We start from the raw sequence: 230,686 nt of genomic DNA on the forward strand, positions 1-230,686 counted from the left end.
TGGCCGGCACCAGCCTCTTCGCGCTGTCCTACGCCTCGCACCGACGTCACCACGACGCGCAGCGAGCTCGGCCTGCGCGCCGATGCCAGCTTCAGCCTCGCCGGCCTGCCGCTCGCGCTGCGGGGCGTGGCCTGGGTCCACAACTTCGACACCGCCACCAGCGCCGTCGCGAGCTTCCAGTCGCTGCCGGGCGCGACCTTCCTGGTCAGCGGCGCGGCGCTCGATCGCAATGCGCTACGCACCACGGCCACCGCCGAGCTCGACCTGAAGAATGGCCTCTCGCTCGCCGCAACCTTCGACGGCGAGTTCGCGAGAACAGCCGCAGCCTCGGCGGCAAGGGCGCACTTCGCTACAGGTGGTGAGCTCTACGACGGCCGGCATCGAAGGATCGCCGCCACCCATTTCAGAATATCGAGGATCTGACGGTTCAGGCCACCGCGGTTTCGGGTGCTAGCGCAGAGGAATGCATCTCGGCGCGACTTGCAGAGCAGCAGGAGCGTTTGACCGACTTGCTCCGGCAGCAACAGGGCCTCGAGCGCAGACGCCAAGCCTAAGTTGTGGAGGGGCAGGTTCGAGCATGGATATCATCGTTACGCCAACCGCTCTGGGCGCTTGGAATTTGGTCGACTTGCTGGGCCGGCATGTCGCAGTCGTCGAGCAGGTCGAGCCCGGCCAATATCGCATTTTCCCGGGCGAGCGCGTTGCCGCCTCGATGCGGGCGATGAAGCATGGGCCATTTAAGACACTGGACGCCGCACTCGAGCAAATCGAAACGTTCACGCGATCAACGTGCAGGCTCGCGCCCACTGATTGACGAATGGGCGATGAACCCGCGATCGGGAAACCAGCGGAGGCGGGGACGCCGGTCCGTACAGCTGGGGGGCAACGGAGCGGTCCGGCGTCCTGCGCCGCGGTAACAAGCGCAGTTCAGGTTAGCCCCGATTGGTTAAACGAGTGCTAAGGCTGGCTGCTGATTGTCCGGCGGCGTCGGCCCCGCCGGCTCGGCCAGATCCGGGCGCACTCGGCGCGCCGCCCAAGCCAAGGCTGGGATTGATTGATGGCCTCCTCGCGGCCCTACGCGATCCAGCCGAGGTCGGCGATTTCCCGGGGAACGGCGGAGTCCGCGAATCGCTGCAGGCCTGGCGCCGCCCGCTCTGCTCGAACCCACGTGGTCGCTCGCATGAGGAGCGGCCTTTGCTGTGCGCTTCTCGCCAGTCGCACCACGAGAAGTTGGGCAGCCGCGGTATGATTGACGGACGATAGGTGCGCCCCATCGCGAGAGCCAGTAGCGGTTGAGGCGCATGCCCCGTGCATGTGTCGCGTCGGGCCTCATGAAGCACCCATCTCCGTGACCATCAGCTAGCAGTTGCGATACGGCTGATTAACCACTTCAAGATATCGCTTCGTCATCCGTTTCGGAGAGGAACAGTGACCAAACTGAGCCAATGGCTGCCTGGCTTTTCGATTCTGGCAGTTTCGACGGCTGTGTTGCCACTTCTATCGGAAAATCTGTCCGATCCACGCGTCGGTGCCGGTGTCTTTCCACCTTGGTGGTCTTCTCACGACGTAATCGCTGCAGCCGCAGCTGCCGGATCGATCGTTCGTCTCGGCAGCTTTCCCTTCATCGTCGTGGTCCGATCAGACGGCAGCAATATTGCGGCAAACCTGAGAGCTTCAGGCTCGCTATTCAATCTCGACCCCGTCGGCATCGCCGGCTGTTTCACCAGGTGACCACATGACCATTACAATCGCCGCCATCCGAAGCCTCGGCACCAGACTGGTCGTTGGCGCGATCTGGTTGCTTGTTCCGCTGGTGAGCGGCGGGGCCATGGCCAACGGCAACAACATGTTCGGTTTGTTGGGGGCTGCCCTATCGCTGGCAGTCGTTGCGACCATCTGTTGGCGTCTGAGCCCAGACTCGGCCTCGACGCATACGACCTTGGGCGTATGCCTAATGGTGGGCATTTCTCTGGTCGTAGCTGCGCTGGGCGGCAATACGCTTCAGATCGACATGCACATGGCATATTTCGCCGCACTCGCAATGCTGATCATTTTTTGCGACTGGCGCGTCATTGCCGCCGCAGCGGTAGTGGTTGCAGTTCACCATGTCGTGCTGTCTTTTCTCCTGCCTGCGGCCGTTTTCCCAGGAAACGCAAACCCCGGCCGCGTCGCCCTTCACGCTGCAATATTGCTCGTCGAGGCCGTCACTCTGGCTTGGGCTGCGCAGTTGATTTCCCGGACGCTGGCGGCCTCGGCAATTGCGCTGAGCCAAGCCGAGGATGCACTCCAGGAAGCGGCCAGAGCCCAGAATGAAGCGGAGAGTGCGCTTCAGCAGGCAGACGGGGCTCGTGACGCTCAAGCCCGCTCGGTCCGCGAGAACGAAACACTACAGAAAAAGGTCGATAGTGAGCGGGAAGCGGTCGTTGTCGGATTGGCGGAAGGCTTGGAAGAGCTATCCAAAGGTAATCTGACGCATCGGATCAATGCTGCATTTCCGGCAGACTATGAAAAACTCCGCGACGATTTCAACCGTTCCGTCTCACAGCTAGACACGACCGTTTCAGGAATTGCTGCTGCAACCGAATTCATCCGCGGCTCCGCGATTGAAATCAACAGCGGCGCCGATGATCTGTCGAAGCGCACGGAAGAGCAGGCCTCATCGCTGGAGGAGACCGCAGCGACGACCGAACAGCTCGCGGCTTCGGTGAAAGCGACCGCCCACGCCTCGCGTCAGGCGGCGAATGTCGCCGACGAGGCGATGAAGGCGGCACAGACTGGCGGGGCCATCGCCGGGGAGGCTGTCGACGCCATGGCGCGCATCGAGGACGCCTCGACCAAGATCTCCGACATAATCCGGGTGATCGACGAGATCGCCTTCCAGACCAATCTGCTGGCGCTGAATGCGGCAGTGGAAGCGGCGCGCGCCGGCGATGCCGGCAAGGGCTTTGCGGTCGTCGCCTCGGAGGTGCGCACGCTGGCGCAGCGTTCGAGCGAGGCAGCCAAGGACATCTCGGCCCTGATCTCGTCGTCAAACACCGAAGTCGGCGAGGGCGTGAAGCTGGTGCGTAGAGCTGGCGAGCAGCTCAGCCAGATCCTAAGCGCGTCAGAGAAGGTCGCGGCCACCATCGCGGAGATTTCGGCGGCGTCGGGCGAGCAGGCGAGCGGCATCGACGAGATGAGCCAGGCGGTCGCCCATCTCGACGAGATGACTCAGCAGAACGCAGCGCTTTCCGAGCAAAGTGCAGCCTCCGCCGGCTCGCTCTCGGGCAAGATCGCCCAGCTCAACGACCTCGTCGCCGCCTTCAAGACCAGGCCGAACTACGGCCGTTCCGCAGCTGCGCCGGCCCATGCCGGCGAGCCTGCCCACCTACGCCAGCTCGCGGAAGCCGCCTTCGCGCAGACCCGGGCACCGGCTCCGCGCGCCGCATCTGCCACAGGAAGCTCCTCAGCGGCGCCGGTCAAGAAGGTCGCCAACAGCCGCACTGGCAGTTCTGGTTGGGAAGCTTTCTAAGAACCGAGCCAGCCGTGGATTGCGAGTGAGCCCATTTCGCCTGAACCTTTGCGAGTGGCCGATCAGTGACGCTCACTGATCGGCATGGCGACCGTGAAAACCCGAACGTGACCGAAACAATCGGCAAAGCTACCGCCGCAACTGGTGGGCTTTCGCGGAGCCCCGCTCTGAGCTGCGCCCGGCGCTCGACGACACAGAAAACCCTCAGACGGTCTCAAGGGCGACGCCGGACAGAGCCGTCGGCAAGGTGCCGCACGATGGCGAGCCCGCCGCTGGAGTTGGCAGTCAAATCGCTACGCGCTTAAAGTGAGCAATGCGTGACGCGCGGCAGTTCGACGTGAGTCCGTGTTGGTCTTCATACCGTAAATCGCATTCGAGATGCTTTGACCGCTTGCGCGGCAGTAGATCGGAAAGCCAATCGTCTCGTCGCGCGCGGAGGCCTTACGGCATGCCGCGCGGCCGCCTCCTTGATTCTCAGGCGAAATAGCGCGCCCAGACCATGAAGGCGCCGAACGCCGCGAAGGCGAAGCCCAACGGTAGCCCGGCCTTGGCGCCCAGCTCCTGCGTCTCGACGATCTCCTTCGGGTGCCTGGTTGAAACGATGAAGGGCGGACCGGACAATCTGGCGAAGGAGGCGCTGAATTCCGGCAGCAGGTAGCTCGGGAGCCGGCGGCTGCCATCCGCGCGCGCCGCCCCCCGCGCCAGCCATCGCGCCGGAGTGCCGCGCTTTCGGGAAGCGCTTGCATCCTCGGCGAACTCGCCCAGTACGAAGATCGGCGCGTCATGCCAGATATATTGCTCGACATAGCGGAAAAGGGGCCCGAACGTGCCCTGCAGATCATGCCGGATGCCGAGCCCGGGCGTGCCTTCGGTGACCAGCTCGGGTTCCTCGCCTGTCGGCGTTTCGCGGTCGCCGCGCCAGTCGCTCCAGGCCGAAGGCATCAGCGTGGCGCCGTATACGTCCACGCCGCATTCCGCCTTTCCGTCGAAAATTCGCAGGGGCTTCTGCGACTGCTCGTTGCGCACCCGCGACCACACATAGCCATCTTGCCGTCGGGCTGCTTCTCGCGTCGCGATTCCCAGACCTCGACCTGCCACCACGCGCAGGGCCTTCCGGTCAGTGGCGCTTTCAGCTTCGGCGCGGAAACCCGGCCCCAGACCAGATGCCCCCCTCGGCCAGCTCGGACATTGCGGTCGGCGGCAGATCGCGGATCGCGCGGGCGCTGCGCCTCGCCCACAGGGCCGCGACGATCATGACGCCGCCGAGCAGCGCTACCATCATCAACGCGAACAGGAAGACGCCGAGCGGAGCCTCGCGCAGGAAGGTCATGGTTCACGCTCCAGCAGTGCAGACGCGGACCATTATCGTGGAACGCGGATCGGCGATCATGCGATGGGGCTCCTATGGTTGCTTGAAAAAGCATCGGTGGAGAAGGTAAAATCACGTATCATACCAGTATATCATGTAATGTCAGCTCGATTTCGAAAAAATTAAACTCTATTGGCGGGCCATTTATCCTTTCAACTGCAGCCGGACTAGGGCAGCTCCGATAGCGGCCGCCAAGATGTTTTCGATGAGCGCGCCCGGACCCCAATCTATTACCGACAGACTAGGCGCAAAGGGTGCGTGGCGGATGGTCACGGGGCTGCCGACACCCAGACGGCCAGGAGAGAAGTAGTCTCCGATCCGCTGGGTTGTCCCGGTCCGAAGAGCGCCGTCGGGAAGGCGGAATTCGTAGGTGATGGCGAAGGCGTAACGATTCGGGATGAGTTCATTACGGTCACCCAGTTGGCGGCGGACATGCGTGATCCGGCCTAGCGTCTCGGTGCCAGTGAGCGCCACGAGCGGCGCGCCTATGCCCCAGATCATCAAGAGGATACCGAGCGCGCTCAGCAAGGCGTGAGCGGCTCGCCCGAAGCCCGGCTTTCGCTGCCTCCTGTCCCTCTTGGCTGGCGCGCCCATGGTTAGCGCTCTAGCGGCGAGGATTTGTCACGGTCGTGGTGATCTCTTTGATCTTCGGTATTGCCTTCCCGACTCCCTCTGACACCTTTCTGGCCCAGTCGATCATCCATTTATCATTGAGAATTTTGTCGTATGCGGCTCGTTTGGGATCGGCGCAGATTGCCAATGAGCGCTGCAATGTCTTGCGGGCGGAGGTGAAATTGCCCCCTCTCTCAAGCGCCAGAACCTCGCGCCACAGCCGGTCGGCCTCGTTGCGATTTGGCGAACCGGCCGCACAACTGGTATCGCGCCCCTGTTTGACGCCTGCCGATGCGCCGGCGTCTTTGGCCGATGCGGAAACGGGAGCGATGTCGCCCCGCAGCGTGCGACGATACTCCTCGAAATCCGATAGCTGCCGGCGATATTCCTCGGAATTGGCGCCATGCACGAGCCGCGTTGAAAGCAGACGTGACATCGCGGCGATGTGGCGTGGGTTGTCAGGATCGAGAACGCCGTCATTGCGCATCCGCTCCCGGATCGTTTGCATGAAACGGTCGAGATCGTAGACGCGGGTCTGCGGCCAGTCCTTGCCCCAGCGGTCCCGCGCCGTCGAGTCGAGCGCTTCGAGCATGGCGGTCGCTTCCGCCGCCGCCTTGGCGCTCGCTGCCCCGCGAATGGCGATAACGCGCTCGCGCTCGGCGCGCGCGTCGAAATTGCGGAGGATGTCGTCGATCACATCCGCCTCCTTGGCCTCCAGCAGGCGTTCGCGCAGGCGGTCGGAGAGTCCTGCGGTGGCGAGCCGGATGGCTTCTTCCTTCTCCGCTGCCAGCTCCATGCGGCGATCGCGGACGATGTAGGAATATACGCGATCGGACTCGAGCTTGCGCCGAATCTGCTCGCGCTCGTCGGCGTCCCCTTCGTTATAACGGCGATAAAGATCTTCAAGGCTATCGTCGGTGAATTTCTCGTTGGCGTATTTCATGACGCCGACCGCCGTCTCCCCGGCGGTAAAGATAGCCGCCGCAGGTGTCGCCGCGATGATCGCGCGCCCGGCAAATTCCATGGCCGCCCTGGTGTCGCCGCCGGCCGCCTGGCCGACGACGTCGGCGATCTCGTTGACCTTCTCGACACTGCCGAGCAACTCGCCCATCTGCCCGCGCAACTGTGGATCGGACAGCCCCGCGACCAGCTTCTGACCGAGCGCCAGCGCCACCTGCTGCCCGACGCCCTTCACCCCTTCGCGGTCGCCGAGGACGGTGGCTTTTGCCATGTTGTCGGCGAAGGTGTCGATCTCTTCAGCGGAAAGCGCGACCGTACCGAGCGCCCGCAACATGCGTTTGTCTGCGCCGGACCGATAGAGCTTCTTGTAGGCGGCAACGATGGCCCGCTTGCTTTGCGCCTTGATCACCTCCTCGCTCTTCTCGGCGACATAACGCTTGGTGGCGGCGATCATGTCCTGTGCGATGGTCGTCGACTGGGCGAATGCGCTGACGCAGGAGGCCAGCGCAGCCGCTCCCAGCAAGCCAAGCACCAAGGCGCGGGACGGGAGCGATCGTCGTGCGGAATGATCCATCATCGGCCTCCTCATCGGGTCTTTTCAAAAGGACGCACATCAAGGCCCTCGTATGGATCGCGGCTCCGGGCCTGCAGCGGTCCGACCGGCGACCAGCCTCCCGGAGGCGAGTCATTGAGGGTCAGGTCCGCCAGAAAAAGCTCAAGGATCGGCGCTCCGTCCTCGATCGGCTCGCCTGAAGCCCGATACGAAACCGAGATGCGGGAGCCGTCGGGATAGCCATCCTCAAAGAAAATGTGCTCGATCTGGCTGTTCGCGATCCTCTGCCGATACCGAACGGCAGGCGTATCCGCCACCACCACATGTTCGAGCTGCTTCACGCCCTCGCTCGGCATGGGCCGCGCTTCAGGCCACAGGAGAACCATGATCTCAGCCTTGTTGTCCGGGCGGATGAAGCCGATGGCGGCCTGGTCGGGATCGGCCCGAATTTCCCATTCCGCCGGCGCGCTGAAGGAGGCGCGGCCGAGAAACAGCCGCACATCACTTTGTTCCCGCACCGGCGGACCAGACCTTTTCTCCGTGGGATTGGCAGCGGACGGGGCCGCCTTGCCATCCCCTGGGTTTTCGGCGCGCGGCAGTTGCGGAACGTCCCTGAAGTTGACATCGATCTGGTCCTTACCCACCAACGCGACGTCGATGATCAGCTTGTCCCGTAAGGAAACGAAGGAAAACGCCGCGCCGCCGCCGGCTTTCAGCACGTCGTCATAAAGCGGCATGAAGAAATCGTTGGTGCGACCCTGCGGATCGTAGTCGAAGGTCATCGCAAACACCGGATGGCTCTGGTTGCGGCAGAGCATCGCCCATTCGATGCGCGCCTGCTTGCGCTTGCGGATGGCAGCGAGCGCCGGATGTGACCAGGAGGCGAGTGCAACGGCCTCACAGTCCTGTCCGAAATGTGCCGCGATCGCCTGCATCTGCGGCGAAAGCGGTGTCCGTTCGCGTTGCCGGGGCGCGACGGCCGCCGTACTTGGCGGTGCAGTCACCGCGCCGCTTTGGCCTGCCGCTCCCCCGAAGCGAACCCGAGCCAGGACGTCGTCGAAAAGGCGGATCGCAGCGGTCGCGTCGCGGCCGGGAGCTTCCAGCGAGATCAGGAGCTGGCGCCCGTCCTTCCGCTTTTCGTCAAGGACGACCGTAACAGTCTGCCCGTTCGGAAAGGAGGAATGCTTCCACGTCGCCCGCTTGCCGCCAACCGTGATTCGCTTGTGGGAGACGATGTCGTCGTAGCCGAGGATCGGTTCGTCCTGCACCCACCACTCGACACGCAATTCGCGCCCGGCGGAATCGGCCAGGATGATTGCGCGGTCGCGCGTGCTCGTTGCGCGCCAGTCTGCCGGGGCTTCGAACGTCACCTCTGCGAGTCGGTGGCCCGTCCAGGTCTGGGCACGGGCCGGCGTGGCCAGCGCCAAAAGCGCCCCGAGAGCTGCGAGCCCCGCAACGATGTTTGTCAAGAATGCCTTCATGTTTGCTCCCCCTCGGCCGCCATCGGCACGCCCTTCTTCTTCAGGACATGCAGGTGACGCTGCAACGGCTTCTCGAACGCTTCACGCTGGATGACAATGCTTCGCCCATCGGCGAGCTTCAGACCGACGCCCGTCGAATCACGCGCAAGCATCAATCCGCCTGCCGCCGTCAGGTGTCCGCTTGCCGCCAGCAATGGCGCAAGCACACGCAGCACGCGCGGCAGACCGCGGCGCCAAGGTTCGATCCATGCGATATCGGCGTAGCGGATAAGCTGGCGTCGCCAGGCGGTCGCGACCTCCAGCGCATCGTCTTCGATCCGCACCAAGCGGCTCGTATTTTCGGCTGCAACGGCGACCAGCACGAGGCCGCCAAGCGCCATGGGCCAGGTGATGATCGCCATGACATTGATGCCGGAGCGCGAAAAGCCGGCGTCCCCGCCTGCCCAGAACGGTAGAGCAATGACGAAGCCGGTCAGCAAATGGCAGAGGAGATCCGGCCCGATCACTGCCGGCAGACGATGCGGCGCGAGCGCGTCCTGCGGACGAGGCTTTGTCGGCAGAAACCAGATGATGATGAGGGCAACCGTCACCAAGACCGGCCCTAACAAGCCGCTCCTGATATGCACAAGACCGGTCACGAACAGTGTGAGACTGACAGCCCGCCCGAGATACGGAATCAACCCCTGATTGGTCACTATTGAACGCTTTCGCCATCCTGCCTTTGATGAGTATCGCCAGTTGCGCAAGGAATAATTTGTTAAAGATCAATCCCGTTGGAGCCTGACGAAAATCTAGGCGATGGACGGATTTGACCAAGACGGAGGCTGCTGCGAGGGCGACGATGGCTGTGAAGTTTAGCTTGATCTTCTCGCGTCGTAGGGCGACCCGCTTGAAGCGCTTGAGCTTGCCGACGGCCTGCTCGATGCGGGCACGCCCGCGATGGAGGGCTTTCGCGACGAAGCCGGGCTTGTCCTTCTCATTCGTCTTGTGCGGAATGACCGGGATGATGCCGCGTGTGGGCGGCCTGAAGCTGCACCGTCCAGGCCGGACTGAGTCCGCTGGTCTCGAGATCGTACACGATCAAGGAGGTCATTGCGGCGATCCTACTGCACGCTCTCGGAGCCGGTCGCGACCGGCGCCTTGCTCAGCTCGATGCCGAGATCGACGGAATCGAGATGCATGGCCAGCTCGACGAGCCAGGCTGTGCGCGAGCACTCGATGTCGCCCGGCAGGAAGCTCATCGTCTCGTAGATCTCGATCTTCTGCCCGAGCTCCTGCTCGTTACGGGCCGGAGCCTCGCCGATCAGCAGCGCGAAGATCCGCGCCATCGAGCGCGCGCCTTCCGCAAGCTGGCGGCTGTTCAGGCCCCCTGGTCCACATGGAGCCGGTCGCCGTCATGGTCGAGCAGCAGCGCATGCGCCAGCGCCGCCTGCCACATCGGGAACATTCCGGCATGTTCAGTGCTCAGTCTGTGCTCGCGCATACCGCGCAAGATCCCCGGCGGTTGGTCGCGCCTCATCCTCGGCTACCTTTGCGCCATCGTTCAGAGTCGTCATCGGAATTCCGTTTCGGTGCGAGAGCCCGGAATAGCTTCATCTGCTCATCCCCGGGGGGGCCCGTAAGCGGGTTCCGACAAGCCTTCTCTATCGTGCAGTACGGAAACGGACCCGGATGCATTGTCTTGCTCTTCGACGGAACGGACGAGTATGGCCGATTGTGTTGAAGAAGTCGGTGTCGGCGCCATTCGTGAGGAGCACGGGAGGGGTTGTGAGAGGGCCTTCTCCCTCATGCCGCCAGAGGCGACACTCCCGACGGCATCAACTTCGCCATTCTTCTGAGGTTCTAGGCGGTGGCTGCGAGGAGGAACTCGTCGCGGGCACCGCATGGTCCTCGCAGTCTCAGGCGGTCGAGTTTAAGGATGCGTTTCAGATGCGCGAACAGCATCTCGACCTTCTTCCGTTCGCGTCGCGAGGTGACGTAGGCATCGGTGGCAGCAATGTCGCGCGCCATGTCGCGGGCGCCCTCGCGGATGGAGCGCAGAAGCTTGCGGGCAGGTTCCTTCGGACAGCAGCGCGGCTTCAGGGAGCAGGCATCGCAGTCGCGCTTCCTCGCCCTGTAGCGCATGAGGCCTTCACGATCGATGCCATCGCGCGGCACCGCGAAGCAGCGGCGGAACTGCCGAAGCTCCTGGCCGCCCGGGCAGATGTAGAGATCGCGATCATGATCATAGGCGAAGTCGGACCGGCTGAAGGTGCCGTCCCGGCGCTGGGATTTGTCGAACACAGGGATATGCGGCTCGATCCCGCGCTCGTGCACCAGCCAGGCGAGATTCTCGGCCGAGCCATAGGCTGCGTCCGCGACCAGCTTCTCGGGCCAGGTGCCGAACCTGTCCTGGGTGCGCCCGATCATGGTTCGCGCGGCGCCGACCTCGGCCTGCCGCACGGCCGTAGTCGCCTCCACGTCCATAATGACGGCATGCTTGAGGTCGATCAGATAGTTCGTCGCATAGGCGTAGAAGGCCTGCCCGCCATGGGCCGCCGTCCAGCGTGCGGCCGGGTCCGCCGGCGAGATGAACTTCGGCACGACCGGCGTCGCCGCGCCGAAGGCGGCATCGTCCAGCACGGCCAGATACTCGCGCACCGCATGGTTGGCGGCCTCAGGCGCCAACCCATCCTTGCCGGGCGCCCCGTTCTGCAGATTGGCATCGGCCTTGATCAGGCTGGCATCGACCGCAAAGCCCTCGCCACCGACCAGCCCATCCGCCATGCTCGTCGAACCGTCGTCTCGAAGACCTCGCGCAGCAGATCGCTGTCGCGGAAGAGGCCGTGCCGGTTCTTCGAGAAGGTGGAATGGTCGGGCACATCGCCCTCGAGCCAGAGCCGGCAGAACCAGCGGTAGGCGAGGTTCAGATGGGCCTCGTCGCAAAGCCTGCGCTCGGAGCGGATGCCGAAGCAGTGGCCGACGATCAACATCCGGATCATCAGTTCGGGATCGATCGAGGGCCGGCCGGTGTCGCTGTAGTAGGGGCGTAGATGCGCACGAATGCCGGACAGATCAACGAAGCGGTCGATGGAGCGCCGCAGGTGGCCAGCCGGGACATGCCGCTCAAGCTGAACTCGTAGAACAGTGCCTCCTGTGCAACCGTCCGCTCGCCCATCATAGCGCCGCCCTCCACAAGGACGACTGAATCAGAACCTCAAGCTCGCAGCAACACCGACTTCTTCAACAAAATCGGCCCTTAGCAGACGATTGGAACGTCTGCTCCCAGGTAAGGTTGAAGCTACCGGTTGCCGACATCCGAGAGGTCCGATTCCGGGGGAAGCCTGGAACACCGCGCATCGTCCTGGCAATCTTTCAGCCGTCGTTGTTCGACCGCTCGATCCCGGTCGACCGGATCGTAGTCGGGGTAGCGCTGGTTGCCGAACGCGAGACTTTTGCGGGCGCCGGCAATGCGGATTAGCTTGATGCGGCGCTCACCGTTCACTGCAACGATAACGGCACCATCGCCGGCGACTACGCTTCGGTCGACCGTGATCGAGCTGCCGTCAAGGACGCCGACATCGGTGGCGCGGGCGCCGGCTACTGTCATGACGAAGGAGCGTTCTGGATCAGCGCGCGCGACAGCTCGACGGGGCATTCGGGTAGTCGTCCGCCCGCGAGGGAACCCCCGCGCATATGGCCTTCAGTTAGAAGGGCAGCAACAGCGGCGGGCCGTCTCACCCGAGGCAGGGCCGCCGGCGCAGCCCTCGCCGATATCCCGGACGCAATGAACCGCACGATTGTGGCGGATCCGGCTAATATCGTGAGATTTATACAACAGGGTAGAGTCGCCATGTTTCCGGCTCATTTTTCCACACATCCGCCTCAGAGCATCTTGATACCTCGATCCAGCAAAGCGGGAGAGCGTCGCAAGACCGCCGAAGGAGCAACCGCCCCGGAAACTCTCAGGCACCCGAACCGCTTGCTAAGAAGACTCTGAAAAGCGGAGCGACGCTCCCGCCCACGGTGTAAGTCGGTGTCGAGTGGTTCGGCCCGATGAAACTCTCAGGCCAATGACAGAGGGGGCTCGCGCATGTCATGCGCGGAAGGAGTTCCGTCATGTCTTCTACCGTCCCCCCGAGCGGCCGCGAACGTCTGCTCAGAAACCTCAAGTTCGTCGGCCTTCTGGCTGCTGCTCTGTCTAGCGCAGGATGTTCGCTGACACAGAGCGCGACCGCGCCAAGCCCGCCGGCGCTCGATCCGCAATACGTCGCGCTGTACGGTGAGATCGTCGGCGACAAGCATGTCATTGCGGCGACCGACATCTCGGTCGTGGACGACCAGTTCCTGCGCCGCGAAGTCGCTTACGATACCCGAGAGCAGCCGGGCACGGTCATCATCGATACTGAGGATCGCTTCCTGTACCTGGTGCGCGAAAACGGCAGAGCGATCCGATACGGGATTGGGGTCGGCGCGGACGGGATGAACCTGTCGGGCCGAACGACCGTGGGACGCAAGGCGGTCTGGCCCAGTTGGACGCCGACGCTCAGCATGATCAAGCGCGATCCGATCCGTAACGCGAAATGGGCGAAGGGAATGGCCGGGGGCGTCAACAATCCGCTCGGCCCCCGCGCGCTGTATCTCTACATAGATGGCCGCGACACCCTGTATCGCATCCACGGCACGACCGAGCCTCACACCATCGGCGATGCGGTCTCCAGCGGTTGCATCCGGCTGCTCAATCAGGACATCATGGACCTGTTCAACCGCGTTCCCGTGGGCGCCACGGTGGTCATCGCACCGAGGAGTTCGACACGATCGGCGAACGATTCAATTGGCAGCACGGCCCTCACAACGCTCTGATGCCGCGATAAGGAGCCCGCGCAAATTCATCTGCGCGGGCCTCGGCAGGGGTGGATGGCTCGGTGATCTCGACGGGAAGACGACTACTGCTGCGTCCGTCGAAGCAACTGCTTGTCGTAGCCCATCGCGCGCGCGCGGTTGGTCAACGCTTCGTATTGCCGTGTGTCAATTTTTTGGGCGCGCGTGAGTATCCAAAGGAATTTTCCCGAAGGCTCGCCGACCATGGACCAGGAGTAATCGTCCGCGCGGTCGAGGACCCAATAGTCGCTTTCGATCGGCCAGAAGAACGTTACCTTTAACTTTGAGCCATTTGATCCATCGACGACGCGCGCCGAAGCCTCAGCCGTCTTGAGCGGACCGTTCAAGCCGCCCTGACGGCAAGAGTTGACCACCGATAATGAGCCGTCCGGCTTTGTGGCGTAGTCGGCAGTGACACCCTCGCAGCCCTTCTGGAAGCTCGCCTCATAGCGGCCCTGCTCGTACCATTTGCCGACGTACCGGCTAAGTTTGACGGACTTGGCCGGCTGCGGGACGCTTGAGTTACCTACCGGCTGCGTCTCCAATGGATTGCAGGCGGTCAGCGTCAAGCCGGAAACCACGGCCAGCGTCATTAGGGCGATTCGATTCATTGCTAACCTCTCCAGCGACCGCTTGAGAAGGCCCTTGACTAACTACGGTTCCGGGGCGGGCCTCTATCAAATCCCTTCAATCACGACATCGGCATGTTCGACGCCTCGGGTTTTTCTAACGGATACCGGCCATCCTCGGATAGTCGCGTCCGCTCATGGGCTTCAGGCCGCCAAGCGCCCCGTATCGTTTTCAATCTGAAAATCGGTCCAGCCGTTCGTTGCATGGTAGCGCCAGGCCAGACGGCCCGCATCGTCCATCGTGAACAGCGTCAGCCAGCCGTGGTCGAATAGCGCCTGGAGATCCGGATGCTTCGCGAGGACGGCGAGAATCGCCTCGCGCGGGGCGGCGATGACGACCGAGAGGCGCAGCGGTTTATGGACAAGTGCTTCACCGTCATGGACCGACTGCCAGGGCAGCCCGCCGCGCAACAGGCCGCCATTGCCCTCGAAGACGCCGATCCCGCCGACGACGTTGTGCAGCAGCTTGTTGCCAGCGCCGAAGGCCAGCGGTGCGACGGCGGAGCCGTAATACTGCAGGCTGATCCAGCTTGCGACGACAACGGGCGCCGTCAGGATCAGCTCGAGCACCTTGAACTCGCTGTCGGCGCGCCAGTCATAGCTGTGCAGGAAGGCACGCCCCGCCAGGGAGGCCCCTGCCGTGTACCGGCGCGGCGCGGCGACGAAGGTCTTGCAGCCAGCCAGCCCCCATTCCGGCCGGACCTGAGCCCAGTCCCGGCCACGCCGGGCGACGTCGCCTTCGCCGGTCGCGCCGGGCAGGTGCAGCGCTCGCTCGGTCCGGGCGAGGCGTCCGGCGGACGCCAGCAGCGAGTCCAGCCGGGTAAGATCGGCGGCATGCGACGCCGGCAGCAACTCGGGGTCGAACAACGTGATCTCGTCGCTGACCGTGTCGTGCAGACCCGCGACGAAACGTGTATCGGCCGGTACGTCGATCCCCTGCGCCGGGAGCCCGACGCGGACCTCGTCATCGTTCAGGAGGCAGGCCAGCAGGCGGGCGTTGACGTCGCCGGGGAAACCACCACAGGCGCCGCATTGCAGGGCGCTGGCATGGGCGTTGTTGACGAGCCGGGCGCCATGGCCTGCCAGCAGCACCAGCCGGGCGAAGCGCGAGGTCAGCGACATTGCCCGCAGTATCGTCGCCGCCATCTCGATGCGCTGCCTCGCCGTGAGCGAAGCGTCGAGCTGCGGCGCAGCCCAGTCGCCGTTCGGGCGGTGATCGGCCGTGACGGAATCGTGGAAGAGCTTCCAGAGATAGAGCGGCCCGCTAGCCTCGACGAAGGCGAATGACGAAACTGCCGCGCGCCTGAAGCGACCCCAGGCGCGCCGGGCGCGGGCGCCGATGCGCTGCCGATCCTCGGCGGCCTCGCCGGGGGCGTCGCAGGTGAAGGAGCCGAGCCCCGGCTTCAAGAGGACCGGCAACCGCGCCTCGCCACCGACGGAGCCGAGCCTGCGATGCGAGACGCCGATGCCGAAGAACCCGGCGAAGCCCAGAGTCTCCACGCCGGGATCGAGCGATTCCAGTGCGCGGCGGATGATCTCGGAGCGGACGTCGATGCAGAAGGCGGCCTGCACCGAGGGGCGCGCCGGCGGCTCCTTCTTAGTGACGGCTGGCCGCCAGGCCGTGAAGAACCGGCGCTGCGCGGCGCGATCATAGGCTTCCTGCAGTAGCGCGTCGATGATCTGGTCGCTGCCGGGTTCGAACGGTTCGGCATGGGCTTCGATCGCCTCACGCCAAGGATCGGCGATCTGCCGCCCGAACTGCGCCTGCAGAGCCGCCTCGAAAGCGAGTGCGATCGCTAGTAGGTCGGTGATGGTCGGGTCGGTGCCGCCGTCGCGCTCCGCCTGCCAGTGCAGGTGGCGGGCATATTGCGCCCAGCCCCCGAGCCCGGTCAGGAGTGCGGTGAAATAGCACTCGGCGGCAGCTTGCGGCAGGCCGAGCGCAAGGCTTGCGCGCCTGATCGCTGCCGGGGCAGCGAGCGGTTCCCGCGAGATGCGCAGGCAGAAGCCCTTCAGCCCCGCGATCTCGGGCGAGAGATCCTGGGTGGCAAAGGCGCGCCAGGATTCATAGGCGCCGGTCGCCGCGGTCTTTGGCCAGATCGCCTGGCCGAGATCGAAATGGCCCGACGCCCATGCGCCGATCCGGTCCGCGATAAAGCCGGGCCAGTCGATGCCGGTGGCGTCGGCGCAGAGCGCGGCGACGGTCGGGATCGGGGCTACGGGCGCCGGGTCCTCGGCGAGCGCCGCCTCGACCGCAGCGAGACCGGGCGCGCCCGGACGGTCGACGATGGCAGCGGCAAGATCGGCCGGCGTGATCTCACCCGCCCACCAGCGCTCCCGGTAGAAGCTGCGCGGCATGGTGACGGGGATGCCGCCGGCCCGGCCGAGGCGCGCCGCCGCGCCGGGCAGCGTCTCCCCTGCGAGGCCGAGGAATGGGTTGACAGCGACAGAGGCCGAGAGCGGCCAGAGTGGCGGGATGATGCGGGCGGCGCGATCGGCCTGCGTCAACAGGGTAGCCTGCAGGGCGTCATGTCCGGGCTGCGCGTTCATGACGGGCTCCTTTCGCTGGTCGGGAGCGAAGGTTTGGGCCGCGCCCAGCCGCCGGTGAAGCGGTCGAAGATGGCGTTGCCGTAGAAGCCGTTGGCGAGATGGACGCGCAGCCCGGCCAGGGCCGGGTGGCCCGCCCAGTGCGGAAACAGCGCCTGGGCGAAGGCGACGCCGCCGAAGGAGAGCAGCGTCAGCACGATGAGCGCCCATTCCAGCGCCGTCGGCGGCGGGATCGGCGGCAGCGTCGCCGAGGTCAGCCACTGCGCGAAGCGCTGGAGCAGGAAGTAGGAGAGCGAGGCGGCGATGGCCGCCGCCGATGTCCGCAGGGTGAGTGCGCGTGGCGCGGAGTCGGCCAGGCCCTGTGCGATCAGATAAGCGACGCCGAAGACGAGGATGGCGCCGAGCGCGATCGCCTGCGGCGACTTCTCAGCGAAGCCGAAGCCCAGCCCGAGCAGGCCGTAGAGCGCCAGCGCAAAGGCGAAGGACTGCGCGACGACGCGAATGCCGGCCACCGCGACCGGCCCCGGGCGGCGCGTGGCCGCGACCTGCTCCACTGCCCAGCCCGAGGACAGGAAGGCATGGGCCTTGTAGAGGGAGTGGGCGACGATGTGCAGCAGCGCCAGCGGGAAGAGCGCCAGCCCGCATTGCAGCACCATGAAGCCCATCTGCGCCACCGTGGACCAGGCCAGCGAGGTCTTGATCGCGGACTGGGTCAGCATCACCAGACTACCGAGCAGGGCGGTGAACCCGCCGATCAGCACCAGCGCCGCCAGCGCGCGCGGCGTCGTTAGCAGCAAATCGGCGAATCGGATCAGCAGGAAGCCACCGGCATTGATGATGCCGGCATGCAGCAGGGCCGAGACCGGCGTCGGCGCCTCCATCACCTCCACCAGCCAGCCATGGGCCGGGAACTGCGCCGATTTCAGCAGCGCCGCCGTCACCAGCAGCGCGACCGCCCAGCCCGTCCCGACTGGCACCGGGCCGCTAAGGGCCTGCGCCAGCATCGCGCCGATGTCGCCTGTGCCGTAGCCCGCGAACAGGACGAGGCAGGCCAGCAGCAGCGCCGCATCCGCCAGCCGAGCGACGACGAATTTCTTGCGGGTCGCCCGCTGCGCCGCCGGCCGCGATGGATAAAACAGCAGCAGCCGGCGCAGGCAGATGCTGGTCGCGATCCAGGCCCCGAGAAGCTGGAGCAGGTTGCCGGCGCAAACGAGCAGGAGCGCGGCGGCGAGCGTGGCGCAGATCCAGCCGGTGAAGCGCGTCTGCCCCGGTTCGCCGGCGAGATAGCTGCGGCTGAAGCGCAGGACGACCCAGCCGACGAAGCCGATTAGCAACAGCATGGTGACGCTGACGATGTCGAGGCGCACGGATAGGCCGAGGCCGCGGGGGGCGAGCAGCGTCAGCGTCGCGGGTCCCGACAGAGCGAGCTGGACGGCCGCCCCGAGGGCCACGACCAGCGCCAGCGCCGCGGCGATCTCCGCCAGCGGCCCCTGCCCCTTCGCCGGCGACGCCTCGCGGTGCAGCAGGAACAGAGCCTTCGCAGCAAAAATTGCCGGGGCGAGAAGCGGGAGCGCGAGATGGGGCACGGCGAGGCTCACGGGCTGGCTGATCTCGCACCGCAATAACACCGACACTGACGCGCTAAAAATTCATTGTTTGCGCTATTCCGTTCGCTATGATCGAACGATGTCTGGGCTGAACTACAATCATCTGCGCTATTTCTGGATGGTCGCGCGGGAGGGGCATCTCGGGCGCGCTGCCCAGCGCCTCAACCTGACGCAGTCGGCCCTATCCGTGCAGATCAAGCGGCTCGAGGGGCAACTCGGCCACCGGCTGTTCGAGCGCGCTGGGCGCGGCCTGCTCCTAACCGAGGCCGGACGGATCGCCCGCGACCATGCCGACATCATCTTCGCCACGGGGAATGATCTACTCGGCACATTGCGCGAGAGCGGCCTGTCGCGGCATGTGCTACGCGTCGGCGCGCAGGCGACACTGTCGCGCAATTTCCAGCTCGCCTTCCTGCGCCCGATCCTGGGTCGGCCGGATGTCGAGGTCGTTTTGAAATCAGGCGCGACCCCGGAGCTCCTGCGCGCGCTCGGCGCCCATCAGCTCGATGCGGTGCTGACCAACCAGCCGCCGGCCGCCGACCCCGAGCGCGCCTTCCTCACCCACAAGCTGGCGGAGCAGCCGGTCAGCTTGGTCGGCCGTCACGATCTGGTGGCGGAGGCCGGAGGCTTCGAAAACCTTCTTGCGCGCCAGACGGTAATCCTGCCGCCGCTCCACAGCGGTCTGCGCGACGACATCGACGCGCTGGTCAACCGGACCGGTATCAGGCTGCGGATCGCCGCCGAGGTCGACGACATGGCGATGATGCGCCTTCTGGTGCGTGAAGGCATTGGCCTCGGCGTGCTCCCGCCCATCGTGATCCAGGACGAGCTTTCGCAGGGGCTTCTCGCAATCGGAGCGGCGCTGCCTGGAATTGTCGAGCGCTTCTATGCCGTAACAATCGCTCGCAGATTCCCAAACAATCTGCTGAAAGATCTTCTGTTCAGGCAGATGCAATAGAGCAGTCCGTGTCGCATATGAAATTCTGTCTCCCTTCAAATCCAGCACCTTTCGTGACGATTAAGAAGATGTGTAGTGTGCGGATGCCTTCCTTCCGGCACAGCTCGGCGATGCTTTCCTCGGCGCGCAGGCGTTGAGCATGTCCGCCGTCAGCGCCCTTGAGACAGTTTAGGGGTTTTCGGGAAGGGAGGATTTCTGGATCATCGCAGCCATTCAGGAGCGCAGATGAGACAGAAATCGGGGCCGGAGAAAGCACCGGCAGAGCAGGTCGTGATGGACATTCGCCGAGCGACGCGTCGGCAGTTCACGGCCGAAGAGAAGATCCGCATCGTGCTGGAAGGGGTGCGCGGCGAAGAGAGTATCGCCGAACTGTGCCGGCGCGAGGGGATCGCCTCATCGATGTATTACGGCTGGTCGAAGGAGTTCCTCGACGCTGGCAAGCGCCGTCTCGCCGGCGACACGGCGCGTGCGGCGACCTCCGACGAGGTGACTGCGTCGGGTGGCGCAGGCGCTGAAGGAGGCCGTGGCCGACCTGACCCTGGAAAACCGCCTGCTTAAAAAAAGCATGCTCGCGGATGGGGAAGACGACACATGAGATACCCCGCATCCGAGAAGGCCGAGATCATCCGCCTGGTCGAAGCCTCGCATCTGCCGGCGCGACGCACGGAGAACAAGCTCGGCATTCCCCGCGCCACGTTCTATCGCTGATACGATCGCTATCGCACCGGCGAGATCGAGGCACGCGCCGATCATCGCTCGCGGCCCGACCGTGTTTGGAACCGGATCCCTGAGCCGGTTCGGGACGAGATCGCTGAACTGGCGCTGCGCGAAACAGATCTCAGCCCGCGAGAGCTGGCAGTGCGCTTCACCGACGAGAAGAGTTACTTCGTCTCGGAAGCATCGGTGTATCGGCTGCTGAAGGCGCATGATCTGATCACCAGCCCGGCCCACATCGTCCTCAAGGCGGCGTCCGAGTTCAAGGACAAGACGACGGGCTCGACCAGATCACGGTCGCTCATCCACCCAGGCTGTTGAGCGACAACGGCAGTTCCTACATCTCTGCCGACCTCGCCACCTGGCTCGACGGCAAGGGCATGAAACACGTTCGTGGCGCGCCTTATCATCCCCAGACGCAAGGCAAGATTGAGCGCTGGCACCAGACCCTGAAGAACCGCATCCTGCTCGAGAATTACTATCTGCCGGACGATTTTGAACGGCAGGTCGCCGGCTTCGTCGAGCACTACAACCATGCCCGCTACCACGAGAGCCTCGGCAACCTCACGCCCGCCGATGTCTACTTCGGCCGCGGGCAGGCCATCCTCACCGAACGCGAAAGGATCAAACGACAGACCATCCACCAAAGACGCTTGCAGCATCAGCTGCAGCCCGCATAGCCTTAAACCCAGATGAGCCAGAACCTCCGTTCCTGAGAACAAAAACGGTCTCAAATTATCTGACGACGGACACCTTGATGCGATCGCGCAGCTGCTGTTGCTGCACGTCGGTCCATCACTTAAGCACTTCCGAACATTAATTCCGTCCCGCACTGGCCGCGCAGGCGTGTTACTGGTCGTCGGCGTAGCTCCGGAAGCGCGACAGGCACAATCCCGAAGGGCCCGCCGCGTGATCGGCGGGCCCCTTCTTAAACACCCGGAGATGGCCCCATAGTTTGGTCAGTCGAGCAAGTCGGCCGGCACCTTTCCACCGTTCTCGGACAACTTTTTGATGACAGCTTTGTGAAGCCAAATGTTCATGGTCGCGCTGTCGTTCGTATCGCCCGTGTAGCCAAGTTCATGCGCGAGCTCTTTGCGTGCAGTCAGACTGCTGTCGATCTTGAGCGCCTTTAGCAGGTCGACGATAGAGGTCTTCCAGTTCAGCTGCTGTCCGCTGTTCGCGACGGCCTTGTCGAGAATAGGAGCGACGTCGACGCTGGCCGTCGGTGCCCTGTTGGCGGTACCGGCCGGTGTCGAGCTCGAGGAGGAGGAGGAAGAAGGCGAAACCACGGCACCCGGCACAGGAGCGGCTCCGGGCGCCGCCACCGTGTCAGCCTTGGCCTCGCCGAAAATCGCCTTCTTAATGCTGTCGAATATGCCCATTTAAAATCTCCTGTCTGAATAGGACGGTTGGAGAACGGCGCGGCAGCAAGGGAGTTCCTCCATCGGATGCGCGAAAGAAAATAGAAGATAGGCCGATCTTGTGTAAAAGACACCAGCATCCGCCCGCGACAGAGGTCTGCCTTGCCCTCTACCCACTGGACATCCGACAGGGTGCGCCGCGCCTCCACGCCGCAGGTGTAACTCTTTAGTCATGCAACGTCGAGGCCGACACGTTCGTCATGGACGAGCAGGGCTTCGTGATGTGGGCGGTAGAACATGCCGGCGACCTCAAGTTCGAGGACCTGTCTGCCCGCATTCACCCCGCTGATCGCGACCGGGTCCGTGCGGCCTTCGCCACCCAGGGAATCCTGCGTCACCTGGCGCTTGAACTCGATACTGTGGGTGCTGTGTCGGGCCATGGGCTTTCATCCTTCGGAAGCCCGGCTCCCCCGGTAAATTCCCTGCTGTCACGCTGTCCGCCTTAAGGGGCGCGCTTGGGAAGGAGCTGCCAGCGCCTCAGCCGGGGCTTGGATGGCTGAAGCGCCGCCATCGCGTGGGAAGCTCCGATCGCGATCGCGGCACCGACGAGGAACTGCCCGGTCGAGAAGGAGGTGAGCAACAGCCACATCAGCAGCAGCGCCGCGGTCAGGAGCGGATAGGGCAGCGCGCGGCTCATCGGGACACGCCCGGCAAGTAGCCCGCCCCCAGTACGCTCTGGATATAGGTCGATGGGGAATGCAGCGCATGCGCCGCAGCCTCTGTATAGCTGAGCATCGCGCCGCCCTGGACCGCAAGGAACATGCAGAGCGCCAGCAGCACGACGATCGGCGCGACCTCGACCACGAGCACGCGCGGAACGATGACCTCGAGCGGCGCCCAGAAGATCCGGATGCCGCTGCGCATCATGGCAACCAGCGCCGCGTCGTCGGTCTTCGATCTCATGCGCGATTACATGGACGGCACGACGTCTTCCTCGCTCTACGAGGTGAAGCTCGGCCGCGAAAAAGTTTGGCGGCGAGACGCACGCCTACAGCGTCGCCTTCAGCAATCACGAGATCGACGACGTCGTGGCATGCCGACAAGATCATCTTCAACTCGATCGGTCAGCTCGAGCGCTTCGCCGAGGGCTGCAGGGCTGGAGCGTGGCCTGCGGCTCAACCCTCAGGTCAGTTCATCCGGCTTCGATCTCGCCTGCCGGAAGTGCGGGATCAGCGATGCGAGGCTTTACAATTGGCGCAATCGCTATGGCGGACCATGCGGTGCCCGCGACGAGTTCCTCCTCCCAGCCACCGCCCAGAACCTCAGAAAAATGGCGAAGTTGATGCCGTCGGGAGTGTCGCCTCCGGCGGCATGAGGGAGAAGGCCCTCTCACAACTCCTCCCGGGCTGCTCACGAATGGCGCCGACACCGACTTCTTCAACACCATCGGCCCGTAGCTTACTTCTCGAGAGTCCGCTTCGGGGCGATGCGACGAAGTCGGCAGCTGAGCCGCAGGAGCTGGCCAATTTCTTACGGTCGGGGTCAGTTTGCGACCAGTCCAACTCGGCTGGTCGAAGTCGACGGAATGACCGTTTCGATGACCGCGCCGTCCTCCGCTGAGACGGTCATTGCTCTTAGATCGCAGTCGGCGATGTGTGCACAATCTCTCTAATGAATGGGGAGGAGATAATGCTTGCCAAAATCAAGATGACGGGGCGATTGGTTAAGGTGGCCCGCTCTTTAGCGGGGATCAGTACCGAGGACTTCGCCAAGGCAGCCGGGCTAACTGTTCAATGGTTGGGCCTGATCGAAGCCAACGGCGGTGCCTGGGTAAGCTCGGAACGTGACGCCGCGGCACTACACGGTGCGTGTGAGCACTTCGTGGTTGTCGTCCTGGACGAGCGCGACGGCATGGGAGCAGGCGTCCGGCTAAAGTTCTCCCGTCAGGATGTAAAACAATTACTTCAGCTTGAAGATGAAGGCGGCATCAGCAGTCTGGACGACAATCCTTAAAGGAATTTATTAATGCCGCGTCGCCTCATTATGAGGTAAATGACAGCCGTTTTCATTTGTAATGACTTTTAGTTTAGCAGAAATATGATAGATATAAATTTATTATGATTTAGTGTCTTCCTCTCAGGTGGGCTGAAGATGAAACGTGATCTGAATATACGAATTATTGGATACGTCGTTCTTGTAATAATGCTCTTCGCGTTTTCATACTTATTGGCTCTGTTTTTTGAATAGCTTGCTCGCGGGCGCAAATTCTAGGCCTCGGGCCCTATTGAGTCGGGTCGCGTCGCCATCATATCTCCGAGCGCGGGTTCTTCAACTCCCGCGCTCCGACGCCGCAACAGCGCTCGCGGAGGCACGTCCACATTTCCTTCAACCCGATCTCGATAGAGGGCCGCACGAGCGAGCAGCATGAGCGTGACCGGTGTCGTGACGGTGATGAACGCACCGATCATGAACTCATGCAGGATCGGTCGCGATCCCAGCGCCGAGAAGCAGACAATCGACGCAAGCAAGATCGCGCCGGTCCCCCAGCTCGTGCCGAGCGTCGGTGCATGGACCCGCTCGAAGAATCTGCGGAAACGCAATGTTCCGATCGCTCCCAGCAGCGTCAGCCCGGCGCCGAGGAGGACCAGGAAGGCGGTCAGCAGCGCCGCCCAGGCGGAGAGGTTCGCGGCGTGGGTCATTCGATCACCTCGCCGCGCATGAGAAATTTGGCGAGGGCGACGCTCGAGACGAAACCGAGCACGCTGATGATCAAGGCCGCCTCGAAATAGATCGCACTTCCGGTGCGAATACCGATCGTCAGCACCAGAAGCATCGCACTGACGTACATGGCGTCCAGGCAAAGTACCCGATCCTGCGCGCGGGATCCCCGCATGAGCCTGTAGGCGCTGCACCCCATGGCAGCGACGAGCATCGCCTGAGCGGCCATCACCGACCACAGGAGGATTGCGGCCGTCATTCGAATATCCCCATAAGCAGCGCCTCATAGCGGTTCTTGATCAGGGAGACCCAGTCAGCCTCGTCGACGAGGTCGAGCACATGGATCAGAAGGACACCAGAATCAGGGGCGTACTCGACCCAGGCCGTCCCGGGCGTGCTGGTGACGATGCACGACAGCAGGGCCAGGCCCGTCTTGTCGCGCAGGTCGAGCGGTATGGCGACGAAGCCCGCGACCCGATCACGACGATCTCCCTGGATGATGATCCTGGCAACGGCAATGTTCGACTGGAGGATGTCCAGCATGACGATGCCCAGAAGCTTGGGAAGGAGCTGCCAACGCCTCAGCCGGGGCTTGGATGGCTGAAGCGCCGCCATCGCGTGGGAAGCTCCGATCGCGATCGCGGCACCGACGAGGAACTGCCCGGTCGAGAAGGAGGTGAGCAACAGCCACATCAGCAGCAGCGCCGCGGTCAGGAGCGGATAGGGCAGCGCGCGGCTCATCGGGACACGCCCGGCAAGTAGCCCGCCCCCAGTACGCTCTGGATATAGGTCGATGGGGAATGCAGCGCATGCGCCGCAGCCTCTGTATAGCTGAGCATCGCGCCGCCCTGGACCGCAAGGAACATGCAGAGCGCCAGCAGCACGACGATCGGCGCGACCTCGACCACGAGCACGCGCGGAACGATGACCTCGAGCGGCGCCCAGAAGATCCGGATGCCGCTGCGCATCATGGCAACCAGCGCCGCGAGACCGGACAGGATGACCAGCGCGACCAACAGCCAGATGCGACCCGGGATCGTCGCTGGTGAGCCGAGCCCGTCCGGGTTCAGCATCCCCGTCAACATGGCGAACTTGGCGATGAACCCCGACAGCGGCGGCAGGCCCGCAAGCAGGAGCGCGACGCATCCGAACGAGACGCCGAGTACGGCGAGCGCCCCCGGCATGGCCACGCCGACCTCCTCGTCCTCATGTTCCTCACTCTCGTCGGTCTCGTCGCCATACGCCTCCATGGTGACGGCCAGCAGGTCCGCGGCTGGTTCGCGTGCCCGCTCCACCAACTCGATCAGCATGAAGAAGGCCGCGACGCTGAGGGTCGAACTGACGAGGTAGAACAAGGCACCGGACACGACCGTCGCGTTGCCAATCCCGACGGCCGCGAGCAAGGTCCCCGAGGAGATGAGCACGCTGTAGCCGGCGAGCCTGCCCATCGCCTGGGACGCGAGCACCCCGAATGTCGCAAAGGCGATCGTCCCCATGCCGCCCCACAGCAGGACCATACCGCCGAAGCCCGCCGCATCACCCGTCTCGGGGCCGAAGAGCAGGAGCGTGAGCCGCAGCAGCACGTAGGTGCCAACCTTGGTCAGCACGACGAAGATCGCGGCAACCGGGGCCGCCGCCGCCATATAGGCGGAAGGAAGCCAGAAGCAGAGCGGCCACATCCCGGCCTTGACCAGGAAGGCGGTGCCGAGGATCGCGACGCCGGCGCGAAGCAGCGCCTGGTCCTCGGCGGGCACTGCCGGCAGACGGACGGCGAGGTCGGCCATGTTCAGCGTTCCGGCGGTTCCATAGATCAGGCTGACGCCGATGAGGAAGAGCAGCGATGCGGCCAGGTTGATCGCGATATAGTGGAGCCCGGCGCGAACCCGGAACGCGCCGGAACCATGCAGCAGCAGGCCATAGGACGCTGCCAGCGTGACCTCGAAGAAGACGAAGAGATTGAACAGATCCCCCGTCAGGAACGCGCCTCCGAGCCCCATGAGCATGCACTGGAAGAGCGTGTGGAAATGCGGCCCGGCCCGGTGCCAGCGCGCGGTCGAGAACACGAGCGACGTGACTGCCAGCACGGCAGTGAGTGCAAGCATCAGTGCCGACAGTCGATCGAGCACGAGCACGATGGCGAACGGCGCGGGCCAGTTGGCGACGGCATAGGATGAGGACAGGGCCGCGCCTGCGCCAGGAGCCCCGTCCGCCAAACGCACCAGAGCGATCGCCGTCATAAGGAGCAGCAAGGTTGACGCAACGCTGAGCAGCGCCTTCAGCGTGTGGCGCAACTCGTCGATCAACAGGAGAGCGGCCCCTGTGATCAGCGGGAGCAGGACCGGAACGATGAGAAGGTGTCTCGTCCACTCCATTAGCTCGACTCTCTCCCGTCGACATGATCGTTCCGCGTCAGCCCGCGGGCGACGAGCAGCACGACCAGGAGGAGGGCGGTCGTGGCGAAACCGATCACGATCGCCGTGAGCACGAGCGCCTGCGGAATCGGGTCGGCATAATCCGCCGGGTTCCCCGCGCCGCCGGGTTCCAGCACGGGGGCTGCGCCGACGCGTAGCCGACCCATGCTGAAGATGAAGAGGTTCACCGCATAGGAGAGCAGCGACAGGCCGATGACGAGCTGATAGGTGCGCGGACGCAGGACCAGCCAGACACCCGATCCGGTGAGAACGCCGATGGCGATTGCAAGCGTCAATTCCATCGCCGGCGCTCCTCCTCGAGGCGGGCCGCGCGCAGGCGGCGGACGGATTGGTGGGCGATGGCGATCAGCATTAGCACCGTGGCCCCCACCACGAGGCTGAATACGCCGAGGTCGAACAGGGTCGCGCTCGCCATAGGGATCTTCCCGACGAGCGGCAGCTCTACGTACCGGAAATACGAGGTGAGGAAGGAATCTCCCAGGAGCATCGAGGCAGCACCGGTGAACGCCGCCAGCAGCAGGCCGCCACCGATCCAGGCAACCGGACGGATGCGCAACCTGTCCTCGACCCAGACCGTGCCCGCCGCCATGTATTGGAGGATGAAGCCCGCCGCCATCGCGACGCCGGCCGCAAAGCCCCCTCCCGGAGCGTCATGTCCACGCAGGAAGAGATAGGCCGCCAGGACGATGACGACCGGGAACATCCACTGCATGATCACGGACGGCACGTAGAGGTATTCCGCCTTCGTCGCTCCTGCCTCCATCTCCGGCTCGGCCTCGTCATTGGACCGCTGGATGAGCTGCTGCTCGGGCCGCTCGATGCTGTCCGGCGCGGGGCGGAAACGCCGCAGCAGCGCGAAGACGGTCAGCGCCACGATGCCGAGCACCGTGATTTCGCCGAGCGTATCGAAACCGCGGAAGTCGACGAGAATGACGTTGACGATGTTGCGGCCGCCACCTTCGCTGTAGGCCTTCTCGACGAAGAATTTCGCGATCGTGTCGGGTGGCGTGCGCGTCATCACCGCGTAGGAGATCGCCGTCATTCCCATACCCGCAACGACGGCGATGGCGAGGTCCCGGAAGCGGCGCAGCCGCGGGAGCCAGCCGCTCGGTTCCGGCACGTCCTCAGAGCGCTTGGGCAGCCACCGCAGGCCGAGCAGGATGAGCACGGTCGTCACGATCTCGACGACGAGCTGGGTTGCCGCAAGGTCCGGCGCGGAGAGCCAGACGAAGGTCACGCAGGTCACGAGCCCCGTCCCCCCAAGCAGGACGAGTGCCGCAAGGCGGTGGAACTTGGCCTGATAGGCGGCGGCGACCGCGCAGGTCATGCCGACGCACCAAAGGCCCGTGAAAGCGAAATCCGTCGCTCCATTGCCGAAGGCACCGAAGGAGAGGCCTGAAGCGATCAGCGGGACGGCACCTGCGGCGACTGCGGCCGCCACCAGCAGGCGCATCTGAGGCTGAAGACGCCTGGTGCCGAAGACGTCCTCGACCAGATGCGCCCATCGCCACGAAATCGCGACCATGAACCGCTCAAAGATGCGCTGGCCCTTGATCCGGCCAAGAAGCGGCGGACGCTCGGAGCGTTCGAGGTAATCGCCGGCGACGAGATACAGAAGCGCGCCAGCGGCCAGCGCGACCACGCTCATCGCCAGGGGAACGTTGAAGCCGTGCCAGACCGCCAGGCTGTATGGCGGCGTGGCAGCGCCGAGCACGGACGTAACCGCGACGTGAAGGAACGGACCGATGGTCAGGGCGGGTACTATCCCGACGACGAGGCAGGCGATGACCAGGAACATGACCGGGAACCGCATCCAGAACGGCGGCTCGTGGGGCTCGCGGGGAAAGCTCTCGGGCGGCGCTCCCAGGAAGATCGAATGGATCAGCCGCAGCGAATAGGTGACGGCGAGGGCGCTACCGAGCACGGCCGCGTAGGGTGCGGCGGTGTCCAGCCAGGAATCGGCGTGGGTCTCCACGGCTTCCGCGAAGAACATCTCCTTCGACAGGAAGCCGTTCAGCAGCGGAATGCCCGCCATGGCGGCGCTTGCCACCATGGCGAGTGTGCCCGTGATCGGCATGTAGCGGAACAGGCCTGAGAGCCGCCGCAGGTCGCGCGTGCCCGTCTCGTGGTCGATGATCCCGGCCGCCATGAACAGCGATGCCTTGAAGGTTGCATGATTGAGCATGTGGAAAATGGCCGCCACGGCCGCGAGCGGGCTCCCGAGGCTGAGCAGTAGCGTGATCAGACCCAGATGGCTGATCGTCGAGTAGGCAAGGAGCCCCTTCAGGTCATGCTGGAACATGGCGAGGTACGCGCCGAGCACGAACGACGCCATTCCCGCAATGCCCAGGATCATGAACCATTCGGGCGTACCGGAGAGCACCGGCCAAAGCCGCGCCATGAGGAACACGCCAGCCTTCACCATGGTGGCCGAATGCAGGAACGCCGACACGGGCGTTGGCGCCGCCATGGCGTTGGGTAGCCAGAAATGAAAGGGAAACTGCGCGCTTTTCGTGAGCGTGCCGAGGAGTATCAGCACAAGCGCCGGGACGTATAGCTCATGCGAACGGATAAGGTTGCCTGACCGGAGGACGTCGTCGAGGTCGTAGCTTCCAACGATATGACCGACGATCAGCACTCCGCCTAGCAGAGCGAGGCCTCCCATGCCCGTTATGGTCATGGCCATGCGGGCGCCGTCGCGCGCTGGTTGAGTATGGTGCCAATAACCGATTAGCAGGAATGAGAAAATGCTGGTCAGTTCCCAAAACACGACCAGAAGGATCAGATTGCCCGAGAGGACCACCCCCAGCATCGATCCGGTGAATGCCAGGAAGAACAGATAGAAACGGCGGACTGGATCTTCGGCGGAGATGTAGTATCTGGCGTAGATGACAACCAGGAGTCCGATACCGCTGACGAGGACCGCGAAGATCCAGGCGAAACCGTCCATCCTCAGGGTGAAATTAAGTCCGAGAGCAGGTATCCAGTCGATCCGGAACTGGACGGCATCGCCGCTGCTCACCGCTGGATAGAGCGAAACCGCCAGGACCAGGCAGGCCAGCATGGTGACCCCGGTGATCCAGGTCGCTGGTTCGCGGGAGCCCCCCGGGAATAGGACCACGGCCAGGCTGCTAACGAAGGGAAGGACGAGGATCAGCAGTACCGGGGAAGGCTCCATCATTCTCCTTTGGCTGCGAGGCGTCGCCCGTTCTTAGGCCATCGATGGTGATCCGCCAACAGCGAGCGGTTGGTCATCCCGTTTGATGGAGCCCGCCATCGGGCGATCCCGCGCGTCGCCATAGGACCGACCGCCACGATTTCGGCCCAGGGCGGCTCGCGAACGTCGGCTCCGATCATGGGCGACCGATCGCCCACGGACAGCCCGAGCACCGTGATGCCGAGAGGTGTGATCACGGATAGTTCCGTGGGCGGCCACATTCCATCGGCCGGATCGATCAAGAGCCGCCGCTCCGGCTGCCCTGAACCCTCGATCCGGTAAGTGACGAACCGGTCCAGCAAGACCGTGTGTTCCGGAACATCTTCCGGTTCGCGCCACTCCGAGCGGCTCAGTTTGCGGGAAAGCGAGGACGCGAGCGGATGCATCTGCTCGAAGAGCAACTGCGCCAGGGCTTGCAGGCGCTCGTAATGGTCTACGGGAAGCACGGCGACTGGCAGGTCCAGCATGCTAGACATGACTATCCTCCACTAATTGCCAGAAGGACCGCGATCTATTGATGGCTGTTGGGTGCGATCTGCACTCGCTGGTCCGCGCCGTTAATTCTCGTCCGCGACCGAGCCGTACACCGCTGGGCCGCGGTTAGTTGCCCGTCATGGGGCCGACCATCCGATGGGGAGAGTGCAACGTTTCATATTTTGAAGTTGGATCAACCTTCGCAGGAAGTCAAGGTCGCTCGAAAAAGCAATGAGGGGCTAACGAGGACGCTATATAGATGGGTACATTTTCCCTATCTCGGGAAATAATAAATCTTTCCTTTCTTGGGGCCACTTGTTGTTCTTTGATTTTTACCTATCTTTCCGGCAAGACTTAGTTTGTGGCGTCGAGCGTCGTTCATCGACCGGTGATCCAGTCGGGGGGCGAGTTGGCTTCCAGGGGGCTTGTTGCCTTCGACGCCTCAACGGTGACACAAGTGGACGCTCGAGGTTCCGATGACGCTTGCGGTTGAGAACGGTGAATCCCTAAGGCGCATCCTGGTTGCAACCGATGTTTCGACAAGATCGGACCGAGCGCTTCTGCGCGCCACGCTCGTCGCCAAACGGTTGGGCTCGTCCTTATCGCTCGTGACGTGGAGGATGGCGATATCCCTTATCGGATAATCGAGGCGCACCAATCGGCAGCTATTTCAACGATGGAAGATACGGTTCGGACGTAAGCGCCACGCCGGTCCCCTCGTGTGGGGCGGGAGGTGAATGTGCCAAGAGTCCTCTGATCGCGAGAGACGGAGGGCTTGGGTGGGAGCGGACGGCAAAATGGACGTCCATTTGGACGTCTCGACACCTGGCTACGTAGGCCGACTTGAGGTTGTTGAGGGTCCGACGGGTCGGCGGGTTCGCTCGGCGTCGGAGAAGGCGCGGATCGCGGCGGAGAGCCTGATGCCGGGGTCGCAGGTGACGGCGGTTGCCCGCAAGCATGGCGCGACGCGCTGGCAGGTTTATGATTGGCGGCGTCGCCTTCGTCAGGGACAGTTGGCCCTTCCGGAGAGCCGGGAGCCGCTGTTCGCGCCGCTGCTGGTGGAAGAAGCGCCGTCGCCCCGACCGCCGACGAAGCCGCCGAAATCGACGCTGGCGAAGGTTGAGATCGTGATCGACGGCATGGTGATCCGCACGACGGTCGAGGTCGAGCGGTTGGCGCAGGTGATCCGTGCGGTGCGGGCCTCGCGATGATTGCGCCGGGCGCCGATCTGAAGATCTACATGGCGACGCGACCTGTCGACTTCCGGCGCGGCCTCGACGGGCTGGCCGCGGCGGCGCAGGAGGTCCTCGGCCTTGATCCCTATAGTGGCGCGGCCTTCGTCTTCCGCGCCAAAAGGGCCGACCGGATCAAGATTTTAGTCTGGGATCGCACCGGGCTGGTGCTGGTGCACAAGCGCCTGGAGGGCTCGAAGTTCGTGTGGCCGCAGGTTCGCGACGGCGTGATGAGACTGTCACCGGCGATGTTTGCGGCGTTGTTCGAGGGGCTGGATTGGCGCTTGGTTCGGCCTGAGAGAGTTCGGCGTCCGCAGCTCGCCGGGTGAGTGCGGCAGACTGACTCAGGTCCGTGCCAGGCATGGCGCAGACGGCGGATCCGTGCTCGAAATAGTGGATGAACGTCGCAGTTCTCCATGGTGAGGTCGAGCGTCTGAAGGCCGAGCTGGCGCAGACGCAAGAGGCCCTGGCTCAGTCCGAGGAAGCGCGGCGGCGGCTGGAGAGCATCGTCAGCGACCTCCAGCGCGAGAAGTTCGGCTCCCGATCCGAGAAGCTCTCCGGCGAGCAATACCATCTACCGCTGGAGGACGTCGAAATCGCCCAGGGCGTGCTCGATGCCGCCCATGAGAAGGCGCAGCGGATCATCGAGGGCCGCCCGGACGGCGCCTGTGCTTCTCACCGGCGCAACCGCGGTCACCTGCCGGCCCATCTGCCGCGGGTGGAGCGGATCATCGAGCCGCAGAGCAGGCTGTGTCCGTGCGGCTGCGGCGAGATGTCCAGGATCGGCGAGGACGTCAGCGAGCGGCTGGACGTGGTGCCGGCGCAGTTGCGCGTGCTGGTCACCCGCCGCCCGAAATATGCTTGCCGCCGCTGCTCGGGCGCGGTCGTGCAGGCCCATGCTCCCGAGCATGTGGTGCCGGGCGGCCTGCCGACCGAGGCGCTGATCGCCCAGGTCATCGTCGCCAAGTTCGGCGATCACCTGCCGTTCTATCGGCAGGCCGAGATCTATGCGCGCCAGGGCATCCGGCTCGATCGCGCGACACTGGGCAACTGGGCCGGCCGGGCCTGCTTCCATCTCAAGCCCATCGCCGAGCGCATGCGCTGGCATCTGGCCGCGGCGGGTCGTCTGTTCATGGACGAGACCACCGCACCGGTGCTCGATCCCGGACGCGGCAAGGTCAGGAAGGGCTTCTTCTGGGCGATCGCTTCCGATGACCGCGGCCATGGCGGCCAGGGCCCGCCCATCGTGCTGTTCCACTATGCGCCGGGACGCAGTGGCGAGCATGCCGAACGCTTCCTTCAGGGCTTCCGCGGGCAGTTCCTGCAGGTCGACGCCTATGAGGGCTACGATCGGCTGACGCGCCTGGAGAGGCCGCAGGGGCCATGGAGGCTCGTCCATTGCTGGGCTCATCTGCGCCGACGCTTCGTCAAGCTGGCGCGCAACACCAAATCGCCGATCGCCGAGGCGGCGATACGCCAGATCGCGGCGCTCTATGCCATCGAGGCAACGGTTCGCGGTGTCTCGCCGCAACTGCGGCTTGCCGCCCGGCGGGAGCATTCCACGCCGATCATCACCGCCCTGAAACCGTGGTTCGAGAAGCAACTGTCGCTGATCTCCTCCGGCTCCAGGCTGGCCGAAGACATCCGCTACGGGCTCGCCCACTGGGAGGGGCTCACCCGCTTCCTTGACGATGGCCGCCTCGAGCTCGACACCAACCCGGTTGAAAACGCGATCAGGCCCGTCTGCCTGACCCGAAAAAATGCTCTGTTCGCCGGCCACGAGGTCGGCGCCGAAAACTGGGCACTGCTCTCGTCCCTCGTCGCCACATGCAAGCTCAACGACGTCAATCCCGTCGCCTATCTCGCTGAAACCCTCGACGCCGTCATCAACGGCCACCCACAAAGCGCCGTCGAAGATCTCATGCCATGGCGCTTCCGGAAAACCTCAACCCCAAATCCGTAGGGCCCCGGCAGGGCGCTTACGTTCGGACAACGCGAGACGCCGACGGTGTGCCGGCCACTTTTAGCGTTGTCGTGGACGATGTGTTCAATGGGATTTTGACCGCTGCACACGAGTTCGAAGCCGATCTGGTCGTCCTGGGGCCGCACCGCAGTCGCTTTCGGGACGTGTTCGCGGGGACGACCGCAGAGCGTGTGGTCCGCCGTAGCCGCTTCCCTATACTCGTGTCGACTACATTGAGCGGTTCTACAAGACGATCCGCAGGCACTCGACCATCGGCTATCTCAGCCCGGCCGAGTTCGAAAAGAAGGTGGGATTAGCTTAACACACCGTCCACAGAACCGGCAGCAGGCCAAGGTTCGGCCCCTAAACAGATCTCACACCTGAGCGTAGGAATAAGCGAGTAAGCGCAGGACGGTTGTTACGGCTGCAGCCAGCACCGCCCCCATGCGTCATGGTGCCCCCCGCCCAGCGCATTTGCTTGCCCGATCAAAAGACGTCAGACAAGGGCATCATGCCTAAACACCGCACAGATTTGGCCGATCGTCTCCCTCACGTTTCGCGCAAACGGCGCCAGATCAGCATGCGCGTGTCGCCATGTCTGCGTATGGCGCTCCTGCTGTTTGCGGCTCAGTTGTCCGAGCCTGCCCTCGCCGATGGCGGCCGGGGCGGCCGCACCTCGGGTGGCGTGGGCGGGGTCGACAGCGCGACCGTGGTCGGCGGGACCGGAAATGCGAGTACCTTCAACGGCGGCGGTGGCGGGGGCGCGGGAGCAACGGGCGGCGCTGGCGGTGCAGGCATAGTTGCCGGCGGGGCGGGCGGTGCGGACGCGGTTGGCGGAATTGGCGGCAATGGCGCTGGCGTCGCCAGTACCTCCGCAGCCGGCGGCGGCGGCGGCGGCGGCGGTGGCGCGCACGGTTTCGTCGGAGCAGGATCCCCGACGCTGGCGACAACAGGCGGCAACGGCGGCAATGGCGGCGCGGCCACCGCCGTCAATCGTGGCGGCGGCGGCGGCGGCGCCGGCGGTTACGGCACCGTTGTGACCGGAGGCAGCGGCACGATCGACTTCGCGGCCACCGGTGGTAATGGCGGCAATGGCGGCGCCAACACCAGCAACCTCCTGGCCCGCGGCGGCAACGGCGGCAGCGGTGGTCATGGCGCTCTCTTCGCGGGAGTCGGGTCGTTCAGCGTCGATGCGGCTGTGAGCGGCGGCGCGGGCGGCGTGCGCGGCGCAGGCTTAAACCAGAGTTCTAGCGGGTACTATGGCGCAGGCGGCGTCGGCATCGTGGCGAACGACAGCGTCGCTCTCACCCTCGGCAGCGGCGCGGTCGTCACCGGCGGATTGTCCGGAGACGGCGTGACACGCGCCAGCGCGATTACGCTGGGCGGGGCGGTCAACCGGCTGGAGTTGCGCGCCGGTGCCAACGTCGTCGGCTATGTCTTCGCCAGCGGCATGAGCGCCCTGGCGCTAGGCGGGACGGCGGACGGCACGTTCGATGTGTCCACGTTGGGGTCGGCGGGCCAGTATCGCGGCTTTACCGGCTTTTCGAAAGACGGCGCCTCGATCTGGACGCTGACCGGGACCAGCAGCTTCACGGGAGTGGGCGTCGTCGATGCCGGCACGCTCGCGGTCGATGGCGATGTCTCGAGCTTCAGTACCCTCACGGTCAATGCCGGCGGCGTGCTCGGCGGCTCGGGCACGGTGGGTGCAACGACGATCAGCGGCGGGACGCTGGCTCCAGGCAACTCGATCGGCACGCTAAGCGTTGCCGGAAACCTCGCCTTCACTGCGGCTGCGACCTATGCCGTCGAGGTTTCTCCCGCGACCGCCGACCGCGTCACCGTCACCGGCACGGCGGTGCTCGGCGGCGCGACCGTGCAGGCGACCTTCGCCAATGGCAGCTATGTCGCACGGCAATACACCATCCTGACCGCGACCGGCGGCGTCAGCGGCACGTTCGGCACGCTGACCAACGTCAACCTGCCGGCGGCCTTCAAGACAGGCCTCAGTTATGATCCCAACAACGCCTATCTCGATCTGACGCTGGATTTCACGCCCGCGCCGACTTCAACCCCCTCTGCTCCGACCCCCGTTTCGCCGCCGGCGTCCGAGGCTGTTCCCAACCGCAACCTGAACCCCAACCAGACCAGCGCTGCCAACGCTCTGACGGCCTATTTCAACGCGAACGGCTCCATTCCACTCGCCTATGGAACGCTGACGCCGCAGACGCTGTCTGAGGCGGCCGGCGAGCCTGCGGCCACGACGCAGCAGAACAGTTTCGATGCGATGAGCCAGTTCACCGGCGCCATCATGCCGACGTCGATGTATGGGCGTGGCACGCCGATCGCATCCGCCCCCGCCAGCTACGCCGCCTATAGTTCATCGGGCGGCAAGGCGGTCGCGCTGCCGCGGCTCGCCGCCGATCCCGATGCCTGGCGCTGGAGCGTCTGGGGCAGCGGCTTCGGCGGGCGCCAGAGCCATTCCGGCCAGGCAAGCCAGGGTGTGGCCGCGTCCTCCAACAGCGTATATGGCCTGGCCGCAGGTGCCGATTACCGCGTCTCGCCCTCCACCGTCGCCGGTTTTGCGCTGGCTGGCGGGGCAACGGACTTCAGCACCCGGGGCCTTGGCACTGGACACTCTGACCTTGCCCAACTCGGCGTCTTCATTCGCCACCATATCGGCCAGGCCTATGCCGCGGCGGCCGCAGCCTATGGCTGGCAGGGCATCACGCAGGACCGCAGCGTCGCGGGCGTCGACCGGCTGCGATCGAAGTTCGACGTTCACAGCCTGTCGGGGCGCATCGAGAGCGGCTATCGCTTCGGAGCGCCGTCACTGGGTTTGACGCCCTTCGCCGCGGCGCAGTTCGTCGTCTCGGCCCTGCCGGGCTATGCCGAGCGGGTGATGTCGGGGCCGGGGCTTTTTGCGTTGAGCTATGCAGGGCGCGATGCAGTCGACCGGCGCGGCGAGATCGGCCTGCGCGCAGACACCACATTCGCCGTGGCCGGTTTCGCGATCACGCTCACGGGCGGCCTCGCCTGGGCTCGCAATTTCGAAACCGGCCGCGCGACTGCGACCGCGAGCTTCCAGGCTTTGCCGGGAGCGAGCTTCCTAGTCAGCGGCGCAAACCGGGATCGGAACGGCCTACGCAGCAGCGCTGGCGCCGAGCTGAAATGGAAAAATGGCCTCGCTCTGGCCGCGGCTTTCGAGGGCGAGTTCACGCAGCGCAGCCGCAGCTATGGCGGCAAGGCCGTGCTCCGCTACACTTGGTGAGCCAGCCGCGCTGAACCCCGGATGGCGCAAGGGCTAGCCAGCCAACTTCAGGCGTCGAGTGGACGCAAAGATAGCGATGTCTGGAGATGTCGCGTTTGGGACCCGTGCAGCAATCCATCAGGCGGTCACTGCCGTCGTTTGTGTTTCGGCGTGCAAGTTTGACCCCGTGGGGCGGGGGATCTGGAGTGCGCCCCTGCGGGTAGACAGGATCAGGCTGCGGTTTTGACCGTGAGCCGGCCGTGTTGATCCTCGAACTGCTGCGGACTGAGATAGCCGAGCGCGGAGTGCAGTCGGCTGGCGTTGTAGACCTGATCGATGAAGCGCGGAAGGTCGGCAGCGACATCGTCGAACGTCTCATAGGCCATCGGATAGACGGCCTCGACCTTGAGCGTTTTCATGACGCTCTCGGCCTTGGCGTTATCATAGGGATTGCCGCGGCGCCCCATCGATCCGACCAGGCCATGTTCGGCTAGGGCCTGCCGGTAGCGCCCGGCCGCGTATTGCGAGCCGCGGTCCGTGCGGTGGATGCAGCCGGGCGGCGGCCCTCGCTTTTCGATGGCTGTGCGCAGGGGGCCAGTGTCAGCCTGACGTCGATCGATCGGCCGATAGCGTAGCCGACGACCTTGCGCGACCAGGCATCGAGGATGACGGCGACGTAGACGAAGCCGGCGGCGATCGCGACATAGGTGATGTCGGCCACCCAGAGCTGGTTCGGCCCGCCCGGGACCATATCCCTCGCCAGGTTCGGGAAGATCGGCAACTCGTGATCGCCATCGCTGGTGGCGATGTAGCGCCGACGCCGTCGAGGCTGGAGGCTGTGCTCGCGCATCAATCGCCTGATCTTCGTGTGATTGACGATCAGGCCGCGATGCCGCAGCGCGGCCTGCATCCGGCGATAGCCATAGGCCTCGAAGCTCTCGGAGATCGCTGCCATCGTCTCGACGAGCTCGGTGTCGTCGATGCTGATGGCCGGCTTATCGTAGTAGGTCGAGCGCGCGATCCCCATCAGCCGGCATCCTTTTGCGACAGAGATGCCGCGGGGCCGGTGACGACAGATGTAGTCGCGCCTCTCGGCCGCTGTCCGTGCTTCAGAGCCCCCTTTAGAAACTCGATCTCCAGGGCCTGCCTGCCGACGAGCCGCTCCAGCGCGGCGATGCGCCTCGTAGGCTTCGATCGTATCGACGGCGGCGGCCTCGTCGTCAAAGGCGCCGCCCTCGAATTTTTGAATCCAGATGCGGATCAGGTTGCGCGACAGGTCGTGTCGATGGGCAAGGCTGTGGAGCGTCTCGCCAGCCAGGTAATCCTGCGCCACCTGGCGCTTGAACTCGATGCTGTGGGTGCGGTGTTGGGCCATGGGCTTTCATCCTTCGAAAGCCCGGCTCCCCGGTCAATTCCCTGTCGTCACACTGTCCGCCTCAAGGGGCGCACTCCAATCGCTATTGGCGCGATGCCAACAGGTGCGATGGTTCGGTCCTCGAGAGAGCTATGCCGAACCCCAGTCGCGGCGCGGAAATATGGGATGAATAACCATGCTAGCCCAATTCGAAGGAAACTGGCGGCAGGCAGTCGCGAATCTCCATGGCGGCAGGTATTGTCTGATTGAGCCTGTCGGGAGGGCGTCCTTTATCGGAGAAAAACCTTTGTCATATTCGGCTCCAGGAGACGCATAATGCTAGGGAACTTCACCTCCCCGGAGAAGCAGGGCGCTTTCGCCATTGCAGTTGCAGTTGCCGTTTTGGGCTTGATCATGGCACTGGCGGGCGGGCAAGACGTCCTCGGGGTCCACGGCGTGATCGTGATGCTGTTCTCAGGCGGCGTGGCCTGGCTGGTGGCGTCGTCGGCCTTCGGACCGGAGCCGAGCGAGAACCGAGAGGCGTCCTATTACGACGATCCGATCAAAGCGGGCATCGTACTGGCGATGGGCTGGGCGGTGTTTGGCATGTTCATGGGAGTCTGGGTGGCAGCGCAGCTGGCTTGGCCCGACCTTGCCTTTGACGCTCCCTGGTCCAGTTTCGGTCGATTGCGACCCACGCATACGACGGGGGTCATTTTTGGCTTTGGCGGCAATGCACTGATCGCGACCTCGTTCCACGTGGTTCAGCGGACCTCGCGTGCACGGCTGGCTGGCCAAATCAGTCCATGGTTCGTGTTGTTGGGCTTCAACCTGTTCTGCCTGCTTGCCGTTTCCGGGTACCTGCTCGGGGTGACGCAGTCGAAGGAGTACGCGGAGGCGGAGTGGTACGCAGATCTCTGGCTAGTAATCGTCTGGGTGACCTATTTTATACTTTTTATAGCGACAATTGCGCGGCGGAAGGAGCCGCATATATACGTTGCCAATTGGTATTTTATGGCATTCATTCTTGTTGTTGCAATTTTGCATATTGTAAACAATCTGGCGCTTCCAGTATCGTGGGGCAGTTCTAAGAGCTACACGGTTTGGCCGGGCGTGCAGGACGCAATGGTCCAATGGTGGTATGGCCACAACGCGGTCGCCTTCTTCTTGACCGCTGGCTTCCTAGGGATGCTGTACTATTATCTGCCAGTGAGGGCGGGGCGGCCGATTTTTTCTTATCGACTTTCGATCCTGAGCTTCTGGGGAATAACATTCTTTTACATGTGGGCCGGGTCTCACCACCTGCATTATACGGCACTTCCATATTGGGTTCAGACACTCGGCATGACCTTCTCCGTCATGCTGCTCGTCCCCTCCTGGGCATCGGCCGGCAATGCACTGCTCACACTCAATGGCGCGTGGCACCGCGTGCGTGACGACGCGACGCTGCGCTTCATGATGGCCGCGACCGTCTTCTATGGGCTTTCCACGTTCGAAGGGTCGTTTATGGCGATCCGAGCCGTCAATTCGCTTTCCCACTACACTGACTGGACTGTCGGGCACGTACATGCCGGAGCCTTGGGATGGGTGGCGCTCATAACGTTTGGCTCTTTGTATACTCTCGTCCCGAGTCTTTGGCGGCGGGAGGGAATGTATTCAGCACGCCTTGTCGAAGTTCATTTCTGGCTCGCGATCGCTGGAACGCTGATTTATGTCTTCGCTATGTGGAATTCCGGCATCATCCAGGGCCTGATGTGGCGGACCTATAGCGAGGACGGTGCTCTCGCTTACTCGTTTGTCGACTCTTTGGTCGAGATGTATCCGTATTATATTGCGCGTGCTTTCGGCGGATTGCTCTTCCTCATCGGCGCTGTGATCGGCTGTTACAATATGTGGATGACGGTTCGTTCAGTGCCGCTGCTCAGTCGGGAAACAGACGTCCCCGTTCTGGCCGCCGTCGTGCCGGGGGAATGACGAATGCCTGAAATGTTCCACCGCAAGATCGAACGGTCCGCCATCGGCTTCGTCATCGCAATCATCGCGGCCGCGAGCGTTGGCGGAATCGTCGAAATCGCACCCCTCTTCACGATCGACGAGACCGTGGAGAAAGCACCCGACATGAGGGTCTATACGCCCTTGGAACTGGCGGGCCGAAACATCTACGTCCGCGAAGGGTGCTACGCGTGTCACAGCCAGATGATCCGTACACTTCGGGACGAGGTAGAGCGATATGGCCCTTATTCGCTTGCCGTTGAATCCAAGTATGACCGACCCATGCTTTGGGGATCGAAACGCACGGGCCCGGACCTGGCCCGCATAGGTGGCAAGTACTCTGATCTCTGGCACGTCGCGCACCTGACTAACCCTCGCGCTGTCGTTCCTGAATCGAATATGCCTGCCTATCGATGGTTAGCCCGCACCGAATTGAGAACTGATGACCTGGGAGCGCATCTGGCTGTGCAGCGCCGACTTGGAGTGCCCTATACTGAGGAAATGGTCAAAAACGCTGCTCAAGATGCCTATGGCCAGGCGACGCCCGATTCAAGTTTCGCCGCGGGTGTGACCCAGCGATATGGCGAAAAGACCCAATTGAGCGCCTTTGACGGCGTCACCACGAACGTCACTGAAATGGACGCGCTGGTGGCGTATTTGCAAGTGCTGGGGCGTTTGACGGACGCTGCTTTCCGCAACACTGCTGCTCCCCAGCAGCCGCCCGATCCTAAAGATTGAGGAGGACGTGATGCACCTTGATCACGACACGCTTGTGGCCTTCTCGAAAAGCTGGGGGCTGCTCTATCTCATGGTCTTTTTCATCTGCGTTGTGGCTTACGCTTTTTGGCCCAAAAACAGAAAGCGGTTTGATCGCGCCAAGCACAGCATCCTCGAACAGGACGATAGGCCATGGCAGAAGTAGAGCGCGATCCCGTCAGCGGCCGGGAGACGACCGGCCATGAGTGGAACGGCATCAAGGAATTGGACACGCCCGTGCCACGCGGCGTGCTCATGTTCATCATTGTCACGCATCTCTGGGCCATTGCCGTCTGGTTCCTCTTACCAGCTTGGCCGTTGGGTACGACATACACGAAGGGGCTTCTCGGTCTAAGTCAGCGCACGGCGGGCGAGCAACGTATTGTGGAAGGTCAGAACGAGCGCGCCGTGTGGAAGGCGAAACTCGAAACTGAGCCTTACGACACCATTCTCGCCGATGAGGTCCTAATGCAGAGAGTCCGCCGCACGGGACGTCAGCTGTTTGGGGACAATTGCGCCGCGTGCCACGGACGTGACGCCAAGGGAGGCATCAACTACCCGGATTTGACCGATGACGATTGGCTATGGGGTGGCGGGCCCGAGCTGATTGAGCAGACCATGCGCGTCGGCATTAACACCACACATTCGAAATCCCGAGTAGGCCAGATGCCGGCCTTCGGTCGCGATGCGATGCTCGACCGTGAGCAAGTCCGCAGCGTGGCAGCCTATGTCTATTCGCTGACAAATCCAGCTTACTCGACGCCACAGAACATTGACCGGATCACCGCTGGGCAAAAGGTCTTTGCGGCGAGCTGCGCTGCTTGCCATGGGGAGAACGCCCAGGGAAACCGGGATCTCGGAGCCCCTAATTTGACCGACGCCTATTGGATCTACGGCGGCACCATGGAGACGATCATAGCCTCCGTGCATGGCGGTCGGCAGGGGCACATGCCCACCTGGGATGAGCGCCTGACAACGGCCGACATCCGGACGCTCGCGCTGTACGTCCACGATCTAGGGATAAGGCGGCCGTGATCGAACGACTGCGCCTTTCCCGCCGCTGGTTACCCTGGCTACTGGTCACGGTTGGCCTGTTAGTGTTTGCCGGCGCAAACGCGCATCTCGTCTACGTCGCATTCCATTCGCAGTCCGGTTGCGTGGCGCATGTCAAGGAGACCGGCAGCAGCGGCAGCTATCGCGCCGCCAAGCCTGCTTGTTGAGGAGAAGAACATGGGCGAAACCGACAAGTCGTACTGGTTGCTGAGCGAAACGTCCGGCGTCGGTGAAACCCACGACCCCCGATTGCAGCGCAATCTTCCGATATTCGAGGGGATGCGTTGGCTGAAAGCTGGGTGGCGGGATCTCTGGATTCATCCCTCCTCCAGCATCGCCTACGGCATCGGCGTCTTCGTGCTCTCGGTTGCCTTCATCTGGACGCTTGTCCAATTTGGACGCGACTACATTCTTTTTCCGGCCCTGGCCGGTTTTATGATCGTCGCCCCGTTCCTCGCAATCGGCCTTTATGAAAAGAGCAAAGCGCTTGAGGAAGGGCGGGAGGTCGGATTTGGCTCCATGCTACGTGTCCGGCCCAAGGCAGGCGCACAGGTGTTTTTTACGGGCCTGCTGCTGTGCCTGCTGATGCTTCTCTGGAACAGGGCCGCGGTGCTGTTATGGGCGCTTTTCTTTGGCGTCACCGGCTTTCCGGGCATCGAGAACGTCGTCTGGATTCTCCTCGGTTCTCCGTACGGCTGGGCCATGTTGCTTGTCGGGACGGTTGTCGGGGGGCTTTTTGCCTCCTTTGCGTTCGCCATCAGCGTTTTCGCCGTACCCATGCTGCTTGACCGTCGGGTCGATGCGCTAACGGCGATGGGCGAGAGCATGAAGCTGGTCTGGAACAACCTGCGGCCTATGATCGCCTGGGGAGCCATTGTCCTGGCTTCTTTTGCCGTTTGCGTTTTGACTGGCCTCATCGGGATGATCGTTATCTTCCCGATGTTGGGTCACGCGACGTGGCACGCCTATAAGGCCGTAGCGGGTCCAGGGCTCGATCCGTGAGCTGCTGCGCTCCTGGGGCTGAATCGGCCCTTATGCTGGGACCGGCTCGCGAGATCTCCGGGCAGGAGATCGTGCTCGCGAGCCGAGATCTCGGCGACGGCACGTTTCAGACCGATGTTTCCGTTCCTCAGGCTCACTGCGCCGGCTGCATCGCTGCCATTGAATGCACGCTCGGTCGGATTGAAGGCGTTCTTTCGGCGCGGGTGAATCTCACGGCCAAGCGAGTCGTTGTAAAATGGCGGCAGGGCGGCAACCCGCCGGCGATTATCGAGACCTTGCGAAGGGTAGGTTACGAGGCAACGTTCGCAGCAGCCGACAGTGGACGCGATGATCCGGAGTTGTCCGGCCTGCTGCGGGCGACCGCAGTCGCCGGCTTCGCGTCCATGAACATCATGGCGCTATCGGTATCGATCTGGTCGGGATCAGACGCTGAGACGCGCCATGTGTTTCATCTAATTTCAGGGGCGGTCGCTCTGCCAACGCTTCTATATTCCGGACGCGTCTTTTTTGTTTCCGCCTGGCGAGCCCTTCGTACAGGTCGGACAAACATGGACGTTCCGATCAGCGTCGGCGTGTTGCTCGCATTCGCCCTCAGCACATACGACACTTTGAAGGGCGGGCCGCACGCCTATTTCGACGCGGTCACGTCACTGTTGTTCTTCCTTCTTGCCGGCCGTGCGGCGGACCACGCAATGCGCGGCCGGGCTCGCAACGCGGTGAGGTCGCTGGCGCGGCTGATGCCGCGGGGCGCAACCGTTTTGAAGGCCAATGGCAGCCGAGAATACCGGGAAGCCTCCTCGATCACAAAAGGTGAGACCGTCCTGGTTCTTGCGGGCGAACGAGTTCCGGCGGATGGAACCGTGGTGTCGGGCACCGCTTCGCTGGACTTGTCGCTGGTAACCGGGGAATCCGTTCCGGAACGGGTGGATCACGGCGCGCATGTATTGTCGGGATCGCTAAATCTCGATGGCCCACTGACGTTGCGCGTGGAGTGCCCGCAAACGAGCTCATTCCTGGCGGATATGACAAGGCTGATGGAGGCCGCCGAGGGCGGCCGAGCTCGCTACCGCCGCATAGCCGACCGGGCGGCTGCGCTGTATTCCCCCGTGGTTCATCTGCTCGCCTTCGCGACGTTTGTTGGATGGATGGCAGTAGCAGGCGACCTGCACGGTTCGCTTACGGTGGCGATCTCGGTGCTCATCATTACCTGTCCCTGTGCGCTAGGCCTCGCAGTTCCCATGGTGCAGGCCGTGGCAGCGCGCCGGCTCTTCACATTCGGCGTGACGTTGAAGGACGGCGCGGCCCTGGAAAGGCTCGCCGAGGTGGATCACGTCGCGCTGGATAAGACGGGCGTTCTGACATCCGGTCTGCCTCAGGTTACGTCGTTCACCGTGCCGATGGACGAGGTCGAAAAGGCCTCCTCGCTCGCGGCTCTATCCTGGCATCCCTATTCGCGCGCGGTGGCTGCGCTGCGGCCCGCCGCGAGCCTGACTTTCGAGCATATTCGGGAGGAGCCGGGATGTGGCGTCGAAGGGGTGATCGATGATCGTACCTACAGGCTCGGCCGCCGCTCTTGGGCCGAAGGATGTTCCGATACGGCCTCAGCGTCTTCGGGCGTGTGTCTGTCCGTCGACGGGCGCGTTCTCGGCACGTTCGAGATTTCGGACAGCCTGCGCCCGGGAGCAGCCCCAGCCGTCCGTCGCCTGGTGGATCTAGGCATAGACATCGAGATCATGTCCGGAGATACGCAAGCGGGGGTGAGAAAGGCCGCGAACGCAGTCGGCGTGGATGCTGCTACGGCGGGGATGCTGCCTCGTGACAAGGTCGACCGCCTCGAGGCACTTCGTATAGACGGTCGCAAGACCCTGATGGTCGGCGATGGGTTGAATGACGCGCCGGCCCTTGGCGCAGCGTTTGTCTCAATGGCTCCATCAACGGCCGCTGATGTGGGGCGCAACGCGGCGGATCTTGTCTTTCTCGGTACCAGCCTGGAGTCCGTCCCAGAGGCGATCGTTATCGCCCGCAAGGCTCGGTTGCTGATAAGGCAGAACATAGCGCTCTCGATCGCTTACAATGCTTTTGCTCTTCCGCTCGCTATTGCCGGGCATGTCACGCCGCTTGTCGCGGCGGTTGCCATGTCCACATCGTCGATTTTGGTGGTTGCCAACGCGTTGCGCCTTTCCGGCGCGGGAACGGTGCCGAAACCGACTCGCGCGGGTAACGCTGACGGCCGCCTGGTGAGGGTTGCATGAGCCTGCTGACATGGCTCGTGCTGGTCGCGCTCGGCATGGGATTGACCGGGCTCCTCGCGTTCCTCTGGTCTATGAAAAGCGGCCAGCTTGAGGATCTGGACGGCGCGGCGGAACGGGTACTCCTTCACAAGGCAAACGACACACCGCTTACGGAAACGGAATGTTCGCGAGACAAGAGTCGTGAATGAGAAAGGGAATGTGATGCGCTATTCGTCCGACAGAGAATTCGATTGGGTTGCGGCCCTGTCCGTGGCATTCGGAATTTTAGTCATTATCCCGAGCCTCGCCGCGCTCACTGTGTCGGTGATAGCTGTTGTCGCGGCATTTTTCTGACGCTGACCTCTGGTCTGTCCCCAATGGAGTGGCCCGGTTTTAATCTAATGTTTGGTCGGTTTCGGAGTCGTGTCTGGCGTTGGTGTTGGTTGGGGCAAAATGACGGCGGCACGGGGGCCGGTATCCGCGCGATGAGTGGGGTCGCGCTCTCAATTTCCATTGACGGGTTTGGCATCGGCGAGGCTGTAGAAGATTTCGCTCTTGAGGAGCTTGTCGCGAAGCCTGTATTACCGCCAGACCGAACGATGCTAGAGATGGTCGCATGGCGGCGGGGTCCATCACGTAAACAAGCTGCGCGCGTGAAAATTGATCAGGATGGGGTTACCTCCCGCGCGGGGTCGTGGATTCCTAAGTAGGTCCGGCCTAGCCCCAAGCCCAAACGCCGAAAAGTTGCGCGATCTTGGGCGCATCGCCGAGGGCGTCGCCGTGATCCATGGCACGGCCGAAGACGAGACTGGCGAGGTCAGCGCGCTCGCCGTGCTGGTGCGGCATGCCTGATCCCCGAGGAATTCGAGGAGGAGATCAGGGCGCTGTGCCGCTGGTTCTGCGCCGGCAGGATTCGGCTATTATCCCGGAATGGGACCGGGACAGGCTGGTGCGTCTTCCATGAGAGCGTCGGCGTCGGGACTATCGTGGCCGGCCAGGGCCGGTCGGACGAACCTGGGCGCTGGGAGTGGACCATCCATCTTCATGCCGGCCGGCATGGGAACGGCTTGCCCGCCGTCGCCGCCCTTGCGGGCCTGGGGGCGACGCGCGAGGCTGCGATGCGCGCCTTTCGATCGGCCTTCGAGACCTGCCTGTCCTTCATCGGCGCTGAGGGCTGGGCCGCGCATGCCGGGCACATGGCCTGGTCCGCTGCGCAGGCCGAACGCTGGCGCCGGCAGCGCGAGGGAACCGAGCCTCGGGGGTATGGTTGATCGAGTCGGAGGACCGCGCCCAGACGATCATAACGGAAGCCGAATACGAAGCCGCGCTCTCCGGCTGCCTCGAGAACACGCCGGAGGAGCGCGAGCTGCTCGCGCTGCCTCGCAGCCGAGGTCTGAGAGTCCGTTTGAGAATGCTCATGGATGGACGAGGCGCCGCAGCAAGAGGCTTCCGAGGGCGACGTGGATCATGGCCTCTGAGGCGTCGAGGCGCTGTTCATAGTCTCGGACGAGGCGCTTCCAACGGGACATCCAGCCGAAGGTTCGCTCGACGGCCCACCGCCTTGGCAACACCTTGAAGCCGGGCTCCTTGTTGGTGCGGCGGACGATCTCGATGACGAAGTCGCGATAGGCGGCGGCATCCATGAGGCGGGTGCGATCAAAGGCACCGTCGACGAACAAATGCTTGAGCCAGGGCCAGCGCTTGCGAATGGCTGCGACGATGGATTGGGCGCCGGCGCTGTCGGAGATATCGGCGGTGGTGAGATTGACCATGAGCAGCCTGCCATCAGTATCGACGGCGATATGACGCTTGTGGCCGACCAACTTCTTGCCGGCGTCGAACCCGCGCTTATCCGCCGCCGGCGCCTTGATCGACTGGCTGTCGACCACGGCGGCGGTCGGTGACGGCTCCCGACTTTCGCGCTCGCGATCCAGCATCAGCGCGACGTCATGGATCGTATTGAACAGCAGGCGACGAACGAAGCGCCGGAACCACCAGTAGACCGTCTGCCAGGGTGGAAAATCGTTCGGCAGCATCCGCCAGCCGCCACCGGTCCGCGGGAGATAGCGCAGCGCGTCGAGCACCTCGCGAAGGTCGGTCGTCGACTTACGACCGCGCCTCGGCACCGGCGGCAGAAACGGCGCGATGAAGCGCCATTCCTCATCCGTCAAATTCGTCGGATACGCGCGTGCCGAAGGCCGCGGGCTTCGGCCTGAAGACGATCGCTGATCATGGCCTTGATGCGAACTCCTCGGCGCGAGCCTTGCCGGCCCTCGCCCCCGCCTCCTCGGCGACGGCGTCGATCTCGCGGATCGATTGACCAGAGTAGAGGTGTAGCGGCCAGCGCTACACCTCCTACATCCTTACATCGCGTGGGTGTGTCGTTAACCCCTTCCGCATGATCGGCTCTTCCATGCCCGCGAATTCTGTCGGGTCGGATTGCGATCAAATTCGAGGTATGCTTCATTAGACAGTGTATCGACGTTACTTTCATGAGGAACCCAGATGGCTGACAAGCGCAAACAGACCAAACTCGACGACAATCTACCTGCCGAGAGCGTCGATCAAAACCCCGTAGCGACCGGTAGCGCCGCGCCGGAGGTGAAGGTGTCCTGGGTTGAGCCGTTCGCTACGGACAGGTTGCAGGAGGCACGCATCCATGCGGCGTGCGATGCTGTGAACAAGCGCGGCGAGAAGCCGACCTACAAGGCGGTGCGGGAAGAACTCGGCAGTGGATCCTACTCAACAATCTCTCGATTCATTGGATCGTGGCGTCCCGCCGAAAGCGTGATCGCCCTGGATATGCCCGATGATCTGTCCCATCTGGGGCATTCTCTCGTTGCCTCCGTATGGATGGAGGCAACCAAGGCCGCCGCGATCGAACTCGAAGGCGAGCGCGCCTCATCCAAGATGCGTATCGACGAGCTGCTTCTCGCGATCACGCATCTGGAGGCCGATCTGGAGATGGCAAACGAGAACACTCATCGCGTGCAAACGGAGACATCGCAGCTCTCCGCCCGTTGCGACGAGACCGCAAAGCAGCTTTTTGTATTGCGCCAGCAGTTGGCGGCGCGCGAGGGCGAGATCCTGGCACATGCCAAGTTCGTCGATGCGCTGCGCCACGGTCCCAGCGCGGATATCGAAACCTTGCTCCAGTCGCTCGCCAAATCGTCATGAAGTCGCTTGCTCTGGCCAATATGAAAGGAGGAGCCGGGAAGAGCACGGTCGGCGCTCAGTTGATTCCCTTCCAGCTTGGCGAAGGGCCCGTGGTTGTCATTGACGCTGATCGGCTGGGACTACTCAGCACCTGGGTGCAGGAGAGGCGGCAAGATGGCGACTTGACCGCCGTCACAGCGCTTACGCCTGCGGCATTGGTACAGGCCTTCAAAACTGCAAGAGACCGGCTTGGGCCGAATCGTGGCTGGATCGTGATCGATACGCCCGCCAACGCCGTTGAGCTGACCGAGCTCGCCATCCGCATCGCCGATCTGACGCTGATACCGACGCGCTCAGCAACGACCGATCTCCGCGCGGCCATTTTTACGATCGAAATCGCCCAGCGGTTCCAGCGGCGTCACGGTATTGTACTGACTGGAGCGGCGCCGCGCCGCGGCGGGACGGATGCGCCGGACCTTCGAGAAGCGCGGGAAATTCTAAAACCTGCCGGCGGCCGGGTATGGCGTGGTCAGCTCACCCATCGGCTCGCCTTCTCGAGAGCGTTTGACCAGGGGCGCAGCGTCGTGGAATTTGCTCCCGGCGGGGGCGGAGCCGCCGAAGTCGGCAGCCTTTGGGAGGCGGTCCAAACGGAATTTCAGCGGCTCGCTCCGGGCGACGGCGGATCCAACTGACGATCCAGAAATGTCTCCGCCAACAATCCCCTTTGCGCCTGCCGTGCGCAATTGGTGAGCATGTTCTTTCAAGCGAGAAAAGCGCGCCTGGCGTTCTGCGGTCAGCTGTCGGGGCTGGCGCTTGCTGAAAGTGCCGAGGAGGCCACCGCCCCCCTTGCGCCCATGCTCGGCGCGGCCATAGCGCGATTGCGATTTGACGCTGATGTGACCGGCGCCCGCAGCGACCGCCTCGCCTGATCCGAGGGTTGATTTCGCGTCGGCGATCCACTGAGCTCGGAAGCAGTATGGAGTCACGCCCTTCAGGCTCGCGCTCGCTGCTGCCCGTCCGACGGCCTTTCGCAGCGCATCTGCTCCATCCGCCATCACCTCGATCGATCCACCCGTCTCGTCGCACAGATTCGCCAGATGCCGAGCAGGGGCTCCGCCTTGAGCGATCGACACCTCAACACCGGCGAGTTCAGTCCCGTATTGTCCACCATGCGACTTGAGTGGCACGGTATAGATCAGCAGTTGATCTCCGCGTCTCAGAACCTGAACCCCGGGCGCATACTGTTCATCCCGGATGCCGAAGACATATTCGCCGGGGCGTGCGGGGCAAAGGCACATCGTCGCGATGACCGTGCGATAGCGACTGGTTTCCGGGAGGGCGAGCCAGAGTTTTTCGCGCCAGCCCGGGGGCAGCGAAGGCAGGATGAATTTCTTCGATCCTGCTCCGCGCCGCGTGTCAACGGCGGTCGGATTCCAGGCCATCGTGGCGGAGTAAAAGCAGGCCACTGGCGTTGGGGAGCGGCGGATATGGCGAGGGCCCCGATCGGGGCCCTCGCCATATCCGCTGTCGGGATTGATCAGGGGATGATCTCGCCGGTTTCTGGATCGGCGTTGTCTGGGGTGGCCTGGTTTTGCTCCGCCGCGGCGGTGGCGCGCCGGCGGCCAGCGGATTGCCTGAGGCGGTAGCTGTCGCCGTTCATGGCCAGGATGCTGACGTGGTGGGTGAGCCGGTCAAGCAGCGCGCCAGTCAGCCGCTCCGATCCCAGGACCGAGGTCCAGTCCTCGAAGGGCAGGTTCGAGGTGACGATGGTCGAGCCGCGCTCGTAGCGCTGCGAGAAGACCTCGAACAGGAGCTCGGCGCCGGTCGGTGACAGCGGCACATAACCAAGCTCGTCGACGATCAGCAGCTTGACCGCCTGCAACTCGCGCTGGAGCCGGAGCAGGCGCTTCTCGTCGCGGGCCTCGAGGAGCTGATTTACCAGGGAAGCCGCCGTCGCGAAGGCGACAGAGAAGCCCTTCTGGCAAGCGGCCAGCCCGAGCGCGAGAGCGACATGGGTCTTGCCCGTGCCGCTGTTGCCGAGCGCGATGATGTTCTCCCGGCGCAGGATGTAGCCGCAGCGCGCCAGCTCCAGCACGAGCATCTTGTTGAGGCTCGGGATCGCGGTGAAGTCGAAGGTGTCGAAGCTCTTCACCGCCGGGAAGCGCGCCGCCCGGATCCGCCGCTCGACCATGCGCCGTTCCCGGTCGATCAGTTCGAGTTCGACCAGCCGCAGCAGATAGCGGGGATGATCGACGCCGTCCCGGGCGCATTCCCGCGCCACCTTGTCGTATTCGCGCAGCACGGTCGGCAGCTTCAGATGCTTGAGGTGGTGCGCCAGCAGGATCTGCGGCGTTCCCGCGGTGGTCCCCGCCGGCATCGACTCCTTCGCCGCGCCCGTCATGCTGCCGCTCCTGGCAGGAGCACGGCATAATCGGCGGCCGAGGTCGTCTTCACCGACGTCTTCGGCAAGTGCGGATAGGCCGCCAGGTCGAGGCGGGCCGGGCGCCGTTCCAGACGCGCCAGCGCGATCAGCTTCACCGCGTCGAAGCCGATCGCACCGAGCCGGATTGCCTCGCCGACGGCCAAGCTCACGACCTCGCGCGGAAGGGCTTCCATCAGCCGCAGCACCTGGATGAACTCGCGCTTGCCGCGATTGCCCATTCGCGCCTCCAGCAGATGGCGAAGGTGCTGGAAGGTCTCGGGCAGGTCCCAGCCCTGCAACGCCGCCGCCTGGTCGAGCGCGTTCGGCTTGACCTCGATCAGCGCCAGATAGTGCAGCGGATCGGCGACGAACACGCCGGTCCCGTAGCTGCGCGGATGCCGGGCGATCTCCTCGCCCCTGCACAGGACCACGACCTCCTCGACGAAGCCCTTCACCATCACGTCCTGGAAGCCATAGGCCGTCGGCACCGAGTAGTCGTTGGAGCGATAACGGACCAGCGCCGTCGATGAGACCCGCCCGCCACGCTTCTCGCACGGCTCCAGCGGCACCGCCGGCAAGGGGCGCAGGGCCTCACAATCGGCAGCGAGACGGTCGCCGATCATCTGCGCGTGACGACCGGCGCGCTCGTCCTGCCGCCGGCGGCAACGCTCGGCCAACATCGCGTTCAGCTCGGCCAAGCTCGCCGCCACCGGGATCGGCGTCATGAAGTTCGAGCGGGCATACTTCACCAGCCCCTCGACCTTGCCCTTGTCGTTGCCCTTGCCCGGGCGGCCGAACCGATCCCGGAACAGATAGTGGCTTACCAGCTCGGTGAACGCCCGTGTCCGCTCGCGCCGGCCATCGCCGCAGATCTTCGCCACCGCGATGCGCGTGTTGTCATAGAGCACCGACAGCGGGACGCCGCCAAAGAAGCCGAAGGCCGAGACGTGCCCGTCCAGGAACGCCTCCGTCGTCTCGCGCGGATAGGCCTTCACGAAGCAGGCGTCCGACTGCGGCAGGTCCAGGCAGAAGAAGTGAATCTTCTGCCGCACCCCGCCGATCACCGCGATCGCCTCGCCGAAGTCCACCTGAGCGTGACCAGGCGGATGCGCCAGCGGCACGAAGGTCTCCCGGCCCCGCGCCCGGCAGAGCCGCACATGGTCCTTCACCACCGTGTAGCCGCCGGCAAAGCCGTGCTCGTCACGAAGGCGCTCGAAGATCCGCTTCGCCGTATGACGCTGCTTCACCGGTGACGTCCGATCCGCCTCCAGGATCGCATCGATCACCGGCAGAAGCGGACCCAGCTTCGGCTTCTCGACCGGCTTCGTGCGCGTGTAGCCCGGCGGCAGCGAGAACCGGCACATCTTCGCAACCGTCTCGCGGCTCAGCCCGAACACGCGAGCCGCTTCCCGCCGGCTCTTCTCCTGGTTGAAAACGAAATCGCGAACCGCCGCGTAAATCTCCACAGCGAACATCCCCGCCAACCCCGAAAGGGGTCAGCCTATCCAATGGCCGACTTTTACGCCGCCCGCGCCGGCACAAACGCAGGCGCTCCACTGGATGGTTTTCTCACCGCCGTGCACACGGAATTTCAGCGGCTCGCTCCGGGCGACGGCGGATCCAACTGACGATCCAGAAATGTCTCCGCCAACAATCCCCTTTGCGCCTGCCGTGCGCAATTGGTGAGCATGTTCTTTCAAGCGAGAAAAGCGCGCCTGGCGTTCTGCGGTCAGCTGTCGGGGCTGGCGCTTGCTGAAAGTGCCGAGGAGGCCACCGCCCCCCTTGCGCCCATGCTCGGCGCGGCCATAGCGCGATTGCGATTTGACGCTGATGTGACCGGCGCCCGCAGCGACCGCCTCGCCTGATCCGAGGGTTGATTTCGCGTCGGCGATCCACTGAGCTCGGAAGCAGTATGGAGTCACGCCCTTCAGGCTCGCGCTCGCTGCTGCCCGTCCGACGGCCTTTCGCAGCGCATCTGCTCCATCCGCCATCACCTCGATCGATCCACCCGTCTCGTCGCACAGATTCGCCAGATGCCGAGCAGGGGCTCCGCCTTGAGCGATCGACACCTCAACACCGGCGAGTTCAGTCCCGTATTGTCCACCATGCGACTTGAGTGGCACGGTATAGATCAGCAGTTGATCTCCGCGTCTCAGAACCTGAACCCCGGGCGCATACTGTTCATCCCGGATGCCGAAGACATATTCGCCGGGGCGTGCGGGGCAAAGGCACATCGTCGCGATGACCGTGCGATAGCGACTGGTTTCCGGGAGGGCGAGCCAGAGTTTTTCGCGCCAGCCCGGGGGCAGCGAAGGCAGGATGAATTTCTTCGATCCTGCTCCGCGCCGCGGCTTCTCAGCCTTGTCCTGCCATGGTGAGCGGGTGGAGAAGTCGACTTCTGCCTCAGGCGGGTGACGCTGCAATGGAACTGCTACGAGTTCGGTATACGTGTGAAGCGCACCTGCCGCCGCCTGGATCTTCTCGACATCGCGGCTCGTGCTGGCACGCTCAAGCTCATTTACGAGGCCTCGAAGCGTTACCGAGGCTCCATAGTGCAGTGCCGCGCGGCGGACGCCGTACGTGTCCCGGGTTCGCGCCCCGTTCATGGGATCCATGCAGCCGCTGACCCGCATGCGGTCGTGGGTCTTCTGGTACGATGCGGCCGTCTTTCCCGGCAGGCCGCGATCGGGCAGGCCTGCGAGGATTTCTTGACCTCGCTCCAAGATTTCGAGCACTTTCATCGCCGGCATCCAGCATCCGATCGGCGGCCCCTGATCGGGCGGCCCTCTATTATCGGACTGGCTGCAGCATGATCCCCGCGCGAGAAAGTCACAAACACGGGACCTGGATGATTGCGAGCCTATCGTGCGAGATAGCCAGTGGCCTCCTCCAGGTCGGCACCTGAAATCTCACCGCTTAAGGAGACGATGCAGTCGACCCTCGCACTGTGCGTCGACAGGAAGCCACGATAATGCGCCTCGAAGCCTGCATCCGGTAGCACCATTAGCACTCGGCCAGCAATTCGCGCCAACCAGCATGCCCTCAAACACCAATCGATCCGACGCGACGAATACCGCGTCGGGTCGCTGTACGGGCCCACAATCAAGACGATCACATCCAGGCGGCCCTGGGTTTGCCACATGAAATCGAAGGGAACCTCGTCGATCTTATATGATGTCCGGAACGGTTCGATCGTCCCCCCGATCGCGCGCAGGCTCTTGCTCAGGCGATCGCGATAGGCAGCCTCGCGACTGCGCCCGCGCTCGCCACCACCCTGGCCCTGGTCGCGCGCAGCCCGTTCGGCATGCTGGAGGCTGCGAACGCTGTGAGCACCTGCCGCGAGTTTCTCTGCCGCCTCGATCGCTCCAACCACATCATGGCGATACCAGCGCATCAGATGCTCGACAGCGGCCATGGGAGCAGCCTGCAGCTGGTTGCCGAGCTCACGATGGGTCTTGGTTAGAGACCCGAGAAATCGCGCCGTGGCCGCTTCGCGTCTGAGCGTCTGCGGAGAAATGCCTCGCGAACTCGCCAAACTCACGAACATGAGTTCGCGATCGCCCTGCTCGACGTTCGCCAACGCGTCAATCGCAGCCTCGCCGCGGAGATACCAACTCGTCGTCATCACTTCAGAACGCAAGAAAAAAATGTCACGTCAGCAAAGGCCGGCAGGTTAGGCTCCACTTTGCCGCGCGACGAGACGGCAATGAAAAGTCTGGCGGAGCAGATCCAGAACGCCTTCCAGAAGCACCTGTTCGACGAGCAGATGTGCGACCGCCGCCGCACAAGCGTGCTGATCTGTTGCGCACATTCCCAGCTATAATCTTCCCCAACGCGGCTACTTTCTGAGATCCATCCAATCCGGAGAGTGCACTCGGAGGCCGATGCCCCGGCCATTCTCAAAAACGAACTCTACACCCCGGCTTTCGAGCGCCTGCTGAATGTCACGCAGGGTCCGATCATGAGGAATCCTGTCGCCTGTTTCGAGATGTGCGATGGTCCGTTTGGCCACCCCCGAGAGGTCGGCGAGCTCTTGTTGAGAAATGCCCAGCCAACCTCGCGCTGCACATACTTGGAATCGATTAACCATGTTCATGCATTAATAGTGCGCTTGTGCATCAAAGATGCATAATAGCTTCTGTGGACAGCAGGTCCACAACAGGAGCTCATCACCATGGCCAAGGCCAACGACCACCTTCACATCCTCACCACTTCCACGTCTTCGCCGGTGCCGATGCCCGCCTCGCTGATCGCCAGCATCGAGCGGGCGGCGACGGGGGCCTTGCAGGCGGATTTCGTTGCCGATCCGCTGCTCGGTCCGGGCCTCAGCCTTTGTAACTCGTATCTCTCGTCCGTCGTCAAGCGGCACGGCGGCCTGCTCGACGCCGCGGTCTGCGAGGGGCTGGAGCGCAGCGGCGAGTATCTGGTGCTGCGTCAGGTCGAGATGCCGATCACGGACGCGGCCGAGTCGATTGTGGCAACCAATACGCCGGAGTCCCTTGTCGGTTTGACGGCCTCGGCGCATGGGCCGTATCGGCGGGTTGCGATTTTCGACCTGATCGCGATCCATCTGACGACGGGCGCGGCGAAGATCATCGAGATCAAGCGCGGTGGCGGTGAGACGGAGGTCCGAAAGCGTCGCCTGATCGAGCGCGATCTGCGCTGCGCCAGGCTGCAGCTGCCGTCGTTCCTGCGGCCGCGCTTCGATTGCGAGCCGCGCAGCTACGAGAGCTGGCTGCTCGACTACTACGGGCGCAGCGGGTTCTCGGACGGCCTCACCGTGACCCGGGAGGGCATCGACACGATGTTCGGCGTTCCGGTCAGGCAGCTCGTCGACGCGGTCACCGACCGGCTTCGGGTCGAGGTTTTTCGCGAGGTACCCCGCCTCCTGACCATCGCCCAGAATATCCTGCTGGCGGCGGATGATGGCAGCTTGCAGGCGCACCCCTTCGCCAATCCCGTCAAGCCGAAGCCCGCCGGTCGGCAGGGTGTGAACGACAACGCTGTTGCGCCGCGAGCGAAAGCCCGGGGCAAGGCCTCGCGGCCGACGGTCCAGTAGCCGACGCGGGAGCGGTGTAAGTCCCCGCAACGCTCCCTTTCCAATTCCATCCTTGCACACCCGCCGCGCGGAACTCGTCCGCGCGCATGGAGACGCTTTGCCATGACCAACGATCCCGCCGGTCAGTCGACCCCGACGCTGGAGCCCTCTGCTCCCGCCCTGTTGCGACTGTGGACCGTTGCCGCTCTGCCCCTGCAAGCTGATGTCGCGATCCGTCTTCGTAGCTTGCTGGCACATGTCGCGATCCTGGGCACGCCTGGGCTCCCCGAGGCCGCCCAGGGCGATGCGGCGATGGCGTCCAAGCTTGCGCTTCACGTCATGCATGATGACGACGGCACGAGACGCGATCTGGTGATGACGGCATTGCTCCTCCGCGGCGATGAGAACAAGGCCTGCCGTCTGATCCTCGAGCATGTGCGTTTCCATGAGCGCCAGCGTCGGATCGTGCGTGCCGTCGAGCAGGCCTTGTTGCCGTCGCACTTCTCCGGGAGGTCGACATGACCCGTCCTGCGCGCTTTCAGATCCTTTCCGATCTCCACCTCGACCCGGCGCGATCGTCGACCCTTCTCGCGCTCCGCTCCGATATCGACGCGGTCATCATCGCCGGCGATACCGTCGACGGACCGGCGCTCGCATTCCCCGCCTTGCGGGCCCTGCTTCTCGCACCGCTGCCGATCGTCGCAGTGCTGGGCAACCGTGAGTTCTGGGACGGCGTCCATGCCGAGCGGTTGGCCCAGGCCCGTGCCTCGGCCCGCGATCATGGCGTCACGCTGCTGCAGAACGAGGTGACCGTCCTCGCCGGGGTCCGCATTCTCGGCACCACGCTTTGGACCGACTATGCGCTGCATGGCGCTCGGCTGCGCTTCGCAGCGATGGAGGCCGCCGGCACCGCTGTGCATGATCACAGGCGCATCACGTGGACGGGCGAGCCAAGGCTTCTCTTCAGACCGGAGGAAGCGGCGCTCCTAAGTGCCGCAGCGCGCCGTTTCCTGGCGGACGCCTTGGCCGCGCGTTTCGCCGGTCCGACCATCGTGATTACGCATTATGCTCCCCATCCGGCGTGCTGCGATCCGCGTTTTGCAGGCGCGCTGCTCGATGCGGCCGATGCTTCGGATCTGTCCGATCTGATCGCGGAAGGCCGGCCCGAGCTCTGTGTCCATGGACATGTGCATCGCTCTGTGGATTTGCGCATTGGCTCAACACGCATCCTGGCCAATCCGCGCGGACAGCGGGGCGAGAACCCCGGCTTCGATCCGGGTCTCGTGGTCGAGGTCGGCGCAACCGGCCCGCCGGGTGCGTGACGAATGACCGGCAACTCTTCGTTCTGCTCCTATCAGGCAACCAACATGATTCTCGACGATACCCAGCCGAACTCCGAACCCGCCAATCCGCCCCGCGGCGGTGTCCTCGCTCGCCTCGCGCAGAGCCAGCGCGTGCGCGCGGCTGGCGATCAGCAGACTGCGGCCGATGCCAGAGCTGACGACGATACGGTGTGGAGTCTCGGGACCGACCATCCCGAAGCGGAGGATGAAGGGCCTGACCAGAACGAGAGCAGCCGCAGCTCCGGCAGTCCTGCGAGCGGCGCCGCAGCCGGCCGCGCCGTCCAGTCCATCTACAATCCGATCGACCTGATCGTCGAGCTGGCCTATGAGGAGCAGGCCCGCGCTGCCCGGCTCGATCTGCGCAAGATGCCGTCCGGCAAGACGCTCGTGATGGTTGTGCGCGTTCCAACGGAGGCCTGGGAATACCCGCTTAGCAAGTTGATGGAGAGCTTCGACCAGCATCCGGCTGTCCATACCGGCAAGGGCGAGATCAAGGCCCGCGAAAATGCGGGGAAGGACATCATCCAGGATCTGCAGGCAGGGCGCACCGTCATCGGCATTGCCGCCAATCCCGACCAGCGGCTGCCGGCTCTGTTGCGCGGCGCGGCCGATCTCCAGATGACCATCAAGAGCCCGACGCCAGCGCTTATGCGCAAGGTCATCCGGCGCTGGACCGGTCGCTCGGCGCCACCGATTTCGGGAGCGGAACTCGCAGGTCTCGATCTGCAGGAACTCGGTCTCACTCTTCGGCTCGGCAGTTCGGCTAGAGCCTGCGCGGAACGCCTGAAGCGTGCATCGGCGGCAACCACAGTGACCAGCTCCACCGACGATACTCCGCCGCTCGCGGAGCTGACGGGTTATGGCGAGGCCAGGGACTGGGCCCTCGATCTCGTCGAGGATGTCCGCCGCATGCGTGCCGGGCTGATCCCTCCGGGTCAGCTGGAGAGCGCGATCTTCCATGGGCCGCCGGGGACGGGCAAGACGACCTTGGCCAGGGCGGTGGCGATGGCCGCGGGGTTGCCGATTGTGCAAACCTCCATCGCGGATTGGTTCAAGGCCGGACCCGGGTACCTCGACAGTGTCATCAAGGCGGCGTCGGCCGTCTTCGATCGGGCGCTCGCCTGCGCACCCTCCGTGTTGTTCATCGACGAACTCGATGCGCTGCCCGACAGGGCCAAAATTTCGGCGAGGGGGGCGGATTGGTGGCTGCCGGTTATCACCAGCGTCCTGCTCCGAATCGATCAGGTCCGCGCCGACAAAAGCGGTGTGGTTCTTCTCGGCGCCACCAATCATGTCGATAGGGTCGATGCCGCAATTCGACGCCCTGGTCGCTTCGATCGATCGTTCCTGATCCCGCCGCCCGATGCGGAGGGCTTTGCCGGCATCCTGCGGCTGCATCTCGGCGTCGATCTGCTCGGCATCGACCTGCTGCCCCTCGCGCGCCAGGTTCCAGGCTCGACCGGGGCCGATGCAGTGCAGTGGATCAGGCAGGCCCGTCGCAAGGCGCTCAACGCGGCGCGGCCGATCGTCCTGGAGGATTTGCGCTCCGTCATGGCGGCCGAAGAAGATCGCTCGCGGCAGGAGTTGAGAACGGTCGCTCTTCACGAAGCCGGCCATACCGTTGTCGCAAGGAGCCTTGGGATCGAGGTCCGTTCGGTCACGATCCAGGCGGAAGGGAATGCGGGCGGCTGGGCGGAGTTCGTCATCGACCGAACTCCTAATCGCGATCAGCTCGACAATCAGATCGTGGCGGTCCTGGCCGGCCGCGCTACCGACATTGTTTTGGGTGATGGCCCAAACACAGGTGCGGTCAGCGATCTGGAGAAGGCGACCGAATGGGTCACGGCCGCCCATGCCGCCTTCGGTCTGCGCGGCCATCTCACGCATCGGGGCGGTGCCACCGACGCGATGCGCATCCTGGCCGCGGACCGGACTCTCGCTGCAGCGGTCGAAGCCGACTTGAACCGTCTGCAGGATAAGGCGGTCATGCTGGTGCAGCGTCACAAGCGGGAGATCATCGAGCTGGCCGCAGCACTCGCAGAACGCCGCATGCTCGATGCCAATGAAATCGATGCGGTTATGAGGAGTGCGGTAAGCGGCGCTCAAGATAGAAAACTATGATCGCCAAGTTGCCGGTGTCAGCGGAGCAACAGCTCGCTATCAGCCAGCCAGCCAGCCAACCCGGTGGGCGAGTTCGAGAAGGTTGAAAACAGCACGTTCGAATAGCTTAACCTGCCTTGGACGAGAGTTTGGCCGCCTTCGACCACGGGGGGAGTTGCTTGGCGGCGATCCACGGAATGATCCGAATCTCGGTGCGCTCCAAGACGGATGTCGGCGTTCGCATCTTGGCAATGGCTGCCAGTTGAAGGGCTGCATAGGCGGCGTCCACATAGCGCTCGGTCGTCTCGGTCTCGCCACCATGCCCCATCAGATCCTCACGGATCTCAGCGTGGACGCCCGCTTGTTTCAGCGTGTTGTTGAAGAAATGCCTGATCTGGTGTGTGGTGAACCCACACGCCTGCATCGCTGGCGAGACCTCGTCATAGAAGCGGTCACCCGAGGGGCTCCGAGACGAAGGAGAAAAGAGCTCGGGGAAGACCCTTTGGTATCCGAGTTCGCGAACGGCCTGCACGTACTCCACGAAACCCAACCGCAGAATCTCGGAATGGAGCACCAGATCACGCTTCGACTGCGGGTTCTTCAAGCGACGGAAGCTGTTGGGGACGATCTTCAAATAGGGGAACGCCACTTCTCTTGAGACCAGGTCATCGACGTGCAGGCCGCAGAACTCCTCGCGCCTCAATCCGTGATAATGGGCGAGCAGCGGACCGAAATATGCCGCACGGTGAAATACCAGAGGCCCCTCGTCGTTGATATGGTTCCAATCGCGACATCCGGTGAAGATCGGATGTCGAAAAAGCGCCCCGACGTTTCCTTCTGGCGGAATCCGCTTTTCGTCGCGCGCCCTCTTTCTGTTGGAGGCGCGAAAGCCCTTGAAGGAGAGCTTATCCGCAAGACGGATTCCCATGCTATCGGCAGTGGCCAAGAGCATCGTCAGGAAGGTGATGTGCCGGTTTCTCGTGCCAGCCGCCAGTCCCCGCTCCTCGGGCTTCTTGGCCTCGGCAGATCGACGGATATCCGCAATCGTCAAAAATTTGTCCTTCGGGCTCTTCCCGAAGCTCTTTGGGATCACGTCGAGCAGACGGTCGAATTCCACGATGTCGGCCTGGCGAAGGCTCTGCATCCGATCGACACCGCGCTCTTGCCGAAGAAAGCGGTCGAATAGCTCGAAGATCATCTCGGCCTGCGATTGCGTCTTCGCAGTCCAGTCTTCCTTGGATTTCCTCCGGATCAGTTCTGCCGCAACCTCCGTGATCGTCCCGATGTAGTCGCCGCGCTCGGCCTCGTCCGGCTGAGCGTCAGCTTCCAGCCGCTGCGGGGCGGCACCTACCATGACATCCCGTCCGACCTTCGACGGATCGGGAACCACTGTGCTGCTGTCGAGCGCGATGGCAGCGACCGGCGCTGTGTAGTTGGAGCCCTGCGGAATGCTGGCCGTCCTGGGCAGGGGATCGGCTCCATAGGCAGCGGCAGAGCCGAGCAGGGCCTCTCCCAACGCTTGGAGATATGCCCGCTCGGCAATCGCGACATTGGCAGGTGTCGCAAGGGCGCCGACTGTCTCGATCAGAGCCGTCAATCGTCCCACGGATGCGCCTGTCTGGCCGCTGAGACGCATCTCATCCAACAGCGCCGTGACGGCATCGATCGTCGTGTCGGCCTCGCCGGCGGCGCTCAGGCGTTCTCGCTCGGCTGGCGTGATTGTCGCGGAGGTGCCCCGACGCGCGAGCACCGTATAGGCCAGGCCGGCGGCGCGATCCTCCTCGGCCAGGATGTCGGGACCCCTGAGACCGTCCCGGAGATCCATCGCCCGGATGGTGTCCAGCTTCCGCGCATGATCGCGCAGAGCCTGCTGGAAAATCACCTCCAGTTGTTGCTGCGACAGCGCGGGCGCGTTGGCTGACATGAACACATCCATTGCGGTCGCGTCGAGATGGGCTGCAAGCGCTCTTGCCTGAGCCGGCTCCTTGGTCCGCAAGCTCATGCGCAGATGCGATCGACCGGCTACGCCGACGAGACGAGGCGGGATTCTACGACGCCAATAGTAAACGGCGCCTCGCCGTTCGAGATTTGTGCCGACCGGCATGAAGCCCAGCCTCCGTGTACCGGTCCCGTGCCTCAGCCCTGTGCCCCAGTTGGGGACAAAATCTACTCAGCCAGGACGACAGGCCGTCTTTTCAATGACTTCGGAGGGCTGGCTGGGGCGGGAGGATTCGAACCTCCGAATGGCGGTACCAAAAACCGCTGCCTTACCACTTGGCGACGCCCCAATGCGCCGCGCCTTCTAGAACGCGTCGGAGCCTCGCGCAACCTGCCAGAGGCATCCCGCGATGCAGCGCGATCGCAGTGCTCTCGCGGGCCGCCTGCGAACGCCGGAGATAATTCGACGTCGAGGGGCCCGAGGCCTGTTGCGCCGAGCCGCAGCGCTGGCTATAAGCCCGCCACCAGTTGATCGGAGTGTGGCTCAGCCTGGTAGAGCACCTCGTTCGGGACGAGGGGGTCGCAGGTTCAAATCCTGCCACTCCGACCAAAATTTCCCGCTTTATTTCGACCTGTCGCGAGATAAGCCCTTCGGGGCTTTTTCTTTGTCCGGACGGATCGGAGCGGCGCCAATGCATGCCGAGCCGTGCTCCTTGGGGATCGTCGAAGCTCATCGCCATCCGCGGTGTTTTCGTGGCCTCACCCCGAGATGGCGTCGCCCCGAAGCCAGGCGTCTCGAATCCGGAGTGGTGGTGCGGTCGATGCGGCGAGCATTGGGGTCATTGCAGAGTTCGCGGTGACGACGATCGGCAGCAGAGAACGCGCCTGTTACGCGAGCCGCGGCAGGGGCGATGCCCGAACTCCTTCCCGGTATTCAATCAGCCGACATATGCCTTGTTCCCTGCAAGAATGGCTCGACCCCGCCGGTGCGGCGGGCGAGGCGAGCGTCATCCGGCTTCCAGATGATCCGGTTGGCGGGCCGTCGTGCCGGCTGTTTGCAGGTGCAGTCACTTGACGTGTGAGGCAAGAGGCGCAACCTTAGGTGGCGCTTGCGCCACGGGCGCTGGGAAGCGCTGCCAGCGACGAGCATCAGCCATGAAACGGTTCGAGGCGACTGCGGCTTTCATCACCGGATTCTATCTTGCCGCCACGATGGGGGCGAATGCGAATGAGAATGCGATACGGATGTCCTCCGTCTCGAACAACACAAGTGATTATACGCTTGAAATAGCCATCAATCAGATGGGTTTCGATCGTCCCGATCAGCCAGCGTCTGCCAGGATAGCGCCAAAGAAAAGCGCGATCATTACGTCAAAATCGCCATCCTCAGTATCTCAATGCTTTTATAATATCCGGGTCAATTATTACGGTGCGACCGGAGAACGGTTTTCCGAAAAGGAAAGATATTTAGAAAATATAGATTTCTGCAAAACTGAGATCCCTGTGGATTCACAGGGGGATTTTACGATTAGCGAATCGATGTTCATCGCGGATGGTCCAGATCGGATAATTATCAGCGATGGCCTCGGTGCTGCCGGCGCGGCGAAACCTGCCACACAGTCGATACAGGCATCTGGAGACGCGCCGGGGCCGGCATCCCAGCCAGCGGGACGACCCTACGCTCGGCCCGCGCCCGTCGTCGTTCCGCCACCCGGCGCCCGCCGGTTGCCCGGTGGCGGTTTCTTCGCCGACACGCTGGTGGCTGGCGCTCAAATGTCAGCGTCACGCACAAGCCCCGCCAGCGCCCCGGCTAGCCGTCCCTCGGTCGTTGCCAGACCGGCGGCGGCTGCTCCGGCCGCCTCCGCCGCTGCCTCTTCTCCGCAGCCTGGTCCACCGCTCGGTTCCGGAGCGTCGGTCGGGAGCGGAATTCCGACGACCGGCGCAACACCTCCGACGATGCCCGCTGGCGGGGCGACGATTGCGCTGGCCAATCCGCAGCCCGGTCTGCCGCCTCAGCCTTATGTGCTCCCGCAACCCAATCCATCACAGGTTGCCCCATCGGTAGGGGCCAAAGACGCGCGCATCGTCGAGTTTCTGTTTGCAACCAACAGAAGCCGGCCCGATCCGTCCAGGCCAACCGAGTTTTCGTTCGGGCGCATGCCGTCACTCACCCTCGGAGCCGTCCGGGTCAGAGTGCCGGAGGACCACAAGATCGGCCGGATCGAATTGCCGGGAAACTACAAGGTCTTGAGCTTCACAATCTGGAAAGACGAATTTCAAAAGGAGAAACACTTCAAGGTCGATCACATCGTCACGATCAATCGCGAGCGCTGGCTGGAACAGATCAGCAGCAACCCCGATGGGGAGGTGCTGATTTTCGTTCACGGATTCAACACGACCTTCGAAGACTCGGTTTATCGCGCCGCGCAAATTGCGTGGGATCTTCAATATCCGGGAACGATGATTCTGTTCTCGTGGCCGTCGCGCGGCAACAGCGTGGCGCATTATGACTATGATCAGAACAGCGCGCTCAACGCCCGCGACAGATTTCTGGATTTGGTCACTCTGGTTCAAACCGAGACAAAGACGAAACGCGTTCACGTCATCGCCCATAGCATGGGCAATCGCGTGGTCGTTGATGCGCTGGCCAATTACGGCAAGACGACAAATCCCCGCAAGATCAATGAGCTTATCATGGCCTCGCCGGATATCGATCAGGACCTGTTCCTGGGACAGATATCAGATCTTGAAAAAGTGACGGCCGGGATGACCTTGTACGCTTCATCGACAGACAAGGCGATGATCGCGGCGCGTAATGTGTCCAAGGCGCCGAAGGCGGGCGATTTCAATCAGAACAAGATCATGGAGTTGAAGACGGTCGATCTGATCGACACATCGGCGATCGGCGAGGAGATGTTCGGCCTCAACCACACCAGCTTCGCCGAGCGCCGCTCCTTGATCAACGACATCAAACTGATCATTCGCAGGGGATTGCGGCCGCCCAATGAGCGCTTGCCGGAAATTCGAGGCATGCCGCCAGGCGTGACCGGGCGCCCCTCGTTCTGGCGCTTCGTTCTGTAGTTATTGCGTTCCGGCAGGGCCGTGTGCGCTCGTTCGGGCGTTGCGTCTGCCGGTGCTTGGGCGATCCCGCGCATCGCCGCTTCTGGCATCGGCGGCGAGGCTGTCGCGCCCTGTGGTCATCGTCGCGCTCCCCCTCTAGGGTGGGCGAACACGACCAGCGGAATCGATCATGAAGCGCGCCCTGCACCTCCTCGGCATTCTCGGACTGGCGACGCTGCTCGCAGGCTGCGACAAATGCGGCAATCTCGGTCCGTTCTTTACTGCGCCGGGGCAGAAGACCTGCAGCACCTCCAGCCCCAATGGCTGACGGAACCGTCGCAACGCTGGTTTCCAGAGGCCGCCGCACATGAAAAAGGCCGGGGCAGCGCCCCGGCCTTTTTCGATCTTGCCGTGTGGCTGATTCAGCCGCGGCGCTGAAGCACCGACCAGCCGGCGCGCGCCAGGCAGGCCACAAGCGCGAGCTTGACCAGGTCGCCGAGCAGGAAGGGCTGGACGCCATAGGCGAAGGCCTTGGCGAAGCCGACGCCGGTTATGCCGGCAGCCATCTGGGCGCCGAAGGCGAGCCAGCCGAAGCCCAGCAGCATCATCACGACCTCGGCTGCGACCAGGCCGCCGATGAGGCGCGGCAGCGAAGCTTCGCGCGCGGCAGCCCAGCCAGCGATGGCGGCCGCGGCCACGAAGCCGACGAGGAAGCCGCCGGTCGGGCCGACGAGATAGAGCGGGCCGGCGGCCACGGGCGGCGTATTGGTGAAGACCGGGAGGCCGGCGAGGCCGTAGGCGATATAGAGCGCGACCGTCGCGGCGCCGAGGCGCGAGCCATAGGCGGCGCCGAGGCCGAGCACGGCGAGGGTCTGCAGCGTCATCGGCACCGGCCAGAACGGCACCTTGATCTTGGCGGCGAGAACCAGCAGCAGGCTGCCGGCGACGGCGAGCGCGACGTTGCGCAGCAGGGTGGCGCGGGGGCCCGCGACGGCAGGAAGGGCCGCGCCGGCCAGCGTCGGGGCTTGAAGGGGAAGCATATCGGCCATGGGCATGTCGTCCTGTTCGCGAAGGCCGCGCTGCGCGACCGTCTTTTCCGTCTATAGAAAATGCGGCAAAGCCCCACAAGCGGCGTACCACGCGCGGCGACGACGAGCCGGGCTGACCGAGCTGGATTGGCCAAGCTGGATTGCAGGATCAGGCATGAGCGACGAGATCGAATTCGACCGCAGCACCACGACCCCTCCGGGCGAGGTCGCAAGGCTGTCGCCGCTGGTCCGGCGCGTCATCGCCGGCAATGGCGGGCCGATGACCTTCACCGGGACCTGCAGCTATATCGTGGGCCAGGGCAGGGTCGCGATCATCGATCCCGGCCCCGACGATGCGGCGCATATCGCAAGGCTGCTTGCGGCGGTCGCAGGCGAGACGGTGAGCCATATCGTCGTGACGCACACCCATCGCGACCATTCGCCGGCCGTGCCGGCGCTCAAGGCCGCGACGGGCGCGGCCGTGGTGGGCTGCGGGCCGCATCGCGCCGCGCGCGAGCTGGCCGAGGGCGAAGTCAACCGGCTCGATGCCGCGGCCGACCGCGACTACGCGCCGGAATTCGAGATGGCGGGCGGAGATGCGATCACGGGGCCGGGCTGGAGCCTGCGTGCCGTCGAGACGCCGGGGCACACCGCCAACCATCTCGCCTTCACGCTGGCGGAGGAGGCGGCCCTGTTCTCCGGCGACCATGTCATGGCCTGGTCGACCTCGATCGTCGCCCCGCCCGACGGCTCGATGGCGGCCTATATGGCCTCGATCGAGACCCTGCGCGGCATGGAACATGGCGTCTACTGGCCCGGCCATGGTGGCCCGGTGACCGAGCCGCAGCGCTTCCTGCGCGGGCTGGTGCAGCATCGTCGCCAGCGCGAGGCGGCGATCCTCGGCCGGCTGCGGGCGGGCGACGAGATCATCGCCGCCATGGTGCCGCCGATCTATCAGGGCCTCCCGCCGGCGCTGCACGGCGCGGCTGCGTTGTCGGTGCTCGCGCAACTGGAGGATCTGGTGCTGCGCGGCGTGGTCATCTGCGACGAGCCTTTGCCCTCGCTGGAGAGCCGCTACCGCCTCGCCTGAGCCTCAGCGGCTGTCGACCAGCAATTCGACCTCGTCGGCGAAAGCTGCGATCCGCGCGGCGTTGATGCCGAGATCGTGCTGGCCGATCCGCGTCGCGGAGCGGATGTCGATTCGGCTGCCATCGGCGCGCGGCCGGACACGGATGGTGATGTCTTCGGAGGTGCGCAGGATGCGCGAGCGCGCTACGGCCTCGACGCGCCCGGCGCCGCTGCGCCCGCCCGGCCGCGACGATTCCAGCACCTGCCAGCCGCGTGCGAGCGCGGCGCGGCGCGCGATGTCGAAGGCGATCTCGGCCGGCACCTCGAGCACGATCGGCACCGTCTTCGGATAGGCCGGCCGCTGGAGGCGGCGGCGATCGGGGGGCACGTCCGGCGGCACGCGGCCGTTGCGGGCATCGAGCGCCACGCGCGAGCGGCTGAAGGCCGGTGGGTCGTCGATGTCGGTCGAGACATCGGCCAGGGCTGGCAGGGTCGCCAGCCTGAAGCCGACATAGGCTGCCGGTGCCAGCATCAGCACGCAGAGCAGGAAGGCGCCGGAGGCCATACCGACACCGCGATGGCCGGACTGCCAGATCCGGGCGAAGGCCAGCAGCGACAGGAGCAGCGCCAGCAAGACGAAGACGTAGGCCGCCGCGACCGGCGCCAGCCCCTCGAGACTTGGCTCGCCGGTCCTGAAGACGAGCAGCGCGAGGAGCAGAACGGCGAGCGAAAACCAGGCGAGCCGCCGGCTCCAGATGGCGGCGCGCGAGACAGGCTCCTCGAAGACGAGACGGCGATGCATCGGCCATAGGTGACGCTGCGGCGGGCTCAAAGCAAGGCTGAAAGACCGCATACCTCGCCTCTGCCGGCGAGATGGTTTAGTCCTGACCTTTCGTGATGGGGGGCGGGCCGTGCCAGAATCGAAGACAGCTCCGCGCAATGAGGCGACCGAACCGGACCGTGTCTGGTTCCGCTTCATGCGGCTGCACCAGCGGATGCTCGGCCAGATGACGGGGCGCATTCGCGCGCTCGGGCTCTCGATCCCGCAATTCGACCTGCTTTCGACCCTGACCGAGCGCGAGGGTATCAGCCAGAACGAATTGGCCGAGCGGCTCTATGTCACCAAGGGCAATGTCTCCGGCCTCGTCGACCGGCTGGTGCAGGCCGGGCTCGTCGAGCGCCGCGCCATCGCGGGCGACCGGCGCTCCTACGCCATGCATCTGACGCCGGAGGGCCGCAGGCTGGCTGATGCCGGCATCCAGGCGCAGCGTGCCTTCGTCGCGCAGACGCTCGGCAAGCTGCCAGTGCGGGATCTCGCGGAACTCGACCGGCTCGTGCTCGCCTGGCGCGATCTCGCGCGCGCGACGGATGATGATGCCTAGGGCCGGTTTCAGGCGCTGAGCCAGTTCCGCCAGCACGCTGCTCAGGCGTTGATGCGCATCTTCTCCACCGCCTGGCGCCCGCCGGCCAGGTCGCGCAATACGAGGCGGTCCTCGGGGCCGATCTCGCCGAGCACCGCCTCGCCATGGGCCGTGAGTGCCGTGGCGAACTTCCGGACGAAGATGATGACAGGCCGGTTGCCGGCCGCCGCCCAGCGCCTGAGCTGGCCGTAATAGGGTTCCTTGCGCCAGGCCTGCGCTGCGCCCGGATCGGCCTGCACGAAGAGCCAGCGCGTTGCGGCGTCCATGGTCAGCACGAAGCGGGCCTTGTCGGGCTTCCATTCGGGGCCGAGGTAATCCTGGGTCATCCAGAGGCAGAGGAAGTCGCGGCATTGCTGCGGCCGCGCCTCATAGATCCCGCAGCCGCGCCCCGGCTTGCAATTGGGACACCAGTTGCCCGCGGTCGCCCCGGCGGCCGGGACATCGTAGACCTTGCAGCAGAGGGTGCAGGTTCCGCAGCCGCGCCCGGGTGCAGGTTGGGTCCTGAGGGTTGCCGGCTCAATCATTCCGCATCTTTTACGAGGATTCCAGAGTGCGGAACCATGGCGAGGCGCGACCGGGCTGGCAAGCGCTTCCGCCTGCCGGCGCCGGATGCCTGAAGGATCGCGCGCGGAGGGGGGGGCCTGCGCCAGAGTCTGCGCCGATGTGCGAGAAAATCGCTCAGCGCTTGCGCGGCCTGCGGTCTATGATGACAGAAGCCGCCACTCGCATCAGGGAACCGTACGATGCTCTCCAACCTCGCCGTCCGCGACATCGAGACCCTGGTCCATCCGTATACCAACCTCGCGACCCATCGCGAGGTCGGCCCGCTCGTGATTGAGGGCGGCAAGGGCGTCTATGTCTACGACTCCACTGGCAAGGAATACATCGAGGGCATGGCGGGCCTCTGGTGCACCGCGCTCGGCTATTCCAACCAGGAACTGGCCGAGACCGCCTATGAGCAGATGAAGAAGTTGCCCTTCACCCATATCTTCGGTGGCAAGAGCAACGACCCGGCGATCGAACTGGCCGAGAAGCTGAAGGAGATCGCTCCGGTTCCGATCTCGAAGGTGTTCTATGGCGCGTCCGGCTCCGACGCGAACGACACCCAGGTCAAGATCGTCTGGTACATGAACAATGCGCTCGGCCGGCCGCAGAAGAAGAAGATCATCTCGCGCCTCAAGGGCTATCACGGCGTCACCGTGGCCTCGGCCTCGCTGACCGGCCTGCCGAACAACCATATCGACTTCGACCTGCCGCTGCCCGGCATCCTGCACACCTCCTGCGCCCATCATTACCGCTTCGCCGAGCCCGGCGAGAGCGAGCAGGACTTCTCGTCGCGTCTTGCCGCCGAACTTGAGGAGATGATCCTGCGTGAGGGGCCCGATACGGTCGCGGCCTTCATCGCCGAGCCCGTGATGGGCGCCGGTGGCGCGATCACCCCGCCGGAAGGCTATTTCGAGAAGATCAATGCGATCCTGGCGAAATACGACATTCTCTTCATCGCCGACGAGGTCATCACCGGCTTCGGCCGCACCGGCAACATGTTCGGCACCACGACCTATGGCATGAACGCCGACACGATCTCCTGCGCCAAGCAGATCACCTCGGCCTATTTCCCGCTCAGCGCCGTGATGATGAACGAGAAGGTCTATGAGGTTCTGGTCGACCAGAGCCGCAAGATCGGCACCTTCGGCCATGGTAACACCTATGCGGGGCATCCCGTCGGCTGCGCCATCGCGGTCAAGACGCTGGAGATCTACAAGCGCGACAAAATCGTCGAGCATGTCCGCGCGATGGAGCCGACCTTCCTCAAGCGCCTGAACAAGCTCGGCGAGCATCCGCTTGTCGGCGAGGCGCGCGGCGTCGGCCTGATCGGCGCGGTCGAGCTCGTCAAGGACAAGGCCACCAAGGCCGCGTTCGAGGGCAAGAAGGGCGTCGGCGCCAAGTCGGTCCACTTCGCGCAGGAAGAGGGCCTGATCACCCGTGCCATGGGCGACCGGGTCGCCTTCTGCCCGCCGATGATCATCACCGCGGCCGAGATCGAGGAAATGTTCGACCGTTACGAGCGCGCCCTGAACAAGACCCTGAGCTGGGCGACCGCCGAGGGCCTGCTGTCGGCCTGAAACCGGCGGCTAAACCCCTGCAGGATTCCCCGCCGCCCTGTCTGTCCGACAGGGCGGCGTTTTCATGCCGGCCACCTGCAGACCGGATACCTGTGTGCCGCCGCGCAGCAATTCGTTCACGATTGTGACGCTAGTTTGCAGAGCGACACAAATCGCCTTGAACAGATCACGATGGCGCCGCAGCGCCGTCCCGATCGCCGGTCAAGGTGCAGGAATGACGATGGCCAGGAACCGTCGTCATTCCTGTGGCCAACGAAGTCGAGACCGATGACCCCCGCCGATGCGCGTCGCAAGACGCAACCCCATGCGAGTTTCCACGATGCAACGGCAAGGGAGGCCTATGCTTCCTGGTTCCGGCCGATCGCTTTTCCCGCGGTGGCGGCTGGAACAAGACGCCCCGTTGCAGCGTTGGATACCTGTGCGAAGGACGTACCATCCCGGCTTGCCGGGGTCCTTCGCAACGGTTTTGACGACTGACCTTCTTCGAGATTTTTTCGAGACCCTCCATGCTTGACCGGCGCAGAGTTTTCAAAGCTCTCGCCGGTCTTTTTTTGGCCTTGGCCGGCACGGGGGCCTATGCCGCCGCCTGGGAACCTGCCCGGCACGACCTCACCCGCTACCGGCTGACGCCGAGAGGCTGGCCGGCGGGCCGGCGATTGCGGCTGGTGGTGATGTCGGACCTGCATGTCGGTTCGCTGCATGTGCCGCTCGCGCGCGTCAGCGAGCTTGTCGGCACTGCCAACGCGCTGAAGCCGGATCTGATCCTGCTGGTCGGGGATTTCGTGGCGAGCCGAACACGCATCGCTTCCGACCCGCCGATGCAGGAACTGGCGATGGAACTGGCGCGGCTTCAGGCTCGCGACGGCGTCTTTGCCGTGCTCGGCAACCACGATTGGTGGCATGACCGGCAAACGCAGGTGGCGCGCGCCGGTCCGACGCAGGTCGGACTTGCCCTGGAGCGCGTCGGCATCCCCGTGCTGGAAAACCGCGCGCTGCGGCTGGACACCGCCGACGGTCCATTATGGTTGGCCGGCCTTGGGGATCAGGTCGCCTTCCTGCCGCGTGTGCGCGGCCTTCCGCACGGTACAGACGATCTCGCCGGGACGATGGCGCAGATCGCCGAGGACGGTGCGCCGGTGATCATGATGGCGCATGAGCCCGATATCTTCGCGCGGATGCCCGACCGCGTATCGCTGACGCTATCGGGGCATACCCATGGCGGGCAGGTGCGGCTGCTGGGCTGGTCGCCGATCGTGCCCTCGCGCTACGGGAACCGTTACGCCTACGGGCATATCCGCGAGAATGGCCGCGATCTCATCGTCTCGGCCGGAATCGGCACGAGCCAGTTGCCGATCCGCTTCGGCATTCCGCCGGAAATCCTGCTGATCGAACTGGGGTGATCCGGGCGGGTATCGCGCCCGGCAAGATCAGCTGACGATCACCTTCGTGCCGTTGGGCACGCGATTGAACAGGTCGATCACGTCGATATTGCGCATCCGGATGCAGCCGGAAGAGGCAGAGCGGCCGATCGTCTCCGGCTCGTTGGTGCCATGGATGCGATAGAGCGTGTCGTGGCCGTGCTGGTAGAGATAAAGCGCACGCGCGCCGAGCGGATTGTCGGGGCCGCCCTCCATGCCGCCGGCGCGTGGCGCCAGATGCGGCCAGCGCGCGATCATCTCGGCCGGAGGCGTCCAGCGCGGCCACTCAGCCTTGCGCTGGATCACGGCCTCGCCGGTCCAGCCGAAGGCTTCGTCGCCGGTCGCGACACCGTAGCGGATCGCCTTCTTGTTCGGCAGCACGTAATAGAGATATTTCTCTTTGGTATCGACAACGATCGTGCCGGGCGCCTGGCCCGTCGGGTCGCTGATCTCATAAGGCAGATGCGTGATCTGATGCTCGAATTTCGGCACCAGCGCGATGTATTCGGCATCGCGGGCCGACAGAGCCGGAGCATTCACGCTCTTGTACTGGCACGCCCCCAGAAGGGTCGACATCGCCAACGCAAGGATCACGGTCTGTTTCATGATGTCCACCAGAGCGGCCCGAAGGCGACCTTTATGATGAATGCGGGGTTAACGCTTCGTATCCACCCGTTCCGGCAGGAGCGTCGACTGTTCGTCGATGCTCTAGGCCCGAAACCAACATGGCGCAATCAGGTTCCCCTTGTGGCAGCGAAATCGGGCGTTTCGCACTGCACCGTGACATGACGGCCACGCTGCATCCCATCCGACCGCCGAACCGAGAGGCCTGCCGGTGACGACCCTTCTGATCACGCATCCCTCCAGTCTCCGGCACGAGACCCCGCCCGGGCATCCCGAGCGCCCGGACCGGCTGCGCGCCGTCGAGGCCGCACTGGAGGACGAGCGCTTCTCGTCGCTGATTCGAGAGAGCGCCGCGCTCGGCACGCTCGACCAGGTGACGCTGTGCCACCCTCGCGACTTCGCGGAGGCGATCCTCGCAGCCTCCCCGGAGAGCGGCCTCGTCCAGGTCGATGCCGACACGCTGATGTCGCCGGGAACGGTCGATGCGGCGCTGCATGGAGTCGGCGGTGCGGCCCAGGCGGTGGACGAGGTGATGACCGGGCGCGTGGCGAACGCCTTCAGCGCGATGCGCCCGCCGGGCCATCATGCCGAGAGCGTCAAGGCGATGGGGTTCTGCTTTTTCAACAACGCCGCCATCGCGGCCCGCTATGCGCAGCGGCGCCATGGCGCCGAGCGCGTCGCGATCCTCGATTGGGACGTGCATCACGGCAACGGCACGCAGGAGATCTTCTGGGACGATGCGAGCGTGCTCTACGCCTCGACCCATGAGATGCCGCTCTACCCCGGCACGGGGGCTGCCTCAGAGCGCGGCCAGCACGGCACCATCGTCAATGCGCCGCTGCATGCGGGCGACGGCTCCGAGGTGTTTCGCGAGGCGATGGAGACCGCGCTGCTGCCGCGCATCGCGGCCTTCCGGCCGGACCTGATCGTCATCTCCGCCGGCTTCGACGCGCATTGGCGTGACCCTCTCGCCAATCTCAACCTGAAGGAACCGGATTTTGCCTGGGCGACGCAGAAGCTGATGGAGATCGCCGATCGATCCTGCGCGGGACGTATCGTCTCGATCCTGGAAGGAGGCTACGATCTCCAGGGGCTGTCGCGCTCGGCCGCCGCGCATGTCATGGCGCTGATGCGCGGGTGAATGCACCGCGCTGGGACGAGCGGCCGCGCGAAGCAGCGTTCATCGCGGGTTCAGTCGTGTCTCCCCAAGAGAAACATGCTAGTGGGATGCCGTGTCGCGGCAGGTCGCTCGGCCGGGGGTTCGACCGGGAAATCGCATCGGGGAGGTGCGCTTCCGGGTAACGATAAGGTGCGTAAGGGATTGCGGCGTATGGAGGGCGCGATGCGGCGCTGCTCGTCGCGACGGCTGGCCTGATCGCAGCGGGGCACGATGAACGATATGAGCGAGCTGTCGGCGACGACAGGGCTGGCGGCGGCGAAGCCGCTCGCCATGATGATGGGCGAGAAGCGCCCGGACCTCCTGCGCGACGAAGTGCTGGGCGAGATCTTTGCGGCGACCGTGACGGCGCGCGGCGCGCATCCGGTGCTGGTCGATGCGTCGCGACGCCTGAGCTATGACGAGGTCTGGGCAGCGGCCGGGCGACAGGCGCGCGGGCTTGCGCTGGCGGGGGTCGGGCAGGGCGATCTCGTCGGCCTGTGGATGCCGCGCGGCATCGACCTCCTGATCGCGCAGCTCGCGATCACGCGGGCGGGCGCCGCCTGGGTTCCTTTCGATGCCGAAGCCCCGGTCGAGCGCATCGCCGTCTGCCTTGCCGATGCCGAGGCCAAGGGCATCGTCACGGCCACCGAATGGCAGGGGCGGGCGGCGGGAACGGAACGCCTCGTCTGGACGCCAGAGGTGCTCATGGCCGGCGATGACGGCGTCGCCATGCCGGCGCGCGCCGCCGGGCTGAGCAATGCCCATCCCGCCTATCTGATCTACACCTCGGGCTCGACCGGCACGCCGAAGGCGATCGTCATCAGCCATCGCAACATCTGTCATTTCCTGCGTTCCGGGAATGCGCTCTATGGCATCACTGCCGACGACATCGTCTTCCAGGGCGCCTCCGTCGCTTTCGACCTGTCGATGGAGGAGATCTGGACGCCCTATCTCGCCGGGGCGACGCTCTATGTCGCCTCGCCGGAGACGATGGGCGACGCCGAGAAGCTGCCGGCGATCCTGACCGAGGCCGGCGTCACCGTGATCGATACGGTGCCGACGCTGCTCGGCATCCTGCCGGCGGACGTGCCGTCGTTGAAGCTGATCCTGCTCGGCGGCGAAGCCTTGCCGCCCGCGACCGTGCAGAAATGGTCGAAGCCCGGCCGGCGCATCCTGAATACCTATGGGCCGACCGAGGCGACCGTGGTCGCGACCGCTGCCGAGGTTATGCCCGGCGAGACCGTCACGATCGGCCGGCCGATCCCCAACTACACCGCCTATATCGTCAACGAGGCGATGGAGCTGGTGGGGCCAGGCGAGCAGGGGGAGCTCCTGATCGGCGGCCCGGGCGTTGCCCGGGGCTATCACGGCCGGCCCGAGCTGACGGCCGAGAAGTTCATCGCCAACCCGTTCGGCAATCCCTTCGGGGGCGCCGAGGACCCGGTGCTCTACCGTTCGGGCGACGCTGTCAGCCTCGACGGCAACGGCAACATCGTCTTCCACGGGCGCATCGACGACCAGATCAAGATCCGCGGCTTCCGCGTCGAGCTCGGCGAGATCGAAACCAAGCTCAGCGACGAGCCCGGCGTCAACCAGGCCGCGGTGGTGATGCGCATCGACGACGAGATCGAGCGGCTCGTCGCCTTCGTCGTGGCGGAGCCGGGCGTGGCGGTGGACGGGGCGGCGCTGCGCGCCTCGCTGCGCGGCCAGTTGCCGCCTTACATGGTCCCGGCCCATTTCGAGGCGGTGGGCTCGCTGCCGCGCATGGTCTCCGGCAAAGTCGACCGCCGGATGCTGAAGGCCGCGCCGCTGACGGCGCCGAGCGCTGCAGGCGAGCAGGAGCCGCCGCGCAATGCGACGGAGGCTGCCCTGCTCGAAGCCGCGAGGCGCGTGCTCGGTGCCTCCAGCCTGCCGCTGGAGGCCGATTTCTTCGTCGATCTCGGCGGGCATTCGCTGCTGGCTGCCCGTTTCATCTCGATCGTGCGCGAGACGCCGGCCTATGCCGGTATCACGCTACAGGATGTCTATGGCGCGCGGACGCTGCGCGGCATGGCGGCGCTGCTCGACGGACGTGGCATCGCGGAGGCGCAGGACCTCTCCTTTACGCCGCCGCCCTTCCTGCGCCGTTTTCTCTGCGGACTGGCGCAGGCCTTCGCCTTGCCGGTGATCATCGGCCTGTCGACGGCGCAGTGGCTCGGCATCTTTGTCACCTACATGCTGCTGTCGGGCGAGGATCTGCCGCTGCTGGGGCAGATCTTCGCGCTGCTCGGCGTCTATGTCGCGATCACCATCGTCACCGGCCTGATCGCGATCGTGCTGAAATGGATCGTGCTCGGCCGCACCAGGCCCGGGGTCTACCCGCTGTGGGGCTTCTATTATTTCCGTTGGTGGTTCGCCGCCCGCGTGGCTGGCCTCGTCCATATCAAATGGCTGCAGGGCACGCCGGTGATGCGGATGTACTGGCGGCTGCTCGGTGCCAAGGTCGGGCGCGACGTCATCATCTCCGATTACGAGGCCGGTGCCATCGACCTGATCACGATCGGCGACGGCACGACCTTTGGCTCGAAGACCACCTTCGCCAATGGCGAGGCGATCGGCGACAAGTTCATCATCGACCGCATCACCATCGGCCGGGATGTCTGTGCCGGCGCCTCCGTGGTGCTCGGGCATGGCAGCGTGATCGGCGATCATGCCGAGATCGGCGACCTGACCGCGATCGCGCCCGGCGCGGTCGTCGCCGAGGCCGAGATCTGGGATGGCTCTCCCGCCCGCAAGACCGGCATGGTCGACCTCGCCTCGCTTCCCCCGCAGGCCGAGGCCAGCCGGCAGCGGCGCGTTGCGATGACGGCATTCTATGCCTTCATGCTCATCGTGCTGCCGCCGATCAGCCTGCTGCCGATCTTCCCGGCCTTCTGGCTGTTCGACAAGATCGACGACTGGATTTCGACCTGGTCGGAGGTCAGCTATCTCTGGTATCTGCCGATCCTGACCTGGCCGACCGCGATCGGGCTGATCGCCTTCACCGTGCTGCTGATGGCGGGCCTGCGCTGGGTGATCCTGCCGCGCGTGACGTCGGGCTCCTATTCGATCCATTCGAGCTTCTACGCCCGCAAATGGACGGTGGCGCTGGCGACCGAGGTCACGCTCGAGACACTCTCCTCGCTGTTTGCGACGATCTACATGCGGGCCTGGTACCGGATCATGGGTGCGCGCATCGGCAAGGGCGCGGAGATCTCGACCAATCTGTCGGGCCGCTACGACCTGACCGGCATCGGCGCCGGCAACTTCATCGCCGACGAGGTCGTCTTTGGCGACGAGGACATGCGGCGCGGCTATATGCGCCTCGACATGACCCGCACCGGCGAGCAGGTCTTCGTCGGCAACGATGCGGTCGTGCCGCCCGGCGCGATCATCCCCGACCGCGTGCTGATCGGCATCAAGTCGAAGCCGCCCGCCAATGACCAGATGCAGCCCGGCGACACCTGGTTCGGCTCGCCGCCGATCAAGCTGCCGACGCGGCAGAAGGTCGATCTCGGAGCCGACTGGACCTACAGGCCCTCGCTCGGCAAGCAGGTGGCGCGCGGCGTGTTCGAGGCGCTGCACACCTCCTTCCCGGCGATGCTGTTCATCACTTTCGGCACCATCGCGGTCGATCTCGTGCTGCAGCAGAAGATCAATGAGCAGGATTGGACCGGCCTCGTCCTATCCTTCATGGGCGTCGCGATGTTGATCGCGATTGCTCAGGCGCTGATCTGCGCCGCGATCAAGTGGCTGATGATGGGCGTCTACAAGCCCGTCATGAAGCCGATGTGGTCGTTCTGGGCGATGCGCACGGAAGCGGTCGCGGTGATGTACTGGGGCTTGGGCGGCAAGGTGCTGTTCGACTATCTGCGCGGGACGCCGTTCCTGCCCTGGTTCCTGCGGCTGTTCGGCGCGAAATACGGCAAGGGTGTCTGGCTCGATTCAACCGACATCACCGAGTTCGACTGCATCAATGTCGGGGATTTCTGCACCGTCAACGCCCATTCGGCGCTGCAGACGCATTTGTATGAGGATCGCGTGATGAAGGTCGGGCGGGTCAAGCTGGGCCGGGGCGTCTGTGTCGGTGCGGGCGCGACCGTGCTCTACGATACGCATGTCGGCGACTATGCTCAGGTCGGCCTGCTCACGGTGATCATGAAGGGCGAGAACCTGCCGGCGCATACGCGCTGGGAGGGCGCTCCAGCGGTGCCGGCGAAGGCCGTGGCGGGGCATTGAGTGACGCCCGCACTGTTTGCCGTGATCGGTCGCAGCGACTAAGAGCCTGACGCAGAAACCCGTCAGGCTCAGCCCATGTCCCACAACAGCTTCGGCCATCTCTTCCGCGTCACCACCTTCGGCGAGAGCCATGGGCCCGCGATCGGCTGCGTGGTCGATGGCTGCCCGCCGCTGCTCCCGCTGACCGAGGCCGACATCCAGGGCGATCTCGATCGCCGGCGGCCGGGCCAGTCGCGCTTCACCACGCAGCGGCAGGAGCCCGACCAGGTCCGGATCGTCTCAGGCGTGTTTCCGCGCGAGAGCGACGGCGTGCAGGTGACGACCGGCACCTCGATCGGGCTGATGATCGACAATGTCGACCAGCGCTCGAAGGACTACTCCGAGATCAAGGACAAATACCGGCCCGGCCATGCCGATTTCACCTATGACGTGAAATACGGCATCCGCGACTATCGCGGCGGGGGGCGTTCCTCGGCACGCGAGACGGCGATGCGGGTCGCGGCCGGCGCCATCGCCCGCAAGGTCGTTCCCGGCATGATCGTGCGCGGGGCCTTGGTGCAGATGGGGCCGCACAAGATCGACCGCAATAACTGGGACTGGGCCGAGGTCGGCAACAACCCGTTCTTCTGCCCCGACGCCAAGGCGGCTGCTTTCTTCGAGGGCTATCTCGACGGGGTGCGGAAATCGGGCTCGTCGATCGGTGCCGTGCTGGAAATCGTCGCCGAAGGCGTGCCGGCGGGGCTCGGTGCGCCGATCTATGCCAAGCTCGACGCCGAGATCGCGGCCGCGCTGATGAGCATCAATGCGGTCAAGGGTGTCGAGATCGGCGACGGTTTCGGGGCGGCCGAACTCTCCGGCGAGGAGAATGCCGACGAGATGCGCGCGGGCAATGACGGCAAGCCGCTGTTCCTGTCGAATCATGCCGGCGGCGTCCTCGGTGGCATCTCGACGGGGCAGCCGATCGTGGCGCGCTTCGCAGTGAAGCCGACCTCGTCGATCCTGGCGACGCGGGCGACCGTCACGCGCACCGGCGGCGAGGCGGAGATGTTCACCAAGGGGCGCCACGACCCCTGCGTGGGCATTCGCGCCGTGCCGGTCGGCGAGGCGATGGTCGCCTGCGTGCTGGCAGACCAGTATCTGCGCCACCGCGCGCAGGTCGGAGTGATCGAGCCACGCTGGCCGTTTCAGGGCTGACAGGGCGTCATTTCCCGAGCCGCGAAGCGGGCCCGGGAAATCTGGATGGAGAGGGGCGTCGATGGCGAGGGCATGCCCGGTGCAGGCCCGAGCATGACGGCCGAGATCATGCATTTCAGCAATACTGAAAATGTTAAACTGCTTCATTGCAACTGAAGCGTCGCGGGATTAGCTTCCCGGTATGAAGCTCGACGCCTGGCTCTCGCAGAACAAGATCGGCCGCAGCGCCTTTGCCAAGCAAGTCGGCCTGTCGCCGGCGAGCGTGACCGCGCTCTGCAACGATCAGAGCGCCTGGATCTCGCGCGAAAGCGCCGAACGCATCGCCGCCGCCACCGGCGGCTCCGTCACCCCCAATGATTTCCTCGGCCTCGTCAGGCCGCGCGAGGCCGCCATGTCGAATACCGTCACAGCCACCATCGAGGCCTTCGCCCGGGGCGAGATCGTCATCGTAACCGACGACGACGACCGCGAGAACGAGGGCGATCTCATCGTCGCGGCCTCGCTCTGCACGCCGGAGAAGATGGCCTTCATCATCCGCAACACCTGCGGCATCGTTTGCGCGCCGCTGACCTCGGGCGAGGCGAGGCGGCTGCGGCTCGACCCGATGGTGTCCTCGAACGACGCGCCGCTCGGCACCGCCTTCACCATCACGGTCGACGTCAAGCATGGACTGACGACGGGCATCTCGGCCGAGCAGCGCTGCAACACGGTGCGGGCGCTGGCCAACGGCAATATGGGGGCCGGCGATTTCGTGCGGCCCGGCCATGTCTTCCCGCTGATCGCCAAGGATGGCGGCGTGCTGATGCGCTCGGGCCATACGGAAGCGGCGGTCGATCTCTGCAAGCTCGCCGAACTGCCTCCGGTCGGGGTGATCTGCGAACTCGCCAATGACGACGGCACGGTGATGAAGGGTGCCCAGATCACCGCCTTTGCCCAGAAGCATGGGTTGAAGCAGATCACGGTCGCCGATCTGATCGCCTATCGCCAGTCGCGCGAGAAGCTGGTCGAACGGGTTCACAGTTTCCCGGTCAAGACCGCTTTCGGCGAGATGACCGGCCATGTCTACGTCACGCCTTTCGAGGACACGCAGCACTTCGCCTTCGTCATGGGCAAGATCGGCGATGGCGAGAAGATTCCGGCCCGGCTGCACCGCGCCGATGTCGTGTCCGACGTGCTTGGCGGGGCCGTCACGATCCAGTGCGCGCTGCGCCGGTTCCAGCAGGACGGGCGCGGCGTGCTGATCTATCTGCGCGACGGCTCGGCCGGTGTGCCGATCAAGGGCGTCGATGAGGACTCGGATGCGTTGCGAAACCAGCAATGGCGCGAGGTCGGCCTCGGCGCCCAGATCCTGCGCGATCTCGGCGTTGGCTCGATTGTGAACCTCGCCTCGTCGCCGCGGTCCTTCGTGGGCCTGAGCGGCTTCGGCATCGAGATCGCAGACACCCAGCCGCTGGAGTGAGAACGCTTTCGCAGTTCGCCCTGACGATCGCCGACCGCGGCAGAAGGTCTGCTAAACCCAGTCGGCCCGGTTGCCGGTGACGGTCAGGATCTTGCCCTGCCAGATCTCGACCATCGAGGCCTTCTGCGGCGGCACGGCGCCAACCAAAGCGAGAATGGCACGGGCGACGCCGCCATGGCTGACGATGACGGTCTCGCCCGGCAGTTCTTCCAGCACGGGCCGGATGCGATCGGCCAGCATGGCGTAGCTTTCGCCGCCAGGAGGCACGAAGCTCCATTTGTCGCGTTCGCGCAATTGCGCCTGCTCGCGCTCGGCCTTGCGGATGTCGCGCCAGGTGAAGCCTTCCCAGGAACCGAATGTCAGCTCCTTCAGCCGGTCGTCGAGTCGGTAGGCGCCCGGCGGCAGTCCGAGTTCGGCGCGCAGGATGTCCATGGTCTCGCGGGCGCGATGCATCGGCGAGCCGATGAAGTCGAGCGTGGCGAAGCCCGGGACCAGCGTGCGCAGGCGCCCGGCCGCCTCGGCCGCCTGGCGACGGCCGAGATCGTTGAGCGGAATGTCCTGCCCGCCCTGCAGGCGGCCCTCGCGATTCCAGTCGGTCTCGCCGTGGCGAACGAGGATGAGCCGGTGCGGGAGCGTGATCGGGAGCATGGCCGGGCTTCTGCACGCTGCCGGCCGCAAGGTCAAAGCGCCGTGCCGGATCGGGGCCATGCGTCGCGGCCATGACAGCGGCCTGTTGTTTCCATTGGCCTGTCGCGTGGCGGCGGTCTATAGGCGCCTCTCCGCCCTTTCGGATGGTTCCCGATGCCGCCGGCTCTCACCTTGCCCGATGGTCGCAGGCTCGCCCTCGACGCTGCGCCCCTTCTGATGGGCATCGTCAACATCACGCCGGATTCCTTTTCAGATGGCGGCAAGCTGCGTGACGCGGCCGGCGCGATCGCGCATGGCGTGACGCTCGTCGCGGCAGGCGCCGACATCGTCGACATCGGTGGCGAATCGACCAGGCCCGGTCACGCCCCTCTCGATGCCGCGACCGAACTCGCCCGCGTCCTTCCGGTGATCGCGGGCCTGAGCGAGCGGACCCGGGCGCCGCTGTCGATCGACACCTGGAAGGCCGAGGTCGCGGAGGCCGCGCTGAAGGCCGGCGCCTCGATCGTCAACGATGTCTGGGGCGCGCAGCGCGATCCGGCCATCGCCGGGGTCGCGGCCCGGCATGGTGCGCCGATCATCCTGATGCACAACCGCGAGACCGTCGATCCGGGGCTCGACATTCTGTCTGACGTGATGCGGTTCCTTGATGCTTCGATCGGCGTTGCTCTGGCGGCGGGCGTCCCGCGCGAACAGATCGTCGTCGATCCCGGCATCGGCCTGTTCGGCAAGACGCCGGAGCAGTCGCTGCTGCTGATTCGTGAACTGGCGAAACTCAAGGACCTCGGCTGTCCGATCCTGCTCGGCGCCTCGCGCAAATCGGTGATCGGGGTCATTACTGGCCAGAGCGTTCCGGCCGATCGTGTCGCCGGCAGCATCGCGGCCCATCTTTATGGGGCGACGCAGGGAGCGGCGATCATCCGTGTCCACGATGTCAGCGAACATGCGCAGGCGTTCAAGGTCTGGGCCGCCATCTCACAGCCCCTGGAGCCCCGCCCGTGAGCGATACCGGCATCATCCTGATCGAGAAGCTCGACATCTATGCCTATCACGGCTTCTTTTCGGAGGAGGAGCGGCTCGGGCAGCGCTTCGTGCTCGACCTCGTGCTGGAAACCGACCTGCGCGCCTCGGCGATCAGCGACGCGCTCGCCGACACCGTGAATTACGGCAAGGTCGTCGGCGTGGTCACTGAGGTCTTCACCAGCCGCCGCTTCAACCTGCTGGAGGCGGCGGCACGGGCCGTGGCCCATGCCGTGCTCGATGGCTTTCCGCCAGTCACGCGCGTCGAGGTGACGCTGCGCAAGCCCGCCCCCCCGATCCACGCCACGCTCGCCAGCGTCGGCATCACGCTGAGCTATCGGCGTGAGAGTTGAGGCCACGCTGGGGTTCGGCGGCAATCTGGGCGATCCGGTCGCGGCCTTCGCTACGGCGCTGAAGGCGCTTGCGGGCCATGACGGCATCGCGGTGAAGCGGCTGTCCTCGGTCTACCGGACGCCGCCCTGGGGTAAGCTCGACCAGCCCGAATTCCTCAACATGGCGGTGCTGCTGGAGACGGAGATGCCGGCGCGCGCGTTGCTGGCGGCGTGCCTCAAACTGGAGCGTGCCGGCGGCCGCGAGCGGCGCGAGCGCTGGGGGCCCCGGACGATCGACATCGACATCCTGAGCTATGGCGGCGAGACGATCGACGAACCGGGTCTGCAAATTCCGCATCCGCGCATCGCCGAGCGCGCCTTCGTGCTGGCACCGCTGGCGGAGATCGCGCCGGAACTTCAAATCGGGGGGCGAGCCGTCGTGGCCCTGCTCGAAGCCGTCACAGACGAATCGATCCGCCGCGACGGTGTCGCGACGGATCGATTGAAGGGTCTGCTGGCAGGCTAGTTCAGTCGCCCTTGTCGAGCGAGATGTCGGGCGCGGTCGGCACCTTCATGCCGACGACATGGTAGCCCGCATCGACATGCAGAATTTCGCCGGTGATGCCGCGCGACATGTCGGAGACCAGGAATACGGCCGTCTCGCCGACCTCCTCGATCGTGACCGTGCGGCGCAACGGCGAGTTGTACTCGTTCCAGCGCAGGATATAGCGGAAATCGCCGATGCCCGAGGCGGCCAGCGTCTTGATCGGCCCGGCCGAGATCGCGTTGACGCGGATCTTCGAGGGACCGAGATCGGCGGCGAGATACTGCACGCTCGATTCGAGTGCGGCCTTGGCGACGCCCATGACGTTGTAATGCGGCATCCATTTCTCGGCGCCGTAATAGGTCAGTGTCAGCATCGAGCCGCCATCGGTCATCAGCTTCTCGGCGCGCTGTGTGACGGCGGTGAAGGAGTAGCAGGAGATCAGCAGCGACTTGGTGAAGTTCGCCTCACTGGTCTCGACATAGCGCCCGGTCAGCTCGTCCTTGTCGGAGAAGGCGATGCAGTGGACGACGAAGTCGAGCTTGCCCCAGAGCTTCTCGACCTCGGCGAAGACGGCGTCGATGGAGGCGCCGTCGGTGACGTCGCAATGGCCGACGACATGGCCGCCGAGTTCCTTCGCCAGCGGCTCGACGCGCTTCTTGAGCGCATCGCCCTGATAGGTGAAGGCGAGCTCGGCGCCGGCATCGGCGGCGGCCTTGGCGATGCCCCAGGCGATCGAGCGGTTGTTGGCGACGCCCATGACGAGGCCCCGCTTGCCCTTGAGAAGATTGGCGGTCGGCCGGGCGACGGCATTGGAATCAGGCATCTGGGACCCGCGAACTGGATAAAGTCGAGGGGTCTCTTAGAACATGGCGGCCAAAAGTGGAAACCGGTTTTGGCGCAAACGCGCCATCGCACGCACGTTCCCCGGGCTTCATCGCGAAGAGCGCTCCGGACCATCGCGTCTCGAAAGGGACTCGGGAAGGCCTGTCCGCACGCACCCGAGGATCTTCCGAGGTGCCGCTTCCGCGGCGCCCCGGGACGGCGCGGACGGACCGAACGGCGTCTGGCCGATCCGCGTTACTCCGTCCGCGCCTTCATCAGCGCGGTCAGTTCGGCATCGTTCTCCGGCATCTCGATGTCGATGGCGACGAAGAGATCGCCGACCTTGCCCGCTTCGCCCTTGAGACCCTTGCCACGCAGGCGAAACGACTTGGTCGTGCCGGTCAGCGGCGGAATCTTCATCTCGACGGTGCCGGTCAGGGTCGGCACATGCAGCGGCCCGCCGAGGATCGCCCTGGCGAGCGGCACCGGCACCCGGGTACGCAAATCATTGCCTTCCACGGTGAAGCGCGAATCAGGCCTGACTTTGATCGTCATCAACACGTCGCCGGCCTGGCCGGAAAATGGATCGGTCTGGCCGAGTCCGCGCAGCCGCATCACCTTGCCGTCGGCGACGCCCTCGGGGATCGTGACCTCGACCTCGCGTCCGCCCGGCAACCTGACGCGCCGCGTTGCGCCGGTCACCGCCTGGGCCAGCGTCACCTCGAGCGTGAAACTCTGCTCCGGGGGCTTTTGCGCCTCGGGGCGGGTCTTGCCGGCGCGCCTTGCGGCATCGCCGAACAGCGAGCCGAAGATGTCTGCCGGATCGAAGCCCGCGCCCGCACCCGCACCTCCGCCTGCGCTGCCGGCGCCGAAGGGGTGGCCGCCGCCCTGGCCGAAATTGAACTCGAATCCGCCGGCCCGGCCGCCGCGCCCGGCGCCCATGCCCTCGAAGCCCTGAAATTTGGGCTTGCCCTCGGCGTCGATCTCGCCGCGGTCGAACTGCTTGCGCTTGGTCTCGTCGCCGACGATCTCATAGGCGCCGTTGAGCTCTGAAAAGCGGTCCTGCGCCTTGGGATCGTCCTGGTTGCGGTCAGGATGCAGATCCTTGGCGCGGCGGCGATAGGCCTTCTTGATATCCGCCTCGCTCGCCGTGCGGGCGACACCCAGAATCTGATACGGGTCGCGCATTCATGAACCCCATTGGCAATGCTGACGGGCCGGCCCGGGCGCGCCGGAGCCAACTCTGATCTCAAGAGCCTTATCTGGGAATGGTGTGGCCTGAACGCAACAGGCGGTCGCGCATGATCGAGGCCGCGCGGCTTTGGCCGCCGTCAGGTCGCGCCCTTCCAGGGCTCCATATCCTTGACCAGCCATTCCCCGCCCGAGGGCCGGCAGGCCGTGCCCTGCAGTTTGGAAGGTTTGGTCTGCGTCTGGACGCTGGCGATGAAGGCGCGGCAGATCTCGTCCGAGCGCAGGAACGGGCCACCTACGGGGATGAAGGAGCCCTTCACCCCGCTTTGCGGGTTGTCCCAGGAGACCGCGGCGCCGTTACCCTGTGGATCGAGCGCCACGGCCATCGCGCCATCGGCCCGTCGCAGGTCCTCGGGGCCGAGTTCGGAGGAAAGCGAGGCGAGGGGGCCGGGCTTGCTGGAGCCTCGCGCCGGCAGCACCGAGGAGGTCGTGGCGACGTCGTCCTCGGCCTTGCTCGAGAGGCCCAGAATCGGAAAAGAGACGGAGCATCCGGCTGCGGCGAGGCCCAGACAGGCAGCGCTGGCGGCAGCGAGCCGGCGCATGGCGGAGGCGCGCTGCGGAAGGCTTTGGAACGCCCCGGTCGCTGCCCTATATAGTCGTCCCGACTTGACCAAGATCACCGCTCGCGCTCGCCCAAACGCAACACCCCAGATGCACCGAGGATTAGACACGTGGAACGGTTAACGAGCGGTGACTTCACGCAGGAACAGGATCCTTTCGCGCTGTTCCATGACTGGTTCGAAGAGGCCAAGACGAGCGAGCCCAACGACCCTCATGCCATGGCGCTCTCCACCGTCGATGCCGAAGGCATGCCCAACAGCCGCATGGTGCTGCTGAACGGGCGCGACGGCGAGGATTTCGTCTTCTACACCAACACGCAGAGCCAGAAGGGCGAGGAACTGCTCGGCCAGCCCAAGGCCGCCGCCCTGTTCCACTGGAAGAGCCTGCGCCGCCAGATCCGGATTCGCGGTCCTGTCTCCGTCGTCAGCGACGAGATGGCCGATGCCTATTTTCAATCTCGCCCGCGCGACAGCCGGATCGGCGCCTGGGCGTCGCAGCAGTCGCGCCCGCTGGAGAGCCGCTTCGCACTGGAGAAGGCGGTCGCGGTCCAGGTCGCCAAATTCGGGCTGGGCGCGATCCCGCGCCCGCCGCACTGGACCGGCTTTCGCATCACGCCGGTCTATCTCGAATTCTGGAAGGACGGAGCTTTCCGCCTTCATGACCGCGTCGTCTTCCGCCGGCCGCGTGCTGGCGAGCCCTGGGCGCGTGCCCGCCTTTATCCGTGAGGACACGAAGCCAGATGGCGATGCCAAAATTCGATTTCCCTAAGACCGAGGCGGGCAAGCGCCCGGTGATGCTGCTGACGGGGGCGAGCCGCGGCATCGGCCATGCGACCGTCATGCAGTTCGCGATGGCGGGCTGGCGGATCCTGTCCTGCTCGCGGCAGGCCTTCTCCGACAAATGTCCCTGGCCGTCGGGCGCCGACGACCATGTCCAGATCGATCTCGGCGACCCCGAGGACACGATGCGCGGCATCGCCGAGATCAAGAAGCGGCTGGCGGCCGAGGGCGGCAAGCTCAACGCGCTGGTCAATAATGCCGGCATCTCGCCCAAGGGGCCGGGTGGGGAACGACTCGGCGCGGCGACGACCTCCTTCAACGACTGGCACAAGGTCTTCCAGGTCAATTTCTTCGCCCCGATCATGCTGGCGCGCGGCCTGCTCGACGAATTGACGGCGGCGAAGGGCACGATCGTCAACGTCACCTCGATCGCCGGCTCGCGCGTCCATCCCTTCGCCGGCGCGGCCTATGCGACCTCGAAGGCGGCGCTCGCCAGCCTGACGCGCGAGATGGCCTCGGATTTCGGCCCGCTTGGCATCCGGGTCAATTCGATTTCGCCCGGCGAGATCGATACCGCGATCCTCTCGCCCGGCACAGAGAAGATCGTCGCGACCCTGCCGATGGGCCGTCTCGGCAAGACCGAGGAGGTCGCCCGCGCGATCCATTTCCTCTGCACCGATGCCTCGAGCTACGTCACCGGCGCGGAACTGCACATCAATGGCGGGCAGCACGTATGAAGCCGGGCCGCCGGCGATGAGCGGCGGGAGCGGGCAGGTCATCCGCTTCCCGGTGACGGGCAAGGCGCCGGCCCGCCCCGTGCTGGCGGCATCGGTTGCGGTCTTCAGGCACGGCAAGGTGCTGCTCGCGACGCGGACGAAGCCGCCGGCCGACCAGCTCTGGTCGCTGCCGGGCGGCAAGGTGGAGGCCGGCGAGACGCTCGAACAGGCCGCGCTGCGCGAGCTGGAGGAGGAGGTCGGCGTCTCGGCCCGCATTCTCGGCTTCAACCGCCATGTCGAAATCTTCGGCCGCGATGCGGCGGGCGAGATCACGCATCATTTCGTCGTCGCTTCCTTCGTCGGGGAATGGCTTTCCGGCGAGCCACAGACCGGCCCGGAAGCCGGCGCGGTGATGTGGGCCGATCCGCTCAGGCTTGGCGGCCTGCCGACGACGCGCGAACTCGCGGATGTGCTGCGCCGCGCCCGCGGCATCCTGATCGAAGCCGGAGGCGACGCATGAGGCGGGCCGCGCTGTGCCTGCTCGCGCTGCTGCTGGCGGGGGTGCCAACCGGCGCAGCGCTGGCGCAGCAGCGCCCACCGGCCGCGGCGAAGCCGGCCGAACCCGCTCCAGCGCCCGAGCCGCCACCACCGCCCTACGAGCCGCAACTGCTGAAGCTCGCCGAGATCATGGGGTCGCTGGCCTATCTCCGCACGCTCTGTGCCGGCAAGGAAGCGCAGGACTGGCGCAACCGCATGACCGCCCTGGTCGAGGCCGAAGGCCGGACGCCGGTGCGGCGCGAGCGCCTGACCAGCGCCTATAACCGCGGCTTCCGGGCCTATTCGCAGACGCACCGCGCCTGCACCGACGGCAGCCAGGAGGCTTCGACGCGCCTGGCGGGGGAGGGCGAGCGCCTCGCTCGCGCATTGGCCGGCCGCTATGGCGGATAGGTGACAGGGCGCGCCGAACTGAATTTTCCCGCGCGATTTGCCCGGCTGCGTTAACCTTTCCTAAAGGGCACGGTAGCGTCCCGCTCTGGCACGGCCTATGTTTCAGATGACGTCGATCGTCGCGAAGCGGGCCGGAACTGGCACGATTCGCGCCAGGCAAGACAAGCATTCGCGCGATAACGAGCCCGTTCAAGCAAGCCGCAGAGCCCTCGCCTTCATGTCCATCATTTCCGACGACCTGCCGCTTGACCTCACCCTCGCCGAGGAGAGCCACGACGCGCGCCGCGTCGCCTATGGCTATGTCGAGGACGCTTTCGCCGAGGCCCAGCAGGACGGGCTGGACAGCGACGCGCTGGCTCATGCAGCGCTCTTCGCTGCCTTCCGCACGCTGGTTGAGACTTATGGCGAGGAGGCGACAGCCGTCTTCGCCGAAGCCCTGCCGGACAAGCTGCGCGGCGGTGCGTTCAGCAGCGGGACGCGGCACTGAGCCGGGCTCCAACCTGAGCGCATGATGCGCCGGGTGCGGTGTTCGTTCACCCGCTGCTGTGTTTGTTCCCATGGCCTTGACGGCGGCTGCTGCGCCTCTATCGTGAATCTTGATCAAGGTTCTTCGGTCGTTTTCGGCCGAAGCTAAGAGGGAATTCGGTGAGGCGTTCAGCGCCGAAGCCGAGGCTGCCCCCGCAACTGTAAGCGGCGAGCTCTCTGTCCATTGTCCACTGGCGCACCCTGCGCCGGGAAGGCCGGGCGGAACAGGCCCCGACCCGCGAGCCAGGAGACCTGCCCTGATCGACTGAACGGTCTTTCGGGCGGGGTGTCCTGATCGGTCGTGCGCGAACGGGCCGGGCCTTCAAATCCCCGAAGGCTCCTCGCGCGCGCCCGTCGCATGCCCCTCAATCGTCACGGGGTTAGCGATGATGCAGACGTCTTTTTCAAACAGCCAGCAGTATGGCGGGCAATCCGGGCACACGGTGCCGCTTGCTGATGGCATGAGAAATTGTAATGTTATTACATTTCATGTAGGCGTTGAACCCGCCGCGGCGCGCGCTGTCGCGCCGTCCTGCCTACGTTTCAAGCCGGATTTCATGATGACCCGATCTGCCCGTGGCCTGCGCCATTCCCTGCGCGCGTTCGCCCTTGCCCTGTCGTTTCTCGCCGGGGGCGTCGCCTCGGCCCGCGCCGAAGCGACGCGCTATCCGGTGACGGTCGAGAATTGCGGGCATCAGGTCACCTTCGAGAAGGCGCCGAAGCGCGTCGTCGCAATCGGTCAGACCCAGACCGAAATCCTCTACGCGCTGGGTCTCGGCGACCGGGTCGTCGGCACCGCCGTCTGGTTCAGCCCGGTGGCGAAGCGCTTCGAGGCGGCGAATGCCGGGGTGAAGCGGCTGTCCGATAACGATCCGAGCTTCGAGGCCGTCGTCGCGCAGGAGCCCGATCTCGTCACCGCGATGTTCGAATGGCATGTCGGCCCCAACGGCATCGTCGGCAAGCGCGACCAGTTCGCGAAGCTGAAGGTGCCAGCCTATGTCTCGCCGTCCGATTGCGTCGGCAAGGATAATTCCGGTGCCGGCGACGGCATCCGCACGCAGATGTTCACCATGGAACTGGTCTATCGCAACATCCGCGAGTTCGGGCTGGTGTTCGATGTCGCGGACCGGGCCGAAGCGCTGATCGCGGAACTCAAGGCGCGTGAGGCGAAGGCCGTGGCGGCTGTCGCGGGCAATGCGGCCAAGGACATCCCAGTCACCGTCTGGTTCTCGAGCAAGGACGTCAAGGGCGATGCCTTCCTGGCCGGTAAGAATGGCGTTCCGGCCTATATCCTGGCCAAGCTCGGGGCGCGCAACATCATCACCACCAATGAGGAATGGCCGCTCGTCGGCTGGGAAAGCGTGGCTGTCGGCAATCCCGCCGTCATCGTCGTGGTCAAGATGGACCGGCGCCGCTTTCCAGCCGACGATATAGACCTGAAACTGAATTTTCTCAGGACGGATGCGGTCGCCAGCAAGCTCGACGCCGTGCGCCGCAACCGGATCGTCGTGATGGATGTCGGCGCCACCCGCGCCGGCCTCGATACGGTCGATGGCATCGAGGCGCTGGCCAACGCTATCCAGAGCTTCGGGTTCGCCAGGTGAGCCACGCACCGATCGAGCCGAACTGGCCGGCACGGATCGCGATCGTACTCTCGGCGCTGCTGGCGCTGGTGACCGCGATCACGCTCGCCGTCACCATCGGCGAGATGCAGATTCCGCTGTCGACCGCCTTCCAGGCGCTTGGCAACGGGATGTTCGATCTCGGCTATCCGGTCAGCGCGATCCAGCAGGGCGTCATCTTCGATTACCGCTTAAGCCGTGCACTGCTGGCAGCGCTCTGCGGCGGCACGCTGGCCCTGTCGGGCGCGATCTTGCAGGCGCTGCTGCGCAATCCGCTGGCCGAGCCCTATATCCTCGGCATCTCGGCTGGCGCCTCGACGGGGGCGGTCGCGGTGATGATCCTCGGTTTCGGGGGCGCGGTGCTGACGATCTCGGGCGGGGCCTTCCTCGGCGCCGTCGTGGCGCTGCTCGTGGTCGCGCTGCTGGCGACGGGGGCGGGCGGTTCGAGCGACCGCGTGATCCTGGCGGGCGTTGCCGGTTCCCAGCTCTTCAATGCTGCGACGGCAACCATCGTCACGACGCTCGCGAATGCCGAGCAGGCGCGCGGCGTGATGTTCTGGCTGCTCGGCAATTTCGGCGGTGTGCGCTGGCCGGATGTCTGGGTCGCGACGCCGGTCGCGTTGATCTGCTTTGGCGTCTGCATGCTGCACGCCAAGGTGCTCGACGCTTTCGCCTTCGGGGCGGATGCGGCGGCCTCGCTCGGCGTCGCGGTCACGCGGGTGCGGATCGTGCTGTTTGCGACGACGGCGGTGATGACCGCGACCATGGTCAGCATCGTCGGCACGGTCGGCTTCGTCGGGCTGGTCATCCCCCATGCGGCGCGGTTCCTGGTCGGGCCGGCGCATGCGCGGCTGCTGCCGGCCTGCCTGGTGATCGGCGCGATCTTCATGATCCTTGCCGACATCCTGTCGCGCATTCTCGTTCCGCAGCAGATCCTGCCGATCGGCGTCGTCACCGCGCTGTTCGGTGCGCCGGCCTTCGCGCTGATCCTCTACCGCGCGAGGCGCCCGGTATGACGCTCGCAGCCCATGACGTCCGCTGGAGCGCGGCGCGGCGGATGATCGTCGACGGTGTGACGCTGCGGGCCGAACCCGGTCGTATCCTCGGGCTGATTGGCCCCAACGGCTCGGGCAAGTCGAGCCTGCTGCGGCTGCTCTGCCGGCTGCGCAAGGTCGAGAGCGGCGTCGTGACGCTCGACGATCGCGACCTTGCCACGATGGCGCGTCGCGATCTCGCGAAGCGGCTCGCCTTCGTCGAGCAGCAAGCTTCGACCGAGGTGCAGCTTTCGGTTTGCGATGTGGTCAAGCTCGGACGGACACCGCATCGCAGCGCGCTCGCGTCCTGGACGGATGCCGACGAGGCGGCGGTCGAGGCGGCACTCGCGCGCGTCGATATGAGCGAGCGGCATGACCAGCTTTGGCACACGCTGTCGGGCGGCGAGCGCCAGCGCGTCCATATCGCGCGTGCGCTGGCGCAGGAGCCGCGCGAACTCATCCTCGACGAGCCGACCAATCATCTCGACATCCAGCACCAGCTCTCGATTCTGGCGTTGCTGCGGCGGCTCGGCGTGACCTGCATCCTCGCCTTGCACGACCTCAATCTTGCATCGCTGTTCTGCGACGAGATCGCGGTGCTGCACGAGGGCAGGGTGGTGGCGTCGGGCGCGCCGCCGGAGGTGCTGACCGAGGCGCTGATCGCGCGGGTGTTCGGCGTCGCCGTCAGCATCCGCGAGGGAGCCTCGGGCCGGCGCCATATCGAATATCTGATCGACCCGTCCGATGAGGGGGCTGCGGCCTGAGCGGGATGACACAGGATGCCGTCACGGCCTATTGGAGTGCGCGGGCGCCGCAATTCGACGGTGTCGCCTCCCATGTTGCGCAACGGGAGATCTGGCGTGAGGTGCTGGAGGCCGCTTTCGAGGCCGAAGGGCCAAAGGATGTCGTGGATCTCGGGACCGGCACCGGCGCCTGTGCCCTGATCGCCGCCTCGCTCGGCCATCGCGTCACGGGCTATGACGGCTCGCAGGGGATGCTGACGGTGGCGCGGGCCGCCGCGCGGGCGGCACATCTCGACGTCGCTTTCGAGACGGCGGTGATCGACGAGGCGGCGATCGCACCGGCCTCGGCCGACATCGTGACGTTGCGCAATGTGCTGTGGACGCTGGAGCGGCCGATGGATGGCCTGCTGCAGGCACATCGGATCCTGCGGTCGGGCGGAATGGTGCTGGTCTCCGACGGGCTCTGGTCGGTCGCGCCGCAATACCGCTCGACCTATCAGCCGGAGCTTGCAGCGTGCCTGCCGCTGCATGACGGGCTGACGGAGACGCTGGCCCGCCAGATGCTGACCGATGCCGGCTTCGGTGAGGCGCTGTCCTGGCAGCACCTGTTCGCGACGCCGCCCTATCCAGGCGGCGTGCCGATGTTCGTGCTGACGGCGCGCCGGACGTAGGCCGCCGATCGGATCCGGGCGCGTGCGGCGCGGTTGCGCGGCTTCAGGACGCATGAGGGTGGCTCATGTGCATGTTGGCTCATGTGCATGCCGCCCCTATCTGATGCTGCCGGGTGGCGCGGTTGCCCGGAGCAACCCGCGATGAGCGGAGTTGTAGCTCGGACGAGGATGATGATGGACGCGTATCAGGCCAAGCCGGTGATCGAGAACGTCGCGGGCAACCGTTTCGAGATGACGTTCCCCGGCGGGCAGGCCTTCGCGATGTTCCGCCGCGACGGCGACAGGCTGATCGTGACGCATACGGAGGTCCCGGCTGCGTTCAACGGCCAGGGGCTGGGTTCGCGTCTGGCCCTCGGAATGTTCGAGAATGCGCGCGCGACGGGACGCCGGATCGTGCCGGCCTGTTCCTTCGTCGCGGACTGGGCCCGCCGGCATCCCGAATTCGCTGATGTCCTCGCCCGTTACGCGACCTGGCCCGCTGACGACCTGGCCCACTGAAAGCGCCACTCCTTTCCATTCGCACGGACACATCATGGCCAATTCCGCAGGGCGGCAGGAGCTTCGCGTGGCGTTCAAGCGCCTCGAGCGAAGCCTGCCGCCGCGCGTCGCAACCAAGCTGCGCTGGCTGCGCCACCCGGCCTCGCGCTGGGTCCGGGTGCCGTCCGGCGTTGCGCTGGTCGTCGGCGGGGTCTTCTCCTTCCTGCCAGTGCTCGGGGTTTGGATGCTGCCGCTCGGCCTCATGCTGGTCGCCTCCGACGTGCCGGTGCTGCGGCGGCCGATGGCGCGCTTCACGATGTGGGCGATCGACCGGGTCGACGCGTTTGGCAAGCGGAGCAGCTAGGAGCGATCGAGGAGATCTGCCGGAGGCGCCGATCCGTTTGCCTCCATGCAGCGTATTCAATGCAGGTTCCAATCTGCGGCAGATGGTGCGGGCGAGGCCTGCCCTGTACAATCCAGCGGCATACCGGGACGGCGTTCAGAGACGATCGGCGAGACGGCTATGACATTACGGGATACGCAAGCGGAGATTCCCGACCATCGCGCGACACGGCCGCCGGGCCGGAGTCTCGGGCTCTCGCAGATGTTTCTGGGCAAGCTGATGACCCGTCTGGCACGGGGCCGTCTCACGGTCGTGACGCCCGATGGCGTGGCGATGGTGCAGCAGGCGCCGGAGCGGGGCCCGGAAGCCGTGATCGTGCTCCATCGCTGGCGCGCGATCCGGCGGCTCTTGCTGCAAAGCGACATCGGCTTCGCCAGAGCCTATCGCGATGGCGATTTCAGCAGCCCCGACATGACGGCGGTGATCGAGCTTGCGGCGGTGAACGACCACACGCTCAGGGCCCTGATCTCGGGCTCCTGGCCGGCGCGGTTGCTCAACCGCGTGCTGCATCTGGGTCGGGCCAATACGCGCCGTGGCAGCGCCCGCAACATCACCGCGCATTACGATCTGGGCAATGCTTTCTACGCCAAGTGGCTCGACGAGAGCATGACCTATTCGTCGGCGCTCTACACCCAGCCGGGCCAGACGCTGGAGCAGGCGCAGGCGGCCAAGCTCGATCTGATCGTCGCGCGGCTGCAACTCAAGGGCGGCGAGCGCGTGCTCGAAATCGGCTGTGGCTGGGGTGCGCTGGCCGAGAGGCTGGCGCGCGAGGGCTGCCATGTCACGGGCATAACGCTGTCGCCGTCACAGCTCGCCTATGCCCGCGACCGCATCGAGACGGCGGGGCTGTCTGACAGTGTCGACCTGCGCCTGCAGGATTATCGCGACGTCACGGGGCAGTTCGACCGCATCGTCTCGATCGAGATGATCGAGGCGGTCGGACGTGCGTTCTGGCCGAGCTATTTCGCGACATTGCGCAATTGCCTTAAGTCCGACGGTCGGATCGTGCTGCAGGCGATCACGATCGAGGACAGCCGCTTCGCTTCCTATGCGAGCGGCGCCGACTTCATCCAGCACTACATCTTCCCGGGCGGGCTCTTGCCCTCGCAGAGCGCGATGCGCGAGCAGATCGCTGCGGCCGGCCTCAGCCTGGCGGAGCTGGTCTCCTTCGGTGACAGTTACGCGCTGACATTGCAGGAGTGGCGCCGGCGCTTTTTGGTTCAGTGGCAGTCGATCAGTCCGCTCGGCTTCGACGAGGCCTTCCGCCGGCTCTGGGAGTTCTATCTCTGCTATTGCGAGGGTGGCTTCCGCAGCGCGGCGACCGATGTCGGCCTGTTCGCGATCACGGTCGACGAGACGCGCCCGGTTCCGACAACGGCATAACGGACGCGGTCAGCGCCACATGCCGCGCATCTGCGCCCGGATATCGATTCTGGGACCGGCGACGGCACTGCGTTCCCGTCCCGATGCCGCGAGGCGAGGCCACGCGATCTGCTCGAAGCGGGAAAGCAGCAGGTTCGGAATGAAGCGGGTGCGGTTGGCGTAGACGTGCCGGTCGCCGGTGCTCGACTGGCCATGGGTGAAAAAGCGCTGCGGCACCATCAGGTTCAGATCGTCCCGGGCGCGGGTCATCGCGACATAGAGCAGGCGCCGTTCCTCTTCGAGTTCGTCGGGCGAGCCGAGGGCGAGATCGATCGGGATGCAGCCGTCGACGACGTTCATGACGAAGACAGATTTCCATTCCTGGCCCTTGGCCGAGTGGATGGTGGAGAGGATCAGATAGTCCTCGTCGAGATGCGGCACGCCCGGCTGGTCGCTGGTCGCGTCAGGCGGGTCGAGCGTCAGTTCGGTCAGGAAGCGCTCGCGCGAGGGATAGCCGCCGGCGATCTGCTCAAGCTGGACGAGGTCGGCCTGCCGCGTCGTCGCATCCTCGTGGATGCGCTCGAGATGCGGCTCGTACCAGTGTCGGGCGCGGGCGATGTCGGCGGGCCAGCTGGTGCCGGTGCCGTGCAGATCGGCGATCGCGGCGAGGAAACCGGGCCAGTCCTCGCCGGCACGCGGCGGTGCGGGGACATCCCGCAGGGCTGCGAGCGGATCGGCTGCCCCCGCGACATGGTCGAGCACGCGCTGGGCCGAGGTTGGCCCGACGCCGGGCAGGAGTTGAAGGATACGGAAGCCGGCGACGCGGTCGCGCGGGTTCTCGACGAAGCGCAGCAGGGCCAGCAGGTCCTTGATATGGGCGGCATCGAGGAATTTCAGGCCGCCGAACTTGACGAAGGGAATGTTTCGCCGCGTCAGCTCGATTTCGAGCGGGCCGCTGTGATGCGAGGCCCGGAACAGGACCGCCTGCTGCTTCAGGAGCGAGCCTTCCTCTCGGTTCTGCAGCACGCGTTCGGCAATGAAGCGGGCCTGGTCGGCCTCGTCGCGGATGGTGACGAGGCGGGGTGGGGCGCCGCTTGCGCGGTCGGTCCAGAGGTTCTTGGTGAAGCGCTCCGATGCGAGATCGATGACGCCGTTGGCGGCCGCGAGGATCGCGCCGGTCGAACGGTAGTTCTGGTCGAGGGTGACGATCTCGGCCGGCGGCGAGAACGCGGCCGGGAAGTCGAGAATGTTGCGGATCGTGGCGGCGCGGAAGGAGTAGATCGACTGCGCGTCGTCGCCAACCACGGTCAGGCCGCGGCCGTCCGGCTTCATCGCCAGCAGGATCGAGGACTGCAGCCGGTTGGTGTCCTGATACTCGTCCACCATGACATGGTCGAAGCGCGCGCCGATTCCGGCTGCGAGGTCGGGATCGGCCATGGTCTGGGCCCAGTAAAGCAGGAGATCGTCGTAATCGAGGACGTTTTGCCGCTGCTTGGCCTCGACATAGGCTGCGAAAAGCTCGCGCAATTCGGCCGCCCAGGCGACGCACCAGGGAAAACTGCGGCCGAGCACGGTTTCGATCGGCAGTTCGGCGTTCACGCAGCGGGAATAAATCGCAAGACAGGTGCCCTTGGTCGGGAAGCGTGTCTGCGTCTTCGAGAAGCCGAGTTCGTGACGGACGAGGTTCATCAGGTCGGCGGCGTCTTCCCGGTCATGGATCGTGAAGGCGGGGTCTAGCCCGATCTGCTCGGCGCAGTCGCGCAGCAGGCGCGAGCCGATGCCGTGAAAGGTACCGGCCCAGGTCAGGGCTTCCGCGAACGCAGCGGCGCTCTCGCCCAGCACCTTGCGCGCGATGCGCTCGACGCGGCGCGTCATCTCCGCGGCAGCCCGGCGCGAGAATGTCATCAGCAGGATGCGGTGGGGATCGGCGCCGCTGACGATCAGATGCGCGACACGGTGGGCCAGAGTGTTGGTCTTGCCCGAGCCCGCGCCGGCGATGACGAGCAGGGGGGACGCCGCCTGGCCGGGCTGTCCATGCGTGACCGCCCGCCGCTGGGCAGGGTTCAGGGCATCGAGGTAGCCGGGAGTGGGCAGGACCGAATCGAGCGCGAGCATGATGCGGATTCGACCACGTTTCGTGTTTTGTTCGCAATGGCCGAAGCGCGATCGCGATCGCGCCCTATTCGATCCGGGTGCCGGGGTGCCGCCGCCGCGATGCCGATCGCATGGGAGGCGCTCGACGACACCACGCCGGGCGCCTTCAAGGCGAGCCGGATCCGTTATGAAGGCGCCTGCCCGAGATCTGGGGCGACTTCTTCGCCGGAGCGAAGATGCCGACCGGCAGGGGCTGAGGTTCCTTTGCGGCGAAGCTGCCGGGTCGATCCCGACCGCTCAGCCTCCCTCGGCTGCGGCGTTCATCACCCTGGCGATGGCCGCCTCCAGGTCCATTTGCCGGTACGGCTTGACCACGAGGGCGGTGCGGGCGTTCGCCTCGGCTCCTTCGACGCGGGAATGGCCCGTCGCGAAGATCACGGGCAAGCTCGGCCGCGCCGCGCGCGCCTTCTCGACGAGCGCGGTGCCCGGCATGTCCGGCAGGCCGACATCGGTGAGCAGGATGTCGACTTCGGTCTTGTCGAGGACGTCGAGGGCGGCTCGCGCCGTGCCGGCTTCGAGCACGGAATGGCCGAGCTCTTCCAGCATGTCGACCGTGGCCATGGCGATCAGCGCATCATCCTCGCAGAGCAGGACGGTGAGCTTTTCGGCTGCGGCCGGAGCCGGCTGCAAAGGCTCTGCGGGGCTCGTCGCCTGCCGGCGCTGGGCCGCATTGGCGAGCTGGTGGCGGACCTTCCGGGCCAGTTGCTCAAGAGAGTAGGGCTTGCTCAGCAGCTCGACGCCTTCGTCGAGGCGGCCTTCGTGGACGATCGAGTTCTCGGTATAGCCGGAGGTGAACAGGACACTGATGCCGGGAATGCGCTCGACCGCCTTGCGGGCGAGCTCGGTGCTCTTCATCGGGCCCGGCATCACCACATCGGTGAAGAGCAGGTCGATCGGGATGCCGCTTTCCACGATGGCGAGCGCGGATTTGGCGTCCGGGGCCTGAAGCACCCGGTAGCCGAGATCGGTCAGCGTCTCGATCACGGTCTCGCGGACGCCCTTGTCGTCCTCGGCGACGAGGATGGTCTCGGTTCCACCGGCAATGGGGCCGGAATCGAGGGAGACGAGCTCGTCCTCGCTGTCGCCCGAGCGCGGCAGATAGAGCCGGATCGTGGTGCCCTCACCGGGCTCGCTGTAGATCTTGACGTGGCCGCCGGACTGCTTGACGAAGCCGTAGACCATGGAGAGGCCGAGGCCTGTGCCCTTGCCTTCCGGCTTGGTGCTGAAGAAGGGGTCGAAGACCTTGTCGACGATGTCGGCCGGGATGCCCGAGCCGGTATCGGTCACGGCCAGCATGACATAGCGACCCGGCACGACATCCGGATGGAGACGGGCATAGGCGCTGTCGAGGACGGCGTTGCCGGCCTCGATCGTCAGCTTGCCGCTGCCTTCCATCGCGTCGCGGGCGTTGATCGCGAGATTGAGCAGGGCGTTCTCGACATTGCCGGGATCGACGAGGGTGTTCCAGAGTCCGCCGGCGACGACGCTTTCGATCTCGACCGCCTCGCCAAGCGCGCGCCTCAGCATCTCGTCCATCCCGCGGATGAGCTTGCCGAGATTGATGACCTTCGGCGCGAGCGGCTGGCGCCGTCCGAAGGCGAGCAACTGCGAGGCGAGGCGGGAGCCGCGGGCAACGCCTTCCATCGCATTGTGGATGCGGCGGCCGGCCTTCTCGTTCCCGGCGATATCTCGCGACAGCAGCTGGAGATTGCCGCTGACGACCTGGAGCAGGTTGTTGAAGTCATGGGCGACGCCGCCGGTGAGCTGGCCGATCGCCTCCATCTTCTGGGCCTGGCGCAGCGCCGCCTCGCTGCTGGCCAGCGCGGCGGCGGCCTCCGTCTCGGCGGTGATGTCGCGCCCGAAGGCGTAGATGGTGTCGGCATCGGGGACGCTCGTCCAGGCGATACGCCGCCGCCCGCCGTCGCGCGTGACGAGCACGCTTTCCGAACTCATGATCGTGCCCCCGGTGCTCACGCGCGCCAGGCGTGCGGTTGCCGCGTCGCGATCCTCGGACTCGACGAATTCGACGATGTTGCGTCCGATCGTCTCGTCCGGTTGCCAGCCCAGCACGTTGGTCCAGGACGGATTGACGGCCGAGACGACACCCGCGCGCGACGCCACGACCTTGAGCACCGGGGAGAGGTTCCAGATGCGGTCGCGGTCGCGCGCGAGCCGGCGCTCCTCGGTGATATCGCGGCCGATTGCGTGGATGCGCCCGGCATCGGGGACGGCGGTCCAGTCGAGCAAGCGATAGCTGCCATCCTTGCAGAGGTAGCGGTTCTCGAAGGCAAGCGTCGTCGCTCCCTCGGAGAGCTTTCCGACTTCAGCCGCTGTTCTGGCGATGTCGTCGGGATGGACGAAATCCGACAGGGTCTTGCCGACCATCTCGCATTCGCTCCAGCCGAGCAGGCGGGTGGCGGACGGGTTCACGGCGGTGACGACGCCTTCATAGTCGCAGACCAGCATGAGCTCCTGCGACAGCGTCCACAGCCTGTCACGGTCCCGGACGGTCTCGACCTCGGCCAGTTTCTGCTCGTGAATATCGGTGTTGGTGCCGATCCAGCGCAGGATTTCGCCGGCATCGGAGCGGATCGGCAGGGCGCGGACAAGGTGCCAGCGATATTCACCGGCCGCGCTGCGAATGCGGAACTCGGTCTGGTATTTCTCGCCCGCAGCGAGGGCGGCCTGCCATTGGGCTGCGGCGTCCGTGCGGTCGTCGGGATGCACGATCTCGACCCATCCGGTGCCGAGCAGTTCCTGCGGCTCGCGGCCGCTGTATTCGCCGACGCGCTCGTTGAACCAGTCGAGCGGACCGTTCGGGAGTGCGGTCCAGACATGGTTGGGCATGGCCTGGGCGAAGGTGCGAAACTGCGCCTCGCTGGCGCGGATCGTTTCCTGCGCGACGATACGATCGGTGACGTCGATGCCATCGACGAAGATGCCGGTGATCGTGCCAATGGCATCGGCGATCGGCTGGAAGACGAAGTCGACGAAGCGCGTCTGCGGGGCGCCGCCGTTGGGAGGCTGCACGTCGAAGCGCGCGCCCGACGAGCGGAACGCGCGGCCGCTGACGAACACCTCGTCCAGAATGCGGATATAGCCCTGTTCGGCGGCGTCCGGCAGCGCCTCGGCGACAGGTTTGCCGAGAACGTCGCGGTGGCCGATCAACTCCTGATAGGCCTCGTTCACCAGTGTGAAGCGATGCTCAGGCCCCTCCAGCATCGCCATGAAAGACGGTGCCTGCTCATACATTTGCTGCAGGCGCAGCCGTTCGTCACGCAACTGCCGGTCGGCCGCCACCTTTTCGGTCGTTTCGACGACGATCGCGATGACGCCGAGGGGCGTGCCGTTCTCGCCGATGACTGGCGAGTAGTCGAGGTTCATCCAAACCTGGGCGGGGCCCCCACCCCGATTGAGCGTGAGTTCCTGGTCCTTGTAGGACAGGGTCCGACCCTGCCTGAAGACCGTCCGGACGACGTTGTCGTTGAAGTCCGCGACTTCCGGCCAACCCTCGCGCACATCCGATCCGAGCAACCTGGGATGGCGCCCGCCGGCAAAGCCGGAATAGGCGTCGTTGTAGATCATCACGCCGGCCTCACCCCAAAGCGTCACGATCGGCAGGGGCGAATGCAGCATCATCCCGACGATGGACTTGACCGGCTCCGGCCAGTCCGCGATCGGCCCGAGGCTGGTCGAGGACCAGTCGAAGGCGGCGATGAGTGCGGCGGCTTCGCTGTCGCCCTTCAGGAAGCTCGTCGTGGCGGGGGTCGAGGCTGCGTCGCGCATGAAGGTCCGATTGTCACTGCCATCCCGTCGGCCGAAGGCAGGCAGGATGCCAGCATGCCGAGGCGGCTCGAAGCATGCTCTGTCTAATGCAAAGTTTCGCGCTGCACTACAGCCGGCCGCGAGGCGACAACCTGTCCGTCCTGCCAGCCGGTCAGTGCTTGTGGTCGCCGTGCCGTGGCGGCGGGGCGTTTCTCATGATGACGAGGCAGGCGACCCCGAAACAGGCGGCCAGCAGGAAGCCGAGGTCGAAGCGTCCCGTCGCCGTGAGCACCAGGGCAAAGATGGCCGGGGCGAATACATAGCCGAGGAAGATAATCAGCGTCGCGCCGGCCGAGGCTTCCCGGACGAGGTGGGCGGGGCTGGCGCGGGCGATCTCGGAGAGTTGCACGCCGTTCCAGCTCGAGACAGTGATGCCGGCGACGGCCGCCAGCGCGCAGAAGGCCGGATAGGACCAGTGCGGCCCGACGAACGCCATGGCCAGCGAGGTCAGACCTGAGGCGAGCCCGATCAGGGCCAGCAGCCGGCGCGGCTGGCCAAGGCGGTCGGCGAGCCAGCCAAGCAGGACGCGGCCGACCACGCTGGCCGCCTGCATGATCGCGAAGACGACGCCCGCTGCGCTCAGGCTGTAGCCCAGTTCCGAGACTGCGAAGGTCATAAGATAGGCGAACCAGACGCCCTGGCCGACGGCCATGCAGGCGCCCGCGGCGCCGAGCCTGAGCAGCGAGGTCGAGGCCGTCAGGGCCGACAGCGAGGACATCAGGTTGGTCGGAGAGAACAGCGTGCGCAGGGCCAGCGACTGGTCGTGCTTGCGGTCGGCGTCGAGGCCGGCGCGCATCGGCTGGACGCAGAGGATGACCACCAGCACGAAGGCGCCGGCGGCCAGCAGCGAAATCCGCCAGCCGAAGGCCTCGGCGATTGGTGCCAGGGCAACTCCGGCGACGATGCCGCCGATCGGGACACCCGCCTGCTTGATCGAGAAGATCATCGCCCGGCGGTTCGGCGGCGCGGTCCGGTGCAGGATGTCGTTGCCGGCCGGCGAGGACGGGCCGTAGCCCAGCCCGATCAGCAGCGAGGCCAGGCCGGCGGCGAGCGAGACGGGCGGCAGCAGCAGGACCAGCCCGAGGATGCCGAGGACGAGTCCACCCTGGAGCGCACGGACAGAGCCGAGCCGGTGCAGGAATGGCGCGCCGAGCACGAGGAAGAGTATCGAGCCCAGCGTGTTCAGGCTGGCGAGATAGCCGACGACCGCGTCGGACCAGCCGCGCTCCATGGCCAGCGCGGGCGCGAGCGTCGGCGGGATGCGGGAGAGGAAGGCGGTGGCCATCTGTACCGCGACCATCGTCACGAGTGCCGTGACCCAGGAGGGGGTCTGTCCAGCAGTCTTCGCTGCGGCCGATGAACTCTCCTGTGGGGCGTTCACGCGGCCTGCTCACGCCAGCGCAGGCAGGCGACGCCGTGATCGGCTTCGAATTCGACCTGCGGTTCGGTCTCGGCGCAGGCCTGGATCGCCAGTGGGCAGCGGGTGCGGAAGCGGCAGCCGGAGGGAACGTTGGAGGGATCGGGCGGCTCGCCTTGCAGCGAAAAATTCTCGGTGACGCGCGGCCCGCCGATGCGCGGTGCGGCCGCCAGGAGCGAGCGCGTATAGGGATGGCGCGAGGCGTTGAAGACGTCGGCCGTCCTGCCGATCTCGACGATGCGGCCGAGATACATCACGACGACGCGGTCGCAGATCGAGCGCACCACGGCGAGGTCGTGGCTGATGAAGAGATAGGTCAGGTCGAATTCGCGCCGGAGATCGCGAAACAGCGCCAGAACCGTGGCCTGGACGGAAACATCGAGACCGGAGGTCGGCTCGTCGAAGATGATGAGTTGCGGCCCCAGCACGAGAATGCGGGCGAGGCCGACGCGGCGCTGCTGGCCGCCGCTGATCTCATGCGGATAAAGGTCGAGATGGGCCTCAGGCAGGCCGACGGCCTTGACGATCGCCTGTACGTGTTCCTCGCGCTTGGCGCGGGGCCAGTCGGTGTGGATGATCAGCGGCTCGTGCAGCGAGCGGCGCAGCGTCCAGCGCGGATCGAGCGAGGCGCCGGGGTCCTGATAGACATATTGCAATCGCGCCCGGACTTCGGCAGCCCGTTTCTGGCCGGGCGAGGCGATCCGCTGGCCGGCGAGCCTGACCTCGCCCTGCGTCGGCTCATGGATTCCCATCAACGTCTTGCCGAGTGTAGACTTGCCGCAGCCGGATTCGCCGACGATCCCCAGAACCTCGCCTTTCTCGACCGAGAAGCTGACATCGTCGAGCGCGCGCAGCGTGCCGACCTTGCGGTTCAGGAAGCCGCGCACCGGGAAATGGCGGGCGAGCCCGGCGACGTCGAGCAGGGCGGGGGATGACCCAGACATGCGGGGCTCAGGCATGCAGGGCCTCCGCGCTGGCGGTCGCGGGATGATGGCAGGCGACGAGATGGCCGGGCTCTCTTTCGTCCAGCGCAGGTCTCGCCTCGCGGCAGATATCGGTGACGCGCGGGCAGCGCGGGTTGAAGCGGCAGCCGCCGGGCGGGGTCAGCGGGCTCGGCACACCGCCGGGGATGCCGACGGGGTCGCGCCCCGGCTCCGGCAGGCTGTTGAGCAGCATGCGAGTGTAGGGATGGCGCGGATCGGCGAAGAAGGCTTCGCGGGGGGCGATCTCGGCGGTCTGGCCGGCGTACATCACGACGACGCGGTCGCAGATTTCCCAGGCGGCGCCGAGATCATGGGTCGTGAACAGCACGGAGACGCCGCGCTCGACCGCGAGCCGCCGCAGCAGCCCGAGGATTTGCGCCTGCACGGTGACGTCGAGCGCCGTCGTCGGCTCGTCGGCGATGATCAGCTGGGGCTGCGGCAGCAGCGCCATCGCGATCATCACGCGCTGGCGCTGCCCGCCCGAGAGCTCGTGGGGATACTTTGCCAGGATGGCGCGCGGCTTGGGTAGTTGGACGGCGTCGAGCATCGCGATGGCGGCGTCCTCGTCGGCGCGGCGATGGCCGCCGAAGCGCGAGCCCTCGGGTCGGGGAGCTTTCCAGCGCATCAGGTCGGCGATCTGGGTGCCGATCCTGAACAGCGGGTTGAAGCTGGCGAAGGGGTCCTGCGGGACGAAGGTGACGACGCGGCCGCGGATCTTCTCCGCCGCCTTGCCGCCGCGCAGCATGTCGACGCCGTCGAGCCGGATATGGCCGCTGCCGATCTCGGTCAGGCCTTCAGGCAGGGTGCCGAGGATCGAACGGGCGAGCGTGGTCTTGCCGCAGCCGGATTCGCCGACGAGGCCGACGATCTCGCCCGGCTTCACGGCGAGGTCGATCATGTCGAGCACCCGCGCCGGACCCTTCTCGGTGCGGAAGCTGAGCGAGAGCTTGCTGATGTCGAGAAGCGCGCTCATCGCCTCAGACGCTCCGCCGCGTGCGCGGATCGAGGATGTCGCGCAAGCCGTCACCGAAGAGGTTGAAGCCGAGCACGGTCAGGAAGATCGCGATGCCCGGCGCCAGCGCATACCACCACGCTTCGGGCAGATATTCGCGGCTCTCGGCGATCATGCGGCCCCATTCGGGCGTCGGTGGCGGGGCGCCCAGGCCGAGGAAGCCGAGCGTCGCGGCGGTCAGGATGGTTGCGCCCATGCCGATCGAGGTGCGCACGATGATCGGTGAGGCGATGTTGGGCAGGATGTGCAGGACGATGACGCGCCAGGGCGAGGCGCCGAGCGCCACGGCGGATTCGACGAAGACCTCGTTTCGCATCGAGCGCGTTTCGGCATAGACGAGCCGGGCCCAGAACGGCCAGTAGGTCAGCGACAGCGCGAGGATGACGTTCTCGATCGAGGGTCCCAGCGTCTGGGCGATGGCGATGGCGAGGACGATCTGCGGTACGGCCAAGAAGATCTCGGCGACGCGCATCAGCGCATCGCTGAACCAGCTCTGGTAATAGCCCGCAACGAGGCCGATCGGGACGCCGATCAAAAGCGCCGAGCCCACCGCGATGCCGGCCAGCATCAGCGTGATGCGGGCGCCGAAAAGCAGGCGACTGAAGATATCGCTTCCCATGCGGTCAGTGCCCATCAAGGCCTCGGGTGCCGGCGGCAGCAGGCGACGCTCGATGTGGAAGTCGAAGACATCGTTCGGATAGGGCGCGAGCCAGGGCGCGAAGATCGCGGCGATGATCAGCAGACCGAGCAGGGTCGCCCCGAGCAGCGCCGCCTTGTCGCGGGCGAAGCGTTTGACGAGATCCATCAGGCGGCTCCCCGCGGGTCGATCGCCGCCTGCAGCATGTCGACGAGGAGGTTGATGAAGACGAAAAGCGCGCCCGTGCACAGGGTAAAACCCATCACGGCATTGTAGTCGGATTGCAGAATCGAGCGCACGGCATAGGCGCCGAGGCCGGGCCAGTCGAACACCGTCTCGACCACGACGGCGCCGGCCAGCAGGATGCCGAAGATCAAGCCGAGTTGCGTCACCGTCGCGGTCAGGGCCATGCGCAGCACGTATTTCCAGACGATCACGCGGCGAGGCAGGCCCATTGCCGTCTGGTAGGCGACGGAGGGCGAGTTGATCACGCCGATGACGCCGTTGCGGGTGAAGCGGACGACCGTCGCCGCGGCCGGCAGAGCCAGGGTCAGCGCCGGCAGGACCATGTGGCGCAGCGCCGAGGCCAGCGCTTCGCTGTCGCCCGCAATCAGCGCATCGACCGTCATCAGCCCGGTGACGGGTTCGGGCGGAAAGCCCTCCATCCGCCCCGACAACGGGAGCCAGCCGAGCTTCATCGAGAACAGGAACTGGAGCTGCATCGCAAACCAGAAGGAGGCGACCGCGAGCCCCGAGACTGTGACCACGCGCAGGACATGGTCGAGCCAGGAATTGCGGTGCAGACCGCAGAGCACCCCCAGCGGAATGCCGACGAGGGCGGCGATCAGGACTGCGACGAGGGTCAGTTCCAGCGTTGCCGGCAGCCGTGCCGCGAGATCGTCGACGATCGGCTGCTGGGTGAACATGCTGACGCCGAAATTGCCCTGCGCGACGTCGCGGACATAGTTCAGGAACTGCACCGGCAGCGGCTTGTCGAAGCCGAAGCGCTCCCGGACCTTCTGCACCTGCTCGACCGAGGCATTCTCACCCGCTGCGAGGAAGGCGGGGTCGATCGGCACGACACGCGACAGCGTGAAGACGATGGCGAGCAGCCCGAGCAGGGTCGGGACGAACCAGATCAGCCGGTTCGCCACCATGGAGAGCCAGTTCATGCGCTCTGCCCTGCCATCGTCTCCGCCCTCGCCATCAACAGTTCCCCCCAGCCCTCATCCTGAGGAGCCATTCCGAGAGGAATGGCGTCTCGAAGGATGCTTCAGGAGGTGCCGGAGACATCTGGACCATCCTTCGAGACGCCGCTTCGCGGCTCCTCAGGATGAGGGCTTGGTTCCTCAAACGGCCGCTCATCGCTTCTGCGAGGCCCAGCGGATGTCCTGGCCGTTGCTGACCGGCGAGAAGCGGATGCCCTCGACCTTGCTCGCATAGGGCCCGTACCATTTGGTATTGTAGACGAAGATGCCGGCGGCATCGTCGTTCACCATCTGGGTCATCTCCTCATAGAGCTTCTGGCGCTCCTCCTGGCTGCCCGAGACCAGCGCGCGGTCGAGGCGTTTGTCGAACTCAGGATTGGAGTAGTAGGAGAAGGTCCGCGTGCCGTGGTAGCGCGTACCATAAAGCTCGCCGACCCAGTTGTTCGGGTCGACGTAATAGGTGCTCTTCCAGAGCGGGATGATGTCGGCCTGGGTCTGGGCGGCGCGCATCCGGCCGGAGACCACCGACCAGGGCGAAACCTCGACGATGACCTCGACACCGATCTGGCGTAGCGTGTTCTGGAACAGGGTCGCGGCCTGCTCGGATTCGCTGAAACCGGCGAGCGCGTTGATGGTGATCGGCCGCAACGGCTGCGTGACCTTCTTGAGTTCCTCGCGGGCCTTGTCGAGATCGTAGCTGTAGCCCTTGAGACCGGCCGGGGTGCCCCAGATCGGGTTGGGGTTCGGACCCGGATTGCGCGAGACCGAGCCCTTCATGATGTTGGCGATGAAGCCGTCATAGTCGAAGGCATAGGCCAGCGCCTTGCGGAAATGGACGTCGTTCATCAGCGGCTTCGAGTTGTTGAGCGCGAGGATGAAGACGCGCAGCGATTCCGCTTCGATGATCTGGACGTTGCTGGATTGCCGCAGGCGCTGGATCTGATCGTAGGGCAGATAGCCGTCGGCGCCCTGATAGTCGCCGCGGATCAGGCCGAGCACGCGGGTGTTGGTCTCGAGCACGGTGCGGAATTCGAGATCGTCGAAGGGCTGGCCGGTCCAGCCGGCGAAGTGCTCGGGGAAGCGCCGCGCCGTCCAGCCCACCGCCGGATCGTGCCGGCGCAGCGCATAGGAGCCGCTGCCGGCCTCGTTGCGGGCGAGCCAGGCTTCCGCCCAGTCGCCGTCCTTCTCGTTGGCCTTCACCAGCGCGTTGTTGACGATCAGAATATCGGGGACCGTGGTGAGGAAGATCGCCGAAGGCTGGGTCAGGTTGAAGACGACGGTGTGCGGATCGGGCGCCTTGGTGGTGCCTGGCTTGATCGCGTCGAGATAGAGGCTGGCCGGCCCCTTCTTCAGCGCGATGATGCGCTCGATCGAATAGACCACGTCGGCGGAGGTGAGCGGCTTGCCGTCGTGGAATTTGGCGTTCTGGCGCAGCTTGAAGGTGTAGACCTTGCCGTCCTCGGAGACGGTATGGCTCTCGGCGAGCCAGGGGATCATCTTGGGCGGATTGTCGACCCAGCGGTAGAGCCCGTCATAGAGGTTGAAACGGGTGGCGGCGCGGGCGGTGTCGAAGATCGTGTGCGGGTCGAGATTGTCGTAGGGGCTGTTGTTCGCATAGACGAACTTGCCGCCGGCCTGGGCCGATGCGCCCTCAAAACCCACCGTGGAGAGGGCGACGGAGCCGAGAACCGTCTTCAAGGCGTCTCTTCGTGTCGTCGTCATGCCATCCTCCAAGGGGTTGCTGGTTTCAGGGGCTGCCGGTTACGGACAAGACTTGGCCGGTGATGAAGTCCGCATAGTCTGAGGCGAGGAACATCACGGCGTGCGCGATGTCCTGCGGCGTGCCGGGGCGCCGGCGCGCCGTATTGGCGATCATGCCGTCCTGCCGCTCGGCCGAATAGGATTGCCATTGGCGCTCGTAGTCCGGGCTGGTGCGCTGGAAGCCGGGCGCGACGGCGTTGACGGTGATGCCGAAGGGGCCGAGCTCCTGGCCGAGCTGGCGGGCAAGCCCGATCTCGCCGGCCTTGGCCGAGGCATAAGCCTGGATGCCCGTGAGCGAGGTGCGAAGCCCTGCGCCGCTGGCGATGAAGACGATGCGGCCCTTGCCGGTCCGCTTCATGCCCGGTGTCACCGCCTGGGCCGAGAGGAAGGCGCCAGTCAGGTTGACGTCGAGCACCGCGCGCCATGTGGCCTCGTCGACATCCTCCAGCGGTGTGGCGCTCTGGCCGAGCACGCCGCCGGCGACATAGACCAGTACGTCGGGGCTGCGGCCGGATACTGCCTCACTTTGGGCTATCCATGCGCGGACCTGCGCCTTGTCGAGCAGGTCGAGCTCGGTCTGGTGGGCCGGCAGCCCTGCCATCTCGCCGCCGAGCCGGTCGCCGGCGAAGACATTGGCGCCGCGCGCCGCGAACCCCTCGACGATGCCGCGGCCGATGCCGCGCGCGGCACCGGCGATCAGGACGGTCTGGCCCGCGAAGTCGATGTTCATGCCGCTTCTCCCAGGCTGCGAGGAGCGATCTGCGGATAGAGCTGCAGAAGGCTCGCATAGGCGCGCTCGATCGCCGCGACCGGATCGGCCTTGGCGGTGGCGTCGGCATTTACGAGGGCGAAGATCTCGTGCTTCAGGAAGAAACGCCATTCGATCGGCAGGGCAAAGAGCCGCGCCGAGAGATGGTCCCAGGCTTCGTCCGACCAGATGGCCTCGAAGGACAAGCGCTCGGGGTCGAAAACCAGTCCGTTCGGACGCTCGCCCGGCTGTGTGCGCAAGGTGTGCGTCGCCGCGTCGTCGAGCTTGCCATCCACCACGACGACACCGTAGCGACGGGCGCCTTCCACCGAGACCTTGCCCTGCGCGACATCGTCCATGACCTCCCCCACGGGGCGCGTGTGGGGATCGCCCCAGCCGCCGGCGCCGGCGGCTGAGATCATCAGGGTGTCGCCCGGCGCGCAGCGGACGACGTCGGTGTTGCCGAGACTTTCCTCGCGTTCCGTGCCTGGGTTGCGCAGGAACGTGCAGGTCGCGCCCGGCTCCCCGCCTTCCAGCCCCCAGCAGGAGAAACGCACACGGTCGCGGTTGCGCGCGGTGACGACGGAGTTCGGCGAGAACATCTTGAAGGTCATCTGCGCGGCAAGTCCGCCGCGATAACGCCCGGCGCCGCCGGAATCTGGCACCAGCTCATAGCTGATCACACGAATCGGCACCTCGGCTTCCGTGATCTCGATCGGCGTATTCTTGAGGAAGGAGTTGGAGCCGTCCTGCCCGTCCTCCTTGGCCCAGCCGCCGCCGCCGCCGGTGATCGGGTTGATCGAGGCCATGGCGAGGCGCCCGGTCCGGCTGTCCGTGGTGCGGACGTTGAGGATGCCACCGCCACCCGCCGGTCCGGCCGGCAGCCTGTCGGGAAGTGCGAGCGAGAAGGCGCCGACGACCATGCCCTGAATGCGGGCGCAAGTCAGGCTGCGCATGCCGGTCGCCGCCGGGTAGACCGGGTTGACCACCGAGCCCTCGGGCAGGATGCAGCGCACGGGCCTCAGCAGCCCGGCGTTGAGCGCGACGGTGGGATCGAGCGAATAGACCACGTAATTATAGCCGACCAGCGGCAGGATATGGCGCGGCAGGCCGCCGGTCGGCATGTTCAGCGCCGATTGCAGTTGCGGGTCGCTGCCGGTGAAATCGAAGACGGCCTCGTCGCCGCTGACGCGCACGGTGAGCTTCAGCCGGCAGGGCACGCCGCCGGGGCTGTCCTCGTCGATATAGTCGGTGAAGACGTAATCGCCGTCCTGCATCGAGGCGAAGAGGCGGCGCGCCTGCCGGTCGGCGAGATCGAGCACGCCATAGGTCGCAGCGCAGACGGTCTCGACGCCGAAGCGGGCGATGGCATCCCTGATCTTGCGCTCGCCGGTCTTGAGCGAGGCGATCTGGGCCTTGAGGTCGCCCCAGTTCTGGTCCGGCATGCGGACATTGCGCAGCATGATGGCGAGCACCTGCTCGTTCATCACGCCTTCCTCGACCAGCTTCATCGGCGGGATGCGGATGCCTTCCTGCTGGACCTCCGTCAGCGCCCGCGAGAGCGAAGCGGGCACAGCGCCGCCCATATCGGTGTTGTGGATATGGCCGACGGCGAAGCAGACGAGCGTCTGCCCTTCGAAGATCGGCATCCACAGGTGCACGTCGGGGGCATGGGTGCAAACATAGCCGGAATAGGGGTCGTTGGTGATGCAGATGTCGCCGGGCTTGTAATCGGCGATGGCGTCGATCGCGCCCTTGTAGTCGAGGCCGATGAACCAGGTCGCGCCGAGGTCCTTGGGGCTGGCGAAGGTCTGGCCGCAGGGCGTCGTCAGGCCGCTGGTGAAGTCCTCGGTCTCCTTGACGAAGGCGGAATGGGCCGTGCGCAGCAGGGTGTAGCCCATGCTTTCGGCGGCGGCCTCGAAATGGCTCTTCAGAATCTGGAGCGTGACCGGATCGAGCGCCGGCTTGATGTTGGATGTCATGGTGTGGGCCGTCACGACGCCCGCTCCCTGCTCAGGATGAGGTTGCCATAGCCGTCGACCGTGCCGCTGAAGCCGGGCGGCGCCCAGGTCGTCGTGTCGTCCTGGATGATAACGGCGGGGCCGATGAAGCGGCTGCCGGGCTTGAGGTCGCGACGTCGGAACAAGGCGGCCGCGATCTCGCTGCCGCGATGGGCGACCGTCACGGTGGTGTCTGGCGTGACGTCGATGGCTGCGACCTCGTGCTCGGGGAAGGAGGGCTTGGGCGTCCTGCCGGCGATGACGACGCGCAAGGCGACGAGCTGCACGTCCGCCTTGTCGTCGGCATGGCCGTAGATCTCGGCATGGCGGGCGTGGAAGGCGTCGATGATTGCCTTGTCGTCTCGGCCGCTGATCCAGCCTTCCGCGATCGGCGTCTCGATCTCGTAGGACTGGCCGCGATAGCGCATGTCTCCCGAGATCGTCAGCGTCGCCTCGCCGTCATGGCCCTGGCTGCCATGGAGCCAGTCGCGCGCCTCGGTGACGAGCCCCGCCAGCGCCTGCCCGATGGCCGGCATCGTCGCGGGAGCGACGTCGAGGAAGGTGACGCGAACGAAGTCGGAGCGCAAATCCGCCAGCAGGCCGCCCAGCGCGGCGAGGACACCGGGCGTCTCCGGTACGATGACGGTCTCCATGCCCATGGCCTCGGCGAGCAGACAGCCCATCATCGGCCCGGCGCCGCCGAAAGCGAGCAGGGCATAGCCGCTTGGCTCCTCACCGACCTGCGAGAACAGCCGGCTGACCTCGCGATACATATTGGCGACTGCGAGCTCGATCACGGCTTCGGCGGTGGCGGCGGGGCTGCGGGCGAGGCCCTTCGCCAAGGGCCCGATCACGGCAAGCGCCTTCGCGCGATCGACATTAACGGCGCCATAGCCGAGTTCGGCAGCGCCGAGTACGCCCTTGACCGCGAAGGCATCGGTGATCGTCGCGCGCTCGCCGCCACGCCCGTAGCAGGCGGGGCCAGGCGTCGAGCCGGCGCTTTCCGGGCCGACGCGCAGGACGCCCAGCGAGTCGACGCTGGCGACGGAGCCGCCGCCGGCGCCGATCGAGGAGACCGAGACGGTCGGCAGATAGATCGGATAGCGGCCGACCAGTTCGCCGGAGCGGAAATCGGGCATGCCGTCGCGGAGCAGGGCGACATCGGCACTGGTGCCGCCGACGTCGAGGCTCATCACGCGGGGGAAGCCGGCGCGCTGCGCGACGAAGCCGGCCCCGATCACGCCTGCCGCCGTGCCCGAGAGCAGCATCTCGATGCTGCGCTCCTTGCCGGCGGACGCGGTCATGACGCCGCCGTTCGACTTGGTGATCATCGGAGCGGCGGGAACGCCGCGCTCGCGCAAGGCCGCTTCCAGCCGGCCGATATAATGCGAGACGCGCGGCTGCACCGAGCCATGGATGCAGGCGGTGATGGTGCGCTCGTATTCGCGCACGATCGGCCAGACATCGGCCGAACAGAACACAGGCAGCTCGGGCCGCAGACGGTTCAGGGTTTCCTTGACCAGCCGCTCATGCGCCGGATTGGTGTAGCTGTGCAGGAAGGCGAGCACGATGCCCTCCGCACCGGCCGCTTCGGCCTGCACCAGCGCCGCGGCGATCGCATCCTCGCCAGGTACGGTCTCGGGCTTGCCATCGGCATTCATGCGCTCGCGCAGCGGGATCACCCGGTCGCGCGGCACCAATGGCGGCGGACGGCGCGAGAACAGGTCGTAAGGGTCCGGAATCTTCAGCCGGGCGAGTTCGAGGACATCGCGGAAGCCTTCTGTGACGAAGAGGCAGAGCCGCGCGCCCGTGCCCTGGATGATGCTGTTCACTCCCACGGTCGAGCCATGGGTGAAATAGCTGACATCGGACGGGGCGATGCCGAAGCGGCGCTCGATCTCGTCGAGACCGAGCAGCACTTCGGCGCCGGGCGCATCCGGCCGCGACAGCACCTTCAGCGTGTGCAGCGCGAAGGACGCCTCGTCGAAGACACAGAAATCGGTGAAGGTGCCGCCGATATCGACGCCGATGCGGTAACCCACGGCTCAGCTCCGTTCCGTCGGGGTGGCGAGATCAGGGAAAGCCTGCGCCGTCATGCTCGCCGTTTGCAGGCCTGCTTCATCGGCGCAATACCGCGCGATCTCGGCATGGGTCGCAAACCAGACCGAGCCCTTGGCCTTGGCCGCGCGGATGACCTCATCGAGGATCCAGATGCGCGAGCGATGGCCGATCTGGTGCGGGTGCATGGTGAGCTGGAACAGCCCGCCTTCCTGCGCCGCGAGATCGAGTTCGCGCAGAAAGATGTCGAGCACCATTTGCGGGCCGCCATGGGGCCGCAGCGAGGCGAAGCGATCCATGGCGAAATAGACCGCGTCGTCGCGGATCCATTCGACCGGGATCTCGACGATGCCAGAGGGCTGGCCGCCATCGAGCAGTTCATAGGGTTCGTCATCGGCCATCAGCGAGGAATCGTAGAGCAGCCCGATCTCGCGAATGATCTTCAGCGTCCAGGGGCTGAAATCCCAGGAGGCGGTGCGCATCCCGACCGGCCGCGTGCCGGCGAGCCGGGTCAGCACGTCGCTGGCGCGCAATGTCAGATCGCGCTCGGTGTCGTGGTCGAGCCCGGAGTTCAGCTCGTGAATCCAGCTATGGATGCCGATCTCGTGGCCGGCGGCGGCGACGGTTTCGATCTCGCGCTCGTTGAGCATCGCGGCGACGGCCGGCATGAAGAAGCTCGCGGGTACACCATGGCGCTGGAGCATCGCGAGGATGCGCGGCATGCCGGCGCGGGCGCCGTACTGGCCCTGGCTCAGCTTGGAATAGGAGCGGCCGCCATTGCGCAGCTCGATCGTTTCGTGATCGCTGTCGAAGGAGAGGGCGACGGCGAAGGTTGCCCCTTCCTTCCAGCGCGCCGGCTTCAGCGAACGCCCGGCGCGGACATGCTCGACTGCCCCGCGCCAGACATCTTCGGGCCAGGTCCAGGGATCGGTCTTTGGCGGGACAGGACTGGGGGGCACGGGGGAGGTCATGCTGTGGCGCTCAGCAATGGTACTGGAAGCCGTCGACGACGAGCGCCTGACCGGTCATGAAGCAGGGCTCGGAGGCCGCAAGGAACAGCACGAGCTGGGCGACGTCCTCCGGCTTGCCCATGCGCTGCAGGGCGATGCCAGCCTGGGCGAGCGCGGCGCCCCGTTCGCGCGTCAGTGTGTTGCCGAGTTCGGTTTCGATCACGCCCGGGCACAGCGCATTGACCAGGATCTTTGGGCCAAGCTCCTTGGCGAGCGCCTTGGTCATGCCGATAATGCCGGCCTTGGCCGCCGCGTAGGCGAAGCGGCTGACGGCGGCGGTGACGCCGCCCGTATGGGCGTTGAGCGAGGACATCGAGACGATGCGGCCGTGCCCTTGCGCCTGCATCACCGGCGCCACCGCGCGGATGTAGTTGAAGCAGCTCTTCAGGTTGATCGCGATGGTGCGGTCGAACTCGTCTTCGGTGATTTCGAGGATGCCCTTGGGCATCGAGCGGCCGGCATTGTTGACGAGCACGTCGATGCGGCCAAATCCAGCCATGACCGCTTCTGCGACGATCTGTGCGTGAGCAAAGGAGGAGACGTCAGCCTCGAAGATCAGGGCCTTGCGGCCGATCTCGCGGATCTCGTCGGCGGTGCGCTCAAGTTCCGGCACCAGCAGGTCGACCAGCGCGATGTCGAAGCCGGCTCCAGCCAGCGCCTTGGCGCAGGCCCGGCCGATGCCTCTGGCGCCGCCGGTCACGATCGCCACGGAAGGGGTTCGTGCTGCCGTCATCTGCCGAATTCACTCCGCTGAGGATCTTGAATTCATCTCGATTGAAGGAGAGCGTATCGTCGGCTAATTTGTTCGACAAGTTGGATCGGGTTCACATATATGAATACTGAAGTGAAGTCGGCCGCCCGCATGCTCGACCTTCTGGAATACCTCGCGGGCTGCGCGGAGCCGGTGAAACTCAAGGACATCGTCGCCACCCTGGGCTTTCCCAAGAGCAGCGCGCATGCGCTCGCGCAGACCCTGGTCTCGCGCGGCTACGCCATCCAGGACACGGCCGAGCGCTATGTGCTGGTCCATGCCAGCCGCCATCGCTCGGCGACGCGGGCACATGAGGCACGGCTGCTCTCGGCCGCGCATCCGGTCATGGAGCGGCTGCGCGACGCGTCCGGCGAGACGGTCGTGCTGGCGGTGCGCAACACCCGCGGCGAGGCCAAGCGGTTGGCAAAATGCGTCAGCCGGCAGGCGATCCGCTTCGACGTCGATCTCGACGGACAGAGCGATTCCTACTGCACAGCGACCGGCCGGCTCTTGCTGGCGCATTGGGACGAAGCGCTCGCCAATGCCTATCTGTCGCGGGTGCCGTTGTTGGCGCGCACGCCGAAGACCCCGACTAATCCCGATGTGATCCGCGCCCTGTTCGTGCGTATCCGCGACGAGGACGTCTCGATTTGCGACGAGGAGCATGTGCTCGGCTCGACAGGGCTCGCCACTCCGATCCGCGGGCGCGACGGCAGCGTGGTGGCGGCGCTCAATCTCGGCGTCGTCACGATGCGCTACCATCAGCGCAGCGACGAGGTGATCGCGATGCTGAAGGAGGCGGGCCGGCAGATCAGCGCGCGTCTCGGCTACCGGCCGGGGTGAGCGGCGCGGCTTGCGGGCGAACGGCGCTGCGCACCGTCCTCGCGGCTCAGAGCAAGGCGGGCCGGGTGAGCGATGTGCCGGCGACAGCAGGCAGCCACATCATCCCGCTCGTCCCGAAGATCGCCGCGCGCTCGTCCGCGCGGGCCCGGAAGAAGGGATATAGCGCCTCGACCCGGGGCGCGGCCTTCGCGTAGTCGAGCTGCGACAGCATCACGGGCTTGGCGAGGCCAGGATAGAGGCGCGGCGGGCTGACGACCGTGTTGCCCCAGAGGCGGCGGTAGAAGGGGTAATGCTCCGGCCGCACGGCTGCCAGCATGATGTCCGCGTTGAAATGCTCCATCGCGAGCCAGGGCAGCCGCAGCGTCAGATAGGCAAGTTCGGGCAGTTCGCGCGACCAATGCGTATCGGCGACGAAGCGCGTCGGATCGACAAGCACGCGGCCGGCCTCGATCTGCGGCAGGACGGTATCCGGGAAGACGCTGGCCGTCGGGATCGGGGGCAGGCCCGGCACGGAGATGTTGAGGCGGATCGCGCCCGCCAGCTCGCCATCGGCATAGACGCCGAAGATGAAACAGTTGGGCAACTCGTCGACCGGATCGGTGAAGCGCTCGTCGTCCTTCGGCGCGATGGCGCCCTCGCGGAGATAAGCCTGATAGCGCAGGTGGAAAATGCGCTCGCGATCCTGCGGGCTGACGGCCAGACGATACTCGATCCGGTCGAGGGCACGCATGACGCGCTCGTTCAGAGACAGCGCTCGATGAGCAACGGCGTGGACCATGATGCGACCGCGGAATGGTTAATCAAAAGTAACCATCGCCGCCGCGGCGCTGAATCGTCAAGCCGCGCTCTGCACAAGATTCAGACTGCCGCGGCGTATTCGCGGCATCTCCTGGCAGGATGCGACAGAGAGATGACCGGCGCCGGCCGAGTGTCTACGGCGCGCCCGCGAGGGCGCCGTTCAGGGCGCGCGCCGGCGCAGCGGCATGCGCTCGACCGTCGCCGTCAGCGAGCGCGCCGCAAAGGCGGCGATCAGGTCGCGGACAAGCGGGGTGGCCTGGGGGCGGGCGAGCAGATAGCCCTGAACCTCGTCGATCGCGCCCATCTTGGCGAGACCGTCGAGCTGTTCGACCGTTTCCACGCCCTCGGCGACCACGGTCAGGCCGAGTTCCTTGCAGAGCCGCGCGATCCCCACCAACAGCGTCTGATCCTTCTGCGTCTCGCGGCCGCCCGACACGAAAGAGCGGTCGATCTTGATCTTGTGCAGGGGGAAAGACTGCAGATAGCTCAGGCTCGAATAGCCCGTGCCGAAATCGTCCAGCGCGATGCGCACGCCGATGTCGCGCAGCTTGGTCAGTGTCGACAGCGCCTGCGCGTCGTCATGCATCAGCGCCGATTCGGTGAGTTCGATGACGAGGCGGGCCGGAGGCAGCTTCGACCTGCCGAGAGCGACGATGACATCGTTGACGATGGCGTCGCCGCGGAAATGGATCGCGGAGATGTTGACCGCGACGGAGACGCTGTCGGGCCAGAGCATGGCCTCGCGGCAGGCCTTGTCGAGCACCGCGCGGCCGATCTGCGTGATCAGGCCGACCTCCTCGGCGATGCCGATGAAATCGCCGGGCGGGACGATGCCCTTCTCGGGATGGCGCCAGCGCAACAGGGCCTCGCAGCTCGTGATCCTGCCCGACCCGATGGCGACGATCGGCTGGTAGAACATCTCGAATTGGTCGTTCGCCAGCGCCTCGCGAAGATCGAGTTCGACGATGCGGCGCGCCCGCGCGGCCTCGATCATGCTGCTGTCGTAAAAGCGCGCGCAGCCGCGGCCGGAGGACTTGGCGGCGTAGAGCGCGAGATCGGCATTGCGGATGACGATGTCGGGGTCGCGGCCATCATCGGGGCTGATTGCGATACCGATGCTGGCGCCGCTGACGATGGCGTTGCCGTCGACCTCGTAGGGCTGGGCCAGGCTGGCGCTGACACGGCCGGTGATCTGTTCCAGCTGCTTGCGGTCGGTGAGGTCCGGGATGACCACCACGAACTCGTCGCCGCCCAGGCGTGCGATGAGGGAGGCCGCCCCCAGCAGCGTGTTGAGGCGGCGCGCGACCTCGACCAGCAAGGTATCGCCATAGGGGTGGCCGAGCGTATCGTTGACCTTCTTGAAGTGATCGAGGTCGATGAACAGGATCGCGAAGCTCTGGTTCGCCCTGGCCATCAGGGTCTGCAGATGCGTCTTCAGCAGGCTGCGGTTCGGGAGGCCGGTGAGGGGATCGTAATGCGCGAGCTGGCGGATCGTGTCCTCCTGCAGGCGCTGTTCGGTGATGTCCTCGATCACGACCACGGTGCCGGTGGTTCCGGACGTCCGGAACGTGAGTTCGAGAATCCGGCCATCCGCCAGGCTCGTGGTGAGGCGAGCCTCGGTGTGATCGCGCAGGGCGAGGCGTGCGGCCAGGACGAGGCTACGCAACTGAGCGCGGCCGATCAGCCCGGCGCGCTGGCACCGGACGAGGAAGCGCCCGACGCCGCGGCCGGGCTCGGCCAGGCCGGCAGGCAGGCCGACGATCGCGGGCAGGCGGCGGTTGACCAGAGAGAGCCTGCCGCCGGCGCCGAACATGCACAGGCCATGCGCCATATTGTCGAGGGCAGCCTCGAGACGGGCCGCGAGCAGGCGTTCGCGCTTGGCCGAGACGACGGCCGTGGTCAGCGTCGCACGCAGCTTGTCGGCAATCGACTTGAAGCTCAACAGGAACGGCGCGAGCACGCAGGCCACGACCGCGTAATGGGCGTTGCCCGCGAGGACCAGCCCGGCGAGCAGCGGCACGCCGGCGCAGGTCAACTGAGTCGCGACCAGCATGCGGCTGCCATAGTTGCGGCCCGCCACGCCGATCATGTTCGCGAGCGTCATCGAAAAGGCGAGGAGCTGGACCGGCGCGCCCGCCTGCAGGGCGAAGGTCAGGAACGACCACAGCCCCAGCACGAAGACATAAGCAGATGAGAAGATGGTGTAGCGTTGTTCCCAGCGGGCGGCCTCGCCGGGGTCGCGCATCTGTTGCCCGGCCGCCTTGAACTGCGCCACATCCGCGGCGCGGGTCAGCGCCAGGCCCAGCAGGATCGCAGCGCAGACATAGAAGGCGAGATGGCCCGTCATGCCGGCGCTGAGGAACGCCGCGAGGACCGTTCCGCTGGACCCGATGAGCAGGGTCCGGGGGTCGGCATAAAGCGAACGCACCAGCGAAATATAGACCTCGTCGCGCAATCCCTGATCGATCACACGAGGGGAGGTGTTGGGGGGCATCGGCAATCCCTGCGGGCCAAGTCCCCGGCAAGATGACGGCTTACCGTTAAGATGTTGTTGTAGGCCCATCGACAGGAATTCGCCGCCGATGATTGCGTTGCGGCGTTTGATGCGAGTGAATTAACACGCCGGTCAGGGTCGCCATGCCAGTGTTCGTGCAGAGCTGCATGGCCTCATGGCCGGAGACGACTGATGACTCTTTCGACGGGCCTTGTCGGTGCTGCGATCGACAGGGCTGCCGGCCTGCCCTGTGCATCCTGCCTGTTCGATCTCGGCGAGGCCTCGGGCATGGCCGGCGCCGGGGCATGCCCGTTGAAAGCCGTGCTGCTGCGTCGTCATGCCGAACCTCGACAGGTCGGGGCGCCTGTCCGTGACGCCTCTTGCGATGCTTTCATGCCCGGCTACGCGGAGGCCGGGCTCGAACAGGCATTCGTGGGCGGCGGAACCGATGTCAGGCCCTATCTGTCCTGACCGATTCCGCTGCAAGCCTGCAGATCATGCGTGCAACCTCGAAGGATTTTTCGAAGGCCGGAACCGGCAGGAACTCGAAGCGCGAGTGGAAATTATAGGCGCCGGTGAAGAAGTTAGGCGTCGGCAGGCCCCTGGCCGAGAGCGCCGCGCCATCCGTCCCGCCCCGCATTGGGATGAGTTTCGGTTCGATCTGCAACGCTTCCATAGCCGATAGCAGCAGGTCGACCGCCTGGCGATCGTCGCCGAGGCTGTCGGAGATGTTGCCGTAGGTATCCGTGACCGTGCATTCGACGCGGCCCGTGGGGTAGCGCGCCGCAATCCGTTCCGCGACCTCGCCAATGTGCCGCTTGCGCTGCCCGAAGCGCTCCTTGTCGAATTCGCGGATCATCACCTTGAGGCGGGCCTGGCTGGTGTTGGCAATGATGTCGTTGAACCAGAAATAGCCCTCGCGGCCCTCCGTCCGCTCCGGCGTCTCCACGCGGTCGAAGGCTGCGATGAAGTCGTGGGCCATCAGCAGCGGATTGACAATGACGCCCTTGGCTGACATCGGGTGGGCGCTGACGCCGGTGAAGACGAGCTCGCCGGCGGCTGCATTGAAATTCTCGATCACGACCTCGCCGAGTTCGCAGCTATCGATCGTATAAGCGAAGTCGCAGGCGAAGCGGGCGAGGTCGAGCGCCTTGGCGCCGCGCAGGCCGATCTCCTCGTCGGGGACGAAGGCGACGAGGATGTCGCCATGGGCGTCCTCGGGGCGCAATGTCGCCAGCAGCGTCATGACGATGGCGACCGCTGCCTTGTTGTCGGCGCCCAGCACGCTGGTGCCGTCGCTGAAGATGACGTCCGCTCCGGCCCAGTGCCGGATCTCGGGATGCTCGGCGACGCGCAGCCAGATGTCTTGCTGTACATTCAGGCAGAGATCCGCGCCCTCGAAGCGCACGAGCTGCGGGTTGATGACCGGCGACAGGCCGGAATCGACCGTGTCGAGATGGGCGATGAAGCCGATCTTCGGTGCTCCCGGGTGCATGCCTCGCTTCAGCGCCGTGACGGTTGCGTGCTCGTCGATGACGATGTTCTCAAGCCCGAGGCCGCGCAGTTCCTCAGCGAGCAGATCGGCGAGGCGCTGCTGGCCCGGCGTGCTCGGCAGCGCCGTGGCTTTCGCATCGCTCTGACTCTCCACCGCGACATAGCGGAAGAAGCGTTCGATCAGTTGCTCGCGAATGGTCATGGCGTCTCCGATGGCGCTGGATCGACCCGCATCCTGTCGGATGCAGGGCGTCACTCCCGCTTCTTGGTTTCAGCATCGGATTTGTCCGAAAAGTGCACTCCACTTTTCGGTCCGATGCATCGCCGGCGCCGGACGTCTTGCGTCAGGCGCTCTGGGGCTGCTCCCGCATACCGAACTCGCGACCGGGAATCGAGGCGAGTAGCGCCCTAGTATAGGCATGCTGCGGGTTTTCGAAGACCGCGCCGATCGGGCCGTGCTCGACGACCTCGCCATTCTTCATCACCGCGACGAGATCGCAAACCTGCGCCGCGACGCGCAGGTCATGGGTGATGAAGACGATCGAGAGGCCCAGCCGCTGGCGCAGCTCGGCCAGGAGCTTCAGCACCTGCGCCTGCACCGAGACGTCGAGCGCAGAGACGGGCTCGTCGGCGACGAGCACGCGCGGCTCCAGCGCGAGGGCCCGCGCCAGGCCGATGCGCTGGCGTTGGCCGCCTGAGAACTCGTGCGGGTAGCGGTCGGTCGCCGCCGGATCGAGCCCGACCAGCGCGAAGAGTTCGCGGGCGCGGGCCAGCGCCTGCGCGCGCGGCGTGCCATGGACGATCAACCCCTGCGCGACGGCCTCGCCGGCCTTGCGGCGCGGATTGAGCGAGGCGAAAGGGTCCTGGAAGACCATCTGGATATGGCGCGTCTCGGCCCGCAATTCCGCACGCGTCAGGCTGGCGAGATCGGTCCCGGCGATGCGGATGGCGCCGCTCTCGGGATCGATCAGGCGCACGAGGCAGCGCGCCAGCGTCGATTTGCCGGAGCCGGATTCGCCGACGATGCCGAGCGTCGCGCCTTTCGGCAGCACGAGCGAGACGTCCTTGACCGCATGGGTGATGCGCTGGCCGCGGCCGAGGAAGCCGCCGGTGCGGTAGGTCTTCGAGACGTGCTCGATGGTGAGGATAGCCTCGGTCGCGAGCTCGCGCGGCGGCGGCGCCTTGAGCGGCGGCACGGCTGCGATCAATTGCTTCGTGTAGGCGTGCTGCGGGTTGCCGAGCACGGCCTCCGCCGTGCCCTGCTCGACGACGCGGCCCTGGCTCATCACCGCGACGCGGTCGGCGATCTCGGCGACGACGCCGAAATCATGGGTGATGAACAGGACGGCGGTGCCCTTGCGCTTCTGCAGGTCGCGGATCAGCTCGAGGATCTGCGCCTGGGTGGTGACGTCGAGCGCGGTCGTCGGCTCGTCGGCGATCAGTACCTTCGGGTCGAGCGCCAACGCCATGGCGATCATGGCGCGCTGGCGCTGGCCGCCGGAGAGCTCGTGCGGGTAGGCCTTTGCAGCCGCGACGGGGTCGGGAATGCGGACCTCTTCGAGCAGCGCCCGGACCTTGCCCCTGATCTGCGCCTTGCCGAGATCGGTATGCAACTCGAACATCTCGCCGATCTGGTCGCCGATGGTGAGCAGCGGGTTCAGCGCCGTCATCGGCTCCTGGAAGATCATGGCGATGCCGGCGCCTCTGACCTTGCGCATCTCGGCCTCGGTCATGGTCGCGAGGTCGCGGTCCTGGAACAGGATGCGCCCGCCATCAATGGCGACGCCAGGCGGCAGCAGCCGCATCACGGCATTGGCCGTCATCGACTTGCCCGAACCGGATTCGCCCACCACGCAGAGAATCTCGTTGGCCTCAAGGGCAAGCGAGACCTCGCTCATCGCATGCGACCGGTCGGCGTTCTTCGGCAGGCGGACGCTGACCGCGTCGAGGGTGAGGATCGCGCTCATCGGCCCTTCAGCCTCGGGTTCAGGGCATCGTTCAGGCCCTGTCCGACGAGCGAGACGGCGAGCACGGTGACGAGAATCGCGACGCCAGGAATGGCTGAGACATACCATTGCACCCGCAGCACGTCGCGGCCGGCGCCGATCAGATTGCCCCAGGAGGCGACGTTGGGATCGGAGAGCTTGAGGAAGGCGAGCGCGCTCTCCAGCAGGATCGCGATCGCCATCACCACGCTGGCATAGACGATGACGGGGGGCAGGGCGTTGGGCAGGATCTCGCCGAAGATCAGCTTGACGTCCCGGAGCCCGAGCGTGCGCCCGGCCTGGACGAATTCGCGGCTGCGCAGCGACAGGAACTCGGCGCGCGTCAATCGCGCCGAAGCCGGCCAGGAGACGATGCCGATTGCGACCGTGACGGTCGTGATCGTCGAGCCGAAGACGGCGACCAGCACCAGCAGCAGGATGAAATTTGGCAGGGTCTGGAAGGCCTCGGTGACGCGCATCAGGAGAGTGTCGACCCAGTCGCCATAGTAGCCGGCGAAGGCGCCGATGGTGATGCCGATCAGCACCGAGATGGCGGTTGCCACGAGGCCGATCAGCAAGGAGATGCGGGCTCCGTGGAAGATCTGGGCGGCGATGTCGCGGCCGGAATTGTCGGTGCCGAGCAGGAAACGCGGATTGGCGAACGGCCAGATCAGCGGGCGCCCGGCCAGCGCCAGCGGATCGCGGGGATAGAGCCAGTCGGCGCTCAAAGCCATCGCGAGGACAAGGATCAGCAACAGGAGCCCGATTACGGCCGGCGGGCTGCGGAAATAGAGCTTGAGGAAGGACACGCTTCAGCCCCCCGTCGTGATGCGCGGGTCGAGCCGGGCATAGAGCAGGTCGACGATGAAGTTGACGACGATGACCAGCAGCGCCGAGACGAAGACGATGCCGAGCAGCGTGTTGAGGTCGCGCTGGATCACGGATTCATAGGCGAGCCGGCCAAGGCCCGGCAGCGAGAATACGCTCTCCACCACAACCGAGCCGCCGAGCATCGTGCCGGCCTGCAGGCCGATCAGCGTCACCATCGGCAGAAGTGCGTTGCGCAGCACATGGCGCACGACGACACGCGTCTCGTCCATGCCCTTGGCGCGGGCCGTGCGGACGAAGTCGAGCGTCAGTACCTCCAGCATCGAGCCGCGCATGATGCGCAGATAGATCGCCATGTAGAACAGGCCGAGCGTCAGTGTCGGCAAAACGAGGTGGCTGGCGATGTCGAGCGTGCGGCGCCAGCCGGTCAGTCCGACCGTGATGTCCTCGAAGCCGCCGGCCGGAAGCCATTGCAGGTAGATCGAGAAGACGACGATCGCCATCAACCCGAACCAGAAGGTCGGCATGGCATAGAAGACGAGACCGAGCGTCGAGATCAGCGTGTCAGGCCAGCGATTGACGCCGCGCGCGGCGATGACGCCGAAGATCAGGCCGAAGAAGAAGGCCAGCGAGAGCGAGGCGGTCATCAGCAGGATCGTCGCCGGCAGGCGCTCGGCGATCACGGTTGCGACCGGCTTGCCGTAGATCGCCGAGAAGCCGAGATCGAGCCGGATCAGGCGCCAGAGATAATTGCCGAGCTGGGCCCAGGCTGAGACGTCGAGCCCGTAATACTGGCGGAGCTGACGGGCCGTCGTGGCATCGCCGCCGCCCATCTGCGCCATCAGCGCATCGACCGTGTCGCCCGGCGCGAATTGCAGCAGGACGAAGACCCCGATCAGGATCAGCACGAGAGTCGGGATCGAGGCGGCGAGACGCCGCCCCGCAAGGGTCAAGATACGCATGGGGACCGATTGTAGCAGGCCGTTCGGGAAGACGAAGCGATCACTCCGCCAACCACAGATCATGCCAGGAGCTCGATCCCCAGCGCGGCGTGTTGGAATGGTTGCGCGCCTTGGCGCTGATCGCGGTCAGGAAGATCTGCTCGATCGGGGTCCAGATCGGAATCTCGGTGTTGGCGCGGCGCACGAAATCGCCATAAAGCGCCTTGCGCTTGGCGACGTCGACCTCGGTGGCCGCATCGTCGATGATCTTGTCCATCGTCGGGTCGGTCCAGTCCCACTGGTTGGTCCAGGGCGCGCCCTTGGGCTGGCCCGAGCGATACCAGACCGTGGTCGAGACGGCGGGGTCGTTGCGATACTGGTGCCAGCCAGTGGCGAGATCGAAGGCATGGTCGTCGTAGACCTGCTTCAGGAAGCCGCCGCCATCTGTGCGGACGACCTCGACCTTGATGCCGACATCAGCCAGCGACTGCTGGATGAAGGTGGCAAACAGCGTGATGTCCTCGCCCCAGGGGGCCGGCAGGAGGCGCAAGGAGAAGCGCGTGCCGCCGGCGCCGGCCTTGAATCCGGCCTCGTCGAGCAGCTTGGCGGCGAGTTTCTTGTCGAACGGATATTGCGGGCCGTTATCGGCCGGGTAGAAATCTGTCGAGACCGAGGGGACCGGGCCGGTGCCGCGCTTGGCGAAGTCGCCGAGGAAGTTCTCGATGAAGAAGGGGATGTCGAGCGCATGCGCGATGGCGCGGCGCACCCGGATGTCGGCAAGCTCCTTGCGGCGGAAGTTGAACTCGACCGTGTTGGTGCGGGCGTTGCCCTCGTTGCCCTTGGTCGAGACGATGAAGCGAGGATCCTTGCCGAGGCGGGCGGAGTCCGAGATCGTCAGGCCGGAGAAGGGGCTGTAGTGGATCTGGCCGGCTTCCATCTGGGCGGCGGCGGCGGCGCGGTCGGTGACGACGCGCCAGACGATCCGGTCAAGATGAGGTGCATTCGGGCGCCAGTAGTCAGGGTTGCGGTCGGCGATGACGTGCTGGCCCCGCTCATAGGTGACGAACTTGAAGGGGCCGGTGCCGACCGGGGCGAGGTTGACCGGGTTCTGGCGGATGTCGCCCTTGCCTTCGTAGAGATGGCGCGGCGAGACATAGCCGAGGTCGGGCAGGGCCCGCAGCAGCAGGCCGAGCGGCATCGGGCGCTCATAGCGGAACACGGCGGTCAGCGGATCGGGCGTGTCGACGGCGGTGAGGAAGAGCTGCAGCGTGGTGCCGTAGTTCAGGATCTTCTTCCACATCTCCATCGCGGTGAACTGCACGTCCGCCGAGGTGAAGGGCTTGCCGTCATGCCACTTCACGCCGTCGCGCAGCTTGAAGGTGATGGTCTTGCCGTCGGGCGCCGCTTCCCAGCTCGTGGCGAGCACGCCGACCGGGTTGCCGGCTGCGTCCAGATCGACGAGCTGCTCCTGGATCTTGCCGCCGATGATGTAGACGCCGGTCGAGGCCTGCAGGCTCGGGTTGAGCTGGCGCTGCTCGGCGCCGTAATGGACCGTGAAGACACCGCCCTTACGCGGCGTCTCCTGCGCGAACAGCGAGCGCATCGGGAAGGCGACGCTGGAGGCGATGGCGGCGCTGGTCAGAAGCGCGGCGCGGCGGGTCATGTCCATGGAAAAATCCTCGGTTCGGAGGTCACGTAAGGGAAACGATGCGGGCCGCGGTGGCGCCCGTCAACGGGAGCGTCGCCTAAAAAGCAGGCGTGCGCTCTATTGCGGCACGATGCTCACGACGATGCCGTTGGCGGCGCTTGCCGCCACGCTGACCGCGCCGTCATGGACCGTTGCCAGCAGGCCGAGCGCGGCCTTCGCGCCGTCGAGATCGTTGCTTGCCAGCACGAGCGCGACCGCGCCTTCGGAGGCCGCTCCGTCACGCACGGCTTGTGTGTAGCGACGTGCGAAACCGGCTGCGTCGTAGAACAGCACATCGGCGCGCCTCCCGCCGGACGGCACCAGCCAGCCGTCGCCCTCGGCGCGAACGGGCTCGTCGATCAGGCGGCCGAGATGTTCGGCCGCGGCTTTCGGGTCGGGGCTGAGGACTTCGAGACGGACGATCCGCTGCACGCCGTTGGCATGGCTCTGCAACTCGGGAATCCAGACCGTGTCGCGCGTCAGATGCTGGCAGGCGAAGATGCGCAGGCCGCCGGGGTTCTGGTCGAGCGGCCAGCGGAAGACGTTGAAGCTCGCCTCGCCGGTGCCACCGCCAGGCAAATCGACGGGCCGGCTGAAATGGATCGGGCCGAGTGCCGCGAGGCCGCGGCCCTTCAGTTCGGCGGCGCCCGCCGCGGCATCGTCCGTGGTGAAGGCGGCGCGTTCCAGCCCCTCGCGCTTGGCGAGATAGTCGCGCGTCGGCTTGTTTTGCTCAGTCTCGGTCAGGATGCCGAGCAGTTCGACGTAATCCTCGCCGAACATGATGGTGTAGTTGCCGGTTCCGAGGATCGGCGAATGGGTGCCGCGCGGCGAAACGGTGAAGCCGAGACGCTGCCATTGGGCTGCTGCGGCGTCGAGATCGCGGACGGTCACCACGACATGGTCGAGGCCGAGAATGTGCGTGAGCGGCATGATGGCCCCTTGATGCGAAATCCGTTGGGGGCCGAGTTCATCCGAAGCGACGGCGTGGCGCAACCACCCGTCTCGACGTCTGCGGCAGCCCCCTGCTGCACTGCACACATAGCGGCTGGGGGATGAAAATTCCAAGCAGAGAATGATATATCGCGTATTTTGGAAGAACATATTCGTTCGGTGGGCATTGTATGGAAGATCGATCTCCTCGTCGTTCCTGGGTGAAAGAACGCCCTCTTGCCTCGGCAGGACAGGGCGGCAAGGATGCGTCCGAACGGCCTTCCCATCCGTGTGCCGGCTGAACACCATCTCGAAAGAAAAATGTATGTCCGCTTCAGCCTCCGTCACCTGGCCGCCCTCGCTCTGGGCGGCAACGGCCCCGGCCGGTCCCGCGCTGAGCGCGCTGGAGGGCGATGTGAAGGCCGATGTCGTGGTGATCGGGGCTGGCTTCACCGGCCTGTCGACGGCGATCCATCTGCGCGAAAGCGGTGTCGACGTCGTGGTGGTCGAGGCGGCCGAGCCCGGCTGGGGCGCATCGGGGCGCAACAACGGGCAGGTGATCCCGACGCTGGCCGGCCATGATCCCTCCGCGATGGCGGCGCGCCATGGCGAGGCCGGCGAGCGCTTCAATGCGGTGCTGCGCGACAGCGCGCAGTATCTGTTCGATCTCGTGCGTAAATATGACGTGCCGGCCGAGGCCGAGCAGGCGGGCTGGGTCCAGCCTGTGCATTCGCCGGGGCGGTTCAAGATCGCCGAGAAGCGGGTGCGCGAATGGTCGGCGATCGGGGCGCCCGTCGAACTGCTCGACAGGGCCGGGACCGCACGGATGACCGGTTCCGATGCGTGGTTCGGCGGCTTCTGGAACCGGACCGGCGGCCATATCAACCCGCTGGCGCTGGCGCGCGGGTTGGCCGAGGTCGCGCTGAAGCTTGGCGCGACGATCCATGCCCGCTCACCTGTCGCCAGCATGTCGCGCGAGGGCGACCGCTGGGTGGTCAGGACGGCGAAGGGCTCGGTGACGGCGCGCGCGCTTGTGCTGGCGACGAACGCCTATACGGCAGAGTTCGAGCGCGGCCTCGCGCCGGAGATCGCTGGGGAGGTCATCCCGGTTCTGTCCTGGCAGATGGCGACCAAGCCGATCAGCGACAACATTGCGAAGACGATCATCCCCGGCCGGCAGGCGCTGTCGGACACGCATCGCGAGCTCTATTTCGCGCGCTGGGATGCGCGCAACCGGCTGGTCACGGGCGGTGCTGCCGTGTTTCCGGGCGCGGGTGGCGATAATCTGCGCGGGCCGGTCGGCGAGCGGCTGAAGCGGCTCTGGCCGCAGCTCGGCGAGGTCTCCTTCGACTATGTCTGGTCGGGTTATATCGGCATGACGCCGGACGACGTGCTGAAGCCGCAGGTGCCGGGCTACCCGCGTATCCACCAGCTCGGGCCCAACGGCTTCGGCTGGGTCGGCTGCAACGGCCGGGCGGTCGCGCTCTCGATCTCGCTCGGGCGCGAATTGGCGCAGGCGACGCAAGGGACGCCGCTGGGAACACTGGGCCTGCCGCTTTCCGAACCGAAAGCGCAGCCGGTGCAAGGTCTTCTGCGCCGGATCGCGCCGCTGGCCCTGCCGCTCTACCGGGCGCTGGACGCCAAGGAAATCTAGCGGACGCGATCGTCAGACCGCGAGCATCGGATCCCGCACCGCTGTGGCCCATGCCGCGAAGGGCCGGGCCTCCAGGAAGGCGCGCGCCGCCCGCATGACCAGCGGATCGGCAAGGCGCGGCCCGACGATCTGCAGGCCGATCGGTAACCCGTCCGGCGTCAGCCCGCAGGGCACCGAGACGGCGGGACAATGCGAAAGGTTGAAGGGGTAGGAGAACTCGGCCCAGACCAGCCAGTCCCAGGGGTGGGCGGGCCAGTGATCGGGCACCTGCCGGCCATGCGGGAAAGCGGCGACCGAGGCCGCCGGCGTCAGCAACAGGTCCCAGCCTTCGGCGAACCAGCGCCCGACTGCCCCGGCATAGGCGTGGCGGCGCGACTGGGCGGCGTGCAGGTCGCGCCAGGACGTCTGGCCGGTTTCGCGCAGGCAGGCGACGAAGCCCGGATCCATCGCCGCTTCTGCGGCGCCATCGGCCGGCGAGTAGGGCAGGAGCGGCGGCCCCCAAAGCGAGCGGATCAGGTCGGGACCGAGCGGGCCCCAGGCCGGCGTCGTGCGCTCGACGCTCGCCCCCAACGCCTCGAAGACGCGGGCTGCGGCCGCGACCGATGCGGCGATTTCGGGATCGACGCGCGCATGGCCGAGATCGGGGCTAAACGCGATCCGCAGGCCGGCGAGGTCGTGGCCCGCGGAATCGCGCCTGAAGCCGCCTGGCAGCGTGGTGTGATCGGCGGGGTGAGGACCGGCCATCACCTCCAGCATCAGCTCGGCGTCGGCCGCGTCGCGCGCGATCGGGCCGATATGCGAGAGCGCGCCGTTGTTGGGTACGGGTACATAGGGCACCATCCCGAAGGTCGGCTTGAAGCCGACGACGCCGCAGAAATGCGCCGGCAGGCGCACAGAGCCGGCGCCATCGGTGCCGAGATGCAGCGGGCCGCAGCCGGCTGCGGCAAGCGCGGCGGCGCCCGACGACGAGCCGCCGGCGGTGTGGCCCTGTTTCCACGGATTATGGGTCGCGCCGGTCAGCGGATTCTCACTGACGGCGGTCCAGCCCTGCTCCGTCGTGGCGGTCTTGCCGAGGATGACGGCGCCGGCCGCGCGAAGCCTTGCGACGGCAGGAGCGTCGTCGATCGCCGGCGTGGCATCGGAGAGGCGCGAACCCCGACGCGTCGGCAAGCCTGCGACGGCCTGCACGTCCTTGATCGTGACGGGCACGCCATGCAGCGGCCCGAGCGCTTCGCCGCGCATCACGGCGGCTTCTGCCTTGCGTGCCGCCGTCCGTGCTCCCCGGACATCCAGCGCGACGAAGGCGTTGAGGCCGGGTTCGAGGGAGGCGATGCTGGCGAGCACGTCCTCGACGATCTCGACCGGCGAGGCGCGCTTGGTCCGGACCAGTTCCGCAAGGTCATGGGCGGAGAGCGAGGCGAGCCGCCCGGCTGCGGTCGTCCGCGCTGCGAGCTCTTGCATCTGTGTCGCGCTCGGTCTCAGACCCGTTTCTCCCAGGCTTCGACATCGAGGAAGGTGCTCTGGTAGGAGGCGCCTTCGCCAATGTCGGTGAGGCGGTCGGAGCAGAGCATGTTGACCGTCCCGTCGACCGCCTCGGTGCCGGGTCGCTGGCCGAGAACGAGGATGACGCCGGGCTGGATTTCTTCCGCGACCTTGAGGACGAGGCCGATCGCAGCCCGGTCGTTGAACAGCCGGACCTTGGCGCCGGTTTCCAATCCGCGGCGGGCGGCGTCGTCGGGGTGCAGCACGCAGAAGGGCTCGCCCTCGCGCTTGCGCAGGAAGGAGACGCCCGAGAAGGCGGTGTGCGGCTGGAAATAGGAGGGGGCTGTCAGAAGCCGCAGCGGCCAGATCTTGGCATCCTGCACCTCCTGCTCGTCTGGCTGCCAGTCCGGCATCGGCGAGACGCCCTGGTCGGCGAGCGCCTGCGAATAGATTTCGAGCTTGCCGGAAGGCGTGCCGAAGCTCTGTCCGGCGGGCGGGGCGACCTTGACCGGCACGCCATCGAACAGGCTAGAAGGGTCGACAGCCGCGACCGCGCCAGTCGAGCCCTTGAAAAACTCCGGCAGGATCTCCTTCTCGGTCTTCGAGAAGATCGGATCGGTCACGCCCATGCGCCGGGCGAGTTCCTGCGCCAGCTTGAAGTTCGACCAGGCCGCGCCCTGCGGCGCGACGGCGGCGGGCGAATACTGCATGTAGTAGTTGCCGTAACCCCGGTAGAAATCCTCGGTCTCGAGATAGGTCGTCGCCGGCAGCACGATGTCGGCGAGCGCTGCCGTATCGGTCATGAACGGGTCGTGGACCACCGTGAACAGGTCTTCGCGCGACAGGCCCTCGCGAACCTTGCCGGCTTCGGGACAGGTCACGGCCGGGTTGTTGGCGGCGATGAAGAGCGCGCGCAGCGGCGGATCGTTCAACTCGAGCAGGTCGCGCCCGAGCAGGCTCTGGTTGACGAGCCGGGCCGTGGCGGGGCCGGACGGCTTGCGCACGGCGGAGAAATTGAAGTCCATCGAGCCCGCTGTCAGCAGCAGTGCGCCGCCGCCGCGGCGGCCATAGGCGCCGGTGACAGCGGGCAGCGTCGCCACGGCGCGCAGCGCCTGGCCGCCGCGGGCGAGGCGCGTCATGCCCTCGCCGATGCGGATGAAGGCATGCTTCGCCGCGCCATACATCGCGGCGAGCTTCTCGATGTCGGCGATGGGCAGACCCGTGACCTGCGAGACGTAGCCCGGCGTGAAGCGCGGCACGGTCTCACGCTCCCACTGGTCGAAGCCCAGCGTGTTCGCTGCAAGATAGGCGCGATCGCAGAGGCCGTCGCGGACGAGGATATGGACGATGCCGAGCGCGAGTGCGGCATCGGTGCCGATGCGGATCGGCAGGTGCCAGTCGGCGCTCGCGGCCGTGCGGCTGCGGCGGGGGTCGATGACGACGACCTGGACGCCCTTCTTGCGGATGCCCTCGAGTTTCGCCCAGAAATGGACGTTCACCGCCATCAGGTCGCAGCCCCAGGCGATGACGAGATCGGAATCGACGACGGATTCAGGGTCGGCGCCGCCGACGGGGCCGAGCGTCAGGTCCCAGGCGGTCTCGCAACAGCTGTCGCAGACGGTACCGGCCTGAAGGCGGCTGGTGCCCATGGCATAGAACAGGCCATTGACGATATGGCGGTTCATCTGGCCCTGATGGGCGCTGTAGGCGTAGCCGAGCAGGGCGAGAGGCCCCGTTTCCGCGATGATCGCCCGCCATTTCGCGGCGATCTCGTCGAGTGCCTCGTCCCAGGTGATGGCCTCGAACTGACCGGAACCCTTCGGGCCGCTGCGGCGCAGCGGCGTCTGCAGGCGCTCGGGCGAATGCACGAGTTCGGCGTCTCGGTTGACCTTGGCGCAGGCGAAGCCGGCGGTGAAGGGCTGGTCCGGATCGCCCGAGATCCTTGTGATCCTGTCGCCTTCGACATGGGCGATGAGGGAGCACATGTCGGGGCAGTCATGGGCGCAGGCCACACGAACGGTCTTCATCGGGCATCCTCGATCCAGCATGGCCCGGACATATTCCGGGCATGCGCAAGTTCATCTCAAATGCGAATTGGAACAGGTTCAACGACCACTTCGGAGGCAATGGGCGGGCCACTTTTGGCCCGCCGCCTCGGGTGGTCAGACGCGCCTGACATTCCAGGGGAAGGGCGCGCAGCCTTCGACGACGCCGGTGATGTTGGCCCGGTAGGCGGTGCGGATGTTGAAGACGCCCAGCGGCACGGCCGGCACATCCTCGGCCACGATGTTCTGGATGCTGGCGGCGAGGCTGATGCGCTCGGCCTCTGTCTCGGCGGCGAGCCACTGCTTGGTCAGATCCTCGACCGAGGCGTTGCCATACCAGCCGAACCAGCCGCCGGCGCCCTGGCCGCGGACATAGCCGCTGGTCGCCGGGGTGGTGATGCCGATTGCCTGCCACCAGGTGTGGAAGATGCTCCAGCCGCCCTTCTCGACGGATTCGCGGTTGCCGCGACGCTGCAGCACCGTGCCCCAATCGGTCTCGACCAGCTCTGAATTGAGCCCGAGCGAACGCAGCAATTCATGAGTGATCTGGCCCATCGGGCGGATGGTCGGGAAGTCGGCGGGATTGATGACGACGATCTTCTCGCCGTTGTAGCCGGATTCCTTGACCAGCGCCCTGGCTGCGGCGAGGTCGGGATTGTCCGAAATGCGGTTCTTCGCGGGTGTGATGCCATAGGGCGTGCCGCAGGGCAGGAAGGATTTGCACAGCGTATAGGCGCTGGGATCATTGTCGGTGACGGCGGCCATATAGTCGATCTGCTTCACCGCCGAGAGAACGGCGAGACGCAGCTTCGCGTTGTTGAAGGGCGCCTGCGAGCTGTTGAACCGGATCAGCCCGACATAGCCATTGGGATCGCCATTGCCGACCTTGATGTTGGCGTCCTTCTTGAGTACCGGGATCATGTCGGGCAGCACCTGCTCCCACCAGTCGACCTCGCCGGTCTGAAGGGCCGCGAGCGCCGTCGCGCTATCGGGGATAGCCGTCCATTCGACGCGGTCGAAATGACCGACCTTGCCGCCTGACGTGCGCTCGGGCGCCTCCTGGCGCGGCACATAACTGTCGAACTTCGCATAAACTGCGCGCTGGCCGGCCATGTACTGGTCCGCGACGAAACGATAGGGACCGGAGCCGATCATCTCGGTGACCTGCTTCATCGGATCGGTGGCGGCGATCCGCGCCGGCATGATGAACGGCACGCTGGTGGCGGGCTTGGCGAGGGCATAGAGCATCAGCGGAAAGCGCTGCTTCAGCCTGATCGCGAAGGTCTTGTCGTCCTTGACCTGCCATTCGTCGACAGCGGCTGCGAGCAACTGACCGAGCGCGTCGCGCGCCGCCCAGCGCTTCAGGCTGGCGACGCAATCGACCGCGCGGACCGGCTCGCCGTCATGGAATTTCAGCCCGTCGCGCAGCCTGATCTCCCAGACCAGCCCGTCGCTCGAGGTGGTGTGGCCAGCGGCCATCTGGGGCAGCGGCTCGAACTTGGCGTTGAGGCCGTAGAGCGTGTCGAAGATGTGATAGCCGTGGTTTTGGGTGCCGGCGGCGGTCGTCCAGATCGGGTCGAGGACGGAGAGCGCGGCTTGCGGCACTAGCTTGAGCGTCCGGGAACGCTCGGTCTGTGCCAGGGCCGGAGCGGGGAGCAGCGAAGCTGCGGCGAATTTCAGGGCTGTACGACGGCTGATCACGGAGGCCTCCCAACGGTTGCGCGTAACCTGCCCGGCCGACCACAACTGGATGCCGGGTGATCGAGCACAGCGTCCGCCGTGATCGGAGGCCTTTGAAAGAACCACTTTTCGCACTGCGGCATGACCACGTCGCGCCGCTGCCGGAGTGGCCTCGTCCAGCCTGTCAGAGTGGTCCTGTTCGCCACGCCGTCCGGGCCGAAGATCGTTGCCTCAGGCGTCTGGCGAGGGGAAGCGCGATGGGCGAGCCATTTTTCCAGCGGGTGCCGGCGGCCGTCGCAGGTCTGCCGCTCGACGGTTATGTCCGGCCGCGCGGCTTCACTGTCGCCAGCGGCGATCCGCAATGCCGCAACTGGCGCCATTATCTTGCCGAGGAGGACGGAGTCATGACCTCGTCGGGCCTCTGGGAATCGACCGAGGGCGCGTTCGCGTTTCGCTTCGAGCACTGGGAGTTCTTCCACGTCATCTCGGGCGTGGTGGTCGTGACGCCGGAGGGCGGCGAGCCGATGACGCTCCGCGCCGGCGATGCGCTGGTGATGGAGCCGGGCTTCACCGGCCGCTGGGAGGTCGTCGAGACCATGCTGAAGCACTATGTCACGCGGCTGCGGGTGTGACGCCTAGCTGCGCAGCTCAGCCTTCAACGACGCGGCCTCGCCGCACTCCGTCGCCGGGCGCGTCGCTGCAACGGGCTTGCCGTCGCTGACGGAGCGGGCGATGCGGCCGAGTTCGGCGGCAGCGGCCCGCAGCTTGTGATTGTCGAAGCCGGAATAGCCGAGCACGAGTCCCTGCCGGCGCGGGGCTGCCATGTAGTGCGGGCTGACCGGCTTGACGATGAGGCCCTGACGGCGCGCGGCACCGGCGACGGCAATGTCCGAGAGGTCATCGCGGAAATGGATCACGAGCTGGATACCACATTCCGGCACCTCGATGTCGACGAGATCGCCGAGATGCCGGTCGATTGCCTCGACGACGACGTCGCGCGCCTCCTTGTAGCGCTGGCGCATCCGCCGAATATGGCTGGTAAGGAAGCCCTGCCGCATGAATTCCGCCGTCATTGCCTGCTGGAGCGTGGGCGGTGAGCGGTCGCTCAGGAAACGGGCGCCGCGAAAAACGTCGATCAGATGGTGGGGGACGACGGCGAAACCAAGCCGGATGCCGGGGAACAGGACCTTGCTCAGCGTACCGACATAAACGACGCAGCCGCCGCGATCGAGCCCTTGCAGGGAGGCAAGCGGGCGGCCAGCATAGCGGAATTCGCTGTCGTAATCGTCTTCGACGATCCAGGCCCCGGTCTGGGAGGCCCAGGCCAGCAGTTCCAGCCGGCGCGACATGCTCATGACCGCCCCGGTCGGATATTGGTGCGAGGGCGTGATGTAGACGGCGCGGGCCTGGCTCGCGGCGGCGATGCCCGCCGCAACATCGAGCCCGTTCTCGTCGACGGGAACGGGGACGAGACCGGCGCCTGCCGCGGAGAGCGCTTCGCGCGTCGCGCCATAGCCGGGGTCCTCGATCCAGACCGGATCGCCCGGATCGAGCAGGGTGCGGATCGACAGGTCGATGGCCTGCTGGGCGCCGGAGAGGACGATGACCTGCTCGTCGTCGCACTGGACGGCGCGCGCCGCACGCAGATAGGCCGCGATCTCCTGGCGCAGCGGGGCCTCGCCGCTGGGGTCGGCATAGGACAGATTGATCGGATCGAACTGGCGCATCTGCTCGGCACCGATCCGTCGCCAGGCCTCGACCGTCTTGGCATCGACGGAGCAGCAGCCGGCGGCGAAGGGCAGGCTGCCGGGAGGAACGAGTTCCGCCGCGAAGCGGCCATAGCGGGCGCCCGCCACGGAGACGACCTGGCGCGACGCGGTGCCGTCGGCACCGGCGACCCGCGCCGGCGTGACGATGGCGGCGGGCACATCGTCGGAGACATAGGTGCCCGAGCCTTCGCGGCCGACGACATAGCCCTCGGCGAGAAGCTGGTCATAGGCCGAGACGACGGAGGTCCGCGACACCTTCAGGCGCAAGGCGAGGTCGCGGCTGGACGGCAGCTTGCTGCCGGGGGCCAGCGTGTTGGCGACGACCGCCTCACGCAAGGCGAGGTAGATCTGCTGGAAGATCGGCCGCGGGCTCGCAGTATCCAGGGTCAGATGGAACAGGTCCGACCATTTGGCGCGGGACGGCGCGGCATGTGATGACGGCGATCGCATCGGGCGGGCTCCCCTGGAACAGTTCCAAGCAACCGCCATGCCATGTCAAGCTGCCGGCCACCGAAAGTGGCCTGCAAGGCAACCTTGCAACTGGCTCTTCTGAAAACCACTCGCCTGCGGTTTTGTGCGGCTGCGCTCGACCTCGCAGCCCCGGAGCAGGCATGCCTTACGTCGTCACGGAAAACTGCATTCGCTGCCAGTACATGGATTGCGTCAGCGTCTGCCCGGTCGATTGTTTTCGCGAAGGCGAGGCGATGCTGGTGATCCATCCCGACGAATGCATCGATTGCGGCGTCTGCGAACCGGCCTGTCCCGCAGAGGCGATCCGCCCCGATGACGACAAAGAAGGCACGCGATGGCTTGCGTTCAACGCCCGCTTCGCAGAGGAGTGGCCTCGCATCACCGAGAAGGGAAGGCCTCCGGACGATGCCGACGATTGGCGCGGCCGCCCCGGCAAATCCGCGATGGTCTTCGGCGCAGCAGGCCCCTGATCGCGGAAGCGCGGACCGAAACGGGTTGGACGGAAGAAGCGAGCATGAGCAATCAGTATGTCGAGAAGGTCCTGTCGGTTCATCACTGGAACGACACGCTGTTCAGCTTCCGCACCACCCGCAATCCCGCGTTCCGCTTCGAGGCCGGCCAGTTCGCGATGATCGGCCTGATGGTCGAGGGGCGCCCGCTGCTGCGCGCCTACAGCATGGCCTGCGCGCCCTATGACGACGAACTCGAATTCCTCAGCATCAAGGTGCAGAACGGCCCGCTGACCTCGCGGCTGCAGAAGATCGTGCCCGGCGACGAGGTGCTGATCGGGCGCAAGGCGACCGGGACGCTGCTGCATGACAATCTGCTGCCGGGCCGCAACCTGTATTTCCTCTCCACCGGGACGGGGCTCGCGCCCTTCATGAGCCTGATCCGCGACCCGTCGACCTATGAGCGCTTCGAGAAGGTCGTTCTGGTGCATGGCGTCCGGCTGGTGTCGGAACTGGCCTATGAGAACTTCATCCGCAAGGAACTCCCGGCCGATGAACTGATCGGCGAGCTGGTCGCCGCCCAGTTGATCTACCATCCCACGGTGACGCGCGAGGACTATCCCAACCGCGGCCGGGTGACGGAGCTGTTCGCCTCGGATGACTGGTTCGCCTCGCTCGGTCTGCCGGTCGTCGATGCAGCCCACGACCGGGTGATGCTGTGCGGCAGCCCGGCCATGCTCGCCGATATGAAGGTTCAGCTCGAAGGCCGCGGCTTCGTCGAGGGCAGCAGCTCGACGCCCGCGAGCTATGTGGTGGAACGCGCCTTCGTCGAAAAATGACGGGAGGCATCGCTCCGGGCGGCAGGGGAGGCATCCATGGATCAGGCCGGCGATCTGGACGCGGACATCCTCGCCCGCTTCGGCAACGATCCGGAGCGGACGCTGCGCGACAATCTCGCAGCCGTCGAGGAGCGGATCGGGCTGGCCTGTGTCCGCGCCGGACGGGCGCGCGCGGCGGTCCGGCTGCTGCCGGTCAGCAAGACGGTGCCGGTCGAGGTCGTGCGGCTCGCCGTCGGCATCGGCATGACCACGCTCGGCGAGAACAAGGTCCAGGAGGCGAAGGGCAAGGCCGAGGCGCTGGCCGGGCTCGGCGTGAGCTGGAGCGTGATCGGCCATCTCCAGACCAACAAGGCGAAGGCGATGGTCTCCTTCGCATCGGAATTCCAGGCGCTGGACAGCTTGCGGCTGGCGGGCCTGCTGCATGAAAATCTGATCGCAGCCGGGCGTACGCTCGACGTCTTCGTGCAGGTCAACACCTCCGGCGAAGAGAGCAAATACGGCATAACTCCCGAGGAGGCGGAGGCCTTCGTCGGCGAACTCGGCCGCTTTCCGTCATTGAAGCCGCAAGGCCTGATGACGCTGGCGATCCTCAAGGGCGGTCCCGAGGAGGTGCGCGCCTGCTTCCGTCGCCTGCGCCGGGTGAGGGAGCGGCTGCAGAAGACGCATCCGGATTGCGGCATGACCCGCCTCTCGATGGGCATGACCGGCGATTTCGAGATCGCAATCGAGGAGGGCGCCGATGTCGTTCGTGTCGGGCAGGCGATCTTCGGCAAGCGCCCGACGGCCGATGGTCATTTCTGGCCGGGGCTTTTGCCGGGAACGTGAGACCGCAGGCCCCTAGAGCGGTGCTGCCCAGCGATTGGGCAATCGGCATGATTTGGCCCTTGGAGCGGCGCGGCCGGCATGATTACCTGCGCCGTCATTGCCGCCGTCCTGCGATCCGTCCGGAGCCTTCACCTCATGTCGCCACGCATCGCCTTCGGCGGTTTTCTGCACGAGACCAACACCTTCGCGCCGAGCAAGGCGCCGCTCGATGCGTTCGTCCAGGGCGGTGGCTGGCCGGCGCTGGCGCGGGGCGAGGACGTCTTCGCCGCTGTCCGCAACGTCAATGTCGGCGCGTCGGGTTTCGTCGAGACGGCACGTGGGCTGGGCTGGGAGATGGTGCCGACGCTGTGGTGCGCGGCGAGCCCCTCCGCTCATGTCACGGCCGAGGCGTTCGAAACGCTGCTGGGCGAGCTGGTCGAGTCGATCAGCGCCGCGCTGCCGCTCGACGGCGTCTATCTCGACCTGCACGGTGCCATGGTCGCGGAGGGTTTCCCGGATGGCGAGGGCGAGACGCTGCGCCGCGTGCGCGCCGCGATCGGGCCCGATGTACCATTGGTCGCGAGCCTCGACCTGCACGGCAACGTCACCCAGCTCATGGTCGACAGCGCTGACGCGCTCGTCGCCTACCGCACCTATCCGCATGTCGACATGGCGCTGACCGGGAGCCGCGCCACGACCTATCTCGCCGCGCTGATTGGCACGACGAGGCGTGACGCCAAGGCGTTCCGCCAGATACCCTATCTGATCCCGATCGCCTGGCAGGCGACGGCGATGGAGCCGTGCCGGACGATCTATGGCGAGCTTGCCGCGCTCGAGGGCGAGAGCGTGCCGACGCTCTCCTTCCTGCCCGGATTTCCGGCTGCCGACTTCGCCGATTGCGGGCCGACCGTCGTGGCCTATGGCACGACGCAGGCCGATGCCGACCGGGCGGCTGATGTCGTGACGGTTCGGGTGATGGCGAGCGAGGCCGCGTTCAACGGCCAGGTGTTCCAGCCCGACGAGGGCGTGCGCGCGGCGATGGCGCTGGCCGAAGGCGCGACGAAGCCGATCGTGATCGCCGACACGCAGGACAATCCGGGCGCGGGCGGCGATTCCGACACGATGGGGATGGCGCGGGCACTGGTGCGCAACGGGGCGTTGCGTGCCGCGATCGGCCTGATCGTCGATCCGGAGGTTGCCGCTCAGGCGCACAAGGTCGGCATCGGCGCGACGATCAAGGCGGCGCTGGGGGCGAAGTCAGGCATCCCCGGCGATGTTCCGCTCGAAGGCGAGTTCATCATCGAGCAGCTTTCGGATGGACGCTTCGTCGCCCCCGGCCCCTTCTTCGGAGGCTCGCGGATGAATCTCGGGCCTTGCGCGGCACTCCGCATCGGCGGGGTGCGCATCGTCGTCGCCTCGCGCAAGGCGCAGATGGCCGACCAGGAGATGTACCGGCAGGTCGGCATCGAGCCGACCGAACAGGCCATCCTCGTCAACAAGAGCTCGGTGCATTTCCGCGCCGATTTCGAGCCGATCGCGCAGGCCGTCCTGGTCTGCGCCGCGCCCGGCCCAATGCCGGTCGACCCCTCCGTGCTGCCGTGGAAGCATCTGCGGCCGGGGCTGCGCACGGCGCCGCTCGGCCCCGTCTTCGGCTGACCGTCTCCTTATCCTTTCGGAGTTCATCCTCTCATGCCCGCGCTTCCCGAGATCGACGCCTTCAAGGACGACCTCGTCGCCATCCGCCGCGATATCCATGCGCATCCCGAGATCGGCTTCGAGGAGGTTCGGACGTCGGGCATCGTCGCCGAGAAGCTGACCTCCTGGGGCATCGAGGTGCATCGTGGCATCGGTGGCACGGGCGTCGTCGGCATCCTGCAGGGCAAGGGCGGCCCTGGCCGCCGCATCGGCTTGCGTGCCGACATGGACGCGCTGCCGATGGACGAGACGACGAACCTGCCCTGGCGCTCGACGATTCCGGGCCGCATGCATGCCTGCGGCCATGACGGCCACACCACGATGCTGCTCGGCGCGGCGCGCTACCTCGCTGAGAACCGCAACTTTGCGGGAACGGCGGTGTTCGTGTTCCAACCGGCGGAGGAAGGGCTCGGCGGGGCGCGCGCCATGCTCGCCGACAACCTATTCGAGCGCTTCCCCTGCGACGAGATCTACGGCATCCACAACGCGCCCAATCTCGACCCTGGCCAGATCGCGGTCTTCCCCGGCGCGGCGATGGCGGGCGCCGATTTCTTCGACATCAAGATCACCGGCAAGGGCAGCCACGGCGCCATGCCCCATGTCGGGCGCGACCCGATCATCGTCGCGATTTCGCTGGCGGCGGCCTTACAGACCATCGTCAGCCGCAATGCCGATCCGCGCGAGGCCGCCGTGCTCTCGATCACGCAGATCCATGCCGGCTCTGCCTACAACGTGATTCCGGAGGAGGCGGTGCTCGCGGGCACGGTCCGGACCTTCTCGCCGGAGATCGCCAAGCTGATCCGCGAACGCATGCGCGAGATCGCCGCCGGCACGGCGCTGAGCTTCGGCGTGCAGATCGACGTCGAGATCCGCGGCATTTTCGACGTGCTGGTCAACCATCCGGCGCAGGCGGTCGCTACCGCTGCCGTGGCGGCCGAGATCGTCGGCGCGGCCAATGTCCTGACCGACCCGAAGCCGGTGATGGGCAGCGAGGATTTCGCCGACATGCTGCGGGTCGTGCCCGGCGCCTATGCTTGGGTCGGCCATGCCGGCAGCGTCCCGGTCCACAACCCGGCCTTCGTGCTCGATGACGGCATCCTGCCGGTGGGCGCGAGCCTGCTGGCGCGCCTCGTCGAGACGCGGACCGTGGCCTGAGGACAACGATCATGAAGCCCGCCGATTTTCACCTTGTCGACCTGCCGCTCGACACCGACACCCTGCTCGCCGGGCTGAGGCCCTGGATCGAGTGCGAGAGCCCGACCTTCGACCCTGCCGCCGTCAACCGGATGATGGACCTCGTTGCTGCTGAGCTGTCCGCAGCCGGGGCGAGCGTGACCCGCATTCCGGGGCCGCCCGGACTGGGCGACTGCGTGCGCGGCGACTTCCCGCATCCGCGGCGAGCCGAGCCCGGCATTCTGGTGATGTCGCATCTCGACACCGTCCATCCGGTCGGCACGCTGAAGACGCTGCCGTTCAAGCGCGACGGCTCGCGCTGCTACGGGCCGGGCATCCTCGACATGAAGGGGGGTGCCTATGCCGGGCTGCAGGCGATCATCGCGCTGGCGAAGGCTGGAATCGAGACGCCGCTTCCGCTCAGCGTGCTCTTCACCAGCGACGAGGAGATCGGCAGCCCGGGCACCCGCGAGATCATTATGGCCGAAGCGCGCAGGGAGCGCTTCATCCTGGTGCCGGAGCCGGGCCGCCCGGGCAACGGCGTCGTTACCGGGCGCTATGCGATTGCACGCTTCAACCTGCTGGCCGAGGGGCGGCCGAGCCATGCAGGCTCGCGGCTCAAGGACGGGCGTTCGGCGATCAGCATGATGGCGCGGCAACTGCTCGCGATCGAGGCGATGACCGACGAGGACTGCACCTTCAGCGTCGGCGTCATCTCGGGTGGACAATGGGTCAACTGCGTGCCGACGTCCTGCAGGGCAGAGGCCCTCAGCATGGCAAAAAGGCAGGAGGATCTCGACCGCGGCGTCGAGCGCATGCTGGCGCTGACGGCGCAGAACGAGGATGGCACGCGCTTCACCGTGACGCGCGGCGTCACGCGCCCGGTCTGGGAGCCGGACGAGGCCACGCTGAAGCTCTTCGGGCTGGCGCGCGAGATCGCCGGCGAACTCGGCTGGGCGCTCGAGCATGGCTCGGCCGGCGGCGGATCGGATGCCAATTTCACCGGCGCGGCCGGCATTCCTTCGCTTGACGGGCTCGGGCTGCTGGGCGCCGGCTATCATACGCTGGAAGAGCATATCGAGGTCGACAGCCTGGCCCAGCGGACACGGCTGATGGCGGGACTGCTGGCGCGGTTGACCGAGTGATCGCGCCGGGCGAGCATGACCTGCTCGTGGCACAGAGCCTGCATGCAGCCGGCGCACGGACGGAACACTGAAACGGGTGAGGGGACAGCATCATGGCATGGCGTTTGAGATCACTGGTGGCTGTCGCGGCACTCGTTGCAGGCGCCTCGCTTGCAGAGGCGCAAAGCACGCTGAAGGTGGTGATGCACTCCGACGTCAAGATCGTCGATCCGATCTGGACCACGGCCTATATCGTGCGCAACCACGGCTACATGATCTACGACACGCTGTTCTCGATGGACGAGGCCGGCGCCATCAAGCCGCAGATGGTCGACAGCTTCACCGAGTCGCCCGACAAGCTGACCTACAAGTTCACCCTGCGCGATGGCCTGCTCTGGCATGACGGCAAGCCGGTGACGTCGGAGGACTGCATCGCCTCGATCAAGCGCTGGTCGGCCAAGGACCCTGTCGGCCAGAAGCTGATGACGTTCGTCGATGCGATCACGGCCGACGACGCCAAGAGCTTCACGGTGAAGCTGAAATCCCCTACGGGCCTGCTGATCTTCGGCCTCGGCAAGCCCTCGTCCAACGTGCCCTTCATGATGCCGGAGCGCGTGGCCAAGACCGATCCGAACACGCAGATCTCGGAGTTCATCGGCTCGGGGCCCTTCGTGCTGAAGACCGATGAATGGAAGCCGGGCGACAAGATCGTCTACACCAAGTTCAAGGAGTACAAGCCGCGCGCCGAGCCGGCTTCGGGCCTTTCCGGCGGCAAGGTCGCGAAGATCGATCGCATCGAGTGGCTCGCGATCACGGATCAGCAGCAGGCGGTCAACGCCCTGCTTGCCGGCGAGATCGACATGGTCGAGCAGCCGGCCTTCGACCTGATCCCGCTGGTGCAGGGCGACAGCAACATCAAGCTGTGGAACTATAACCCGCTCGGCTTGCAGTACACGATGCGCTTCAACCACACACAGCCGCCCTTCGACAATGCGAAGGTGCGCCAGGCCGTGACCTACGCGCTGAACCAGAAGGACTTCCTCGAGGCGACGGTCGGCAACCCCGACTATTACAACGCCTGCAAGGCGATGTTCGTCTGCGGCACGCCGCTCGCCTCCGAGAAGGGCATGGACGGCCTGCTCGAATCGAACTTCAAGCGGTCGCAGGAGCTGCTCAAGGAAGCGGGCTATGACGGCAAGCCGATCGTGCTGCTGCACTCGACCGACCTGCAGTCGCTGACCAATCTCGGCCCGGTCGCCAAGCAACTGCTCGAAAAGGGCGGCTTCAAGGTCGATATGCAGTCCTCGGACTGGCAGACCGTGGTGTCGCGCCGCGTCCGCAAGGACCCGGTCGACAAGGGCGGCTGGAATCTGATGCAGACGTCCTGGGTTTCGGCCGACATCCTGAACCCGGTGATGGCGGGCTTCTTCAATGCGAGCTGCGACAAGGCGGCCTTCGGCTGGCCCTGCGACGAGCAGATGGAGAAGCTGCGCGACGATTTCGCCCGCGAGCCGGATGCGGCGAAGCAGAAGGTGATCGCTGAAGCCGTGCAGATGCGCTGGCGCGATGTGGTGACGCATGTCCATCTCGGCCAGTACAACGTGCCGATCGCGGCGCGGAAGAACCTCACCGGCATCCTGACGGCGCCGGCACCGGTGTTCTGGAATGTCGAGAAGAAGTGAGGTGGCGACGCTGACCGCGCGGAACCGGCGCTGATGCTCGGCTACATCCTGCGGCGCCTGCTGGCGACGATCCCGGTCCTCGTGATCGTCGCCGTCCTCGTCTTCCTGATGCTGCGGCTGACGCCGGGCGATCCGGCGGCGGTCATCGCCGGCGACAACGCGACGACCGAGCAGATCGCTCTGATCCGCAACCGGCTCGGACTCGACCAGCCGATCCTGGCGCAGTTCGCGATCTGGGCCGGCAATCTGATCCAGGGTAATCTCGGCGAGTCCTTCTTCTTCAAGAAGCCGATCGGCGAACTCATCATCGGGCGGATCGAACCGACGCTGTCGCTCGCCTTCGCGACGATGCTGATCGCGATCTGCGTGGCGATCCCGCTCGGGGTGCTCGCCGCCTACAAGCATGGCTCCTGGATCGATCGCCTTGTCATGGGGTTCTCGGTGCTCGGATTCTCGGTGCCGGTCTTCGTCATCGGCTATGCGCTGATCTATGTTTTCGCGATCACGCTGGGCTGGTTCCCGGTGCAGGGCTACCAGCCCCTGTCAGGCGGGTTCGGTGGCTTCCTGCAGCGACTCGTGCTGCCGGCGGTGACGCTGTCGGTGATCTATATCGCGCTGATCGCGCGGATGACGCGCGCCAGCGTGCTGGAGGTGCTGAACGAGGACTACATCCGCACGGCCCGCGCCAAGGGGCAGGTCGAGCGCAAAATCCTGTTCCGCCATGCGCTGAAGAATGCAGCGGTGCCGATCGTCACCGTCGTTGGCATCGGCATCGCGCTGCTGATCGGTGGCGTTGTGGTGACGGAGAGCGTGTTCGCGATTCCCGGCCTCGGGCGCCTGACGGTCGATGCCGTGCTGGCGCGCGACTATCCGACGATTCAGGCCGTCATCCTGCTGTTCTCCGGCGTCTATGTCGGCATCAACCTGCTGATCGACCTCGCCTACAGCCTGTTCGATCCGAGGATCCGCTATTGAGCGCCGAACCCAGTCTTCTCGCGCCGGTCGCGGCGGAGCCGGCGCCGCCGGCGCGGACCGTGCTGATGCGGCTCGTCCGCAATCCCGTCGTCGCGATCGGCGGCACCGTGCTGATGCTGATGACGCTGCTCGGCCTGTTCGCGCCGTGGCTCGGCACGATCGATCCGACTGCGATCAATCCCAGCACCCGCAACCGCGTGCCTGGCTTCGAGCGGACGATCCGCGCCGATGATGGCTCGACGACGGTTTTCAAGCACCGCATGGGTACGGATTCGCTCGGTCGCGACGTCTATAGCCGCGTCGTCTACGGCGCACGCGTCTCGCTGCTGATCGCGGTCTCCGTGGCGTCCGTCTCGATCGCGATCGGCCTCGTGATCGGGCTGATCGCGGGCTATGTCCGCCCGCTCGACGGCATCATCATGCGCTTCATGGACGGGCTGATGGCGATCCCCGGCATCCTGCTCGCCATCGCCGTGGTCTCGCTTTTCCGCAGCGGCCTGACCTCGGTGATCATCGCGATCATCGTGCCGGAGATTCCGCGCGTCGTGCGGGTGGTCCGCTCGATCGTGCTGTCGGTGCGCGAGGAGCCCTATGTCGAGGCCGCGATCATGGCCGGCACGCGCCTGCCCAAGCTGATGGTGCGCCACATCCTGCCCAACACCATCGCGCCGCTGATCGTGCAGGGCACCTTCATCGCGGCGTCGGCTATCCTGGTGGAGGCGATCCTGTCCTTCCTCGGCATCGGCATCCCGCCGGAAATCCCGACCTGGGGCAACATCATGGCCGAGGGGCGCAACCTGTTTCGCGTCTTCCCGCACAACATCCTCTACCCCGGCATCTTCCTCGGCCTCACCGTGCTGGCGGTCAACATGTTGGGCGACGGCCTGCGCGATACGCTTGATCCCAAGATGGCTGGCCGATGAGCAGTGCACAGACACCCGTTCTCGAGATCGAAGGCCTGAGTATCGCGCTGCCTGGCGGCGGCGATCGCGCGCGCGCTGTCGACGACGTATCGCTCAGCGTCGCGGCCGGCGAGATTGTCTGTGTCGTTGGTGAGTCCGGCTCGGGCAAGTCGGTCACGGCGTTCTCGGTGATGGGGCTTCTGGCCAAGGCGCTGAAGCCCGTTGCAGGAGCGATAAGGCTGGAGGGCGAGGACCTCCTGGCCGCATCGCCGCAGAGGCTGCGGGCGCTGCGCGGCGACCGCATGGCGATGATCTTCCAGGAGCCGATGACGGCGCTGAACCCGGTGCTGACGATTGGCGACCAGATCGAGGAGGTGCTGCGCATCCACACGGATCTCGGCCCGGCCGAGCGGCGCGCGCAGGTTCTCGCCATGCTGGAATCGATGCGCCTGCCCGAGCCCGAGCGGATGCATGCCTCCTATCCGCACCAGATCTCGGGCGGCCAGCGCCAGCGCGTGATGATCGCGGCCGCGCTGATCCTCGACCCGGCGCTGCTGATCGCCGACGAGCCGACGACCGCGCTCGACGTCACGACGCAGGCGCAGATCCTCAGACTGATCAAGGACATGCAGAGCCGGCGCGGCACCGGCGTCTTGTTCATCACGCATGATTTCGGCGTCGTCGCCGAGATTGCCGACCGCGTCGTGGTGATGGAGAAGGGCCGTGTCGTCGAGCAGGGACCGGCCGCCGACATCCTGACCAGGCCGCAGCATCCCTATACGCAGATGCTGATCGGCGCCGTGCCGAGCCTGAAGCCGGCAGACCGCAAGCCGGTGCTCGGCCCGCTCGCGCTCGAGACGGTCGGCCTCGCCAAGACCTACAGTTCGAAGGCGCTGTTTCGGAGAGAGCGGGTCGTGCATGCGGCGACGGATGTGGCAATCAAGGTCCGGCGCGGCGAGACGGTGGGCATCGTCGGCGAATCCGGCTCGGGCAAGACGACGGTCGCGCGCTGCGTCGCTCGCCTGATGCCGCCGAGCGAGGGCGCGATCCTGGTGCCGGACATCGACATCGCCAAGCTCCCGGAACGTCGCCTGCGGCCCTATCGCCGCAAGATCCAGGTCGTGTTCCAGGACCCGTTCCGCTCGCTCAATCCGCGCCGCACGGTCGGTGCCTCGATCATCGAGGGGCCGGTCAATTTCGGGCTGAGCACGCCTGACGCGATGCAGCGCGCGCGCGATCTGATGACGCTGGTCGGGCTGCAGCCGGCGGCGCTCGAACGCTATCCGCACCAGTTTTCGGGCGGCCAGCGCCAGCGCATCGCCATCGCGCGCGCGCTCGCCATGGAGCCCGAGATCCTGATCGCGGACGAGGCTGTCTCGGCGCTCGACGTCTCGGTGCAGAAGCAGGTCCTTGCGCTGCTGGCCGATGTGCAGGAGCGCTTCAACCTGGCGATCCTGTTCATCACCCATGACCTGCGGGTGGCAGCCCAGATCTGCGACCGGATCGTGGTGATGGAGAAGGGCGTCGTCGTCGAGCAGGGGGCGACCGCGCAGGTCTTCTCCGCGCCGGCCCATGCCTATACGCGGGCCCTCATCGAGGCTGCGCCCGGCCGCGACTTCGCGACCGGCGCTGCCGCCGTTGACGCCGTGCAGGCCTGACCGGATAGTCCCGCTCCGTCTCGGGCGGGGGCCGCGAGAGCGGTGCGTCGGCCCGGGTGAAGCAGGCCAGAAAAGCGAGCGCCATGGACGACGAAATCCTCTACGCAGTCGATGACGGCGTCGGCACGATCACACTGAATCGCCCGCAGGCGCGCAATGCCCTGACCTTCGCGATGTACGAGCGGCTTGCCGCGATCTGCGGCGATCCGGCCGCGCACGGCGCGCCCAAAGTGCTGATCGTAACCGGAGCGGGCGACAAGGCTTTCGCGGCGGGAACGGATATCTCGCAGTTCCGGGCCTTCTCCAAGCCGGAGGACGCGCTCGCCTATGAGGAGAAGATCGAGCGCATCATCACTGCGATCGAGTGCTGTCCGATCCCGACCATCGCGGCGATCTCGGGGGCGGCCACGGGTGGCGGCGGCAGCATCGCCTGCGCCTGCGACATCCGGATCGCGACGCCTTCGGCGCGCTTCGGCTATCCGATCGCGCGGACGCTCGGCAATTGCCTGTCGATGGCGAACTACGCCCGGCTCGTGGCACTGCTCGGTCCGGCGCGGGTGAAGGACATCGTCTTCACCGCGCGGCTGATCGAGGCGGAGGAAGGGCATCGCATCGGACTCTACAGCGAGATCGCCGCCGATCATGCGGCGCTGATGGCGCGGGCGCGGGATCTGGCCGCGACGATCCGCGGCCATGCTCTGCTGACGATGCGCGCCACCAAGGAAGCGCTGCGCCGGCTAGCCGTCGCGGCCGTCCCGGATGGCGGCGAGGACCTCGTGGTGATGTGCTATAGCAGCGCCGACTTTCGGGAGGGCATGGAGGCCTTCCTCGGCAAGAGGCCGCCGCAATGGCAGGGCAAGTGAACGGGGGCAAGTGAACGGCGGGCAAGTGAGCCTGTCCGACCGCTCCGGCTGAGGTCGGGTTTACGCTCGGCGGCTGAATCCCCTATACCCCCGTCGAACGGGAGCGAGAGCGGCATTGCCGGCGCCTTTGAAATTTCTGGTCACCGGCGGCGCGGGCTTTATTGGCTCGGCCGTGACGCGCAAGCTGATCACCGAGACCGGCCACAGCGTCTGCGTCGTCGACAAGCTGACCTATGCCGGCAACATGGCGTCGCTCGCGCCGGTCTCGGATAATCCGCGTTTTCGGTTCGAGAGGGCCGATATCGGTGACGGAGAGACGATGCGGGCGATCTTCGCCGCGTTCGACCCCGACATCGTCATGAACCTCGCCGCTGAAAGCCATGTCGACCGCTCGATCGACGGGCCGACTGCCTTCATCGACACCAATATCGTCGGCAGCTTCGTGCTGCTGCAGGAGGCGCTGCGGCATTGGCGCAGGCTGGAAGGTGACAGGCGTGAGCGCTTTCGTTTCCACCACATCTCGACGGATGAGGTCTTCGGCTCGCTGGGAGCCGAGGGCTTCTTCCGCGAGGACACGGCCTATCAGCCGAATTCACCCTATTCGGCCTCGAAGGCGGCCTCAGACCATCTGGTGCGGGCCTGGCACCATACCTATGGCCTGCCGACGCTCGTCACCAACTGTTCGAACAATTACGGGCCGTATCATTTTCCCGAGAAGCTGATTCCGCTGATGATCATCAACGGGCTCGAGGGCAAGCCCCTGCCGGTCTATGGCAATGGCGCCAATGTGCGCGACTGGCTCTATGTCGACGATCATGCCGAAGCGCTGCTGCTGGTGGCGCAGAAGGGAGCGTCCGGCGAGACCTATGCGATCGGCGGGCATAACGAGATGACCAATCTCGACGTGGTCAAGGCGATCTGCAGCCTGCTCGACGAATTGCGGCCCGATCCCGCCGGCCCGCATGAGCGGCTGATCAGCTATGTGACGGACCGGCCGGGGCACGATGCCCGCTATGCGATCGATGCCGGCAAGATTGGCCGCGACTTCGGCTGGACGCCGCGGCAGAGTTTCGCGAGCGGCTTGCGCCGGACAGTCGAATGGTATCTGGCCAATCCCGGCTGGTGGGGCGATATCCGCTCCGGCGTCTATCGCGGGGAACGGCTCGGCGCGGGCTGAACGGCCCTGGCCGTCAGAGGATTTACAAGCATGCTGCATGTCGAAGCGACCGCGCTGCCGGATGTGAAGATCATCCAGCCGAAGAAATTCGGCGACCATCGCGGCTTCTTCTCGGAGACCTATAGCCAGAAGGCCTTCCACGAGGCCGGCATCGACATCGTCTTCGTGCAGGACAATCATTCGCTTTCGCCTGTCGTCGGCACGCTGCGCGGCCTGCATTTCCAGGCGCCGCCCTTCGCTCAGGACAAGCTGGTCCGGGTCTCGCGCGGGCGCATCCTCGACATCGCCGTCGACATCCGCGCCTCCTCTCCCGATTTCGGCAAGGCCGTCGCCGTCGAGCTCTCGGCCGAGAACTGGCGCCAGCTCCTCGTGCCGGCCGGTTTCGCGCATGGCTTCGTGACGCGCGAGCCCGATACCGAGGTGCTCTACAAGGTCAGCGCGCCCTATGCGCCGAGCCATGACCATGGACTCGCTTTCGACGATCCGGCGCTCGGCATCGACTGGGGCATCCCGGCCGACCGGCTGAGCCTGTCGGAGAAGGATCGGACGCATCCGTGCCTCGTCGATCTGCCGCGGTACTTCGCGTGAGGGTCGTCGTCACCGGGCGCGAGGGGCAGGTCGGGCGGGCGCTGGCCGAGCGCGCATCCGCCGCCGGCGTGACGGTCGTCACCATCGGCCGGCCGGAACTCGATCTGGAACGGCCGGAGACGATCGGCCGGGCTTTCGCTGCGAGCCGGCCGGATGTGGTGGTGAATGCCGCAGCATACACTGCCGTCGATCTCGCCGAAAGCGAGGAGACCGTCGCGGTCAGGGTGAATGCGGTGGGCGCCGGAGAGATCGCTGCAGCTGCCCGCAGTCTTGGCCTGCCGCTGATCCAGATTTCGACCGACTACGTTTTCGACGGCAGGCTCGACCGGCCTTATCGCGAGGATGATGCGACCGGCCCGGTCTCCGCCTATGGCCGCTCCAAGCTCGCGGGCGAGCAGGCGGTCGCGGCGGCGACGCAAGATCATGCGATCCTGCGCACGGCCTGGGTTTACAGCCCTTTCGGCCGGAACTTCGTGCGCACCATGCTGAGGTTGGGCCAGGAGCGCGCGGAGGTCAGTGTCGTCGCCGACCAGATCGGCTCGCCGACGAGCGCGCTCGACATGGCCGACGCGGTGTTGGCGGTGGCCCGCAACCTCGTCTCACGACCGGAGGACGCCTCGCTGCGCGGCGTCTTCCACATGGCCGCGCAGGGCGAGGCGTCTTGGGCGGAGGTCGCCGAGGCGGTTTTCGCGGATGCGGTTGCCGGCGGGTGTCAGCCGGTGAATGTCAGGCGCATCGCGACGGCAGACTATCCGACGCCGGCGCGGCGGCCGGCCAACTCAAGGCTCGATGGCCGCAAGCTTGCCTCGGCTCACGGCATCAGCCTGCCGCAGTGGCGCGGTTCGCTCGCCGCTTGCGTGGCGCGGCTCCTCACGGACGAACGGGCAGGGCAGGGATCATGAAGGGCATCATTCTGGCCGGAGGATCGGGCACGAGGCTGCACCCGATGACGCTGGCGATCTCGAAGCAGCTCTTGCCGGTCTACGACAAGCCGATGATCTATTATCCGCTGACCACGCTGATGCTGGCGGATATCCGCGAAATCCTGATCATCTCGACGCCGGCCGACCTGCCGCATTTCCAGCGACTGCTCGGCGACGGCGCGGAGTGGGGCTTGAGCCTGAGCTATGCCGAGCAGCCAAATCCGGGTGGTCTGGCGCAGGCCTATCTGATCGGTGCGGATTTCGTCGCGGGCGGGCCCTCGGCACTGATCCTCGGCGACAACCTGTTTTACGGCCATGGGCTGCCCGAGATGATGGCCGAGGCGCGCAAGCGCGAGACCGGCGCGACGGTCTTCGCCTATCAGGTACGCGATGCCGAGCGCTACGGCGTCATCAGCTTCGACGCGCAGGGCAAGGCGATCTCGATCGAGGAAAAGCCGAAGCGGCCACGCTCGAACTGGGCGGTGACAGGCCTGTATTTCTACGATGAACAGGTCGTCGAGATCGCAGCCGGGCTCAAACCCTCGCCGCGTGGCGAACTCGAGATCACCGATGTGAACCGGATCTATCTCGACCGGGGCCAGCTTTCCGTCGAGTCCATGGGCCGGGGTTTCGCCTGGCTCGATACGGGCACGCCCGACAGCCTGCTCCAGGCCGGCGAGTTCGTGCGGACGCTGGAAAGCCGGCAGGATCTGCGCATCGCCTGTCCCGAGGAGATCGCCTGTCGCCGGGGCTGGATCGATGCCGGGCAGCTCGAAGCGCTCGGCACAAGGCTCGTCAAGAGCGATTACGGGCAGTATCTGCTGCGGATGGCGGCCGAGATCGCGCAGGCGCCGAAGGGCCGGGAGTGAATGTAACGGCCGGCGCCTGGCGGAGCTTGCCGCTGTCCGGAGGAGCGCGCGAGAGAGATACGAGGAGGCCCCCGGGATGACGCGCCGGCCGGGTTGGCCCCGATATTGCTCGACAAACCCTTGCCTATCGACCGCAGTAAGGAACGTTCGATGACCAGCGTGCCTGCGAAGGTCCAATTCGCCTGCTGCGAATGCGGTTCTCCGTCGATCATCATCCCTGCCGATCTCGTTGATGACGCGCCCGTTTCCTGTGGAGGCTGCGGCGACGTCATCGGGACCTGGCTCGGCTACAAATCCTTCGTCAGCCGCTCGATTTCCCTGGAAGCCGACGGCTTTCCGAATGCGATGCCGGTCTGCGTCGATCCGATCATGCGGCAGCCGCTCGTGGATGCGCTGGCCGATTCCTGATCACCGTCCGTCTGGTGTCTGCGTTCCCCAGAGGAGTCCCTTGACCTGGTCGTAGTGCCGTCTGGCGTCGTAGACCTCGGCCTTGAGCCTGAGGGTTTCGGCAGAGAGGCGGCCGATGGCGGAGAGCACGGCATAGGAGGCGACGACGCGGTCGCGCTGGGCTGTCACCAGGGTGGAGCGGGCGCTGACCAGCTCCTGCTGGGCGTTGAGCACGTCGAGCGTGGTGCGCTGGCCGACCTTGGCCTCCTCGCGCACGCCGGCGAGGGCGGTCTCCGCCGCCTGGACCTGGGCCTGGGCGGCGACGATCTGGGCCTTGGCGGCCTCGTGCGCGCCCCAGGCCGAGACCACCGCGGCGCGCACCGTGTCGCGCTGGCTGTCGACCTCGATCCGGCGCTGGCCGGCGGTCTCCTTGGCCTGCCGCGTCCGCGAATAGACCTGGCCGCCCTCGTAGATCGGGATCGTCAGCGTGCCGACGACGCTGGCCGAGGTGCGGTTGTCGCCGAAGCTGGTGACGTCGTAGCGCTGCTGCACGAGGCCGCGCACGCCGAGCACCGGATAGAGATCGGCCTCGGTGACCTTGACCTGCAGCTCCGCCGCATCGACGCCATGCAGCGAGGCGATGATGGCGGGGTGGCCGACGAGCGCGCCGTTGAGCGCGGCCGGCAGCGATTTCGGCAAAAGGTTCTCGACCGGGCGGCCGGGCGCGAGCTGCTTCGGCTCGGCGCCGACATTCTGGCGGTAGCGCGCGATCGAGGTCTTGAGGTTCGATTCGGCCAGGATCGCCTGCGACTGCGACTGCGACAGGCGCGCCTCGGCCTGGGCCACGTCGGTGCGCGTCACCTCGCCGACCTGGAAGCGGTCGCGCGTCTGGCGCAGCTGCTCCTCCAGAACCTCGACGTTGTTGCGGTTGAGCGTCAGGATCGCGGTGTCGCGCAAGACGTTCATATAGGAGGTCGCGGCATCGAGCAGGACGTTCTGCTCGGTGTTGCGCAGGGCCGCGCGGGCGCCGAGCACCTGCGATTCGGCCTGGCCGACGGAGCTGCGCGTCTTGCCGCCGTCGAAGATGTTCTGGTCGATCTGCACGCCGGCGCCGCGCGGGCCGAGCCGCGAGGTCGCGCTCCCGAGGCCCGGGAGGTTCGAATCGGTGATGCTGGCGCCAATATCGGCCGAGGCCGTGATCCGCGGCCGATAGCCCGACAGCGCCTGCGGCACGTTCTCGTTGGTGGCGCGAACCGAGGCGCGCTGCGCATTCAGCGTCGGATTGCCCGAATACGCCCGCGACAAAGCCGCATCCATCGTCTGCGACAACGCAGACGTCGAAACGCCCGAAACAAGCGCAAGGCCGAAGGCGGCGATGCCAGACAGACGCGCTATCCGCGTCGGCGAAACGCAAGCCCTAAAGCGTCCCAAGATCCACACCCCGCGTTACGCCTGAATATCTGCTCGCATGGATTTGATGCGATGCCCATGTCAGCCTAGTTACAATTTTAACAAGCGCAATGCGTCTCGTCCGAGCAGTATCATTGGTGCCGAATATGCCGCTCGTCCGTTTCGGGGTTTTATTCCGGCCAGTATCCTCATCGATAGCAACTGATTATCGTTAACTGAGCCTTAATGCCGCGTGCTTGCTTCATTTATCCTCGCCGATTTCCGGGCGTTGGGATGAGCACTTATGCGACGCCGGTCGCGCCGTCGACTTCAACTGCGGTGGTGAAGACGTGATAGAGGATGCTGGCTGGAATGGTGTTGCCGAGTGGGGCACCATTCTCGTCGAACTGATCGATCCAGCCCCCTGGCACGGGGCGGCCCAGATAGAATTTCCAGATCTGGTCCAGCGCGAAATGCGCCTTGGCTTGCGCGCCGTCGCGGCCGATGCGCTGTTCGGACAGCCAGGCCTTGACCCATTCCGTCTGGGGCCACAGCCTCTTGGTGCGACGCGACGGGGTTCCGTCGCTGAAGGCTTCGTCGATCAGGAATCCGGTCGCAGGATCGGCGGTGGCTTCCGCCGAGTCGATGAGCGCCGAGGGCAGGGCGTCGGGCGGAAGCCCTGCAGCGGTCTCGTAGCGGCGCAGAAGCCAGCACCATTCCGCCTGGTGCCCGGGTTCGAGGATGCGGCCGGTGTCGCCCGCCATGGGCTGCCAGTCGTCGTCGAAGAATTCGAGCAGGATCGGGGCGGGCCTCAGCAGCTTCGTCGTCAGCATCGCGCGAAGCTTGCCTGCCCGCTCGAGTGCGCCGGGGAAGGCGAGCGTTTCGTGCAGGGTCAGCATCGCCTCGAACAGGTGCATATGCGGATTCTGGCGACGCGGCAGACTGGCAGGCAGGCCCTCGCGATAGGAGCCGTCCGGGCACAGCAGCGCTTCGTCGAGAAAGTCGAGGATCGTGCCGATGAGGGCGCGGGCCTGCGAATCGCCGCTCGCCTTCGCGTACCAGGCCAGCGCCAGCAGGATGAAGGCGTGATCATAGGTGTCGCGCAGCGGGTTCATGACGCTGCCATCGGGCGCAAGCAGATGGGCGAAGCCGGCCATGCGCCCGGGGCCGCCCGCCTTGTCGATCAGCCAGTCCAGGGTGTTGCCGGCGAAACTCAGGCCGTCGAACCAGCCGAGGTCGGTTGCGTGGGCGTAGCAATAGATCTGCCGGGCCTGAACCCGAACCCGCTTGGCGGTGGCGAGATCGGGCGCTCCGTTCCAGTGCAGGCGCTCATGGACGCCGCCATGGACATGGTCCCGGCCGTTCGTCTGCCAGAAGGGAAGCGCTTCATCGCAAACCCACCGGGCGAGTTTTGAGCCTGGTCTTGCCATGGGGGCGCTCATCCGCGTCGTGTGCTACGTTCCGGACGCAACAGCGCCGGAAACAAGGGAAATGCCATGTGGCGGGCGAAGCGGACGACTGCTGATTTCGCGCTCGACCCGGAGTTGGGTTTGTGGTGACAGATTGATAGCAACATCTCGCCTACACACAGATTGCTCAGCCGGCCTCGTTGCGTGAAGTGAAGCACCATCATGAACGATTCGAACACCCTTGGCGCCATCCGTCCCGTCATCATGTGTGGCGGTTCGGGAACGCGGTTGTGGCCGGCTTCACGCGAGGCCTTTCCCAAGCAGTTCGCCCCCCTCCTCGGTGCCAGGTCGACATTCCAGGATACCCTGACGCGAGTCAGTGATCGGACGCTCTTCGGCAAGCCACTCATCGTCACCAACAAAATTCATCGTTTCATGGTCGAGCGCCAGCTCGCCGAGATCGGGCTTGCCGCCGACATTCTGCTGGAACCGGTGGCGCGCGACTCGGGGCCGGCGATCCTGGCGGCCTGCCTGTACATGAAGGCGCATAGCCCGGACGCTCCCATGCTGGTGCTCGCTGCGGATCACGTCGTGCTCGATGCCCCCGCCTTCCGGACGGCGGTCCGGGCCGGCATCGATGCGGCCAAGGCCGGCAGGATCGTGACGTTCGGGATCGTGCCGAACGCTCCGGCGACAGGCTATGGCTATATCGAGGCCGGCGAAGCCGCCGCTGGAACGGCGCGCGACGTCGTTCGTTTCGTCGAGAAGCCCGACCTTGCAACGGCGAAGCGTTACATCGAGGCCGGATATCTCTGGAACTCCGGCAACTTTCTCTTCATGCCCGCCTCGATGATCACGGAATACGCGGGCCATGATGCCGAGAGCGTGTCACATGTGCAGGATGCGCTGGATCGGGCGACCACCGATCTGGGTGTCGCGGTTCTCGACGAGGCTTGCTTCACCGCGGCCAGGAAGATCTCGATCGATTACGCGGTCATGGAGCGCACGGCGCTTGCTACCGTCGTTCCCGGCGACTTCGGTTGGTCGGATATCGGCGGCTGGGATGCACTCTGGGCCGTCACCCCGCAGGATGCCGCGGCCAATGCCGCAGTCGGCGACATCACATTCATCGACAGCAGCGGCAGCTATGCATCGAGCGACGGGCAGCTGGTGGCGGTGCTGGGCATGAGTGACACGGTGGTCGTGGCGATGCGCGATGCCGTGCTGGTCGCAGACAAGTCGCGCTCCGCCGAGATCAAGGGGCTTGTCGAGAAACTCAAGAAGGAAGGTCGCATCGAGGCGACGCACCACGCATGCGTCTACCGGCCCTGGGGCTGGTATCGCACGCTGGAGCAGCAGGACCGGTCGCAGACCAAGCGCATCGTCGTCTACCCCGGCGGGCAATTGTCGCTCCAGAAGCACATGCACCGCGCAGAGCACTGGGTCATCGTGAAGGGCACCGCGAAGGTGACCGTCGATGACAAGGTCAGCGAATTGTCTGAGAATGAATCGATCTACATTCCGCGTGGGGCCAAGCACAGGCTCGAAAATCCGGGACGGATCGACCTCGAGGTCATCGAGGTGCAGACCGGCAGCTATCTCGACGAAGACGACATCATCCGTTTCGAGGATGTCTATAATCGACCGTGAGGGCTGATTTCACTAGGCGCCTCGACGGAATTCCCTGCAATCAGGGAATTATCAGCGAATTCCTGCCCGAATTGCTGCTAATCTGGGCACATTCTCACGAGAATCCGGAGCATTCTCAAGGCTTTGACCCATTATGCGCATGTGGCGAGCAGGGAATTCTGTTTGCATGAGCTGGGAGTGGTTTGACGAGCAGCAGGGATTTTGCGGCTTTGAGCAGGGATCGCTGCCGGCGGGCGACGATGCGCCGAAATGACGTGTTGATTGACGCGGCTTACTGGCGCCAGCCGAACCCGCAGGATATTGCGCGGACCAAGACACCCTATCACACTAGAATCTTTAAGCTTTTCGTGATCGGCACCCTTGCGCGTTTCGCCGGGGCGACCTATATCCCCAACCGTCACACTTTTTCGTGACGTCAGCCGAGACCGATCAGATCGAGTCCGGCATCCTCCTAGCCTGGCATTTCACCTTGGGTGAGCAGCCCTCGTTAGGCAAGACGGTTCCCACAGCAGCGATGCTGACGGGGACGCGTTTTGCTACGGGTGCTCACTTGTCCTGGTCGTCTCCTTGCAAAAGGAAACGATCGAAATGTCTATTCTGCCTGAACCGCCCCCCACACCGTGCCGCATCCGGCAGCGGAACCGCCGACCCTCACAGGACGCTGCTGTTCCGACCACGGACGTCGCTTTGAACAGCGCGGTCGCGTTGTTCAAAGCGGAGCTGGTCGAGCGGCCGCTTGCCGCGCTGAAGCCCTCGCCGCGCAATGCGCGTACTCACTCCAAGAAGCAAAACCACCAGATCGCGGGGAGCATCAAGGCGTACGGCTTCTTGGCGCCGATCTTGATCGATGGTTCGGGAGAGATCGTTGCCGGTCACGGGCGCTACGAGGCGGCCAAGCTCCTGGGCATGTCCAAGGTTCCGACGATCTGCCTGGACCATCTCGACGCGGATCAGATCCGCGCTTTCGCCTTGGCCGATAACCGCCTGGCCGAACTCGCCGGCTGGGACAACGAGCTTCTCAAGATCGAGCTGTCGCATCTGATCGAAATCGATTTCGACGTCGAGTTGACCGGATTCGAGACGGCGCAGATTGACCTGATCCTGAGTGCTGACGAGGCTCCGGCGCCGAAGGCCGATCCGGCCGATGCGGTGGCGCCGGTCGCGGCGCAGGCAGTGACGCGGCGCGGCGATCTCTGGCTGCTGGGCGACCAGCGGATCTTCTGCGGCGACGCTCGCGAGCGTACCGATTATGACAGGCTGATGGGCGGCGAGCTCGCCCAGATGACTTTCACGGATCCGCCCTATAATGTCCGGATTGATGGCCATGTCGGCGGGCTCGGCAAGATCAAGCACCGCCCGTTTCCGATGGCATCAGGTGAGATGAGCAAGTCGGAGTTCACGGACTTCCTGACGAGCGTGCTCAGCAAGATCGCGGCCGCCTGCCGGGATGGAGCGTTGATCTACACCTGCATCGACGGTGCCCACCTCCACGAGATGCTTACCGCTGGTTATGCGACTTTCGATGAACTGAAGGCGGTCATCACCTGGGCCAAAAGCAATGCGGGGATGGGTTCGCTCTACCGCTCGCAGACCGAGCTGATCCCGCTCTGGAAGAAGGGCAAGGCGGCGCACATCAACAACATCGAGCTCGGCCGCCACGGCCGCTATCGGACGACGTTGTGGAGCTACGCCGGCGCCAACGGCTTCGGCCGCGGGCGTATGGAGGACCTGGCCGTGCACCCGACGGTGAAGCCCTGTGCGATGGTGATGGATGCAATCAAGGATACCTCGAAGCCCAATGGGATCATCCTAGATCCCTTCGGGGGCTCGGGCACGACCCTGATCGCCGCCGCCAAGACCAAACGGCGCGGCTACCTGATGGAGCTCGATCCGCTCTACGTCGATGTCGCCATCGCGCGTTGGGAGAAACTGCTCAAGCGCGAGGCGCGCCACGCCGAGACGGGACTGAGCTTCGCCGAGACGGCAGCGCACCGCGGGCTGCGCTCGCCGGCGGCCGAGCAGTGACGGTGGGAGGCGATGATGTCCCACGACACCGAACAGCCCCCCGTCGGGTACAAAAACCCGCCGCAGCACAGCCGCTTCCAGAAGGGGCGCAGTGGCAACCCCTCCGGCCGCCGTAAAGCCAAGCCGCAGCTCGATCTGCTCGCTGAGTTTACCAAGCTCGTGTCGGAAACGATCCAGATTAAGAAGAAAGGCAAAATCCAGTATGTCACGATGCTTGAAGCCTTCTTGCGCACGACGATGGACGGCGAGCTGAAGGGTAACGCCGCAGCGCGAAAGGAAGTCTTTCGGCTGCTTGACCTGATGAAGGAGGGTGCGAGCGAGGAAACCGGGGAGATGACGAAGGAGCAAGAGGCGCAGCTGCTCGCGGGCTTCTTCGCCCGTGGCCGTCGCGCCGATGGGGGCTGCGATGACTGACCCAAACCTGCTCAATGCGATCCTGCGCCAGGACCTGTCGAGCTTCATTGCCCGCAGCTTCATGACGCTGGATCCCGGCACGCCCTATCTGCCGAATTGGCATATTTTTGCCATCGCCTATCAGCTGATGCGGGTCTGGCGAGGCGAGTGCAAGCGGCTCATCATCAATGTGCCGCCGCGCTCGGCCAAGTCAATCTGCGTCACGATCGGCTATACCGCCTGGGTGATGGGCCATGATCCACGCAAGCGGATCATGGCGATCAGCTATGCCAACGAGCTCTCGCTCAAACACGCTGCGGATTTCCGTAGTGTGGTGACGAGCTCGTGGTATCGCGGGCTGTTTCCCGCTTTCGCGATCAAGTCCAACCGCAAGAACGAGATCGAGACCAGCGAGCGAGGTTCGCGCTTTGCCGGTTCGATCGGCGGCTCGGTGCTCGGGCGCGGCGCCGATCTCATCGTCATCGACGACCCGATCAATGGCCTCGACGCGGTGCTCTCGGCGGCCGGGCGTCGTCGCGTGACGGAGTTCTACGATGCGACGCTGTATTCGCGCCTGAACGACCGGATCAACGGCGCCATCATCATCGTGATGCAGCGCCTCCACCAGGACGACCTCGTCGGCCACGTCCTGGACAAGGAAGAGTGGGAGGTGCTGTCGATCCCCGCCATCGCGATGGAAGATACGACCTATCGCATCGGCGACGGCCCGAAGGCGTTGCATCACCGCCGGGTTGGTGAGGTGCTTCATCCCGGACGAGAGCCGCTCGCGTGGCTGGAGGTTGCCAAGCGCAACCTCGGGACGCTCAACTTCTCGGCGCAGTATCAGCAGAACCCGCTGCCGGCGGAAGGCAACGCGATCAAGAGTGACTGGATCAGGTCCTACGATCATAGGCCCGAGGGCTTCGAACTGGTGATCGCATCGTGGGATACCGCATCGACCCTGACGGAGACGGCGGATTGGTCGGTCGGCACGGTCTGGGGCGCGCGGGGCCAGCAGTACTATCTTCTGGACGTAGTGCGCGGGCGTTGGGAGAGCCCCGAGCTGCGGCGCAAGATGATCACGGTTGCGCAGGATTATGAGGTCGCTGCGACGCTGATCGAGGACACCGAACTCGGTCGCGCCTTGTCGCAGGATCTGCGCCGGACAGGTCAGCTCTACCCGCTGTTGCAGAGAGCCCGGTTCGACAAGACGGCGCGGTTGCAGGCGCAAGCCGCGCGGTTCGAGGCCGGGCAGGTGTTCCTGCCCCAGCAGGCGCATTGGCTGGCTGATTATCTCTCCGAGCTGTTGGCCTTCCCCACGGGGCGCCATGACGACCAGGTCGATTCCACCAGCCAGGCCCTGAAATACCTCACTGCCCGCACGCCGGTTCTCCCCGTCAGGCCGCAGAAGATCGTCCGGCCGCAGTCGCGGTTCCAGCGGGCTTAACCTTCCAGGCCGGCTCTGCGAGAGGCGGAGCCGGCTGTGGCCCGCGTCATAACCCAGACCATCACTGCGGCACAGCAACGATGGTCATCGAGTAGCCGCGCTGGGCCATGCAGCCGACCATGATCTGCCGGAGCGCATTGTTACGTTGGCCTTCCAGCATGTCGGCTTCCATCGCGTCGACCAAGCTTCTGCCCATATAGATCGGCGCGGCAATGGCTTTTGCTTTGGCGACCTCGCCTTTGCAGATTGCGTCGTCCTGCTGGAACTGCGCCACGAAGTGGCATCCAGGCGACCATCAGGGCGGCTAAACTGCATCGTGGTGCGTGTGATGCAGCCGGAGAGAGCAAGCGTCAGCATCATGGCGCTGATCGGGCGCCAACGCCTGAGGGGGCGTCGGCGAGGCGCGATCGGATCGGCGGTCATCATCAGCAGGGCTTCCAGATTGGTCGGATCATGGATCATTGCGGCGCCAGGCCGCTGGTTTGGTCAGGGGGCGGGAGGCGGATCGCTGCGGTTCTGGCGGCGTGAACCCTGCCCCAGCGAGGCGCGGCCTGGGGCGAATGCCCAGGTGCTTCGCCTCGCGCCGCTTGGCCTCAGTGATGTCGGCGAGATCGCAGGCGGTCTTGCCGCCGGGCCGGCGATGACAACAATCGCGCCCGAGGACATGGCCGTCGGCAATCGAGAGGTCGGCGGTCTTGTCGAGAATGAGGGCCTCCGGAATGATGTGATCGAACTCGATCACCTTGCCGGTAATGTTGAGCCCGCATCCCTCGCAGAGGATCTGCCCTGCGCCCGTCATGGCGCGCTTGATCATCGCGACCTTCTGGGTGCGCGAGAACTCGCGGCGCAGGGCGGAGGGGCTCCGTGGCGGAACCGCTCCTGGCGGTTTGCTGGTCTCGGAGCTGCCAGACATCACGCCGCCTTCGCCAAGCCATAAGATCTGATCCGCTCGACTGTGAGATCGAGTTCGGTGTTGAAGGTGTCGACCGCCTCGGCGAGTTCGCGGATATAGGCCTCATCCCGACTGGCGCGGGTGATGAAGATCGGCAGGCCCGGCCAATAGACGGCGATGTCGATCCATTCACGCTCCGCGACCCAGAGCTGGCCCTGGCATTGTGCCTTGTGCTCGGGCGGGAACTCACCGCGCAGGATGGTCTCGACCATCAGATGCGGCAGCTTGGTTTTGATCTCGAGCAGGCCATCCTGGCCGATTAGCGCGTCGGGCGAGGCGCCCGCCATTCCGCGGCGCAGGAAGCCGATGCGCTCGCAAGACCTGCCGGTGACGAAACCGTAGACGCTGCGGGCCTCGTCCTCCATCAGCTTGCCGCGCTCCATATGGAACGAGCTGATCGTCTCCATCGGCTCGCCGGTGAGGCGCTCGCCAGCGAGCTTGTAGAGATAGCTCAGCCGGGTTTTGCTCTCGGCGCCGCCGCGTCCCTTGGTCAGGATGGCCGCGAACTCGGAGGCTGTCGGGATGCCAAGGCGGCTTTGGGCCCATTCCGGCGAGCCCTGGTCGCAAGTGATGATCTCGAGCGGGTCGCTCATCAGTTGGTCCTCCTGGAGTTGAGCATGGTGAGCGCCTGGCGAAACCGTGCGGCCGGCAGCTCGGTGACGCCCTTGATCTGGAAAAACTGCAGCAGCGCCTCCTTGTCGGCGCCAACCTCGTCGATCAGGTCGAGCAGTTCGCGTGCCTGCTGGCGTGAGACCGCGGCGGATGCGCTGGCAGCTTGACCGTCATCATCGTCGGAGGCGGCAAGGCCCAGCGCCGCCTTCAAGGTCATCCGCTGCAGATAAGTCAGCGTAGAGCCGATCGCCTGGATACTGTTCTTCTCGCCGCTCTCATCCGGGCTGGCCGAAAGGCTGTTTTCTTCGCTGTGGCCATCGCGATGCGAAATCACACACACCACCGTGACAAGCGCGCCTGTGCTCTGCGAGCGGAAGCGATAGGACAGCCCACGCTTGGTCAGGATCGGGGTGATCGTACGGACGATCTCGGCCAGGTCCTCATGGCGATAGGCCTGCCGGCCCAGCATCGCCTGGCGGTTCTTGGCGATCACCGGAATCTTGGCTTTGGCTGCAGCGAGGGCCTTTTCGAAGGCCTTTCGCGCCTCATGAGCTTGCGAGCGCTCGTGGAACCCGATTAGGCGCTCTAGCATCTCGCCATCGGCGCCTCGTGCTAAAGCCGCGCTTAGCAAGCTTAGCGCGGGTGGCGGGATGGGTGAGGGTGCTTCACTCACGCGGTTACTGCGGGCAACTCTTGTCATCGGTCTCTCCAGGTCAGGCAAGGGGTGGGATATCAGGCGTGCGTCGTCGTTCTCGCTCGGGCACGAACCGGGCAAGGGCAAATCGGGGAAGCGGATTAAAACCAGCGGCCATGCGAATGCCGTTGGGACGGTCAGCCAAGGTCAAACGGAATGTGAAACCATTCAACCTAGCGGGTAGTCACCCAGTTTCGAGCGCAGCTCTGAAACATCGGTCAGGAAAGCAGAAGATCATGCGATCAATAATTAGCGTTAAATTTGATGTTTGGGACGATTAATTCGCAATAGATCTAGAAGATTCTACATATTTGTGTTGGATATAATCTTTAGATACCTCACTGTTTTGCTTCAGTGTTTGGATGATTAGCTCCGTGCCGCGGCGCAGACAAGTCGGTTTAGCGAGATTGGGGCGAACGGAATTTCTCTTGGATGGCGTCTATATCTGGAGCCGATTAACGCCCGAGCACAGACATCATCAATTCCTATGTCTTCGAACCCGGCCCTGGAACCTCTGGGGCTGTTTCAAGGGCGAGACGGTCAAAATGCGTCAGCCGGACCTGCAAACAAGTTGTGGTGCATGATGCCAGCGCCTGTGCGTGTGATCATAATCGGCTTCCCTACCGACGCCACCCACCATGACTCATGTGTTTCGGTGCAAGTTTGGCTCTGACGCAATTTCGCTGACGTTTTCCATCATTGGGCACCGATCAGGCGGGCCTGGAGGAGGTCGATCTTTCCTCGGCCGTACATTTGTCGTTTGACGAGTTTGAGTCGGGTAATCTGACCTTCGGTCTGGCCGTTCGACCAGGCTGAGATGATCGCCGCGCGGACGGCCGCGTCGTCTCGCCTGACGCCATTCGCCAGCGAAGCGATCAGGCTGCTTGAAGCACGGTCGATCCAGGGCGACAGTAGCTCGGCCTGTCTGGTTTTGATCATGGCGTGGAAGTCGGCGACGAGCTCGCGGGACTCGACCAATGTCGGCACTCCGCTTTCGATCGCTGCGATGGCGACCGTTTCGGCCTTTGTGAGATTGTCGCGACCGACGGTCATCAACCGCGCGATAGTGCGCGCCGACGGAACGCGCGCAAGGCTGCCTGCATCGGTTCTCTCCGCGCGCCGGCGGCGTGTCGCCCATTCCAGAACGACCCTGAGGCTTCCTTGGAAGCCGCTCGTTCGCAGCGAGCGCCAGAGGGCCGATGCGTTGCGAGCGCCGGCATCCCATTGCGCATCGAGCCAAGGCAGGTGCGCCTCCAGCGAACCCTGGCGCGGTCGGAACACGTCGCCGCGCTCACCACGGACGATCCGCCGGACAGTCATGCGGTGATGACCCGTCCGCCGCACAATCTGTTTGATCGGCATGCCGTCCTGCCAGAGTGCGAGAACGGCTGCATTCGTCTCCTCTCGCCGCAGATAGCCTTCATATTGTAGTTTCTCGGCCGCCGTCAGGAGCGCAGGATTCACCACGGTGGCGCCGATGGTCCGACAAATCTGGCGCATCGATTTGCGCACCGCGTCCAGGAACGCGCGGCTGGCATTCTCCATGAGGTGCCAGCGATCAGCGACCTGCATCGCCTCTGGCAAAGCCCGCGCCACGGCTTCCCCATAACCGCCGCCGCGATCACGAGCGACCGTGTGGACAGCGGGTTGATGCCGGAGCCAGGCTTCCGACGTCGCTGTCTCCCGATCAGGCAGCAGGACCACCGGCCAACGGCGCTCAAGATCGCAGACGATCGTGCCGTAGCGGTGATCGCGCCGCCAGGCAAAGTCGTCGATGCCGATCACGCGCAATGGTTCGCTTGGAGTCTTGGCGCGCCGACGGACCACCCGGAGCAATGTGTCGTTGCTGACCGGCAGCATCATCCTGGCTGCAAGGCTAGCTCCGGGCCTGCCGCCCAACGCGAGGCCCAGGTGCTGGACGATATGGTCGAGGCGCTCAGTCCGGCGTGCTCGCGCCGCAAGCACGCCCGTCTCAAAGCGCTCCGCGAAGATCTGGCGGCCACAAAAGACGCCGTCGCAGCGAAAACGCCTGACCAGAACCTGAAGCTCGACACGCCGACCACCGAGCGGCAGGTCCTTCGCTCGTCGCCAGTACCGACTCTGGATCCGTCGCGAGATCGCCCCACAATCAGGACATCGGCACGCCTCTACGGGAGATCGGACCCGAACAACGACGAGATCGCTTTCGATCGCAACACCGTCGACAATCAATCCCGTGGGAACGAGACTGGCTGGCCGAAATCGCTGATCCATTACGCTGATTCCTCGTGGAAAACAGCGCCAGATCAGCGGCTACATGCAGCAGATTTGAGTCAGAGCCAAAATATGCCGCGGCAAATCCGCACCGCGGCATATCATACTCACCTAGCGAAGCGTGTACGTACTAGGAGCCGACCCCATGGTTCCCGCTATTACCTGCGATAAAACTTTCGGGACTGTTCGGAATCGTCCCGCCGAGAGTCTCTTCGATATTCAGCGTCACCAGTGTTGGCTCAATCCAAACCTGCTTTAATTCAGCGTCTTCTGTCGAAATCCTCAGAGCCTGATCCATATTGTCAGTCCAATCACAATCCTACGCCGCGACGTTTCCCTATCAGGGCTTGTGAGAAAGGTAAACAAGAAATTAACAAATGGGTAGCGGCATAATATTAACTTTAATTGTGCACCAAACTTGAAAGTCGGCGGCCAAATCTAATGTGGTTGCCGTGTATTCGTGCTGTAATGAAGTCATGTGATTCAGGCCATCATTAGATCTGATTCTAGACATATTTCGGAATGTAAAGTCCATGATCTATAATTTGATCAAAAATGATATTCTCCTAGTTCACATAGGAATATTATGTAGTATTAAACTATTGATCGTTTATAAATCAAATAATCGTGTGTTTGATAATTTAAATGTATCGGCCTAGCCGGCGCGTCGACATGAGCATACGATACTTCGGCCTTTATGGCCTGGCGATTGAAGCGTCCTTGGATTTGCCGGAACTTAGCCAACTGAGTGGGCCCTGTGGACGCGATTGCATTCGTGTTGGGCTAGGCCAAGTGCCGAGCGACCTCGCCAATGGAACGGAGATGGCCTCTTGGATTGTGATTTCGCCTCAAGCCTGCCTCTACCGTTTTGAAGGCATCGCCAGCTTTCTCGTCGATCGGGGGAAAAGCGTCACTATTCAATTGGAGCCCGGCGCGGAGGAGGCCGACATGCGGGCATTTTTGTATGGCGTCGCGCTGGGCACCCTGGCTCACCAAAGGCGGATGATTCCGATCCACATTAGCGCGATATCAACCCCCGGGGGCGTCTGGGCTTTTACCGGTGCGTCCGGTGCCGGCAAGTCCACGCTAGTTACGAGCCTGAGTAGGCAGACGGGTTGGCCGGTGCTCTGCGACGATGTAGCGGTACTTGACCCGGCCGATCAGCAACCGCTTCTTCATGTCGGGATGCACAGGGTTAAGCTTTGGCAGGACAGCATCGATTTGCTGGGCGTTGGCGAGAGTGAGGCTCGCCAGGATAGCTTTCGCGAGGGAAAGTTCCATGTGTCATTGCCGCAGATCTTCACCCATGAACCCCTGCCGCTGCAACACATGATCCAAATCGCGTGGGGCGACCCAGTAGCGCTTACGGATCTCCAGCACTCACTGCGGTTCGAAGCCATGATGAATGCGATATATCGGCCCTATCTTGTATCGATGTTCGGGCATCTACCCGGTGTGATTGCGCATTTGGGGACAGTTGCGAACCAGGTATCATGCCACGCATTGACGCGGCCGAAGTCGACATCTGCACAAGCTGAGGTGTTGGAGATTTTGTCGACCCGGCTTCTAAGATAGACGCCACCCGCTGCCTAGCCGAACAGCATCGACCACAGCCCGTAGGCATTGCCGACGAGTGTCCGTCGTCAGATGATTTGAGACCGTCTCGGTGTCTCAGAAAGGGAGGCTCTGGCTCATCTGGGTTTAAGGCTATGCAGCCTGCAGCTGATGCTGCAAGCGTCTTTGGTGGATGGTCTGGCGTTTGATCCTTTCGCGTTCCGTGAGGATGGCCTGCCCGCAGTCGAAGCCGCCTGCGCCGAGGCACTGAAGCAAGGCGCGCATTCGGCCGACGTCATTCTCAACATCCTGGCCCGGCGCCGGGAGCCGACTGCTGCGAACACCATCATGACGCCCGATGCGCTGTCAACGGCGGTCGGGGCCTACAGCATTAGGTGCCGAATGCGGTACGCGGTAGCTGCGAAAGCTCAGAGCTGCGGCGAACGACGATCTCTAGCCGAAGATCATGACCTAGGCTCAGGACCTATTAATTTGGTTTGAGGTGTGATTCACGGTGTCTGGGAGGACGCTGTGATGGGTGATTTGTTTTTGCTGAGCGAGCGTCAGATGGCTCGGATCGAAGGGTATTTCCCGCTCTCGCATGGGGTGCCGCGTGTCGATGACCGGCGGGTGGTGAGCGGATCGTCTATGTCATCCGAAACGGTCTGCAATGGAAGGACGCTCCCAAGGATTACGGGCCGCACAAGACGCTCTACAACCGCTTCATCCGCTGGAGCCGGCTGGGCGTCTTCGATCGGATCTTCGCAGGCCTCGCCGGGCAAGGGCCAAAGCCCGAGCGCATCATGATCGACGCCACCCATCTCAAGGCGCATCGCACGGCGGCGAGCCTGCTCAAAAAGGGGCTGTTCCCCGTCGCATCGGGCGCACCAAAGGCGGACTGAACTCCAAGCTCCACACCGTCTGCGACGAGGTCGGCCGCCCGATCGTCATGCTGCTCTCGGAAGGCCAGATGAGCGACCACAAGGGCGCAAGCCTCGTGCTGGATGCCCTCCCGCCGGCCAAAGCTCTCATCGCCGACAGAGGCTACGACAGCACCGCATTCCGCCACGCACTGGCTGCCAAGGGCATCGAGCCCTGCATCCCGTCGAGCCGCAGCCGGAAGATCCCATATCCCTACGACAAGGCGCTCTATCGCCAGCGCCACAAGGTCGAGAACCTCTTCGCCAGGCTCAAGGACTGGCGACGCATCGCAACACGCTACGACCGATGCGCCCACACATTCTTCTCGGCCATCTGTATCGCAGCAGCCGTCATATTCTGGCTCTGATCAACGAGTCCTGAGCCTAGATGCTACGCTGAACGAGGACACTGAACTTGGCCGCCTTTCTCCCAGGATCTGCGCCGGAACCGTCACGTCAGCTCTATTTCTTTCTGCCGAAAGCGCGATTGCGATAATATGTACAGCGAATAATCGCGTGGCGTACAAAAATATCTGCTTTGGCTGAATCATTGGCGCTAGGCGTTCTCGGAAAGTGCCGCCGGTTCCTAGTTCCCGCTCTGGTAGAAGTTGACATAAGGCTACTCGTGCGCAAGTGCGGAGGAGAGGTGCGTGGAGAGCGATATGGACAGGTCTGGGGTTGGTAAGGTTGCACTCGTCACCGGCGTGACGGGGCAGGATGGCGCCTATCTCTCGGAGTTGCTGCTCGAGAAAGGCTACATCGTCCACGGCATCAAGCGCCGCTCCTCTTCCTTCAACTCCGGTCGCATCGAGCATCTTTACCAGGACCCGCACGAGAAGGATCCGCGCTTCATCCTGCACTATGGCGACATGACGGATTCGACCAACCTGATCCGCATCGTCCAGGAGGTTCAGCCCGACGAGATCTACAACCTCGCGGCCCAGAGCCATGTTCAGGTCTCGTTCGAGACGCCGGAATACACCTCCAACGCCGACGCCACTGGCACGCTGCGTCTGCTCGAGGCGATCCGCCTGCTCGGCCTGACCCGGAGGACGCGCTTCTACCAAGCCTCGACCTCGGAACTCTATGGCAAGGTCCAGGAGATCCCGCAAAGCGAGAAGACGCCGTTCTATCCGCGCAGCCCTTATGCTGCGGCTAAGCTCTATGCCTACTGGATCGTGGTGAACTATCGCGAAGCCTATGGCATGCATGCCTCGAACGGCATCCTGTTCAACCATGAGAGCCCGCTGCGTGGCGAGACCTTCGTCACCCGCAAGATCACGCGCGCCATCGCCGCGATGCATCTGGGCTATCAGGACAAGCTCTATCTCGGCAATCTCGACGCCAAGCGCGACTGGGGCCATGCCCGGGAGTATGTCCGCGGCATGTGGCTGATGCTGCAGCAGGACGAGCCCGACGACTACGTCCTGGCGACCGGCGAAACCACCATGGTGCGCGATTTCGTCTCGCATGGCTTCAGACAAGTTGGCATCGATCTCGCCTGGCAGGGCGGGGGCGTCGATGAGAAGGGGCTCAACGCCAAGACCGGGAAGGTTCTGGTCGAAATCGACCCACGCTATTTCCGCCCGACCGAGGTCGAGCTCCTGATCGGTGACCCCACCAAGGCGCTCACCAAGCTCGGCTGGAAACACGACACGAAGTGGCAGCAGCTTTGCGAGGAGATGGTCGTGTCCGACCTGAAGGTCGTCGAGCAGGAGCGCCGCCGCAATGCCGAGTGACGTTTCGCCGAGCGAAGCCAGCTACGATCTCGCCGGCAAACGCATCTGGATCGCCGGCCATCGCGGGATGGTCGGGGCGGCGCTGGTGCGCCGCTTGGCAAGCGAAGCGTGCGAGATCGTCACAGCCGGCCGCAGCGAGGTCGATCTGTTGCGTCAGGACCAGACCGAGAGCTGGCTGGCGAAGAACAAGCCCGAGGTCGTGATCGTGGCGGCCGCCAAGGTCGGCGGCATTCTCGCCAACGACGCTTTTCCGGCCGATTTCCTCTACCAGAACCTGATGATCGAGGCGAACATCGTAGAAGCCTCGCGTCAGGCCGGCGTCGGCAAGCTGCTCTTCCTCGGTTCTAGCTGCATCTATCCGAAATTCGCGCCGCAGCCGATCCAGGAGGATTCGCTCCTGACCGGGCCGCTGGAGCCGACCAACGAATGGTATGCGATCGCTAAGATCGCCGGGATTAAGCTCGCCCAGTCCTACCGCAAGCAATACGGCTGCGACTTCGTCTCGGCGATGCCGACCAACCTCTACGGGCCGGAAGACAATTTCGATCTCCAGTCGAGCCATGTCATGCCGGCGCTGCTGCGCAAGGCGCATGAAGCCAGGCAGCGCGGCGACAGAGCGATCACGATGTGGGGCACGGGCACGCCGCGCCGCGAGTTCCTGCATGTCGACGACTGCGCCGATGGGCTTGTCCATGTGCTCAAGCACTATTCAGGCTTCGAGCACGTCAATATCGGTTCGGGCGAGGACGTGACGATACTCGAGCTGACGCAAGCCGTCTGCGAGGTCGTCGGTTTCAAGGGCGAGATCGTCAGGGACACCAGCAAGCCCGACGGCACGCCGCGCAAGCTGATGAGCGCCGACCGGCTTCGCGCCATGGGCTGGGTGCCGAAGATCGGGCTCAAGGAGGGCATCGCCCAGACCTATCGGTGGTTCCTGGCGAACCGAGCCTGATGGCTCGTTGCACGCGTTCCGAGGTGTTCCGGCAGGTAGGTCCTTTAACTGCTCGCGTGTAGAGTCCGTCCCGAAAATCATGACGCTCGCGCGATGCGGCGGATGAGGACCATGGCGGCGGCTGAGTAGAGGAAGGCCGTCGCGGAGGCGATGGTGGCTTCAGCGTCCTTCCAGAGCCGTCTGTTTCGATTGATCCAGGCGAAGAAGCGCTCGACGACCCACCGCCGGGGCTGAACGGCGAAGCAGATCTGATCGGGCTTGCGACGGACGATCTCTACGGCGATGCGGGTTGCGGTCGCGACACGCGGGCCTTGGTAGCCGGCGTCCGCGAAGACCTTCTCGATGAAGGGGAACGGTCGGCGCGAGGCGGCCAGCAGCGGGCCCGCCCCATCGCGATCCTGCACACTGGCAGGATGGGCGAAGAGGACGGGGCCACGACCGTCGGTATCGACGAGGGCGTGGCGCTTGCGACCCATGATCTTCTTGCCGGCGTCGTAGCCACGGGGCCCGCCGGCTTCGTTCGTTTTCACGCTCTGGCTGTCGATGATGCAGGCGCTGGGCGAGGCCGACCGACCGCTGCGTTCGCGATTGATCATCAGCAGCGCATGGTTGAGCGCCTCGAACACGCCCCCGTCCCGCCAGGCCGCAAACCAGCAATAGGCCCTGCTCTTGGGCGGAAGGTCGCTCGGCAGAAGCTGCCAGGCGACGCCGCCGCGCATGACATAGAAGATTGCGTTGACGATCTCGCGCAGCGGCCACGACAGTGGCCGGCCCGTCAGCTTCGGCGCCGGCCGCAACGGCGCAACCAGCCGCCACTCCGCATCCGTCAAATCCGTTTCGTATCGAAGTCCCGCGCGACTATGCTGAGGGCGAGTGGCTGGGGTCCACATCGCTCGCTACAAGATGGCCTGAACAACCCCTTGGAATCACGAGCGCCCCAGCCGCTCAACCCTTTCGGACAGATGGGGTGATTGGGGTCTTAGCCTGAGGGTGGCTGCTCCGTTCGGGATGTTAGAACGTGGTCCGTGCTGAGCGGCCACAATCATCGGGAAGGAGCAGCCATGAACTATTATGCCGGACTGGACGTGTCGCTGGAAGAGACCGCGATCTGCGTTGTCGATGGAACAGGGCGGATCGTGAAGGGGGCGCGTGAGGCGAGTGAGCCTGTCGCTTTGGCTGCGGCTTTGAACCAGTTCGACCTGCCTCTGGAGCGCGTTGGTCTGGAAGCATGCTCGCTGACGGCCTGGCTTCATGGAGGGCTTCGCGCGGCGGGCTTGCCGGCGATCTGCATCGAGACGCGCCAGGCCAATGCCGCGATGAAGACGATGCCCAACAGGACCGACCGCAACGACGCCCGCGCTTTGGCGTAGATCATGCGGACGGGCTGGTTCCGGCAGGTCCATGTCAATAGCCGCCAGTGCCGGCTGTGGCGCTCGCTCCTGGTGGCGCGCCGCACGGTCTTGAACGAGATGCGCTCGATCGAGAATGTGGTGCGGGCGATCCTGCGCGAGGCCGGCCTCAAGCTCGGCACACCGTCGCGTCCAGCCTTCGCCGTCCGCGTGCGCGAACTGGCAGGTGAGATTCCCTGGTGATGCAGATCGTCGAACCGCTTCTGGCGATCCTGGCCACCATGCTGGGCGCGCTCGCCATGCTGACGAAGCAGGTGATGAATCTCGTCAAGAAGGAGGCTGTCTGCCGGCGGCTGATGAGCGTGCCGGGCGTGGGGCCCATTACCGCGCTCGCATTCCGGGCGACGATCGACCGACCGGATCGGTTCAAGCGGTCCCGCGATGTCGGCGCCCATCTTGGCCTGACGCCGGCGCGCTACCAGTCCGGCGAGACCGACATCCAGGGCAAGATCAGCCGCTGCGGAGACGAACTCGCGCGCACCGCTCTCTACGAGGCGGCGCACACGCTGCTGGTGCGGAGCAAAAAGTGGTCGAGCTTGCGCGTCTGGGGGATGAAGATCGCCAAGTCGCGCGGCATGGCCCGCGTCGCGGTCGCCCGCAAGCTCGCCGTCATCCTCCATCGCATGTGGAGCGACGGCGCGGAGTTCCGCTGGGGCAAGGATCCCGCAAACGACGCCACGGCCGCAGCCTGACGCCACAGCGCCGAAACGGGAGGACCAGTCACGACGCATGATCCCGAAAGGGTGAACCGGATCGTTCCCGTAGGGACAATGGGCAAGGCGATCTCGTTGAGAGTCCAGAACCTGCGGTCGCAAACCCCAAGGTCGTGAACAGATTGAGACGCCTCGCCCTCCTGACCCCATCATGCGGCGGCCCAGCGCCGACCGCGAAGAGAAGCGTGTGACCTACGGGACGACACGAGCCGGAAAGAAAGCGAACAGAAGCAGCTTGACCTCAATGACCCCAATCAGAGAGGACTCTTATGCGTTTCGTGTCGAAAAGATTGAGCCGCTGCCGCGCCAAGCACTGAGGCATACACCAGCATGAAACCAGGGATCTGCAACGAGAAATCGATGAGGGCATGCGTCAGTCCGACCATCCCGATACTGGCTCCGATCAACGGCAAGTCGCTGTCGCGCTTACGGATGAGAGCACCGCGGATGCAGACCAATACGACTCCGACCAGGATGGCGAAGCCGAGCAGCGCGGCGGGGATACCCAGCTCAACGATCAGCTGCAGTGGGCTGCTATGCGCATAGTCCCAGATCATCCGCGGGCTGATTGTCGATGGGCGGTATTGCGGAAGGGCGAATTCGAAACTGCCGATGCCGAAACCCGTCCAAGGGCTATCGGCGATCATCTTGAACATGACCTTGTAGATCTCGGCCCGGCCATCCTCGCCCAAGCGCATCTCGGAGAAGCGTTCGCCGATCGCGCCCATGCCGACCTGCGAAAGGAAGCCGATGCCCAGGAAAGAGCCGGCCACGGCGAGCGCGGTGCCGAGCCTCAGTCCCGCGACGCGGATCAGCACCAGAAGATAAGCCGTGAACAATCCTGCGAGCAGCGCCAGTAGCCCGCCACGAGATCCCGTGGCGAAGGTCAGTGCGAGGCCGACGATGAACAGCATCAGCGGCAACCCGATCTGAGGTGGATTGTTCAGCGCCATGATCAAAAGCCGGCTCTTCAGCGGCATAGCCCCGCGCGGAACCGCAGCAAGCACCCGCTGCAGCGCGATGGCAAAATAGGCTGCCGTCGACGAGGCGAAAAGCGTGACGGCATGATTGCGGCTCACGAAAGTGCCGCTTGGTTGCCCCTTTGGTACATCGAACGTAATCCACAGCAGTTGCTGCGGGTCAGAGTAGAAGAAATAAGCGCCCAGGCAGCCGTTAAGTATCCCCATCAGCATGATAGCGATCAGAAAATTTCGGGCCGTGCGCGGATTGGACCCTGCAACGAAGCTCGCTGTGAAGGCGAGCACCGCCAGCGCGAAGCCACCACTGATCAGCCGACTTTGGGCAGGAGTCACCGAGGCATAGCCTTGGACGGGCTCGTTTAAGATGGCCCGGGTTTCTGTGAATAGGCGATGCTCCGGCAGTAAGCCGATGCCGGTCGTCTGCAGGAGCATGTACCCGATCAGCACGGCAGAGGCGGCCAGGACAACGGCAAGCACGCGCATCTGAGTTCGGCTGATCCGGCTGTAGTCGAGGAACGGCGTGCTCGCTGCGAGGAGAATGCCCCAGAGCGCGATCCAACGCCATTCGACCGAGGCCAGCGGAAACGGCGCCAGTAGCACAACGGCCAGCACAATTCCGGTTGCCAGCAGATGGATGGACCGTCGGGCATCCTGGCCGATGCTTCCGAATTCCAAGCTCCGGGCGCGCCCGCGCCGCCCGTATATCATCGCTTTGCCAAGTCGTCGGATGTGGCCAAGAAAACCATGGTCGCGCGGCACGTTTTTGCGCGCCACCATCGCTTGGCGTTTACGCCTCGGGACGGGACGATCATCCCGATCAGGGTGTGGAGGTGATCGAACCACCCGTCGTGACCAAGCGCGTCGTCGCTGTTCGGCGCCCGATATCAGGCACGGTCGCAACATTGGTTGCGAAGCTGACGTTTGAATTGATGAAGCTGATGAACTTCAGCCAATCAACCGACTGCGAGTTGGCAACATAAATTATGTCGCGGTCGCGCATCTGGAACCCAGAGGCGACGAACATATTTGCCGGATCGCGCAGTTTCGTCCGATACACGACAGGAACCGTCTGAGAGTGGCCGAGCTTGGTGGTATCGACCCCAAGCGCTTCCGCCGTTTTACGGTCCTCGAACCGGTACAGGAAGACCGCATCTGGATCAGAGCGCGTGTCGACCAGGCCGCCGATCTTTGCAAGCGCTTCGGACATGCTCAGATTCTCCTTTTCAAAGAAGATCTGGCCCTGCTGCGAGGTGGCGCCGAAGACGAGGAAGGTCGGAGCCTGACGGAACACATAGATCGTATCGCCAGGCAGAACATAGACATTGTCCTCGGGCGAGGACAGCAGTTGGTTGAAGGTAACGGTGGCCCGTTCCTTGCCCCGCTGCAGGGCGACGAACATTTCGTAGCCGGCAAACTTGGTGCCGCCAGCGCGGGCGATGACGTCGAGAATGCGCTCGCCGAGCGGGTTCAGCGTCAGGCGCGAGGAGCCGACATCGCCAAGAATGGTGACTTGGGCCGATCGACGGTCCGTGATTGCGACAACAGCTTGTGGCTCAATGGCGCGGTTGCGGAGCCTTTCCTCGATCAAGTTCTGGACTTGGCGTACCGTCCGCCCCGCTGCTGGCAGGACACCGGCATAGGGTATCGAAATATTGCCCTGGCGGTCGACCTCCTGCGGCGGCAATTGAATGAAGTTGCCCGAGCGGGAGCCGGCCTCGGCCGGAATGAAAAGGCCGCCAGCCGATGCTTCGAAGATCGAGACTGAGATGGTGTCGCCGATGCCGACGGTCAGGGTCGGAGCTGGACGGCGATCCGTGAAGCGACCGCTGAACGAGCCCTGCGACCGCGCCGGAATGATACGAAGTGCCTCCGGCGTGATGTCGACAACCGCGTAAGGCAACCGGTCGATCTCGGTGCTGTTCACCGTCGACGTCGCCGCGCCATTGATGTCGAAGCCGAGCGGACCCGCTGCAGGAAGCGCGGAGCAGCCCGCCAGCATCGTGCAGGCTGCCAAGGAGACAGCAGCGGAAGCCAATCGCTTCATCATTCTCTATATCGCTCCTGTTTTGTCGCCGATGCTCAATGCCATCGGGCGAGGCAACCGGCAATTTGATTCGAGTGCGAAACGGCTCCTAAGCAAGAGCTTGGCTAATTTGTTGTATTTTTGTAACGCGCCCTGTCCCCATTCATATTGCGTCACCGAATCTGAGTTGATAGTGCTGAATCGCTAATTTTGATTGATTCTGTAATTATTCGGTCGATCGTGGGGTATTGTACTGAGCAGAGACAGCATTGTGCTTGCCGTTGACAGCGCTAAAATTCGTTATGTCGTCAATGTAGAGAAGCCAGTCACGACTGGCCGAATGCTGCCGGTCGGGCAGCGAATCTATGTTGTCGGCGATATTCACGGGCGTCTCAATCTTCTGCATGCGATGCATACGGCAATTGATCAGATCGAGTTGTCGCTGGCGGATGCTGACAGCCATGAGCTCTTTCTCGGAGATTATGTCGATCGAGGCCCTGCGTCCGCTGGCGTGATCGAGTGGTTGAGCGCGCCCTCGCCGCAGCGGGGTCGTATCTGTCTGCGTGGCAACCATGAATGGCTCATGCAGGCCTATCTCAGGGCGCCAGACGGTTTTGAAGCGTGGCGCGCCGTCGGCGGTGGCGACACCTTGGTGAGCTATGGCATCGACCGGCGCATATGGGCCGACCGCTCGTCGCGCACGCGGACGTGGCGGGAATTCCAGCTTGCCTTTCCACAGCGCCATCAGGCCTTTCTGGCGGGGTTGCTTAGCTTCCACCAGATAGGTGATTATCTCTTCGTCCATGCGGGCCTGCGACCCGGCCTGCCGCTGGGGCAACAATCCGAGCTAGACATGCTCTGGATCCGCTCGGATTTTCTCGACAGCGACGCAGAGTTCGGGATGATGGTAGTGCATGGTCATTCGCCTGCGCGGGATGTCGAGTTCCGTCATAACCGGATCGGCGTCGATACCGGGGCTTATGCCACAAGCGTGCTCTCCTGCGTGATGCTCGAGCGCGACCAGGCAATGGTCATCCAGGTCCGGCCCGAAGGTGTGGCCTGAGCGCTCGGGTGCGGTAAACCCTGGCGGGAGTTAGGGCGTGCGAGAGGAAGGACAACAACTGGACCGGCCCATTTCCTCATGCCGCACGATCTAAGGATTGCCTCCGCTTCCGGTCCCAGTGCAACTTCATTAAGCCTAGGCCGCGGCCGCGGTTGAACGTGCCTCCGTCGCCGATCGCGGCCACCAACGCGGTCGCGTTCATCACGCCGATACCCGGTATCGTCGCCAGGCGGCGAGCTGCGGGGGCATTGCGCGCCATCTCGGCAAACTCGTCGTCGAGCGCCTTAATGTGCGCGTCGAGGGCGCGCCACTGGTCGAGCATGTCATCGAGCAGAAGCCGAACGCGCGCGCCCACTCCGCTCCCGTCCAGCTCCGACGACAGTCCTGCCAACGCCTCTAGCAGGCTTCGCCGGCCCTGAGGCACGACGATCCCGCGCTCGAGCAGGATGCTGCGGATCTGGTTCATCAATGATGTGCGCTTTCCGACCAGCCCGGTCGCGAACGCGATGCAGAACCTGTACGTCAAGTTGCGCCTTCGTCTTGAGCGCCACGAACCGCATCGTCGGCCGGGTCGCAGCCTCGGCGATCGCTTCGGCGTCGCGATCGTCGTTCTTCTGCGCCTTGACGTAGGGCCGGACATATTCGGGCGACATCAGCCGCACCTCGTGCCCCTGGGCGACCAAAAGGCGCCCCAGATGATGGGCTCCGCAGCATGCCTCCATCGCGATCACGCAGCCAGGTAGCTTCGCCGCCAGAGCGATCACGCCCTCCCGCCGCATCCGGCGGCGCAACAGAACCTGTCCAGCCGCATCCAGACCGACCACGCTGCAGCTGTTCTTGCCCAAATCGACACCAAGAATCCGAACGTCCTTCATGCCACTCTCCTGTTGCAACCCGATCAGTCTGGAGGAGAGGGGCGGGCCATTCCATAAAGGGGGTCGAGATCGTTGTCTCGGTCGTTCGCGAGGCGGGCTCACCATGAAGATCCACGCCCTCGTCGATGCGCAGGGGCGCCCGATCCAGCTCAAGCTGACGGCGGGGCAGGCCAGCGACATCGCCAGCGCCGCCGATCTGATGGGTCATCTCGGCGCGGGCACGATGCTGATGGCCGGCAAGGGCTACGACGTCAACACCTTGCGCGCGCTCGTCGGTGAGCGTGGAGCCTGGGCCAACATCCCGCCCAAGAGCAATCGTAAGGACCCGATCTGCTTCAGCCGTCACCTCTACAGGGACCGGAATCTGATTGAGCGCTTCTTCAACAAGATCAAAAAGTTCCGACGCATGGCCACACGCTACGACCAGCTCGCTGAAAACTTCCTCGCAAGCCTCAAGCTCGCATGCGTCAGGATGTGGCTACGCGGTAATGAGTCGACAGCCTAAGGCGAGCACTAAGTATTCTCGTTAAAAAATAGTATAATCTCGCCCTCTAATGCGATTTGATTATCGAATCAAATCTCAAAATTGCTTCTGTAATTCTGGTTTCCGGCATCGGGGATCAGTTAATGTTTAGTCTAAACCGTATTATCAGCGGCTGGCGTCACCTCATTGCGGGCCTTTCCGTCGTCGCTCTGGTGATTCTGGCTGAAGGGGCTGACGCTGCGTCCTCTCGTCCCCTGCGTCCGATGGCTACCCTGGCCGGGTTCGTTGCGCCGGCCGGCCCGTTCCTGACGCCTCTGGGGCTGACACGCTTCTGCTTTGCCTATCGCGACCAGTGCAGGGTCTCCAATCCCATTTTCCGTCCGAAACGGATGGCTGTGGTGGAGGCATCGCTGAAGGATCTCGATGATGTCAATCGCAGCGTCAACCGCGCGATTCGTCCGCAGCCCGATGGCCCCGGCCTGCTTAACGACATCTGGACCATCGCCCCTGCCGCCGGCGACTGCGACGACTACGCCGTCACCAAGCGCGCGCGACTCCTGAAGAAGGGCTGGTCCAGCCGCACGTTGCTGCTTGCCCAGGTCGTCGCAGCCAATGGCGAAGACCATCTCGTTCTGGTAGCGCGCACCAGGCTGGGCGATTTCGTGCTGGACAACCTGACCCAAGCTGTGCTGCCCGCGCCGCAGGCCAATCTGCGCTGGCTTGGCATGCAGACCGCTGCCAACCCGCATATCTGGCAGCGCGCTGCCGTGCGCAGCTACGGAGCCTGATGTATCGATCTGGCATCCGCCCTATGGAGGGCACTAAATCTCGCCGTTTACCGAGATATCCGAATTCGCTTACTTCTCATTATCGATTGCTTTAACCCATCATTAATCCTCGCTATCTCCAGGGCGTTACTGCGAGACAAGCCATTCCGGCCGGCTGATCTCGAGCCGTGACCGAGTGGTGGCTGCGGCGGCACGGACTGCCTTCGGGTAGCGTATTCGGAGGGGCTAGTGCGCATCGCGGTTATCGGCTCGGGCTATGTCGGATTGGTTTCAGGCGCCTGCTTCGCCGATTTTGGCCACCGGGTCACATGCGTCGACGTCTCCGCCGAGAAGATTGCGGCGCTACAGGTTGGCCGAATGCCGATCTTCGAGCCGGGCCTTGACCAACTGGTCGCGACGAATGTCCAGGCTGGACGCCTGTCCTTTACGTGTGATCTCTCGCTACCGGTCGCGGAAGCCGAGGTCGTGTTCATCGCCGTCGGCACGCCCGCCCGCCATCGCGACGGACATGCCGATCTCGCTTATGTCTATGCCGCCGCGGCGGAAGTGTCGCAGGCAGTGCGCGGCTTCACAGTCGTTGTCACCAAGTCGACCGTCCCGGTGGGCACCGGCGACGAGGTGGCGCGGATCATCCGTGAGGCCAATCCGGCTGCCGATGTCTCTGTCGTTTCAAACCCTGAATTTCTGCGCGAAGGCGCAGCAATCAATGATTTTAAGCTGCCCGACCGGATCATCGTTGGGGCTGAGGATGAACGTGGCCGGGACGTCATGACGGAGGTCTATCGACCGCTGTTCCTTAATGCTGCACCGATGATGTTCTGCGACAGGCGCACTGCCGAGCTCACCAAATATGCCGCAAACGCCTTCCTGGCAATGAAGATCACCTTCATCAACGAGATCGCCAATCTTTGCGAGAAGGTGGGCGCCGATGTCCAGGATGTCGCCCGCGGTATCGGGCTCGACAAGCGCATCGGCGCAAAGTTCCTCAATCCGGGCCCGGGCTACGGTGGCTCCTGCTTTCCCAAGGATACGCTGGCCCTCGTCAAGGCCGCGCAGGAGCATGACAGCCCGCTGCGGCTGATCGAAACAACGGTCGCCGTCAACGATCAGCGCAAGAGCCAGATGGCACGTCGGGTGATAGTGGCCTGCGGCGGCGATGTGCGCGGCAAGACCATCGGCGTGCTCGGCCTCACTTTCAAACCCAATACCGACGATATGCGCGATGCGCCGTCGCTGGCCATCATTCGAGTGCTCCAAGACGCTGGCGCACGGATACAGGCTTACGATCCGGAAGGCGTGGAGGCCGCGCGCGAGCACCTGGACGATGTCGCCTTCGCGCCCGGCCCCTACGAGGCAGCGAGAGACGCCCATGCTCTCGTAATCGTAACTGAATGGGAAAGCTTCCGAGCGCTCGATTTTGAGAGGCTCGGCGCCATCATGGCGGATCCTCTGCTGATCGATCTGCGCAACGTCTATCGCCGCGCGCAACTCGCCCAGCACGGCTTTCGATATGCGAGCATTGGGCGTCCCGCACAATCGATCTCGTCGCCCCTGCTGTATGCGGGATAGGGGCTCGACAGAGCCGCTAAATCCCTTCAGACCTGCCCACTATCGTCCAAGGACTGGCCCATGAACGACCGTACTCGAGACAAAGATTATTTTAGTGGGCGCGTCCTGATCACGGGAGGAGCTGGCTTCATCGGCTCGCATCTGTGTGAAAGACTTCTAGAGCGCGGTAATGAAGTGCTTTGCGTCGACAATTTCTTCACTGGCCGCCGCAACAATATCGGCCATCTCTTGCAGCATCCGCGCTTCGAGCTCATGCGCCACGACGTCACCTTCCCGCTCTACGTGGAGGTCGACCAGATCTACAATCTCGCCTGTCCTGCGTCGCCCGTGCATTACCAGTTCGACCCGGTGCAGACGACCAAGACCAGCGTTGTCGGTGCGATCAACATGCTCGGTCTGGCGAAACGGCTGAAGGTGCCGGTGCTGCAGGCGTCGACGTCTGAGGTCTATGGTGACCCGAGCCAGCATCCGCAGACGGAGGCCTATTGGGGCAATGTCAATCCGATCGGCCCGCGCTCATGCTACGACGAAGGCAAGCGATGCGCCGAGACATTGTTTTTCGACTATCGTCGGCAGCACCAGCTCGACATCAAGGTTATCAGGATCTTCAACACCTACGGGCCGCGCATGCATCCCTCCGACGGGCGCGTGGTCTCGAACTTCATCGTGCAGGCGCTGAAGGGCGAGGACATCACATTGTACGGCAATGGCGAGCAGACGCGCTCCTTCTGCTATGTCGACGATCTTGTCGCCGGCATGATTGCCATGATGGACACGTCGTCGGAGGTGACCGGGCCGATTAATCTGGGCAATCCCAGCGAATTCACCATGCGCGAGCTTGCGCAGATGGTGAAGGAACTGACGGGCTCCAAATCACGCCTCGTACACCTGCCGCTGCCACAGGACGATCCGAAACAGCGCCGCCCGGATACCAGCCAAGCTAGCGACACGCTCGGCTGGCGGCCGACAGTCCCGCTCAACGAGGGGCTCGGCCGGACGATCGCGTATTTCGACGACCTGCTGAAGGTTGCCTGAGCGCGCCGCAACGTCGCCACCTGCCCACTCCTCATCGCAAGGCACCCATGACCCAACGTTGCGCCACCTTTGTCTGCGACTGGCTGCCGCCCGCCTTCGGTGCTGTGGGCCAGTATATGCTGCCGGTTGCTCAGCGGGCTGCGGCAGAGGGCGCGGATGTCGTGCTGATCGGGCTAGGCCGCGAACGCGTCGGCGACGAGGACCAACCCATCGGCAACGGGCGGCTGCGCATTATTCGAATCGATGCCAGCGCCACGCCGAGAAAAGGGCTGCTGACCCGTGGCCTCTGGGCTATGCGGATCAATCTGCGCCTGATCCGCGAGACGCATCGGGCGTTGTGGAACCGGGGCAGGGGCGATTTGATGGTGACCGGCTCTCCGCCCTTCCTGTCGAGCCTCATGATCCTGCTTAACCGCCTGCTTTGGCGGCAGCGTCTGGTCTATCGCATTACGGATTTCTATCCCGAAATAGTCCTCGCCAGCGGCCAAGCCAACTGGCTGCGCTTCCTGGCGCCGTTGTTCAAAGCGATCCGTGGGCTCGCCGACGAGATCGAGGTGCTCGGGCGCGATCAGGAGCGCCGGCTGCGTGAGTACGGCGTCCCGCAGGAAAAGATAAGGCTACTGCGCGACGGCTCGCCGGTTGCGATCGCGCCGGACCTTGCCCCGCTCGCGTCCCCCTTCTCGCCAGGCAGTCGCATCCTGCTCTATTCCGGTAATCTCGGCGTCGCCCATCCCATCGCTGCGCTCTGCGAAGCCTATCGTCGTCATGTCCAGTCGGGCTCCAACCGCGTCCGCCTATGGGTTAATGGCATTGGTGCGCGTCTCCCTGAACTCGTCGCCTACTGCAAGGCGCATGACCTGCCGCTACATCTTTCCGGCCCTGTGCCGCTCGACCAGCTGGGCCGGCTGCTGGTGACCGCGGACGCTCACCTTATCCTTTTGGGTGAAGCCTATTGGGGGTACGCCCTGCCGTCCAAGGTCTATGGCTGCCTCGCCAGTGGCAAGCCGATCCTTTTCATCGGTCCGGAAGATTCCGATGTCGCGCTGCTGATGCAGGAATCTGGCGATCCGCGCCACGTCCAGACCCTTGATGCCGAAGATTGCTACCGCGCCCTGCAAGCCCTAGCGGATGCCGAGGTGCCGGAATCGGCGGAAAAAAATGCGGACTATGACGTGGCCTAGACGAGCTCCTGTCGCGCAATGCATTGAAAAGAGGCGCCGCTATTGTGATCTCGCTAATGGTCTGTTAGCCGTACTCTAATTGAACGTAAGGTGGATAAATGATGCGATTCTTCGGCGCTAAATCCGCTCTCTTCGCTATTACTCTGCTGTTTCTTGGTTTAGCTATGGATAAGGCGCTTGCGCAGGCCCCGGCTTCGAACGCCGGAGGAGCCTTGATCAGCGTCAACCAACGCGCTCAGCATCTGCTTGAGGAGTTCAAGATCAACCCGGCCGGGCCGATCTCGCGTAATCCCAATGGGGGGGGCGCACTCGCAGCCGAGATCCGCGACGTTCTGCTTGCCGACAAGACGCAGCTCAGCGGCATTCTCTCTCTGGTACCGCTCGGGACGGCTGCGCAGCAGGAGGCCCTCGGCAGCGGACTGGGACTTGCCCGTCTTCTCTATATCCGCGACGCCGAGTTCACCTCCGAGGTTCAAACACGGGTGGTGGAGCTCGATAATCGCAACGTGCTCGCCGGATATTCGGTTTTCGGAGGCGGCGGCCTGGCCGCTCTGTCCGGCGGCGTTCCGCCGGCGGCTCCGGCGCTTGTGCTGGGCCCGGTCGGTCCTGTCGCGAGCGCGCCGGCTGCCAACAGCGCCGGTCGGGGTGGGTCCAGCGGTACGGAGTCCGATTCGGGCAGCGCAAGTGGCGTCATCTCGCCGCGGGCTGCCGCGGCAGCCTTGTCGGTAACGAACGTTACGGGCGCGCGGTAAACTATATTCACGTCCAGATCGTAGTGCTTGAAAAACGTGCTTGAGCTTCGGCTCGATTGACTTTTCATTGGCTACGTCACGATGCGTTCAGGTTAATGGCTGGCATGGACCGAGATGCTCGACGTTAAGATACCCCAGAGAGCTTCCCGGGCTCCAGATTACCAAGCGCCAGAGCCTTCCTCCGGTCAGGACGGCGGGCTCGACGTCGGCCTTTTCGACGTTCTGCAGTTTCTCAAGCGCCGAAAGTATCTGATCCTGCTGATGACCGTGCTCGGCTTTGTCGCCGGCAACGTGTATCTGATGTTCGCAACGCCCATCTATGTGGCCAGCACGCGCATGCTGATCGATACGCGCCATCAGGACACGGCGACCCAGCAGGGCGAAGGTAGCTTCTTTCTCGACACCTCGGCGATTGACAGTCAGCTCGAGCTCATCAAGTCGCGTGCCATTCTCATCAAGGTCGTCGACAATCTGAAACTCTACGACGTGCCGGAGTTCAACGGCTCTTCGCGCACGCCATGGCAACTCTTCATTTCCGACATCTGGTCCATGCTTGGCTCCAAGCCGGCGCCGCAGCCAGTTCTGTCGATGGAGCAGCGCAAGCGCATCGCCACGGCCATCCTCGGTGGCGGGGCCGGCGCGAGCCGTGTCGGGCGAAGCTACATCATCCAGATCAGCTTCCAGTCGAACAATCGCGAATGGGCCGCCCGCGTCGCCAACGGCATGGGTGACGCCTATATTGAGGATCAGCTCGACGCCAAGTATACCTCGACGCGCCGCGCTACGGTGTGGATGCAGGAACGCATCAACGAGTTGCGGAACCAAGCGAATCAAGCAGAGCGCGAAGTGCTCCGCTACCGCACTGACAACAACATCATCGATGTCGGCCAGGGCGGGACCCTGGCAAACCAGCAGCTGAACGATGCTGCGCAGCAGATGATGAAAGCGAGGGCCGAGGCAGCCGAGACCAAGGTCCGGCTCGACCGTGTGACCGAGATCATGAACAGCGCTCGCAACGGCAACATGCCGGAGGCGACCGTCACCGAGATTAACAGCAATCCTATCATCGCCCGGCTGCGCAGCACTTTTGTCGATGTGCAAAAGCGCGAGAACGATATTTCGAGCCGCTTCGGCCGCGATCACGTGCAGGCGGTGGCGCTGCGCAACGAAATGCGTGGCCTGCAGGAATCCATGGTCAACGAGCTGCGCCGTGTCGTCGAGACCGTGCGCAGCGACTATGAGATCGCTGTGGCACGCGAAGCCGCAGTCCGCTCGGCCTTCGACGATTTCGTCAAGCTTTCGACCGTCACCGGCGAAGCAAAGATCCCGTTGCGAGAGCTCGAGACCAGCGCGCAATCCTATCGGGGGCTCTACGACACTTTCCTCAGCCAGCAGGCCCAGGCCAATCAGCGGATCAGCTTCCCGAAGACCGAGGCTCGCGTGATTTCGCCGGCTTCCACGCCCTGGGCGCCGAGCGAACCCAATGCCAGCCGTGTCGTGATGATGGCACTGCTGGGCGGTGCCATGCTCGGGATCGCGGCGGCTTTTGCCCGCGATCAGCTCGATCGCGTCTTCCGCACGCCACAGCAGGTCGAGCGCGTGCTTGGCGTCGAATGTCTCGGCGTTCTCCCCTCGGTCGCCGGCGGCGCGGATTCGGACCGTGCGGTGATGATCGCCACCGATGAAACCAAAGCTGCCCAGGCCGCACGGCGCAAGCTGATGCGCCATGTCATCGCCCAGCCCTTCTCGCGCTTCTCGGAAACGTTGCGAGCGGTCAAGGTCACGCTCGATCTGAGTGGGCTTTCGCGCAAATCCCATGTCGTTGGCTTCGTCTCCGGTATGCCCAATGAGGGCAAAACAACGGTAGCGTGCAATTTCGCCACTCTGATTTCGGCTGCCGGCCAGCCGACGATTCTGGTCGATGCGGATCTGCGCAACCCATCGCTGTCGCGCCGGCTGGCCCCGCAGGCGACGAGCGGCTTGATCGAAGTAATCCGCGGCGAGATCAGCCTGTCGGATGCGCTGATCTTCGACCCGGCGACCAAGCTGTATTTCCTGCCGGCGATTACGAACGGTACGCGCAGCAACACCAGCGATATCATCGCCTCGGCGCAAATGAAGTCGCTGGTCGCGGCGCTACGCTCTCAGGCACAATATGTCATTCTCGACCTGCCACCGCTGGCGCCGGTTGTCGATGCCCGCGCCGCCGTAAATCTGGTTGACGATTTCCTGCTCGTCATCGAGTGGGGGCAGAGCCGCTACGATGTGCTCCGAGAGGCGTTGAAGACGGCGCCGGAGGTGCAGGACAAGATCCTCGGCGCCGTGCTCAACAAGACCAATATGAAAGCGCTGCAGCGCTACGATTCGCATCGCGACGGGTATTACGAGAACAAGTACTACAAGCGCTATGGCTACGAGAGCTGAGCGCGCCGATCGTACCTCGCGTTATGCGCTACGTGTTGCCATCGCGACACTGTCGGGGCTGGTGCTCTTCTGGTCGCTCGGCATTTTCAGCAAGCCCGAACTCATGGGCGAGCATGAAAATCTGATCTGGCAGAAGCTGTTCGGCGAGACTTTTACGCCGGAGCAGGTGGCCCAGATCCGGACGCCCTGCGACAACTATCATCGCAATATCCATCCGCGAGCTGCGCTGCTGGCAGCCTTGATCGCGGTGCGCGACGCAGAATTGTCACTGGCCGATGGCGAGGCCAAGGATTTCAAAGAGCTGGCGCAATGTGCCGGCGCCGCAAGTCGCCAGCTGATCCAGAGCAATGCGTCATCGAGCATCGGCTGGTTCCTTCTTGCCTGGACCGAGCGCTTGATCGGCGCGGATCCCGATGTGGCGGCCCGCTATCTCGCTCGCTCCGTGGCTCTGGCGCCGCGTGAACTGTGGATGGCGATAAAACGCGTTCCGCTGATGCAGGTCGAGATCCTGCGCGGCAACCTCGCTCTCGCCCGTGGCGATTATCGTGTTCTGGCCGAGGGCGAGCGCTATGAGCTTGCGGCGACACTTCTCGGTGACTGCGTCGCTCGAGATCCCATATGCGAGATGGATTGGAATGCGGGATTGAACGATCGGCAGGTCAAGCTCGTCTGGGACGAGCGGATCCGCCGAAGCAATTGAAGGTGGCGCAACGCATGCTGACCGTCAGCGTAGGCGAGGGAGATGTCGGCAGATGACAACGCAGGACCCGGAGAGGGCTCTGGCGGTGCCGCCGACGGCTGCGAGCCGCCCCTGGATAGTCGTGAACACGCAGGTGCAGCGCGAACGCCTGGCGGCCGAGCACATCGGCAATCAGGGCTTCGAGACGTATTGTCCTCTGTTCAAGCGGCAAATCCGGCATGCCCGCCGTATCCAGGAGGTGATGCGCCCGCTATTTCCCGGCTACGTCTTCGTCGCCGTCGATCCGCAGCGTCAACAGTGGCGTATGCTGATGTCGACGATCGGTGTGCGGGCCGTGCTGCGCGACGGCGAGCGGCCGAGTATTCTGGACGGGCGTTTCATCGAGACCTTGCGCGCGCGCGAGGTAGCGGGCGCGATCAGCCGCCCGGCCGAACCTTATCAAGTCGGCGAGAAGGTTCGCATCACCAGTGGTGCCTTTGACGGCCTCGTCGCCGAAATCGTGCGCCTCGACGATGTCAAGCGGCTGACAGTGATGCTCAGTCTGCTGAGCAGCCAGATTCGGACGAGCTTGTCCCGGGAGGCCGTCGCCCCGCTCGAGCTCCGCTGACGCTCAGCTGGGGTGGTGGCGCTGATACAGGTGCCAGATCCGCAGTGCGGCGAACAGCTCCCCAAACGTCAGCACGCCATGCCGCGTGTTCTGCGGAAGCGGCGCCAGTGCGCAGGCGCGCAGGGCGGGCATGTCGAGCCAGGGGCAGTCATGCTGCAGGAGTTCGCCCCGTTGCGTGCGTTCGGCGATCAGAAGCCAGGCCTTCTGGCGCGTGTTCTCTCGAAATCGCTCATTGGCGATGTCGTATTTCATGACATTGGGAGGCAGAACGTCACCCAGCGCCGCAAGCGCCAATCCGCGCGGGCGATCGCCCATGAACAGCGCCTCGGGCGGGATCGCCATCACGAATTCGAGGACGCGTCGGTCAATGAGGGGGTAGCGATAGCGGAAGCCATAGGGCCGCGACCAAGCCTCCCAGGTCTCCATGCGCATGCCGATATGGCCGTTGAAGAGATGGCGCTTGATGTTCTCAGCGACATGCGGGCCGAAGCGGATGTGGCGTTTGCGTTCAGCGATCTCTTCGCGGTGGCACCGATGGAGTTCCGGAGACATGTAGGAAAGCTGCCGGCTCATGTCGGCATAGGGGCTCAGACGCTGATAAAGCGGATCCGGCAGAAGCGGATAAATTGCCTGATACCACAATGTGGCGGCAAGAGGCCGAAGTTTCCGCAATGTTTTCAGCTGGTTTCTGGCAAAATGCGCCGTCCGGCGCGGCTGGAGCGTCAAAAGCAGATGCGACAGATAGCCCAACCCATGGGACGAGAAAGCTTCGTCGCCGCCCCAACCGGACAGCATCACATCGATGCCATCGCTCGCTGCCATGTTGAGCATCGGGATCTCATCCGCCAAGTCGGCGATGCCTTCCAACTCGATCGGTCGTTCAAGAAATGCCAGGAAGATGCTCTCATCTGCCGAGCCAAAGCGCACAGGCACGTCTCCGGCCGCTGCAACGACACGCTGGCGCTCATCGTGGACAGAAGCGGCGGGGTAGAGTTCCGACACTGAAGGAGACCAAGTATAGGCACCTTTGAGGCTCTCGCTGCGCTGCGCCATTGCCTGCGACGCGAGAACGCCGACACCCGTGGAATCAATACCGCCACTGACGTGAGCGCCGACAGCGCGGGCGCCCTGTATGCAGTCGCGGACGGCCTGATTGACGAGCTCGCGCATCGTCTCAACGTAGTCTTCCAAGCGGGGCAACCGGATGCTGACCGTGGTCGGCGGATTCCACCACCGGTGCGTTTGCACGCCGTTCGCGTCGATCACAACCAGCGAACCGGGCGGAACGGCATGGATTCCACTAAAGAAGGTCTTTGGTAAGGGCTGGCCGGGTGTGGCGAGAAACGCTGCGACGACACGTTCGTCGATCATCGGCCTCTGACCATCGCATGCGATCACATCTGACAAGCTTGTGCCGAATGTCACCGTGAGACCGCTTCGAGCCCAGTAAAGACTTCTTGTCCCGATATGGTCCCGGACCAAAACAATCCGGCGTGCAGGTCGATCCAGCACAGCGAAGACGAAGTCTCCGAAGACGTGTTGAGGTGTGTCCAGGCCGTGCTGGTTCCAGAGCCGAACAAGAATGTCAGCTGAAGACAATTTCGGATCCGCTGCTGTCGCGCCAGGCCGTGGCATCATGCCATTTGCAAGACTGAGCGCCGCGTCGGCGATGATGGACACGCCGGCTGAGTCTGCTGTGCTGCCAGAGCTGGCACGTTGGATCGACGCGCCATGATGCGGCGAGACGAGCTCGGCTTCCTGGCTCAAAAAATTCAATCGGCACACAAGCCCGCGCATCGCGTTTACCTCAGTTCCAGGAACCAAAGTAGCGATAAGCGGAAAGGTTGTCGCCGAACAGGCTTTTAGATACGACAGTTCGGTGAGGTGCGTCTGCAATCAAGGTGCCGATCTGTTCGCCATGGAATCCGAGAGGCAATCTTGGTGTTTTTTGTAAAAAGCTTTCAAAATCTGATGGTGCTCTAGGGTGGGATTCGTACGGCGAGGACTGGCTGTTCCGTATCGGCGAAAGATCATGCTTGCTGAGGCGATCAGCAGGGTAAGCTTTGCTTGGGTGATCATCAGGCTGTTGCCCTACAAGCTTTGGCGCCGTCGCTTGGGGGTTCTGGCACAATCGCTTGCGCCTGAGGAAGCCAGTGAGCGTGTTACTGCTGAACAGCAACAGGTGGCGCGTGATGTCGCCTGGGCTCATGGTGTGATCGAGCGAAGCTTCGGCTCACTCTTCACCTGCCTCATGCTGGCTCTGTCAGCTCGCGATATGCTTGCGCGCCGAGGCCTCTCCAGTACGATTATCCTGGGGGTGGAGCGGTACACGAGGCACAATAGGCCGAAGCGGACGGTCGCTCATGCCTGGGTCAAGCTGGGTGAATGTTATATTACTGGTCAGCAGGGAAGCGGTCGCTTCACTCCCGTGGCCGCTTATCGTTCCGGCATTGCTTGAAGTCATCGACGTTGCTGAAGAGGTTGTTTTGCTCGATCGTTATTATTTATATAAGGTCTGCGATTTCATCGTAACGTCCGAATTCGAGCTATCCGAACTGAGCCCGATTTCGGAGTTTCCCGCGGGCCTCTCGGAGGTTCGCATCATGCGTGCTGAAATCGCGAAGACCTTGCCCGATGCGACACGATTCGGGTGGATCGAAGCCAATCGGACCTCTTGCCTCTTCAAGATCAACGATACTGCGCGGTTGAGGGTGATCGAGGGACGCCGGATCGAGATTGAGCCGGGGCAACTGAGCCCACGGGAGATTGGTGCGTATATCATCGGCTGCGGCCTGCCGATATTAGCGCATATGCGCCGCTACGTGCCTCTCCACATCGGCATGGCTTCGACGCCATATGGCGTCGTCATGTTCACTGGGCCATCCGGTGCCGGCAAATCGACAGCGGTCGCTGCCTTGTCGCGGCGTTTGGGATGGCAACTCCTTTGCGATGATATCTGCATCATCACGCCCGCCGCCCAGCCTCCAACTGCCTATTGCGACGTCAACAAGATCAAGTTGTGGAGCAGCGCGGTCGAAGAACTGGGTTACGACGCAGCTGTCCTGGAATCGGATCTTATCCGTCCCCAGAAGTTTCACCTCGCAGTCGCGCCGGGATCGTCCGTTGATGTCTCCGAGGTGAGGGCGGTGTTCAAACTGAGCTGGGCCAATGAGGCGGCCTTGTGTCCGATCTCGCGCCCATTGATTTTCGAAACGCTCATGAACAGCGTCCATGCGCCTTTTCTGGTGCCTGTCTTGGGCGAGTTGGATGTCATCCGGACACTGCTATCGAGCATCGCCAGCAGCGCGAAGGGGTTTCAGCTGCAGCGCGACAAATCGGCAGGGTCCATCGCTACACAGATCGATCTCGTCCAGGCGGCCCTTACGCAATAAAAAAACGGCCGCCATTGCTGGCGGCCGCTTAAACTCCAAGCAGCCAAATCAGAGCGTCTGTGCGCCCGGAATGCTGCCTACGCCGGGGTCGGAAAGCGTCGTACCATTCTGCTGCAGAACCTGCTCAAACACGTTAGTAACCGCGCCACCCAACGTCGCGTCAATCGTCAGCTGATCGAGAGCGGGAGGAGTCCACGCCTTCTTCGCCGACACATTCAGGTCAGACATCATATTCTCCACTAAAAATACCTTGCCGCTATCTTTAACACTATTTTAGCTATGACGAAGAGTCAAGGTCGTTGGTTCCGCGGGGAGTGGCCAAAAACCAGAAGTTTGCATTACAGATAACAAAATAACCCCGCGACATAAGTTCAAATAAATCGGGCATGTTTTAGAATTACAACCCGATGACTTGTTTGGATGGACTGAGGAAATTTTCTGTGGTCTTCCGTCCGGGGGCAGTCTTCATAAAATCGCGACTGACTGCCTCTTGCAGAGCGCCATCATATTACCCGCGCCACCACCAGATCCGCATCAGCCATTTTCGCCAGAAAATCTTGGACCTGATCGCGGCAGGTCTCGAAGTCGATGTCGTACATGGCCATCAGGCGCTCGTGCAGCGCTGCCGCAGAGATCGGTTGAGCCAGCATGGCCCAGATATCCGCACCAACCGGCCCGGTCGCGTAATATTTCCCGACGCGGTCGTCGAAGATCACGAGATCGTCTCCGACGCGGCTGCCCTGCAGTTCGCGCCGCTGATAAACCTTGTCTGACGGCAGGATCGTCATCTGGAACTCTTCTTTTTTGACGTTTGTAGGGGAGATGGCTTCGGCCAGGTGACTTTGAATTGCGGCGGGTCGGCAATTGAGGCGTGGCTCATCGATAATGCTTCGCCTGCTGGTTGAACAGCCTCGCATAGGCGCCGTCCCGTGCGAGCAGCTCGTCATGGGTTCCGTGCTCCTCGATGCGTCCTTCGGTGAGAACATAGGTGTAGTCTGCCTGGCGCACGGTCGAAAGTCTGTGGCTGATGATCAGGGCGCCGCGACCGTCGAGGCGCTCGCGGAAGTTCTCGAACAGGGCGGATTCCGAGGCCGGATCTACCGCACTCGTCGGCTCGTCCATGATTATGAAGGGGGCACGTGGATAGAAGGCGCGCGCCAGCGCCACCCGCTGCCATTGCCCGAGGCTGAGATCCTGGCCCTCGTTGAAGAGCTTGGTCAGCTGGGTATCATAGCCCTTGGGCAGCTTCTGGATGAAGGGGTCGGCGCCGGCGCGAAGGCCCGCTGCGCGTACCGCGTCCGAGTCGGCCGGCAGCGAGACGTCGCCGAAACGGATGTTCTCGCCGACCGTGTCCGGATAGGCGGCGAAATCCTGGAAGATGACGCTAAACAAGGCACGGTAGCGCGTTGGTTCGAACGCCCGGATCTCGCGCCCATCCAGCGTAATCCGCCCCTCCGTCGGATCATAGAGCCGCGTAAGCAGCTTGATCAGCGTCGTCTTGCCGGAGCCGTTCTCGCCGACCAACGCAACGATCTGCCCAGGCTTCAGCGTCAAATCGACCTTGTCGATCGCCGGCTGTGCGGCGCCGTCATAACGGAACGAGACTGCTTCGAGCCGGAGCCCGGATTGTGGCTGGGCCGGCGGCTCGCCGTGGCCCTGTGAGAGGATGCTCGGCTTGGATTCGAGAAAGTCGAAAAGCCGCCCGAGATAGAGATGGTCATCGACCAGTCGCGACAGGCTTGAGACGGCCTCGTTGCCGCTGCCCTCGGCGCGTCGCAGTAGCAGGACGAACAGGACGACCTGGCCGACCGTCAACGCGCCGGAGAACGCGAGCGAGATCAGATAGCCGGCAGCGGCGATGAAGATCAGCGCGCCGCCGAAAGCCACGCCCATCTCGGCAAAAAGCCTGCGCCGCTCCAGCGCGAGATGCTCGTCCCGGATCTGGCGGCGAAGTCCGTTATAGATACGGCTGAAGTGCTCGCCGAGGCGATTGAGCCGCAGTTCCTTGGCATGGATGTTCGAGGTCAGCATCCAGTCGAGATAGCCGGCACGGCGCTCGAGCTGCGCCCGTTTCATCCGCCAGTTGAACATCTGCCGCGTCATTCGCAGCCGCGCTACCAGCGCGATCCCGACCATGAGGAGCAAAGCCGGCAAAAGCCGCCATTCGATTGCCGCCAGCATGACCAACACCGCGCCAAGCAGGATGATCCCCTTGACGAGCGTCAGGACATTGCCGACCACTTGGGCCGGCCTTTGGGCCCCCGCCTCGCGTGCCTTCTGCAGCGAGTCGAAATAGCGGGGGCTTTCGTAAAAGCTGAAATCGACCTCGATCGCTTGCTTGTGGATTTTTCGGTCGATGAGGTCGCTGACCAGCATGCCCTGACGGATACGCAGATAATTCGCCAAAGCCGTTGCCACGACCGAGAGCAGGGCGGTGGCGCCGGCAAGCGCGAGCGCCAGGAACACCGCGTCATGTTGGGCCTTGCCCGAGAGGCTCGCGCCGATGGCATCGACCAGCAGTTTGATCGTGTAGAGCGCGCCGATCGACAACGCCGTCTCCAGGATCGTCGCTGCGATGATGGCGAGCGCGAGGCCACGTCCTACTTCCGACAGAACGGCCCAAATCCTGGCCCAGAGCGTCCAATCGGTCAGGATCCTGCGCCTGCCGCTGATCAGGCTCAGGATGCAAGCGCGCCGGCTCATCGGCCGCTGACCCGCTTCAACATATTGAGCGAGAGTGCCTTAGCGTTCTCCAGGACATAGAGGAATTCGAAGGCGCGGCTGCGGCGATTCTCGAAATACTGCGTCACATTGGGTTCAAGCCGGCGCAGCGCGGAGCCGGCCCAGAAGCCGTGCTTGCGGCCGGTGTCGACCTGCCAGGTCGCCTCGAAGTCGAATAGAAACATGTCCTTCCAGCGATCGAATTCATAGGCCGAGTCGCCCGGCAGGCCGCGCAGGCAGGCGTCCAGAAAAACCGCGCCATGGCTGCGCCCTTCCAGCGCGCCTTGCCAGTTCTCCGGCTGTTGCGCCAGTTCGGCAAACGCCAGGGTCGCTTCGACAGTGGCGGAAATGCCGATCCTGCGCGCCAGCGCGAGGGTTTCCTCACGCTCGAAGCTGGGATGGCTCATGATCGCGTGCAGGTCGGCGACCCAATGCAGCTTCGACCAGAAATGCCGCGAGTGATGATAGGCGATATAATTGAAAAGCCAGGGCGTCGCCATGACCGACAAGGTATTGCGCCCGAGCCTGGTCTGGCAGGTGTCGGCGAGAACATCCTCCACCGGGAACACCGGCGTCATCTTTTCGATATGTCGATGCAGCTCGAACAGATGGCCCTCGGCATCGAGCATCGAGATCACATCCGCATGGCGAACCATGAAGTCGATATCCTGGTCGTTGTCCGTGAAGCGAGGCTGCGGCTCGTACCCGGCGATGAAGCGAAGGCCATGATCGAAGGCGCGGCGGGCTACGCGGGTAAAATCATCCGGCAGCACCAGAACATCGATATCGCGACATTGCCGGGCTCCGACATCGCGATAATAGCGTGCGGCCAGGGCCGGGCCCTTGATATAGGCGTGCCGGGCCGTTGTCGGGAGGATGCAGGCTTCGTGAAAGGACTGCAGGGCGCCATGCCATTTCAGGTTGGACATGGTCGTGCGCAGCGCGAGCCCGCGCATCGCGGCCATCAGCTCCGGCTGGCCGGCGGATAAGCCGAGTGCGGCGAGATGCCGGTAGGCGAAAGGCAGACTGAAATTGTGATGCGCGAGAACCGCGAATTCCCGCCAGTCATCGACCTTCCGAAGCAAGTCGCGTGCGCGTGCACCCGCCTCGGGAGTGAGGACATCGCGCGCCAGCAGCACGAGCAGCTGCGCCGTGGCATCCTGCCTTGGGGGAGCACATATCACAGTCGAATCTCTGGCAGTCATCGGCCCTCACGAGATCCTGGCGGGAACTCCGAGGAAGGCGGGTCGCGCTCCACTCACAGTTTGATCAGCAGTCGGATCGAATTGAAGTACCAAATCTTATAAAATGCGTATTGAAAACCAGCGTGACCGTCCAAAATGCCTCTTTTTATGATGTATTGGTAAATTCCATAGGCGAATGGGTACCACCATTTCGGCAGGTTGCGGTATTTCGTTCTCTGACGCTGCGTTAGATGGGCCCAGCCTTCCTCTCCGGCCGCGACGAGAAGTCGGTAGCGATGCGCTTCCCATTTGGCGTAGTCGCGATGGCGATCAATGAATTTCAGAATGCCGCGATCGTCATTGTGCTCGATCGGAGCAGTGATCTCGCCAACGGAGCCGACGAGCACGGGATGCTCGTGGATCTCCATGTCGAGCGAACTCCAGGAGGCTTCCTCGATCCGTTCATAGAAGCCGCTTCCGATCTTGAAAAGGGCGAGCTTGCGCTGCGGAATACCGTGGCGCAGACGCTGGCCGAGAAAGTGGTTGGTGTAGTTCAGCCAGAAGCCGACATGGCTGGTATCTGCGAGCGTGCTGCGCAGCGCATCGCAGAATTCCGGCGTGACGAATTCGTCGGCGTCGAGAAACAGCACCCAGGGGTGGGAGAGGCGCTCGTTCATCAGCACCCAGTTGCGCTTCTTGGGAAAGCCGCCATTCCAGACGAAATCGATGACACGGGCGCCGGCCTCGCGCGCGATGACCTGCGTCCGATCGGTGCTGCCTGAATCGATCACGATCACCTCTGCGAAGGCGGTGAGTGCCGCCAGGCAGCGCGGCAGATTGCTTTCCTCATTGCGGACCGGGATGACAACCGTAACCGGGAGGCGCGCCGCGGGCATTGCGTCTGAACTCATCATCGACTTCCGGTCACGCGGGCGGGGTTGCCAATGACGATCGCTCCGGGTGCCACATCCCTCATTACGACGGCGCGGGCTCCCGCGACCGCCCGATCGCCGATCGTCACGCCGGGACCGATGAAGGCATCGGCGCAGATCCAGGCCTCGTCTCCGATGCGGATCGGCGGCTTCAGCAGGGTCATGCTCTGGTTCCGAAAATCATGGCTGCCCGCGCAGAGATGGGCGTTCTGCGAGATCGTGGCGCGCTTGCCGATTGTGATCGGGCCGAGGGCGTACAGGATGGCGCGTTCGCCGACGGCGCTGTCATCGCCGATGTCGAGGGTCCAGGGAATCGCGATACGGACATCAGGATGGATATGGACCCGCTGGCCGATGCGCGCGCCGAAACGGCGCAGCACATAGCGGCGCCAGCCCCAGAGCGGACGGGGCGTCCACGCGAAGAGCGGGCCGCGGAGCAACTCCCACAGCGCGCGGGCAAGCAGCTGCTTGCGCGACCATTTGATGGCCCGGCGATTGGCGTCGATATCGAGTTGCGCTTCGGCCGCGACAGGGGCCGGATGCCGGGGCTCGCTCATGGCTCAGGCCAGTTCGACGGTCGACGGCGGGGGGCCGCCCGCGAAGCACCAGCGATAGATTTCGGCCATGTCGCGGCCGATCCTGTCCCAGCCGAAGTCCCGTGCCATCCAGGCGCGTCCACGGGCGCCCATGGCCTGTCGTGTCGACTGATCAAGCGTCGTCGCCTCGATCAGTGTTTTGGCGAGCGGCTCGACGCCGTGATCGACCCACCAGCCACAATCTTCGGCCTTGAGGCCGGACCAGGGCGCTCCCTTGGTCGAAATCACAGGAACTTCGCAGGCCAGGGCCTCGGCAACGCTGATGCCGAAATTCTCATTCAGGGTCGGTAGCACGAACAGCGCGGCCGACCCGTAGAGCTGCCATTTCGCGTCGCCATAAACTGGGCCGGACAAGGTAACGCGCCGAGCGCCGAGTTGTGCGGCGAGCGCCAGGAGTTCGGTGTCGTGGTTGAGCTCGGCTGGCCCGACAAGAGCCAGCGACCAATTCGGCAGCTGGTCCTGAACGCTGGCCCACGCGCGGATCAGCCGGTCCAGCCCCTTTTTCGGATGAATCCGCCCCAGCGAAAGGATGGTCCGATCCTGGCCAGCGACGATACCGCCGCCTTGCCGATAGGCCGAGGGATGCGGCAGATCGATCCCGTTGGGGATGATTGCAACCGGGTTGCGCAGGCCAGCTGCCCGGATTTCCTCATATTCGGACCGCGCCGTGGCATGGATGACATCGGCCGCGGCAAGAGCCCCGCGTTGCCACAGATGCCAGATCGGCCGTTTCTTCCAGGCCGAGATGCGCAACGCCTCTGCACCGAGCATACCGCGCGGAGAGTGGACCAAACGGCAGCGAGCCTGAGGTTTTCTGCGGGCCCATGCTGGATAGCGATTGGGCATGAGCCAGAGACCATGTGTGTGGAGAATACAGGGGGCGACAGCTTCCACCGAAATCGCCTGCCGCAGTGCGGGAGACCAGCCGATCTGATTCAGAAAGGGCCATGTCGACCGGTGGTGACGCTCGGGCGCGTCAGCCTGCTCGAGGTCTCCCCCTGAGACCCCGCCTTCCAGACACATCAGCCGGACGGAAGGCGACCAGGGCCGAAGCGCCGCGGCGAGCCGCGGAACGCTATAGGCCGGTCCGCCGGCTTCCGGCGATAGAGAGGCGATGATCTGGAGGCTGCCGGGGGCCTGCAGCATCGGATCGGTTTGAGCCATCACGCCGGCAGGATTCCTGGGATCGAGGCTCGCAGTCGCTTCAGAATCTGGCGCTGCGTCAGGAATGCGGCGATGACCGTCATCAGGAAGGAGCCGGCCAGCTTGATATAGGCGGTGCCGAAATAGGCGATGGGCAGAACGATCATCAAGCAGAGACCTGCTGAAATCAGAGCTGAGCATCCGCGATAGTCGCGCAATTTGCGGTAGAACCTGCCTGTGAGCGCTCCGATGCACATCATGCCCATAAGTGCGCCGATCCAGCCAAAATCGATGTAGAGGTCGCCGAGATGGCCGATGCTGATCGAGGTGTTGCTATCCCAGGCGTTGGGCAGCCCGGTGTATTGAGCCATGACATCCGTATCGTTGGGCAGAGGCGGCTTGCCGGGCCAGATCGCTCGTGGAATGGCGACATGCTTGAGAACATCGAGCGTCATGCGGCCGTTCTCATGTGGCACCACTTCAGGCACATAAGCCATCACCAGCCCGAGGAACTCCGTGTAGCCATGCCGGTTGACGAGCCCGTCAAAGCCCTCAGCGAACTGGGTGCCATCGAAATTGATGGCGCGATTGACGAGATATCCGATGCGCTCCGAGACAGGGATCGTCACCTCCTGAGCGCCGGTGCCGCGGTTGAGAATGGCACGGTACTCAGGTTTCACCGCAGTCCAGAACGTCGCCAGCACCAGGATCGCGCCGCCGGCCACGCCCACCAGCAGTGCATCGCTGGCGCGGATCCGGGGGCGCGCCGCCAGAGCGGCGACGAAAACCGTCAGGATGACGTCCTTGAACTGCGCAAAAAACCCGGTCAGCCCCACGACGATGTCAGCCGCGATAACCGCGATCAGGATCGGGTATTTCTGGCCGCGGACCAGGCTCCAGTATGTCAGTGCGAAGATGCCGATATATTTGACCTGCCCGAAGCCCTGAAAGATCTGGCTTGCCCCGCCTGCGAAGCGGCCGACGCCGCTCGCCAGATAGCCGGCCAGGATGGCCGCTGCGGCGAGCAGGGCAATCTGGTCGAAACTGCGTGACAAAGCTTCCTGCCTGAGGCGCTCGGTAAAACTGGCGCCGCTCCGGGCCTTGCCCATAGCCAGCCTCATCCCGACTGACAGGGAGACGACGCCCAAGAGCCCGTAGATCGTCGAGGCATCGAGATTGGCGCCGTAATTGCTCTGCATCGAAAGCGGGGTGCCGCGCCAAGCGGTTGCATAAGCCCAGATCGACACTTCCGACCATTGAAACAGGGCCGGCAGCAACAGGATCGGGGGTTCGCTCTTGCGCCAGAGGAGCAGGATGATGACGCACAACGCCAGTCCACAGGCCAGGATGATCTCACCGGATGGGCTCAGCATCGCTGCGACCACTGACAGGAGGACCGTCAGGCCGATGACGCCGCCCGCCATGGGAGGCAACCCGTCGCGCGCGGCGGGAGCCGCGCCTCGCCGCCTCATGCGCTGGTTCATCGGCGGTACCTGTCAGACATCGCGCTGCGATGGCCCATCACTGCAGCTGCTCGCTCGTCGCCGACAAACGGCGCCTTGAGCCGAGGGCGTTCACCGCCGCGATGATCCCATCCGCTGCCCGGTCCAGCGAGGAGGCCTCGGAGACGGCTGCTATCTCTGCCCGGGCTGGCATATCGGTGAGTGTCGCCGTGCAAGCCTTTGCCAGGGCGGCCACGTCGCCCATGTCGTAGCTGCGACCAACCCGCCCTTCACGGGCGAGATCCGGCGCGCAGCCTGCCTGATCCGAGACGATGATCGGCGTCCCGCTGGCCAGGGCTTCGTTGCAGACCAGGCCCCAGGTTTCACGCCCCGTCGAAGGCAGTGCCAGGAGGTCTGCTGCAGCATAAGCCGCAGGCATTTCGCTCTGGTTCTGGAAACCCAGAAGGTCGACCGTCACGCCAAGCTCGGCAGCACGCTTCCTGATGTCCGGCTCCAGTGGCCCGGAGCCGGCGACAAGCATGCGGGCATTGAGACCATCGCGCCTCAGCAGGGCCACCGCATCGACCAGATCGAGCGGTCGTTTGAACGGGATCAGCTTGCCTGCAAACAGCAGGACGGCTTCGTTCGCGCCGATGCCGAGCCTCGCACGCAGCCGCTGCCGGGCATCAGCCGTCGCCGCCAGCGCAAAACGTTTCGTGTCGACGCAATGTGGGGAATGGAACAGCTGCGTCTCCGGATAGGCGTAATGCCGGAAGTAATCGCGGTTGCGCTCGCCGACATAGAGCGCCCCGTCGAACGCCCGCAGCAGGAGCGGGTAGGCAAGGCGTTTGATTTCGGTCTTGATCCGGCCGCGTGGCGTGCCGAGCTGGCTGTCGCCCCGGACCAGCACCGGGAGACGCCGGCGCTTTGCCGCGAAGATCCCCTGTAGCATCGATTTCAGATGCCATCCCAGGGCCAGCACGCAGGTAAAGCGGCCCGCTTCCAGCAATTCACCGATATCGGGCGTGTCGCAGCCAGCGAAGTGATCCGTGCCGGGCCGCATCGCGACATTGCGCAGAAACTGGCTGTCATAGCCGCTGGTCAGGTCGATATCCCAAGTGAAGGCCTCGCCGAAGCCGGCGGCTGCCTGCTGGGCCGCCGTCGCATTGTGGGCATAGAACACGTGCAGGTCGAGCCGCTGCGCCAGCGTTCGAAAGAGCGGAGCATAGTACTGCACGGGGTGGGACGCGAGAACGGCAAGGCGAGGAGGCATGTGTTTACGAAACGGCCAGAGGGGATGGAAGATGTCGGGGAGCCCATTTGCGCGATGCATTGATCGAAGGGCGCTCGACCAGACGCCACAGCACCCATGCTGCGCAGAGAGAGATCGCCATAGCTAAGATGGAGAGCGCAAATTCCTGGCTCGATGTCTGCACAAACCGATGGCCGAGATTCACGACGCGGCCTCCTATCGGAATATGCACCAGATAAAGTGAGTAGGATATAGTTCCCAAAGCTGTGATCACAGCGGCGGCTCGTGGCGGAAACGATATTCCAGTCCCTGCCGCCAACAGCAGAGCCGTCACACTACCGCAGATCGCTTCGATCGTCGAACCGCTCATGATCATCGCGAAGCCGGCTACCGCAATCAGGAGCAGAGCCTCGCCCTTGCCACAGAAGCCGGTCTCCTTTCTGAAAACCGCAAAACCCATAACGAACAGCATCAGGCGGGCTGGCAACACTCCAGCCAAAATCCCAGCAGCCAGAATTCCAACACAGGCGATGGCGGCGCTTCGGTGGTGCCGTCCGCAGAACGCGCTCAGTGTCAGCGCCATGAAAAGGTAGAATGCGAATTCATAAGCAAGCGTCCAGTAGACGGGCTGCAGCCATTGATGCTGGGTAAAGGGAATCAGATAAAAAAAATGGAAGAGGAGCTGCTGGGGACTGTAATATTGGTCTATACCTTGAAAGCTCGGTGCCAGCCGCGATGCATGATATAGAGCGAGGACCAGGAGCAGACTAACGATGTAAGCCGGTTCGAGTCGAATGATACGGCGCATCAGAAAGATCGGAGCGTCCCGAAACCGGTATCGGCTAAACAGCTTCTTCATCGAGTAGGGAACGATGAAGCCTGAGATCACGAAGAACACCTCGACACCAAGCCAGCCATAGGTGCCGGAGGCAGCTACCCAGCTGTTCTTATGTGTGGCGGTGAGGTGGAACCAAGCCACGGAGACGGCTGCCAGCCCACGCAGCAGTTCGACCAGTTGTAGCCGTGAGGCGGACGGTGTCACGCGCAGGCCTTATCCAACACAGCGGCAAATTGTCCAGCGAGGTTTCGGGCCGTATAGGGCTCGTACACTGCCGGGTCAGACGCACCGAAGCGCTCCGGCTGCAATGCCATCGCCCGCAACGTATCGGCGATGGCCGGGGTAAGCCCGGGCAGGTCCTGCAGCGTTGAGAAGGAGAAGGCACTGCCGCCGCCTGCGGCAGAGAGGATGGCATGCGCGCTCGATGCGTCATGGAACAGCGACAGGAACGGTCGCTTGGCCATGAGATTGGGATAGATCTTCGAGGCGGTGTAGTGCGGCTCGTCGGAGCCGATCATCAGCAGTCCGTTGGATTGGGCCAGCAGGCTCAACGCCTCGAGATAAGGCACGCGCTGCGGCGTCTCCTGAACCAGCGTCGCGACCCCTTCCTGCGCCGCGAGCGGTGTCACCAAATGTGCGCCCGCGCCGCTGGGCTGGTTGCTGGTGCCGACGAAATTCAACCGAATCCGGTTGGCAAGCGCCGGCTCACGTTCGCAAAGCAGGCGCAGCCCGGCGAAGAGTGCACGGACCAGCGCGCCCGCCCGCGGCAGGAATGTGCCGACATAGCTGAGATTGATCCGATCGGGATCAAGTCGAACCTGAAGGTTCACCGGCGGATTGGCGCGCAGCATCTCGAAATCGGCAGGGTCGCCGCCGATCGGAATCGCTGCCATCCGACTTCGATCGAGCCAGGGATAGCGCTGAGCCATCTCGCTATTCTGCCGGTCTGACACGGAGGTTACGAAACTCGCATGGCGTACAGCCCGCGGCTCTAGCGCCAGGGCCAGCCGATGGGCGAGCCCGCCTTTGCTCCAGCGTGGCCGCAAAGCGCCCTCTGCCGAGATCCAGGGATCCTGGAAATCGAGAATGACCGGCAGGGCGAGGCGGGTCTGTACCATCCGCGCCATCAGCATGGGATAGAAGGGTGAGCCAGTGATCAGCACTGCGTCAATTCGCTCGGCCTGCGCCAATCGGGTCAGCGCTGCCGCCAGGGGCTGATAGGCCCGCAGCCCGATATCGCCGATTCCCACCTGTCGCATCAGCCCGGAGGGCAGTGCTCCCGTCCGGATCTGACGTAGATTTGAGGGTACCAAGGCTGCGAGTGTCGGATCGAGGGGTTCGGTATAGGTTGATTCATCCGCGCGGATGATCACCGGCTGCCAGCCAAACGCGGGGAGATGCCGCGCTAGATGCCGCGCCCTGTGCACCCCCGCCAGCGTCGCAGGCGGGAAATGCGGGGAGAGGATGGCGACTGTGCCTCGATTCACGGGAGGGTCAACCGCCGCGGACCATTGCTGTTTCGACCAGTCCAAGAAAAACTGCTTTCGCGTTGTCCCAGTTAAAATTCGTCTGGCCGAGTGTCCAGGCATGCGATCTTGCCAGGTATAGTTGGGTCGAATCAAAAAGAAATGAATCTATTTTTTTGGATAAATCTTCAAAGTCATGATTTTTATATAATATCAAAAATCCTGGGTTTTCCGAATTAAGGTGATGGTGGGCTTTGATGTCGGTAGCCAAGCAGGGTATCCCGCTCAATACATAGCTGAATATCTTGTTTGTTAGAGCAATGGAGCGGTTTTCGGTATTCCCTATTTCCGATGCGATTCCTAAATCATAGGCGGAACCGAGTCGTTCCATCTCATCTGGAGGGGATGGGTCAACAAAATGAATTCTTTTTTGAACGCCCAAATCAGTCGCAAGGTTTTCGATCTCGGCTTTGAATCCGACTGCTGGCGTGCCGCGGAGGTACAGATGCGGTTTCGAGCTTGCTCTCGCAATGGCGCGAACGACAGTCTCCAATCCTCGCCCGGGACCGATGGTTTGTGAAAACCAATAGACACTGGGTCCCGGCTGCGCCGTGCCGGACGCAGATGGTGCAGAAGGTGCGTTGGACTTGGGAAAAACATTGAGCAACGACACCGGTTCAGGCACGCCATAAATTTCGCGATATGCTTGAGCGATGAGGGGCGAAGCAGCCGTTATATATGACGAAGACGTCAAGTATGCTGCTTCGATGCTGTGAATAATAGCGTTTGGTGTGAGGTTGGCTGGCGTGTTCGGTAAGTCGCCGAGATGAAAGTCTTCCGCGTCGAAGGCGTGGACCGCTTTGTGAAGCGCGGCAGCTCTTGCAGCTGCTGCCAATCCAGTGGGGTAGTGCCCAATATAGAGATCTGCCGGAGGGGCCGAGCATGCGGTGGTAATCAAATCACGGCCGACCGGGGCTTGTGCATAGCTGGCTGTGAGTGCATTGCGCATGCCAATGCGACAGGCTTGCAGTGACAGGGCTTGGATCAGTTTCTGCCGGACGTGACGCATCCCCGGCGCAAGCTTTTTGCCGAATGGCACCGGTATCAAGGTCCAGCCGGGCGATGCAATCGCGCGGTCCTGTTCGACGCCCCAGGGCAGATAATAGCCGTGGACGATCTGAACGGCATATCCTGCTTCTTCAAGCGCTCTCGCCTCTTTGACCAGGCGTGGATTTGTCGAGAGGTGACCAGGAGAAACCAGACAAACCCTTTTCTTGGGGGGGCTCATTTGGAAACGGATGCCTTGCGGACTTGCTCATAGCAGTGGAGATACTGATCAACGATTGCATCGGCGCTGTAGCGGTCTGCACAGGCATCCCTGCACGCGCCTCGGTTCAGCTGATCGATCAACCCGACCGCCGCCACCAACTCATCCACCGTATCCCGCACGAAACCTGTCACCCCATCCTCGACGACTTCGGGCACGGCGCCGCGCCGCAGCCCGAGCACCGGCGTGCCGCAGGCCAACGCTTCCGCCATGACGATGCCGAAGGGCTCTTCCCAGAGGATCGGCATGAGGAAGGCTTTGGCCTGGCCCAGCAGCCGGTTCTTCGCGGCGTCATCGACAGGGCCGATCAGGCTGATCTGCTGCCCATCGATATGAGGTGCGATTTCCGCATCAAACCAGCTCTGCTTGTCCGCAGGAATATTGCCGGCGATGACCAGCCTGTGCCCGGAGCGCCTGGCGATCTCGATGGCGAGATGCGGTCCCTTGATCTCCTCGATCCGCCCGAGAAAGACCAGGGGCGCATCGGGCGCGACCTCGCGTTGGAACGTGTATGTCTCCAGCGGCACGCCGTTGGCCACCATGTGCCAGCGGCCGATATGCTTCACCGGCTCCATCATCCAATGGCTAATCGCGGTGAAGGCGAGGCTGCCGCCGGAGAGCCGCTGCGCCAGCGCCGTCGTCTGCGGGCTGATCGCGCGCTGATAGCTCATGATTTTCGGCAGGCGTGTCGGCAGAAGCGGCGCCATATAGGCCAGCCGCGAGAAGCTGTGCAGCAGGTCGAACGAGCCCTTCCGGACTTCGCGATACAGGCAGGCGGCATTGCGTAGCGTATCCAGCCGCGACGGGCTCGCCCCGCCGGGCCAGGGGACGAGCCGTCCGGCGCTGGCGGAATCGGGATGGGCGAACAGCGTCACGTCATGGCCTCGTGTCTCCAGCCCGCGTGCCAGCATGTCGACGATCCGCTCGATGCCGCCATAGAGCGTTGGCGGCACCGGGATTTCGGGATCGGCCGTGAGGGCGATGCTCAGCGGGCGCCCGGCATGCGATGGGGAAGGCATGTCAGGCGGTCCTTGCGCGTGCGGCGCCATTCCAGCCCCGCTGCTCCGAAAGCCGCTGGATGCGGCGGGCGATCTTCCAGCCGGTCACGCGGCGAAGACTGTGGAAGCCCGGGGGACCGTCCGGCTCGAGATCGGAGCCGCCCAGCGCGATCACCCGCCGCCGGGCCTGTTCGCGGAGGTCGGCGTGATCGGGATAGTAGGTGTAGTCGAAATCCTGGAGAATATTGGCGCACACCCGACGGGTTCGCGCGCTGTCCTCGGCCGCCAGAAGATGCCTGGTGCCGAGTGTCAGCGAGAGAAATGCCGATTCCACCGCCTTGCGCGACGCCTGGCCGGATAGGCTGCCGCTCAGCCCGGAGCGGTAGTACATTCTAGCTCCCGGCGCATAAAGCAGATCGGATGCGCCGACGAGCAGCCTTGCAAAGTACTCGAAATCATTGATCAGCGACAACCGCTCGTCCCACAGACCACGGCATTCGATCAGGCCACGCGGTATGAGCCAGAGTCCGCATTGCATCATCGGACGCGCGCCGCACCACTCCTGAACCATCCAATCGACCGGCTTGGCATCCCGATACATGGACAGCGGAGGGAAGGCCACTTCCTCCGGCGCCTCGCCATAAAACCGGTGCCATTCCCCCATCGCAATTGCGTCCATTCGTCCGGCCAATTTGGCGACCTGGCGCTCGATCATCTGGGCATGCATGATATCGTCGGCGTCGAAGAACTTGATGAGGGCACCGGTCGATGCAGCAAAGCCGGCATTGGCTGCAGCGCATTGGCCGCTATTGCTCTGTCGAATGACGCGGATGCGATCGCCGTACCCGTCCAGAACGATTGCTGTGTGATCTGTAGAGCCATCGTTGACGACGATGATTTCAAGATCGCGGTAGCTCTGCGAAAGAACGCTATCCAGCGCCGCCGGCAGATACGCAGCTGCATTGAAGGCAGGTATGATGACCGAAACGTTCAATTGATTATGCGCCAATCGCCCAAGCGGCGATAGGTGCATTTCGTCGGCTTGCGCTTCGCTCGAAGGTCACGACTATGCCGCATTGCCGCGCAGGGCCAATGCATTTCTCCAGCCACGCTGAAAATAGGAACGCTTGGAGGCCGCCACATAGTGGTGCATGACAGCGCGCGGTGCTGCGCCTTCCAACAGATCCGGCATGACGCGATAGTCCTCTACGAGCAGGGGCGCTGCCGTTTGTCTCGCGAGCAGCACTGCAGTGAGCGCCTGTTCCTGGAGATAGTTCGACTTTTCACGCTCCAACTGGATCCTGCACCAGAATTCCATCGCGTCCCAGTCGATTTGGCTGCGGTCGACTGCGTACAGGCCTACATTGACCTTTGCGGGAACGGGGCAACCTGCGAGTTCGCGCATTAGGCGCGAACTGTAGCCATAGGCTTCCACGACATCCTGCATGTAAATCGCGTGTGGACGCATAAACCAACTCAGCAACGCCTCGGGGCGCCGGAAAAACAACATGTCCGAGTCGAGGACGAGGCCCCAATCGTTCTGGCCGAGATGGATATCGGTGAGCTTGCGCAGATGCGGATAGACCTCTCGGCGCGCGCGCAGCACGGGGAAGCGCGCCTCCGGCAGTTCGCGGTCTAGCGTCTCGTTGATGGCTCGCGCATCGACGACAACAGCCCAGGGGACGACGCGGCTGATCGCGGCACAAATCTCGGACCCGAGCGTGCCGTCATCGTGAATAACGGGTGTGATCCGGAACGGACTGTGCTGCTGCAGTGACACGAAACAGGCCAGCGTCTGATACCAGAAACGCTGTCCGCTGAGGAAATTGACTTTGGTCGCCTCTTGGCGCTCCGGCTTCGCCACGAGCACTGGCAGTCGCCAAGCCGCCTGAACCATCTGGCGCCGTCCCTGCTCGGTCCGGATCTGCTCGAGTGGGCCGCCCTCGGCAATCGACTTCCGGATCAGGCCCATGGGGCGATGATAGCCGTAAAGCAGCAGTTTGCCTGCTCCGAGTGCGCGAGCGAATCTGTGGAGAGGATTGCCGCCGCTCATGCTGACCTCGACAATTGCGCTCGCCCCTCGATCAGCCCCGCGGACCCATGCCAGCGGATGGAGGCTGGCGGCGAATACCAGGGGCGCGCCCGAAGGGCGGCGCGGAGCTTGCGCAATGGGGCTGTCCAGGGAGCTATGGGGCTCCAGGGGCGCATGCCATGGACATCGAGAACCTGTACCCAGGTACGGTTGGAACTACGCGCATAGGCTTCGAGATAAGGTTGCGTCAGCCGACGCGCCGGAATGAGATGCTGCAGGATCAGTTCGGGCCGGTACGCCACCTGCCAGCTTTGCTCCAGAACCGACAGTATCATATCGTTGTCCTCTCCGGAGGCCAGATCCGTGCCGCGGCGGCCGAGCGATGTTCTGCGCGGATCGTTGGCCGCTGCGTGGACATAGCCGGCATAAGCGGCGCGACGAACCGCCATCCCCGCGCCGATCGGTGCGCAGCCAGGGTAGTCGCGCTGGTGTTCTCCAGCCCTGGTCCATTCTGCGACGATCGGCTGGTCCCCGAGATCGCGGCAGGCCAACGAAATCCCTGTTTCCGCAAACCAGCGCGGCGGTTCCACTTCGTAGACGGGCAGCGACTTTCCTCCGATCGCTCCGTAGCCCTCATGAGCGGAGAAGAGCGAAAGTACCTGCGCAAAGTAATCCTGCTTGAGAATGTTGTCGTCGTCGATATAGACGAGCACTTCGCCCGTAGATTCATGGAAGCCGCGGAGGCGGGCGAAGGTTAGGCCAAGCCGCTCTTCACGGATGATGCGGGCCCGCGAATGCCAGGTCACGTCGAACTTGCCTGCAAGAGGCGTCCGGCTGCCATTGTCGATCAGGAGCAATTCCCAGCAACAGTCCTTGGAGAGACCTGTCTGGGCACGGATCGACGCGAGCGTCGCCTCAAGATAATCCGGACGTGGCTCATGGCTACAGATAATGGCGGAGAGTTTCATGCCGAAAGGCCGAGCCGTCGAGACTGCGCGAGAGCAATGGTCCGTCGCAGCGACGCTTCATGGAGCGGACCGATCGTCGCAGGGCCGTAGCTGGCGACAACATGCGCGCGCGCGGCGCGTCCCATCTCCGCGGCCAACTCGGGATCGCGCAGCAGATGTATCAACGCCGCCGCGATGGCCTTCGGATCGCGTGGGGGCACCAGCAGGCCGGTTCGGCCATGCTCGATCATCTCGGCCATCCCGCCGGCCGATGAGGCGACGACCGCGCGCCCCGCCGCCATCGCCTCGAGGGCTACATTCGGAAAATTCTCCCAGACGCTGGGAAACACAGCGATTGATGCGCGAGCAAGCAAAGCCGGTATATCCTCATAAGGCACTCCGCCAAGATGGGTCACCCGTCCGGCAGCGCGACGATAGGCGCTCCACATCACATCGGCTACGGCAACATCCCGCCCCGGCATCGGCAGGGAACGACCAACCATGATGAACGCGGCATCAGGGACGTTTTTGATCACGGCAGGGACGGACTGGGCGAGTTCGATGACACCCTTTCGAACCTCCAGCTTGCCGACAAACAACACGGTCTTGACCTGCGGGGCGGGCACAAGCCCCAGCAGATCTGATGGCGGTACGAAGACGTTAGGCACAACCATACTGCGCGAGCTCGGAAGCCCCCATTCCTCGCTTAACCGCGTCAAAATCGCCTGGCTGGGTGCCACGACAAGGTCGGCGTCCAGCGTATGGCGGCGCTCGGGATCGGAACGGTCAGCTACCTCGCGCCAGTACGGCTTCGGGAGCTGGCCACGCCGGAGTCCACCAGCAAGGTAGCGCAACTTGCTGCCGATCCCTACGTAACTGCTGTTGATTGAATTGATGACGCTGCTGGGGGTATGCAATCTGACGATCAGCGGTATGTCGGGCCAGTCTTGGCGGATTCCCGCCGCATCCGCACCATATTCGGGGCCCTCGATCACATCGAAGGGCCGCATGCGATGCCTTTGTGCGAAAGGAGCGCGGATCGCTTCGGCAAACGGGGCCCGTTCTGCGATGACGGTCTCGACGCGGATTCCTGCTTCCGCTGCCGCTAGTGCGCCATCTCCAGCGCAGAAGACCTCAACCTCATGCCCAAGCCCGGCCAGCATACGAGCGGCGTTTCGAACATAGGTACCGATCCCACCCCCATGGGCGGTTCCAGCATATTCGAAGCTGATCAGGGCAAGCCGCATGCGATCGCTTGTTTAGGCCGCGGACAGCACATAATGTGCCATGGCTTGGGGAGACAGATAGCGGTCGAAAGCTGCTTGGTTACGTGCTTTGACCTGCGCCAGCCGCTCCGTCGGGTAACGGGCTAAAACGGCTTCAATGTCTCCAAGGCCGTAGGAATCGGTCTCGGCGAAATCGAAGACTTTCATGTCGAACCAGGGTTGAACTATCAACCTATCGGTCAACACTGGCAGGCCGATCATCAGCGCTGCTGTCATGATGTTTCGCCAACCATAATGGAAGCCTGTAGCGAACGTTCCCAGTCGACTCTGCGACAGCATCGTCTCGTAGTCGCTGACCGCCCCGATTACCATAGGGAAATCGCCTTTGACCAATCCCGACCGGTCGCCCGCATCGCAAGCGTAGGGGGGCGACCAGTTCAGGCGGCTGTGAATAGCGTATCGCGCAGACAGGCGACGTAGTTGCTCATGCAGGGCAACCCGATGCCGCGGCCATCCCCAGAGACTGTCCAACAGCACGATATCGCTCTGTTGCACGGCATTTCGGTAGGAGAGAAGCTCAGCATAGCGAACCTCGAAATCGACATCGTCATGATGCCAGTCGCGATCGCGCTTCAATCGCTTCGCGAGCTTGTGACGCAAATTGCGGAGCTTTGAATTGAGCCGTCCCGGCGGATTGCGCCGTCCCATGTTCGGCGCGATCGGCACATAGGGTTTGATCCGCCCGAACAGCTCGCCATAGCTAGCAATCAGCCAATCCGCGCGGTCGCGATAGAATGCGATTTCGACCTCTGTCTGCCATGCGTAAGGCGTGATGAAGCGGCGTTCCTCGAACAGGCTTGGGGAGTACCCGGCGCAAAAGTAAAGATCGCAATCGCGCACCAGTGGAGCCATCCAGAAGAACGAATCCTCGCTGTCGACCACGATGCGCTTGACCTGGGAACCACTGCGGATCGCAAAAATGCTGGTATGGCGATGGTCATGCGCCGCCGTTTCCGCCGAGAAGCCGGCCGCGCGGCACTCCGGCAGCGCGTGTTCACGGTACGTAATCTCTCCAGCGCGATGCAGGCGCATGAAGCCGAACCGCAACATGTCGTTGCGATGCTCGTGACCGTGCCTGTACCAATCGACGATCACGAAAGAGACGCGGCCTTGTCGATCATCCTGTCGAAGCAGGCGAGCGCGCTCGCGACGGCCTGATCCATGTTGTAGTAGTTATAGTCGGCTAACCGCCCGACAAAATGCACGGTTTTGAGCTTGCGAGCGTCGGCCTCGTAGAGGCGGAAAAGCGCGCGGTTCTCGGCCCGGGGGATTGGATAATAAGGCTCGTTCTTGCCGGCTTCAAACGCTTCTGGATATTCGAAAGCCCGGGTCGTGTGCGAGATGCCGTGCTGCCCGGTCAACAGCCGGAATTCGGTCGATCGTGTGAAGGGATGCTGTTCTGCAGGCGTTGGATAGTTTTCGACAGTCCAGCCCTGCACGGGCGTCGCGGCCGCCTCCGATCGCATGTCGAAGCGGATGCTTCGGTAAGGCAGCGCGCCGTGACGATGGCTGAAGAATTCGTCGATGGGGCCGGTGAAGACGATGCGCTCAAAAGCTTCGCTCGCCACGGCATCGAGATAAGACAGGCTCGTCTGCACCTCGATCAACGGATGCGCCACCATCCGTTCGAAAAGGGAACTGTACCCATCCATGGGCATGAACTGGAAGCTGTCCTGAAAATAGCGATCATCGCGCGAAAGCATGACAGGCACGCGGGCCGAGACCGATGCGTCTAGTTCCTCAGGGCGCAGACCCCACTGCTTGACCGTATAATGCAGGAAAACCTTCTCGTAGAGGAGATCGGCCACACGGCGGACGTCACCCGAGGCCGAGTTGCGCATGTCGAGGATTGGGACCTTGATGCCGACGCCGAACTCGTCCGTCAGCAGCTTGATCAGGCGCTGCCCCTCGCTTCTACCGAATAGGATTTCGAACGATGTCAGATTGAACGGCAGTGGGACCCACTCACCCTCGACAAGCCCGCGAACCCTATGCTCATACGGCGTCCAGCCCGTGAATTGCGAGAGATAGGTGACCACGCGCTGGGAATTGGTGTGGAAGATATGCGGGCCATATTTGTGAATGAGGACGCCATGCTCATCCAGGCAGTCATAGGCGTTGCCGGCAATATGAGTCCGCTGGTCGATCAGCAGGACATGACGGCCTAGCTGCGAGGCAATCCGCTCCGCGATCACAGCCCCGGAGAAACCGGCGCCGACGATGAGGGTGCGGGGGATCATGTGGATACGCGCTTTGAGATACTAGAGGTCAAAACCGCTCACTCTCGTCAACTCGTCAATGAAGTCGGCGATTGGATCCGGCGGCGCAAAGCCCATCGCTTTGGTGCGAGCATTGTCGCCTAGAGCCTGAAGCATATCTCGCATGCCCCACAACTGCTCGAGCGCGCCAGCCAGTGCCTCGATCGAATTCGGAGCGCAGAGAAATCCCGTTTGGCCCTGTACGACGAGTTCGCGTGCGCCGCCGACATCTCCCGCAAGCACCGGGCGTCCACAGAGCATGGCCTCGACAATCGCAATGGGCAGCCCTTCGTATCGCGAAGGCAGCACTAAAACATGATGATCGCGCCAGATCCCTTCAACGTCAGAAACGTGCCCCCGAAACGATAGTCGTTCGTCGATGCCATGCATGTTGCCAAGCCGACGGATTGTCTCTGCTTGTGGACCAGTGCCGAAAAAGGACAGCGACCAGCTACGATTGCGCCACTCTGGTCTTGCAAGAGCTTCCAGCAGCAAGTCTTGGCCTTTTGCGGGATAGAATAACCGCGCGACGCAGGCGATCTTCAGTATCGCTCGGTTATCGTCCGCAGGCCATGGTAAAGCGGCATCGTGTCCGACAAGATACGGATTTCTGATAAGCCGCGCATTTGGCAATCGCTTTGACAGCTGAGTTTCGCAGTCGAGACGATTTTGATCTGATACAAAGAACATAGAGAAACTCTGCGTAGCATACTCGCGCAAAGTCGAGGCTGATTGATCATCTGGGGCCCAATCGACATGGGCAGCATTTGCGATGTTCACGTAAGGGATTTTTGAATCGAGCACTGCGGTTGCTGCTGCCGCTCCAGGGAACAAGCCGCCGCTCGACACTACAATCAGGTCAGGTGTCACTTCGCGGATAACCGAAGCGAACGCGTTGTGCGCTGTTCCTGTGACCGACGATGGTGCGATGCGCTGCCAGATTCGTTCTGGCAAAGACATTGGCGAAGGATGAACACGAAGCGCGACGCCGTCGGTACGTAATTGGTCAATCTGCCGCGATCTCGCGGCATCTGCCGGTAGCAAGGCAACAATCTGGTGACGGCTCGCCAATCTCGATGCGCAACGTGACCATAACAGCTCTGACCCTGCCCAGCCGTGGACTTCCGAAAAAAATAGTATGCGCATTCAACGAATTTCGTATTGATTGTGCTTAACTTGTGCCTGAAAGATAATGTTTTTTAGAGCGCCTAGATAAAAGCGGGCGGAGCGCATCTTAGGAAACTCCCTTATCATTCGCGCCAGATGTCTAAGGCGGTCTACTCTTTTTTTTTCTAAATTGAAGATATCGCCTGCTGAATTCTCAAACTCTATCGCGAGAAGAATTCGTCTTGCGTGTTTTGATAAACCGTAAATGCGTTCGTTTGCCAATTGATGCAAGAAATTAGTATGTTCTTGATAAAATAATTCCGGCACAGACTCTGTTTTTGATTGAGCGTGATGTCTAAACTCAACAAGTATTTGGTTCGTATATAATATCTTTTGCGCTACACGTAAATAAAAGACGGTCGCACTTAGGTCAAATATATAATTTTTCGATTCATCAAATCCACCAACCTCCTTTATGATTTTTGTTGATAACCATACGCCGGGTTGGTCGTAGTTTGTAAGCGCGAACAGCCTTTTTAAATTGTATGGAGCAGCATGGTGAAGGAGCGTTAGTGCTGTTAGGTTCAAGTTCCCGCTGAGGAAGGTGCGTTCGCCTCCGAAGTGGTTTACGTGTCCAGCAATTGTACTGCTTTCGTCGAACAATAACGCAACATTTTTCAGCGCGTGGGGTGTTAATCGATCGTCAGAGTTTATCCATTGAAAAATTGCGCCGGTTGCCCGCTTTAGCCCTTTGTTGATCGCATGCGCTTGGCCGTCATCCTTTTCGCTCTCCCAGTGCGAGAGCCATGTCGCGTATTTGTCTGTAATCGCGGCACTGTCATCGACAGAATATCCATCTATGATTATGTACTCTAGATCAGGATAACCTTGGAGTAAAATAGAGCGAATAGTCTCCTCGAGAAATTGTCCTTGATTGTAGCTTGGTGTTACAATGCTTATGCGGGGCCAGGTTGTTCCGTCGGGCCGCAGTTCTGGCAATCGAGAGCATTCTTCCGTCCATGGCCAGCCGGTCTTGCCCGATGGGGGCGGGGGCAGATCAGCTAGGGTGGGGCAGCGCATGCGTGCTTAGTGGGTAAAGGGTGCGTGGCGCAGATAAACGCTGCTGCCGAGATGCTTTGCAACCTGCGAGTTGCGGCGCGATATGACAACACAACCTCTCTTCGCGCCAGTTTCGGCATCGGAGCGAATAGATGGATAACGGCACAGAAGGTCGTATTTTGCGACAGCAGTCGCAACATAATCAACCGTCAGCGCTTTCCCCGTACCATAGTCGTCATATGCGTACCCTGGATCGTCAGGAACACTGAAATCGTCGATCAGGATCACTGCCTCGTGGTGTGCGTCGCAGATGATTTCGATCTCGTCAGCCAAAGGCAGATCGTCGTTCCAATGTGCGTCGAGATAGAACAGGATCGGAGCATCTTCGAAAGCTAATTGGCCGAACAGCAAATGCCGTAGAGCAGCCCGGCTGTCCATGTGCAGCAGCGTGATATCGGGGAGACCTGATAAACGGGCTTGGGCGAACCCAAAGTTCTCTGGCGACGCTTCGCACGTGTAGATTGGTACCCTGAAGGCAGACAGCCACTCCGTCGTGGTTCCGCGAAAAGTGCCAGTTTCAACGACGGCAGCAAAATTACAACGACTGATCAGATCTGCCACTAGCTTGCACCGCCCTGCCTGCCCGTTCATCGGTCCGCCCCAGGCGCGGCCGAGAGCTGGATAACGACGGTAGGTGAGTGCCCCAAGACGTGATGGGCCGAGAATAGAACGTGCAATCGGTGTCAAGCGGCCGAATGGCATGAAGCGCGTCCTTTTGTAACTAGTGATCCCGGTGCCAAGCTGGCCGGCAAGCGAAGCGCGCCATGACCTTCCGACTGAGACAGCACTCTGGTCTCGCCTAGTTGCATCTCGCGAGAGACTTCGACTGACAGTTCTTGCGCAACGATGTCGTAATACTCAAAGCCCGGGTTCGTCAGGGCTATGATGAGCCGATAGGTGCCCGTTGCCAGACACGCTGTCGGAATCGTCATCGCCAGTTCGTTGCAACCCGGCTCTAGGCTTACGAGTTCGTCGGGGCGCCAGCCGCCGAGCGAGGCGAGGCCCACTGGTGCTCCGGCTCGATCGAAAACCTTGATCTCGACAGCGCAGCTCAAGGCTCGCTCCGCATCGATGGCGATATCGAGCAGAATGTCGCCAGGAACGCTGACACAAGCGCGCGTGACAGCGGCCGACTGCATCGGCTGCCGCTGTCGAACGACCTCGGAGAGCGCTTCTGCCCTAGTCTCGTAGTGCTCGAGCACGCGCCCGATTGCGCCGCCAGCGCTTATCCGGCCGTTCGTTAGCAGGATGCCCTGCTGGCAAAGCGCCCTCATAGCCGCCATACTATGGCTCACGAACAGCACTGTTCGCCCTTGCCCCGCAACGTCCTGCATCTTGCCGAGGCATTTTTTCTGAAACTCGGCGTCGCCGACAGCCAGCACCTCGTCTACGATCAGGATCTCCGGCTCAAGATGCGCGGCGACGGCGAAGGCGAGCCTGACATACATGCCGGACGAATAGCGCTTCACCGGCGTGTCGAGAAATTTCTCCACGCCGGCAAAAGCAACGATCTCGTCGAACTTGCGCCGTATCTCCTCTCGGCTCATGCCGAGGATCGCACCGTTCAGGAAGATGTTCTCGCGCCCGCTGAGCTCGGGGTGGAACCCGGTCCCGACTTCGAGCAGGCTGGCTACGCGCCCGTCGATGGTGATGCGGCCCTCGGTCGGCTCGGTGATGCGCGAGAGGACCTTCAGCAAAGTGGATTTACCTGCTCCGTTGCGGCCGATCACGCCGACGACATCGCCGCGCCTGATCTCGAAATTTACATCCTTGAGCGCCCAGAACTCCTCGGTTTCGTCGCCGGAGACGATCGCTCGGCCGGCAGCGATGTCGCGGGCCGAGCGGCCCCAGGCGCGCAGGCTGCGGCCGACGCTGTCGCGCAGCGTCGTATAGCGCTCGCTCTGCGTCTGATGCCCGATGACATATTTCTTGCCGAGGCCTTCGGCACGGATGACGACATCGGCGCTCATCAAAGCATATCCGCGAAGCTGCGCTCGGTTTTGCGGAAATAGCGCAGGCCGAGCCAGAGAAACAGGACGACCACGCCAAGGCTGACGAGGAAGCCGGGAAGATAGATCTCGCTGTTGCCGCCGAGCAGGCACCAGCGGAAGCCGTCGATCACCCCCACCATCGGGTTGAGGCTGTAGAGAAAGCGCCATTCCTGCGGCACGACGGCACTCGAGAAGCCGACGGGCGAGACATAGAGTCCGAACTGCAGCACGAATGGGATGATGTAGCGGAAATCGCGATACTTGATGTTGAGCGCCGTCATCAGCAGCGCCGGGCCGAAGCTCGCGGCGATTGCAAGCACGATGAACACCGGCAGGAGCAGGATATGCCAGTTCGGGAATACGCCATACCAGAGCATCAGAACGGCGAGCATGCCGAAGGAGACCGCGAAATCGACGAGCGCCACGACGGCCGAGGCCGAGGGCACGATCACGCGGGGGAAATAGACCTTTCCAATTAGATTGGCGTTGCTAACCAAGCTATTGGACGCTTCGCCCAGCACCGTTGCGAACAGGAACCAGGGCAGCATGCCGGCGAAGACGAGAACCGGATAGGGCACCGTGCCATCGGCCGGAAGCTTGGCGACATGGCCGAAGATGACGGTAAAGACGACCATCGTCAGGAAAGGGCGGATCACCGCCCAGGCTGCGCCGATCACCGTCTGCTTGTAGCGCACCGATATGTCGCGCCAGGCCAGGATCAGGAAGAGTTCGCGATAGCGCCAGAGGTCGCGCCAATAATTACGGTCTGTCCGCCCGGCCTCCAGGACAATGCGGTGCTGTGTGGCAACGCCTTCCGTTTGCAGTATTGGCGCCTCTCCGATGGGGTAGGACGAGGCGATGGGTGACAGATCAGGCATGGAACCGCTTATTGCAATGCTGTGATGATGTTGGCCACGCGAGCCCGAAAGGCGTCTCGACCGAACCGGGACTGGACCGCCTGATGCAGTTTCGTCGGATCGGGGCGAGGGGCATCCAGCGCCTGCCGTAGCGCCGCCGGAAGATCGGCTTCCGTGATGCAGAACCCGAGCGTGCCGTCTCCGAGCGCATCGGGGGCGCCGCCGGCGGCGAGACCGAGCGCCGGCGTCCCGCAGGCCATGGCTTCGAGAAAGACGATGCCGAAGCCTTCCCCGGTCGACGGCAGAACGAAAAGATCGGCGGCGCGGTAGAGATCCGGCAACTGCGCATAAGGCGTTCTGCCGAGAAAGCGTACGTAGTCGGAAACCGCCAGTTCACGAGTCAGAGACAGAAGCCTTTGGCCATCGTCTCCTGTCCCGGCAATCAGATAGATGACATCACGTCCTTCGGCTCGGAGGGCGGCCAGCAAACGAATGATGCGGTCGTGGCCCTTGTATCGTTCATGGCTGTCGAGGCGGCTGACGCTCAGCAGGACCTGCTCCTGGCCCAAGCCGAATTGCGCACGGGCCGCAGCGCGATCCCCGGGTGTGAACTCCGGCTGGACGGTGTTGCCCAGCACGATGCCATTATCGGGTTCCGTGAGGACCTGGCCACGGAGCCGACCGAGCGTATCGCGGCTGACCGTCAGCACCATGTCGGATTGGGTCAGGGGCACGACATGCTTGCGCGCGAGCCGGTCCCAGATCTCGGTGCCGTGAAGCTGGGTGACGAGGCGCGACCCCGTGTAACGCGCTAGCAGTCGCGCCAGCGGACCATGATAGATGTGCCCATTGAGAATAATATCCGGACGCCGCGCCTGTGCCGCTGCGAAAGCCGTAGCCGAGTAGGCGAACTTATTGAGCCGCGCAGGATGCTGGACGACCTTACCCGGGAGTGTCCCGACCGGGTCAGGCGCAATCCGCGGAAGAACGTCGATGGCGCTGATCGCCGGTACGTCAGCCAGCGCACTGAGCAGGTCGCGGTTGTATTGCGCGATGCCGCCATAGCCGCCGAAAGCATCGGTCACCAGAGCAAGGACCCTCAAGCGGCGTGCGCCTCGGCGAGGGCAGAGGCGCGCTGCTCCCGGCTCTCGAAAGCCTGCAGCACTTCGCGGCCCCAGGCTCGCGAGGCCAGGCCCCGGATGGCGCGCGTGTCGCTTGTTTTCCGGCTGAGCCATTGACCGATCGGCACGCCGAAGCCGGTTTTTCGCCGATTGACGATCCGTTCCGGCAGCGGCGCAGCCGGTGCCGCTGCGAGGAGCCTCTTACCCGCCCCAGGGGCGGTCAAATGGGGAATGACCGGCGCCAGTTCCTTCAGCAACCCGAAATCGACCAGGGGCGTCCGGATCTCGATCGAATGTGCCATGCCGGCCCAGTCGCAATCGCGCAGCAGCTGATTCCGCATGTAGTTCTGGCTCTCCAGGGCCGCGACATGCGCCAGCGCATTGGCCGGCGCGCCGCCCTCAGGCCCGATGCGGCGGAGTGGGGCAAGCCGCTCCAGACCGATTCTCGCGATCTCGGGATCCATCATGGCGTCTAGTTCGTAAGGCAGATGCAGGCCGCGACGCAGCAGATAGGCGCCGGCGAAGGTCCCGCCATACTCGGCCATGCCCGGCAATTTCGGATTGCGCTCGGCGAGGCCGCTTGCACACATTCCCTTTCGCAATATGGTGCCAAGGGCAGGCGCCACCGCTTGGGCGCGCAGCAGCCGGACCCAGCGCGGAATATCGTGGAAGCTGGAATAGCCAGCCAGGAGTTCATCTCCGCCGAGTCCGGATAGCGCGACCTTTAATCCTGCCTCGCGGGCCGCCTTGGCCACGAACCAGGTGTTGATCCCGTCGATCGTCGGCTGATCCATCGCATCAAGGATAGCGGGCAGATCTGCCTTGAACTCGGCGGAGGAAACGGTGCGTACGATGTGGCGCGCGCCGCAGGATGCGGCCATCTCCGCGGAGAGGCCGACCTCGTCGTCCTGCGTGCCACGGAATTCCTCGAAGGCGAGGGTGATGCAGGTGGTGTTCTTGTGCCCGGCATCCATCATCAAGCCGAGGAGCGCGGCGGAATCGATCCCCGAGGAGAGGAAGAGTCCTACCTCGACATCGGCCATCAGATGGGCCTTCACGCTGTCGCTCGCCGCTTCACGAACTTTCGCGGCCAGAACCGCTTGCGGATGCGGCTCGAGAGCGCCGTCGGCGAAAGCCCGGGCAACCGAAGCAAAGGCGCGTGCAGGGTGCGGCCCATATGCGTCGACGATCTGGCAATGGCCGGCCGGAAGCATCCGGATATCGCGGTAAAGCGTGAACGGCTCCGGCACGGAGCCCCAGAGATGGAAGCCGACAAGTCCCGCCGGCTCCCTGGCGCTGCTGATCCGCCCGCCCGCTAGCAGCGCCTTGACCTGACTTGCGAAAGCGAATGTCCAGCCATCATTGCTGACATAGAGCGGCTTGATGCCGTAGGGGTCACGCGCCAGGAACAGCCTGCGCGCCTTGCGATCCCATATCCCGAAGGCGAACATGCCGCGCAACCGGCTCAGCATCGCTTCGCCCTCGCGGGCGTAGAGAATAAGCAAGATCTCGGTGTCACTTTGGGATCGAAAGACGACGCCGTCGCGCTCGAGTTCGGCACGGAGCGCCCGGTAATTGTAGATCTCGCCATTGAACGTGACGATGTAACGGCCGTCGGCGCTCTGCATGGGCTGCGCGCCGCCGTCGCTGAGGTCGACGATGGCAAGACGGCGATGGGCCAAGCCGATGCGGCGATCTTCGCTCCACCATTCGCCTTGCCCGTCGGGACCGCGTCGCAGCATGGCGTCTCGCGTCGCGATCAGTTCGCCCCGGCCGGGAGCGGAGGCGGCGACGTTGAAAGCAAAAAGACCATTGATGCCGCACATGCCGCTACTCAGACGCTCCGCCCGTGAGAAAGTTCGACCCTCGCCGCTCCTGCGATGCGGTTACGTATGAAATCGAGATCGCGGATATATATAACGTTCGCACCCGTCTGATGGGTCAACGGATTGATTTGCCGGGCTGCAGGATCGTAGCAATATGGCTTGAAGCCATGGGAATGGAGGATCATCGCCGCACTTGGCAGAGCATTGATCGTTCTATCGTCTGCGAACCATGTTTCTACGATAAGTGCTCGCAGATTGCTCGATTTCAGGATGGAATGGCATCCGCTCATGACCTCTCGATCGTGGCCCTCGACGTCAATCTTGATCAAGGTCGGAGCGACGTTCTTCAGCCAGCCATCGACCGTGTCGACGGGACATTCTTCAACGTCGGCCACCTGCTCATCCGCACCGACGATGCGATTGGTGGTATCATGAGTTGATGTAAACCGCAGCACTCCGCGATGTGACGAAATGCCGACTCGATCGGCAAGAACGCGATCCTGCAATCCATTATGCGCGATGTTCCGAACCAGTCGGTCGTAGCTGGAGCGAACCGGCTCAGCAGCGACGGTACTTGCCCCTGCAACGCCTGAAGCGAGGAGCGTGTAGACACCGACGTTGGCGCCGATATCAACGAATACATCATCAGGGCGCAGGGCATGGAGAAGGAAGGCCATCTCCTCCCACTCGGCGAGGCCGTAATAGATGTTGCCCGTTGCCCCGGTCATGCCAGGCTCTACGACCATTTCGGTTTGCCCGGCGAGCCGAACCCGCTTGGGGCCTGAACCTAGCCGCGAACCAATCTGCCAACGCAGCCAGCCATGCAAAGCCCGAATTCGTTGATTGCGGTTCAGGGGATGCTGTACGATCGATCGCAGCTGTCTAGGCAAATGCCTTATACGCTCGATCTTGATCATGCTTGTGCATGCTCCAAGCTACCGCACTCCGGGTGAAATCACCCAGAGTCTGATTCATGAGACGCAATCGTTAACACCCGTCGATTGCTATCGGGCTTACCTCGCTCACCTCGTAAGCGAAGAGCGCATAAGAATTCCCTACGAGCGCGCGTTGATGCGTTGCGCTGCCGGGGCTTCGTTCCGGTCGACCGGGGACGCAACGGAGGGACCCTCGCGCGCCTCCTGATAATCGGGGGTGCGGCCCGTCATGGCGCAGGCTTGGCGAATGGCCTCCGCGTTAACGCTCTCACCGAAGAGGACCATCGGAATGGTGCGGACCATAATCTCGATATCGAGAAGAAACGACATGTTCTGGATATACCAGGCATCGAGGGAAGCCTTGTCGGCCGGAGAAATGTCACGTCCGCCCATGACCTGCGCCCAGCCGGTCAGCCCAGGCTTGCCTCGAAGGCGGTCGCGCCGGTCGCTCGGCTGGTCGATCGGCAGCAACGGCCGAGGACCGACGAAGGACATATCTCCCACGAGGATGTTGAAAAGCTGTGGTAGCTCGTCCAGCCGGCGCGAACGTAGAATTGCGCCTGTCGCTGAGAGCCGGTGCAAATCCGCCAAGCGGTTGCCGTCATCATCGTGAGCGCCACGCATTGTCCGGAATTTGAAGATCCTGATTGGCCGCCCTCCCTGGCCAGGCCGCTGCTGCCAGAATAGCAGCGGACGATCGACATCAATCCAGACGATCAGCGAGACGAGGACGATCATCGGCCAGAGGACGACGAGCAGCAGCGTTGCCAGCGAAAGATCGAAAAGTCTCTTGCCGTAGCGGTAGAAGCCTTGCGGCGCGGTCGGCTGCTGCAGCATGTCCTCCTCGGCTGTGGCGGACGTCCGTTTGATCTGCGAGTGCTTGGGGATACCGAGCCGCTCAGCAAAGTAATCAATCTTGACGCCAACATTCGCCTCGATCGCTGCCAGCAGTAACTTATCCGTTTCCAACATCGTCATTTCATCGACGGCGACAACAATTCGGTCGATGTCGACGCCATGCACACGCAGTTTAGCGACCACCGCTTCGACCTCGCTGACCACGCCCAGCACCGGATGTGTGCCGAAACGGCGGCCGCGCAAATCCTGATGATCGGGCGACAGAACGCCATTGATACGGATGCGGCCGTGGGCGAGATATTCGACCGAGCGAATAAACAGGTCGGCGACGGCATCGACCCCGATGACCAGCACATTCTCGACATGGTCTGCATCGTCAATCTTGGCGCGGACACTGGTCTGGCGTGCGTGGAACAACCGGTATCCGACGCGGGCAACGATCAACGCCATGATGGTCAGAATGGCCTGCAAGATCGGCAGCGTCCGCGCCACGTCCTCAAGCCGGTTGATCAGGAAACCGAGCAGCAGGGTCGCCAAGACCACGACCACCGTGAGCGACGATAGGAACAAATAATCGTTGATATTGGCGAAACGATAAACTGAGCGATGGCTCCCTGCCAGCGTGAACACGATGAGGGCCACAACAAGCGTCAGGGCAGTGTAGGTACCCCAAGCCATCCAGCGCGACGAGAGCCATTCCACATTGTCGCGGAAGGCGAAGGCAGCCACGGTAGCGAGCCCGATCAGCGCCAGATCCGCCAGTAAATGCAAATATGTCCTGCGGAACATGGTGAGGAGCGGGGCCTTTAAATTGCGAGACACAGTCGGATCGACAAGGCGCGAATCCTGATCGACCGGATACCTTAGCGACCCTATGGTGGGTCGCAGGTGGGCATTGTCGGCGGCATTCTTGACATCTAAATTACGTCGTGCGGGTGACTCCATCGCATTTTAGACAAATAGCTGCAATTTACATTTCTGCATCAGATAGGCTTTATTAAGGTAACCGTTAGAACGGCGTTGACTCAACAGAGCCGCTGCCGGGAGGCGGACAGGAGCGATGCGGAGAACATTGCTTCCATCCGCGGTGCAACCCTCGGGCCACAGCACATGAAATGTGGTGGCAGCAACGTCACTCCCGCAGCGTTGTCCCTTCGGCCGCGCGGATCGTCCATTCCGGACCAAAGCCTTTCAGGATGAAACGTTGGGTGAACTCCACGCGGCTTTGGGCAGGAGAAAGCTCATGGTCGATGGCGACCAGCCGCTTTTCCTGATCAATCTCGACGCGGAGCAGACCGGCCTTGCCGATGGACCGAATCTCGCGGTCTTCGGGAAGGGTCAGCCGCCAATTCGTCGGATCAGGGGTCAGGTTATAGGCAAGCACGCCGCGTCCGCGCGGTTCGGCAATCAAATATACCATGCGCCCGTGATCGGTCTCGAGTACGGCCCCGTTCTTCTCGAGACGGCCGTTCGCGCTTTGCTGGGACCAGCCCGTATCGCGGTCGAGCCCTGCCGGCGGCAGCAGCGAGACGCCATTCACGGTCCGGCTCGCGATCGCAGTTGTCTGGCTTCCTGGGGGGATCGGGAAATGCTGGGCGACCTCCTGCACCTCAGTGGAGAAGGCGGCATCTATCGTCTCTCCACCGGAGGAATAGCGCACGCCGACGTGGCCGCCGGTTAAGCGCGCAACATCGAGCGAGCCGGAGCGGATATGACGCTGGAAGGCGGCGACATCGCCAAAGCGCTCAAGGTCGCCGAACTCGATGGTGAAGCCGCCGAAGAGCGACCTGCCCAGACCCTGCTTATCATAGGCGCTCTTGCTGAGCGGCGTGCCGTGCAGCCGGTTCATGTTGGCGATCGTCAAGGTTGGCTCCAGTCTTGCGCGGCCGGTTTCCGGCGTGCCGCCGTAACCGCCCAGCGCAACGACGATCTTGCGGTCGTCGGCGACGGCGATCGGCCTGACGGCGATGAGGGCCGGTCCGTCCTGCAGCACGAGATCGTCCGAACGCCGCAATGTCAGCGGCAGATCCGCTGGCTGTTTTTCCTCGCCATTCACGAAGAGCCGCCAATGCCGTTCGCTTTCCATCATCCAAAGCCCGAGCACGGAGCCGACCGTCTCGATCTCGCCCGGGCCGATCTGCTGCTCCTTCAGCGTATCGGCGCGCGTCGGGGGCTTGGCGAAAACAATCGCGCGGTTGTCGTGCTGGACCGTGAACAGAGAGCCGGCGCGCACCGGCTCACCGCCCGATGAGGTCGCGAGATCGCAGAGATTGACGCAGGCCCTGACGGTTAGCATCCCTAGATGCTCGATCCCACTGGCGGTCTGGCCTGTGCGCGACCATTGTCCGAGCACGTCGGCCATGCCGCCCTTGATGTCCTGGCTCGCCAGCCCGAAATGCCGGTCCAGATAGGTCATTCGGCGCAGGGGCGGATTGAAGTGTCCTCGGATCGTGTTGGCCGAACGTTCGCGGAACGGAAAGGGTTTGTCGTCGATGACATGGCGAAACCAGGTCGGAGCCCACGGGCTCGACAGACTCTGGAGCCCCACTCGGCCCGGCGGGAAATCATAGCCCCAGACCGGCATGCCGAGGATGCGTGAATCGCTGCGCTGAGTTGGGTAGAGCAGGGCCCCACGCTCCGAAAGGACATGAAGCGCCCCGTAAATCCCGTCCTGTTCGGTCAGGAAGCCGGAAAGCCTTGCTCGGCCCGCTGCAGCCACTATGCGCCGCAACTCGGGATGATACGCGCTCGCCAGCATCTCCATTGTGCGCTCCAGAATGATGCGCGCGATCAACCGGTCATAAGCGGAAGGGGCATGATCGGCGAGCATCTTTACGGCGCTCAGCGTTATCGAAAGATAATAGGGGTCGAGTAGTTCCTGGGTACCGCCATCGAGCACGGTCCAGTAACGCAGCAGGATCCGCTCGAGCCCATGTCGCCCATCGGCCATCGCAGCTTCCGAACCAATGAAGGCACCGCCGAGCAGCGCGCCCATCGATGCGGTGAAATTGAAGTTCTGGGTGCTGCCGACGTAATTATAGCCGTCGCGGAAGAATGATGTTCGGCCGCGCCAATCTCCCGTCTGAGACCAGTAGGCGCCGGCCTCCCTGCTGTGCGGCACGAAGAAGGCCGAGGTCGGCAGGTCTGGCATCAGGTAGGAACGCCAATACCCCTCCAGATGCTCGCGGACATGCGCCGGTGCGAAGGCGCCGAACTGCAGGACGAATTGCAGATCCTCGGCGATGCCCCAACCCTTCCAGTAGCGTGGCAATGTCGCCAATGTCTCGCGCAGAAACTGTCGGTACTTGCCGAGATCGGCAAATTGCAGGTCGAACAGCCAGCGCGTCTGCGTGTCGCCGCCGGCGCGCAGCAAGTCGCCGACATGGTCGAATTGTCGGGGCGAGAGCCAGTCCGGCCGGGTTTGATAGAGGCGACGGGCCATGGACTGCAGTTCGCTGGACGGCAGCATGTCTGGCACCCGGCGCAGCGCCGATGCATCTGCTTTTTCCGCTTCAGCGGCCGGGTTGACGGGAGGGGGCAGGAGCGGCGGCCGCGTGCCCGCAGCACTGGGGCGAAAGTTCACCACCAGACGCGGCTGGCTGAAGGTCAGCGCATGGCCGCCAGTCGCGATCGCCCATTCGTAGATGTCGCCCGGGGGCCGATAGCGCATATCGTAGGTTTCGGCCTTACTGAGCGCGAGGCCATTCTCCTCGAACGCCCGCAACCGCGCGCCGGCCTCCGTCGGCGCAACGGGGCCTGTCAGCAGATGGGTGACGTCGAGTTGCGCCTGCCGGCTGGTTTCCGAAAGTTCCGCCGGCCCGATTGTCTCCGGCTTGAGGTCGCGCTTCGGATCGCTTGCTCCAACTTTACCCCAAGGATGCAGCAGTCTGACCCGGTAGCGGCCGGTCGGGCCGAAAGTGCCATGGGTGGACCAAGGCTGGCGCAGCGCATGGGCGACGACATGCCAGCGCGGGGCGCTCGTCGCCCAGAGCTTGGCACCCATCGCATCGCGCAAAGTGTAGCCGCTGGGGCGGGACTCGTGGCGGACATAGTCGAGAGTGACGACCGCCTTCGCGAGCGACAGCCCCGTATCGAGTCGTGCCTTGATCGCTTCCGCAGCACCCGGAAAACGCAACAACACCGTCCGGTGGACCGCGTCGAAGCTTGCCCCACCCGGCCCAGTGCGTTCCCAATCGCGCCCATCGATCTGCGCCGTCTCGGCCTGGGTCAGCACCAGCGGCTCCTGCGCCCGCACATTCAGAGAGTGCAGGACCGCCATGAACGCCGCTGGCAGCAAGCGGGACATTTTCGCCATTTCGGCCTTCTCCTCGCCAGCAACTCTCGACAGAACCGTCAGACCACTGTGCGGGGCAGCATAGCCGCACCGACATGAACCACGAAGCCGACTTCGTAGGCCGATTCGAGCGGGGTTCCGATTGCGCTGGAGCGGCGCTGCGGTTAGTGAACGGATATTGGGGCGCTAGCGGCACCCGCTGAAGACCAAGAAGCCGAAATGGTGCGACGCAGGCGGAAACGGATCCTCTTCAGCGAGAGCGGCAACCCGGTCCGCGTCGGTTTCGACGATCCTTTGCGTTGGGCTCTGTTTCGGCTGCGCCGCGTCGCAATCTTAGCGCGTACACACCCTTCTTCGCCCTTCCTTCTCGTCAGCGCCTTTTTGCTCGTGACCTGCATTTCCGTGGTCCTGCTCTCTCCTTCGTGGCAAGCGCTGCCCGCCCTCAGAGCAACTGCCGTGCGAGCCGAGCTATCCGGGAGGAAGGGCGGCGAGCGTGTGGAAGGCAAAGGACGTGCCGATCCTCGCATGGTCGAGCGAGTCGTCGCACACCTCCCCGTCTTGCAGGAGAACATCGCGCTGGCGCCACCGTTCCAAATCATCAACGGGCAGAGCTTCAGCAACGCCGAATTATCAATGCGCCTCGCCGCAATTTCCGGCCCGGAGCGTGATGCCGTCTGCGTTGCCGACAATGGTGATCTGTGGGCATGCGGGCTGGCGGCCCGTGCCACGCTCAGCAATCTGATCCAGACGACAGCACTCAACTGCGATGCCGTGGCCGGCCCGCGGCGCCATGTCGAAGGCAGCTGTCGCCTGCCCGACAAGGCCTCATTGGCGGCCCGGCTGGTTGCGCTCGGCTTTGCACGCCCGGCCCAGCCCGGCCATTTCGAGGTTGAACTGACGGAAGCTCGACGTCATCGGCGCGGCCTCTGGAATGGCGATTGGACTGTCCGCGCTGCCAGTCCGTCCTTCGTAGCGGGGCAGACACTGCCTTCGCAGGCTTCGGTGCCCTGAGCGGGATTCAGATCGCGTTGCAGTTGCTGCCTCCGCTTAAGAGGCCTGCGCGTTGGATTGGCAGCGACGTCGTGCTCTCAGCGTTGCCGACCGCGTTGCGTCGGCAAATTTGCGGTAAGGCGAACGCGCCTACGGATACGGGCCGACCAAGATCTTAATAGGCGCTTAAGCTTTGGCTGTCAGCCTTCTCTCACGGGGGAGGGCTATGTCTTGAGTGGTTGGTTCGTCTTGTGCGCCCTGTCGGGGCTCGTGCTGGGTCTTCGCTGGCCGGTCCAAGTTCTGATCGCGGCGGCGATGATCGCGCTGCCGGCCGGGTTCATCTATCAGATGCGTTTCGGTTTTGATGTTGCGCTGCTCATGGGCGTCGGAGGCGTTATCATCTTGCAGGTCGGGTACATCATCACAAGTCTGACGGTGGCTCTGCTCGGTCACTCCGTCTCTGTGCCGGTCGGCATGCTGCGTGCGCGCTTCAAGCTCTGAGAGCCTCTCTGATTGGGGTCATTGAGGTCAAGCTGCTTCTGTTCGCTTTCTTTCCGGCTCGTGTCGTCCCGTAGGTCACACGCTTCTCTTCGCGGTCGGCGCTGGGCCGCCGCATGATGGGGCAGGAGGGCGAGGCGTCTCAATCTGTTCACGACCTTGGGGTTTGCGACCGCAGGTTCTGGACTCTCAACGAGATCGCCTTGCCCATTGTCCCTACGGGAACGATCCGGTTCACCCTTTCGGGATCATGCGTCGTGACTGGTCCTCCCGTTTCGGCGCTGTGGCGTCAGGCTGCGGCCGTGGCGTCGTTTGCGGGATCCTTGCCCCAGCGGAACTCCGCGCCGTCGCTCCACATGCGATGGAGGATGACGGCGAGCTTGCGGGCGACCGCGACGCGGGCCATGCCGCGCGACTTGGCGATCTTCATCCCCCAGACGCGCAAGCTCGACCACTTTTTGCTCCGCACCAGCAGCGTGTGCGCCGCCTCGTAGAGAGCGGTGCGCGCGAGTTCGTCACCGCAGCGGCTGATCTTGCCCTGGATGTCGGTCTCGCCGGACTGGTAGCGCGCCGGCGTCAGGCCAAGATGGGCGCCGACATCGCGGGACCGCTTGAACCGATCCGGTCGGTCGATCGTCGCCCGGAATGCGAGCGCGGTAATGGGCCCCACGCCCGGCACGCTCATCAGCCGCCGGCAGACAGCCTCCTTCTTGACGAGATTCATCACCTGCTTCGTCAGCATGGCGAGCGCGCCCAGCATGGTGGCCACTCGCCACTGCTGAAGCTGGGCTTTGGCGGGGCAAAACCGCCCCAAGCCGTCATACCGGTGCCTCGCCCCTGACAGGACGCCCGCTACGAGCCTTTGTCACCTTCATGCGCAGGCAGCCTGCTCGTGGCGCGGAGGTCTGCGCGGCCCGTTCATCCATCCTAAGCCCGGCGACATGACAGGAGAAAGCGCATAGGTTGCCGTTAAATATTGGAACGGTGTCTCTCGCATAGAACCGCCATAACTTGATGGGCAACGGAATCAGCAGGACGCTTGAGATCATGCACGGATTTGCCGCTTTGCGACCGCCGATCAACTCCCTTTGCGGCATTGCTCTGTTCGTCACAGCGCTTTTCGTTGTGGCACGGCCAATCGGCTTTTCAATGGCTCGAAACCAGGCTGGCGAGATGCCGACAGTCGCTGCCGGCATCATCGTCCTCGGCGGAGGGCTCGGCACGTTCCTTCAATATCCAAAGCTGGACGCATCATCACTGCCTTATTCGCGCGTCGGCAAGGCTGTCCAGATGGCGAAAGCCTATCCCGAAGCGACGATTCTCTATACAGGCCGCGAGAGCTCGCCGGGTCCGATACCGGTATTCCAACGCGCCGGCATCGCCCATCAGCGCATCTTATGGGAGGATCGTTCCAGCAATACCGCCGAGAATGCGACCTTCTCGGCTGCTTTGGTGCATCCACAGCCGATGCAGCGCTGGATCCTAGTGACAGATGATTGGCACATGGCTCGGGCGGAAGCGTGCTTTCGGCAGGCCGGCTTCAATGTGACGCCAGCACCGGTCAAACGCCTTGGCTCTGCAACCAGCTGGACGCGCTATCAAGAAGCTTTGGGCCGCTTCGCCTACGCCGTTCTGGGTCTTTGCAGTCGATAGAGCGGCGCTGCCGGCCATGTTCAATCTCCTCGTCAGCCGCAATGTCGTGCGCGATGCCGATGGCGTAATGAAGAGCTGGCTCGGTTTGTCTGAACAGTTTCGGGGCTGCCGTTAAGTGGATTTCGGCCTTGGTCATGCTGCCACCGGGATTGTCTGCAGCGCGTTGAAGTAGGCTTGGTCGGGCGTCTGCCGTCCCAGACTCTGGTGAGGCCTCCTGCCGTTGTAAAAGGCGAGATATCGTCCGATCGAGGCGCGCGCGTCGGACACGCTGGTGTAGGCGCGCAGGTAGACCTCCTCGTATTTGACGGATTTCCAGATGCGCTCGACGAAGACGTTGTCGCGCCAGGCACCCTTGCCATCCATGCTGATCTGAATGCCCGCGCCGATCAGCAGGCCGGTGAACTCACGGCTGGTGAACTGCGAGCCCTGGTCCGTATTGAAGATATCCGGCTTGCCGAAGCGGGCCATCGCCTCCTCGACGGCCTCGATGCAGAAGGCGACGTCCATCGTGATCGAGAGCCGCCAGGCCAGAACCTTGCGGCTGAACCAGTCTACGACGGCCGTCAGATAGACGAAGCCCCGCGCCATTGGGATGTAGGTGAGGTCCATCGTCCAGACCTGATTGGGACGCGTCACCGGCAGCTTGCGCAGCAGGTAGGGGAAGATCTTGTGCCCCGGCGCCGGCTTCGAGGTGTTCGGCCGGCGGTAAAGCGCCTCGATCCCCATGCGCTTCATCAGCGTCGCGACGTGAAGACGTCCAGCCTAATGACCATCGGCCCCGAGAAGCCCCTGCAGCATGCGGCTGCCGGCGAAGGGATATTCCAGATGCAGCGCGTCGATCGCACGCATCAACGCCAGGTCGGCGGCAGGAACCGCGCGGGGCAGATAATAGACGCTGCCCCGGCTGATCCCGAGCACCTTCGCCTGCCGGTTGAGCGGCAGATCGTGCAAGCGGTCGATCATCGCTTTGCGCTCAGAAGGCCGGCCTTCGCCCAAGCGCGCCGGACAAAAAATCATTCTCCAGCGCCAGCTCCCCGATCTTCGCATGCAGCGTCTTCACGTCGATCACGGGCGTGGTGGCTTCCGACTTCCCATCGGACCCGAAGACGCCGGCAGCCCCGTCAAGAAGTTGGCTGCGCCACTGCGTAATCTGGTTCGGGTGGACGTCGAACTGCTGCGCCAGATCGGCCAGCGTCTTCTCGCCCTTGATCGCCGCCAATGCGACCTTCGCCTTGAAAGCCGGGCTGTGGTTCCGGCGAACGCGTCTCGTCATATCCGCTCCTGTTCACGGCAATCATGCCGCGTTCAGGCCGAAAATCCACCTACGCCCCGCGCCAGATTTCCCGAGCCAGCTCTCTTATCCGACAAGCCCGCAGCAGTTTATCACCCGACCTATGAGAAGCCACACGCCATATCCAAATAGCGCCACCCAAGCCGCCAGAATGGCGAGAACTACAAAGGTGCAGATGCCAATCAGGCACCGCGCCAACCAATAGCGGTTTCGTCTATCAGATGCACTTGCCGCCCCGATGCCCGCAATTAGGGTAGGACCGCCATTGTCACGCTCGTTCGTCACGGTCACCCCTTCGCATCCACCCGCATCGCTTAAAGGCACGATTGGGTAGTTCTAATCCAAGAGCCATCAGGCAAGGCCATCGCTCCTCCCATAGAGCAATTTTTGCTCCAGCGCACTTAGCAACCGCCGTGGGAATCCGCTCCAAATCTTTTAAACCTCTCGCGATGCGGCAAGCGAGCAACATTGCGGGGCCGTAAAAGAACTTTGTTGCCGATCCCAGGGGGCGCCCTGTCGTGCGCGTCAATCCTGCCGTCACCCGTCGAGTTCGAGCGGCAGCAGAAAATTTGAACCGAGGGCGTCAACAAAACTCGGGACTATTCAAGCAGTGTGTATCGAAAATCAACTTGCCGAACGTCAACGGGCGTTCATAAACGCCTTCTTACTGAGCAGAGTGCGAAAAAGAATTGCTATGTCCAGCCAGAAGGACCAGTTGTCGATGTACCAATGGTCGAAGGCAATGCGCTTGGCCATCTTCTCATCGGTATCCGTCTCGCCGCGTAGGCCATTGACTTGTGCCCAGCCGGTTATGCCCGGTTTGACGTTGTGACGCCTAGCGTAGAGCGCGATTTTCTGCTCAAAAGCTATGTCATGAGCGAGAGCGTGGGGACGAGGGCCCACGAGGGACATCTGCCCCTTCAGCACGTTGATCAGTTGCGGCAGCTCGTCGATGTTGTAGCGGCGCAGCATGCGGCCGACGTTGGTAACGCGTGGGTCGTTTAATTTTGCTTGCACAATAACGCTGCCGTCGTCGTCGGCGCTCATTGTTCTGAACTTTAGGATGCGGAAAGCCTCCTGGTTGAAGCCGTAACGACGCTGGCGAAACAATATTGATCCTGGCGAGTCCAGCCGAATGAGGATGGCTACGATGAGCAAGAGCGGCATCGCCAGAACTAGGATCAGCGAGGCGGCGACGACGTCGAAAATGCGCTTGAGGGCAATTGCCGCGGAGGAGAGTGGTGGGCGCGTCAGGCGCAAGCTCGATAGGTCGCCGGTTCGGACGATATGAGGCGTCCGGAAACGGTCCATGATCTTCTCTGGTGTGAGGTGAATCGCGACGGGAAGGTTCATGAAGGCGTCAATGCAGGCATCGATAGTCTCCTGGTCCGACCAAGGCAGCGCGATAAACACAGCATCCGGCCGCTTGGCCCGGCAGTTCGCCACGGCGTTGGTGAGGTCGGCAGCAAGCGCAGCCGCAGGATCGTTGATTCGGCGGGCATCATTGCTGCGCAGGAAAGCGACATCGACTATGGAGAAGCCGACGTTCCAGGGTTGATGACGTGAGACGAACGACATCACATCGGGCTCGCGACCAATTAGGAAGATTCGCTCACTGGTGATGCGGCCGGTCTTGCTGGCCAGCGAAATGGTCCGCACCATAGTGGAGCGTGCCAACGCGATAACGGGAATGCCGCTGAGGTAGCTCGCCAGGATGACCGCGCGTGAGTAGTGATCGACGATCTTGGTTAAGAAGAGGATGGCGACGAACACGACCATCGTTATGTTCCAGACCGAAAAGGCTGAGGCCATCTGTCCCTTTGCCGAGAGATAGTTGGCGAGTTGGTAGCGACCGCGCAGAGCATTGATAAATACGAAGATCGCCGCAAGCATCGACGCAAGTTCGAGTGTGATCTGGTCCGGCGGAACTTGGCCATAGGCCTGTAGGTGATAGCTCAGGGCGACCAACGCGACGGTCACCATCACAACGAGACCATCTATGGCCGCGGTGACAAGCCAGAGCCAATGCCGCCAGGCAAGGGCGCGGGCCTCGATTGCCGAGGCCGGGGGGAGCGTTTGCTCGTTGATGCTCATCTCGGCTCGTTCGCTCCCGTATCGCGCACCGCAGTGGGCCATGCGTCATTGGCGCTCCGGTTCGACACCACAACGGGTCCCGACCGGGCGTTCGGGAGTGCAATCGCAAGCTGCGTGCCGCAACGGTATGGGTCAAATTGGCAGGATTTGTCGCAAATGATGTCTGGTCATCGGGGGGCGGTGCACAGAGCTTCGCTAAAACGTGCCATTCTGGGACTGAATCTGTCGGAGCTTCCTATCGATTCCGGCGCAATTTGCGCGCGAGCCTTTCGATCAGGATAGCAAGCGTGGTTCCGACTATAGCTCCAGCCACTTTTACGATGGCATCATGTGGGCGTCCGTGGCGCGAAGGTTGCATCAATTGAGCCGCCTCAAGGGCGATGGCGAGCCCAATCGCCAAAGCCAGTACAAGGCTACGCCGTTTCGGGTAGGCCACAGCAAGGGCTCCCGCGAGGAGAACGAACGCGAGAAAGCGTTCGATATCGGGCCCTGTTTCGGCAAGGTGAGGCCGGCTTTCAACAGGTGCCACGGTCACAAATGCGATGGCCAGCACTGCACTCCAGCCGAAGACAGATGCGATCCTCCGGATACAGTTTTCGATATCATTCAACAGATCCAGCCTCACTTTGCTCCTGATCGCGTCGAGGCGATCTCAATTTTAAAGGGCTCAGCAGCAATCCGCCGACGAACTCGCAGGGCCCGGAACACAGCGTTTTGGGCATGCCGTAAAGCACGATCAGCCGGAAACAGGCCCCACTAACCCAGTCATGTACCGGC

The 230,686-nt window shown here is 64.2% G+C and carries 202 protein-coding genes, 2 tRNA genes, 13 pseudogenes and 2 riboswitches (1 of these 219 cut by a window edge); of the genes and pseudogenes, 101 read left to right on the forward strand and 116 right to left on the reverse strand.

The window, feature by feature from the left end; genetic code table 11:
• The 4 genes from C8D03_RS27165 to C8D03_RS15395 all read left to right on the forward strand — a co-directional run.
• A protein-coding gene (locus C8D03_RS27165; protein ID WP_108047422.1) for an autotransporter outer membrane beta-barrel domain-containing protein crosses the window boundary here: on the forward strand, positions 1-423 show its 3' portion. Its footprint begins 15 nt before the window's first position; only the last 423 of its 438 coding nucleotides appear in the window; its start codon lies beyond the left edge, outside the window; it ends in the stop codon at positions 421-423.
• Positions 424-577: 154 nt separating this feature from the next.
• Complete coding sequence (locus C8D03_RS15390) at positions 578-814, forward strand: hypothetical protein (protein WP_108047424.1); 237 nt, start codon at positions 578-580, stop codon at positions 812-814.
• A gap of 614 nt (positions 815-1,428) precedes the next feature.
• The gene (locus tag C8D03_RS26200) at positions 1,429-1,731 is read left to right on the forward strand and encodes a hypothetical protein (protein WP_146170185.1); all 303 of its coding nucleotides are present in this window, start codon (positions 1,429-1,431) and stop codon (positions 1,729-1,731) included.
• Positions 1,732-1,735: 4 nt separating this feature from the next.
• Positions 1,736-3,511, forward strand: coding sequence for a methyl-accepting chemotaxis protein (locus C8D03_RS15395; RefSeq protein WP_108047426.1), 1,776 nt, complete (start codon positions 1,736-1,738; stop codon positions 3,509-3,511).
• Between the two features lie 474 nt (positions 3,512-3,985).
• Here the strand turns inward: C8D03_RS15395 and C8D03_RS15400 are convergent, their stop codons facing one another.
• From C8D03_RS15400 to C8D03_RS15440, 10 genes and pseudogenes are all read right to left on the reverse strand, one after another.
• Positions 3,986-4,477: a hypothetical protein gene (locus tag C8D03_RS15400; RefSeq protein ID WP_146170186.1), complete on the reverse strand. Its 492-nt coding sequence runs from the start codon at positions 4,475-4,477 to the stop codon at positions 3,986-3,988.
• A gap of 163 nt (positions 4,478-4,640) precedes the next feature.
• The gene (locus C8D03_RS15405; RefSeq protein ID WP_108047430.1) at positions 4,641-4,841 is read right to left on the reverse strand and encodes a hypothetical protein; all 201 of its coding nucleotides are present in this window, start codon (positions 4,839-4,841) and stop codon (positions 4,641-4,643) included.
• A gap of 183 nt (positions 4,842-5,024) precedes the next feature.
• Positions 5,025-5,408, reverse strand: a complete 384-nt coding sequence (locus C8D03_RS15410; protein ID WP_146170187.1) for a DUF3592 domain-containing protein — start codon at positions 5,406-5,408, stop codon at positions 5,025-5,027.
• Between the two features lie 76 nt (positions 5,409-5,484).
• Positions 5,485-7,026: a hypothetical protein gene (locus C8D03_RS15415; RefSeq protein WP_146170188.1), complete on the reverse strand. Its 1,542-nt coding sequence runs from the start codon at positions 7,024-7,026 to the stop codon at positions 5,485-5,487.
• Between the two features lie 11 nt (positions 7,027-7,037).
• Positions 7,038-8,486 carry a hypothetical protein gene (locus C8D03_RS15420; RefSeq protein ID WP_108047435.1) on the reverse strand — a complete coding sequence of 483 codons (1,449 nt, stop codon included), beginning with the start codon at positions 8,484-8,486 and terminating at the stop codon, positions 7,038-7,040.
• Positions 8,483-9,181, reverse strand: coding sequence for a hypothetical protein (locus tag C8D03_RS26850; RefSeq protein WP_248308489.1), 699 nt, complete (start codon positions 9,179-9,181; stop codon positions 8,483-8,485). The genes C8D03_RS15420 and C8D03_RS26850 overlap by 4 nt, the downstream gene beginning before the upstream one ends.
• 408 nt (positions 9,182-9,589) lie before the next feature.
• Positions 9,590-9,814 (reverse strand): hypothetical protein, encoded by a 225-nt coding sequence (locus C8D03_RS15430; RefSeq protein WP_108047440.1) that lies wholly within the window; start codon positions 9,812-9,814, stop codon positions 9,590-9,592.
• Positions 9,815-9,846: 32 nt separating this feature from the next.
• Positions 9,847-9,969, reverse strand: a complete 123-nt coding sequence (locus C8D03_RS26980) for a hypothetical protein (RefSeq protein ID WP_282568598.1) — start codon at positions 9,967-9,969, stop codon at positions 9,847-9,849.
• A 359-nt stretch (positions 9,970-10,328) separates the two neighbouring features.
• Positions 10,329-11,646, reverse strand: a pseudogene (locus C8D03_RS15435) (IS1182 family transposase).
• Positions 11,647-11,766: 120 nt separating this feature from the next.
• Positions 11,767-12,075 carry a S24/S26 family peptidase gene (locus C8D03_RS15440; protein ID WP_108047442.1) on the reverse strand — a complete coding sequence of 103 codons (309 nt, stop codon included), beginning with the start codon at positions 12,073-12,075 and terminating at the stop codon, positions 11,767-11,769.
• Positions 12,076-12,372: 297 nt separating this feature from the next.
• Positions 12,373-12,456: riboswitch (glycine riboswitch) on the forward strand.
• A 128-nt stretch (positions 12,457-12,584) separates the two neighbouring features.
• On the opposite strand from C8D03_RS15440, the gene C8D03_RS15445 reads away from it, so the two are divergent.
• Entirely contained in the window at positions 12,585-13,328 is a 744-nt protein-coding gene (locus C8D03_RS15445) for a L,D-transpeptidase (protein ID WP_108047444.1), read from the forward strand.
• An 83-nt stretch (positions 13,329-13,411) separates the two neighbouring features.
• Here C8D03_RS15445 and C8D03_RS15450 read toward each other — a convergent pair whose 3' ends face one another.
• The 3 genes from C8D03_RS15450 to C8D03_RS15460 all read right to left on the reverse strand — a co-directional run bounded on the left by C8D03_RS15450 (position 13,412) and on the right by C8D03_RS15460 (position 18,117).
• Positions 13,412-13,957 (reverse strand): lipocalin family protein, encoded by a 546-nt coding sequence (locus C8D03_RS15450; protein WP_108047446.1) that lies wholly within the window; start codon positions 13,955-13,957, stop codon positions 13,412-13,414.
• A gap of 162 nt (positions 13,958-14,119) precedes the next feature.
• Positions 14,120-16,522, reverse strand: a complete 2,403-nt coding sequence (locus C8D03_RS15455) for a YbcC family protein (protein WP_108047448.1) — start codon at positions 16,520-16,522, stop codon at positions 14,120-14,122.
• Positions 16,519-18,117, reverse strand: coding sequence for a proton-conducting transporter transmembrane domain-containing protein (locus tag C8D03_RS15460; RefSeq protein WP_465246444.1), 1,599 nt, complete (start codon positions 18,115-18,117; stop codon positions 16,519-16,521). The genes C8D03_RS15455 and C8D03_RS15460 overlap by 4 nt, the downstream gene beginning before the upstream one ends.
• 88 nt (positions 18,118-18,205) lie before the next feature.
• On the opposite strand from C8D03_RS15460, the gene C8D03_RS15465 reads away from it, so the two are divergent.
• Complete coding sequence (locus C8D03_RS15465; protein ID WP_108047450.1) at positions 18,206-19,084, forward strand: LysR family transcriptional regulator; 879 nt, start codon at positions 18,206-18,208, stop codon at positions 19,082-19,084.
• Between the two features lie 225 nt (positions 19,085-19,309).
• A pseudogene (locus C8D03_RS15470) lies at positions 19,310-20,478 on the forward strand (integrase core domain-containing protein).
• Between the two features lie 279 nt (positions 20,479-20,757).
• Here the strand turns inward: C8D03_RS15470 and C8D03_RS15475 are convergent.
• The 4 genes from C8D03_RS15475 to C8D03_RS15490 form a co-directional block, all read right to left on the reverse strand.
• On the reverse strand, positions 20,758-21,180 hold the full coding sequence (locus tag C8D03_RS15475) for a DUF3597 domain-containing protein (RefSeq protein ID WP_108047452.1): 423 nt from the start codon (positions 21,178-21,180) through the stop codon (positions 20,758-20,760).
• 209 nt (positions 21,181-21,389) lie between these two features.
• On the reverse strand, positions 21,390-21,599 hold the full coding sequence (locus C8D03_RS15480) for a hypothetical protein (RefSeq protein ID WP_108047454.1): 210 nt from the start codon (positions 21,597-21,599) through the stop codon (positions 21,390-21,392).
• Between the two features lie 62 nt (positions 21,600-21,661).
• Positions 21,662-21,856 carry a hypothetical protein gene (locus tag C8D03_RS15485; protein WP_181301000.1) on the reverse strand — a complete coding sequence of 65 codons (195 nt, stop codon included), beginning with the start codon at positions 21,854-21,856 and terminating at the stop codon, positions 21,662-21,664.
• On the reverse strand, positions 21,853-22,122 hold the full coding sequence (locus C8D03_RS15490) for a hypothetical protein (RefSeq protein WP_181301362.1): 270 nt from the start codon (positions 22,120-22,122) through the stop codon (positions 21,853-21,855). Before C8D03_RS15490 ends, C8D03_RS15485 begins: the two co-directional genes overlap by 4 nt.
• Here C8D03_RS15490 and C8D03_RS15495 point away from each other — a divergent pair.
• Positions 22,049-22,372 (forward strand): annotated as a pseudogene (locus C8D03_RS15495) (carboxynorspermidine decarboxylase); the annotation flags it as partial. The gene C8D03_RS15490 and the pseudogene C8D03_RS15495 overlap by 74 nt on opposite strands.
• Before the next feature lie 476 nt (positions 22,373-22,848).
• Entirely contained in the window at positions 22,849-23,172 is a 324-nt protein-coding gene (locus C8D03_RS15500; RefSeq protein WP_108051688.1) for a helix-turn-helix domain-containing protein, read from the forward strand.
• A 254-nt stretch (positions 23,173-23,426) separates the two neighbouring features.
• On the opposite strand, the gene mnhG is transcribed toward C8D03_RS15500, so the two are convergent.
• From mnhG to C8D03_RS15535, 7 genes are read right to left on the reverse strand one after another with little or no spacing between them, the layout of a single operon-like run.
• Positions 23,427-23,858 (reverse strand): monovalent cation/H(+) antiporter subunit G, encoded by a 432-nt coding sequence (gene mnhG / locus C8D03_RS15505; protein ID WP_108047457.1) that lies wholly within the window; start codon positions 23,856-23,858, stop codon positions 23,427-23,429.
• A complete protein-coding gene (locus tag C8D03_RS15510) occupies positions 23,855-24,136 on the reverse strand; it encodes a K+/H+ antiporter subunit F (RefSeq protein WP_108047459.1) in 282 nt (93 codons plus the stop codon). The genes mnhG and C8D03_RS15510 overlap by 4 nt, the downstream gene beginning before the upstream one ends.
• A complete protein-coding gene (locus C8D03_RS15515) occupies positions 24,133-24,618 on the reverse strand; it encodes a Na+/H+ antiporter subunit E (RefSeq protein ID WP_108047461.1) in 486 nt (161 codons plus the stop codon). The genes C8D03_RS15510 and C8D03_RS15515 overlap by 4 nt, the downstream gene beginning before the upstream one ends.
• On the reverse strand, positions 24,615-26,249 hold the full coding sequence (locus tag C8D03_RS15520) for a monovalent cation/H+ antiporter subunit D (RefSeq protein WP_108047463.1): 1,635 nt from the start codon (positions 26,247-26,249) through the stop codon (positions 24,615-24,617). The genes C8D03_RS15515 and C8D03_RS15520 overlap by 4 nt, the downstream gene beginning before the upstream one ends.
• The gene (locus tag C8D03_RS15525; RefSeq protein ID WP_108047465.1) at positions 26,249-26,590 is read right to left on the reverse strand and encodes a Na+/H+ antiporter subunit C; all 342 of its coding nucleotides are present in this window, start codon (positions 26,588-26,590) and stop codon (positions 26,249-26,251) included. Before C8D03_RS15525 ends, C8D03_RS15520 begins: the two co-directional genes overlap by 1 nt.
• A complete protein-coding gene (locus tag C8D03_RS15530; protein ID WP_108047467.1) occupies positions 26,581-29,490 on the reverse strand; it encodes a monovalent cation/H+ antiporter subunit A in 2,910 nt (969 codons plus the stop codon). Before C8D03_RS15530 ends, C8D03_RS15525 begins: the two co-directional genes overlap by 10 nt.
• On the reverse strand, positions 29,487-30,002 hold the full coding sequence (locus C8D03_RS15535) for a GreA/GreB family elongation factor (RefSeq protein ID WP_146170189.1): 516 nt from the start codon (positions 30,000-30,002) through the stop codon (positions 29,487-29,489). The genes C8D03_RS15530 and C8D03_RS15535 overlap by 4 nt, the downstream gene beginning before the upstream one ends.
• Before the next feature lie 795 nt (positions 30,003-30,797).
• On the opposite strand from C8D03_RS15535, the gene C8D03_RS15545 reads away from it, so the two are divergent.
• The 4 genes from C8D03_RS15545 to C8D03_RS27170 all read left to right on the forward strand — a co-directional run bounded on the left by C8D03_RS15545 (position 30,798) and on the right by C8D03_RS27170 (position 33,512).
• Positions 30,798-31,211, forward strand: a complete 414-nt coding sequence (locus tag C8D03_RS15545; RefSeq protein ID WP_282568616.1) for a transposase — start codon at positions 30,798-30,800, stop codon at positions 31,209-31,211.
• Positions 31,208-31,561 (forward strand): IS66 family insertion sequence element accessory protein TnpB, encoded by a 354-nt coding sequence (tnpB, locus tag C8D03_RS15550; protein WP_108046502.1) that lies wholly within the window; start codon positions 31,208-31,210, stop codon positions 31,559-31,561. The genes C8D03_RS15545 and tnpB overlap by 4 nt, the downstream gene beginning before the upstream one ends.
• Before the next feature lie 68 nt (positions 31,562-31,629).
• Positions 31,630-33,195: an IS66 family transposase gene (tnpC, locus tag C8D03_RS15555; protein WP_108046501.1), complete on the forward strand. Its 1,566-nt coding sequence runs from the start codon at positions 31,630-31,632 to the stop codon at positions 33,193-33,195.
• Positions 33,159-33,512 carry a universal stress protein gene (locus C8D03_RS27170; RefSeq protein WP_108047473.1) on the forward strand — a complete coding sequence of 118 codons (354 nt, stop codon included), beginning with the start codon at positions 33,159-33,161 and terminating at the stop codon, positions 33,510-33,512. Before tnpC ends, C8D03_RS27170 begins: the two co-directional genes overlap by 37 nt.
• 179 nt (positions 33,513-33,691) lie before the next feature.
• Here the strand turns inward: C8D03_RS27170 and C8D03_RS26855 are convergent, their stop codons facing one another.
• A complete protein-coding gene (locus C8D03_RS26855) occupies positions 33,692-34,348 on the reverse strand; it encodes a hypothetical protein (RefSeq protein ID WP_248308490.1) in 657 nt (218 codons plus the stop codon).
• Positions 34,349-34,393: 45 nt separating this feature from the next.
• On the opposite strand from C8D03_RS26855, the gene C8D03_RS15565 reads away from it, so the two are divergent.
• Positions 34,394-36,463, forward strand: a complete 2,070-nt coding sequence (locus tag C8D03_RS15565; protein ID WP_248308491.1) for an autotransporter outer membrane beta-barrel domain-containing protein — start codon at positions 34,394-34,396, stop codon at positions 36,461-36,463.
• Between the two features lie 209 nt (positions 36,464-36,672).
• Here C8D03_RS15565 and C8D03_RS26485 read toward each other — a convergent pair whose 3' ends face one another.
• Both C8D03_RS26485 and C8D03_RS26860 read right to left on the reverse strand, forming a co-directional pair.
• Positions 36,673-36,909, reverse strand: coding sequence for an integrase core domain-containing protein (locus C8D03_RS26485; protein ID WP_181301002.1), 237 nt, complete (start codon positions 36,907-36,909; stop codon positions 36,673-36,675).
• Positions 36,910-36,932: 23 nt separating this feature from the next.
• Positions 36,933-37,817: an IS3 family transposase gene (locus tag C8D03_RS26860; protein ID WP_108047479.1), complete on the reverse strand. Its 885-nt coding sequence runs from the start codon at positions 37,815-37,817 to the stop codon at positions 36,933-36,935.
• A 315-nt stretch (positions 37,818-38,132) separates the two neighbouring features.
• Between C8D03_RS26860 and ccoN the strand changes: the two genes are divergently transcribed.
• From ccoN to ccoS, 8 genes are read left to right on the forward strand one after another with little or no spacing between them, the layout of a single operon-like run.
• Positions 38,133-39,770, forward strand: a complete 1,638-nt coding sequence (ccoN, locus tag C8D03_RS15580; protein ID WP_108047481.1) for a cytochrome-c oxidase, cbb3-type subunit I — start codon at positions 38,133-38,135, stop codon at positions 39,768-39,770.
• 3 nt (positions 39,771-39,773) lie between these two features.
• Complete coding sequence (gene ccoO / locus C8D03_RS15585; RefSeq protein ID WP_108047483.1) at positions 39,774-40,526, forward strand: cytochrome-c oxidase, cbb3-type subunit II; 753 nt, start codon at positions 39,774-39,776, stop codon at positions 40,524-40,526.
• Positions 40,527-40,536: 10 nt separating this feature from the next.
• Positions 40,537-40,710 carry a cbb3-type cytochrome oxidase subunit 3 gene (locus C8D03_RS15590; protein WP_108047485.1) on the forward strand — a complete coding sequence of 58 codons (174 nt, stop codon included), beginning with the start codon at positions 40,537-40,539 and terminating at the stop codon, positions 40,708-40,710.
• Positions 40,698-41,579, forward strand: a complete 882-nt coding sequence (gene ccoP, locus C8D03_RS15595) for a cytochrome-c oxidase, cbb3-type subunit III (protein WP_108047487.1) — start codon at positions 40,698-40,700, stop codon at positions 41,577-41,579. Before C8D03_RS15590 ends, ccoP begins: the two co-directional genes overlap by 13 nt.
• A complete protein-coding gene (locus C8D03_RS15600; RefSeq protein WP_210203929.1) occupies positions 41,576-41,764 on the forward strand; it encodes a hypothetical protein in 189 nt (62 codons plus the stop codon). The genes ccoP and C8D03_RS15600 overlap by 4 nt, the downstream gene beginning before the upstream one ends.
• Before the next feature lie 10 nt (positions 41,765-41,774).
• Positions 41,775-42,599: a DUF2189 domain-containing protein gene (locus C8D03_RS15605; protein WP_108047489.1), complete on the forward strand. Its 825-nt coding sequence runs from the start codon at positions 41,775-41,777 to the stop codon at positions 42,597-42,599.
• Positions 42,596-44,851, forward strand: a complete 2,256-nt coding sequence (locus tag C8D03_RS15610; protein WP_108047491.1) for a heavy metal translocating P-type ATPase — start codon at positions 42,596-42,598, stop codon at positions 44,849-44,851. The genes C8D03_RS15605 and C8D03_RS15610 overlap by 4 nt, the downstream gene beginning before the upstream one ends.
• A complete protein-coding gene (gene ccoS, locus C8D03_RS15615) occupies positions 44,848-45,039 on the forward strand; it encodes a cbb3-type cytochrome oxidase assembly protein CcoS (protein WP_108047493.1) in 192 nt (63 codons plus the stop codon). The genes C8D03_RS15610 and ccoS overlap by 4 nt, the downstream gene beginning before the upstream one ends.
• Before the next feature lie 256 nt (positions 45,040-45,295).
• Here ccoS and C8D03_RS27175 read toward each other — a convergent pair.
• A pseudogene (locus tag C8D03_RS27175) lies at positions 45,296-45,408 on the reverse strand (integrase core domain-containing protein); the annotation flags it as partial.
• A gap of 489 nt (positions 45,409-45,897) precedes the next feature.
• Between C8D03_RS27175 and C8D03_RS15620 the strand changes: the two are divergent.
• A complete protein-coding gene (locus C8D03_RS15620) occupies positions 45,898-46,101 on the forward strand; it encodes a hypothetical protein (protein ID WP_146170190.1) in 204 nt (67 codons plus the stop codon).
• A 144-nt stretch (positions 46,102-46,245) separates the two neighbouring features.
• On the opposite strand, the pseudogene C8D03_RS15625 reads toward C8D03_RS15620, so the two are convergent.
• Positions 46,246-47,019 (reverse strand): annotated as a pseudogene (locus C8D03_RS15625) (IS5 family transposase); the annotation flags it as partial.
• On the opposite strand from C8D03_RS15625, the gene C8D03_RS26985 reads away from it, so the two are divergent.
• The 3 genes from C8D03_RS26985 to C8D03_RS15635 all read left to right on the forward strand — a co-directional run bounded on the left by C8D03_RS26985 (position 47,019) and on the right by C8D03_RS15635 (position 48,678).
• The gene (locus C8D03_RS26985) at positions 47,019-47,150 is read left to right on the forward strand and encodes a hypothetical protein (RefSeq protein ID WP_282568599.1); all 132 of its coding nucleotides are present in this window, start codon (positions 47,019-47,021) and stop codon (positions 47,148-47,150) included. The pseudogene C8D03_RS15625 and the gene C8D03_RS26985 overlap by 1 nt on opposite strands.
• Before the next feature lie 185 nt (positions 47,151-47,335).
• Entirely contained in the window at positions 47,336-48,007 is a 672-nt protein-coding gene (locus tag C8D03_RS15630) for a DNA-binding protein (protein WP_108047499.1), read from the forward strand.
• Positions 48,004-48,678, forward strand: a complete 675-nt coding sequence (locus C8D03_RS15635) for a hypothetical protein (protein WP_108047501.1) — start codon at positions 48,004-48,006, stop codon at positions 48,676-48,678. Before C8D03_RS15630 ends, C8D03_RS15635 begins: the two co-directional genes overlap by 4 nt.
• 845 nt (positions 48,679-49,523) lie before the next feature.
• Here the strand turns inward: C8D03_RS15635 and istB are convergent.
• From istB to C8D03_RS15670, 5 genes are all read right to left on the reverse strand, one after another.
• Positions 49,524-50,387, reverse strand: a complete 864-nt coding sequence (gene istB, locus C8D03_RS15645) for an IS21-like element helper ATPase IstB (protein ID WP_108047321.1) — start codon at positions 50,385-50,387, stop codon at positions 49,524-49,526.
• On the reverse strand, positions 50,384-51,883 hold the full coding sequence (istA, locus tag C8D03_RS15650) for an IS21 family transposase (protein ID WP_108047323.1): 1,500 nt from the start codon (positions 51,881-51,883) through the stop codon (positions 50,384-50,386). Before istA ends, istB begins: the two co-directional genes overlap by 4 nt.
• Positions 51,884-51,904: 21 nt before the next feature.
• On the reverse strand, positions 51,905-53,149 hold the full coding sequence (locus tag C8D03_RS26205; RefSeq protein ID WP_146170191.1) for a hypothetical protein: 1,245 nt from the start codon (positions 53,147-53,149) through the stop codon (positions 51,905-51,907).
• 119 nt (positions 53,150-53,268) lie between these two features.
• On the reverse strand, positions 53,269-54,048 hold the full coding sequence (locus tag C8D03_RS15665; RefSeq protein ID WP_146170192.1) for a hypothetical protein: 780 nt from the start codon (positions 54,046-54,048) through the stop codon (positions 53,269-53,271).
• Positions 54,049-54,246: 198 nt separating this feature from the next.
• Positions 54,247-54,504: a helix-turn-helix transcriptional regulator gene (locus tag C8D03_RS15670; RefSeq protein ID WP_348981704.1), complete on the reverse strand. Its 258-nt coding sequence runs from the start codon at positions 54,502-54,504 to the stop codon at positions 54,247-54,249.
• 78 nt (positions 54,505-54,582) lie between these two features.
• On the opposite strand from C8D03_RS15670, the gene C8D03_RS15675 reads away from it, so the two are divergent.
• The 4 genes from C8D03_RS15675 (at position 54,583) to C8D03_RS15690 (ending at position 58,910) form a co-directional block, all read left to right on the forward strand.
• Positions 54,583-55,467: a hypothetical protein gene (locus C8D03_RS15675; protein WP_108047509.1), complete on the forward strand. Its 885-nt coding sequence runs from the start codon at positions 54,583-54,585 to the stop codon at positions 55,465-55,467.
• 102 nt (positions 55,468-55,569) lie between these two features.
• Positions 55,570-55,968 (forward strand): hypothetical protein, encoded by a 399-nt coding sequence (locus C8D03_RS15680; RefSeq protein ID WP_108047511.1) that lies wholly within the window; start codon positions 55,570-55,572, stop codon positions 55,966-55,968.
• Complete coding sequence (locus C8D03_RS15685; protein WP_108047513.1) at positions 55,965-56,768, forward strand: metallophosphoesterase; 804 nt, start codon at positions 55,965-55,967, stop codon at positions 56,766-56,768. Before C8D03_RS15680 ends, C8D03_RS15685 begins: the two co-directional genes overlap by 4 nt.
• 3 nt (positions 56,769-56,771) lie before the next feature.
• Positions 56,772-58,910: an AAA family ATPase gene (locus tag C8D03_RS15690; protein ID WP_108047515.1), complete on the forward strand. Its 2,139-nt coding sequence runs from the start codon at positions 56,772-56,774 to the stop codon at positions 58,908-58,910.
• A gap of 106 nt (positions 58,911-59,016) precedes the next feature.
• Here the strand turns inward: C8D03_RS15690 and C8D03_RS15695 are convergent, their stop codons facing one another.
• The 3 genes and pseudogenes from C8D03_RS15695 to C8D03_RS15700 form a co-directional block, all read right to left on the reverse strand.
• On the reverse strand, positions 59,017-60,813 hold the full coding sequence (locus tag C8D03_RS15695; protein ID WP_210203930.1) for a site-specific integrase: 1,797 nt from the start codon (positions 60,811-60,813) through the stop codon (positions 59,017-59,019).
• A 3-nt stretch (positions 60,814-60,816) separates the two neighbouring features.
• Positions 60,817-60,993, reverse strand: a pseudogene (locus C8D03_RS27180) (DUF6538 domain-containing protein); the annotation flags it as partial.
• A 109-nt stretch (positions 60,994-61,102) separates the two neighbouring features.
• Positions 61,103-61,177: transfer RNA gene (locus C8D03_RS15700), tRNA-Gln, on the reverse strand.
• Between the two features lie 183 nt (positions 61,178-61,360).
• On the opposite strand from C8D03_RS15700, the gene C8D03_RS15705 reads away from it, so the two are divergent.
• From C8D03_RS15705 to C8D03_RS26490, 3 genes are all read left to right on the forward strand, one after another.
• A tRNA-Pro gene (locus C8D03_RS15705) sits at positions 61,361-61,437 on the forward strand.
• Between the two features lie 545 nt (positions 61,438-61,982).
• Positions 61,983-63,908 (forward strand): alpha/beta hydrolase, encoded by a 1,926-nt coding sequence (locus C8D03_RS15710; RefSeq protein ID WP_108047519.1) that lies wholly within the window; start codon positions 61,983-61,985, stop codon positions 63,906-63,908.
• Positions 63,909-64,077: 169 nt separating this feature from the next.
• On the forward strand, positions 64,078-64,215 hold the full coding sequence (locus tag C8D03_RS26490; RefSeq protein ID WP_181301006.1) for a hypothetical protein: 138 nt from the start codon (positions 64,078-64,080) through the stop codon (positions 64,213-64,215).
• Positions 64,216-64,309: 94 nt separating this feature from the next.
• Here C8D03_RS26490 and C8D03_RS15715 read toward each other — a convergent pair whose 3' ends face one another.
• Complete coding sequence (locus tag C8D03_RS15715) at positions 64,310-64,936, reverse strand: biotin transporter BioY (protein ID WP_248308494.1); 627 nt, start codon at positions 64,934-64,936, stop codon at positions 64,310-64,312.
• 154 nt (positions 64,937-65,090) lie between these two features.
• On the opposite strand from C8D03_RS15715, the gene C8D03_RS15720 reads away from it, so the two are divergent.
• On the forward strand, positions 65,091-66,005 hold the full coding sequence (locus C8D03_RS15720) for an MBL fold metallo-hydrolase (protein WP_108047521.1): 915 nt from the start codon (positions 65,091-65,093) through the stop codon (positions 66,003-66,005).
• Between the two features lie 3 nt (positions 66,006-66,008).
• On the opposite strand, the gene C8D03_RS15725 is transcribed toward C8D03_RS15720, so the two are convergent.
• Positions 66,009-66,785 carry a DUF1499 domain-containing protein gene (locus C8D03_RS15725; protein WP_108047523.1) on the reverse strand — a complete coding sequence of 259 codons (777 nt, stop codon included), beginning with the start codon at positions 66,783-66,785 and terminating at the stop codon, positions 66,009-66,011.
• Positions 66,786-66,960: 175 nt separating this feature from the next.
• On the opposite strand from C8D03_RS15725, the gene C8D03_RS15730 reads away from it, so the two are divergent.
• Positions 66,961-67,365, forward strand: a complete 405-nt coding sequence (locus C8D03_RS15730) for a MarR family winged helix-turn-helix transcriptional regulator (protein ID WP_108051696.1) — start codon at positions 66,961-66,963, stop codon at positions 67,363-67,365.
• Between the two features lie 41 nt (positions 67,366-67,406).
• Here C8D03_RS15730 and C8D03_RS15735 read toward each other — a convergent pair whose 3' ends face one another.
• Positions 67,407-67,928: a YkgJ family cysteine cluster protein gene (locus C8D03_RS15735; protein ID WP_108047525.1), complete on the reverse strand. Its 522-nt coding sequence runs from the start codon at positions 67,926-67,928 to the stop codon at positions 67,407-67,409.
• Positions 67,929-68,147: 219 nt separating this feature from the next.
• Here C8D03_RS15735 and C8D03_RS15740 point away from each other — a divergent pair, with 219 nt between their 5' ends.
• Both C8D03_RS15740 and C8D03_RS15745 read left to right on the forward strand, forming a co-directional pair.
• Positions 68,148-69,527 carry an aspartate aminotransferase family protein gene (locus C8D03_RS15740; protein WP_108047527.1) on the forward strand — a complete coding sequence of 460 codons (1,380 nt, stop codon included), beginning with the start codon at positions 68,148-68,150 and terminating at the stop codon, positions 69,525-69,527.
• Positions 69,528-70,033: 506 nt separating this feature from the next.
• Positions 70,034-70,927, forward strand: coding sequence for a metallophosphoesterase (locus C8D03_RS15745; protein WP_108047529.1), 894 nt, complete (start codon positions 70,034-70,036; stop codon positions 70,925-70,927).
• 27 nt (positions 70,928-70,954) lie between these two features.
• Here the strand turns inward: C8D03_RS15745 and C8D03_RS15750 are convergent, their stop codons facing one another.
• On the reverse strand, positions 70,955-71,551 hold the full coding sequence (locus C8D03_RS15750) for a L,D-transpeptidase (RefSeq protein ID WP_108051698.1): 597 nt from the start codon (positions 71,549-71,551) through the stop codon (positions 70,955-70,957).
• Between the two features lie 229 nt (positions 71,552-71,780).
• Between C8D03_RS15750 and C8D03_RS15755 the strand changes: the two genes are divergently transcribed.
• The 4 genes from C8D03_RS15755 to ribB all read left to right on the forward strand — a co-directional run bounded on the left by C8D03_RS15755 (position 71,781) and on the right by ribB (position 79,638).
• Positions 71,781-72,710, forward strand: a complete 930-nt coding sequence (locus C8D03_RS15755; RefSeq protein WP_108047531.1) for a histone deacetylase family protein — start codon at positions 71,781-71,783, stop codon at positions 72,708-72,710.
• Positions 72,711-72,968: 258 nt separating this feature from the next.
• Positions 72,969-76,985, forward strand: coding sequence for a Pls/PosA family non-ribosomal peptide synthetase (locus tag C8D03_RS15760; RefSeq protein ID WP_465246445.1), 4,017 nt, complete (start codon positions 72,969-72,971; stop codon positions 76,983-76,985).
• A gap of 75 nt (positions 76,986-77,060) precedes the next feature.
• Positions 77,061-78,179 (forward strand): chorismate synthase, encoded by a 1,119-nt coding sequence (gene aroC / locus C8D03_RS15765; protein WP_108047535.1) that lies wholly within the window; start codon positions 77,061-77,063, stop codon positions 78,177-78,179.
• 181 nt (positions 78,180-78,360) lie between these two features.
• Complete coding sequence (gene ribB / locus C8D03_RS15770) at positions 78,361-79,638, forward strand: 3,4-dihydroxy-2-butanone-4-phosphate synthase (protein ID WP_108047537.1); 1,278 nt, start codon at positions 78,361-78,363, stop codon at positions 79,636-79,638.
• A gap of 51 nt (positions 79,639-79,689) precedes the next feature.
• Here the strand turns inward: ribB and C8D03_RS15775 are convergent, their stop codons facing one another.
• Entirely contained in the window at positions 79,690-80,286 is a 597-nt protein-coding gene (locus C8D03_RS15775; RefSeq protein WP_108047539.1) for a histidine phosphatase family protein, read from the reverse strand.
• Positions 80,287-80,439: 153 nt separating this feature from the next.
• Here C8D03_RS15775 and folP point away from each other — a divergent pair, with 153 nt between their 5' ends.
• From folP to folK, 3 genes are read left to right on the forward strand one after another with little or no spacing between them, the layout of a single operon-like run.
• Positions 80,440-81,285, forward strand: a complete 846-nt coding sequence (gene folP / locus C8D03_RS15780) for a dihydropteroate synthase (protein WP_108047542.1) — start codon at positions 80,440-80,442, stop codon at positions 81,283-81,285.
• Positions 81,282-81,656, forward strand: coding sequence for a dihydroneopterin aldolase (gene folB / locus C8D03_RS15785; protein WP_181301008.1), 375 nt, complete (start codon positions 81,282-81,284; stop codon positions 81,654-81,656). Before folP ends, folB begins: the two co-directional genes overlap by 4 nt.
• Positions 81,646-82,161 carry a 2-amino-4-hydroxy-6-hydroxymethyldihydropteridine diphosphokinase gene (gene folK / locus C8D03_RS15790; RefSeq protein ID WP_248308496.1) on the forward strand — a complete coding sequence of 172 codons (516 nt, stop codon included), beginning with the start codon at positions 81,646-81,648 and terminating at the stop codon, positions 82,159-82,161. The genes folB and folK overlap by 11 nt, the downstream gene beginning before the upstream one ends.
• Before the next feature lies 1 nt (position 82,162).
• Here the strand turns inward: folK and fabI are convergent, their stop codons facing one another.
• From fabI to C8D03_RS15805, 3 genes are all read right to left on the reverse strand, one after another.
• Positions 82,163-83,005 (reverse strand): enoyl-ACP reductase FabI, encoded by an 843-nt coding sequence (fabI, locus tag C8D03_RS15795; protein ID WP_108047548.1) that lies wholly within the window; start codon positions 83,003-83,005, stop codon positions 82,163-82,165.
• Between the two features lie 254 nt (positions 83,006-83,259).
• Entirely contained in the window at positions 83,260-84,192 is a 933-nt protein-coding gene (locus C8D03_RS15800; protein WP_108047550.1) for a DnaJ C-terminal domain-containing protein, read from the reverse strand.
• 143 nt (positions 84,193-84,335) lie between these two features.
• Positions 84,336-84,797, reverse strand: coding sequence for an RT0821/Lpp0805 family surface protein (locus tag C8D03_RS15805; protein ID WP_108047552.1), 462 nt, complete (start codon positions 84,795-84,797; stop codon positions 84,336-84,338).
• A gap of 129 nt (positions 84,798-84,926) precedes the next feature.
• On the opposite strand from C8D03_RS15805, the gene pdxH reads away from it, so the two are divergent.
• The 12 genes from pdxH (at position 84,927) to C8D03_RS15865 (ending at position 94,117) form a co-directional block, all read left to right on the forward strand.
• Entirely contained in the window at positions 84,927-85,541 is a 615-nt protein-coding gene (gene pdxH, locus C8D03_RS15810; RefSeq protein ID WP_181301010.1) for a pyridoxamine 5'-phosphate oxidase, read from the forward strand.
• A 14-nt stretch (positions 85,542-85,555) separates the two neighbouring features.
• Positions 85,556-86,332 carry an SDR family NAD(P)-dependent oxidoreductase gene (locus tag C8D03_RS15815; RefSeq protein ID WP_465246446.1) on the forward strand — a complete coding sequence of 259 codons (777 nt, stop codon included), beginning with the start codon at positions 85,556-85,558 and terminating at the stop codon, positions 86,330-86,332.
• Positions 86,313-86,831: an NUDIX hydrolase gene (locus tag C8D03_RS15820; protein ID WP_248308497.1), complete on the forward strand. Its 519-nt coding sequence runs from the start codon at positions 86,313-86,315 to the stop codon at positions 86,829-86,831. Before C8D03_RS15815 ends, C8D03_RS15820 begins: the two co-directional genes overlap by 20 nt.
• Positions 86,828-87,259 (forward strand): TIGR02301 family protein, encoded by a 432-nt coding sequence (locus C8D03_RS15825; RefSeq protein ID WP_108047556.1) that lies wholly within the window; start codon positions 86,828-86,830, stop codon positions 87,257-87,259. Before C8D03_RS15820 ends, C8D03_RS15825 begins: the two co-directional genes overlap by 4 nt.
• Positions 87,260-87,476: 217 nt before the next feature.
• The gene (locus C8D03_RS15830) at positions 87,477-87,746 is read left to right on the forward strand and encodes a hypothetical protein (protein ID WP_248308498.1); all 270 of its coding nucleotides are present in this window, start codon (positions 87,477-87,479) and stop codon (positions 87,744-87,746) included.
• A 99-nt stretch (positions 87,747-87,845) separates the two neighbouring features.
• A riboswitch (cobalamin riboswitch) is annotated at positions 87,846-88,058 on the forward strand.
• A gap of 319 nt (positions 88,059-88,377) precedes the next feature.
• A complete protein-coding gene (locus C8D03_RS15835) occupies positions 88,378-89,388 on the forward strand; it encodes an ABC transporter substrate-binding protein (protein ID WP_465246473.1) in 1,011 nt (336 codons plus the stop codon).
• Complete coding sequence (locus tag C8D03_RS15840) at positions 89,385-90,422, forward strand: FecCD family ABC transporter permease (protein WP_108047558.1); 1,038 nt, start codon at positions 89,385-89,387, stop codon at positions 90,420-90,422. Before C8D03_RS15835 ends, C8D03_RS15840 begins: the two co-directional genes overlap by 4 nt.
• Positions 90,419-91,204 (forward strand): ABC transporter ATP-binding protein, encoded by a 786-nt coding sequence (locus tag C8D03_RS15845; RefSeq protein ID WP_108047560.1) that lies wholly within the window; start codon positions 90,419-90,421, stop codon positions 91,202-91,204. The genes C8D03_RS15840 and C8D03_RS15845 overlap by 4 nt, the downstream gene beginning before the upstream one ends.
• 5 nt (positions 91,205-91,209) lie before the next feature.
• Positions 91,210-91,854: a class I SAM-dependent methyltransferase gene (locus tag C8D03_RS15850; RefSeq protein ID WP_108047562.1), complete on the forward strand. Its 645-nt coding sequence runs from the start codon at positions 91,210-91,212 to the stop codon at positions 91,852-91,854.
• A 174-nt stretch (positions 91,855-92,028) separates the two neighbouring features.
• A complete protein-coding gene (locus C8D03_RS15855) occupies positions 92,029-92,352 on the forward strand; it encodes a GNAT family N-acetyltransferase (RefSeq protein ID WP_181301012.1) in 324 nt (107 codons plus the stop codon).
• Between the two features lie 34 nt (positions 92,353-92,386).
• Complete coding sequence (locus C8D03_RS15860; RefSeq protein ID WP_108047566.1) at positions 92,387-92,695, forward strand: hypothetical protein; 309 nt, start codon at positions 92,387-92,389, stop codon at positions 92,693-92,695.
• Between the two features lie 159 nt (positions 92,696-92,854).
• Positions 92,855-94,117: an SAM-dependent methyltransferase gene (locus tag C8D03_RS15865; protein ID WP_108047568.1), complete on the forward strand. Its 1,263-nt coding sequence runs from the start codon at positions 92,855-92,857 to the stop codon at positions 94,115-94,117.
• Between the two features lie 9 nt (positions 94,118-94,126).
• Here C8D03_RS15865 and C8D03_RS15870 read toward each other — a convergent pair whose 3' ends face one another.
• The 13 genes from C8D03_RS15870 to C8D03_RS15930 all read right to left on the reverse strand — a co-directional run bounded on the left by C8D03_RS15870 (position 94,127) and on the right by C8D03_RS15930 (position 113,618).
• Positions 94,127-96,211: an ATP-dependent helicase gene (locus C8D03_RS15870; RefSeq protein ID WP_108047569.1), complete on the reverse strand. Its 2,085-nt coding sequence runs from the start codon at positions 96,209-96,211 to the stop codon at positions 94,127-94,129.
• Between the two features lie 276 nt (positions 96,212-96,487).
• Positions 96,488-100,036, reverse strand: a complete 3,549-nt coding sequence (locus C8D03_RS15875; protein ID WP_108047571.1) for a hybrid sensor histidine kinase/response regulator — start codon at positions 100,034-100,036, stop codon at positions 96,488-96,490.
• 151 nt (positions 100,037-100,187) lie between these two features.
• Entirely contained in the window at positions 100,188-101,456 is a 1,269-nt protein-coding gene (locus tag C8D03_RS15880) for an MFS transporter (RefSeq protein WP_146170193.1), read from the reverse strand.
• Complete coding sequence (locus C8D03_RS15885; protein ID WP_108051708.1) at positions 101,453-102,436, reverse strand: ABC transporter ATP-binding protein; 984 nt, start codon at positions 102,434-102,436, stop codon at positions 101,453-101,455. Before C8D03_RS15885 ends, C8D03_RS15880 begins: the two co-directional genes overlap by 4 nt.
• 7 nt (positions 102,437-102,443) lie before the next feature.
• The gene (locus C8D03_RS15890; RefSeq protein ID WP_108047575.1) at positions 102,444-103,448 is read right to left on the reverse strand and encodes an ABC transporter ATP-binding protein; all 1,005 of its coding nucleotides are present in this window, start codon (positions 103,446-103,448) and stop codon (positions 102,444-102,446) included.
• Positions 103,449-103,452: 4 nt separating this feature from the next.
• A complete protein-coding gene (locus C8D03_RS15895) occupies positions 103,453-104,292 on the reverse strand; it encodes an ABC transporter permease (protein WP_181301014.1) in 840 nt (279 codons plus the stop codon).
• Entirely contained in the window at positions 104,292-105,296 is a 1,005-nt protein-coding gene (locus C8D03_RS15900) for an ABC transporter permease (protein WP_108047577.1), read from the reverse strand. Before C8D03_RS15900 ends, C8D03_RS15895 begins: the two co-directional genes overlap by 1 nt.
• Positions 105,297-105,485: 189 nt before the next feature.
• Positions 105,486-107,054, reverse strand: coding sequence for an ABC transporter substrate-binding protein (locus C8D03_RS15905; protein ID WP_108047579.1), 1,569 nt, complete (start codon positions 107,052-107,054; stop codon positions 105,486-105,488).
• A 25-nt stretch (positions 107,055-107,079) separates the two neighbouring features.
• A complete protein-coding gene (locus C8D03_RS15910; protein ID WP_108047581.1) occupies positions 107,080-107,823 on the reverse strand; it encodes an SDR family NAD(P)-dependent oxidoreductase in 744 nt (247 codons plus the stop codon).
• On the reverse strand, positions 107,820-109,838 hold the full coding sequence (locus tag C8D03_RS15915) for a hydantoinase B/oxoprolinase family protein (RefSeq protein WP_248308499.1): 2,019 nt from the start codon (positions 109,836-109,838) through the stop codon (positions 107,820-107,822). Before C8D03_RS15915 ends, C8D03_RS15910 begins: the two co-directional genes overlap by 4 nt.
• Positions 109,835-111,883 (reverse strand): hydantoinase/oxoprolinase family protein, encoded by a 2,049-nt coding sequence (locus C8D03_RS15920; protein ID WP_108047583.1) that lies wholly within the window; start codon positions 111,881-111,883, stop codon positions 109,835-109,837. Before C8D03_RS15920 ends, C8D03_RS15915 begins: the two co-directional genes overlap by 4 nt.
• A 3-nt stretch (positions 111,884-111,886) precedes the next feature.
• Positions 111,887-112,858, reverse strand: coding sequence for a polysaccharide deacetylase family protein (locus C8D03_RS15925; protein ID WP_465246447.1), 972 nt, complete (start codon positions 112,856-112,858; stop codon positions 111,887-111,889).
• 22 nt (positions 112,859-112,880) lie between these two features.
• A complete protein-coding gene (locus C8D03_RS15930) occupies positions 112,881-113,618 on the reverse strand; it encodes an SDR family NAD(P)-dependent oxidoreductase (RefSeq protein WP_248308500.1) in 738 nt (245 codons plus the stop codon).
• Between the two features lie 123 nt (positions 113,619-113,741).
• Between C8D03_RS15930 and C8D03_RS15935 the strand changes: the two genes are divergently transcribed.
• Positions 113,742-114,503, forward strand: coding sequence for an IclR family transcriptional regulator (locus C8D03_RS15935; protein ID WP_108047589.1), 762 nt, complete (start codon positions 113,742-113,744; stop codon positions 114,501-114,503).
• 46 nt (positions 114,504-114,549) lie between these two features.
• Here C8D03_RS15935 and C8D03_RS15940 read toward each other — a convergent pair whose 3' ends face one another.
• Together C8D03_RS15940 and C8D03_RS15945 are read right to left on the reverse strand one after the other, a co-directional pair.
• Positions 114,550-115,233: an N-acyl amino acid synthase FeeM domain-containing protein gene (locus C8D03_RS15940; protein WP_146170194.1), complete on the reverse strand. Its 684-nt coding sequence runs from the start codon at positions 115,231-115,233 to the stop codon at positions 114,550-114,552.
• 228 nt (positions 115,234-115,461) lie between these two features.
• A complete protein-coding gene (locus C8D03_RS15945; RefSeq protein WP_181301016.1) occupies positions 115,462-117,795 on the reverse strand; it encodes a putative bifunctional diguanylate cyclase/phosphodiesterase in 2,334 nt (777 codons plus the stop codon).
• Between the two features lie 192 nt (positions 117,796-117,987).
• On the opposite strand from C8D03_RS15945, the gene C8D03_RS15950 reads away from it, so the two are divergent.
• Positions 117,988-118,266 (forward strand): hypothetical protein, encoded by a 279-nt coding sequence (locus C8D03_RS15950; protein ID WP_108047595.1) that lies wholly within the window; start codon positions 117,988-117,990, stop codon positions 118,264-118,266.
• On the opposite strand, the gene pepT is transcribed toward C8D03_RS15950, so the two are convergent.
• From pepT to C8D03_RS15980, 6 genes are all read right to left on the reverse strand, one after another.
• Complete coding sequence (pepT, locus tag C8D03_RS15955; protein WP_108047597.1) at positions 118,247-119,491, reverse strand: peptidase T; 1,245 nt, start codon at positions 119,489-119,491, stop codon at positions 118,247-118,249. The genes C8D03_RS15950 and pepT overlap by 20 nt on opposite strands.
• Before the next feature lie 142 nt (positions 119,492-119,633).
• Positions 119,634-121,256: an ABC transporter ATP-binding protein gene (locus C8D03_RS15960; protein WP_108047599.1), complete on the reverse strand. Its 1,623-nt coding sequence runs from the start codon at positions 121,254-121,256 to the stop codon at positions 119,634-119,636.
• The gene (locus C8D03_RS15965; RefSeq protein WP_108047600.1) at positions 121,253-122,083 is read right to left on the reverse strand and encodes an ABC transporter permease; all 831 of its coding nucleotides are present in this window, start codon (positions 122,081-122,083) and stop codon (positions 121,253-121,255) included. Before C8D03_RS15965 ends, C8D03_RS15960 begins: the two co-directional genes overlap by 4 nt.
• A gap of 3 nt (positions 122,084-122,086) precedes the next feature.
• Positions 122,087-123,064: an ABC transporter permease gene (locus C8D03_RS15970; protein WP_108047602.1), complete on the reverse strand. Its 978-nt coding sequence runs from the start codon at positions 123,062-123,064 to the stop codon at positions 122,087-122,089.
• A gap of 40 nt (positions 123,065-123,104) precedes the next feature.
• A complete protein-coding gene (locus C8D03_RS15975; RefSeq protein ID WP_108047604.1) occupies positions 123,105-124,712 on the reverse strand; it encodes an ABC transporter substrate-binding protein in 1,608 nt (535 codons plus the stop codon).
• Between the two features lie 96 nt (positions 124,713-124,808).
• On the reverse strand, positions 124,809-125,660 hold the full coding sequence (locus C8D03_RS15980; protein ID WP_108047606.1) for a VOC family protein: 852 nt from the start codon (positions 125,658-125,660) through the stop codon (positions 124,809-124,811).
• Positions 125,661-125,985: 325 nt separating this feature from the next.
• On the opposite strand from C8D03_RS15980, the gene C8D03_RS15985 reads away from it, so the two are divergent.
• On the forward strand, positions 125,986-127,314 hold the full coding sequence (locus tag C8D03_RS15985; protein ID WP_108047607.1) for an NAD(P)/FAD-dependent oxidoreductase: 1,329 nt from the start codon (positions 125,986-125,988) through the stop codon (positions 127,312-127,314).
• Between the two features lie 12 nt (positions 127,315-127,326).
• Here the strand turns inward: C8D03_RS15985 and C8D03_RS15990 are convergent, their stop codons facing one another.
• The 3 genes from C8D03_RS15990 to C8D03_RS16000 all read right to left on the reverse strand — a co-directional run bounded on the left by C8D03_RS15990 (position 127,327) and on the right by C8D03_RS16000 (position 132,542).
• Positions 127,327-128,775 carry an amidase family protein gene (locus C8D03_RS15990; protein ID WP_108047609.1) on the reverse strand — a complete coding sequence of 483 codons (1,449 nt, stop codon included), beginning with the start codon at positions 128,773-128,775 and terminating at the stop codon, positions 127,327-127,329.
• A 17-nt stretch (positions 128,776-128,792) separates the two neighbouring features.
• Positions 128,793-130,823 carry a molybdopterin-containing oxidoreductase family protein gene (locus tag C8D03_RS15995; RefSeq protein ID WP_181301017.1) on the reverse strand — a complete coding sequence of 677 codons (2,031 nt, stop codon included), beginning with the start codon at positions 130,821-130,823 and terminating at the stop codon, positions 128,793-128,795.
• A 135-nt stretch (positions 130,824-130,958) separates the two neighbouring features.
• A complete protein-coding gene (locus tag C8D03_RS16000) occupies positions 130,959-132,542 on the reverse strand; it encodes an ABC transporter substrate-binding protein (protein WP_210203931.1) in 1,584 nt (527 codons plus the stop codon).
• Between the two features lie 236 nt (positions 132,543-132,778).
• Here C8D03_RS16000 and C8D03_RS16005 point away from each other — a divergent pair, with 236 nt between their 5' ends.
• Positions 132,779-133,153 carry a cupin domain-containing protein gene (locus C8D03_RS16005; protein ID WP_108047613.1) on the forward strand — a complete coding sequence of 125 codons (375 nt, stop codon included), beginning with the start codon at positions 132,779-132,781 and terminating at the stop codon, positions 133,151-133,153.
• 3 nt (positions 133,154-133,156) lie between these two features.
• Here the strand turns inward: C8D03_RS16005 and pdxR are convergent, their stop codons facing one another.
• Positions 133,157-134,740, reverse strand: coding sequence for a MocR-like pyridoxine biosynthesis transcription factor PdxR (pdxR, locus tag C8D03_RS16010; protein WP_108047615.1), 1,584 nt, complete (start codon positions 134,738-134,740; stop codon positions 133,157-133,159).
• Between the two features lie 161 nt (positions 134,741-134,901).
• On the opposite strand from pdxR, the gene fdxA reads away from it, so the two are divergent.
• From fdxA to C8D03_RS16090, 16 genes are all read left to right on the forward strand, one after another.
• On the forward strand, positions 134,902-135,231 hold the full coding sequence (fdxA, locus tag C8D03_RS16015; RefSeq protein ID WP_108047617.1) for a ferredoxin FdxA: 330 nt from the start codon (positions 134,902-134,904) through the stop codon (positions 135,229-135,231).
• Positions 135,232-135,275: 44 nt separating this feature from the next.
• The gene (locus tag C8D03_RS16020; RefSeq protein WP_108047619.1) at positions 135,276-136,049 is read left to right on the forward strand and encodes a ferredoxin--NADP reductase; all 774 of its coding nucleotides are present in this window, start codon (positions 135,276-135,278) and stop codon (positions 136,047-136,049) included.
• A 36-nt stretch (positions 136,050-136,085) separates the two neighbouring features.
• Entirely contained in the window at positions 136,086-136,874 is a 789-nt protein-coding gene (locus tag C8D03_RS16025) for a YggS family pyridoxal phosphate-dependent enzyme (RefSeq protein WP_108047621.1), read from the forward strand.
• A 135-nt stretch (positions 136,875-137,009) separates the two neighbouring features.
• Positions 137,010-138,509 carry a M81 family metallopeptidase gene (locus tag C8D03_RS16030; RefSeq protein ID WP_108047622.1) on the forward strand — a complete coding sequence of 500 codons (1,500 nt, stop codon included), beginning with the start codon at positions 137,010-137,012 and terminating at the stop codon, positions 138,507-138,509.
• A gap of 33 nt (positions 138,510-138,542) precedes the next feature.
• Positions 138,543-139,703 carry a M20 aminoacylase family protein gene (locus tag C8D03_RS16035; protein WP_108047624.1) on the forward strand — a complete coding sequence of 387 codons (1,161 nt, stop codon included), beginning with the start codon at positions 138,543-138,545 and terminating at the stop codon, positions 139,701-139,703.
• Between the two features lie 11 nt (positions 139,704-139,714).
• On the forward strand, positions 139,715-140,866 hold the full coding sequence (locus C8D03_RS16040; protein ID WP_108047626.1) for a M20/M25/M40 family metallo-hydrolase: 1,152 nt from the start codon (positions 139,715-139,717) through the stop codon (positions 140,864-140,866).
• A 92-nt stretch (positions 140,867-140,958) separates the two neighbouring features.
• Positions 140,959-142,527, forward strand: coding sequence for an ABC transporter substrate-binding protein (locus tag C8D03_RS16045; protein WP_108047628.1), 1,569 nt, complete (start codon positions 140,959-140,961; stop codon positions 142,525-142,527).
• 33 nt (positions 142,528-142,560) lie between these two features.
• Positions 142,561-143,502, forward strand: coding sequence for an ABC transporter permease (locus C8D03_RS16050; protein WP_108047629.1), 942 nt, complete (start codon positions 142,561-142,563; stop codon positions 143,500-143,502).
• Positions 143,499-144,425, forward strand: a complete 927-nt coding sequence (locus C8D03_RS16055; protein ID WP_348981705.1) for an ABC transporter permease — start codon at positions 143,499-143,501, stop codon at positions 144,423-144,425. Before C8D03_RS16050 ends, C8D03_RS16055 begins: the two co-directional genes overlap by 4 nt.
• Positions 144,422-146,062, forward strand: coding sequence for an ABC transporter ATP-binding protein (locus C8D03_RS16060; protein ID WP_108047631.1), 1,641 nt, complete (start codon positions 144,422-144,424; stop codon positions 146,060-146,062). The genes C8D03_RS16055 and C8D03_RS16060 overlap by 4 nt, the downstream gene beginning before the upstream one ends.
• 83 nt (positions 146,063-146,145) lie before the next feature.
• Complete coding sequence (locus C8D03_RS16065; protein WP_108047633.1) at positions 146,146-146,925, forward strand: enoyl-CoA hydratase/isomerase family protein; 780 nt, start codon at positions 146,146-146,148, stop codon at positions 146,923-146,925.
• Between the two features lie 115 nt (positions 146,926-147,040).
• Positions 147,041-148,102 (forward strand): dTDP-glucose 4,6-dehydratase, encoded by a 1,062-nt coding sequence (gene rfbB / locus C8D03_RS16070; protein WP_248308501.1) that lies wholly within the window; start codon positions 147,041-147,043, stop codon positions 148,100-148,102.
• Positions 148,103-148,132: 30 nt separating this feature from the next.
• On the forward strand, positions 148,133-148,690 hold the full coding sequence (gene rfbC / locus C8D03_RS16075) for a dTDP-4-dehydrorhamnose 3,5-epimerase (RefSeq protein WP_108047637.1): 558 nt from the start codon (positions 148,133-148,135) through the stop codon (positions 148,688-148,690).
• Positions 148,687-149,592, forward strand: coding sequence for a dTDP-4-dehydrorhamnose reductase (gene rfbD, locus C8D03_RS16080; RefSeq protein WP_108047638.1), 906 nt, complete (start codon positions 148,687-148,689; stop codon positions 149,590-149,592). The genes rfbC and rfbD overlap by 4 nt, the downstream gene beginning before the upstream one ends.
• Entirely contained in the window at positions 149,589-150,482 is an 894-nt protein-coding gene (rfbA, locus tag C8D03_RS16085; protein ID WP_108047640.1) for a glucose-1-phosphate thymidylyltransferase RfbA, read from the forward strand. The genes rfbD and rfbA overlap by 4 nt, the downstream gene beginning before the upstream one ends.
• 150 nt (positions 150,483-150,632) lie before the next feature.
• Positions 150,633-150,890, forward strand: coding sequence for a hypothetical protein (locus C8D03_RS16090; protein ID WP_108047642.1), 258 nt, complete (start codon positions 150,633-150,635; stop codon positions 150,888-150,890).
• Here the strand turns inward: C8D03_RS16090 and C8D03_RS16095 are convergent, their stop codons facing one another.
• Together C8D03_RS16095 and C8D03_RS16100 are read right to left on the reverse strand one after the other, a co-directional pair.
• On the reverse strand, positions 150,891-152,198 hold the full coding sequence (locus C8D03_RS16095) for a TolC family outer membrane protein (protein WP_248308478.1): 1,308 nt from the start codon (positions 152,196-152,198) through the stop codon (positions 150,891-150,893).
• A 362-nt stretch (positions 152,199-152,560) separates the two neighbouring features.
• The gene (locus C8D03_RS16100) at positions 152,561-153,688 is read right to left on the reverse strand and encodes an AGE family epimerase/isomerase (protein WP_181301018.1); all 1,128 of its coding nucleotides are present in this window, start codon (positions 153,686-153,688) and stop codon (positions 152,561-152,563) included.
• A 201-nt stretch (positions 153,689-153,889) separates the two neighbouring features.
• On the opposite strand from C8D03_RS16100, the gene C8D03_RS16105 reads away from it, so the two are divergent.
• From C8D03_RS16105 to terL, 4 genes are all read left to right on the forward strand, one after another.
• Positions 153,890-155,317: a mannose-1-phosphate guanylyltransferase/mannose-6-phosphate isomerase gene (locus C8D03_RS16105; protein ID WP_108047648.1), complete on the forward strand. Its 1,428-nt coding sequence runs from the start codon at positions 153,890-153,892 to the stop codon at positions 155,315-155,317.
• Positions 155,318-155,884: 567 nt separating this feature from the next.
• On the forward strand, positions 155,885-157,342 hold the full coding sequence (locus C8D03_RS16110; protein ID WP_210203932.1) for a site-specific DNA-methyltransferase: 1,458 nt from the start codon (positions 155,885-155,887) through the stop codon (positions 157,340-157,342).
• Positions 157,343-157,357: 15 nt separating this feature from the next.
• Positions 157,358-157,756, forward strand: coding sequence for a DUF5681 domain-containing protein (locus tag C8D03_RS16115; RefSeq protein WP_108047652.1), 399 nt, complete (start codon positions 157,358-157,360; stop codon positions 157,754-157,756).
• On the forward strand, positions 157,749-159,182 hold the full coding sequence (gene terL / locus C8D03_RS16120; protein WP_181301019.1) for a phage terminase large subunit: 1,434 nt from the start codon (positions 157,749-157,751) through the stop codon (positions 159,180-159,182). Before C8D03_RS16115 ends, terL begins: the two co-directional genes overlap by 8 nt.
• A gap of 61 nt (positions 159,183-159,243) precedes the next feature.
• On the opposite strand, the gene C8D03_RS16125 is transcribed toward terL, so the two are convergent.
• The 5 genes from C8D03_RS16125 to C8D03_RS16145 all read right to left on the reverse strand — a co-directional run bounded on the left by C8D03_RS16125 (position 159,244) and on the right by C8D03_RS16145 (position 163,693).
• The gene (locus C8D03_RS16125) at positions 159,244-159,456 is read right to left on the reverse strand and encodes a hypothetical protein (RefSeq protein ID WP_108047656.1); all 213 of its coding nucleotides are present in this window, start codon (positions 159,454-159,456) and stop codon (positions 159,244-159,246) included.
• A gap of 177 nt (positions 159,457-159,633) precedes the next feature.
• On the reverse strand, positions 159,634-159,996 hold the full coding sequence (locus C8D03_RS16130) for a hypothetical protein (protein WP_146170195.1): 363 nt from the start codon (positions 159,994-159,996) through the stop codon (positions 159,634-159,636).
• 98 nt (positions 159,997-160,094) lie between these two features.
• Positions 160,095-160,727, reverse strand: coding sequence for a lambda exonuclease family protein (locus tag C8D03_RS16135; RefSeq protein WP_108047660.1), 633 nt, complete (start codon positions 160,725-160,727; stop codon positions 160,095-160,097).
• Positions 160,727-161,446 (reverse strand): ERF family protein, encoded by a 720-nt coding sequence (locus C8D03_RS16140; RefSeq protein WP_108047662.1) that lies wholly within the window; start codon positions 161,444-161,446, stop codon positions 160,727-160,729. Before C8D03_RS16140 ends, C8D03_RS16135 begins: the two co-directional genes overlap by 1 nt.
• A gap of 690 nt (positions 161,447-162,136) precedes the next feature.
• Complete coding sequence (locus tag C8D03_RS16145; RefSeq protein ID WP_108047664.1) at positions 162,137-163,693, reverse strand: ISL3 family transposase; 1,557 nt, start codon at positions 163,691-163,693, stop codon at positions 162,137-162,139.
• Positions 163,694-164,365: 672 nt separating this feature from the next.
• Between C8D03_RS16145 and C8D03_RS16150 the strand changes: the two genes are divergently transcribed.
• From C8D03_RS16150 to fcl, 5 genes and pseudogenes are all read left to right on the forward strand, one after another.
• Entirely contained in the window at positions 164,366-165,268 is a 903-nt protein-coding gene (locus tag C8D03_RS16150) for a P-loop NTPase family protein (RefSeq protein ID WP_146170196.1), read from the forward strand.
• Positions 165,269-165,475: 207 nt separating this feature from the next.
• Positions 165,476-165,748, forward strand: a pseudogene (locus tag C8D03_RS26865) (hypothetical protein); the annotation flags it as partial.
• A 33-nt stretch (positions 165,749-165,781) separates the two neighbouring features.
• Positions 165,782-166,535 (forward strand): annotated as a pseudogene (locus tag C8D03_RS16155) (IS5 family transposase).
• 294 nt (positions 166,536-166,829) lie between these two features.
• Positions 166,830-167,906 carry a GDP-mannose 4,6-dehydratase gene (gene gmd / locus C8D03_RS16160; RefSeq protein ID WP_108047668.1) on the forward strand — a complete coding sequence of 359 codons (1,077 nt, stop codon included), beginning with the start codon at positions 166,830-166,832 and terminating at the stop codon, positions 167,904-167,906.
• A complete protein-coding gene (gene fcl / locus C8D03_RS16165; protein WP_108047670.1) occupies positions 167,896-168,858 on the forward strand; it encodes a GDP-L-fucose synthase in 963 nt (320 codons plus the stop codon). Before gmd ends, fcl begins: the two co-directional genes overlap by 11 nt.
• 77 nt (positions 168,859-168,935) lie before the next feature.
• Here fcl and C8D03_RS16170 read toward each other — a convergent pair whose 3' ends face one another.
• Positions 168,936-169,748, reverse strand: coding sequence for an IS5 family transposase (locus C8D03_RS16170; protein WP_108047672.1), 813 nt, complete (start codon positions 169,746-169,748; stop codon positions 168,936-168,938).
• 171 nt (positions 169,749-169,919) lie between these two features.
• Between C8D03_RS16170 and C8D03_RS16175 the strand changes: the two are divergent.
• Positions 169,920-170,959: pseudogene (locus tag C8D03_RS16175) on the forward strand (IS110 family RNA-guided transposase).
• Positions 170,960-171,234: 275 nt separating this feature from the next.
• Here C8D03_RS16175 and C8D03_RS16180 read toward each other — a convergent pair.
• Both C8D03_RS16180 and C8D03_RS16185 read right to left on the reverse strand, forming a co-directional pair.
• The gene (locus tag C8D03_RS16180) at positions 171,235-172,737 is read right to left on the reverse strand and encodes an O-antigen ligase family protein (protein WP_181301020.1); all 1,503 of its coding nucleotides are present in this window, start codon (positions 172,735-172,737) and stop codon (positions 171,235-171,237) included.
• Between the two features lie 40 nt (positions 172,738-172,777).
• On the reverse strand, positions 172,778-174,007 hold the full coding sequence (locus tag C8D03_RS16185; RefSeq protein WP_108047676.1) for a polysaccharide biosynthesis/export family protein: 1,230 nt from the start codon (positions 174,005-174,007) through the stop codon (positions 172,778-172,780).
• Positions 174,008-174,254: 247 nt separating this feature from the next.
• Here C8D03_RS16185 and C8D03_RS16190 point away from each other — a divergent pair, with 247 nt between their 5' ends.
• Complete coding sequence (locus C8D03_RS16190; protein WP_146170198.1) at positions 174,255-175,046, forward strand: metallophosphoesterase family protein; 792 nt, start codon at positions 174,255-174,257, stop codon at positions 175,044-175,046.
• Between the two features lie 136 nt (positions 175,047-175,182).
• Here C8D03_RS16190 and C8D03_RS16195 read toward each other — a convergent pair.
• A pseudogene (locus C8D03_RS16195) lies at positions 175,183-175,921 on the reverse strand (IS110 family RNA-guided transposase); the annotation flags it as partial.
• A gap of 55 nt (positions 175,922-175,976) precedes the next feature.
• Here C8D03_RS16195 and C8D03_RS16200 point away from each other — a divergent pair.
• The 9 genes and pseudogenes from C8D03_RS16200 to nusG all read left to right on the forward strand — a co-directional run.
• Positions 175,977-176,426: pseudogene (locus C8D03_RS16200) on the forward strand (IS5 family transposase); the annotation flags it as partial.
• 56 nt (positions 176,427-176,482) lie between these two features.
• Complete coding sequence (locus C8D03_RS16205) at positions 176,483-177,193, forward strand: transglutaminase-like cysteine peptidase (RefSeq protein ID WP_146170199.1); 711 nt, start codon at positions 176,483-176,485, stop codon at positions 177,191-177,193.
• A 228-nt stretch (positions 177,194-177,421) separates the two neighbouring features.
• Positions 177,422-178,762 (forward strand): UDP-glucose dehydrogenase family protein, encoded by a 1,341-nt coding sequence (locus C8D03_RS16210; RefSeq protein ID WP_108047682.1) that lies wholly within the window; start codon positions 177,422-177,424, stop codon positions 178,760-178,762.
• Between the two features lie 60 nt (positions 178,763-178,822).
• Positions 178,823-179,797 (forward strand): UDP-glucuronic acid decarboxylase family protein, encoded by a 975-nt coding sequence (locus C8D03_RS16215; RefSeq protein ID WP_108047683.1) that lies wholly within the window; start codon positions 178,823-178,825, stop codon positions 179,795-179,797.
• Between the two features lie 47 nt (positions 179,798-179,844).
• Entirely contained in the window at positions 179,845-180,978 is a 1,134-nt protein-coding gene (locus C8D03_RS16220; protein ID WP_108047684.1) for a glycosyltransferase, read from the forward strand.
• 98 nt (positions 180,979-181,076) lie between these two features.
• Entirely contained in the window at positions 181,077-181,730 is a 654-nt protein-coding gene (locus tag C8D03_RS16225; protein ID WP_146170200.1) for a hypothetical protein, read from the forward strand.
• A 114-nt stretch (positions 181,731-181,844) separates the two neighbouring features.
• On the forward strand, positions 181,845-184,154 hold the full coding sequence (locus C8D03_RS16230) for a Wzz/FepE/Etk N-terminal domain-containing protein (RefSeq protein WP_108047686.1): 2,310 nt from the start codon (positions 181,845-181,847) through the stop codon (positions 184,152-184,154).
• Positions 184,138-184,854, forward strand: a complete 717-nt coding sequence (locus C8D03_RS16235; protein WP_146170201.1) for a hypothetical protein — start codon at positions 184,138-184,140, stop codon at positions 184,852-184,854. The genes C8D03_RS16230 and C8D03_RS16235 overlap by 17 nt, the downstream gene beginning before the upstream one ends.
• Positions 184,855-184,906: 52 nt before the next feature.
• Positions 184,907-185,461, forward strand: a complete 555-nt coding sequence (gene nusG, locus C8D03_RS16240) for a transcription termination/antitermination protein NusG (RefSeq protein WP_108047689.1) — start codon at positions 184,907-184,909, stop codon at positions 185,459-185,461.
• 3 nt (positions 185,462-185,464) lie between these two features.
• On the opposite strand, the gene C8D03_RS16245 is transcribed toward nusG, so the two are convergent.
• Positions 185,465-187,357 (reverse strand): asparagine synthase-related protein, encoded by a 1,893-nt coding sequence (locus tag C8D03_RS16245; protein ID WP_146170202.1) that lies wholly within the window; start codon positions 187,355-187,357, stop codon positions 185,465-185,467.
• Positions 187,269-187,670, reverse strand: coding sequence for a hypothetical protein (locus C8D03_RS26870; protein ID WP_248308502.1), 402 nt, complete (start codon positions 187,668-187,670; stop codon positions 187,269-187,271). The genes C8D03_RS16245 and C8D03_RS26870 overlap by 89 nt, the downstream gene beginning before the upstream one ends.
• On the opposite strand from C8D03_RS26870, the gene C8D03_RS27185 reads away from it, so the two are divergent.
• Both C8D03_RS27185 and C8D03_RS16255 read left to right on the forward strand, forming a co-directional pair.
• Entirely contained in the window at positions 187,575-187,919 is a 345-nt protein-coding gene (locus tag C8D03_RS27185) for a lasso peptide biosynthesis B2 protein (protein WP_465246474.1), read from the forward strand. The two genes, C8D03_RS26870 and C8D03_RS27185, sit on opposite strands and share 96 nt — an antisense overlap.
• Entirely contained in the window at positions 187,825-188,853 is a 1,029-nt protein-coding gene (locus tag C8D03_RS16255; RefSeq protein WP_181301363.1) for an ATP-binding protein, read from the forward strand. Before C8D03_RS27185 ends, C8D03_RS16255 begins: the two co-directional genes overlap by 95 nt.
• Positions 188,854-188,901: 48 nt before the next feature.
• On the opposite strand, the gene C8D03_RS16260 is transcribed toward C8D03_RS16255, so the two are convergent.
• The 29 genes from C8D03_RS16260 to C8D03_RS16395 form a co-directional block, all read right to left on the reverse strand.
• On the reverse strand, positions 188,902-189,081 hold the full coding sequence (locus tag C8D03_RS16260; protein ID WP_146170203.1) for a hypothetical protein: 180 nt from the start codon (positions 189,079-189,081) through the stop codon (positions 188,902-188,904).
• A 275-nt stretch (positions 189,082-189,356) separates the two neighbouring features.
• A complete protein-coding gene (locus C8D03_RS26495) occupies positions 189,357-189,641 on the reverse strand; it encodes a PqqD family peptide modification chaperone (protein ID WP_181301021.1) in 285 nt (94 codons plus the stop codon).
• Positions 189,642-189,729: 88 nt separating this feature from the next.
• Positions 189,730-191,556: an ABC transporter ATP-binding protein gene (locus C8D03_RS16270; RefSeq protein ID WP_108047702.1), complete on the reverse strand. Its 1,827-nt coding sequence runs from the start codon at positions 191,554-191,556 to the stop codon at positions 189,730-189,732.
• Positions 191,553-192,779, reverse strand: a complete 1,227-nt coding sequence (locus C8D03_RS16275; RefSeq protein ID WP_108047704.1) for a nucleotidyltransferase family protein — start codon at positions 192,777-192,779, stop codon at positions 191,553-191,555. The genes C8D03_RS16270 and C8D03_RS16275 overlap by 4 nt, the downstream gene beginning before the upstream one ends.
• Before the next feature lie 53 nt (positions 192,780-192,832).
• Entirely contained in the window at positions 192,833-193,672 is an 840-nt protein-coding gene (locus C8D03_RS16280; protein WP_108047706.1) for a glycosyltransferase family 2 protein, read from the reverse strand.
• Entirely contained in the window at positions 193,669-194,247 is a 579-nt protein-coding gene (locus C8D03_RS26990; protein WP_108047708.1) for a DapH/DapD/GlmU-related protein, read from the reverse strand. The genes C8D03_RS16280 and C8D03_RS26990 overlap by 4 nt, the downstream gene beginning before the upstream one ends.
• A gap of 3 nt (positions 194,248-194,250) precedes the next feature.
• On the reverse strand, positions 194,251-195,450 hold the full coding sequence (locus C8D03_RS16290) for a glycosyltransferase (RefSeq protein ID WP_181301023.1): 1,200 nt from the start codon (positions 195,448-195,450) through the stop codon (positions 194,251-194,253).
• A complete protein-coding gene (locus tag C8D03_RS26500) occupies positions 195,450-196,913 on the reverse strand; it encodes a hypothetical protein (protein ID WP_181301025.1) in 1,464 nt (487 codons plus the stop codon). Before C8D03_RS26500 ends, C8D03_RS16290 begins: the two co-directional genes overlap by 1 nt.
• A 37-nt stretch (positions 196,914-196,950) precedes the next feature.
• Positions 196,951-198,054: a glycosyltransferase family 4 protein gene (locus C8D03_RS16295; RefSeq protein WP_210203933.1), complete on the reverse strand. Its 1,104-nt coding sequence runs from the start codon at positions 198,052-198,054 to the stop codon at positions 196,951-196,953.
• Positions 198,055-198,148: 94 nt separating this feature from the next.
• A complete protein-coding gene (locus C8D03_RS16300) occupies positions 198,149-199,165 on the reverse strand; it encodes an acyltransferase family protein (protein WP_181301026.1) in 1,017 nt (338 codons plus the stop codon).
• Positions 199,162-200,493 carry a glycosyltransferase gene (locus C8D03_RS16305; protein WP_181301028.1) on the reverse strand — a complete coding sequence of 444 codons (1,332 nt, stop codon included), beginning with the start codon at positions 200,491-200,493 and terminating at the stop codon, positions 199,162-199,164. Before C8D03_RS16305 ends, C8D03_RS16300 begins: the two co-directional genes overlap by 4 nt.
• Entirely contained in the window at positions 200,456-201,715 is a 1,260-nt protein-coding gene (locus C8D03_RS16310) for a glycosyltransferase family protein (RefSeq protein WP_108047718.1), read from the reverse strand. Before C8D03_RS16310 ends, C8D03_RS16305 begins: the two co-directional genes overlap by 38 nt.
• Positions 201,712-202,803, reverse strand: coding sequence for a glycosyltransferase family 4 protein (locus C8D03_RS16315; RefSeq protein WP_210203934.1), 1,092 nt, complete (start codon positions 202,801-202,803; stop codon positions 201,712-201,714). Before C8D03_RS16315 ends, C8D03_RS16310 begins: the two co-directional genes overlap by 4 nt.
• The gene (locus C8D03_RS16320; RefSeq protein ID WP_181301030.1) at positions 202,775-203,746 is read right to left on the reverse strand and encodes a glycosyltransferase family 2 protein; all 972 of its coding nucleotides are present in this window, start codon (positions 203,744-203,746) and stop codon (positions 202,775-202,777) included. Before C8D03_RS16320 ends, C8D03_RS16315 begins: the two co-directional genes overlap by 29 nt.
• Positions 203,747-203,818: 72 nt before the next feature.
• Positions 203,819-204,805, reverse strand: coding sequence for a glycosyl transferase (locus C8D03_RS16325; RefSeq protein ID WP_146170204.1), 987 nt, complete (start codon positions 204,803-204,805; stop codon positions 203,819-203,821).
• Positions 204,802-205,752: a glycosyltransferase gene (locus tag C8D03_RS16330; protein WP_108047724.1), complete on the reverse strand. Its 951-nt coding sequence runs from the start codon at positions 205,750-205,752 to the stop codon at positions 204,802-204,804. Before C8D03_RS16330 ends, C8D03_RS16325 begins: the two co-directional genes overlap by 4 nt.
• A complete protein-coding gene (locus C8D03_RS16335) occupies positions 205,749-206,978 on the reverse strand; it encodes a glycosyltransferase family 4 protein (protein WP_108047726.1) in 1,230 nt (409 codons plus the stop codon). The genes C8D03_RS16330 and C8D03_RS16335 overlap by 4 nt, the downstream gene beginning before the upstream one ends.
• Positions 206,979-206,990: 12 nt before the next feature.
• On the reverse strand, positions 206,991-208,112 hold the full coding sequence (locus tag C8D03_RS16340; RefSeq protein ID WP_108047728.1) for a hypothetical protein: 1,122 nt from the start codon (positions 208,110-208,112) through the stop codon (positions 206,991-206,993).
• Complete coding sequence (gene glf / locus C8D03_RS16345; RefSeq protein WP_108047730.1) at positions 208,109-209,257, reverse strand: UDP-galactopyranose mutase; 1,149 nt, start codon at positions 209,255-209,257, stop codon at positions 208,109-208,111. The genes C8D03_RS16340 and glf overlap by 4 nt, the downstream gene beginning before the upstream one ends.
• Positions 209,258-209,278: 21 nt before the next feature.
• Complete coding sequence (locus C8D03_RS16350) at positions 209,279-210,346, reverse strand: glycosyltransferase (protein WP_210203935.1); 1,068 nt, start codon at positions 210,344-210,346, stop codon at positions 209,279-209,281.
• Between the two features lie 75 nt (positions 210,347-210,421).
• Positions 210,422-211,462, reverse strand: coding sequence for a glycosyltransferase family 2 protein (locus C8D03_RS16355; RefSeq protein WP_108047734.1), 1,041 nt, complete (start codon positions 211,460-211,462; stop codon positions 210,422-210,424).
• Positions 211,463-211,468: 6 nt separating this feature from the next.
• Positions 211,469-212,203: an O-methyltransferase gene (locus C8D03_RS26215; RefSeq protein ID WP_146170205.1), complete on the reverse strand. Its 735-nt coding sequence runs from the start codon at positions 212,201-212,203 to the stop codon at positions 211,469-211,471.
• Positions 212,185-213,471 (reverse strand): ABC transporter ATP-binding protein, encoded by a 1,287-nt coding sequence (locus C8D03_RS16365; protein ID WP_108047738.1) that lies wholly within the window; start codon positions 213,469-213,471, stop codon positions 212,185-212,187. Before C8D03_RS16365 ends, C8D03_RS26215 begins: the two co-directional genes overlap by 19 nt.
• Positions 213,471-214,370 (reverse strand): ABC transporter permease, encoded by a 900-nt coding sequence (locus tag C8D03_RS16370; RefSeq protein ID WP_210203936.1) that lies wholly within the window; start codon positions 214,368-214,370, stop codon positions 213,471-213,473. The genes C8D03_RS16365 and C8D03_RS16370 overlap by 1 nt, the downstream gene beginning before the upstream one ends.
• A gap of 8 nt (positions 214,371-214,378) precedes the next feature.
• Complete coding sequence (locus C8D03_RS16375; RefSeq protein ID WP_181301032.1) at positions 214,379-215,434, reverse strand: glycosyltransferase; 1,056 nt, start codon at positions 215,432-215,434, stop codon at positions 214,379-214,381.
• 14 nt (positions 215,435-215,448) lie between these two features.
• A complete protein-coding gene (gene asnB / locus C8D03_RS16380; RefSeq protein ID WP_108047741.1) occupies positions 215,449-217,296 on the reverse strand; it encodes an asparagine synthase (glutamine-hydrolyzing) in 1,848 nt (615 codons plus the stop codon).
• Positions 217,297-217,304: 8 nt separating this feature from the next.
• The gene (locus C8D03_RS16385; protein WP_108047743.1) at positions 217,305-218,213 is read right to left on the reverse strand and encodes an FkbM family methyltransferase; all 909 of its coding nucleotides are present in this window, start codon (positions 218,211-218,213) and stop codon (positions 217,305-217,307) included.
• 138 nt (positions 218,214-218,351) lie between these two features.
• Positions 218,352-219,878 carry a sugar transferase gene (locus tag C8D03_RS16390; RefSeq protein WP_181301034.1) on the reverse strand — a complete coding sequence of 509 codons (1,527 nt, stop codon included), beginning with the start codon at positions 219,876-219,878 and terminating at the stop codon, positions 218,352-218,354.
• Between the two features lie 343 nt (positions 219,879-220,221).
• The gene (locus C8D03_RS16395; RefSeq protein WP_108047747.1) at positions 220,222-223,404 is read right to left on the reverse strand and encodes a hypothetical protein; all 3,183 of its coding nucleotides are present in this window, start codon (positions 223,402-223,404) and stop codon (positions 220,222-220,224) included.
• Between the two features lie 198 nt (positions 223,405-223,602).
• Here C8D03_RS16395 and C8D03_RS26220 point away from each other — a divergent pair, with 198 nt between their 5' ends.
• Together C8D03_RS26220 and C8D03_RS16405 are read left to right on the forward strand one after the other, a co-directional pair.
• Entirely contained in the window at positions 223,603-224,394 is a 792-nt protein-coding gene (locus C8D03_RS26220; protein ID WP_146170206.1) for a thermonuclease family protein, read from the forward strand.
• 210 nt (positions 224,395-224,604) lie between these two features.
• Entirely contained in the window at positions 224,605-224,874 is a 270-nt protein-coding gene (locus C8D03_RS16405; protein ID WP_146170207.1) for a hypothetical protein, read from the forward strand.
• Between the two features lie 286 nt (positions 224,875-225,160).
• Here the strand turns inward: C8D03_RS16405 and C8D03_RS16410 are convergent.
• Positions 225,161-225,640, reverse strand: a pseudogene (locus C8D03_RS16410) (transposase); the annotation flags it as partial.
• A 245-nt stretch (positions 225,641-225,885) separates the two neighbouring features.
• Between C8D03_RS16410 and C8D03_RS16415 the strand changes: the two are divergent.
• Complete coding sequence (locus C8D03_RS16415; RefSeq protein ID WP_108047752.1) at positions 225,886-226,524, forward strand: YdcF family protein; 639 nt, start codon at positions 225,886-225,888, stop codon at positions 226,522-226,524.
• 132 nt (positions 226,525-226,656) lie between these two features.
• Here the strand turns inward: C8D03_RS16415 and C8D03_RS16420 are convergent.
• The 3 genes and pseudogenes from C8D03_RS16420 to C8D03_RS16430 form a co-directional block, all read right to left on the reverse strand.
• Positions 226,657-227,797 (reverse strand): annotated as a pseudogene (locus tag C8D03_RS16420) (IS3 family transposase).
• A gap of 657 nt (positions 227,798-228,454) precedes the next feature.
• Positions 228,455-229,909 (reverse strand): undecaprenyl-phosphate glucose phosphotransferase, encoded by a 1,455-nt coding sequence (locus C8D03_RS16425; protein WP_181301037.1) that lies wholly within the window; start codon positions 229,907-229,909, stop codon positions 228,455-228,457.
• A gap of 235 nt (positions 229,910-230,144) precedes the next feature.
• Entirely contained in the window at positions 230,145-230,519 is a 375-nt protein-coding gene (locus tag C8D03_RS16430; RefSeq protein WP_181301040.1) for a VanZ family protein, read from the reverse strand.
• Positions 230,520-230,686 lie beyond the last annotated feature (167 nt).

Origin of the sequence: Bosea sp. 124 (genome assembly GCF_003046175.1) — a bacterium.
Classification (GTDB): domain Bacteria; phylum Pseudomonadota; class Alphaproteobacteria; order Rhizobiales; family Beijerinckiaceae; genus Allobosea.

Excerpts from the sequence above, each read along its gene's own strand:
- C8D03_RS15390 (WP_108047424.1), top strand. The coding sequence starts at position 578 with ATGGATATCATCGTTACGCCAACCGCTCTGGGCGCTTGGAATTTGGTC.
- C8D03_RS15395 (WP_108047426.1), top strand. The coding sequence starts at position 1,736 with ATGACCATTACAATCGCCGCCATCCGAAGCCTCGGCACCAGACTGGTC.
- C8D03_RS15405 (WP_108047430.1), bottom strand. The coding sequence starts at position 4,841 with ATGACCTTCCTGCGCGAGGCTCCGCTCGGCGTCTTCCTGTTCGCGTTG.
- C8D03_RS15415 (WP_146170188.1), bottom strand. The coding sequence starts at position 7,026 with ATGGATCATTCCGCACGACGATCGCTCCCGTCCCGCGCCTTGGTGCTT.
- C8D03_RS15420 (WP_108047435.1), bottom strand. The coding sequence starts at position 8,486 with ATGAAGGCATTCTTGACAAACATCGTTGCGGGGCTCGCAGCTCTCGGG.
- C8D03_RS15430 (WP_108047440.1), bottom strand. The coding sequence starts at position 9,814 with ATGGCGCGGATCTTCGCGCTGCTGATCGGCGAGGCTCCGGCCCGTAAC.
- C8D03_RS26980 (WP_282568598.1), bottom strand. The coding sequence starts at position 9,969 with ATGCGCGAGCACAGACTGAGCACTGAACATGCCGGAATGTTCCCGATG.
- C8D03_RS15440 (WP_108047442.1), bottom strand. The coding sequence starts at position 12,075 with ATGACAGTAGCCGGCGCCCGCGCCACCGATGTCGGCGTCCTTGACGGC.
- C8D03_RS15445 (WP_108047444.1), top strand. The coding sequence starts at position 12,585 with ATGTCTTCTACCGTCCCCCCGAGCGGCCGCGAACGTCTGCTCAGAAAC.
- C8D03_RS15450 (WP_108047446.1), bottom strand. The coding sequence starts at position 13,957 with ATGAATCGAATCGCCCTAATGACGCTGGCCGTGGTTTCCGGCTTGACG.
- C8D03_RS15455 (WP_108047448.1), bottom strand. The coding sequence starts at position 16,522 with ATGAACGCGCAGCCCGGACATGACGCCCTGCAGGCTACCCTGTTGACG.
- C8D03_RS15465 (WP_108047450.1), top strand. The coding sequence starts at position 18,206 with ATGTCTGGGCTGAACTACAATCATCTGCGCTATTTCTGGATGGTCGCG.
- C8D03_RS15475 (WP_108047452.1), bottom strand. The coding sequence starts at position 21,180 with ATGGGCATATTCGACAGCATTAAGAAGGCGATTTTCGGCGAGGCCAAG.
- C8D03_RS15480 (WP_108047454.1), bottom strand. The coding sequence starts at position 21,599 with ATGGCCCGACACAGCACCCACAGTATCGAGTTCAAGCGCCAGGTGACG.
- C8D03_RS15485 (WP_181301000.1), bottom strand. The coding sequence starts at position 21,856 with ATGAGCCGCGCGCTGCCCTATCCGCTCCTGACCGCGGCGCTGCTGCTG.
- C8D03_RS15490 (WP_181301362.1), bottom strand. The coding sequence starts at position 22,122 with ATGAGATCGAAGACCGACGACGCGGCGCTGGTTGCCATGATGCGCAGC.
- C8D03_RS15500 (WP_108051688.1), top strand. The coding sequence starts at position 22,849 with ATGCTTGCCAAAATCAAGATGACGGGGCGATTGGTTAAGGTGGCCCGC.
- mnhG (WP_108047457.1), bottom strand. The coding sequence starts at position 23,858 with ATGACCCACGCCGCGAACCTCTCCGCCTGGGCGGCGCTGCTGACCGCC.
- C8D03_RS15510 (WP_108047459.1), bottom strand. The coding sequence starts at position 24,136 with ATGACGGCCGCAATCCTCCTGTGGTCGGTGATGGCCGCTCAGGCGATG.
- C8D03_RS15515 (WP_108047461.1), bottom strand. The coding sequence starts at position 24,618 with ATGAGCCGCGCGCTGCCCTATCCGCTCCTGACCGCGGCGCTGCTGCTG.
- C8D03_RS15520 (WP_108047463.1), bottom strand. The coding sequence starts at position 26,249 with ATGGAGTGGACGAGACACCTTCTCATCGTTCCGGTCCTGCTCCCGCTG.
- C8D03_RS15525 (WP_108047465.1), bottom strand. The coding sequence starts at position 26,590 with ATGGAATTGACGCTTGCAATCGCCATCGGCGTTCTCACCGGATCGGGT.
- C8D03_RS15530 (WP_108047467.1), bottom strand. The coding sequence starts at position 29,490 with ATGATGGAGCCTTCCCCGGTACTGCTGATCCTCGTCCTTCCCTTCGTT.
- C8D03_RS15535 (WP_146170189.1), bottom strand. The coding sequence starts at position 30,002 with ATGTCTAGCATGCTGGACCTGCCAGTCGCCGTGCTTCCCGTAGACCAT.
- C8D03_RS15545 (WP_282568616.1), top strand. The coding sequence starts at position 30,798 with ATGGACGTCCATTTGGACGTCTCGACACCTGGCTACGTAGGCCGACTT.
- tnpB (WP_108046502.1), top strand. The coding sequence starts at position 31,208 with ATGATTGCGCCGGGCGCCGATCTGAAGATCTACATGGCGACGCGACCT.
- tnpC (WP_108046501.1), top strand. The coding sequence starts at position 31,630 with ATGAACGTCGCAGTTCTCCATGGTGAGGTCGAGCGTCTGAAGGCCGAG.
- C8D03_RS27170 (WP_108047473.1), top strand. The coding sequence starts at position 33,159 with ATGGCGCTTCCGGAAAACCTCAACCCCAAATCCGTAGGGCCCCGGCAG.
- C8D03_RS26855 (WP_248308490.1), bottom strand. The coding sequence starts at position 34,348 with ATGACCACCGCTGCCGCCGTTGCCGCCGCGGGCCAGGAGGTTGCTGGT.
- C8D03_RS26485 (WP_181301002.1), bottom strand. The coding sequence starts at position 36,909 with ATGGGGCGCCGCGGCAATCCCTATGATAACGCCAAGGCCGAGAGCGTC.
- C8D03_RS26860 (WP_108047479.1), bottom strand. The coding sequence starts at position 37,817 with ATGGCCCAACACCGCACCCACAGCATCGAGTTCAAGCGCCAGGTGGCG.
- ccoN (WP_108047481.1), top strand. The coding sequence starts at position 38,133 with ATGCTAGGGAACTTCACCTCCCCGGAGAAGCAGGGCGCTTTCGCCATT.
- ccoO (WP_108047483.1), top strand. The coding sequence starts at position 39,774 with ATGCCTGAAATGTTCCACCGCAAGATCGAACGGTCCGCCATCGGCTTC.
- C8D03_RS15590 (WP_108047485.1), top strand. The coding sequence starts at position 40,537 with ATGCACCTTGATCACGACACGCTTGTGGCCTTCTCGAAAAGCTGGGGG.
- ccoP (WP_108047487.1), top strand. The coding sequence starts at position 40,698 with ATGGCAGAAGTAGAGCGCGATCCCGTCAGCGGCCGGGAGACGACCGGC.
- C8D03_RS15605 (WP_108047489.1), top strand. The coding sequence starts at position 41,775 with ATGGGCGAAACCGACAAGTCGTACTGGTTGCTGAGCGAAACGTCCGGC.
- ccoS (WP_108047493.1), top strand. The coding sequence starts at position 44,848 with ATGAGCCTGCTGACATGGCTCGTGCTGGTCGCGCTCGGCATGGGATTG.
- C8D03_RS15630 (WP_108047499.1), top strand. The coding sequence starts at position 47,336 with ATGGCTGACAAGCGCAAACAGACCAAACTCGACGACAATCTACCTGCC.
- C8D03_RS15635 (WP_108047501.1), top strand. The coding sequence starts at position 48,004 with ATGAAGTCGCTTGCTCTGGCCAATATGAAAGGAGGAGCCGGGAAGAGC.
- istB (WP_108047321.1), bottom strand. The coding sequence starts at position 50,387 with ATGACGGGCGCGGCGAAGGAGTCGATGCCGGCGGGGACCACCGCGGGA.
- istA (WP_108047323.1), bottom strand. The coding sequence starts at position 51,883 with ATGTTCGCTGTGGAGATTTACGCGGCGGTTCGCGATTTCGTTTTCAAC.
- C8D03_RS26205 (WP_146170191.1), bottom strand. The coding sequence starts at position 53,149 with ATGAAAGTGCTCGAAATCTTGGAGCGAGGTCAAGAAATCCTCGCAGGC.
- C8D03_RS15670 (WP_348981704.1), bottom strand. The coding sequence starts at position 54,504 with ATGAACATGGTTAATCGATTCCAAGTATGTGCAGCGCGAGGTTGGCTG.
- C8D03_RS15675 (WP_108047509.1), top strand. The coding sequence starts at position 54,583 with ATGGCCAAGGCCAACGACCACCTTCACATCCTCACCACTTCCACGTCT.
- C8D03_RS15680 (WP_108047511.1), top strand. The coding sequence starts at position 55,570 with ATGACCAACGATCCCGCCGGTCAGTCGACCCCGACGCTGGAGCCCTCT.
- C8D03_RS15685 (WP_108047513.1), top strand. The coding sequence starts at position 55,965 with ATGACCCGTCCTGCGCGCTTTCAGATCCTTTCCGATCTCCACCTCGAC.
- C8D03_RS15690 (WP_108047515.1), top strand. The coding sequence starts at position 56,772 with ATGACCGGCAACTCTTCGTTCTGCTCCTATCAGGCAACCAACATGATT.
- C8D03_RS15695 (WP_210203930.1), bottom strand. The coding sequence starts at position 60,813 with ATGTCAGCCAACGCGCCCGCGCTGTCGCAGCAACAACTGGAGGTGATT.
- C8D03_RS15710 (WP_108047519.1), top strand. The coding sequence starts at position 61,983 with ATGAAACGGTTCGAGGCGACTGCGGCTTTCATCACCGGATTCTATCTT.
- C8D03_RS26490 (WP_181301006.1), top strand. The coding sequence starts at position 64,078 with ATGAAGCGCGCCCTGCACCTCCTCGGCATTCTCGGACTGGCGACGCTG.
- C8D03_RS15715 (WP_248308494.1), bottom strand. The coding sequence starts at position 64,936 with ATGGCCGATATGCTTCCCCTTCAAGCCCCGACGCTGGCCGGCGCGGCC.
- C8D03_RS15720 (WP_108047521.1), top strand. The coding sequence starts at position 65,091 with ATGAGCGACGAGATCGAATTCGACCGCAGCACCACGACCCCTCCGGGC.
- C8D03_RS15725 (WP_108047523.1), bottom strand. The coding sequence starts at position 66,785 with ATGCATCGCCGTCTCGTCTTCGAGGAGCCTGTCTCGCGCGCCGCCATC.
- C8D03_RS15730 (WP_108051696.1), top strand. The coding sequence starts at position 66,961 with ATGCGGCTGCACCAGCGGATGCTCGGCCAGATGACGGGGCGCATTCGC.
- C8D03_RS15735 (WP_108047525.1), bottom strand. The coding sequence starts at position 67,928 with ATGATTGAGCCGGCAACCCTCAGGACCCAACCTGCACCCGGGCGCGGC.
- C8D03_RS15740 (WP_108047527.1), top strand. The coding sequence starts at position 68,148 with ATGCTCTCCAACCTCGCCGTCCGCGACATCGAGACCCTGGTCCATCCG.
- C8D03_RS15745 (WP_108047529.1), top strand. The coding sequence starts at position 70,034 with ATGCTTGACCGGCGCAGAGTTTTCAAAGCTCTCGCCGGTCTTTTTTTG.
- C8D03_RS15750 (WP_108051698.1), bottom strand. The coding sequence starts at position 71,551 with ATGAAACAGACCGTGATCCTTGCGTTGGCGATGTCGACCCTTCTGGGG.
- C8D03_RS15760 (WP_465246445.1), top strand. The coding sequence starts at position 72,969 with ATGAGCGAGCTGTCGGCGACGACAGGGCTGGCGGCGGCGAAGCCGCTC.
- aroC (WP_108047535.1), top strand. The coding sequence starts at position 77,061 with ATGTCCCACAACAGCTTCGGCCATCTCTTCCGCGTCACCACCTTCGGC.
- ribB (WP_108047537.1), top strand. The coding sequence starts at position 78,361 with ATGAAGCTCGACGCCTGGCTCTCGCAGAACAAGATCGGCCGCAGCGCC.
- C8D03_RS15775 (WP_108047539.1), bottom strand. The coding sequence starts at position 80,286 with ATGCTCCCGATCACGCTCCCGCACCGGCTCATCCTCGTTCGCCACGGC.
- folP (WP_108047542.1), top strand. The coding sequence starts at position 80,440 with ATGCCGCCGGCTCTCACCTTGCCCGATGGTCGCAGGCTCGCCCTCGAC.
- fabI (WP_108047548.1), bottom strand. The coding sequence starts at position 83,005 with ATGCCTGATTCCAATGCCGTCGCCCGGCCGACCGCCAATCTTCTCAAG.
- C8D03_RS15800 (WP_108047550.1), bottom strand. The coding sequence starts at position 84,192 with ATGCGCGACCCGTATCAGATTCTGGGTGTCGCCCGCACGGCGAGCGAG.
- C8D03_RS15805 (WP_108047552.1), bottom strand. The coding sequence starts at position 84,797 with ATGCGCCGGCTCGCTGCCGCCAGCGCTGCCTGTCTGGGCCTCGCCGCA.
- C8D03_RS15815 (WP_465246446.1), top strand. The coding sequence starts at position 85,556 with ATGGCGATGCCAAAATTCGATTTCCCTAAGACCGAGGCGGGCAAGCGC.
- C8D03_RS15820 (WP_248308497.1), top strand. The coding sequence starts at position 86,313 with ATGGCGGGCAGCACGTATGAAGCCGGGCCGCCGGCGATGAGCGGCGGG.
- C8D03_RS15825 (WP_108047556.1), top strand. The coding sequence starts at position 86,828 with ATGAGGCGGGCCGCGCTGTGCCTGCTCGCGCTGCTGCTGGCGGGGGTG.
- C8D03_RS15830 (WP_248308498.1), top strand. The coding sequence starts at position 87,477 with ATGTCCATCATTTCCGACGACCTGCCGCTTGACCTCACCCTCGCCGAG.
- C8D03_RS15845 (WP_108047560.1), top strand. The coding sequence starts at position 90,419 with ATGACGCTCGCAGCCCATGACGTCCGCTGGAGCGCGGCGCGGCGGATG.
- C8D03_RS15850 (WP_108047562.1), top strand. The coding sequence starts at position 91,210 with ATGACACAGGATGCCGTCACGGCCTATTGGAGTGCGCGGGCGCCGCAA.
- C8D03_RS15855 (WP_181301012.1), top strand. The coding sequence starts at position 92,029 with ATGGACGCGTATCAGGCCAAGCCGGTGATCGAGAACGTCGCGGGCAAC.
- C8D03_RS15860 (WP_108047566.1), top strand. The coding sequence starts at position 92,387 with ATGGCCAATTCCGCAGGGCGGCAGGAGCTTCGCGTGGCGTTCAAGCGC.
- C8D03_RS15865 (WP_108047568.1), top strand. The coding sequence starts at position 92,855 with ATGACATTACGGGATACGCAAGCGGAGATTCCCGACCATCGCGCGACA.
- C8D03_RS15870 (WP_108047569.1), bottom strand. The coding sequence starts at position 96,211 with ATGCTCGCGCTCGATTCGGTCCTGCCCACTCCCGGCTACCTCGATGCC.
- C8D03_RS15875 (WP_108047571.1), bottom strand. The coding sequence starts at position 100,036 with ATGCGCGACGCAGCCTCGACCCCCGCCACGACGAGCTTCCTGAAGGGC.
- C8D03_RS15885 (WP_108051708.1), bottom strand. The coding sequence starts at position 102,436 with ATGTCTGGGTCATCCCCCGCCCTGCTCGACGTCGCCGGGCTCGCCCGC.
- C8D03_RS15890 (WP_108047575.1), bottom strand. The coding sequence starts at position 103,448 with ATGAGCGCGCTTCTCGACATCAGCAAGCTCTCGCTCAGCTTCCGCACC.
- C8D03_RS15895 (WP_181301014.1), bottom strand. The coding sequence starts at position 104,292 with ATGGATCTCGTCAAACGCTTCGCCCGCGACAAGGCGGCGCTGCTCGGG.
- C8D03_RS15900 (WP_108047577.1), bottom strand. The coding sequence starts at position 105,296 with ATGAACTGGCTCTCCATGGTGGCGAACCGGCTGATCTGGTTCGTCCCG.
- C8D03_RS15905 (WP_108047579.1), bottom strand. The coding sequence starts at position 107,054 with ATGACGACGACACGAAGAGACGCCTTGAAGACGGTTCTCGGCTCCGTC.
- C8D03_RS15910 (WP_108047581.1), bottom strand. The coding sequence starts at position 107,823 with ATGAACATCGACTTCGCGGGCCAGACCGTCCTGATCGCCGGTGCCGCG.
- C8D03_RS15935 (WP_108047589.1), top strand. The coding sequence starts at position 113,742 with ATGAATACTGAAGTGAAGTCGGCCGCCCGCATGCTCGACCTTCTGGAA.
- C8D03_RS15940 (WP_146170194.1), bottom strand. The coding sequence starts at position 115,233 with ATGCGTGCCCTCGACCGGATCGAGTATCGTCTGGCCGTCAGCCCGCAG.
- C8D03_RS15945 (WP_181301016.1), bottom strand. The coding sequence starts at position 117,795 with ATGCCCCCCAACACCTCCCCTCGTGTGATCGATCAGGGATTGCGCGAC.
- C8D03_RS15950 (WP_108047595.1), top strand. The coding sequence starts at position 117,988 with ATGACTCTTTCGACGGGCCTTGTCGGTGCTGCGATCGACAGGGCTGCC.
- pepT (WP_108047597.1), bottom strand. The coding sequence starts at position 119,491 with ATGACCATTCGCGAGCAACTGATCGAACGCTTCTTCCGCTATGTCGCG.
- C8D03_RS15960 (WP_108047599.1), bottom strand. The coding sequence starts at position 121,256 with ATGAGCGCGATCCTCACCCTCGACGCGGTCAGCGTCCGCCTGCCGAAG.
- C8D03_RS15970 (WP_108047602.1), bottom strand. The coding sequence starts at position 123,064 with ATGCGTATCTTGACCCTTGCGGGGCGGCGTCTCGCCGCCTCGATCCCG.
- C8D03_RS15975 (WP_108047604.1), bottom strand. The coding sequence starts at position 124,712 with ATGGACATGACCCGCCGCGCCGCGCTTCTGACCAGCGCCGCCATCGCC.
- C8D03_RS15980 (WP_108047606.1), bottom strand. The coding sequence starts at position 125,660 with ATGCCGCTCACGCACATTCTCGGCCTCGACCATGTCGTGGTGACCGTC.
- C8D03_RS15985 (WP_108047607.1), top strand. The coding sequence starts at position 125,986 with ATGTCCGCTTCAGCCTCCGTCACCTGGCCGCCCTCGCTCTGGGCGGCA.
- C8D03_RS15990 (WP_108047609.1), bottom strand. The coding sequence starts at position 128,775 with ATGCAAGAGCTCGCAGCGCGGACGACCGCAGCCGGGCGGCTCGCCTCG.
- C8D03_RS15995 (WP_181301017.1), bottom strand. The coding sequence starts at position 130,823 with ATGAAGACCGTTCGTGTGGCCTGCGCCCATGACTGCCCCGACATGTGC.
- C8D03_RS16005 (WP_108047613.1), top strand. The coding sequence starts at position 132,779 with ATGGGCGAGCCATTTTTCCAGCGGGTGCCGGCGGCCGTCGCAGGTCTG.
- pdxR (WP_108047615.1), bottom strand. The coding sequence starts at position 134,740 with ATGCGATCGCCGTCATCACATGCCGCGCCGTCCCGCGCCAAATGGTCG.
- fdxA (WP_108047617.1), top strand. The coding sequence starts at position 134,902 with ATGCCTTACGTCGTCACGGAAAACTGCATTCGCTGCCAGTACATGGAT.
- C8D03_RS16020 (WP_108047619.1), top strand. The coding sequence starts at position 135,276 with ATGAGCAATCAGTATGTCGAGAAGGTCCTGTCGGTTCATCACTGGAAC.
- C8D03_RS16025 (WP_108047621.1), top strand. The coding sequence starts at position 136,086 with ATGGATCAGGCCGGCGATCTGGACGCGGACATCCTCGCCCGCTTCGGC.
- C8D03_RS16030 (WP_108047622.1), top strand. The coding sequence starts at position 137,010 with ATGTCGCCACGCATCGCCTTCGGCGGTTTTCTGCACGAGACCAACACC.
- C8D03_RS16035 (WP_108047624.1), top strand. The coding sequence starts at position 138,543 with ATGCCCGCGCTTCCCGAGATCGACGCCTTCAAGGACGACCTCGTCGCC.
- C8D03_RS16040 (WP_108047626.1), top strand. The coding sequence starts at position 139,715 with ATGAAGCCCGCCGATTTTCACCTTGTCGACCTGCCGCTCGACACCGAC.
- C8D03_RS16045 (WP_108047628.1), top strand. The coding sequence starts at position 140,959 with ATGGCATGGCGTTTGAGATCACTGGTGGCTGTCGCGGCACTCGTTGCA.
- C8D03_RS16050 (WP_108047629.1), top strand. The coding sequence starts at position 142,561 with ATGCTCGGCTACATCCTGCGGCGCCTGCTGGCGACGATCCCGGTCCTC.
- C8D03_RS16060 (WP_108047631.1), top strand. The coding sequence starts at position 144,422 with ATGAGCAGTGCACAGACACCCGTTCTCGAGATCGAAGGCCTGAGTATC.
- C8D03_RS16065 (WP_108047633.1), top strand. The coding sequence starts at position 146,146 with ATGGACGACGAAATCCTCTACGCAGTCGATGACGGCGTCGGCACGATC.
- rfbC (WP_108047637.1), top strand. The coding sequence starts at position 148,133 with ATGCTGCATGTCGAAGCGACCGCGCTGCCGGATGTGAAGATCATCCAG.
- rfbA (WP_108047640.1), top strand. The coding sequence starts at position 149,589 with ATGAAGGGCATCATTCTGGCCGGAGGATCGGGCACGAGGCTGCACCCG.
- C8D03_RS16090 (WP_108047642.1), top strand. The coding sequence starts at position 150,633 with ATGACCAGCGTGCCTGCGAAGGTCCAATTCGCCTGCTGCGAATGCGGT.
- C8D03_RS16100 (WP_181301018.1), bottom strand. The coding sequence starts at position 153,688 with ATGGCAAGACCAGGCTCAAAACTCGCCCGGTGGGTTTGCGATGAAGCG.
- C8D03_RS16105 (WP_108047648.1), top strand. The coding sequence starts at position 153,890 with ATGAACGATTCGAACACCCTTGGCGCCATCCGTCCCGTCATCATGTGT.
- C8D03_RS16115 (WP_108047652.1), top strand. The coding sequence starts at position 157,358 with ATGTCCCACGACACCGAACAGCCCCCCGTCGGGTACAAAAACCCGCCG.
- terL (WP_181301019.1), top strand. The coding sequence starts at position 157,749 with ATGACTGACCCAAACCTGCTCAATGCGATCCTGCGCCAGGACCTGTCG.
- C8D03_RS16130 (WP_146170195.1), bottom strand. The coding sequence starts at position 159,996 with ATGATCAAGCGCGCCATGACGGGCGCAGGGCAGATCCTCTGCGAGGGA.
- C8D03_RS16135 (WP_108047660.1), bottom strand. The coding sequence starts at position 160,727 with ATGAGCGACCCGCTCGAGATCATCACTTGCGACCAGGGCTCGCCGGAA.
- C8D03_RS16140 (WP_108047662.1), bottom strand. The coding sequence starts at position 161,446 with ATGACAAGAGTTGCCCGCAGTAACCGCGTGAGTGAAGCACCCTCACCC.
- C8D03_RS16145 (WP_108047664.1), bottom strand. The coding sequence starts at position 163,693 with ATGGATCAGCGATTTCGGCCAGCCAGTCTCGTTCCCACGGGATTGATT.
- C8D03_RS16150 (WP_146170196.1), top strand. The coding sequence starts at position 164,366 with ATGAGCATACGATACTTCGGCCTTTATGGCCTGGCGATTGAAGCGTCC.
- gmd (WP_108047668.1), top strand. The coding sequence starts at position 166,830 with ATGGACAGGTCTGGGGTTGGTAAGGTTGCACTCGTCACCGGCGTGACG.
- fcl (WP_108047670.1), top strand. The coding sequence starts at position 167,896 with ATGCCGAGTGACGTTTCGCCGAGCGAAGCCAGCTACGATCTCGCCGGC.
- C8D03_RS16170 (WP_108047672.1), bottom strand. The coding sequence starts at position 169,748 with ATGTGGACCCCAGCCACTCGCCCTCAGCATAGTCGCGCGGGACTTCGA.
- C8D03_RS16180 (WP_181301020.1), bottom strand. The coding sequence starts at position 172,737 with ATGGTGGCGCGCAAAAACGTGCCGCGCGACCATGGTTTTCTTGGCCAC.
- C8D03_RS16185 (WP_108047676.1), bottom strand. The coding sequence starts at position 174,007 with ATGATGAAGCGATTGGCTTCCGCTGCTGTCTCCTTGGCAGCCTGCACG.
- C8D03_RS16215 (WP_108047683.1), top strand. The coding sequence starts at position 178,823 with ATGAACGACCGTACTCGAGACAAAGATTATTTTAGTGGGCGCGTCCTG.
- C8D03_RS16220 (WP_108047684.1), top strand. The coding sequence starts at position 179,845 with ATGACCCAACGTTGCGCCACCTTTGTCTGCGACTGGCTGCCGCCCGCC.
- C8D03_RS16225 (WP_146170200.1), top strand. The coding sequence starts at position 181,077 with ATGATGCGATTCTTCGGCGCTAAATCCGCTCTCTTCGCTATTACTCTG.
- C8D03_RS16230 (WP_108047686.1), top strand. The coding sequence starts at position 181,845 with ATGCTCGACGTTAAGATACCCCAGAGAGCTTCCCGGGCTCCAGATTAC.
- C8D03_RS16235 (WP_146170201.1), top strand. The coding sequence starts at position 184,138 with ATGGCTACGAGAGCTGAGCGCGCCGATCGTACCTCGCGTTATGCGCTA.
- nusG (WP_108047689.1), top strand. The coding sequence starts at position 184,907 with ATGACAACGCAGGACCCGGAGAGGGCTCTGGCGGTGCCGCCGACGGCT.
- C8D03_RS26870 (WP_248308502.1), bottom strand. The coding sequence starts at position 187,670 with ATGAGCCCAGGCGACATCACGCGCCACCTGTTGCTGTTCAGCAGTAAC.
- C8D03_RS16255 (WP_181301363.1), top strand. The coding sequence starts at position 187,825 with ATGCCTGGGTCAAGCTGGGTGAATGTTATATTACTGGTCAGCAGGGAA.
- C8D03_RS16260 (WP_146170203.1), bottom strand. The coding sequence starts at position 189,081 with ATGTCTGACCTGAATGTGTCGGCGAAGAAGGCGTGGACTCCTCCCGCT.
- C8D03_RS26495 (WP_181301021.1), bottom strand. The coding sequence starts at position 189,641 with ATGACGATCCTGCCGTCAGACAAGGTTTATCAGCGGCGCGAACTGCAG.
- C8D03_RS16270 (WP_108047702.1), bottom strand. The coding sequence starts at position 191,556 with ATGAGCCGGCGCGCTTGCATCCTGAGCCTGATCAGCGGCAGGCGCAGG.
- C8D03_RS16275 (WP_108047704.1), bottom strand. The coding sequence starts at position 192,779 with ATGACTGCCAGAGATTCGACTGTGATATGTGCTCCCCCAAGGCAGGAT.
- C8D03_RS16280 (WP_108047706.1), bottom strand. The coding sequence starts at position 193,672 with ATGATGAGTTCAGACGCAATGCCCGCGGCGCGCCTCCCGGTTACGGTT.
- C8D03_RS26990 (WP_108047708.1), bottom strand. The coding sequence starts at position 194,247 with ATGAGCGAGCCCCGGCATCCGGCCCCTGTCGCGGCCGAAGCGCAACTC.
- C8D03_RS16290 (WP_181301023.1), bottom strand. The coding sequence starts at position 195,450 with ATGGCTCAAACCGATCCGATGCTGCAGGCCCCCGGCAGCCTCCAGATC.
- C8D03_RS26500 (WP_181301025.1), bottom strand. The coding sequence starts at position 196,913 with ATGAACCAGCGCATGAGGCGGCGAGGCGCGGCTCCCGCCGCGCGCGAC.
- C8D03_RS16310 (WP_108047718.1), bottom strand. The coding sequence starts at position 201,715 with ATGAGCCCCCCCAAGAAAAGGGTTTGTCTGGTTTCTCCTGGTCACCTC.
- C8D03_RS16315 (WP_210203934.1), bottom strand. The coding sequence starts at position 202,803 with ATGGCGCCGCACGCGCAAGGACCGCCTGACATGCCTTCCCCATCGCAT.
- C8D03_RS16325 (WP_146170204.1), bottom strand. The coding sequence starts at position 204,805 with ATGAGCGGCGGCAATCCTCTCCACAGATTCGCTCGCGCACTCGGAGCA.
- C8D03_RS16330 (WP_108047724.1), bottom strand. The coding sequence starts at position 205,752 with ATGAAACTCTCCGCCATTATCTGTAGCCATGAGCCACGTCCGGATTAT.
- C8D03_RS16335 (WP_108047726.1), bottom strand. The coding sequence starts at position 206,978 with ATGCGGCTTGCCCTGATCAGCTTCGAATATGCTGGAACCGCCCATGGG.
- glf (WP_108047730.1), bottom strand. The coding sequence starts at position 209,257 with ATGATCCCCCGCACCCTCATCGTCGGCGCCGGTTTCTCCGGGGCTGTG.
- C8D03_RS16355 (WP_108047734.1), bottom strand. The coding sequence starts at position 211,462 with ATGCGCTGCCCCACCCTAGCTGATCTGCCCCCGCCCCCATCGGGCAAG.
- C8D03_RS26215 (WP_146170205.1), bottom strand. The coding sequence starts at position 212,203 with ATGCCATTCGGCCGCTTGACACCGATTGCACGTTCTATTCTCGGCCCA.
- C8D03_RS16365 (WP_108047738.1), bottom strand. The coding sequence starts at position 213,471 with ATGAGCGCCGATGTCGTCATCCGTGCCGAAGGCCTCGGCAAGAAATAT.
- C8D03_RS16370 (WP_210203936.1), bottom strand. The coding sequence starts at position 214,370 with ATGCCTGATCTGTCACCCATCGCCTCGTCCTACCCCATCGGAGAGGCG.
- asnB (WP_108047741.1), bottom strand. The coding sequence starts at position 217,296 with ATGTGCGGCATCAATGGTCTTTTTGCTTTCAACGTCGCCGCCTCCGCT.
- C8D03_RS16385 (WP_108047743.1), bottom strand. The coding sequence starts at position 218,213 with ATGATCAAGATCGAGCGTATAAGGCATTTGCCTAGACAGCTGCGATCG.
- C8D03_RS16390 (WP_181301034.1), bottom strand. The coding sequence starts at position 219,878 with ATGTTCCGCAGGACATATTTGCATTTACTGGCGGATCTGGCGCTGATC.
- C8D03_RS16395 (WP_108047747.1), bottom strand. The coding sequence starts at position 223,404 with ATGGCGAAAATGTCCCGCTTGCTGCCAGCGGCGTTCATGGCGGTCCTG.
- C8D03_RS26220 (WP_146170206.1), top strand. The coding sequence starts at position 223,603 with ATGGTGCGACGCAGGCGGAAACGGATCCTCTTCAGCGAGAGCGGCAAC.
- C8D03_RS16415 (WP_108047752.1), top strand. The coding sequence starts at position 225,886 with ATGGGCAACGGAATCAGCAGGACGCTTGAGATCATGCACGGATTTGCC.
- C8D03_RS16425 (WP_181301037.1), bottom strand. The coding sequence starts at position 229,909 with ATGAGCATCAACGAGCAAACGCTCCCCCCGGCCTCGGCAATCGAGGCC.